Below are 230,142 nucleotides of genomic sequence, written 5' to 3' on the forward strand. Positions count from 1 at the left end.
CGACCTTAGCGGGCAGGCGGTCGCGCCGTGCCGGAACGGGAGGCGCAGTGATGAGATCTCTTGTCTACGATCGGCTTTTCCTCGGCGGGCGGTGGACGGAGCCGTCAACCGACCGGCGGCTTCCGGTCATCTCACCGCACACCGAGGAGCAGATCGGCGAGACGCCGGAGGCGGGTCCCGACGACGTCGACCGGGCGGTGGTGGCGGCCCGCACCGCATTCGACGAAGGCCCGTGGCCGCGGATGACCGTCGCGGACCGGATGGCGGTCATCGACAAGCTCGCGACCGTCTATGCCGCCCACACCGACGAGATGGCCGATCTCATCACCGCCGAGATGGGCTCACCACGCAGCTTCAGCAGGCTCGGTCAGGCGGTGGGAGCCGTCGCACAGATGCACCTGAACCTCGCGACGGCCCGGGACTATCCGTGGATCGAGCGCCGGCGTGGCTTGTTCGGCGACGTGCAGGTCCGCCGGGCGCCCGTCGGTGTGGTCGGCGCGATCGTGCCGTGGAACGTGCCGCAGTTCCTGATCATGCCGAAGATGATCCCGGCGCTGATCGCGGGCTGCACGGTCGTCGTGAAGCCCGCGCCCGAAACCCCGATCGATGCGATGTGGTTGGCCGAGATGCTGGAGGAGGTCGACCTGCCCGAGGGCGTGGTGTCGATCGTCCCGGGAGGCCGCGCGACGGGCGAGAGCCTGATCCGCCATCCGGGCGTCGACAAGATTTCCTTCACCGGGTCATCGGCGACCGGCAGGCACATCGCCGCGGTCTGCGGTGAACAGCTCAAACGGGTCAGCTTGGAACTGGGCGGCAAATCCGCGGCAATCATCCTCGACGACGCCGACATCGACCGCACCGTCAGCCATTTGAAGATGGCGAGCCTGATGAACAACGGTCAGGCCTGCGTCGCGCAGACCCGGATCCTGGTCAGTGAACAACGCCACGACGAGTTGGTCGCCGCGCTCGCCGACATGATGTCGGGCCTGCACGTGGGTGACCCCGCCGACGAGGCCACCGACGTCGGTCCATTGGTCGCGCAGCGCCAACAGCAACGGGTCCAGGGCTTCATCGAGGCGGGTCTCGACGAGGGCGCGCGAATGGTGTTGGGCGGCAACGACTCCCCCTTCGACCGCGGCTGGTACGTCCGGCCGACGCTGTTCGCCGACGCGACCAACGACATGCGGATCGCGCGCGAAGAGATCTTCGGCCCGGTGCTGACCGTGCTGAAATACTCCGACGAGAGCGACGCGGTGCGGATCGCCAACGACACCGACTACGGATTGGCGGGCTCCGTGTGGACCGCCGACGTCGCGCGCGGCCTCGAGATCGCCGCCCAGATCCGGACGGGCACATACGGAATCAACATGTACACCCTCGACACCACGATGCCCTTCGGCGGATTCAAACAGTCCGGCATCGGCCGGGAATTCGGCGCCGAGGGCCTGAGTGAGTACGTCGAACTGCAGACCACGGTGAGCGCCGACCCGCTGCCGCAGCCCTAGGCCGACAGCTCGAGGGTCACCTCGGCTGGACAGCACAACTCGCCGCGTTGGTTCGACACCGTGATCTCCAGGTCGACCAGCCGAGGCTCCCGCTTCGCGACGACACGGCCCCTGCCCACCATCGAGTCACCTGCATAGATCGAACCGAGCAGTGTGACCCGGCGCCGCACCACCCTGCTGCACGGCCCGGCCCAGTCCGTTGCGAGCCTGTCGACGAAGCCGGCGATGTGCATGGTGTTGACGAAGATCGTGGGATGGCCGTGCTGCCCGGCGTAGACCGGGTCGTAGTGCGCCGGAAAGTAATCCCATGTGGCGCCGGGGTTCATGACGACCCGTTGGTAGTCGATCGGATCGATCACCTCGGGCAGTTCCGTGGGCACCGTGACGTCGGCCCACATGAGGCTGCGTGTCACCGGTCGGCTCCGGGGGTGAAGCGGAACAGCGTGTTGCGGTTGACCGCGACCAGTGTGCCGTCCTGCCGGTGGAATTCGTCTCGGGTCTCGACGAAATGGCCGGCGCCCAAGCGCGTGTGCTTCTCCTCGGATACCGCCACCACCTCCTCGACGATGTGTAGGCGGTCACCCTCGACGATCGTGCAGGGGAAGTCGACTTCGTTGGAGGCGTTGATGAACGTGATGCCCGGCAAGGGGACGCGAATCGCGATCGACGACGTGGGTGGTTGGTCCGTCGGCAGCCACGGCGGCGGGATCAGCCAGCCCATGAGCAGCGCCGGCGGCGCGATCAGCCCACCCCACTGCCGCCGCGCGAATTCCTCATCCCAGTAGGACGGATTGCGGTCGCGAACCATCGCGGCGAAATGCTGGATGCGCGCGCCGCTCACGGCCGTTCCGGCGTACCTGGGTGCGGTGCGGGTGCCGACCATTCGCAACGCGTCCTCGTAGCACCCGAAGGCGAGGTCGTATCGGATGGGTCGCGTCACACCGGTAGCGCGCTCTCGCGGGGCGCCGAGTCCCAGACCAGCGCGCGCGAGGCGAAGTACCACCCGCCGCGCTCATAGACCAGCCGATCGGTGTAGCCGCCGGTGGCCTGTATGCCGTTGCCGTACAACAACAGCGCGACGCATCGCTGAGTCGCCTCCACGCCGTCGACCGTGATCTCGTGGTCGACGGTGATCAACCGCCGTCCGCCGCCGCCGTCGAACGCCTCCCGAAGATCGGCGAACGACCGGCCGTCACGGGTGTACGTCGCACCCGAATGCCGGAAGGTGGCAAGCCAACCGGCCGCGTCACCGTCGGTGAACAACCGGTTGTACCGGGCGTTCAGGTTGAGGATCGCCGCCGTCGCGGCCAACCCCTCCAGCACGAACTGTTGTTGGTAGGTCAGTGACACGTGTTCTCCTCACCTGCTCAGCGTGTAGCCGTTGGTCTCGCGGTCCCACGTGCGGGCGCCCACTCCCCGGTCGCGCAGCAGGTCCTTGCGCACCCGGCCGATCACATTCTTCGGGATCTCGGGCAGCACCTCCAGATAGCGCGGCACGCAGAAGTACGGCATCCGGTCGGCGCAGAAGTCGAGGAGGTCGACGAAATCGACTGTCGCGCCCGGCTTCAGCGACACCACCACGAGGATGTCATCCTCGCCCAGCTCGCTGGGCACCCCGACAGCCGCCGCGTCGGCCACGGCCGGATGGCCGAGCACCGTCTGTTCCACCTCGACCGACGAGACGTTCTCGCCTCGCCGACGCAGCGAGTCCTTGACGCGGTCGACGAACGTCAGTTGTCCGTCTACCAGGCGTCCGAGGTCACCGGTGCGAAACCAGTCGGGGTGAGGAGCAACGGTCACTCCACCGGGCGCGGACACCACATACCCCTCGCTCATCACATGCGCAGTCCGCGTCCGGCAGGTGATCTCGCCCACGGCGCCGTCGGGCACCGAACGCCCGTCGCTGTCGACGAGGCGTACCTTGAATGCCGGGTTGACCGTTCCCGAAGTACCCGGGACGCCCTCGTCCGAAACACTCTTGTAGGCAAGCGGGAATGCCTCGGTCAGGCCGTACATCGTCACGACGCGGCAGCGATATCTGTCCTCGATGGCGCGATACGAATCGGCGGGTATCGGGGCCGCCGAGATGAACCGCAGGCCCGTCTCGGCGTCGCTCGGATCTGCAGGCAGGTTCCACAGCATCGCCACCATCGCCCCGGCGCCCGCAAAACCCACCGCGCCACAGTCCCGGATCCGGTCCCATACCTCGGTCGGATGGAAGGCGTCGGCCAGCACGCTGGTGCCGCCCACCAGCATGGGCGCCAGCACGGTCGGCGCAGCGCTGAGATGGAACAGCGGCATCGCCGTCCAAATCACCTCACCTGCGCTGAATTCCCATGCCGCGGCCACCGTTGCGGCCGCAGTGAACAGGTAATGCCAGGTCGTGGCGACCGCCTTCGACGGACCCGTGGTACCGGAGGTGAAGAACAGCGCGCCGACGTCGTACGGCGCAGCAGGGGCCACCGCGGGCGCGGTGGTGCGGGCCCTGGCCAACTCCCTCGACAGCGAGTCGCCAACGGTGACAACAGTTGCGAGCGAGTCGATGTCGTCGGTCACGTCGGCGAGCAGGTGCGCTCGGTCGGTATCGGTGAGCACCAACGTGGCCCGCGACATCGCGAGCGCGTGGGACAGGTAGCCGCCCTTGCTCGCGGCGTTGACGGCTGCGACCACTGCGCCGATGCGGGCCGCCCCCAACCAGAAGTACACCCACTCCGGGCACGTCCCGGTGAACAGCGCGACGGTCTGGCCTGGCGCGACACCCCGGTCCAGTAGCACATGCGCTGCCGCGCAGGACCGGTCCCGCATCTGCGCGAAAGTCACGGGCTCATCGGCGATCGACATCATCACCCGGTCGCCGAACTGCCCTGCCCGGCGATCGAGCACGTCGGGCACCGCGAAACGCTCGACGCCGAACATCGCCGGCTCGGCCGCCGGGTCGCCAGGCATCACACCCCTGCTGCGGCCGGATCGGGTTGACCGTCAGCGGTGTAACCGAAGTCCGTGGCCGCCGGCTGCGTGCCGGGATAAAACCTGTGCGCCCACCGCCGCAGCGCGGCGTAGTCGTGCGCCTCCTCCGGCGCCAGATTCGGCTTCTCCAGGTACTTCATGTTCTCCCACGTGAAAAAGTCCTGTTTGATGACCTCCTGCTGCAACTGCAGGAACTTCGCGGCTCGGCCCGTCGGCACCTCACCGCTGTCACCCGGTTCGCGGATCGACGCCTGTGTGTAGAAGTAGTCGGTGTAGTCCTCGTCGACCGGCGTCTGCCCGGTCACTTGCACGGTCGCCACCAGCTCCGAGGGGAAGCGGACCACGCCGAGGCCCAGCGAGTAGTTGTCGTAGACGATCTTGGCGTCCACCGGCCCGTTCGGCGTCAGCCACGTCTTCGCCCGTCCCCCACCGAAATTCGCGTTCACCGTCGCGTGCAGGTGGTAGCCGGACACCTCGAACGACGCGGTGTTGGCCGGATTGGCGGCCTTGTGCACGTATTGCACGTGGTAAGGGTCCGCCGCGTTCTCGATGATCATCTGAGCGTGCACCTTGACCCGGTTCACCATGCGGGTGTGTGGATGCAGCGGGTAATACTCGCCGGTCTCGAGTTCCGGCAGCACGGGCGGCTGCCAATACGGCGCGCGGCCGTGCCGCTCGTGCCACACCAGAATGAAGCCGTACCACTCCGTGCACGGATAGGTCCTGACGCGGACGTTCTGCTTGCAGCCGATCTTGCTGTACGGGATGAGTGCGTTGGTGCCGTCGCCGCGCCACTGCCATCCGTGCCACGGACAGACGATGTGCTCGCCCTCGACAGTGCCGCCCACACCCATGTTGGCGCCCAGATGCAGACAGTAGGCGTCGAGCACGTTGACTCGTCCGGATGCGGTGCGGAAGATCACCAACTCTTCGCCGAAGTAATGGGCGCGCTTGACCTGCCCCGGCGCCAGGTCGGAGGCGAAGCCGACGATGAACCATCCGGTCGGGAAGCGGTAGGTCGACAGGCTGATACCGCTGGGGCCGAATTCGCGTTCGGACGGATCGAGGGTGGGGTCATCGACCGTTTCCGTCATACCAACTCCGTCCACGCTCGCAACAGCCCACGTCAGCGGGTCCGCCCGTTGCCTATTTTTACTATTTTAGGCATTCTAGGTCAAGCAAGCCCAGCGACGATCGCAGGCGGGCAGACGAGGAGCACCGAGGACCCATGCCGATGACAGCTTCGGTCGATCTGTCTGATCCGGCGTTGTGGCAGAACGGGTTTCCCGACGACCTCTTCGCTGAGCTGCGGCGGGAGCGGCCCGTCTTCCACCACGACGCCACCGACGGGGTGATGGCGACGGTCAAGCGCGATTTCTGGATGACGACCAGGCTGCGGCACGCGCAGCGCATCCACCGCGACACCGACTCGTTCACCGCGACCGACGGGCCGCTCATTCAGGGTGTCGGCGTCGTCGGCTCGTTCCCGACGATCATCAACATGGATCCGCCGGATCTGCTGAAGCGGCGACGGGTGATGTCGCACGCCTTCACTCCGAAGGCCATCGGCAAGCTCGAGGACGGAATCCGCACGCGCGCAGCCGCATTGATCGACGAGCTGCTGGCCGCCGGGGGTGGTGACTGGATCGGCGACGTCGCCGACGTGCTCCCGATGTCGGTGATCGGCGACATCATCGGCATCCCCGAGGGCGATCGCCCGGAGATCTTCGACACCTTCGACCGGATCTTGAGGGCCAATTCGCCCGGGTCGACGATGACTGAACAGGAACAACTCGACCTGTTCGGCCGGATCTTCGCCTATGCGCTCGAACTGACCGCGGACAAGCGTCGCGACCCGGCCGACGACATCTGGAGCACGCTGGCAACCGCCGTTGTCACCGACGAGAACGGCGAGCGGCTCTCGATCCCCGCCAATGAGCTGGAGATCTTCTTCTTCGTCATCGCGTTCGCCGGCAGCGACACCACGAAGAACGCGCTGGCGTACGGGCTGCGTGCATTCGTCGACAATCCCGAGCAGATCGACCGGTACAGGACCGACGAATCGGTGCGCCGGACCGCGGTCGAAGAGGTGCTGCGGTGGGCGACGCCGGTGGCGTTCTGGACCCGCACCACCACAGCCGACGTGCAGATGGACGGTGTCACGATTCCGGCCGGCGAACGGGTGGTGTCGATGCTGAGATCGGCCAACCGCGACGAGGACGCGTTCGCCGACCCGTTCACCTTCGACATCGGCCGCTCGGAAAACCCCCACGTGGCGTTCGGAGGGGGCGGACCGCACCACTGCCTCGGTGCGATGCTCGCCCGCGCCGAGATCCGCGCGGTGCTCGACGAGTTGTTGTGCCGCGCCGACGACATTTCGCTCGGCCCGGCCACGGCGACCTACCCGAACCTGACCAACAACATGACGATCTTCGACGCGATGCCGATCTCACTGCGGGCGCGTTGAATCAAAGTCCTTTCGGGCGGGTGCCTATCACGCCCTGGGCGGACAGCCGTTGCAGGTCGGCGTGAGTGAGCCCGCAGATCTCGGTCAGCACCTCGGTGTTGTGCTCGCCGAGCGTCGGCGGTGTGCGTTGCAGCCAGCGGTCAGCGCCTGCAAACCGGGTGAAAGGCGGACAGGGATAGAGGTTCACGCCGGTGCTGCAATGCTCGAGCGATTCGAAGAATCCGCGGTGCCGCAGTTGCGGGTTCTCGGTCACCAGCGTCGGAGAGATCACCACCGCCGCCGGGATGCCGCCCGCGGCAAGCTGTTCGACGGCGTCGGGGGCGCCCTGGGTGGCCAGCCAGGCCTCGAGAGCGGTGCCTCCGGTGATATCGGCGATCGCTGCGCGATGTGCGTCGCTGCAGACCGCGACGGCGACCCACTCGTCCTCCCCCGCGCACCGGTAGACGTCCTGCTGCGCCGAACCGTGGCCCCGGTTGCCGCGGCGCTGCATCAGCTGCCCGTACACTTCGAATTCGATTGTCTGCACAGCGGTTACGTTGAGCACTGTCTCGATCATCGGCACCTCGAGAAGCTGGCCGCGGCCCGTGCGTCCGGTGAAGTCCAAGGCGGCGAGCAACGCGAATGCGGCATGCGCCCCGGCCAGAGGATCGCACGCGCCGCGCGGCGCGACGGGCGGACCGTCGGGCAGTCCGGTCACCCACGCCAGCCCCGCGATCTGCTCCATCGTCGGGGCGAAGCCCACGCGGTCCCGCCACGGCCCGGTCAGCCCGAACGCCGGCATCCGCATCATGACCAGGCGTGGGTTGAGATCGAGCAGCACCTGCGCGCCGAGGCCGAACTGCTCCATCACGCGCGGCGAGAAGTTCTCGACCACGGCGTCGGCGTCGCTGATCAGTTGCTTGACCAACTGCAGGCCCTCGTCGGACTGCAGGTCGAGGGTGACGGACCGCTTATTGGTGTTCATGGCGTGGAAGACCCACCCGTACTCCCACCAGTCATCGACGTCGCGGCGCATGCCACCCGAGTAGCGGATGCCGTCGGGGCGCTGAATCGACTCGATCTTGATCACGTCGGCGCCGAACGCCGCCAGCGCGTGGGTTGCCGCGGGTCCGGCCCAGAACGCGGTGAAGTCGACGATGCGCATGCCGCTGAGCGGCAGACCGGCCGCACGTGGTTCGCCGTGATCCCTTGGCTTCCACAATGTTTCACCGTCAGCTTCGCCGATTCCCGGTGCCGGGCGAATCGGCGCCGCAGCTGCCTGCGACATCAACCACGGTGGCCGCGGTTGGCGGAAGCCGGCCGGGTTGTCGATGTACACCCCGCGCTGCACGAAGTGGTCCATGTGCGGGATGGTCGCGCCGTCGCCGATCGGCGCGAGCGGGATCCGGAACAGCTGGCCGAGTTCGACGATCTCGTCCACGGTGCGCTCGCGCAGCCATGGGCCGATGCGCTCGCGGATCCAGTCCCGGTAGTCCCAGCGGCCGATCTGGAATTGCAGCTGGTCGATCTCGGTCAGCTCGGGGCATTCCACCATCGCGGCGAAGTCGAGCCACTGCTGGCCGGTGACCATGCTGATCCCGACGTAGCCGTCCTTGGCGGGTTCGATCGATGGCACCTCGACCGAGCGCCGGATGGGTGGGACACGCAACAGCGCCGAATGCAGCCACTCGCCGCTCTGCATCAGCGTCACCGCTTCGAGCATCGACATGTCGAGGTGGCCGCCGGCGCCGCCGCTGCGCACCCTTCGCCACAGCGCCAGCGCCGCGAACGCCGCCCACGCTCCGCCCATGTACTCCCCCACGTCGCCACCGATCGAGATCGGCGGCCCGGCCGGATCTCCGCGGAATCCCGTGAGTCCCGAGGCCGCCTGCAGCGTGAACTCCGTCGCAGGGCGTGCAGACCACGGTCCGGTCCAGCCGAAATCGGAGATCGTGACGACGACACAGCCCGGTGACTCCTGCAACAGCCTGCCGGGATCGATGTCTCGCCGGCGCGCGGCAGCGCGGTCCGCGGTCAGCACCAGCACGTCTGCACCCATCTTCAGGTCGTCGGAAAGCTTTGTAACACTGCGCTTTCCGGCGTTCAGGTAACTGAACAGCGGCGAATCGGATCCGTCCGGATTCGCGCCGGTTACCGAGACGCGGCGCAGCGGGTCCCCGTCGGGGGGTTCGACCTTGACGACTTCGGCGCCCGCGTCGGTGAGGAGTTTGCCGCAGTACGCGCCGGCGATCCGGTCGCTGATCTCGACGACCCGAAGACCGTCCAGCGGGGTGGGTGCTGCCTCGCCCACAGACTCCTCCAATTCCACGGCCGCTGACGCGCGTTTCTTTGCCATCTTAGTAACTATTGGCAGTTGGCGATCCGGTACGCCCCAGGTGACGGGCTTGTCACTGTTAACATTGCCAAGTCATGACAACACTGGGAATCGGCCCCGAGGCGCGGCGGCGGCTGGGATCGCGCAGAACCGCAGAGATCGTCGCCGACGAGCTTCGCCGCCAGATCATCGAGGGTGAACTCACCGACGGTGACCTGTTGCCGCGCCAGGAGATCCTCGTCGAGCAGTTCAACGTGAGCCTGGTGTCGTTGCGAGAAGCATTGCGAATCCTGGAGACCGAGGGGCTGGTTTCGGTCCGGCGAGGTAACCGCGGCGGTGCCGTCGTACATGCTCCGGCCAAGGCCAGCGCGGCCTACATGCTGGGACTGTTGTTGCAGAGCGATTACGTGCCGCTCGCCGACCTCGGCACGGCGCTTCAGGAACTCGACCCGATGTGCGCGGCGCTTGCGGCGCGCCATCCTGACCGTGGAAAGTCGTTGATTCCGAAACTGAAGGAACTCAACGACGCCATGGCCGAGCACATCGAGGACGGCGCACGGTTCACCGAGATCGGTGGTCAGTTCCACGACGAGATCGTGCGCGGCTGCGGCAATCACACGATGATCGCAGTGGTTGGCAGCCTCGAAACACTGTGGACCGGTCACCTGAACTGGTGGGCCGAGGAAACCGCCGCCAAGGGCGAGTACCCCTCGTTGGGCAAGCGCCGCATCGCGTTGAGCGTGCACACCAAAATCACCGATGCCATCCAGGCTGGCGACGCGGAGCGGGCTCGTAAGCTGGCCGCACGCCACGTCGCCGACACGCAGACCTATCTGCTCGAGGGCGACCCCGAACAGCGGATCGTCGCACTGTCGCCGCAGGCGCTCGCGCAGCGCCAGCGCTGAAAGGTGCGCTGTGCGAACGGCACTCATCACCGGCGGTAGCGGCGGTATCGGCAAAGCCTGCGGGCAAGCCTTGGTCGAGCGTGGCTATGACGTCGTCCTGACGGCCAGACGGGAGGCGCCGTTGCGGGCCGCCGCCGAGGAGATGGGTGCGCGGTACGTCGTCGCCGATGCCAGCCAGCCATCGACGTTCGAGCCCGCGGTCGACGCGGCCGGCGACATCGACCTGCTGGTGCACGCGTCCGGAATCCTGGGCGGCACGTACGCCCGCAAGCAGACCTTCGACCAGTGGCGGGCAACGATTTCGGCCAACCTCGACTCGTGTTTCGTGGTGAGCTCCGCTGTCCTACCTCAGATGAGGGCCGGCTCTAGGCTCGTGTTCATCTCATCGTCGGCGGCACACGAGCCGATGCGGGCCCGCACCGCCTACTCGGCGGCGAAGGCAGGGATGAACGCGTTCGCAGGTGCACTCGCCCAAGAGGTCGATCGCGACGGCATCAACGTGCACATCGTCACACCCGGCCCGGTCGAAACCGAGATGCTGCAGGACGTGCCGTTCGAGATGTATGCGATCCGGGCTGCCGACGTGGCGAACGCGGTGGCCTGGCTCGATACGCTCGACCCGTCCGTCGACGTGCCCGAGATCCGTCTGAACGCGGTCACCCGTGGGCCATCGGCGCGACCGCCGGTGGTGCCGCTGGAGGTACAGCGCCGCGCCGTCAAGTGATTTCGGTGCGCTATCGATCGATGAGCGACCATTTGCGCACCGAAATCGCCTCAAAGTTCGCCGGGCAGCGCCTTGACCGTCGACGGCAGGCCATAGAGCGCGGTCGCGTTGCCGCGCATGATCCGCTCGCGCTGGTCGGCGGGGAACCTCTTGATCGCCCAGTCCGGTGAGTCGTAACTCCAGTGCGGATAGTCGGTCGAGAACATCAGATTGTCACCGAGATCCATCATCTCCAGGTACTCGCGGTAGACCCGGGTGTTGACCTCCTCGAGCGGTTGTGTCGTGAACCGGACATGCTCGCGGACGTAGTCTGACGGTGAGCGTTTGACATGAGGCAGGTCAGCCTTGCGCTGTTCCCAGATCCGGTCCATCCGCCACATCACCGGCAGCGCCCAGGTGAATCCGCCCTCGACGAACACCACCCGCAGGTCCGGATGTCGGTCGAACGCACCGTCGAAGACCAGGCTCATCAGATGCGACACATACAGCAGCGGCCATGACGCGAAGAAGTCGTGCCAGTGCGCCGGGTTCCCGACCGGATAGATCGGGACCAGCTCGAACGGCGTCTGGCCCATCAGGTGGGTGGCGACCGGTAGTCCGTGGCGCGTAGCTGCTGCGTACAGCGGATCGAAATGTGAGGTGCCGAAGGGGATTCCGCGGGTCTGCGGGGTGATCAGCACCTCGGCCATGTAGGGATGACCGGCCCATCGGTCGATCTCGCGGGCCGCGGCATGCGGATCCTGCGCGGTCACGCTGATGGCGCCCCGCCACCGCGCATGCCAGTTGTTGTCCGACAGCCACACATCGGCCAGCCAGTCGTTGTGGGCGGCCTTGAGCACGTGTTCGGCCTGCGGCAGCTGCGCATCACACATCGGCTCCAGCACGGCAATGCTCACCCCGGCGTCCACCAACAACTGCTGGGCGGCGAAATCGGGATCGCTGCCGGCGACGCCGCCGCCGGGCGGGTTCGCATCGACACGCAACGACATCGTCTTGTACGAGTCCGGAGTGTCGTAGAAGTGGGCGAGCGGTGAGACGGCATTTCCCGTCGGCCACAACTTGTCCCGCCACTTCGCCGGCGCATAGGTCTTCAGCACGTCGGCGGAGACGGGAAGCGGATGCACGTCGGTGTCGACGATGCTCACCGCGATGTCCTGGGCGACGGGCGGCCGCTCGATCGTTGTCATTTGAGACGCCCCTCCACCTGGGGTTCGAGCGCGTACAGGTCAGCGGCGTTGCGCCACAACATTTTTTCGCGCTGCTGATCGTTGAGACCGGCCACCGCCACCTCCGGCCCGACCGCCGACCAGTGCGGGTAGCTCGACCCGTACATCAGCAGTTCCGCCTTGTCGGTGAAGTCCAGCCAGCGCCGGGCGTGCTCCGCGTCGGTGGGCCCGTCGAACGCAGACGAGCAGAACCGCACGTGGTCGGGTAGGTACTCGCTGGGATAGCGGTCCACCCACGGGGTCTGGTCGCGCATCGACATCCAGAACGTGTCGAGGCGCCACATCAGCGGCGTGAGGACGTCGTAGCCGCCGTCGGTGAACACGAACTTCAGCCCGGGGTGCCGACCGAACATCCCCTCGACGATCAGCGTCGCGAGGTGGACGAAGTAGTTCAGCGGCATGAACGCCGCATATCCGGGGTAGGTGTGGGCGTGGCCGGCGAACGTCGGGGCGTGGTCGACGCCGTTGCCGCCGTTGATGTGCACCGCGACCGGCAGGCCGTGTGCTGCCGCAGCCTCCCAGATCGGCTCGAACATGGGCTTGCCGTACGGTTCGCGCGACTGCAGCGGGACACCGATCTGGACCATCTTCGGATGCTCCGCCAGCCGTTCGATCTCCGTGACAGCGCCCTTGACGTCCTCCGGGTTGACCCGGATGGTGCCGCGGAACCGGCCGCTGGTGTCCGGTTCGAGCCAGCGGTCGAGCAGCCAGTCATTGACCGCCGCGCAGATGCGGCTGTTGAGCAGATAGTCGGCGATGTTGCCACGGGTCAACGGATTCAAGATGGCGACGTCGACGCCGCCTTCGTCGAACAGGTGCCGGGCGACGGTCTCGGGATCCGAGGCCGGATATCCGTTGCCGTACAGGTCAGTTCGATAGTCTCCGCCGGGAGCCTGGTACCACTGCTGCTCGACGTCGGGGATGGCGCGCAGCTTGTGCGGGGCCGCGAGATACTGGCGGATCTCGGCGTTGTACCGGAAATGCGGCTGCACTGAAGTGTCGATAACCGGAGTATCGATGACGGGAGTGTCGATGACGGGAGTGCTCATGCGATGAGGTACACCTGCCCGTCGTCGACGTCGACCTGATACGTGCGGACCCGCTTGCTGGGATCGGCGACGTTGACACCAGTGGTGATGTCGAACTCCCACTGATGCCACGGGCAGCGGGCGATCTGGCCCTCGCGCACGTGCCGGATGCCGTCGGGCATATCCGGCGCGTATTCGGTGGTACCGCTGATGTATCCCTCGCACAACGGGGCGCCCTCGTGCGAGCAGTAGTTCGCGATCGCATACAGCGAGCCGCCGATGTTGTACACGCCCACGCCGAACTGGCCCGCCGGCACCAACTTCATGCTCCCGGGCGGCAGGTCCTCGATCGCACACACCGCGCGGCGCCGCATCACATCCCCTCGGCTTCCTTGACCTAGAATACCTAAAATAGTAAAGATAGCCGCAGAGAGCCGCTATCTGCTGCCTGGGAGGCACGGTGACGATCAGCACCGATTCGAACGACCAGCTCGCCCCCGACGTGGCCACCGATCCCTACGGCTTTTTCGAGTACATGCGCAACAGGTCCCCGGTGTGGCGCGGAACGCTCATGGAGAGCGACCTGATGCCGCCCGAACTCAAGGTCTCCGAGAACTGGGTGCTGTTCGACTTCGAGAGCGTCTTCACCGCTTTCCGCGAGGACACCGTGTTCGCCTCCGAGATGTACAACAACACGATCGGGCTCGTGTTCGGGCCGACGATCCTCGGCATGCACGGCAAACAGCATCATGACCACCGCAGCCTGGTATCGAAGGCCTTCCGGCAGAGCGCGCTCGCGCAGTGGGAACCCGAAGTGATCGACCCGATATGCGACCAACTGGTCGACGAGTTCGCCGACGACGGCGAGGTCGACCTGATCAAGGCGGTGACGTTCGAGTTTCCCACCCGCGTCACGGCCGCACTGCTCGGCCTGCCGCAGGACGACCTGGACATGTTCCGCCGACTCTCACTGGACCTGATCTCGATCACCGAGGACATCGAGGCCGGGCTGAACGCCTCGGTCGAACTGGGCACCTACTTCCAGGAACAGGTCGACCAGCGTCGCCGCACGATGACCGACGACGTTATCGGTGACCTCGTCGGCGCGGAGATCGACGGCGAGAAGCTGACCGACGAGGCGATCATCTCCTTCCTGCGGCTGCTGTTGCCGGCAGGACTGGAGACGACGTATCGCTCGTCGAGCAACCTGTTGGCGTTACTGCTCACCCACCCCGATCAACTCGAAGCGCTTGCGTCGAATCGCGATCTGATCCCGGCGGCCATCGAGGAGGGCATCCGGTTTGAGACGCCGCTTGTGTTGGTGGCGCGCAACACCACTCGCGACGTCGAGATGCACGGCGTGACCATCCCCGAGGGCGCGCAGGTCAACCTGTGCATGGGTTCGGCGAACCGCGACGCGAAGCGCTGGGACAACCCGGATGTGTTCGACATCCATCGGCCCCGCCGCGCACACATTTCGTTCGCCGGTGGCATCCACAGTTGTCTGGGCATGCACCTCGCGCGGGTGGAGACCCGTGCGATGCTCAACAGCCTTTTCGACCGCGTGACCGACCTCGAGCTACTCGAAGACGAGGACACCAAGATCACCGGCATGCCGTTCCGCTCCCCCAAGCATCTGCCGGTGACATTCCGTCGAGCCTCATGAGAAGTCGCGCGGCGATCCTGCACGACATGGGTCAGCAGTGGTCCGTCGAGGACTTCGAATTGGACCCGCCGAAGGCCGGCGAGGTGCTCGTGGAGATGGCCGCCGCAGGGCTGTGCCATTCGGACGAACACATTCGTAACGGCGACATGTCGGCGTCCAACGAAGTCATGGCCGCGTACGGCCTGCCGTCGATGTTTCCGCTGATCGGCGGTCACGAGGGCGCCGGCGTCGTCCTCGAAACCGGGGAGGACGTCATCGATTTCGCGCCGGGCGACCATGTCGTGACGTCGTTCGTCGCGGTGTGTGGCCGCTGCCGATGGTGCAATTCCGGCATGGAGTACATCTGCGACATGGGCGCACAGGTGATGGTTCCCGGTATGCCGACCGACGGTACCTTTCGTCACCACACCGCCGACGGCCGCCAACTCGGCCATCTGTCGAAGGTTGGCGCCTTCTCGAAACACACTGTCGTTTCGACGGATTCGATTATCAAGATCCCGCAGCATCTGCCGTTGCTGCCGATGGCGCTGCTGTCCTGCGGGATTCCGACCGGATACGGCTCGGCCGAGAACCGTGCTCGGGTGCGGACCGGCGATACCGTCGTGGTCATCGGCGTCGGGGGCATCGGAACCGGAGCGCTTCAGGGTGCGCGGATCAACGGCGCCGCACAGATCATCGCCGTGGACCCGGTCGAGTTCAAGCAGAAGTCGGCGCTGAAGTTCGGTGCGACACACAGCGCGGCGACGACTGACGAGGCAGGCGACCTACTCAGTGAACTGACAGCCGGCGTCATGGCCGACTGCGTCATTCTCTCGCCCTCGTTGATCACCAAACACGATGTGCAGGCCGCGCTGAGCTTGACGCGCAAGGGCGGGACTTGCGTATTGACGGGGATGACCAAGCAGACCACCGGTTCCATCGCGATCAACTTGCAGGAGTTCATCCTCTGGAACAAGAACCTCGTCGGCACGGTGTTCGGGTCATGCAACCCGAGGGTCGACATACCCAGGTTTGCGCGGCTTTACGAGGCCGGTCTGCTGCAACTCGACGAGATGATCACCCGCCGCTACCGGCTCGACGACATCAACGACGGCTACCACGACCAGCGCAACGGTGAAATCATCCGCGGCGTCATCGACTTCAGCCTGGGCTGAGCCTCGCCGAGATCGACGAAATGGCGGATTTTGGCCGTACTTTTCCGCCAAAACGTCCGTTTCGGCGTAGCCGGCTGGGTCCGGACCGGCCGCTAGTACTGGCCGAGGGGGCGGCACACGTTCGTGACCGGATTCCAATACTCTCCGGGCGCGCAGGCGAGCGGGGTCGTCGCCACCGGTCCTCGACAGGTATTCGCTACGGGATCCCACCACCCGTTCGGGCAATTGAGCGGTTGCGCCGATCCCGATCCCGACATCACGAGGGACAAAGCCGCGAGGGGAGCAGCGGCGGCGGTCAAGACCATCGAACGCCGAATGATCGTCTTCATGCGTCGAGCTTGCCCCGAACCAGGTCGTCCCAAACTGCCGGACCGACCTTCACGGCAGCACCACGTCCAGTCGCTCCCAGCCGCGAACCGTGGACGTCGGCGCGAGTTGGGCGGTGTCGTAGTCGATGTCCCACTCCGGCCACCGGTTGAGCAACTCGTCGAGCGCGACGCGGCCCTCCAGGCGGGCGAGGTTGGCGCCCAGGCAGTAGTGCACGCCCTTGCCGAACGTGATGTGGCTGATGTTGTCGCGGTGGATGTCGAAGACGTCCGGGCGGTCGTAGCGGCGCGGATCGCGGTTGGCCGACCCGAACATCAGAAGGATCGCGCTGCCCGCCGGCACGACGCGTCCGTGTGCTTCGAAATCCCGTGTCACCAAACGGGCGACATTGTGACCGGTCGGCTCGAACCGCAATGTCTCGTCGACCACGCGTGGCAGCAATGACCGGTCCCGCACCACTTCCCGACGCTGCTCGGGGTGCTCTGCGAGCACCTTCGCGAGCCAACCGATGAGCCGCCCGGTGGTCTCATTGCCCGCGCCCGCGACGACCTGCGTGTAGTGCAGGATTTCCCTGCGGGTGAGCTTGCGCGTCACGCCGTTCTCATCGGTGAACTCGACGTTGAGTAGCGCGGTCATCAGATCGTCGGAGGGGTTCTTGGCGCGCCAGTCGACGTAATCGGCGTAGATGCTGCCGTCGGCGATCTTGTCCGCCCGCACCACCTTCATCGGTGAGCCGGGCTTGGTGCGCAGGCTGGCGTCGTTGGCATCGCGGACCGATACCTGCTCCGATTCGGGGATGCCGAGCAGCATCCCGATGACCCGCATAGGCATCATCGACGCCAGTTCGGCGATGATGTCGAACCGGTCGGCACCCACCAGCGGGTTCAGGCAGTTGACGCAGTATCGCCGGATCTGGTCCTCGATTTCGGCCATCCGTCGCGGGGTGAACACCCGCGACATGAGGCCGCGCAGCATCGTGTGGACCGGCGGATCCTCCATCATCATCACGCCTTTGGGCATGTCGAACTCCGACTGGATGAGTTCGAGGATGTCGCCTCGGCTGTTGGAGAAGGTCTGCCAGTCGAGCAGCGCCCGTTCGACGTCCCCGTGTCGGGACAGCGCCCAGAAGTCGTAATGCTCGTTGTGGTAGAGCGGCGCTTCGTCCCGCAGCCGCGCGTACGTGGGGTACGGGTCGGCGACGATGTCCACCCGGTACGGGTCGTAATAGACAGCAGGGTCGTCGATGACGGTCATCGTCTCTCCCCTATTTCAGACAGCTGCCGGCGTCGACGGGCAGCGGAACGCCTGTGATGTAACGGGATTCGTCCGAGGCGAGGAACAGCACCGCGTTGCTGATGTCCTCGGCCTCGACCCACGGGATCGGCAGCATGTGGAACGTCTGACAGATCGGCGCGAGGTCGTCGGGCCCAGGCTTTTCCAGGTCGGGGCGAAACATCCGATACGTCTTTTCGTTCATCAGCAGCGGCGTGTTGACGTGGGTGGGATGGACCGAGTTCACCCGAATCGAGTGCTGGCCGAGCTCGACGGCGAACGTCCGCATCAGGCCGACCACACCGTGTTTGGCGGCGGTGTAGTGCCCGGTGTGCGGATAGGCCTTCAGACCGGCAACCGAGCTCGTCAACACAATGGATCCGCCGCGCCCGCCGGCCAGCAGGTGCGGGACGCCGGCCTTCACCGACTTCCACACCCCGGCGAGGTTGACGTCGATCATCTCCCGCCAGGTTTCTTCGGCGAGCTTGTGCAGTTTCGTGCCGACGGTTCCGATACCGGCGTTCGCGATGACGATGTCGAGACGGCCCAGTTGCTCGACGCCATCGTCGACGGCCGCCTTGAGGGCGTCGAAGTCACAGACGTCGACCTGCGCGGTGACGATCCGCCGATCGAGGTTCTTGACCATGTCGGCGGTTTCGGCGAGGTCCTGCGGAGTGGACCCTTCCGCCGGCGAACCCTCGAACGCCCGGCACACGTCGACGGCGATGATGTCGGCGCCCTCCTGTGCCAACCGCACCGCGTGGCTGCGGCCCTGGCCCCGTGCCGCGCCGGTGACGAATGCGACCTTTCCCTCTACCCGACCAGCCATCGCCGCCGCTCCCCTCACTTGTTTGGGCGATCGCCCAACATCTAGGCTGGCGCCATGTCTAGCAGCCCGGTCGGCGACCGGTCAAGGGGTGGCCGCGAGTCGGCGACTCGATCGGCGCTGATCGAGGCGACCGCCCAGGTCATGCTGGAAGAGGGTTACGCTGCGGCCACCTCCCGGCGGGTCGCGGCCAAGGCGGGCGTGAAGCCCGCGCTCGTGCACTATTACTTCCCGAGCATGGACGATCTGTTCCTTGCGGTGCTGCGGGAAGGTGCGGAGGCCAACCTGGCGCGCCAGCGTGAGGCGGTGGCCGCCCACGAACCCCTTCACGCGTTATGGCGGCTCAACAGCACCCACGGCGCGCGGTTGTTCATGGAGTTCATGGCCCTGGCCAACCACCGCAAGGCCATCCGCAGTGAGATCGCCGCATACGCCGAGCGTTTCGGCATCGTCGAAGAGGACGTCGTGGCGGAGGCGATGAAGGCGCACGGCGCAGACGTGGAGGCATTCCCCCCGATAGTGATGTCTATGATCGTCACGAGCCTCGCCCGGATCGTGCTGCTCGAACGGGGCCTCGGCATTACCCGGGGTCACGCCGAGGCCGAAGCATTCATCGAGCGCTACCTGGATCGCTTCGAAACCAAGTCATTGTGACCTGGGCCACAGCGCCGACGCGGTGGTGACCAGCAGCACGATGACTTGAGTTAACCTGGGGCTCAGTGAGAACTTATACGGGCTAAGTTACGCACAGCGCATGCACAGCGATGAATACGACTTGAGGGCGGATATGGGTTGCACCGGGCGGGGACGGTAGATGTTCCGACTTGCTAGAAAGGTCTGGCTCCCGATCGTCATCATCGTCGTGGTGACCATCGCCGGGTTCACCGTCAGCCGCATCCGCACCTTTTTCGGTGCCGAGGGCATCATCGTCACCCCCCGGGTGTTCGCCGACGATCCCGAGCCGTTCGACCCGAAAGTCATCAAGTACGAGATTTTCGGGACGGGCTCGTATGCGGACATCAACTATCTGGATCTCGATGCGAGACCGCAACGAATCGACGGCGCGTCGCTGCCGTGGTCGCTGACGTTGCAGACCACGGCGCCGTCGGCGGCGCCCAACATCGTCGCCCAGGGCGACGGCACCAGCATCACGTGCCGGATCACCGTCGATGACGAAGTCAAAGACGAAAGAACCTCCACCGGCGTGAGCGCCCAAACCTTCTGCTTTGTGAAGTCCGCATGAGCACCCCGACGAACGAGACTCCCACGGACGCCTTCCCGCCCGTCCGGCACGCCAAGCGACCGTTCATCCCGCGCACCATCCGGCTGTTCGCGATCCCGATCATCATCGGCTGGGTTGTGCTAATCGCAATAGTCAATGTGACTGTGCCGCAATTGGAGACGGTCGGCCAGATGCGCGCCGTCTCGATGAGCCCGGACTCCGCGCCGTCGATGATCGCGATGAAACGCGTCGGCAAGGTCTTCGAGGAGTACGACTCCGACAGCTCGGCGATGATCGTGCTCGAGGGCGAGCAGCCCCTCGGGGAGGATACCCGCGCCTTCTACGACCAGATGATCGACAAGCTCGAGGCCGACACGAAGCACGTCCAGAGCGTTCAGGACTTCTGGAGTGATCCGCTGACCGCGTCCGGCGCGCAGAGCAGCGACGGCAAGGCCGCCTACGTCCAGGTCTACCTGTCGGGTAACCAGGGTGAGGCGCTGGCCAACGAGTCGGTCGAAGCGGTGCAGGAGATCGTCGCCGGGATGGAGCCGCCACCGGGTGTGAAGGCCTTCGTGACCGGTCCGGCGGCGCTCGCGGCCGACCAGCACATCGCCGGCGACCGCAGCATGCGGATGATCGAAGCGCTCACGTTCACCGTGATCATCGTGATGCTGCTACTGGTCTACCGGTCGATCATCACGGTGGTGCTGACGCTCGTGATGGTCGTGCTGCAGTTGTCCGCCGCCCGCGGCGTGGTGGCGTTCCTCGGGTACCACGAGATCATCGGGCTCTCGACGTTCGCCACCAACCTCCTCGTCACATTGGCGATCGCCGCAGGAACCGACTATGCGATCTTCTTGACGGGCCGCTATCAGGAGGCCCGCGGCGCCGGGGAGGATCGAGAGTCCTCCTACTACACGATGTTCCACGGGACCGCGCACGTGGTGCTCGGCTCCGGTCTGACGATCGCGGGCGCGTTGTTCTGCCTGAGCTTCACCCGGCTGCCCTACTTCCAGACCATGGGTGTACCGCTGGCCATCGGCATGGTCACATCGGTTCTCGCGGCGCTGACGCTCGGGCCCGCGATCATCAGCATCGCAAGCAGATTCGGCAAAGTGCTCGAGCCAAAGCGGGCGATGCGCGTGCGTGGCTGGCGCAAGATCGGTGCGGCGGTTGTGCGCTGGCCCGGACCGATCCTGGTCGCGACGGTCGCGCTGTCTCTGGTGGGTCTGCTCGCCCTGCCCGGCTATCGCACCAACTACAACGACCGGAACTACCTGCCCCCCGACCTGCCCGCCAACCAGGGTTACGCAGCCGCGGACCGGCACTTTTCGCCGGCCCGGATGAACCCGGAACTGCTGATGATCGAAACCGATCACGACCTGCGCAATTCAGCGGACTTCCTGGTGATCGACAAGATCGCCAAAGCGGTGTTCCGGGTACCGGGGATCTCCCGGGTGCAGGCCATCACCCGGCCTGACGGTAAGCCGATCGAGCACACCTCGATTCCGTTCCAGATCAGCATGCAGGGCACCACCCAGCAGATGAACCAGAAGTACCTGCAGGACCGGATGGCCGACATGCTCGTGCAGGCCGACGAGATGTCCAAGACCATCGAGAACATGGAGCGGATGTCGGCGCTCACCGAGGAGATGGCGGCCACCACGCACAGCATGGTCACCAAGATGAAGGACATGACTGTCGATGTGGCCGAATTGCGGGACCACATCGCCAATTTCGACGATTTCTTCCGGCCGATCCGCAACTACTTCTACTGGGAACCGCACTGCTTCAACATCCCGATCTGCTGGGCGTTCCGGTCGGTCTTCGACACCCTCGACGGCATCAACACGATGACCGACGACATCGAGAACCTCCTGCCCGACATGGAACGGCTGGACAAGTTGATGCCGCAGATGGTCACGCTGATGCCGCCGATGATCGACACCATGAAGACGATGCGCCAGATGATGTTGACCATGTACTCCTCGCAGAAGGGCCTGCAGGATCAGATGGCCGCGATGCAGGAGAACTCGACCGCCATGGGCGACGCGTTCGACGCATCGATGAACGACGACTCCTTCTATCTGCCGCCCGAAGTCTTCGACAACGAAGAGTTCAAGAAGGGGATGGAGAACTTCATTTCGCCGGACGGCAAGTCGGTGCGCTTCATCATCGCCCACGACGGCGATCCGATGACACCGGAAGGCATCGCGAGGATCGACGCGATCAAAAAGGCCGCCAAGGAAGCCATCAAGGGCACACCGCTGGAGGGCTCGACGATCTACCTCGCCGGCACCGCCGCCGTCTACAAGGACATGTCCGACGGCAACAACTACGACCTGATGATCGCGGCGATCCTGGCGCTGGCGTTGATCTTCACGATCATGCTCATCCTGACCCGGGCCGTGGTCGCTGCCGCGGTCATCGTCGGCACCGTGGTGATCTCGCTGGCAGCCTCGTTCGGCTTGTCGATTCTGATTTGGCAGCACATCCTCGGTATCGAACTGCACTGGATGGTGATGGCGATGGCGGTCATCATCCTGTTGGCGGTCGGCGCCGACTACAACCTGCTACTGGTGTCACGCCTCAAAGAGGAACTGCATGCGGGGGTCAGGACCGGCATCATCCGTGCGATGGGCGGCAGCGGTTCCGTCGTGACATCGGCCGGCCTGGTGTTCGCGTTCACCATGATGTCGATGGCGGTCAGCGAACTCACAGTAATCGGACAAGTCGGAACCACCATCGGACTGGGCCTGTTGTTCGATACTCTTGTCATCCGGGCATTCATGACGCCGTCCATCGCGGCGCTCATGGGTAAGTGGTTCTGGTGGCCACAGCGGGTACGAGAACGGCCGGTGCCCGTACCGTGGCCCAGAACCAGAGAACTGACGCCGTCCGGTCCAGAAGGAGCCCAGTCATGAAGAGACTGATCGTCGGAGTTGCCACCGCAGCGGCGGCGTTGATGTTGGCGGTGCCCGCACAGGCGGACCCAGACACCGACTTCACCAACGAGCTGCACACCTACGGCATCTACGGGCAAAAGGACTACAACGCCTGGATGGGCAAGATCACCTGTAAGCGGCAGCGCAAGGGGCTCGACAAGGATGCGTTCGCGTCGGCAAACTTCGTCCGCGACCAATTGCCGCGGAGTCAGAACAGCACGGAGCAGAGTTGGAAGTTCCTGGCTGGGGCACTGCGCTTCTACTGCCCTGACCTGCTGCCGATCTTGGACCAAGCACGCGATCAAGGAGTTGTGCAGTGATTCGTAAAGCGACCATCGCGTTGGCCACCTTCGGCTGCGCGGCGATGATCTTCCCGGGCGCCGCGGCCGCAGACGCCACCGACGACTACCCGATCCCGAACCGGATCATGAGGACCACCTGCACGGTCGACCAGTACATGGCGGCCGTTCGCGATCAGGACCCGTTCTACTACGAGCGGTACATGATCGATTACAAGAACAGGCCGCTCGATGTCCAGAAGGGCGCCCGCGACCGGATCTACTGGTTCTTCTCGTTGGACTACGCGGGCCGGCGTCAGTACTCGGAGAACACCGCCACGAATGTTTTCTACGAGCAGATGGCGACCCGGTGGGGGAACTGGGCCAAGCTGTTCTTCAACAACAAGGGCGTCGTCGCGCATGCAACCGAGGTGTGCATGAACTACCCGCCGAGCCAGCCCGAAGTCTGGAACTGGTAGCCGCACTCAACGCCGACTCAGGCCAGCCCGCCGAACAGCCGGGCTCTGTTCGCCTGGATTGGTTAACCAAGCTGAGTAGTTCGCTGGCGAGACGGATTCGACTACCGGTTCGACGCTGCGATCTGGTAGGACTAAGGCAGTCCTAACAACCACGGGAGGAGCTCCGCCGAGGTGAATTCCTGGTGAGCGCTCCGACCATGCAATCGAGCGAACAGAGCGGGCATTCCCGTCGGTCCCCAGTGGCCAAGTGGATCCGGCGATTGGCCATTCCGATCATCGTCGGCTGGGTCGCGCTCATCGCGGTGCTGAATGTGACCGTGCCGCAACTGGAAGTTGTCGGCCAGATGCAGTCGGTATCCATGAGCCCGTCTGAGGCGCCGTCGGTGATCGCGATGAAGCGCGTCGGCGAGGTATTCGAGGAATTCAAGTCCGACAGCGCAGCGATGATCGTTCTCGAGGGCCAACAGCCGCTGGGTGACGATGCGCGCCGGTACTACAACCATCTGATCGACAGGCTCGAAGCCGACGACGCGCACGTCGAGCACATTCAGGATTTCTGGGGCGACCCGCTGACCGAAGCCGCGGCTGTGAGCGCCGACGGCAAGGCGGTTTACGTCCAGGCGTATCTGGCCGGCAACATGGGCGAGGCGCTGGCCAACGAGTCGGTGGAGGCCGTCAAGAAGATCGTCGACGGCCTTCCGCCGCCGCCCGGTGTGCAGGTGTACGTGACCGGCGGGTCGGCTCTGCTGGCCGACCAGCAGATCGCCAGCGACCGCAGCGTGCGGATCATCGAATTCGTCACGTTCGCGGTCATCATCACGATGCTGCTGCTGGTCTACCGGTCGATCGGCACCATGCTCATCACGCTGGTGATGGTCTTTCTGGCGCTGGCGGCAACTCGCGGTGCGGTTGCGTTCCTGGGCTATCACGAGCTGATCGGCTTGTCGACGTTCGCGACCAACCTTCTCGTCACGCTCGCGATCGCGGCATCGACCGACTATGCGATCTTCCTCATCGGGCGTTATCAGGAGGCGCGCACGATAGGTGAAGACCGTGAGCAGGCCTTCCACACAATGTTCCGCGGCACCGCTCACGTGGTGCTGGGTTCGGGCATGACGATCGCCGGCGCGACCTTCTGTCTCTCGTTCACCCGCCTGCCCTACTTCCAGTCGCTGGGTGTTCCGCTGGCGGTCGGGATGACGATCGCGGTGTTGGTCGCCTTGACATTGGGGCCGGCGATCATCACCGTCGCGAGCCGGTTCGGGCTGGTGGAGCCCAAGCGGGCCATGCGCATTCGCGGTTGGCGGAAAATCGGTGCCGCCATCGTCCGCTGGCCGGGACCGGTCCTGATGGCGACGGTTGCCCTGTCCCTCGTCGGCCTGCTGGCGCTGCCGGGCTACCAGCCGAACTACAACGATCGGCTGTATCTGCCTCCGGACTTACCCGCGAACCAGGGCTTCGCAGCGGCCGAACGACACTTCTCCCCCGCCACGATGAATCCCGAGTTGATGCTCATCGAAACCGACCACGACCTTCGCAACTCGGCGGACTTCCTGGTGATCGACAAGATCGCAAAGGCGATCTTCCGGGTGCCGGGCATTTCACGGGTCCAGGCGATCACCCGCCCCAACGGCAAACCCATTGAGTTCAGCACGATCCCGGCGCAGCTCAGCCTCAGCGGTGTCAACCAGGACTTGAACCGCAAGTACTCGCAGGACCGGATGGCCGACATGCTGGTTCAGGCCGAAGAGATGCAGACCAACATCGACACGATGACCAGAATGATGGCGTTGATGGGCGAGATGAACGCCACAACGCACAGCATGGTCGAGAAGACCCGAACCATGACCGCCCATGTTGTCGAGTTACGGGACCACATCGCCGATCTCGACGACTTTTTGCGCCCGATCCGCAATTACTTCTACTGGGAACCGCACTGCTTCAACATCCCGGTCTGCTCCTCCATGCGGTCGATCTTCGACACGATCGACGGCATGAACCTGATGACCGACAACATCCAGGCACTGCTACCGGACTTGGAGCGGCTCGATGCGCTGATGCCGCAACTGCAGGCGCTGCTGCCCGAGCAGATCGAGTCGATGAAGACGATGCGCACCATGATGCTCACCATGCACTCGAGCCAGGCCGGGATGCAGGACCAGCAGGCTGCGTTGGGCGAGAACCAGGCCGAGATGGGCGACGCGTTCAACGAGGCGTGGAACGACGACACGTTCTATCTGCCGCCGGAGATCTTCGACAACGAAGAGTTCAAGAAGGGGATGGAGAACTTCATCTCGCCGGACGGTCATGCGGTGCGGATGATCATCCAGCACGAGGGCGACCCGCTCAGCGCCGACGGCATCAAACGGATCGACGCGATCAAACTCGCCGCCAAGGAGGCCATCAAAGGCACACCCTGGGAAGGGTCGACGATCTACCTCGGCGGAACCGCTGCGTCGTTCAAGGACATGCAGGAAGGCAACAGCTACGACCTGATGATCGCGGCGATCCTCGCGCTCGCGCTGATCTTCACGATCATGCTGATCATCACACGCAGCCTCGTCGCGGCCGCCGTGATCGTCGGCACCGTGGTGCTGTCCCTCGGCGCGTCCTTCGGCCTGTCGATCCTGGTGTGGCAACACATCCTCGGCATCGAACTGCAGTTCATGGTCATGGCCATGGCCGTGATCATCCTGTTGGCGGTCGGCGCGGACTACAACCTGCTGCTGGTCGCGCGGTTGAAAGAAGAGTTGCCGGCAGGCATCAACACGGCCATCATCCGCGCGATGGGCGGCAGCGGATCAGTGGTGACAGCGGCTGGCCTGGTCTTCGCGTTCACGATGATCTCGATGTCGGTCAGTGCGCTCACGGTGGTGGCGCAGGTCGGGACGACGATCGGCATGGGCCTGCTGTTCGACACCCTGGTGATCCGCGCGTTCATGACACCGTCGATCGCCGCGCTTCTCGGCCGCTGGTTCTGGTGGCCGCAGCGGGTCCGGCCCCGGCCCAAGCCTGTGCCGTGGCCCGCGCCAGCGCAGCCGACGCGGTAAAGCAGCCCAGCATCGTCCACCCCAGCCCTGGAGTGAGGCCGTTCTTGGCCAGGAGCACCAGCGCCACGCCCGCCACCATTGTCAGCACACCGGCGATGGTCGAGCGCGTACCCGTCGCCCGAACGGGTGCGTCCCACCACGGAAGGCGGCGATGCTCGAGCGGCGAGAGCAACCGGAACATCGCGAACATGACGACGGCGAACACGACCGCCCGCAGTGCGAGCAGACTCCAAAAGCCCGCTGCGCCAACGTCGTACGCGTCGAGTCCCACCACGTGCAGGGAGAACGCGGCGATGGCGATCGCCACGATGTGCCAGAGGTACAGCGTCATCGCTCCCCCGTTGCCGATCGCGACGACATACCAGACCCGCGGTCGCTCGGCCCACCGTCGGATCGCGCCCGCGCAGGCGATGAAGACGCACGACATCCAGGTGCAGTGCAACGCCAGCAGCAGCGTGGGCGGCGACACGTTCGAAAGGTTCTCGGTGCCGGTGACGATCAGCGAGATCTCGTACGGTCCGACCATCGCCAGCACTGTCTGCGCGGTGAGCGCGACAGCGGCGACGACGAGCGCCGCGCGCGGCCTGATCAATCGGCGCGCGTAACCGACGCCGAAGGCGACCGGGATCAGCCAGACGACGACAAAGTTCGCGACACCCGCCATCGGGGTTCCGACGGAGATCCGGATCGCGTCCACCGCTGCGGCGGCGATCAGCAGGCAGCCGACGACCCCCGCGACGGCCCGGCCGGTCGACAGGCGGGTCAAGGCCGGCACGAACCCGAGCACGACGAGGTAGACCCCAAGAAACCACAGCAGTGCGACGGATTCGCGGCCGAGGTCCGCGGCGGATTCGGCGCCGAGCGTCCACCGCACCGCGAGCAGTCCGACCGACCAGGCCGCGAGGTACCAGAAGACCGGTCGGCACAGCCGCTGCGCGCGGGCGAACAGCCAGGTGCCCCACGATTTGCCCGCGTGCCAGCCGTATGCGCCCGCGGCGCCGCCGGCCAGGAAGAACAGGGGCATGACCTGCACGAGCCATGTGACCGGGGCGAGCTCGGGAATCTCACCGAGGATGTTTCCGATTCTGACGCCGCCGGCGTCGATGGTTGCCAGCAGCAGCGCGCAATGGCCGAACATGACGACGACGAGCGCGGCCAAGCGGGCGACGTCCACGGCGCGGTCGCGGTCCGGCGGCGTGTCGGCGGCGAGTTTGTCGGCTTCGGACATGGACCTGGTGATCGGCATGCAATCAGGATGCCCGCAGATGCGGCCGGCGGGCTTGAGTAGTACTACGCGAAGCCCGCACGGCGGGTGTCACGCCCGGCGCGGACCGCGACCAGACCGCCGCTGATGACCAGAGCCATGCCGAGATAAGTGAAAATGGTTGGCGCGTAGTGCCAGACGGCCCAGTCGATCACCGCGGTGAACACGATGACCGAGTAGATGAACGGCCCGACCTTCTCGGCGGATGCATATCGGTATGCCATCACGATGAGGATCTGCGAGGCCAACTGCGCGAATCCGAGCCCGATCAGCCACGGCCATACCTCGGCTTCAAGGGGATGCCAGTCGACAGCGGCGATGGGAACCGCCATCAGCGTCGACAGCAGAAAGTAGTAGAACAGCACGCGGGTGATCGGCTCGGTCGCGCCGAGCCAGCGCACCGACATCATTGCCACCGCCAGGCAGCCGGCCCCTGCCAGCGCCATCAGCTCCCCCATACTGAAACTGTGACGCTGAGGTTGCAGCACGAGCACCACGCCGGCGAAGCCCACCGCGGCGCCGATCCACGTCTCTCTCGAAGTTCGTTGCCGGGTAACGGCGGCCGCGATCAGGGGCATCCACAGCGGGGCGCTGTAGGTCAGCGTCGTCGCGTTGGCCAGCGGTATCTGCGTGATCGCGAAGAACAGCGCGTACCAGCAGGCGGTGCCGGCGGCGGCGCGCAGCAGGTGCAGGCCGAACCGGTTGGTGCGCAGCGATCCCCAGCCCTGCCGGTGCGCCACGGGCAGCATGAACATCAGGCAGATCAGGTTCTGGAACAGCAGAAGAACGCCGGTAGAGGTGTATTGGCCGGAGGCCTTCGCGATCGTCCCGACCAGCGCGACACAGAAGAAGGCAGCGGTGGTCAGGGCCGCGCCCAGGATGAGGTTTTCCGCCCGATACCCGGTTGCGGTGATCGTCATCGACGCCGGGACATACGGGCAGTCTCGCGCTCGAAGACGTTGTTGAGGGCGCGGGGGGCGATGAGATCGAGGGCTCGCAACGCGAGGGCCTTGCGCGGGGCGATGCGGATGGGGCGGTTGCGTGCAGCGGTGACCATCCAGTCGGCGGCCTCATCGACCGATAGCGCTGCAAGCCCGGCGTAGGCCCGGGTGGGGGCGATCATCGGGGTGGCGACAAGGGGGTAATACACAGTCGTCGAATGCACACCGCGGTGGCGCCATTCGGTGTCGATCACGCGGCTGACGGCGCTCAGTGCGGCCTTCGAGGCGTTATAGGGTGCGAACAGGGGCGAGGATTCCGGCAGCACGCGCCAGCTGGCGATGTTGATGATGTGGCCGTCACCGCGCTCGATCATTCCCGGCGCCAACCCTCGGATAAGTCGCAGGGGCGCATAGTAATTGAGTTGCATGACGCGTTCGATGTCGTGCCAGCGGTCGAGTGATTCGGCCAACGGCCGGCGAATCGACCGGGCGGCGTTGTTGATGAGTATGTCGATCGGTCCTACCGTGTCGACCAACTCGTCGACGGCATCGAGGTCCGCGAGGTTGGTCGCGACGGCGGTTGCGGATCCGCCAGCAGCGGTGATGCGTTCCACCAAGGCTTCCAACAGATGCCCGCGTCGGGCGACAACGACGAGGACGGCCCCTTCGGTGGCCAACTTGTGCGCGGCGAGTTCGCCGATGCCGGACGAGGCGCCGGTGAGCAGGATGCGCTTACCGCGCAGATCGATCGATGTGCGCGAGCGCTTGTGCGGAAGAGGCCGCATCCCGGCAAGGCGCATGGAACGTTTCACACCGGACAGCAAGGCCGGTCCGCGTGCCGACCGGCCCGGGGCGATCAGGTCGTTCACCATGGGTCGACTCCCCGGCCGCAGCGGCATGCCGACCAGCGCGGCACTTAGCAAAGTTACCTTAAGGAGCGTCAATAAGTGCGCCACCGCCAGATCCCGACTGCGAGGGCAATCGGCTAACGGCCGCAACCTCTGGTGTCGAGCAGCGAGCACCCCAGAATGGGGCCTCGATTATCGGGCGGCGGGTTCGGCCCATCCCAGATCGTCAACGAGACGTTTCCCTGACCCCAGTTGACGGTGTAATACGTGTGGCACACGTTCCAGTCCCAGTTCGGTGGGCCCGGCGAAACGAACGGACCGCCCGGGCCGCCCCGGGGGTCGTCACCCGGGCACCAGGTGTAGGGGCCGGAGGGTGGCGCGGCCTCGGCGGTACCGATCCCGAGTCCGATGCCGGCCGCACCCAAGGCACCGAGCGCCAACGCAGTTGCTGCAGATCGCGCGGCTCGATTCATGATGAACACCTCTCGTCCGGTTGTGGACGTCGCTGATGCGATCAGTAAACGCCGTGAGGGTGCCTACCGGTCCCAACATTGACGCTCGCTCTCGGGAAAGCGATCGATTCCGTTGCGCTACAGCAGTTGGCTCACAATTCGGAGAGAACGAAGTAGCGTAGGCGGTAGGTGAAGGAACACGGATCGCTCGGAGGGGGCAGCCAATGGCAGATCGGGAGGGCGGCCAGTGGAACGTCGCTGCGAAGGAGAACGAGGTTTACCTCGAGCGCGCCTCCAAAGATGGCGAGCGGTTGTTCGACGATTCGCTGGCCCCGCACGAAGCGCGTGAACTCGCCCGACTGCTGACGAAATTCGCGGACAGGCTCGATGAGTCCGGCGGCCGAGGCGAGTCCAGTGAGGACGACAACGACGACGACGACTCCGATGACAACGACGACGACAACAACGACGACTCCGATGATTCGGACGAGTCCGATGAGTCCGGTGAGTCCGGTGAGTCCGATGACAGCCGCCGATCGTCGGACTAGATTCCGTGCGCCACATCGCCGTGATCAACGCAGCCGCACGCTCCCATGGTCCTACGGTGTGAATTGAATCCTGTTGGTTTGAAATGATTCTCGGGCATGCACCAATGAACGGCACCGCTCCAACGAGGCGAGCAACAGCGAAAGACGTACCGATCGTTATCGAACGTCGCACCCATCGTTATGAGAAACACCGCGAATTTCGCGCAGTCGTGGACCGCTTCGTTGCACGATTGGGCTTCAGGCACTGCGATGCAGGGGACGTCGCAGCGCGTTGAACAGTTGGACACGGCTGCCATGGGGAGGAACACATGCGCCAACCAACGACCGCACTCGGTGTTGCGGTGATCTGCATCCTGGTCGCCGGATGCGCCAACTCCGTCGGCAATGCCCAGTCGCCGACAACCACCCGTTCGTTGATTCCGCGTCCGCTCGTCGAGCGTGAGTTGGTCGAGCTGCTGCTCACTCCCGAGCAGGTGAACGCCGCGATGGGTGCGACGGAGATGGCTGTGACCAGTACCCAGACCGCCATGTCCGACAACAGCGCCACCATGGCGCCTCCGGAGTGCCTCGCCATCGACGGCGCGGCAGAGGCCCCGGTCTACGCCAACAGCGGCTTCAGCGCCGAACGCGATCAGAGTTTCAACGACGGCAATGACTTCGCGCACTACGTCAAGCAGGCTGTCGTGCTGTTTCCGCTCGTGGACAAGGCCCGGGCCTTCTTCGACGCGTCCGCCCAGCAGTGGCCGGCGTGCCACGAGTACAGCCACCTCCAGAGCGGTTCAAAATGGTCCGCCGGGCCGATCACGAACGCTGACGAGGTGCTCAGCACCATCGCAACCCAGCACGACGCCGCTGCCCCGGGGTGGGCCTGCGGACGCGCACTGGCGCTCAGAAACAACGTCATCATCGATGTCAACACGTGTAGCGCCAACCCCGCTGACTCGGCGGTCAGGATTGCCAAGCAGATCGGCGAGAACGTAACGGCGCGGTGGTGACAACGTCCGCTGACTTCTTGCCGCAGACGGTGTCCGGACACGACCGGGGATCGCTTCGCGACGAGGCTGAACGCTAAGGTATCGTTCCCTCGCGTCCGTCGAGATGTTTCGGGCGGCAAAACGGGCTGTGGCGCAGTTTGGTAGCGCACTACACTGGGGGTGTAGGGGTCGCAGGTTCAAATCCTGTCAGCCCGACCAAGTGGGATAGCGCAATTAGGGGTCGCGGAGGCGGCGGTACTCGGACGCGCAGTTGATCGAGGCGGTTCGGGCGTCGCACTCCTGGCGCCGGGTCTTGCGAAACCTTGGTCTTTCGGCCACCTCGTCGGCTGCCATGCGTTCGGTCCGATTGCACGCCGACCGACTGGGACTCGACTACAGCCATTTCACCGGCCAGCGACGCTGGACAGACGAACAGTTGGTCACGGCGATTGCATCCGCCAAAAGTTGGACACAAGTTGCGGAACTGCTCGGACTGGTGGGCGGGTCCAGCACGCCGACGATACGGGGCCACGCCGTGCGGCTCGGCCTCGACACTGCGCACCTCACGCCAACGAGGAAGGTGCAGCCGCCAATCGAAGATCTGCGGCCGCAACAAGTCAACCTGGCCCGGGCAGGCTCCCTGTTGGCCGCGGCATGGTTCGAGCTCTGTGGCAGCGCCGTGTCTTGGCCGCTAGAACCGTGTCGCTATGACTTACTCGTGTGGCTGGGAGACACGGCCGAACGAATTCAGGTCAAGACAACCACAGTGAAGCAAGGGGCATCGTGGGCCGTGTGGATCTCCAACACGGGAAAGGAGCGCACGACCTACGATCCGGCCGAGATCGATCGTTTCTTCATCATTGACGGTGACTTCAACTACTACCTCATACCGGTGGTCGCTCTCGGAGGGCTTACTACGATCCAGTTGTCCGCGTATCGCAGCTATCGGCTCGCGCGGTACTCGCCGACTACCGCAATCACTGACTGACGACGGTGACCGACTCGGCGGCCCCTGCCGGTACCGGCTGCGGTCCCCGCCGATACCGCCACGCCACGTAAAGCGCCGTGGCCCAAGCGATGACGATCAGGCTGTAAACCGCGGTCGACCACGGCCAGTGAATACCGAAGTAGTGCACCAGCTTCTGGCTGTTGGTCAACACGATGACGCCGCCGACGGCAGTGCCCAGCAACGCCGGCCTGATCCGGCTGACCAGCCAGGCCGCGAACGGCGCCGCGATGACCCCGCCGACGGCGAGGCCGAGGACCACGGGCAGGTTCTGGACGAACTCTTCGCGCAGACCGATGCCGAACCCCACCGAGGCCGACGCCGCCACCAGGAATTCCGAGGCGCTCACCGAACCGATCACCGTACGCGGCGCCGTTTTGCCCCGCGACAGCAGCGTGCTCGTCGTCACCGGGCCCCACCCGCCGCCACCGGACGCGTCGATGAACCCGCCGAACAAGCCCAGCGGACTGAGGAACTTCGCCGAATGCGGCGTCTCACCGTGGCGCAGCACCGGAGGGTGACGCAGCGAGAATCGCAGCAGCACGTAGGTCCCGATCACCACCAGGATGCCCGCCATCAGCGGGGCCGCGTGCTCGGTCGACAAAGAGGACAGCACTGTCGCGCCGGCGAACGCGCCGATGGCCCCGGGCACGCCGAGCTTCAGCACGATCGGCCAGTCGATGTTCTTGAACCGCCAATGCGACAACCCGGAGGCCAACGTGGTGCCGACCTCGGCCAGGTGCACCGCGGCGCTGGCCTGGGCCGCGCCGAGACCGCTGAGCACCAGCAGCGTCGAGGCGGTGACGCCGAAAGCCATGCCCAGGGCACCGTCGACCAATTGGGCGCCGACCCCGACGAGCGTGAAGATGAGGAGCGAACGCATACGTTCGGCTGCTTTCAGAAGTGGTCACCGGGCTGAGGGCGACCAGACGGACAGTGGGCGCGGGATCAGGTGCGCGCGCGACACCACTCGTCGAAGGCGATGACCCGCCGCGACGGCCAGAACGGCTCCAGCGCGCAGAGGGCAGACGGCGCGGTGCGGAATCGGCGTTCGGCCACCCGGCTCCCCTCTCTGGTCAAGCGGTTCGGCGTAACCTTACCTAACTGGTCTAGACGGACAGCAATCGATACAGCCCGATCATTCCCACGACCAGGATCACGGCCCGCAAGGCGTTGGGCGAAAGCCGGCGTCCGTAGTGCGCGCCGAGGAAGCCACCGATCAACGAACCCGCCGCGATCAGGCCCGCCGCCGGCCAGCTGATCCGGTCGAATGCGACCACGGTGTACGCCGCCGCAGCCACCACGTTGACCACCAATGACAGCAGGTTCTTGGCGGCGTTCATCCGCTGCATGTCCTCGGGCAGCAGGGCGCCCATCGCGGCGATCAGCATGATGCCCTGCGCCGCGGTGAAGTAGCCGCCGTAGATCCCGACGGCGAACGTCGCCACGACGACCGCCGCCAACCTCGACCGCGAGACATGTTCTGCGGATTGTCCGGCCGCCTCGGCTCGCCGCCGCGCATACGCCTGGATCCGCGGACCGACCACCACCAGAACCAGCGCCAGGATCAGCAGCACGGGCACCACCCGCTCAAACACCGTCTCTGGCAGATGCAGCAGTAACCACGCCCCGATTCCGGCGCCCAGGAACGAGGCCGGGATCTGCCAGGCGAGGCGATTCCACTGACCCCGCAATTCGCGGCGGTAACCCCAGGTCCCGGACACGCCACCGGCTACCAGGCCGATGGCGTTCGACATGGTCGACGTGACCGGTGGATAGCCCAGCGCGACCAAGGTCGGAAACGTGATGAGCGTGCCGGAGCCCACGAGAGTGTTGATTGCGCCCGCTCCCAAGCCGGCCAACGCGATCAGGACCATGTCGACGACGGGCACCATGGAAGGCTAATCGCCACGACTTGTGGAGCGGCAGCGGCGCCTACCGCCGCCTAAACTCCACAAATCACCGTGAGCGGGACCCCCGCTTCTCACGCACGCGGACGTTGATGCGGATCGGGCTGCCTTCGAAGCCGAACGTCTCGCGCAGCCGTCGCTCCAGGAACCGCCGGTAGCCGGCCTCCAGGAACCCGGACGTGAACAGCACGAATGTCGGCGGTCGGGCGGTCGCCTGGGTGGCGAACAGGATCCGCGGCTGCTTGCCTCCGCGGACCGGCGGCGGGTGCGCTGCGACGACCTCTTTGAGGAACGTGTTCAGCCGCCCCGTGGACACCCGGGTGTCCCACGACTCCAGAGACTTCTCCAGCGCGGGCACCAGTTTCTGCACCGCGCGCCCGGTCTTGGCCGAGATGTTGACCCGCGGCGCCCACTGCAGTTGCACGAGTTCGCGGTCGATCTCGCGGTCCAGCTGGTAGCGACGGTCTTCGTCGACGAGATCCCACTTGTTGAAGGCCAGCACCAGCGCGCGGCCCGCCTCGATCACCATCGACAACACCCGCTGGTCCTGCTCGGTCAGCGGTTGCGATGCGTCGATCAACACGATCGCCACCTCGGCGGCGTCGATCGCACCGTGCGTGCGCACTGAGGCGTAGAACTCATGCCCGCTGGCCTGCCCGACCTTGCGGCGCAATCCCGCGGTGTCGACGAACCGCCAGAGCTTGCCTTCCATTTCGATCAGCGAGTCGACCGGGTCGACCGTGGTGCCCGCGACGTCGTGGACTACCGACCGCTCGTCACCGGCGAGCCGGTTCAGCAACGAGCTCTTGCCCACATTGGGCTTTCCCACCAACGCAACTCGACGCGGTCCGCCCCCGCCGCCGGCCGCCATCTCCGACACCGCCGGCAGCGACTCGACCACTGCGTCGAGCAGGTCGGCCACGCCGCGACCGTGCATCGCGCTGATCGGATGCGGTTCTCCGAGCCCCAACGACCACAGCGCGGCGGCGTCGGCCTCACCGCGTTCGCTGTCGACCTTGTTCGCCGCCAGGAACACCGGCTTGCCTGAGCGCTGCAGCAGTTTCGCGGCAGCGTCGTCTGCGGTGGTCGCGCCGACCACCGCGTCGACCACGAAGATGATCGCGTCCGCGGTCCGCATCGCAACCGACGCCTGCTCGGCCGCCAACTGCTGCAGGCCTTTCGCGTCGGGCTCCCAGCCTCCGGTGTCCTGCAGCACGAAGCGCCGACCGAGCCACAGCGCGTCATAGGACACCCGATCCCGGGTCACCCCCGGCACGTCCTGCACAACGGCCTCGCGGCGGCCCAGAATCCGGTTCACCAACGTCGACTTGCCGACGTTCGGGCGCCCGACGACGGCGACCACCGGCGGCGGTGCGGCCTCTTCGATCGCTTCCGCGACATCTTCTGCGCCGATCTGCCAGTCAGTTTCATCAGACCAGGTGCCGTCGTCACTCATCGCTGTGCTCCCGCTCGCTCCAACACGAGCCGCTTCAAGTGCTCGATCACCTCAGGTTGTGTCATCGCGCTGGTGTCGACCACCACCGCATCATCGGCGGGACGCAGCGGTGACACCGCCCGTGTCGAGTCCAGGTGGTCGCGCCGCTTGACGTCGGCGAGCACCGCCTCGTAGTCGTCGGCCAGGCCGGCCGCCTTGTTCTGCTCGTTGCGCCGCCGCGCACGCACTTCTGCCGACGCGGTCAGAAAGATCTTGACGTCCGCATCCGGCAGCACCACCGTGCCGATGTCGCGGCCCTCGACGACGACGCTGCCCTCCCCCGCGGCCAGCGCACGCTGCACATCGACCAGTCGGGTGCGCACCGCGGGCACCGCCGACACCGCCGAGACGGCCTTCGTCACCGCGTCACCGCGGATCTCCGTCGAAACATCTTCTCCGTCAAGGTAAGAGCAGTCCTCATCGGGGTCATATCCCACGGCCAGCTCGGCGGCCGCGGCGGTCGCGGCGACGGCATCGGCATCCGCCAGGTCGACGCCTGCGCGCAGCGCGGCCAGCGTGACGATCCGGTACATCGCACCGGTGTCGAGGTAACGCGCGCGCAGGGCGCGCGCCAATCCCCGTGACACCGTTGACTTTCCGGTTCCCGCAGGTCCGTCGACGGCGACCATCAGATCCGTCACAGGCCGACCGCCTTGTACAGCTCGCCGAGCTCCTTTTGCGTCAGCACCCGGATGCTGCCCGGCCGTTGATCGCCCAACGCAACCGTGCCGATCTCGGTCCGCACCAGTTCCTGCACCGGATAGCCGACCGCCGCGAGCATCCGTCGCACGATCCGCTTGCGGCCCTCGTGCAGGGTCACCCGCACCAGCGTCTTGCCGGGAACCTTGTCGACCACCGCGAAATCGTCGACGCGCGCCGGACCGTCGTCGAGCTCGACACCGTTTCGCAGCTCGCGGCCCAACCCACGCGGCACCGTGCCCAGCACGGTGGCCAGGTAGGTCTTGGGCACTTCGAACGACGGGTGCATCAGCCGGTGGGCCAGCTCGCCGTCGTTGGTGAGCAACATCAACCCCTCGGTGTCGGCATCGAGCCGGCCGACGTGAAACAGCTTCTTGTTACCCCGGACCCGGTGCTCGACCAGATCGCCGATGCACGGCCTACCCCGGTCGTCGGACATCGTCGAATGCATGCCCTTGGGTTTGTTGATCGCCAGGTGCACCAGCGTGTCATCGAGCGTCACCCGCGCCCCGTCGACCCGGATCACCGACACCGCCGGATCCACCCGCGTGCCCAACTCGGTGACGACGCGGTCATCGACCTCGACTCGGCCGTCCCTGATCATCTTCTCGGCGACCCGGCGCGATGCAATTCCGGCCTGCGACAGCACTTTCTGCAGCCGCACGCCGTCGGGTTCAGCCATTCGTATCGGTGTCCACGTCGAAGGACAGCGGCTGCTCGGGCGCCGGGGCACCGCTGAGTTTGATGAAACGCGGGTCCTCGTCGAGGGTTTCACTGAGGTCGTCGATCACGTCGACGTCGGGCAGCAGCGGTGCGATGTCGGGCAGATCGGCCAGCGACGACAGCCCCAACCGCTCGAGGAACAGTTCGGTGGTCGCGAACGTCACTGCGCCCGAGTCGGGATCGGTGCCCGCCTCGGTGATCAGGCCACGCGCCATCAGCGTGCGCATCACCGCGTCGACGTTGACGCCCCGCACCGCACTCACCCGGGCGCGGGTCACCGGCTGCCGGTAGGCGACCACGGCCAGTGTCTCCAGCGCCGCGCGGGTCAGCTTGGAGCGCGCGCCGTCGAGCAGCAGTCGCTCCACGTATGGCGCGTAGCGCGACCGCGTGTACATCCGCCAGCCACCGCCCGCCTCGCGCAGGTCGATGCCGCTGTCGCGGTCGGCGAACTCCTGGGCCATCGCGGCCAGTTTGGCCGCCACCCGGTACGGCGGCTGCTCGACCACCGAGGCGAGTTGTTCGACGGTCGCCGGGGTGTCGACCACCAGCAGCAGCGCCTCGAGCACCGCGCCCAGTTCCGAGTCCTCCATCTCGGGTGGCTCGGCGACGTCGATGCCCAGGCCGGCATCGGTCGCGACGCCCTCGTGGTCGAGGTCCGTCGCGGCCTCGTGGAGGTTGTCGGGGTCTTCGCTATCCATACTGATCTTCTTCCACCGCCAGGTGCTGGTTCGTCGGCCGCTCACCGGTCCACGAAATCTGCAGCACACCAAGCGGTTCAGGTTGTTCGAATGCTACCGCTCGGGCGCGGTAGAGCTCGAGCAGCGCCAGGAACCGCCCGACGATCTCGATCGGCGCCTCACAGTCGGCCACCAGATCCCGGAAGGAGGCCCACCGGCCGATCCCGCGGCTCTCCAGCAGCGCCATCAGGTTACCGATCTGCTCGGGCACCGACACCGCCGCGTGGTGCAGATGGTCAGTGCTCACCGTCGGCACCGGCCTGGGCGTGAACGCGGTCGCGGCGATCTGCGCGAAGTCCTGTGCGTCGACGCCGATCATCACTTCCGGCAGAAGTTCGGAGTAGCGGTCCTCCAGCGCTACTGAGCGCGGGTAGCTGCGCAGCGCCGCAGCCTCCAACTCGGCGAACATCTCCGCCACATGTTTGAACGCACGGTATTGAAGCAGCCGGGCGAACAGCAGGTCGCGCACCTCGAGCAGGGCGAGATCCTCTTCGTCGTGCACCTCGCCGGCGGGCAACAGCCGGGCGGCTTTCAGGTCGAGCAGCGTCGCCGCGATCACCAGGAACGCGGTGGTCTCGTCGAGTTCCATCTGGGCACCGATCGCCTTGGTGTAGGCGATGAAGTCGTCGGTCACCCGGTGCAACGCCACCTCGGTGACGTCGAGGCGGTGCGCGAAGATCAACTGCAGCAGCAGGTCGAATGGGCCCTCGAAATTGCTGAGCCGGACCTGGAATCCGGACGGCGAAGACTCGTCGGAATCCGGGTTTGCCGCTGCGCCGGTCTCCGTCAGAGGGTCATTCACGCGCCGAACCGGTCGATGACCTCGCGAGCCAACAGTCGATACCCCTGCGCGCCAGCGGATTTCGGCGCCCAGGTGGTGATCGGTTCACCGGCGACGCTGGTCTCGGGGAAACGCACGGTGCGGGTGATGACGGTGTCGAACACCAGGTCGCCGAAGCGCTCCACAACTCGGGCCATCACTTCGCGGGAGTTTACGGTGCGCGGGTCGTAGCGGGTGATCAGGATGCCGCTGATCGACAGCTTCGGGTTCAGCCTGTCGTGCACCTTGTCGACGGTGTCGGTGAGCAGCGCCAGCCCGCGCAGCGAGAAGAACTCGCACTCGGTCGGGATGATCACCCCGTCGCTGCACGCCAGGCCGTTCACGGTGAGCAGACCCAGCGAGGGCTGGCAGTCGATGAGCACGTAGTCGTAGCGGTCCAACACCGGATACAGCGCGCGGGCCAGCGACTGCTCGCGGCCAACCTCGTTCACCAGCTGGATCTCCGCTGCCGACAGGTCGATGTTGCTCGGCACCAGATCCAGGTTTTTGACCCGCGTGCTGATCAGCACGTCGTCGATCGACACCCGCGGTTCGACCAGCAGGTTGTGCACCGTGTGCTCGAGTTCGTAATGCGGCACCCCGAGCCCCGCCGACAATGCGCCCTGCGGGTCGAGGTCCACCAGCAGCACCCGGCGGCCGTATTCGGCGAGGCTGGCACCCAGGTTGATGGTCGAGGTGGTCTTGCCGACCCCGCCCTTCTGGTTGCACATCGCGATGACCTTCGCCGGCCCATGGGCTGTCTTCGGATGTGGTTCGGGAATGTTCCGCGGTGGGCGGCCGGTCAGGCCCAGCTCCACCGCCCCCGCGTCGTCGCTCATGCCCGACCGTCGCTGGTCAGGCAATTCACAGACATGGCGGGCATCCGGGCAAGTTTAACGGCAGGAACGTGCCAGGTCAGCCAGACCCGCGGGCAACTTCAGAGCCAATGGGCCGCATCGCGGCTTAGGGTGACGACATGGGTCTGAAGCAACGCATGCCACTGCTTCGGTGGTCGGTCCTGCGCATGGCAGTGGGCGCCCGCAATATCTTCACCACCGGCCAGATCGGCGACGGCCGCGAAGCGGCAGCTCGCGACTATGTGCTGGCCAACGCGCGGAAGGGTGACATCGACGACGTCATCGCCAAGATCGACCAGTACGCCTACGAAAAGTCGTTCCTGATCAACGTCGGCGACGAGAAGGGTGCAATTCTCGACGCCGCGGTCCGGCGGGCAGACCCGCGCCTGGTGCTCGAGCTCGGCACCTACTGCGGCTACGGCGCGCTACGGCTGGCCCGGGCGGCGCCCTCGGCACGGGTCTTCTCGGTGGAACTCGCCGAAGCCAACGCCGAGATCGCCCGTCGCATCTGGGCGCACGCCGGGGTCGACGACCGCGTCACCTGCGTCGTCGGCACCATCGGCGACGGCGGCCCCACCCTCGACGCGCTGGCCACCGAGTACGGCTTCGGCCCGGGCATGCTCGACGTGCTGTTCCTCGACCACGACAAGGACGCCTACCTGCCCGACCTGCAGAGCATGCTCGACCGGGACTGGCTGCACCGCGGGTCGATCGTCGTCGCCGACAACGTGAAGATCCCCGGGGCGCCGAAGTATCGCGAGTACATGCGCGGCCAGCAGGGCAAGCTGTTCGACACCGTCGAGCACAAGACGCACGCCGAGTATCAGACGCTGTTGGCCGATCTGGTCCTCGAGTCGGAGTACCTGGGCGGCTGAGGGGCGGGCTTATCGCGCCCGCGGGTGGGCGCCGGCCCACACCTCGCGCAGCGCGTTGACCGTCACCATGGTGTAGATCTGCGTGGTCGTCACCGATGCGTGACCGAGCAGTTCCTGCACGACACGGACGTCGGCCCCGCCGTCGAGCAGATGCGTGGCGAACGAGTGGCGCAGCACGTGCGGGGACACCGCGGCGGTGATGCCGGCCCGCTCGGCGGCGTCCTGCAGCACCTGCCATGCGCTCTGGCGCGACAGCCGTCCGCCCCTGGCGTTGAGGAAGATCGCGGGCGTACCCCTGCCGCGGCGCGCCAGATCGGGACGCCCGCGCACGAAATAGGCATCCAGCGCGGTGACGGCGGGTCTGCCTACCGGGACCAGCCGGTGTTTGCCGCCCTTGCCGCGGAGCAGCACCGACCGTGCGTGGGTGTCGACGTCGTCGACGTCGAGTCCGACCGCCTCGGAGATCCTGGCGCCCGTCGAGTACAGCAGTTCCAGTAGCGCCCGGTTGCGCAGCGTCAACGGGTTGTCGGCCTCGCTGTCACCGCCCGCACCCTCGAGCAGCGCCAGCACCTCGTCGATCGTCAGGCTCTTGGGCAGCCGCCTGCTCGGCGTCGGTGGTTTGACCGCCGACGCGACGTTGAGTTCGGTGAGCCCCTCGGCGGCCGCGAAGCGGTGTAGTCCGCGGACCGCGATCAGCGCGCGCGCCGCCGAAACCGCCGACAGCGGTGCGGCGCCGGCCCCGGTGTCACCGCGGCGCAGTGCGACCAGGAACTCGCTGACATCGGTTTCGGTCACTTCGGTCAGGTCGTCGATACCGCGCGCCGTCAGGTGTTCGGTGTAGCGGCGCAGGTCGCGGCGGTAGGAGCTCAACGTGTTGGCGGCCACGCCGCGTTCGATGGTCAGGTGGTCGAGATAGCCCTGCACCTGACCGTCGAGCACCGAGGCAAAGGTGGTCACGGGTGGCCCTTCCGGCGGCCGAACGCGGTCGGCCGGTCGGGCCACGGCGCGTCGACGGCCCGCAACACCACCCGATCACCGATCGCGTGCGCTGCCAAAATGCCGCCCACTGCAAGCGAATTGACGATCTCGCCCGCCAGCACCATCCGCACCGCCTCGTCGAGCGGATACCACCGCAGCGTCAAATCCGCTTCCTCGTCCTGACCTTCGGGGCGTCCTACGTCGGTGAGGCCGGTGGCCAGATACACCCGCACGCTTTCGTCGCTGAAGCCGGGCGCGGAGTCCAGGTCGACGAGCACCCGCCAGTCGGTGGCCGACAGACCGGCCTCTTCCTCGAGTTCCCGTGCGGCGGTGAGGTGGGGTGGTTCACCGCCGAGGTCGAGCAGGCCGGCGGGCAATTCCCACAGCCGCCGTCCCAGCGGGTGACGGTACTGGTGCACCAGCGCGATGTTGCGGTCGTCGTCCATCGCGAGAACGGCGACGGCGCCGTAGTGTTCGACCACCTCACGGCGGGCGGTGTGGCCGCCGGGCATGCGCACCTCGTCCGCGCGCAACGCGAAGATGTTTCCGACGTAAAGGGTTTCGGAGGAGACCGTCTCGAAGTCGTGGTCAGCCACGGGCCGCGGGCTCTTGCAGCAGGGCCCCGACTTCGTCGGCATGTTCGACGCCGTTGGGCCGCTGCCCGGAAATCTCCATGCCGGGAAGTCGCTCCTCCGCCTTGTAGTCGAGCGCTGCCCCGACGAACGCCACGAACAACGGATGCGGCCGAGTGGGCCTGCTCTTGAGTTCGGGATGCGCCTGGGTGCCGACGATGAACGGATGCACATCCGACGAGTACTCGACGAACTCGACGAGGTGACCGTCGGGCGACGTCCCGGAGAACCGCAGGCCGCTCTCGGCGATGCGGTCGCGGTAGGCATTGTTCACCTCGTAGCGGTGACGGTGACGCTCAGACACCTCAGTGGCGTCGTATGCCCGCGCCACAATCGAATCCGGCTGTAGCACAGCTGGATACGCGCCGAGGCGCATGGTGCCGCCCAGATCCGCGTCGCCGGCGACAGCGTCGCGTTGATCAGCCATGGTGGAGATCACCGGGTCGGGAGTCGCCGGGTCGAACTCAGCGGAGTTGGCCTCGCTGATGCCGACCGAGCGGGCCGCCTCGATCACGATGCACTGCAATCCCAGGCACAGGCCCAGCACCGGCAGGCCCCGCTTGCGGGCGTACTGGATCGCGCCGATCTTGCCTTCGATGCCGCGGATGCCGAAGCCGCCGGGGATCAGCACACCGTGCACGTCGGCGAGTGCGGCGGCCGCATCGCCGTCGATCTCGCAGTCGTCGGAGGCCACCCAGCGCATCTCGACCTTGGCCCGGTGTTTGAATCCGCCCGCCCGCAACGCCTCGGCCACCGAAAGGTAGGCATCCGACAAGTCGATGTACTTGCCCACCAACGCGATTCGCACCGTCTCGTGCGGTTCGTGCACCCGCTGGAGAAGATCGTTCCATTGCGTCCAATCGACGTCGCGGAACGGCAGGTTCAGTCGGCGCACAACGTACGCGTCGAGTTCCTCGCGGTGCAGCACCTTGGGGATGTCGTAGATCGACGGCGCGTCGGGGGTTGAGATGACGCCGTCGACGTCGACGTCGCACATCAGCGCGATCTTGTTCTTCAGCGGTTCGGGAACGTCACGGTCGCAGCGCAGGATCAACGCGTCCGGAGTGATACCGATGCTGCGCAGCGCCGCCACCGAATGTTGCGTCGGCTTGGTCTTCAGTTCGCCCGACGGCGCCATGTAGGGCACCAGCGAGCAGTGCAGGAAGAAACAATTCTCCCGACCGACCTCGTGACGCACCTGCCGCGCGGCCTCCAGGAAGGGCAACGATTCGATGTCGCCGACCGTGCCGCCGATCTCGGTGATCACGATGTCGGGCCGTCGACCACTCTCGTCGGGAGTCGCCGTCGCCAGGATGCGGGCCTTGATCTCGTCGGTGATGTGCGGGATCACCTGGACGGTGTCGCCGAGATACTCGCCACGGCGTTCTTTGGCGATGACCGATGAATACACCTGTCCGGTCGTGACGTTCGCCGAGCCGGACAGGTTGCGGTCGAGGAAGCGTTCGTAGTGCCCGACATCCAGATCGGTCTCGGCGCCGTCCTCGGTGACGAACACCTCGCCATGCTGGAACGGGTTCATGGTGCCGGGATCGACGTTGAGGTAGGGGTCGAGCTTCTGCATCGTCACCTGCAGGCCACGCGCGGTCAACAGCTGCCCGAGGCTCGAGGCGGTCAGCCCCTTGCCGAGTGAGGAAACGACGCCGCCCGTGACGAAGAGGTGCTTGGTGGCCGTTTGCGGGTGCTTGCGTAACGCTGGCAAGAGCAACCTCCGTGACGACGGGCAGGGCTTACATTTCTGGGCTGATTCCCAGTTTGGGGCCTGCCGACCCACGGAACCCCACCCTAACACCGACGCCGACAAGGCGTCGCTGACGCGCCGTGCGCGCGCGACGAGCCAGGCAGGGACCGGACATCATTGCGCGACGGTGACCGATGTCGAACCCGGGCCGATGCCGTACTGGCCGGGTCGGCCGCCGTTGAGCAGGTCCGCAAGCGCCAGCACCGCGGTGATGCGTCCGGACTCGCTGTCGACGTCATCGACCGTGCTCACCGCGGACTTCAGTGCGGAATCCGAGCGGGCCACAGCGACCGCCGCGGTGCCCGCCGCCGAGCCGTCGCGCCCCACCAGCACGGTGCCCGACCCGTGCGGGGCCAGGCCGCCGGCGAATCGGGCGACGGTGGCGCCCCGGTTACCGGCGTCGTCGCCCAGTGCCCCGCCGGTCACGACGAGCGCCGTGTTCGCCGCGCCCACCCGCTGGTCGCCGTAGGTGATGAAGCCGGTGTCGCGCAGGCTCGCGAGGACGGTGGCGCGTTGGGTGTCGTCGACGGCCTGCACCTTCGGGTCCCGGTTGATCAGCAGCGCGATGCCCAGCAGGTCGCCGGCCTGCGAACCCTGGTCCACCGACGCGGTGCTCAACTGTCTTCCGGCCGGCACGATCGGCGAGTTGACCACTGACAGCAGCTTCTCGGCGGCGTTGGCGTCGACGAACTGCTGGGTCAGCGCCACGGTGCCGGTGACAGTCCCGCCGGCCTGGCCGACGAGCCGCGTCACCGCGTCGATGTCGTCGTCGGCGGCATCGGGGGTACGAAACAACACCACCGACTTGTCGACCAGTGCGTCACGCACGATGCGGGGGGACATCATTGCATCGAATTCACCAGCGGCGCTGAGTTTTTCGTTGAGCGCGTTCTTCTCTTGGGTGAGCGTGTTGATCTGGTCCTGCAGCCCACGCTTGTCGTCGCGCAGCCCCGACAGCACGGTGTTCGACAGCAGTCCCGACCCCAGCGCGACGCCGATCGCAAGCGCGAGGAACACCGCCGCGAGCGAGATCGCGTGTGTGCGTAGCGAAATCATCCTAGGTGATCCAGCCCTGGACCCATAGCGAGAAGCGGTTCCAGTAGTCGACGATCCAGTCCAGCAGCACAGCGTCGACGCGCGCCACCCACAATGCGACGATCACCGCGACCAGCATTGCGAGCACCAGCAGGGCGATCGCTCCACCGGACACCCGGCTGCGGTACAGCGTGGCAACGGCTTTGGCGTCGACCAGCTTCTCGCCCACCTTCAGTCGAGTCAGGAACGTCGACGGATTGCTCTGCTGGCGCGCCCGGTCGAAGAACTCCTCGATGCTGGCCGTGTGGCCCGCGGTGACGATCAGCGACGCGCCGTGATGGTCGCACAGCAGCAACGCCAGGTCGGCCGCCGATCCCGCCGCGGGAAACGTCATCGCCCCGACCCCGAGGTCCTGGATCCGCTCCAAGCCGGCGGCGTGCCCGTCGGCGTCGGCGGGAAGCACCACCTGTGCCCCGCACCGCAGCACCTCGGCACTCATCTTGTCCGGATCGCCGACGATGAGTTGCGGCCGGTAGCCCGCCTTGCGCACCACGTCGGCGCCCGAGCCGACGCCGACCAGCACGGGTTGGTACTCCTTGATGAAGGGTTTGAGCGCCTTGAGGTCGATGGCGGCGTCGACGTCCTCGGCGACGATCACCACGTGGCGCCGGTTGAGGTCGACGTCGACGTCGGGAATGCCGATCCCGTCGATCAGCAGCGGGCTCTCACTGCGGATGAACTCGATGGTGTTGCCGGCGAACGCCTCGAGGTGCGCCACCAGGCCGCTCTTGGCCTCGTGCATCAACTCGTGGATGTCGTGATCGGTCCGCTCGGCCCCGGCCACCAGGCGACGATCCCCGCTGTACACGCCGCCTTCGTGCAATCGCACCCGCGCGCCGTCCTTGACCTTCTTGAAGACGTCCTGGCCGGTGTCGTCGATCAGCGTGATGCCGTTGGCCACCAGAACCTCGGGTCCCAGGTTCGGATAGCGCCCGGAGATCGACGGCGAGGCGTTGACGACCCCGGTGACACCCGCTTCGACCAGCGCATCCGCGGTGATCCGGTCCAGGTCCAGCGCGTCGATGACGACGATGTCGCCCGGTGTGACGCGTCGCAAGAGCCGATCGATGTCGCGGTCGACGCGGGCCGTGCCGGTGATGCCCGGGCGTGAGCTGGCATTGCGAGATAGCAGCGCTGACATCTTCATGCGCCGATTTTGTCGAGATCAGCGCCCTTTCTGTCGGAGGCGCGCCGTATCATCTGTCCCTTTTGTCACATGAGTAACACGTCAGGAGTAGGCCTCGAACAGCTCGACGAGGTTGCCAGACGGGTCTGGCACAAGCGCTTGGCGACCTCCTCGCCCAGTGATGACCTCACCGCGCAGCGCGATTCCGGCTTCGCGCAGCACCGCAACTGCGTCGTCAAGATCATCGACGGGCAACTGGATGCGGTTCCAGCCGCCGGGTGTCGGTTGGCTGCCGTCCTTCAGGGTCTGGCCCGCACCTCCTCCACCGCCCGGTGAATTCAGCAACAGCCGCAACGCTCCGCGGCGAAGCATGGCGAAGCCCGGGCCCGGGCGCATGCCGACCTCGAACTGGAATTGTGATGTGTAGAAGTCCACTGCAGCGTCGACATCGTCGACGATGTAGCGAACGCTGACATTCGTCATCAGTGCACCTCCTGCCAGTTATGATACAACTATGTCCCAGAAAAGTCACCGCGATCCGCGGGCAGAGCATTCTCGTCGAGTGATCTGTCGCGCTGCTCTCGACCAATTCGCCGAATCGGGTTACGCGGGCTTGCGCATGGAGTCGGTCGCTGCTCGGGCCGGAGTCAGCCGCAGCACGCTTTACCGCCATTGGCCTGACAAAGCCGCCCTGATAGCTGACGCGCTCGACACCCTCAACGTGCAACCCGACCCGGCTCGCGACGAGTCCGGCGCCACGGCGCGCCAACGTGTCGAGATCCTCCTGCACCACCTCGCCACCGCGTTGACCGATTCCGCCGTTTCGGCTTGCATTCCAGCGCTCGTCCATGCCGCTGCAACCGAATCCGTCGTCAGGGACTTCTTCTACGCGTATTCAGCCCACCGCCGTCGGCGCTTGACCGAGACGATCGCCGCCGGTGTCGCGAACGGCGAATTCTCGGGGCGCATCGATCCGGAGGCGGCGGCGATCGCGTTGTCGGGGGCCTTGTTCTATCAGCGATTGGCGACATCCGACGTCGCGGATGACCTCTTCATCGATCGCTTGGTCGATACGGTGATGGGTCCTTGACCGACGTTGATGCGGTCCTTCTGCGCAGCGTCGAGCAGCTCACGCGCGTGGGCACGGCCGCTGTCCGACTCCCCGAGGCCGGCCAGCATTCGGGCCAACTCGGCCACCCGGTTTTCATCGTCGAGCCGACGGACCTCGCTGGCATGAATCTCCCCACCGCTGTCGACGACGAGGTGGACGTCGGCGTAGGCGGCGACCTGAGGCAGGTGCGTGACGACGATGACCTGGTGGGTGCGCGCCAGCCGGGCCAACCGGCGGCCGATCTGCACCGCGGCGCGGCCACCGACGCCTGCGTCGACCTCGTCGAACACCATCGTGGTGCCCTCGGCGGAGGCGGCCAGCACGACCTCGAGGGCCAGCATCACCCGGGAGAGCTCGCCGCCCGACGCGCTCTTGTTCAGGGGTAACAGGTCGGTGCCGCGGTGCGCCGCGAAGCCGAACTCGACGTTGTCGACGCCGTCGCGGCCGGCGTGCACGATGTCCCCGGACGGCAGGGTCATCGGCGCGGAGTCGTCGGCCTTCGCTGACAGCGGGCTCACCACCACCGCGAAGTCGGCATCGGCCATCGCCAAGCCCGCCAGTTCGGCGGTCACCGCCTTGGCCAAAGCCTTGGCCGCTTTCGTTCTGGCCCTGGTCAGTTCGGCCGCCGACGAGACGACCTTGCTGCGAAGCTCCTCGACGCGGGCTTCGAGTGCGGCCAGCGCCTCCTCCGAGACGTCGAGTTGCGCCAGGCGGTCCCGCGACTCACGGGCCCAGTCGAGCACACCGTCGATGTCGGCGGCATATTTCCGGGTGAGCGTGCGCAACTCGGCCTGCCGGGCCAGCTTGGCCTCCAAGGCGCTGGCGTCGATGGGCAGTCCCGACAGGAAGGTGCACAACTCGCCGCTGACGCTGGCGATCACGGCCAGCGCCTCGGAGAGTTGTTCGGCGAGCGCCGTCAGCGCGGTGTCGCCGGTCGCCTCCAGCGCTGACTTCGCCTGTACGACACCATGAGTCGCCGAGATGACGTCGGGTGACGGGTCATCCGGCCCGGCCAACGCCGCTCGCGCGATATGGGCCGCCTCGCGCAGCGCGTCGAGCTCGGAGAGCCGCCGGATGTCGTCGACGAGCGCGGCATCCTCACCGGGTTGCGGTGCCACGGCGTCGATCTCGTTGAGCCCGAACTTGAGCCGGTCGGCCTCCTGTGCCAATTCCCGTGCCCGTTGTCTGCGGTCGAGAAGGTCCCGACGCGCGGCCAGCCAGTCGTCGCGCGCCCTGCGGTACCGCTTCAGCGGCGTATCGACGCCGGCGAACCGGTCCAGCGCCACGCGCTGTTCGTCCGGCCGCATCAGTCGCAGCTGATCGTTCTGCCCGTGCAGCGCAAGTAGTTCGGTGGTGAAGCTGCTCAGCGACTTCGCCGGCACACTGCGTCCGCCGAGGTAGGCCCGCGACGGTCCGTCGCGGCTGACCGAGCGCGCGGCGATGACGCTTCCGTCGTCGTCGCGTTCGGCGCCCGAGGAGTCCAGAATCTCATCGACCAGTGCCTGGATACCGTCGCCGAGTTCCGTTGTCGTGAAACGACCTTCGACAACCGCCCGGGCGGCCCCGGACCGTACCCGGGTGGTGTCGGCGCGCGCGCCGCCCAGCAGATGCAGGCCGGTGACCACCATCGTCTTACCCGTGCCGGTCTCGCCGGTCAGCACCGTGAAACCGCGGTCGAACTCGGCGGTCGCAGTGCTGATCGCACCCAGTGATTCGATACGGATCTCGGAGAGCACTACTGTCCGCGCCACCCCGTGACCGGCAACCGGAACTTGCGCACGAGACGGTCGGTGAAGGGCGCACTGTCGAGGCGAACCCACTTCACCGGGGTCCCGCACCGGGTGACCTCGACGCGGCCCCCCGCGGGCACCACCATCTCGCGGCGGCCGTCGCAGAACACCAGCGCGTCGTGGCCCCTGGCCTCGACCTCGATCGCGATGGCTGCATCGGGACTGGTGACCATCGGCCGGGCGAACAGTGCGTGGGCGTTGTTCGGCACCACCAGGATCGCCTCGAGGTCGGGCCACACGATCGGACCACCCGCCGAGAATGCCCAGGCCGTCGATCCGGTCGGGGTCGCCACCAGCACACCGTCGCATCCGAACGACGACACCGGGCGGCCGTCGACCTCGAGTACGGCCCCCAAGACGCCCAGGCGGGGCCCCTTTTCGAGGCTGGCCTCGTTGAGCGCCCATCCCCGGTCGACGATCTGGCCCTCCACACGAACCACGACGTCGAGGGTCATGCGCTCCTCGACGCGGTAGTCGCGGTTGACGACGCGGTCGAGCACCGCGTCGATGGAGTCGGCCTCTGCCTCTGCCAGAAAGCCGATACGGCCGAGATTGACTCCGAGCACCGGGATTTCGACGTTACGGGCCAACTCCGCGGCGCGCAGGAAGGTGCCGTCACCGCCGAGGACGAGGACGAGTTCGCAGCCCTCGGCAGCACGTTCCTCGGCGTCGACGACTTCGATCCCGGGCCCGAGCGCGCGCATGTCGTCGGGCGACAGGTGAACCGGGCCGCGGTCGACGGCTTCCGCGGAGAGCACCTTGAGCCCGAACCCGTTGTCGCCGAGCACTTTCTGTACTCGCCGTGCGACTTCGCTGGCTTCGTCGCGACCGGTGTGTACCACCAGCAGGATGGTGCGCTGTGCGTTCATTGCGGACCCTCCGCGACCGCGGTGCGCACAGCGCGCTCGAGGCCCTGCCCGCGGAGCGGGCCGTCGTCGCCGTAGCGCAGGTGCAAGAAGTATTCGACGTTGCCGGACGGGCCGGGTAGCGGGCTCGCTTTCACGGCGACCGTTTGCCATCGCAGTTCGGCTGCGCGGTCGGCGACGGCGAGGACGGCGTCTGCACGCAGGTCCGAATCGGAGACGACGCCTCCCGCCCCGACGCGCTCCTTACCGACCTCGAACTGCGGCTTCACCATGGGCACGATATCGGCGTCGGGTGACGCGCACGATGTCAGCGCCGGCAGCACTGTGGACAGGGAGATGAACGACAGGTCCGCGACGACCAGGTCGACGGACCCGCCGATCGCGTCGGCGGTCAGGTCGCGCACGTTGGTGCGTTCCATCACCGTCACCCGGGGATCGGTGCGCAGCACCCAGGCCAACTGGCCGTAGCCCACGTCCGCGGCGATCACCTGGCGCGCGCCGCGGTCGAGCAGCACCTCGGTGAAACCTCCGGTCGATGCGCCGGCGTCCAGGCATCGGCGGCCCTCCACCACGACATCGAAGGCGTTCAGCGCGCCCATCAGCTTGTGCGCACCGCGCGACACCCAGGCGCGTTCGTCAGCGCCCTCCACGGTGAGGCTGGCCGTGACCGCGACCGCGGTCGCGGGTTTGGCGGCCGGCATGCCGTCGATGCTCACTCGTCCCGCACCGATCAGTTCGGCTGCCTGCTGGCGGGACCGGGCCAAGCCGCGTCGTACCAGCTCGGCGTCGACTCGAGCGCGCCGCGTCACGGCGGTCAGCCTTTCTCGACCGACTCGAGCGCCTGCACGAGCATGTCGTGCGCCTCTTCCAGTCGTGCCGCGAGGACCTCGATGTCCGTATCGGCAAGGTCCGCAAAACCTGAGCCTTCTTGCGCGGGGTCGGGCAGGTCGGCCAGCAACTCCACAATCCGTGCGCGGATCTGTTCGGGATCGGTACTCATGTCGGGGTTCACGCTAGTCGATTCGGCTCGTCAAGCACGGACCAGCGCCGCAGGGCCTGCCGTGCGGTGTCGTCACCGGCGGCCACGGTCAACGACCGGCCGTCGAGGCGGGCGTTCCACACCGCTTCGGCGGTGGCTCGCACCACCGACAGCGGGTCGGCAGGTTCGCGGCCGGTGAAGTACACGGTCGCCGCGGTGGCGTCGATGTCGATGCGCCAGGCCGGATGCGGTCCGATGCGCAGCGTGTCCGCCGGCGCGTCGAGTGAACGCAGATCGGCGGCGACATAGTTCGGCCGCTGCGATGCCTGCGCTCGGACGAGGTCGCCGGCGGTGCTGACACCGGTGAGCACGAGCAGGCTGGGCAGGCCGGCCGCGTTGGCACCGGCGATGTCGGTGTCGAGGCGGTCGCCCACCACCAGCGGTGTCTGAAAGGTGCCGCGGGCCAATGCGTCGGTGAGCAGGGTGGGCTGCGGTTTGCCGGCCACCTGCGGTTCGCGGTCGGTGGCCGCGCGTAAAGCCGCGACCATGGCGCCGTTGCCGGGCAGCAGGCCCCGCTCGGACGGCAGGGTCAGATCGGCGTTGGCCGCCACCCACAGAGCGCCGGCCCGGATCGCCAAGGATGCTTCGGCCAGGTCGGGCCAACCCGTCACCGGTGAGTGACCTTGAACGACGGCCACCGGTCCATCCGACCACTGCCGAACGGGCTTGAGGCCGACGCGGCTGATCTCGGCGGCCAGCGCGTCGGTGCCGACGACGAGAACAATTGCGCCCGGTGGCAATTGGCCGGCAAGGAGTTTAGCGGCGCTCTGCGCGCTGGTGACGACGTCGTCGGGCGTGGCGGCGAAACCCAGAGCGTGCAGGTGCTGGGCGACCTCGGCCGGCTCTCGCGATGCGTTGTTGGTGACGTAGAGAGTGCGCGCGCTGACTGCGGCCAGCGTCTCGACCGCGCCCGCCGTGGCCTCGTGGCCGCGAAACACGGTGCCGTCGAGATCCATTAGGAGGCAGTCATGTTCGCGCGCGAGGGAGCTCACGTCAGGAGAGCTCCGTGATGCGCTCTTCGGCGTCGGTCACGCCGTCGACATCGGCGGCGGCGGCGTTGATGAACCACTGCAGCGCATCCTCGTTGCGCCCCAAGGCGAGAAGCGTTGCGGCGTAGACGTAGAACAGTCGGGCCGCGGTCTGTCCGGTGCGGGCCGGGTCCAGTTGCGGTGTCGAAAGGAGCGCCAAGGCTTGCTCGTGCTGGCCGAGATCCGACCGGGCCCCGGCCACGACGATCCGCAGCTCGTCGGCATCGTCACCGGTGAGTTGAGCGGCCTCCGGACTGCGGGCCAGTTCGATCGCCCGCTCCGGGCGTCCGACGCCGCGTTCACAGTCGGCGATCAGCGCCAGCAGCGAAGATCTGCTGCCCATACGCCGTGCGGCACGAAGTTCGGCGAGTGCTTGGGCCCAGTCGCCGCAGTGGTACGCGGCGATTCCGACGGCTTCACGTACCGCGGCGATGCGGGCGGCGCGGGACCGGGCGGCGCGGGCATGCTCGAGCGCCGCCTGCGGATCCTCATCGATGAGCTGGCCGACGGCCACCAGGTGGCGGGCCACGAAGTCGGCGGTGGGACGGTCCAAAGTGGTGAGCTCGCCGCGGACATCAGGCGCGAGTTGTCTGGCCTCGATGCCTTCCGGTACCGGCGGGCCCGAAGGTTGACGCGAGTCGCCGTCGGGCCTGGGCTGCGACCGCCGCGCCCGGTTCGGGCCCGAGCTGCGCGGGGCCGAACGTTGCGGACGACGCCCGTCGTCGCCGCCTCTCCTGTCGTCAGCCACGTCTGCCTTTCTACCCGATGGACGATACCCCGGGAATACGTATTCGGTTGTCGCGAAATAGAATTACCCCCCACGCAGTCGTGGGGGGTAATCCTAATTTGTGTTCGGCGGTGTCCTACTTTTCCGCCCGGGTTGGGCAGTATCATTGGCGCTGGCAGGCTTAGCTTCCGGGTTCGGGATGGGTCCGGGCGTTTCCCTGCCGCTATTGACCGCCGTAACTCTATTCAATTCGTATGGAATTGTAGGTGTTATTTGGTGGTGGGGCGTGGTTGTTTGTTGTGCGTGGATATGTGTGGTTGCGAGTGTGTGTAAGTTTTCGGCCGGTTAGTGCCAGTTCCCTGCGCCCATTGCTGGGCGTGTAGGTCTGGTCTATCGATCCCGTGGTCTGCGGGGGGCCTTATCCCACTTGATGGGTGAGAAGCCTGGTCTTGGAGGGGGTTTCCCGCTTAGATGCTTTCAGCGGTTATCCTGTCCGAACGTGGCTATCCAGCGGTGCCCCTGGTGGGACAACTGGTGTACCAGAGGTTCGTCCGTCCCGGTCCTCTCGTACTAGGGACAGGTTTCCTCAAGCTTCTGACGCGCGCGGCGGATAGAGACCGAACTGTCTCACGACGTTCTAAACCCAGCTCGCGTGCCGCTTTAATGGGCGAACAGCCCAACCCTTGGGACCTGCTCCAGCCCCAGGATGCGACGAGCCGACATCGAGGTGCCAAACCATCCCGTCGATATGGACTCTTGGGAAGATCAGCCTGTTATCCCCGGGGTACCTTTTATCCGTTGAGCGACACCCCTTCCACTCGGGGGTGCCGGATCACTAGTCCCGACTTTCGTCCCTGCTTGACATGTTCGTCTTGCAGTCAAGCTCCCTTGTGCACTTACACTCAACACCTGATTGCCGTCCAGGTTGAGGGAACCTTTGGGCGCCTCCGTTACTTTTTAGGAGGCAACCGCCCCAGTTAAACTACCCACCAGGCACTGTCCCTGAACCGGATAGACGGTTCGAGGTTAGAGGCCCAATACGATCAGAGTGGTATTTCAACAACGACTCCGCCCACACTGGCGTGTGAGTTTCATAGTCTCCCACCTATCCTACACAAACCGTATCGAGCACCAATACCAAGTTGTAGTGAAGGTCCCGGGGTCTTTTCGTCCTGCCGCGCGTAACGAGCATCTTTACTCGTAATGCAATTTCGCCGAGTCTATGGTTGAGACAGCTGAGAAGTCGTTACGCCATTCGTGCAGGTCGGAACTTACCCGACAAGGAATTTCGCTACCTTAGGATGGTTATAGTTACCACCGCCGTTTACTGGGGCTTAAATTCTCCGCTTCACCCCCGAAAGGGTTAACGGGTCCTCTTAACCTTCCAGCACCGGGCAGGCGTCAGTCCGTATACCTCGTCTTGCGACTTCGCACGGACCTGTGTTTTTAGTAAACAGTCGCTTCTCACTGGTTTGTGCCACCGGATCCCGCTGCCGGCCGCGAAGGCCTTGACGGTGTTCCGGTCCCCCTTCTCCCGAAGTTACGGGGGCATTTTGCCGAGTTCCTTAACCATAGTTCACTCGTACGCCTCGGTATTCTCTACCTGACCACCTGTGTTGGTTTGGGGTACGGGCCGTGTATGCGCTCGCTAGAGGCTTTTCTCGACAGCATAGGATCACCGAATTCGCCTCACTCGGCTATGCATCACCTCTCAGACATGTGAGTGACGGATTTGCCTATCACTCGTCCTACAGGTTTGCCCCAGTATTACCACTGACTGGTACGGCTGCCTTCCTGCGTCACCCCATCGCTTGACTACTACCCACACGGGTCCCACGCAGCCGGTGTGTGTTGACTCCCGAAGGAGACAATCACCCACCATTTGGGTGGTTAGCAGAATGGATTCGTCAGGGACGCTCATACACGGGTACGGGAATATCAACCCGTTGTCCATCGACTACGCCTGTCGGCCTCGCCTTAGGTCCCGACTCACCCTGGGCGGACTGGCCTGGCCCAGGAACCCTTGGTCTTCCGGCGGGCAAGGTTCTCACTTGCCTTATCGCTACTCATGCCTGCATTCTCACTCCCACACCCTCCACCGTTGAATCACTTCACGGCTTCACCGGATGCAGGACGCTCCCCTACCCAACATAGAAAAATCTATGCTGCCGCGGCTTCGGCGGTGTGCTTGAGCCCCGCTACATTATCGGCGCACAATCACTTGACCAGTGAGCTATTACGCACTCTTTCAAGGGTGGCTGCTTCTAAGCCAACCTCCTGGTTGTCTTCGCGACTGCACATCCTTTTCCACTTAGCACACGCTTAGGGGCCTTAGCCGGCGATCTGGGCTGTTTCCCTCTCGACGCACGGAGCTTATCCCCCGCCGTCTCACTGCCGCACTACACCTTGCCGGCATTCGGAGTTTGGCTGACGTCAGTAACCTAGTAGGGCCCATCGGCCATCCAGTAGCTCTACCTCCAGCAAGAACCATGCGACGCTGCACCTAAATGCATTTCGGGGAGAACCAGCTATCACGGAGTTTGATTGGCCTTTCACCCCTACCCACAGCTCATCCCCTCAGTCTTCAACCTAAGTGGGTTCGGGCCTCCACGCGGTCTTACCCGCGCTTCACCCTGGCCATGGGTAGATCACTCCGCTTCGGGTCCAGAACACACCACTACACCAAACACTGTTGTTTGGATACGCCCTATTCAGACTCGCTTTCGCTGCGGCTACCCCACCCGGGTTAACCTCGCGACATGTCCCTGACTCGCAGGCTCATTCTTCAAAAGGCACGCCATCACCCCACGCTTTGACACGAGGGCTCTGACGGATTGTAGGCACACGGTTTCAGGTACTCTTTCACTCCCCTCCCGGGGTACTTTTCACCATTCCCTCACGGTACTGATCCGCTATCGGTCACTGAGAAGTATTCAGGCTTACCGGGTGGTCCCGGCAGATTCACAGCAGATTCCACGGGCCCGCTGCTACTCGGGGAAAACATTTCACGAAAGCCGTCGAGTTTTCGTCTACGGGGCTCTCACCCTCTACGACAGGCCATCCCAGACCACTTCAACTAACCCCACGGTTTATCACTTTCGCCCAGGCCGGCGGACCACGGGTAGAAACGCCCCACAACACCGCACACACAACCCCCGCCGGGTATCACATGCACACGGTTTAGCCATCCTCCGCTTTCGCTCGCCACTACTCACGGAATCACATATTGTTTTCTCTTCCTACGGGTACTGAGATGTTTCACTTCCCCGCGTTCCCCCCAGACGGCTATATATTCACCGCCTGGTGACACGACATCACTCGTGCCGGGTTTCCCCATTCGGACATCCTCGGATCCACGCTCGGTTGACAGCTCCCCGAGGCATATCGCAGCCTCCCACGTCCTTCATCGGCTCCCAGTGCCAAGGCATCCACCATGCGCCCTTAAACACTTACACACAAAACAGATCAAAATATTCTCGGAAGAATAAAAAATTGCATTATCACACACACAACAACCACCAACCCCCACAAAAAGAGAAGGCCAGCAATCCCTGCGTGCTAGATGCTCGCAACCACTATCCACAAATCAAACACCACACCCCACCACCAAAGCAGGGCGACAACCAAGTCCTATCTCCGGTTTCCCACACGCGGGACGAAGAGATAGCGGGCCTGTTGCCTCAAAGCCCAATAGTGTGTCCGATGATTTCCCGCCAGCAGTGTTTCCGCACCACCGACACGTTTGTTGTGCACCAGAACCACACCCACTACAGGCGCGGCCCATCCATCGAATCGCCCAGATCACCGACATCCCACACCATGTGGGCGGGCCTGGGTCTCGTGGTGCTCCTTAGAAAGGAGGTGATCCAGCCGCACCTTCCGGTACGGCTACCTTGTTACGACTTCGTCCCAATCGCCGATCCCACCTTCGACGGCTCCCTCCCACAAGGGGTTAGGCCACCGGCTTCGGGTGTTACCGACTTTCATGACGTGACGGGCGGTGTGTACAAGGCCCGGGAACGTATTCACCGCAGCGTTGCTGATCTGCGATTACTAGCGACTCCGACTTCACGGGGTCGAGTTGCAGACCCCGATCCGAACTGAGACCGGCTTTGAAAGGATTCGCTCCACCTCACGGCATCGCAGCCCTTTGTACCGGCCATTGTAGCATGTGTGAAGCCCTGGACATAAGGGGCATGATGACTTGACGTCATCCCCACCTTCCTCCGAGTTGACCCCGGCAGTCTCTCACGAGTCCCCACCATTACGTGCTGGCAACATGAGACAAGGGTTGCGCTCGTTGCGGGACTTAACCCAACATCTCACGACACGAGCTGACGACAGCCATGCACCACCTGCACACAGGCCACAAGGGAACCGACATCTCTGCCGGCGTCCTGTGCATGTCAAACCCAGGTAAGGTTCTTCGCGTTGCATCGAATTAATCCACATGCTCCGCCGCTTGTGCGGGCCCCCGTCAATTCCTTTGAGTTTTAGCCTTGCGGCCGTACTCCCCAGGCGGGGTACTTAATGCGTTAGCTACGGCACGGATCCCAAGGAAGGAAACCCACACCTAGTACCCACCGTTTACGGCGTGGACTACCAGGGTATCTAATCCTGTTCGCTCCCCACGCTTTCGCTCCTCAGCGTCAGTTACTGCCCAGAGACCCGCCTTCGCCACCGGTGTTCCTCCTGATATCTGCGCATTCCACCGCTACACCAGGAATTCCAGTCTCCCCTGCAGTACTCCAGTCTGCCCGTATCGCCCGCACGCCCACAGTTAAGCTGTGAGTTTTCACGGACAACGCGACAAACCACCTACGAGCTCTTTACGCCCAGTAATTCCGGACAACGCTCGCACCCTACGTATTACCGCGGCTGCTGGCACGTAGTTGGCCGGTGCTTCTTCTGTACCTACCGTCACTTCCGCTTCGTCGGTACTGAAAGAGGTTTACAACCCGAAGGCCGTCATCCCCCACGCGGCGTCGCTGCATCAGGCTTGCGCCCATTGTGCAATATTCCCCACTGCTGCCTCCCGTAGGAGTCTGGGCCGTATCTCAGTCCCAGTGTGGCCGGACACCCTCTCAGGCCGGCTACCCGTCGTCGCCTTGGTAGGCCATCACCCCACCAACAAGCTGATAGGCCGCGGGCCCATCCCACACCGCAAAAAGCTTTCCCCCACCAACCATGCAACCGGTAGGGAATATTCGGTATTAGACCCAGTTTCCCAGGCTTATCCCAAAGTGCAGGGCAGATCACCCACGTGTTACTCACCCGTTCGCCACTCGAGTACCCCGAAGGGCCTTTCCGTTCGACTTGCATGTGTTAAGCACGCCGCCAGCGTTCGTCCTGAGCCAGGATCAAACTCTCCAAACAAAACCTAAAAAGGCCAATCAGAGAAACATCTGACCAAAGCAAGACACCAAAAACTGGCATCAAAAACCACCACACCCACAAACGGGAAAACAGGGCATGGCAAAAAACAACAACAAACAAAAACCACCAAACACACTATTGAGTTCTCAAACAACACACCCGCACGGCCGCGCGACTAGCCCGCGGCTTTGAAGCCGCGTACTCGTAGTGCGGACGCTCGGGAACCCACCGAAGTGGGGTTTCCCTCTGGGAACCGCCGCGCTCTTCGGGCTGAGCCCGTGTCGCAGCGACGAATCAACAAGGTACGTGAGGGAAAACTAGGAGTCAAATGGCCTGATAGAACGAGTATTTCAACTCGACGCGCACCAAGGTGCGTTGACTCCAACCAGAGCGTCCAACGCCCCGATCGCCGTCGTTGTTCCCGATTCGGTCGAGAACTCACGCGACCCGTTCGATGCCCGCGATGTTGCGCTTGCCGCGGCGCAGCACGAGCCAGCGGCCGTGGAGGAAGTCGGCGGGCTGCGGAACCCATTCCTCGCTGTCGATCCTGGCGTTGTTGACGTAGACGCCGCCCTCGGCGATCGTCCGCCTGGCGGCCCCTTTGCTGGCGGAAAGTCCGCTGACCACCAGGAGGTCGGTGATCGAGTCCGGCCCCCCGGGCTCGAGTTGGGCGACCGCGGCCTCTCGCAGCGCCGCACCGAGCGTGGGTTCGTCGAGTTCGGCGAGCTCACCGCGACCGAAAAGCGCCTGGCTGGCGTGCTCGACCGAGCGCGTCGCCGCCTCACCATGTATCAGGGTGGTGAGCTCGCGGGCCAGTCGACGCTGCGCGGCCCGTTCGTGCGCTCGCTCTCTCGTCGCTTCCTCGAGTTCGGCGAGCTCGGCGGGGGTCAAGAACGTGAACCAGCGCAGATAACGGACGACGTCGGCGTCCGCGGTGTTGATGAAGTACTGATACCAGGCATACGGACTGGTCATCTCCGGGTCCAGCCACAGGCTGCCACCGCCGGTCGACTTGCCGAACTTCTTGCCTTCGGAGTCGGTCACCAACGGCGTGGTCAGGGCGTGCACCGTCGCCCCATCCTTCTGGCGGACCAACCTGACGCCGGCGATGATGTTGCCCCACTGGTCGGAGCCGCCGATCTGCAGGGTGCAGTCGTAGCGTCGGTGCAATTCCACATAATCGTTGGCCTGCAGCAGCATGTAGCTGAATTCGGTGTAGGAGATGCCCTCGCCCTCGAGCCTGCGCCGCACCGTGTCACGGTCGAGCATCACGTTGACCGAGAAGTGCTTTCCGACGTCGCGCAGGAACTCGATCGCCGACAGCGGCCCCGTCCACGACAGGTTGTTCTCGACCACCGCGCCCGTCGGGGAGTCGTCGAACTCGACGAAGCGCTCGAGTTGACCGCGAATCCGGTCTGCCCAGTCCGCCACGGTGTCCACGGTGTTCAGCGTGCGCTCGCCGGTGTCGCGGGGATCGCCGATCATGCCTGTGGCGCCGCCCGCGAGCACGATCGGTCGATGGCCGGCCTGCTGAAAGCGGCGCAGCGTCAACAGCGGGATGAGATGGCCGGCGTGCAGGCTCGGAGCGGTCGGGTCGAAACCCGAATACAGGGTCATCGGCCCGGTGGCCAATGCGGCCGCCAGCGCGTCCTCGTCGGTGGACTGCGCGATCAAACCGCGCCACCGCAGCTCGTCGAGGATGTCCGGGATGCCCTTAGACGTCACGGTGTCGATCTTCCCGTACCGCGGTGGATCGGCCGCAGCCGGTGCGCCCGCGCGCGGCGCATTCGGCCGATAACATGGCGCAGCCCGAACGCCGCTGAGGGAAAGAGGCGAACACCGTATGACACCGCCCGATCCGTTGGAGATTCGCAAAGGAGCGGCGTTCTACAACGCACGGGGGCTCTTCATCTACAACCTCTATGTTCTGAGGTTCAACAACCGATGGCTGTGGCGTTGCCCTCGGGGCCGACTTCTCCGGCATTACGACGAGCACATCCGCTGCAACCACCTCGACATCGGGCCGGGCACGGGGTGGTACCTGCAGCACACCACGTTTCCCTGCCGTGACCCCAAGGTCACGCTGCTCGACCTGAGCCCGGACAGCCTCGCGACGGCGGGCAAACGCCTGCGCACGTTGTCGCCGACGCTGCTCCATTCGGATGTCTTTTCTCCGATTCCCACGAATGCGAAATTCGACTCCATCGCCGCCAACTACGTGCTCCATTGCATACCTGGCGACTGGCAAAGCAAATCCTTGGCGATCGAAAATGTAGCCAACGCTCTCGCGCCTGATGGGATCTTCTTCGGCTCCACCATCCTGGGTGTAGGTGTTCGTCATAACCTGTTGGGTCGGCGAACGATGAAGCAATTCAACACATCCGGCACCTTCCACAACGACACGGACGACCTCGCCGGTCTGCAGAAGGCCCTCGACACCTACTTCGAGAAGTTCACGACGACGATGGTCGGCACTGTCGCGCTGTTCACCGCCACCCATCCGCGCATCGCGGCATAACGCCTGGCGCTCAATCGCTCTCACCCGGCGCCGGGGCACGCGGACTGCGCCGGTACAGCGACACCTCCGGGCGCCCGGCGAGCCACAGCCGCCACGGCCGATCGGCGGCCTTGCTCACCCCCACCCGTGGACCCTCCGCCGCGGTGTGCTGCTCGCCGAGCGTCAGCTGAATCGGGCTCCTCCGGGCGAACACGTCAAGCCCGTTGTCCTCCATCGTGATTCCCAGAGCTGAGCACAGGTTGCCCGGCCCCCTCGCCAGGGCAGCCGGTCGAACCAGTTCCCCCCGCCGCGCGAGGGCGGTGTCCAGGCCCGCTTCAACCGCCGCCGCCCTGAGCAGCACGGCACCGGCGACGCCGTCGGTGGCGCAGACGATGTTCGCGCACACGTGGATTCCGTGGCTGCGGTAGGTGTAGAGGCGCCCGGCCGGTCCGAACATCACGGAGTTACGCGGCCCCGGCCCGCGAAACGAGTGGGCCGCCGCGTCGGGCCACGGGCCATCGGCGGGTCCGCCGTACGCCTCGACCTCGACGATCATCGCGCTCACCCCCCGCCCGCACAGCGACGCGCCGAGCAGCCGCTGGGCCGCGGTCAGGGGGTCCGTGGACAGCAACTCGGCGCTCACCGAAGCGATTCTGCCGGTGCCCTTGACAGGCCCGACGAGTGGGCGCAGTATTCATCACATGATGACTTCATCGCATGATGAATTCCGGACACCGCCGCCTGATCCGGCCGTCGACATCACAGATCTGCGCGTCGTCCGCGGTAAGCGGCTGGCCCTCGACGACGTCACGGTGCGGATCGCGCAGGGCACCATCACCGGCCTGCTCGGTCCTTCCGGATGTGGCAAGACCACGCTGATGCGCAGCATCGTCGGCACGCAGATCATCACCAGTGGTTCGGTGACGGTGCTGGGCCGGCCCGCCGGGGCGGCAGACCTACGGCACCGGGTCGGCTATGTCACTCAGGACCCGACCGTCTACGACGATCTACGGGTAATCGACAACGTTCGCTACTTCGCCTCGCTGTACGGGACCGACTCTGACGCCGCCGATGAGGCCGTCGAAGCTGTCGGGCTCGACGACCATCGAACAGCGGTGTGCGCCAATCTGTCCGGCGGCCAGAAGACGCGCGCCTCGTTGGCGTGCGCGCTCGTCTCGCACCCGGATCTGCTCGTGCTCGATGAACCGACCGTCGGGCTGGACCCGGTGCTGCGGGTGGATTTGTGGGAGCAGTTCCACCGCTTGGCGAGTCAAGGGACGACGCTGCTGGTGTCCAGCCACGTGATGGACGAGGCCGATCACTGCGGTGAGTTGTTGCTGATGCGCGAAGGTCGCCTGCTCACCCACACCACACCGACGAAGCTACGAGAGGACACGCAATGTCAGTCACTGGAGGAAGCGTTTCTGTCCGTCATCAGGCACAGCACCGCGGCCGCCGCAGCCGAAGCCGGTTGAGCCCCCAGCCATATCTCGCCACCACGGGCCGCATCCTGCGCCAACTGGCGGCCGATCACCGCAGCGTCGCAATGATCCTCGTCGTGCCAAGCCTGATCATCACGTTGCTCTACTTCATGTTCCAGGAAGCCCCGCACCCGCCCGGGGCACCATCTCCGTTCAACACCGCGTGCTTGATCATGCTCGGCGTTTTCCCCCTCGTGGTGATGTTTCTGATCACGTCGATCACCATGCAGCGCGAACGGGTTTCGGGCACGTTGGAGCGGATTCTGACCACTCCCCTGCGTCGCACAGACCTGCTCGCCGCGTACGGCACCGCGTTCTCGATCGCCGCTGCCGCCCAGGCGACGCTCGCGTGCATCGTCTCGTACGTGTTCCTCGGTTTCGGTACCGAAGGCAGCCCGGGGTGGGTATTCACGATCGCGATCATCAACGCCGTACTCGGCGTGGGGCTGGGTCTGCTGTGTAGCGCGTTCGCGCGCACCGAGTTCCAGGCCGTGCAGTTCATGCCCGTGGTGATCGTCCCGCAGCTTCTGCTGTGCGGCATCATCGTGCCGCGCGACGTGCTGCCGGACTGGCTGCAGTGGATCAGCAACGTGCTGCCCGCAAGCTACGCTCTGGAGGCGCTGCGACAGGTCGGCGCCTACCCGGAGCCGACGTTCATCGCGGTGCGCGACATGGCGGTCGTGATCGGCTTCGCGGTTCTGGCGCTGTGCCTTGCGGCGGCCACGCTACGACGAAGGACACCGTGACGACGTTGACCACCAACGCTGAGCGCAAACGCCCCGGGCGGCCGCCCGGACCGTCGGACACCCGGGAACGCATCCTGACTAGTGCACGGGAATTGTTCGCGCGCAACGGAATCGACAAGACCTCGATTCGTGCGATCGCTGCGGCCGCGGCGGTCGACCCCGCGCTGGTACATCACTACTTCGGGACGAAGACCCAGTTGTTCGCCGCGGCGATCCACATTCCGATCGACCCGATGCAGGTCATCGGCCCGCTGCGGCAGGTTCCGGTGGAGGAGATCGGCCGCATACTGCCGTCACTTCTGCTGCCGCTGTGGGATTCGGAAATGGGCAAGGGTTTCATCGCGACGCTGCGGTCCATGCTCGCGGGCAACGATTCGTCGTTGTTCCGGACGTTCCTGCAGGAGGTCATCGCCAAGGAGGTCGGCTCGCGCGTCGACGACCCGCCCGGTACCGGGCCGATCCGTGTGCAGTTCGTCGCCTCGCAATTGGTGGGCGTGGTGATGGCCCGCTACATCCTCGAACTCGACCCGTTCAAATCGCTGCCGGTGGAGCAGATCGCGGAGACGATCGCGCCGAACCTGCAGCGCTACCTCACCGGAGAGTTACCTGGCTTCGCCTGACGCGCGGTCCACCATCCGCTGGTGCTCGGCCTCGTCGGTGACGGCGACGGCCTCGTCGATCAACAGCACCGGGATGCCGTCGTCGATGCGGTATGCCCAGCGTAGCCGCGGGTTGTAGAGGTATTCCGGCTGATCGGGGTCGACGAGCAGCAGCGGTCCGCGGTCCTGCGGGCAGACCAGGATTTCGAGAAGTTTCGCGTCGAGCGCCACGGCGGATCAGCCGGTAGGGGCGGTCATGCCCGGGATGACAGGCACCGGGCCGGCGACGGGTCCGTTGTCCACCACGGCCTGGGCAGCCCGCGCCTGCAGCTTGCGCTGATAGGCGATGGTCTCTTTGAGCGCTTCGACGAGCGGCGTCTGGTTCGGCCGGTGCTCGAGCGCGTCCGCCAGCGCCGCTGCGTTCGCGTTCGACGGGCGGTAACCCTGCTGGCGCAGCTTCACCGCGTCGTCGATCAGCTTGGAGATCTGACCGCCGCCGTCGCCCTGCCGGTACTCCTCGTGGATGACGGAGAGCACCTGGTCGGCGTTCACCTTGGGCGCAGCCGCCTCGTCGTCGTTTTTGCAATCCTCGCCGGTGCAGGGCGTCACCGGCCCCTCGGCTTGAGGCTCAGGGGCTTCGGTTTCGACGGTCGGCTCCGCGGGCTGCGCCATCGCAGTGGGCAGTGCGACACCGGTCAGCAGGCCGGCGGCCAGCACGCCGCTGGCGATGGTGCCCAGGAAGAGGCGACGCCCGACGCCGGGATGTGTACCGGTTCGCGATGTCATCAATCCTCCAGCTCGGTGGCGCGGCTGCCCGGGTCCGGCGACCTGCCGCCAGCGGGAGCCTAACAGCGCCCGGTTGCCGCGGCAGGTCGTGCTATTGGCCTTCGGCGAGCTCGGCGCGCACCGCGACGGTCAACCGCTTGTACCGATTCGTATCGGGGTCCAGATACCAGGCGTTACGCGACGGTTTCGGAATGCCTTCCGCGCGCAGCGGGCTGACCAGCGGTCGGTACGACGCGCTGAACGCCATCTTCGGCACAACGTGAACGATGTCGGGCGGGTCGCCCACCGGCAGATCGGCCAGCGCCTCGGACAGGTCCGCGGAGGGGATGCTGCCGCCCGGGCACAGGGCCAGCGCGGTGACCGCGAGCTGGCGGTCCTTGGTCTGAACCCCGTAGGTGACGGCGAGGTCGACCGCCCCGAGGCAGCCGACGGCGTCGTTGACGGTCGATGCGAACACGCATCCACGCCCGGTGTGGATGACCGCGCCGCGGTTGTCGACAAGCCAGTAGTCGCCGTCGGTGTCGCGGCGGAACAGGTACTCCGTGGCCACCCAGGTGTCCGCGGGCGCGAAGACACCGCGTTTCACCGGCGCCGTCGGATCGACCGGGCCCCGCGGTCGCGCGATCAGCACGCCGACCTCGTTGGCCTCGGCCCGGCGTACGAACCCGCGCTCGTCCTCCAGGATCAGATCGTCTTCGGGGTCGTAGGCCGCCAGCTCGAGATCGCGTCCACCCGGTAGCGGACGGCCCTTGCTGCCGATCTTCGCACCGGAGACGTTGGCGAGCACGGCTTGTCCGTCGGTGGTGGCGAAGAACTCGACGACGTGCGCAGGTTTGAAGATGTCCACCACACGCTTCCACAGCCCGGTCGGCATGCCAGAACCGATGAACAGCCGCACCGGGTGGCTGCCGTGCAGCGAGAACGACGGATCGTCGATGACCTCGCGCAGCATCGCCCACGTGTAGGTCACCACCGTGACCCCGTACTGGCGAATCTCCTTGAGGAACCGATCGGGCTGCAACCCGCGGGACAGGGCGATCCGCGAGCCACCGACGGTGGCACCACCCAGCGCGACCAGCAGCCCGGACTGATGGTGCAGCGAGGTCAGGCAGTAGACGGTGTCGCTGCGACTGAGATTGGCCGCCGACGCGGTGCCGAACGCCGAGATCGCCCAGCGCGCGTTGGTGATCTGCCTGGCGACAAGTTCGCCGCCGATCGAACTGAAGCCGACGAACGCAAGGTCCCGCGCGAGGCCCGGATTCGGTCGGTACCAGCCGGGCAGATCGACCGCGTCCGGGTCGATCTTCTCCATGTCGATGACGTCGGCGTCTCCGGGGACATCCAGGTCGCGGGACTCGCCGCCGCCGAGCACCAGCACGCGCATGTCGAGTTGCCGGGCGGCGTCCAGGTTGCTCGGATCGGCGATGATGTCCGACACCGAGCCGAGCCGCGCAGCGGTGGGCAGGTCGACGTCAGGCGGCATCAGCACCGCGACCGCACCGAGCCGCGACAGCGCCGCGATCGCCACCAGCGCGCTGGGGCGGGTCTCCATCAGCACACCGACGTGCGCACCCTGGCGCACCCCGACCTCGATGAGACCGCGGACGACGTTGTTGATGCGGCGGTCCACGGCTTCGTACGTGTGGACCCGGCCGTCGAACAGCAGGCAGTCGCCGCCAGGGAGGTCCCGCGCCTGCTCGGACAGGATCCGGCCGAACGAGATGCGGGTGTGCTCGTTGATCTGGCCGAGCCGGGCCAGGCGCGGCAGTGTCCTGGCCGTCTCGACAGCCAACGCGCGGGCGGACTTGTTGGCGGACACGACCGCATCGGCCGCCGAGCGGGCGAGGCTCCATGCCATCTCGGTGGCGGCGGCGGTGCTGTGTGCGATCCGCGAGCTGAACGAAACACCCGTCTCGTTGGGTTCGGCCTGCTGCAGCGCCATCGCGTTGACGCCCTCGGGCCGGTCGCCTGCGCCGTCGAGCCACTTGACCCACTGTGCGACGGTCGGCCATGTCTGGCTGGCCGCCTTTGACCCGACGACGAGCCCGAAGTGTCCTGCGCGGATGAGGAATTCGTACACATCGGCCCTGGGGGCGGCGCGTTTGATGCCGCGCACCGAGGCGGGTTGGCCGATGTCGTCGACCTCGCCGATCACCGCAAGCACGGGACAATCGATATCGGAGAGCGTGACCAGGTCACCATGGATGGAGAAGCCGCCACTCATCATCCGGTTGTGCGCGATGAACTGTTTGAGCAGTTCGGCGATGGCGGGTCCGGACCAGGCGATCCAGCCTTCGGAGGCCAGGAAGCGACGCTGCTGCTCGCGCGGCAGCAACGCCTCCCGGTCGTGCAGCTGGCGCAGGAAGTCGATACGCGACTGCGCTGTCTTGATCGGGTCGAGCATCTGAAAGCCCGTACGCGCGAGCCACCCCGGGATGTCGATCCGGCTGAACACGTGATCGGCCATGAAGTCGGCGGCCGCGGGCGCGATGCTGGCGGGCATGTTCATCGGCAGCGCGGCCAGGGTGTCGACCGGTGCGCCGAACGCGATGATGCTCGCGAGGTCCTTGGACCTGCGATAGGCGCCGGCCTGGTAGGCGAACATTCCGCCCTGCGAGTAGCCGGCGAGGTGCACGTCGCGGCCCGTCAGCTCTTTGACGGTGTCGATGGCCTCGCTGAGCGCGACCACGTGGTCGGCGAGCGTGCGCTCCATACCGCCCTCGACCTTGTCTGGTGCGCCGAAGTCGATGACCCACGGATCGATGCCCGCCTTGTGCAGGATGCCCACGGCACCGTCGTCACGGGTGACGTCCCACATGTCGGCCGACATCATCATCGGATGGACCATCAGCACGGGTGGTCCGGGCGGTTTGGCGCCGGGCCTTGTGTCGGGCGGGAAGTAGCGCCGCAGCCGGTACATCGGGACGCTCTGGATGATCTGGAACGGCGAGGCCACGGCACCGGTCTCCAGTCCGCCGTAGCGCAGCACCTCCAGCCCGTTCTGGGCGGTGGCCACCAACCGCCCGACCGGCCTGGTTATCGCCGACAGATCCACACCGCACGCTCCCCTTCAAGCCGATGCCGCTACGCGCGTTTGCCGACGTCATCATGGCACAGCGCCGGGTCTGAGAGGGGCGACCTATCATCGGCGGCTGATGGCGAATCTGATCAACGTCGAGCGCGCGACGGTCGGCTACGGCACCCGGACGCTTCTGGATGCGGTCAGCCTGGGGATCGACGACGGCGACGCGATCGGTGTCGTCGGGCGCAACGGCGACGGCAAGACCACGTTGCTGCAGATCTTGACGCTCACCCGCGAGCCGGATTCCGGCCGGGTCACTCACACGTCCGGGTTATCCGTGGGCTATCTGCGGCAGAGCGACGACTTCGCCGCCGACGCCACTGTGCGCGACGTCATCGTCGGCGGCCGGGCCGACCACGTCTGGGCCGCCGAACCCGACACCCGCGACGTCGTCTCCCACCTGTTGGCCGACGTCGCGCTCGACACTGCGGTCGGTCGACTGTCCGGCGGTGAGCGGCGCCGGGTGGCGTTGTCGGCGGTACTGATCGCCGGGCACGACGTGCTCGTACTCGACGAGCCGACCAACCATCTCGACGTCGAGGTGATCGGCTGGCTGGCCTCGCACTTGAACCGACGCAGGGCCAAGGCGCTGGTGGTGGTCAGTCACGACCGCTGGTTCCTCGATGCGGTGTGCACCAGGACGTGGGAGGTACACGACGGTGTGGTGGACGGGTATGACGGCGGCTATGCGGCATACGTGCTCGCGCGGGCGGAGCGGATGCGGTTGGCGGCCGGCGCCGAGGCCCGTCGGCAGAACCTGATGCGCAAGGAACTGGCGTGGCTGCGTCGCGGCCCGCCGGCGCGGACATCGAAACCGAAGTTTCGGATCCAGGCCGCCAACGAACTGATCGCCAACGAGCCGCCGCCGCGTGATTCCCTTGTGTTGCAACGCTTTGCGACAACACGTCTGGGCAAGGACGTCTTCGATCTGCACCGGGTACGGCTGGAGGTCGGTCCGAATGTGGTGCTGGACCGCGTCGACTGGTCCATCGGGCCCGGCGCACGCATCGGACTGGTCGGCGTCAACGGCAGCGGCAAGACGTCCATACTGCGACTTCTGGCGGGTGAGTTGGCTCCCTCGACGGGCACCATCAAGCGTGGCGCCACGCTGAAGATCGGCTACCTGAGCCAGACGGTGGCTGAAGTAGACGGGGCGCAACGGGTGATCGATGCCGTCGAAAACCGCCGTCGCATCGCTGAATTGGCGGGCGGGCGAGAGGTCAGCGCCGACACGTTGCTGAAGGATTTCGGATTCACAGGCGACAAGCTGACCGCACGGGTGGCGGAGTTGTCCGGCGGTGAACGGCGCCGGCTGCAGTTTCTGCGGCTGCTGCTCGACGAACCGAATGTGTTGCTGCTCGATGAGCCGACCAACGATCTCGACATCGACACGCTGACCGTCATAGAGGACTACCTGGACGGCTGGCCGGGCACGCTGATCGTCGTCACCCACGACCGCTATTTCCTCGAACGGGTCTCCGACGTCACCTATGCGCTCACCGGCGGCGGGCGCTGCGACTTGCTACCGGGCGGAGTTGAGCAGTACCTCGCTCAACGAGCGGCCGCGGAGCCGCCGTCGCCGGCGGCGCCGACGCGTGCCTCGGAGTCGGCTTCCGCGCGCGAGCGTCGCACCAGCAAGGAGATGGCGCGGATCGAGGGTCAACTGTCCAAGCTCGATGACCGGATCGCGGCGCTGCACGAGTCGATGGCCGACGCGGCCGCCGACCATGTCCGCGTTGGTGAGCTCAACACCGAGCTTCAGGAGCTGCTGGTGCGCAAGGAATCTCTCGAAGAAGCGTGGTTGGCCGCGGCCGACGGTTAGGGACGAGGTTGCGGATCAACACCCTCACAACGAGAAAGGATCGGCATCGTGGCTGATATATCCGCGTTCACCGAACTGATTCCGGACGACCACGGACTGTGCGTGCTGAACACGCTGCGGCGTGACGGCAGTATCCAGTCGTCCGTGGTCAACGCCGGAGTCCTTCCCCACCCGGTCACCGGCCGGCCGGTGGTCGGTCTCGTCGCGATCGGCGGCTCCCGCAAGCTGCACAATCTACGTGCCGACGCCAGAACGACAATCGTCGCGCGCGCCGGTTGGCAATGGGCGAGCGTGGAGGGGCGCGCCGAGCTCATCGGACCCGACGACTCGCATCCCGATGTCGACCGTGAAGGCTTGACAGCCCTGTTACGCAACGTCTTCCAAGCCGCCGGCGGAACCCATGACGACTGGGACACCTATGACAGGGTGATGGCAGAGGAAAGGCGAACCGCCGTCCTGATCGCGCCTGAGCGCATCTACACCAATCCCGAGCCCGGGTAGTGAGCCACGCAGATCAACGCCGCCGGCCGGTCGGCTCCAGATCAGCGAGGTGAGTTCGCAGCAGATCGAGAAGGGCCCTGGGCCGCAGATCTTTTGAATCGACGGTCAGCGCGTGCAGCGCAAGGCCATCGACAAGCGCGTGGAGCCGGTCGGCTTCGTAGTCGAGGTCGACGTCGTCGCGGATGAGCTTGGCGTGTTGAAGCACCGCCAGGACACCTCGGCAGGCATCGGCGACCGCGTGCTGCGCATCGAGAGCCACCCGGCGCAACGATGGATCCGACGGGCTCTCTGTGACCACCGCCATGTTGACCGCCATCTCCACGCGCCGGTGGTCGTCGAGCGGCATCATCTCGGCGAGCACCGCTTCCGCGAGCTTGCGAGGGTCCTGCAACGCAAAGTGCTTCTGCACCCGCTCACGGGCTTGCTCGTGCACCAACGCCATTGAGTACTGCAGCAACTCGGCCTTTGTCGAAAAAACGTGGCGCACCGACCCGACGGCAAGACCGGCTTCGGCGGCGACATCGCGGATCGACACGGCGGAGACGCCGTCACGGACCACGATGCGCCAGACCGCCTCGGCAATCTCACGGCGGCGGCCATCGCGGTCGATCAGTTTTGGCACCCTAGCATGTTAGCACGCTTGTGCTACGTTAGTGATACGGATGTGCTACCAAATATCAGGAAGTTGAGGAGATGCTCGAGTTCTTCGCCGAGAACCCTGTCGCCGCAGTGATCGTGGGATGCGAGATCGGCCTGTGGGTGCTGCTGGGCCTTGGCCTGATGCTGCGTTATCTCGTGCGGGCGCGTCACACGAGCACGGTGGTCCTCGCCGGCATTCCGCTGCTCGACGTGGTTCTCGTGGTCGCCACCGCGATCGACCTGCAGCGCGGCGCCGAGGTGGGGTTGGTGCACGTGCTGGCCGGCTTCTATCTGGGCTCAAGCGTGGCCTTCGGCCCGGCGATCGTGCGGTGGGCCGACGAGCGTTTCGCCCACCGGTTCGCCGGTGGCCCCGCTCCGCGCCGGACGCCCAAGCACGGCCCGGAGCGGGTCGCCCATCTGATGCGCGAGTGGTACCGCGTGGTGGGCACGGTGGCGATCGCCTCGGTGGTGCTCGTCGTGCTGATCCTCTTCTTCGCAACTCCCGACGATCACGCGTCGCTGTGGTCGTGGATCGGCCGCGCGTGGGCCGTTGTCGGCCTGTGGTACGTGTTCGGTCCGTTGTGGGAACGGGGAAAGAAGGACGACCGCGACGACGGTCCCGCGCGCCCGGTCATCTCCTCAAACGTACCCGCAACCGGTCGGCGGTCTCACGGATGACGCCGAGCTGCTTGGCGACCTGGATCGGCGCCGTGCCACCGCGGGCGTCGCGGGAGTTCACCGAGCCTTCGATGGTGAGCACCTCGCGTACCTGGGGCGTCAGTTCGGGGTGTATCGAGGCGAGTTCGGCGTCCTCCAGGTCTTCCAGGCCGACACCCCGCGCCTCGGCCGCGCGGACCGCTGCGCCTGCGGCCTCGTGCGCGACGCGGAACGGCACCCCCCTGCGAACCAGCCACTCCGCGACGTCGGTCGCCAATGTGTAGCCCAGCGGGGCGAGTTCGGCCATCCGGTCGACGTCGAAGCGCAACGTCGTCACCAGCCCGGCCATCGCCGGCAGCAGCAGCTCCAACTGGGCGACGGAGTCGAACACCGGCTCCTTGTCCTCCTGCAGATCCCGGTTGTAGGCCAGCGGCTGCGCTTTCAGCGTGGCCAGCAGCCCGGTGAGGTTGCCGATCAGTCGGCCCGACTTGCCGCGAGCCAGTTCGGCGATGTCGGGGTTCTTCTTCTGCGGCATGATCGAGCTGCCGGTCGACCAGGAGTCATGCAAGGTGATGTAGCCGAACTCCGTTGTACTCCACAAGATGATGTCCTCTGCGAGCCGCGACAGGTCAACGCCGATCATCGATAACACGAACGCGGCCTCGGCCGCGAAGTCGCGCGATGCCGTCGCGTCGACGGAATTGTCGGCAGCCGCGTCGAAGCCGAGGTCCGCGGCGATCGCATCGGGATCCAGGCCCAGCGACGAGCCCGCCAGTGCCCCGGAACCATAGGGCGACACCGCCGCTCGCTTGTCGAAGTCGACCAGCCGGTCGACGTCGCGCAACAGCGGGTGCGCGTGTGCGAGCAGATGGTGCGCGAGCAAGATCGGCTGTGCCGACTGCAGGTGCGTCTTACCGGGCATGATCGCAGTCGGGTGGGCCGCCGCCTGCGTCGCCAGCGCTTCGACGACTTCCAGTGCACCCTCTGCGACGCGCCTGCTCGCGTCGCGCAACCACATCCGAAACAGCGTGGCCACCTGGTCGTTTCGCGAGCGGCCGGCCCTCAGGCGGCCGCCGAGTTCGGGGCCGACCCGATCGATCAGCCCGCGTTCCAGTGCGCCGTGCACATCTTCGTCGGTCGGCAGCGGCGCGAAGCTGCCGTCGGCGACATCGGCGGCCAGGCTGTCGAGGCCGGCGACCAGGCCGTCGCGCTGCTCGTCGGTCAGCAGACCGGCGTTGAACAGCACCTGGGCGTGCGCTTTTGACGCCCGGATGTCGTAAGGCGCGAGCACCCAGTCGAAGTGGGTCGACTTGGACAGCGCCGCCAGCGCGTCCGAAGGGCCGCCGGCGAACCGACCGCCCCACAGCGACCCCTCGTTGGTGCTCACTCGAAGCTCCGTGAACGTGCGCAGAATGTCGAAATTTCGCGGCGTGTCGTGTGCAAACACGCACGTTCGCGGGAATTGGGGGGTGTCATGTGCCCAGGTCCCGGCGGGCCGAGATGCTCGACGACAGGCCGTGGATCTGCACGAAACCCCGGGCAGCTGACTGGTCGAACGTATCGCCCTCGTCATAAGTGGCCAGGTTGAAGTCGTATAGAGATTCCGCGCTGCGGCGGCCGTTGACCGAGATGTGCCCGCCGTGCAATTCCATTCGGATCTCGCCGGTCACGTGTTCCTGGGTCTTGGCGACGAACGACTCCAGCGCGGTTTTCAGCGGCGAGTACCACAGCCCGTCATAGACCAACTCGCCCCACTTCTGGTCGGTGTGGCGCTTGAACCGGCCGAGTTCGCGCTCGAGCGTGACGTGCTCGAGTTCAGTGTGTGCGGTGATCAACACCATCGCGCCCGGCGCCTCGTAGATCTCGCGGCTCTTGATGCCGACCAGCCGGTCCTCGACGACGTCGAGCCTACCGACACCCTGCTCGCCGGCGCGGCGGTTGAGCTCCTCGATGGCCTGCAGCACGCTCACCGGCCGGCCGTCGATCGAAACCGGAACGCCGCGTTCGAAACCGACGATCACCTCGTCGGGGGTGCTCCAGTTGAGCGTCGGGTCCTCGGTGTAGTCGTAGACGTCCTTGGTGGGGGCGTTCCACAGGTGTTCGAGGAAGCCGGTCTCCACGGCGCGGCCCCAGACGTTCTGGTCGATCGAGAACGGTGATCGCTTGGTGACGTTGATCGGGATCGCGTTCTCCTCGGCGAACGCGATCGCCTTCTCCCGCGTCCACGCGTAGTCGCGCACCGGTGCCAGCACTTCGAGATCCGGTGCCAGCGAGGCGAATCCGACTTCGAAGCGAACCTGGTCGTTGCCCTTGCCGGTGCACCCGTGCGCGACGATACCGCCGCCGTGCTCGCGGGCCGCGGTCACCAGGTGCTTGACGATCAGTGGTCGGCTCAGCGCCGAGACCAGCGGATAGCGGTCCATGTACAGGGCGTTGGACTGGATTGCGGCCAGGCAGTATTCGTCGGCGAACTCGTCCTTGGCATCGACGACCACGGCCTCCACGGCGCCGCAGTCGAGCGCCCGCTTGCGGATGACCTCCATGTCTTCGCCGCCCTGTCCGAGGTCAATCGCGACGGCGACCACCTCGCGGCCGGTCTCCTTGCCGATCCAACTGATCGCCACCGAAGTGTCCAGGCCGCCCGAATACGCCAGGATGACGCGTTCTGACATCAGCAAGTCTCCTTTGTTCGAATGCTCTCGAGTTTCGTTGCCAGCTCGGCGCCGGTCATCGGCTCACGCGCGACGACCAGGATGGTGTCATCACCGGCGACGGTGCCGACGACGAACGGCAGTGCCGCGCGGTCCATCGCGCTGGCCAGGTAGTGCGCCGCACCGGGCGGGGTGCGCAGGATCGCAAGGTTGCCGCTGGCGTCGGTCGACACCAGCAGTTCGGCCAGCAGCCGCGACATCCGTTCCGTACCACCGGAAACAGCGCGCACCGGGCTGCCGTCCTCCGGAACGACGTACACGCCGACGCCGCCGTCGGCGCCGCGAAGCTTCACCGCGCCGAGTTCCTCGAGGTCGCGCGACAGCGTGGCCTGGGTGACCTCGATGCCCTCCTCGGCCAGCAAGGTGGCCAACTCGGTCTGGCTGTGCACCGACTGCGACGACAGGATCGCCACGATACGAGCCTGTCTGCCGGCTCTGGTCGCCGCGGAAGTCACGCTTGCTCCAAGAGCCACACCAGTAGCGCCTTCTGCGCATGCAGCCGGTTCTCGGCCTCGTCCCACACCGCGCTGCGCGGCCCGTCGATCACGTCATCGGTGATCTCCTCGCCTCGGTGCGCCGGAAGGCAGTGCAGCACAACGGCGTCGGCCTCGGCTCGGGTCAGCAGCTGGTCGTTGACCTGGAACGGCCGGAACGGCCCCACCCGATCCAAGCCGTCGTTCTCCTGGCCCATCGACGTCCAGGTGTCGGTGACGAGCACGTCGGCGCCGTCGGCCGCCGCGTTCGGGTCCGCCGTGACCGTGACCGTCGCACCGGTTTCCGACGCGCGTTTCTGCGCGGCGTCGACGAAGTCCCGATGCGGTTGGAAACCGGGCGGCGCCGCGACTGTGACGTGCACGCCCGCCGTCGCGCCGCCCAGCATCAGCGAGTGCGCCATGTTGTTGGCGCCGTCGCCGAAGTAGGACATCCGAAGGCCGGCGAGCGACCCCTTGCGCTCAGCGAGCGTCTGCAGGTCGGCGAGCACCTGGCACGGGTGAAACTCGTCGGACAGGGCGTTGACGATCGGCACGCTCGCACCCGCCGCCATCGCGGTCAGCCGGTCCTGGGCGAACGTTCGCCACACGATCGCCTTGACGTAGCGCGACAGCACCCGTCCGGTGTCCTCCAACGTCTCATCCCTTCCGAGCTGAGTGCTGCGACCGTCGACGACGACTGCGTGGCCGCCGAGTTGGGCGATGCCCATCTCGAAGGAGAACCGGGTGCGGGTGGAGTTCTTGTCGAAGATGACGGCCACCCCGCTCGGGCCCTCCAGCGGGCGACGGCTGAACGGCTGCGCCTTGAGTTCGGCCGCGAGCGCGAGCACCTCGGCCTGCTCGTCTGGGTTCAGGTCGTCGTCGCGCAGAAAATGCCGCAGTGTCATGACGCGGCGCCTTTGTCGAGGATGGCGGGCAGCGCGGTGAGGAAGCCGTCGATCTGGGCCTCGGTGATGATCAGCGGTGGAGCCAGCCGGATCACGTCCGGCGCTGCGGCGTTGACCAGGAACCCGGAGTCGCGCGCCGCCGCCTCAAGGGCTTTGGCGGACTCGGCGGTCAGCACGACACCGCGCAGCAATCCCCGCCCGCGGACATGGTCGATCAGCGGATGGCCGAGCGCTTCGATACCTGCCGACAGGGTCTTGCCGAGCACCTCGGCGCGCCCGATCAGGCCCTCGTCGGCCAGCACCCGCAACACCGCCAGCGCCGCGGCGGCGCAGACTGGGTTGCCACCGAAGGTGCTGCCGTGCATCCCGGGGGTCAGTAGGTCGGCGGTCGTGCCGGTCGCGAGGCACGCGCCGATCGGCAATCCACCGCCCAGCCCCTTGGCCAGGGTCACGATGTCCGGGGTGATGCCGTCGTGCTGATGGGCGAAAAACGCGCCGGTGCGGCCCATTCCGGTCTGCACCTCGTCGAGCACCAGCAGCGCGCCGTGCTGCGCGGTGATCTCCCGCGCGGCGACGAGGTAGCCCGCGGGTGGGACCACGACACCGCCCTCGCCCATGATCGGTTCGAGGAACACGGCGGCGGTGTCCTGATCGACAGCGCGCGCCAGTGCGTCGATGTCGCCGTAGGGCACGTGGGTGACGTCGCCGGGCAGCGGCGCGAACGGCTCCTGCTTCGACGGCTGCCCGGTCAAGGCCAGTGAGCCCATCGTGCGGCCGTGAAAAGCTCCCTGCGCCGCAACAAGTTTCGTGCGACCGGTGAGTCGGGTGATCTTGAAGGCGATTTCGTTCGCCTCGGTGCCCGAGTTGCAGAAGAAGACTCTGGCGCCCTCGGCGCCGAGCAGTCCGACCAGGGCTTCGGCCAGCGCGATGCCGGGTTCGGTGGCATACAGGTTCGAGGTGTGTCCCAGCGTATTGAGCTGCCGGGTGACCGCCTCGATCACCGCGGGGTGCCGATGGCCGAGGATGTTCACCGCGATGCCGCCGAGCAGGTCCAGGTAGGACTTGCCGTCGGCGTCGGTCACCACGGCGCCGTCACCGCTGGACAACGCGAGCGGCGGGGTGCCGTAGTTGTTCATCATGACGGCCTGCCAGCGTTCTTGAAGTGTCATGGGCGCACCACTTTCGTGCCCGTCCCTTCGTCGGTGAACAGTTCGACCAGCACACAGTGTTCGACCCGGCCGTCGATGACGTGTGCGCTCGGCACCCCGCCCGTGACGGCCCGTAGGCAGGCTTCCATCTTGGGCACCATGCCGGTTTCCAACGTCGGTAACAGTTGTGTCAGTGCGGCGGAGTCGATTTCGCTGACCAGTGAGTCGCGGTCCGGCCAGTTGGTGTATAGGCCCTCGACGTCGGTCAGCATGATCAGCTTCTCCGCGCCGAGACCCTCGGCCAACGCGGCGGCCGCGGTGTCGGCATTGATGTTGTGCACGACGCCGTCGACGTCGGGGGCGATCGTCGAGACCACCGGGATGCGGCCCGCCCCGATCAGGTCGATCAACGTGCTCGGATCGACGCGTTCGACGTCGCCGACCAGGCCGATGTCGGTGGCCACGCCATCGACCATGACGTCGCGACGCACGGCGGTGAACAACTGCGCGTCCTCACCGGTGACGCCGACCGCGTAGGGCCCGTGCGCGTTGATCAGGTTCACCAGTTCCCGGCCGACCTGACCGAACAGCACCATCCGCGCGACGTCGAGCACTTCGGGGGTCGTGACGCGGAACCCGCCCTTGAAATCGCCCTGGATGCCCAGTCTCGTGAGCATCGCGCTGATCTGCGGTCCGCCGCCGTGCACCACGACGGGGTGGATGCCGCAGTTGCGCAGGAACACCATGTCGGCGGCGAACGCGGTTTTGAGCACGTCGTCGGTCATCGCGTTGCCGCCGTACTTGATGACGACGATCTTGTTGTGCATCTGCTTGAGCCACGGCAGCGCCGCCGCCAACACCTGCGCCTTGAGCGGGGTTTCGACGGTCATGAGCTGTACGCGGAGTTCTCTTCGACGTATCCGTGCGACAGGTCGGTGGTGCGGATCGAGGCTTGTCCGGAGCCGTCGCCGAGGTCGATGGTGACGGTGATGTCCGCGCCGGATAGATCGACTTCACGCGCGCCCGGTTGCGGGGCACCGTCCTGCCACACCGGGATCTCGTTGAACGCCACGGTCATCCGCTCCGGGTCCACCGTGAACGGGGCCATGCCGATGGCCGCGAGCACACGGCCCCAGTTGGGGTCGGATCCGAACAACGCGGTCTTCACCAGGCTGTCGCGCGCGATGAGCCGCGCGCCGAACAGCGCGTCCTCCTCGGACGCTGCGCCCGTCACCGTGACGACGATGCGCTTGGTCACGCCCTCGGCGTCGGCCTGCAGTTGTTGACACAGGTCGTCGCACACACGCAGCACCGCATCGTCGAGTTCGCTCTGGCTGGGCTCGATCGCGCTCGCGCCGGAGGCCAGCAACAGCACCGAGTCGTTGGTCGAGCAACTGCCGTCGACGTCGAGGCGGTCGAAGGTCCTCGCGGCGGCCCTGCGCAGGGCCTGGTCCAGCGCGGCGGAGTCGGCTACCGCGTCGGTGGTGATGACGCACAGCATGGTGGCCAGCGACGGAGCCATCATGCCCGCACCCTTGGCCATTGCGCCGACGGTCCAGTTTCCGCCGTGGTGCAGCGCAACCTGTTTGGGCACGGTGTCGGTGGTCATGATGGCGCGCGCGGCTTCCTCACCGCCGGTGAGCCCGCCGGCCAGCTCGTGGACGATTTCTTGGACGCCGGGCAGCACCTTGTCCATCGGTAGCCGGTCGCCGATCAACCCCGTCGAGCAGACCGCCACCTCGATCGCACCCGTCTCCGTGCCCCAATCGCTCAGCGCTTCTGCGACGGCCTCGGCGGTGGCATGGGTGTCCGCGAAGCCCCGGGGGCCGGTGCAGGCGTTGGCGCCGCCGGAGTTCAGGATCACCGCGCGGAGACGGCCGGTGGTGAGCACCTGTTGGCTCCACAGCACCGGCGCCGCCCTGACTTGGTTGCGGGTGAACACTCCCGCGGCGGCATAGTCCGGCCCCTCGTTGAACACCAGCGCCAGGTCCAACGCCCCGGACGCCTTGATACCGGCGGCGATACCGGTCGCGCGGAAGCCCTCGGGGGCGGTCACCCCTTGGGTGCGGACGAGCCGACTCTCCGTCGCCGGAGCCGCCGGGCCGGCGACATCAGAGCCCGTCACGGCGCCACTCCCACGATCGAAAGGCCTTCGGTCTCCGGCCAGCCGAGCGCCAGGTTCATCGATTGCACCGCGGCGCCGCCCGTGCCCTTGACGAGGTTGTCGATCGCGGCGATGCCGACGAACGTCTGCGCATCTTCGTCCACGGCGACGGCCAACTGGGCCGCGTTGCTGCCGAGCACTGAACCGGTCTTCGGGAGCTGGCCTTCCGGTAGGAGATACACGAAAGGCTCAGCGTCGTAAGCCTTTTCGTAAGCAGCGCGAATTTCTGACAGCGGCACGGTGGTGCGGGCGGTGCAGGTGGCCAGAATACCGCGCGAGGTCGGGATCAGCACCGGCGTGAACGACACCGTCACGTCCTTGTCCGTGACCGCGCGCAGCCCCTGGGCGATCTCCGGTGTATGCCGGTGCCTGCCGCCGACGTTGTAGGCCCGCGCGGAGCCGATCAACTCGGCGCCGAGCAAATCGGCTTTGACGGCACGGCCGGCGCCCGAGGCGCCGCTGACCGAGACCACGGTCACGGCGGGCTCGATGAGGTCTTCGGCGATCGCGGGCCACAGCGCCAACAGTGCCGCGGTCGGATAGCAGCCGGGCACCGCGATCCGCTTCGCGCCGCGCAGCCGGTCGCGGGCCCCGGGCAGCTCCGGCAGACCGTACGGCCAGCTGCCCGCATGGGCCGACCCGTAGAACCGCTCCCATGCCGCGGCGTCGGTGAGCCGGAAGTCAGCGCCGCAGTCGATGATCAGGGTGTCGGCGCCGAGTTGATCGGCCAGCTCCGCCGAATGCCCGTGCGGCAACCCGAGGAAGACCACGTCGTGGCCGCTCAACACGTCTTTGTCGGTGGCCTCCAGGACCCGGTTGGCCAGCGGCAACAGATGCGGATGATGCTCGGCCAGCAGCGTCCCCGCGCTCGCTGCGGCGGTCAGCGCCCCGATCGTCAGGCGCCCATCGGCGTATGCGGGATGGCCGAGCAGGAGTCGAAGAATCTCGCCACCGGCATATCCGCTGGCGCCGGCCACCGCCACTGAAACCATAACGACAATTCTGCATGGTTATGCAGGCATATGCAAACCCATTACCTGGGCGCTTTATCGGCGCTGCTCGGCGCCCACTCTGTCCGCCGCGGCTTGTACGGCCGCTTCGCGGGCGACACTGGCTTCATCTTCAGTCAGCGTGCGATCGGCGGCACGGAACCGAAGCGCGAATGCGAGCGATTTGCGGCCCTCGCCGACCTGGGGTCCGGTGTAGACGTCGAACAACCGCACGTCCTCGAGCAGCGGCCCCGCGCCGGCGCGGACGGCGTCGACCACGCTGGCCGCCGCCACGTCCTCCCCGACGATGAGGCTGATGTCCTGGAACACGGCGGGAAACGGCGACACCGACGGGGCGGGAAGCCGCTCGACGATCGGAACGGCGTCCAGATTCAGTTCGAGGGCGCAGGTCCGCTTGGGCAGCCCCGAGCGCTCGACGACCGCGGGATGCAGTTCACCGGCGTGGCCGACGACGATTCCGGTCTCCCGGTCGCCCAGCACCACCTCGGCGCACCGGCCGGGGTGCCACGGCAGGTGCTGCGCCGAGCGCAAGCGCAGATCGACACCAGCTGCGCGGGCGATGATCTGGACCGCCTCGAAAGCATCACTGGCGTCCACTTGGCGGCCGGGCCCCCACGGTCCCGCGGGCTCGCGCTGCCCCGCCAGCACGACGCCGACGTGCTGGGGCTGTCTGGGCAGCGACGCGTCGAGTGCCGCGATCTCGTCGGCTTTGGGCCGCCGGTCGGTGGGAATCCGGTCGACGGCGCGGTTCTCCGGCGTGGGCTCGACGACCTGTTGGATCGCGAACAGTGCCACGTCATGGGTACCGCGAGACTCGTTGCGGCTCAGAGCCTCCAGCAGACCCGGTAGAAGCGTGGTCGCCAGCTGCGGCCGGTCGGACTCCAGCGGGTTGAGTACATCGGTCGTCGCCCTACGGGGGTCGTCCGCCGGCAGGCCCCAGTCGTCGAACACGCCTGCGGGCAGAAACGGCGTGGGCAAGACCTCCACGTAACCATTGAGGCCCAACGCTTTTCCTATCGCGCGTCGACGCTTCTGCAGCGGCGTCAGGCCGCGGCCGGCCGGCGCCTTCGGCAACTCCGAGGGGATGGACTCCAGGTCTTCCAGGCGCAGCACCTCTTCGACGAGGTCGGCGGGCTGGCGCAGGTCGGGTCGCCAACTCGGCGGGGTGGCGGTCAGTTGGCCGTCGGCGACAGTGACGTGTGCGCCGATCTGGGTGAGCCGCCGTTGCGCGATGCCCGAGGGGTAGCCGACGCCGGCGGTGCGGTCGGGCAGGTCGATCGCCATGCTCACCGGCGGGAGTGACCAGTCTTCCCGTGGCGGCTCGCCGCGCCAGTCGGTCAAATTGGGCTGCACTGTGCCACCGGCTATTTCGGCCAGCAGCGCAGCGCAGCGGTCCAGCGCGGCGACCGAGATCGCGGGGTCGACGGTGCGTTCGTATCGCCGACCCGCCTCGCTGTAGAGGTGCAGCCTCCGTTGGGTGCGCGATACCGCGGCCGGGTCCCAGACCGCGGCCTCGAGCAGCACGTCGGTGGTGCTCTCGCGCACCTCGGTGGTGCCTGCGCCCATCACGCCGCCTATCGCGGCGGTGGCGACGTCGTCGACGATCAGCACATCGGCCGGGTCGAGACGGCGTTCGACGTCATCGAGGGTGACCACCGTCTCCCCTGGCTCGGCGAATCGCACGCGGAAGCCGCCCGAGATCAGAGCGCGATCGTGGGCATGCATCGGATGGCCGAGCTCGAGCATCACGTAGTTGGTCACGTCGACGGCGGGCGAGATGGCCCGGATGCCGGACAGCAGCAGGCGTCGCTGCAGCCACCACGGCGAGACGGCGGCCGGATCGACACCGGTCACGGGGCGCAGCCCGAAGCGCAGCACGCCGGTGCCCGGTTCGACGGCGAGCGACAGCGCCTCTCCGTCGGCCGGCAGCGGCACCACATCGGCAGGGTCGACGAAGTCGAGATCGTAGGCGGCGGCGATCTCGCGGGCCATGCCGCGTACCGACAGGCAGTAGCCGCGGTCGGGCGTGATCGCCAGGTGAAACACGACGTCGTCGAGACCGAGCACGTCCGCGGCGGGGCTGCCGGGCTCCGCGGTGCCCGGTGGCAGCACCAGGATGCCGGAATGGTCGGTGCCCAAATGCAGTTCGGCCGTCGAACAGATCATGCCGTCGGAGATGCGGCCGTAGGTCTTGCGGCTGGCGATCGTGAAGTCGCCCGGGAGCACAGCGCCGGGCAGTGCCACCACGACCAGATCGCCGGCAACGAAATTGGTTGCCCCGCAGACGATGTCGCGCAGCTCGGGTTCACCCAAGTCCACCTTGACCGCCCGGATGGGCTTCTTGAACTCGGTGAGCTCCTCGATCTCGGCGACCCGTCCGACCGTGAGCGGTCCGGCGACCGGTCCGACCGGGATGACCTCCTCGACCTCATGACCGATGCGGATCAACGTCTGCTCGAGTTCGTCCGGCGCCACGTCCCAACCCGGGGCACCCGCCGCAACGACGTCGCGCAGCCAGCTGTACGGCAGCCGCATCAGGCTCCTACTCCGAACGGCAACGAGAATCGGACGTCACCCTCCACCATGTCGCGCATGTCCGGAATGCCGTTGCGGAACTGAAGGGTACGCTCCAGGCCCATGCCGAATGCGAAACCGGAGTACACGTTCGGGTCGATTCCGCAGGCGCGCAACACATTCGGGTGGACCATGCCACAGCCGCCCCATTCCACCCAGCCTGGGCCGCCCTTCTTGTTCTCGAACCAGATGTCGACCTCGGCCGACGGCTCGGTGAAGGGGAAGAAGTGCGGCCGAAACCGAGTGCGTCCCTGCGGGCCGAACTCCGAGCGGGCGAACGCGTCCAGCGTGCCGCGCAGATGCGCCATCGTCAGACCCTTGTCCACTGCGAGGCCCTCGACCTGGTGGAACACCGGGGTGTGGGTGGCGTCGAGTTCGTCGGTGCGGAATGTGCGCCCGATGGAGATGATGTAGACCGGTGGCTCGCGTTCCAGCAGCGTGCGGATCTGCACCGGTGAGGTATGCGTGCGCAGCACCTGCCGCGAGCCCTCGGGGGCGATGTGGAACGTGTCCTGCTCGCTGCGCGCGGGGTGGTCGGGCGCGAAGTTCAGCGCATCGAAGTTGAACTGTTCGGTCTCGACCTCTGGTCCTTCGGCCAGTTCCCATCCCATCGCGACGAACGTGTCGGCGATGCGCTCGGCAAGGATCGTGATCGGGTGGCGGGCGCCGATCGGTTGGCGCGTCGACGGCAGCGTCACGTCGATGCGCTCGGCCACCAGCACCGCGGCGTCCCGCTCCGCCCGCAGCGTCGCCAACCGCTCGTCGTAGGCGCGCTGCGCCTCCGCACGGGCGACGTTCACCCGCTTGCCCGCATCGGCCCGGTCGGCCTTGGCCAGCGCGCCGAGCGACTGGCGCGCCAACGCGATCGGCGACCGGTCACCGAGATGCTCGGTTTTCGTCCGCGCGAGCGCATCGAGATCGTTCGCCAACTCGAACGCATGCCGAGCCGCGCTGACGGCCTTGGTCAGCGCTTCTTCGGACAGGTCTACGGGCTGGTCAGCCACCCGGCGATCATAGCGATGCTTCGAACGCTATTCCGCTGCGGTGTCTTCGGACTCGTCGCCGCCCGCCTGGCGGTGGGTTTTCAGTCGGTACATGACGAAGTCGGCGGGCACACCGTCCTGCTTGGGCGCGAACACCTGCTTGCGGAGGCGCTTGGCGACCACGCCCAGTGAGTCGAATTCCTCGGCCGGGATGCGCTTGAGGGTGTCCTGTGAGACCACCAGCTCACCTCGGGTGGCGCGTTCCATCACCCGTGCCGCTATGTTGACGTCGACGCCCAGCCAGTCCGATCCGATCCGTTGCGGATGGCCGGTGTGCACGCCGACCCGCATCCGCGGGGTGTAGCCGTCGACGTCGACGGCTTTCACCGCCTCGCGCGCGACGATCGCGGCCCGCACCGCCGTCGTCGGGTCGGAGAACACCGCCATCAGCCCGTCGCCCATGCGCTTGACGATGTGCCCACCGGCCTCGAGCAGCGGGGGCTCCACGGCCTGCGAGACCCGGCGCAGGAGCCGCAGCGTGGCCTCGTCGCCGGCCTTCAGCGACCACGTCGAGAACCCGACGAGATCGGTGAAGACGAGCGTCGCCTCACGGTTGGCGGGCTTGCCGGACACGCGCTCGGTGAGGGCTTGCCACACCTGCAGTGCGCCCAGGCTCACCTCGCGCGACACCGCGTCCCGCTCCAGAATCCGGTCGGCGGCCCTGGCGGCCGCGCTGGGACCGCCGTCGCCGGACACCGACAGGGGGTCGCCGAACTCGGGATCACCGGGGAGGGCTCGCCGCGCCCGGCGCAAAAACGCGATGACAGACGGGCTGTGGTTGGTGTCCTTCAGCCACGCCATCGGTGCCAGCGACCGTCCTGACCGCTCGGCGCGATCCGGTTGCTGTTCGATTTCGCCGATGCCGCCGGATCGTTCATCGAACGACTCGACATCCACAGGGCGAGCCTATGCGGCAGTTCTCCGGGGCGGCAAACGACCATTCGCGAAAGCGGACTCCGATTCGCGAAGTCGCATCCGCCTCAACCGCCGGGCCGAGGGATGACGACTCACCCGGGTGCACTATGCACGCATGCGCGAGCTCAGAATCGTAGTTCCTGGTTACAGGGCTGCGGCTGGTCGATGGAGGGTCGATAACACTGCGGCGCCACACCCGCCACGATCGTAGACAACATACGTTGTCAACATTATCGTGGTGTTCGTCCGGTGAACCCCAGGAGCCAGGCAGCGAGGATCCGATGACGGTCGAAGCGACATCCAACGAGGTAGACGACCCGGGTCCCGATCGGGCTCATCCCCTCGGTCCGGACTCGCTGACGTGGAAGTACTTCGGCGATCTGCGCACCGGCCTGCTCGGCGTGTGGATCGGAGCGGTCCAGAACATGTACCCGCAGCTCGGCGCGGGCGTCGAGGACCACTCGATCCTGCTGCGCGAGCCGCTGCAGCGCGTCGCCCGCTCGGTGTACCCGATCATGGGCGTGGTCTACGACGGCGAACGCGCGATGACGACCGGAGAGCAGATCAGGAGCTACCACACCACGATCAAGGGTGTCGACTCCGAGGGGCGTCGCTACCACGCGCTCAATCCGGAGACGTTCTACTGGGCCCACGCCACCTTCTTCATGCTGATCATCAAGACCGCCGAGTACTTCTGCGGCGGGCTGACCGAAGCCGAGAAGCGCCAGCTGTTCGACGAGCACGTGCAGTGGTACCGGATGTACGGCATGAGCATGCGGCCGGTGCCCGACAGCTGGGAGGAGTTCTGCCGGTACTGGGATCGCAAGTGCCGCGAGGAGCTCGAGATCAATCGCGCCACGCTCGACATCTTCACCATTCGCATTCCCAAGCCCTGGTTCGTGTTGATGCCCACCGGCGTCTGGGATCAGATCTTCAAGCCGATGGTCGGCGCGCAGCGCTGGATCGCCGCCGGGTTGTTCGACGAAGCCTTGCGTGAGAAGGCGAACATGCGGTGGACGCCCGGCGATGAGGTCCTGCTGCGCCTGTTCGGGAAGCTGATCGAGTTCGCGTTCGTCGCGGTGCCGGACGAAATCCGTCTGCACCCAAGGGCTTTGACCGCCTACCGCCGCGCAGAGGGTCGGCTCGCCGCGGACGCTCCGCTGGTCGAGGCGCCCGCGTTCATGGCGCCGCCGAGCGACCGCCGCGACCTGCCGATGCACTACGTTCCGCCTCGCAGATCACTGCTCGACCGGGCCGGCTCTCTGGTGCACACCACCTTCTCTTTGGCGGGCCTGCGTCCGGCCCGCGGACGCCATAAGGCAGCCTGAGGGGCATGCTCGAATGGTCTGATGTCGATCTCGCCGTGCGCGACGCGGTGCGCGAGTTCGTCGACAAGGAAATCCGCCCGCACGTCGACGCGCTGGAAAGCGGCGAGATGGAGCCCTACCCCATCGTGCGTAAGCTGTTCGCGACGTTCGGCATCACCGAGATGGCCCGCGACTCGCTGAACAAGCGGCTGGCCCGATTGCGCGACGGCGGCGAGTCGTCGGACAAACCGTCGAGCGGCGGCATGTTCGGAGATGGAGCCGGCGGGATGGGTTTCGTCGTGGTCAGCGAACTGTGTCGGGTGTCGATGGGTGTCGTCACCGGGATGGGTGTGAGCCTGGGGCTGACGGTGCCGACGATCATGAGTCGCGGCACGCTCGCTCAACAGGAGCGCTGGCTGCCCGACCTGGTGACCTACGACAAGGTGGGCGCTTGGGCGATCACCGAACCCGATTCGGGCTCCGACGCTTTCGGGGGCATGAAGTCCTACGTCGTGCGCGACGGTGAGGATTACGTTCTCAACGGCCAGAAGACGTTCATCACCAACGGGCCGGACGCCGATGTGGTGGTGGTGTACGCGAAACTCGACGAACCGGGCGTCGAGAAACGCGACCGCAAAGTGCTGACCTTCGTCCTGGACCGGGGCATGGAGGGCTTCGTGCAGTCGAAGCCGTTCCGTAAGATGGGGATTCACAGTTCGCGCACCGGCGAGCTGTTCTTCAACAACGTCAGGCTGGGCCGCGATCGTCTCCTCGGTGAGACGGAGGACGCCGCCGGCGACGGCCGCGCCAGCGCGAAGTCGAGCTTCTCCGCCGAGCGCATCGGGGTCGCCGCGATGGCGTTGGGCGTCATCGAGGAGTGCCTGCGGCTGTCGGTCGATTATGCGAAGAGCCGAACGCTGTGGGGCCAGGAGATCGCTCAGTTCCAGTTGATCCAGCTCAAGCTGGCCAACATGGAAGTTGCTCGAATGAACGTGCGCAACATGCTGTTCCGGGTCATCGAAGCGGCTCAGGCGGGCATCGCGATCTCGCTACCGGAGGCGTCGGCGATCAAGTGGTACTGCTCGCAGGCCGCGACGGACGTCGCGATGGAGGCCGTGCAGTTGTTCGGCGGCAACGGTTACATGACCGAGTACCGCGTCGAGCAGTTGGCGCGCGACGCCAAGTCGCTGATGATCTACGCCGGCAGCAACGAGGTGCAGATCACTCACGTGGCACGGGGGTTGTTGAGCTAGGGCCGAGCGTGCGCGCTCTGGTACAGGCAAATCGCCGCGGCGGAGGCCACGTTGAGGCTCTCGGCGCGCCCCGGCATCGGGATGTGCACCCGGTGATCGGCCATGGTGGCCAATTCGGTTGACAGGCCGTGTGCTTCGGGCCCGAACAACCATGCCGTCGGCGCGGTCAGGTCCACGTCGTCCAACGACATCTCGCCGTCGACGGTGGTGGCCAGCACTTGCAGACCCGCGTCACGCAACGCCGTAATGGCTTGCTCTGCATCGCTCCCAGAGACCACGGGGATCGAGAAGATGCTGCCCGCGGACGCTCTCAGGCACTTGCCGTTGTACGGGTCGACACTGTGGCCGGCGAGCACGACGGCGTCAGCGCCCATCGCATCGGCGATGCGGATCAGCGTGCCGGCGTTGCCCGGCTCGGAGATTTCCACCGCGACCGCCACCAGCCGCGCAGAACCGGCCAGCACGTCGCGCAGCGATGTCTCCGGTGTGGAGCACACCGCGACCAGCCCGACCGGAGTCACGGTCTCCGACAACGCTTTTGCGGCCCGCTCAGTGACGACGTGCACGGGTGCGTCGGCCAGCATCGGACTGAACCGGTCCAGTGCGGCTTCGGTGACGAACACCTCGGATACGAGTCCGCGCCGCAGCGCCGCCTCGACGAGGTTGGGCCCCTCGGCAAGGAAGCGCGCGGCGCGGCGTCGTCCAACGTGGCGGTGCAGCTTGACCGCTGCGGCCACCCGGGCGGAGCGTTCGGTGAGAGTCAGGCAGCCTCGCCCGACGGCGCGTTCACATCCGCGGGCAGCGCACCCTTGGCGACCTCCACCAACGCGGTGAACGCGGCCGGATCACTGACGGCGATCTCGGCGAGGTTCTTGCGGTCCACCTCGACCCCGGCGGCCTTCAGGCCCTGGATCAGCCGGTTGTAGGTGATGTCGTTGGCCCGGGCCGCGGCGTTGATGCGAGAGATCCACAGCTTGCGGAACTCGCCCTTGCGGGCGCGGCGGTCGCGGTAGGCGTAGTTGAGCGAATGCAACTGCTGCTCTTTGGCCTTGCGATAGAGCCGCGACCGCTGGCCCCGATAGCCCTTGGATGCCTTGAGTATGGTGCGCCGCTTCTTCTGGGCGTTGACTGCGCGCTTGACGCGTGCCATGGGAGTGTTCCTTCGTTCAGGTCGTACGAGATGTCATACGAGATGACTACGGTCAGCCGTTGAGCATTTTCTTGACGCGGGCGGTGTCGTTGGCCGACACGCCTGTGCGGCCTTCGAGACGCCGGGTCCTGGTGCTCGGCTTGTGCTCGAGCAAGTGGCGACGGTTGGCCTTCTGGCGCACGATCTTGCCGGTCCCGGTACGCCGGAACCGCTTGGAAGCGCCGCTGTGGGTCTTCGCCTTGGGCATATGTCCTCTGCTCTGTCGTTCTAACTGGTTCTGTCGGGTGCGGCGGCCGGCTCTGCTGAGCCCTCGGCCTGCTGGGCCGCCTTGGCGCGAGTCTTCGCGCCGCGGTGCGGGGCCAGCACCATCGTCATGTTGCGGCCGTCCTGCTTGGCGGACGTCTCGACGAAGCCGTAGTCGGCGACGTCGGCGCCCAGCCGCTGCAGGAGGCGGAAGCCCAACTCGGGCCGCGACTGCTCGCGCCCGCGGAACATGATCGTCACCTTGACCTTCGACCCCGCCTCGAGGAAGCGGATCACGTGACCCTTTTTGGTCTCGTAGTCGTGCGGGTCGATCTTGGGACGAAGCTTCTGTTCCTTGACGACGGTCTGTTGCTGGTTCTTGCGAGACTCGCGTGCCTTCTGAGCCGTCTCGTATTTGAACTTTCCGTAGTCCATGATCTTGCAAACCGGCGGTTTCGCATCCGGTGCTACTTCGACGAGATCGAGATCGGCATCCGCGGCGACGCGGAGTGCATCTTCGATGCGCACGATGCCTACCTGCTCACCGCCCGGTCCGATCAGGCGGACTTCAGGTACGCGGATGCGCTCGTTGACGCGGGTCTCAGTGCTGATGGGGCCTCCTACTGTTGTCTTCTAGGAGCCCACTTCCGTCAGCAATCTGCTCAACCGAACAGAAAAGCCCTGCTCACAGCAGGGCCCACAGCCGACCAGGACAGGCATAGGATGCCTGTGACCGGACCGCTGAGCCTTCGGATCATTCCTGTGGCCAGCGGTGGGAGGGGGACTCCACTTGCTGTCCCTGGCGTTTGCCGGGACGGTCGCGCATGCCAGTCTAACAGCCATGACCGAGTTTCCTGAATCCTCATCTGCGCAGCCGCCGACCCGCGACCTGGCCGACATTCCCGCCGTTGAGGTGATCACCCGGTCGGCGGTCATGCTGATGAGCGCCGCCGCGGAGAAACTCGGCTTGTCGGCCGAGCACCCGGACGACTGTCCGCACCGCGATCTCGACGAGGCGCGCCGGTTGATCACCGCGCTGGCCGGGTTGGTCACCGCCTCTGCCGAATACCTCGGACCGCACGCCGGACCGGTCCGCGACGGGCTGAAGACGCTGCAGTTGGCGTTCCGCGAAGCCAGCGCCTCGCCGGACGAACCCGGGCAAGGTCCCGGCGAGAAATACACCGGTCCCGTCTGGTCGTGAGTCACCACCCATTTCGCGTCACAACCGAATAATGTCGCGGCCTATGACCGTCGCCAGCCTGCCCAGCACACGCCGCAGGTCCGGGTATCGGTGGGTGCCCGCGGCGGCCGGGTGGACAGTAGGCATCATCGCCACGCTGTCGTTGTTGGCGAGCATCTCGCCGTTCGTACGGTCGGTCATCAAGGTGCCGCGCGAGTTCGTCAACGATCACATCTTCAACTTCCCCGACACCAGCTTCGCGTGGGCGTTCGTGCTGGCGCTGCTGGCCGCCGCCCTGGCGGCACGCAAGAGCATCGCGTGGTGGATCCTCCTCGGCTACATGGTGGCCGCGGCCGGCTGGAACGTCGCTGACCTGATCACCGGCGACGAAGCGGTGATGCAGGAGATCGGCGAGGTGATCGGGCTCGTCTTCCACGTCGCCGCGATCCTTTTCCTGCTCTTGGCCCGTCGCGAATTCTGGGCGAAAGTGCGCCGCGGGGCGCTGCTCAAGGCGGCGGCCGTGCTGGCGGCGGGTCTGGCGATCGGTACGGCGATCGGGTGGGGGCTGCTCGAGTTGTTCCCCGGCTCGCTGGCCCGCGATGACCGACTCTGGTACGCGCTGAACCGGGTGGGCGCGTTCGCGGGCGCGGACTCGTCCAACTTCTCCGGACATCCGCATGTACTCGTCAACGCGCTGCTCGGGCTGTTCGGTGCGGTGGCCCTGATGGTCGCGGCGATCGTGCTCTTTCAGTCCCAACGCGCCGACAACGCCCTCACCGGCGAGGACGAATCCGCGCTGCGCGGGCTGCTGGAGTTGTTCGGTAAAAACGACTCACTCGGCTATTTCGCGACGCGCCGCGACAAGGCGGTGGTGTTCGCCCCCAACGGGCGAGCCGCCATCACCTACCGCGTCGAGGTGGGTGTCTGCCTGGCCAGCGGCGACCCCGTCGGCGATCCGAAAGCATGGGCCGCGGCAATCGACGCATGGTTGGCGCTGTGTCAAGCCTACGGCTGGGCGCCAGGCGTGATGGGTGCCAGCTCCGCCGGCGCGGAGGCGTTCCGCACGGCGGGGCTCAACGCCTTGCAACTCGGCGACGAAGCCATCCTGCATCCCGACGCATTCCGGCTCTCCGGACCGGACATGCGCGCAGTCCGACAGGCGGTGACACGGGCCCGGCGCGCGGGCACCAGCGTGCGCATCCGCAGGCACCGCGAACTCAGCGCCGAGGAGATGGCCGATGTCATCGCGCGGGCCGACACCTGGCGCGACACCGATGACGAGCGTGGTTTCTCGATGGCACTGGGCCGGCTCGGCGACCCCGCCGACGGTGACTGCCTGCTGGTGGAGGCCGTGCAGCAAGACCAAGTGGTCGCGATGCTCTCGCTGGTGCCGTGGGGCACAAACGGCGTCTCGCTGGATTTGATGCGCCGTTCACCCCAATCCCCCAACGGCACCATCGAGCTGATGGTCAGCGAACTGTGTATGCAGGCCGAAGACATTGGCATCACTCGGATTTCGTTGAATTTCGCGATGTTCCGCTCGGCTTTCGAGCAGGGCGCGCAACTGGGCGCCGGCCCGGTCGCACGGCTGTGGCGCGGCCTTCTGGTGTTCTTCTCGCGGTGGTGGCAACTCGAGACGCTGTACCGCTCGAACATGAAATACCAACCGGAATGGGTGCCGCGCTACGCCTGTTACGAAGACGCCCGACTGGTTCCGCGGGTCGGGGTGGCATCGGTGATCGCCGAAGGCTTTCTCGTGCTGCCGTTCTCGCGGCGCCATGAGCAGCCGCACACCGGACACCACACCGCGGTACCGCGAAATCTGATGGCGACGGGACTGCTGCACCATGACGGCACGGCCCCGGACCTCAGCGGCCTGGAGGCGGACCTGTCCGACGGCGACGAGCCGCGGCTGCCCGAACAGGTTCGGGTGCGGATGACCAAGCTCAAGGCGTTGCAGGACAACGGGATCGACGCCTACCCCGTCGGCAGCGCGCCATCGCACACCATCGTGGCCGCCATCGGGGCCGAGGACAGCGTTCCGGTGACGGTCGCGGGCCGGGTGCTGCGCAGCCGCGACTACGGCGGCGTGCTGTTCGCCCAGTTGCGGGACTGGTCCGGTGAAGTCCAACTGCTGCTGGACAATTCGCGGCTCGAGTCGGGGACGACGGCCGACTTCACCCACGCCATCGACCTGGGCGACCTGATCGAGGTGTCCGGCACGATGGGCCACAGCAAGAAGGGCACCCGTTCGCTGCTGGTGCACGGTTGGCGGTTGATCGGCAAGTGTCTGCGTCCGTTGCCGGACAAGTGGAAAGGGTTGACCGATCAGGAGGCCCGGGTGCGGGCCCGTTACGTCGACCTGGCGATCAACACCGATGCCCGCGACCTGATCCGGGCCCGAAGCGGTGTGCTGCATGCGATCCGCGAAACGTTGGTCGGCAAGGGATTCCTCGAGGTCGAGACCCCGATCCTGCAGCAGATCCACGGTGGCGCGAACGCCCGCCCGTTCTTGACCCACATCAACGCCTACGACCTCGACCTCTACCTGCGCATCGCGCCCGAGCTCTATCTCAAGCGGCTGTGCGTCGGCGGGGTCGAGCGAGTCTTCGAGCTGGGACGGGCATTTCGCAACGAGGGCGTGGATTTCAGCCACAATCCGGAATTCACACTGCTGGAGGCGTATCAGGCGCACGCCGACTACAACGTGTGGATCGACGGTTGCCGCGAGTTGATCCAGAACGCGGCCGAGGCTGCCAACGGCTCGCAGGTGTTCTACCGACCCCGTGACGACGGCGCGCTCGAACCCGTCGACATCTCGGGGCAGTGGACGGTCAACACCGTGCACGGCGCGGTGTCGGAGGCGCTCGGCGAGGAGATCGGCCCGGACACCGACCTGGCGACGCTGCGCAAGCTGTGCGACGGCGCCGACATCCCGTACCTGACGCACTGGGATGCCGGCGCGGTGGTGCTGGAACTCTACGAGCGGCTGGTCGAGGACCGTACCGAAGAGCCGACCTTCTACAAGGACTTCCCGACGTCGGTGTCTCCGCTGACCCGGCCGCACCGCAGCATTGCCGGTGTCGCCGAACGCTGGGACCTGGTGGCGTGGGGCGTCGAACTTGGCACCGCCTACAGCGAACTCACCGATCCGGTAGAGCAGCGAAGGCGGTTGCAGGAGCAGTCGCTGCTGGCCGCGGGCGGCGATCCCGAGGCGATGGAACTCGACGAGGATTTCCTGCAGGCCATGGAGTACGCGATGCCGCCGACGGGTGGGCTCGGCATGGGCGTGGACCGCGTCGTCATGCTGATCACCGGTCGCAGCATCCGTGAGACGCTCCCGTTCCCGTTGGCCAAGCCGCGTTAGCGCGGCCGAAAGCGGGTGCTACGCCGGGCAATACGACTGCGTCGCAGCACCGACGAAGAACCCGCTCTGCTCGACGGTCCAGTTGGCGGGTTCGCTGATCTCGACGGCCACCTGTTCTGGGGCCTGGCCCGCGGCCACGTAATCGCATACCGCGTGAGCGAGGACGATGGCGTCCTCGGGCGTCGAGAACGGGATGCCCTCGGCTTCGATCACAGAGACGAACACATCGTCGGTTTCGTCGGCGAGGGCCGGCGCGGCGGTGGCGATCGCCAGGCCGACCGCGACGACCGCTGAAAAGAGGGTGGCACCGCGCATGTTGGGCTCCTCTCGATGGTTTGCCAACGGCGATACGCTACGCGGCACGGCACTGCTCCGCGATGTTTTCACCGAAATTATCGCTCCCGTCATTATTTGCCCCAAGCCGGCGCTCCGCCAAGGGGTACCGTGAGCGGCATGCCGGACGAACCGCCACCCGCCCCGGAACCCGCGGTCGACGCCGAGACCGTGGAGCCAGAACCCGAGGCCACCACCCCCGTCGAGCCGGTCGACAGCGGATATACCCCGGGCGGTGTCCCGACGTTCGAATCCGTGCAAGAGAAGATCGAAACCCGGTACGGCACCGCGATCGGCGCGTCCGAACTCGCCGCGGAGACACCGGAGGGCCGCAGCGTCGCCGAGCAGTACGACGAGCGACAGCGCGCGGCCGCCGAGCGACTCGATCGAATCCGCGAGCAGATGAACAAGCAGTCCGACGACTCTCAGTAATCCGATTCGGCGGCCAGGATCTCAGCCAGGAACGCGTCGGCGGCCGGCTGATGCAACCGCGACTGGGCGAACGCTCGCACCCGCTCGCGGGTCTGCACCGACTCGCCGACATCGACACCAATAGTCACCGTCGTGTCCTGCCAATCGTGGTTCCAGGCAGCATGTTCCGTGAGCGGCCCCCGCTCCGGATCGGCAAGCGGGACCGTGGCACGCCCGTCCGCCCCGAGCGCCCCCGCTCCGCCGACAGTGCCAGACTGCAACCGCACCGCGATGCCACGCGGTGAGCCCAGACCCGTCAACTCCGCGCCGATCACCCCGTTGACGACATCGCCGTCCAGTTCGACGGTCCAGTCGACGGTGCCGTCCGCGGCGTCGAAGATGCCCGGCGGTACGGCGCCCCAGTTGATCGACGTGGTGCCGCCGGCGATGACGCCCGCGCCCCGACCACGTGCCTGCGCCCCGGCCGCGAGCGCGTAATCGTCACGCCGACTTGTCGCCGGTTCCGCGTCCAACGCGAGGCCGATGTCGTCGGCGATGTTTCGGCACCCGTCGACGAGCGCAACGACCCGCAAATCGCCTTCCTGCGCAGCCGCATTCAGCCTGGCTGCGTGCGGCGCCAGCAGATAGGTCAGCTCCGAATCGAAGGTGTCATCGCCGAAGTAGTCCTGCGCCGCGGCAGTCAGCAGCGCGACTTCGGCATCCAGGATGGCGCTGTCGAGCACCGGGATTGCATCGCGCTGGCTGACCGGCCACCAACGTCGCAGCCAATGCCCGAGCGCCAGCCTGCGCAGCGGTTCCACCGGACCGGGCAGCAGGTTCACGCCGTCCACCTCGACGCTGTCGAGTGGAGTGCGACCATCCAACGCGGACGCGACGGCTTGATGACCGGACTCACCCACCACGCGCCACAGCCAGTCGGCTCGGGCGGGATCGGTGAACGTGATCTGCGGCTCAGCCGCGTCGTCGACGATCCACGACAGCACCGCACCGCTGACCTCCAGCACCGCCACGAGTGGAGTCGGCCTCACGAGCGGCCCGGTGGCCCAGAGTCCCGAATCTGCGATCAGTCTCATCCGGCGACCTGCAGCTCGAGCATGGTCTTGATCCGCTGCCGGTGGTCGAGGCTCACCGATCTCGCCACGCCTTCCAGCACCGAGCGGACCTCGTCGACGTCGACACACGGTTCCTGCCACACGTCGCGTCCGTGCAGCCGCGCCCACAGCCGACTCAGATACGGCCGCGCGAACGCCGCGAGGTCGTCGATCACCTGCTGTTGGCGCGGATGGATCGGGCCGCCCTCGGCGAGGTAGCGGCGGGCGTGCATTACGTAGGCCTCCTTGCGCAGCCGTGCCTGGATCTGCCGGGCCAACTCGTAGGTCGGTGCGCAGTCCGCCAGCGGGGCCAACTCCACCGCGACCTCGATACCGGCGACCAGGGTGGCCTGCTTGTCCTCGGCGAGCAGGCCCCACGGCGCGCACACGCGGTCGACCTCTTCGGCGCACAACGTCGGCACGTCGGGTAGTTCGTCGCGGTCCATGGCCCGGCGCAGCGTCGCGCGCACCCGGTCGACCACGCTGCGGTCGAGGGGACGGTCGTTGTCGGCACCGCCGGTGACGGCCGGCGGCTGTTGCGGCTCAACAGCACTGAGGCCGAGGTCGACGATCGACCACGGCAGCTCCGTCCCACTCCGCGCCCTGGCCCCCAGGTTGTAGGGTGCCGCGTCGGCGACCAGCGCGTGCCAAACCCGTTGCCGGGCGGCGGTTGCGGCGTGGCTGTCGGCGGGTCCGAGCACCGTGGTCAATCCCGCCATGAATGGGCCGGAGATCTCGCCACCCGCGTGCACGTCGCGCCAACTGCGGCGGAGTTGCTTCGACAACTCGGCGATCACCTTCTCGTCGGACACGAACCGGTTGAGCACCTCGATGGCGGTGCGGTCACGATCGGCATGGATCTGCCGCAGCACGTCTTCGGCGCCGCAGTCCTGTTGAGACGGCATGCCTTTGGTGACGGCCAACTCGAAGCAGACCGGAAAGTACAGCTCCTGGGCATTGCCGGTAGTGATACGCAGCCGGCGACGCTCGCGTTTGAGTACCTCGAACCACGCTGCAGCGGCACGCAATTGCGCGCCGTGCCCGACAATGACGTGATGCATCGCGTCGGCCACCTCGGGCGCCACGAACGGCGCCGAATACTGGGTGTTCGATCGGAGCCGAAGCACCAGCGGGTCGATGATCCGCTTCACTGTTCGCCGTAGCGGACCACCGTCGTCGCCGCTGAGCACCTCGACGCCGGAACCGAGCGCGCGCCACGCCCGGTCGATCACCGCCCTGCGTGGATGTGCGACGGCGACGGCCGTCTCGGCGCTCATCAGGACAGGATAGGAGCTACGTCCGCTGGTTGACAGCCGCAAACTTGGGTTCGGTAGCGGTGCGGCCACCGGACCCTGAGGACATGTTCACTGCGCTGTTCGCGTCCTTCAGGCGTATCCCGCGGTCGGTGTGCGACGAGGCCGACGAGCGCCTGGTGACCGCGCACGACATTCTGGCCGCGCGCGCCGAATTCGATCAGATGATGGTGCGCAAGGGCCTGCTCACCCGCCACCGACTCGAGCTGATCCGCCACGGCATCCGAGCCCGCGCGGTCGTCACCGCGATGCGCCCGACCGGGCAGACGCTCGAGGACTACCGCGAGATCGAGCTCGATGTGATGGTCAAAAAGCCTGAGGGCGGACAGTTTCCCGTCCGGGAGACGGCGCTGGTGCCCGCCTCCGCGCTGCCGAAGGTCTCCCCCGGCAGCATCATCGACACGTACTACCGGTCAGGTGACGAGTCCGCCGTCGCGATCTGTGTTTCTCCGGCATGATCAACGCGCACCGTCGACGGCGAAGCTGACCAGCGCCGCCCAGTACAGCGGGCTGGCGGTCCGGTCGCCGACACGCCAATCCCGCATCCGTTGCCGTTGCCAGCGGTTCACCGCGCAGCCTGCATCGTCGGCTTCGTGGGCGCGGTCGACGGCGACGATCGCTTCGCCCATCGGGTCGGCGTCCGACTCGGCGAACCGGCGGTATCCCGCCGTCGTCGGCAACGACCACAGCGTGGCCGTGACCAGTTGCGCCCCACCGAGGATCGTCGCCGCCACCAGCCCACTGGCCTCGTCGAACTGGTAATCACCGCCGGATGCGCACGCCAGCAGCGCGACCCGGGGCGGGAACGGCAACCTCGACGACATCAGTTCACCCGCAGTGAGCGGACGGTCTTCGGCAAGGTGCAGCGCGGCGCGGTCCGCATGACCGACGTCGCCGTCGGCGGCGGTGGCGTGGCCGACATACAACATTCGGCTGGGCTGTCGGGCGAGCAGCCCGGCAAGCCACCGCCGGTCGGCGTCGGTGCGCCGGAACAAGTCCACCACGGCCGGCGCGTCGGGCAACAGCGGGCGACGCGCCGCCAGGTCTGCGAAATGACGGGCCAGCACCGTATCCGGCGCCGGTCGACCGAGGACGGAACCCAGTGCCGAGTCCGGCCGCTGATCGGGCACCCGCGGGTCGAGAACCAACAGTGCCGGGTTGTCGCACCGGCTGCCCCAGCCCGCGGATGTGCGCGGCGCATTGACGATGTTCGGCGGCGGGGCCAGCAGCACCTCGAGGAGCTCCATCAGCCGGTGGCCCTCGTCGGCGGGCATTGCGAACAGGCCCCACGGCATTCTGGCCAGGCGCGCGCTCGGGGACACGAACAGCGTGGCGCGCGGTGACGACGCATGGTCGAGAAGCAGCTGCCAGGCCGCGGGTGCGATCAAACGCGCGCCCAGCGTGCGTGCGAGTTCGAATTCGCTTGTGGGCGCGGAGAATGCACCCTCGGTGATCGCACGCTTGAGCGCGTCAAGACGGCTTTCCGCCCCGACCGGGTCGGGCAGGGCGTCGCCCAGACAGTCCACCGCGGCCAGGAGGTCGGACTGCTCGACCACCCAGGTGACGGTCTTCGCCGGGTCGCCGACGACCCGCAGGCTGGCGTACGTCGCGACACCGACATCGGCGAACCGCAGTACGAGGGTGCCGGTCAGGGCCATGTGGGCCACGCGGGCTCGTCCGCGGTGACGTCGCGACCGTACCTCTCGGCGGCGAGCGCGCGGTAACGACCGATGATGGGCGTGCCGGTCGGATCCATCACCAGCGGCGGCAACGGGCCCAGCTTGGTCAGCGACGCGCCACCGACGACCGCGGGACCGGCGGCGACGAGGGCATACTCCTCCACGGACTCCACCGGTACCGCCGCGGTCGCGGTGTCGGCCCACGTCAGCGTGTCGGCGGACACGGGCTCGGAGCTGAACGTGCCACGTGCGCTGTGATATTCGATCAGCTCGCTCACGAGGTCCGTGTTACCCCACTCCCATGCGACGGCGAAGGCGCCGGCGAGAATCGGCGCGGAGACGTATGTCGCCCAGCGCATCCGGGCGTCGGCATCGGGTATTGCGTGCCGGACCGAGTCGACAGCCAGCGCCGCGGGGACTTTGAGTTCGGCGGCCTGCTCCAGCTTCTGCGCGGCGTTGGCTGGATCGGCTTGCGCATCGGCGCGCCAGATGTTGCCGAGTTGGTCGTCCAGCCGCGCGTACTGAAGCCAGCTGTGTCGGGGCCAGGCGTCGAGCAACTCGCGAGCCTCGGCGACGCGCTCGACCGCGGAAGCGAAGTCGCCGCGGAAGATGTCGACCCAACTGCGCTGCAACAGAAGTCGGTGGATGTGCAACGGCTTCTCGATCTCCCGCCAGTGCCGCTCGGCGTGACCGAGTCGCTCGTCGGCGTCGTCGAGCGCCTGCACCGAGATGCTGATCAGCCCGAAGTACAGCCAGCACCGTGAGACGTCATGTGCGCGCGCGTGTTCGGCGATCGCGGGATACGCCTCGTGGACAAGCGTCTGCGCCTGCGCCCGGTCCCCCGCCGACCATGCCGCCGTGGCCCGTTCGAGCTGTGTTCGCGACATCGCCAGCTTCCACTCCCGCGCCGCCGCCCGGGCTCCCGCTCGCCGCAGCCACGGTTCCGCCTCGGACAGCCGTCCGGTCTCGACACAGAACCTGCCGTACCCGATGGCCCCTAGGACGAGCAGGTGATCGTGATACGCGCTGCCGTCGCCGGGGCGTTCGATGACATCGATCACCCGCTGCCACAGCGGAATCGACTTCACGTGCAGATCGTCGTCGCAGAGCGCGACCGCACACAGGATCTCGGCGTAGGTGATCAGGAACCGGTGTTCGTCGGCGAGTCCGGGAACGGGCCCGTCGTCGGTCAGCGCGATGAGCGCGGCCTCGGCGGCCTCGTGGTCGCCGTGCGCAGCGGCCAAGCCGATCTCCAGGAACTGCGCCCGACGCGAGTACCGGCGCACCATCCGCTCGGTCTCTGTGGTCGTGTCCGTGTAGGCGGCCAGGCAGTCGCGGATGCGCTGCAGGCACTCCTCGGTCCCGTTGTATGCCGTGCGGACGAGATAGATCTCCCCGAGCAGCGCATAGACCTCCAGCATCCAATCGTCGCGGCCGGCCTGCTCGATCTGCGGGATCAACGACAGCAGCAGGTCCTTCGCCGCCTCTTCGTTGGCCGCGAACCCCAGGAGACGGGCGCGCTCGAGGTCCGCGGGGATCGCCACCGCGCAATCATAGAAAGCGGCGGGCGTGCCAGGCACGCCCGCCGCTTCGGGAGGTGGATCGCTCAACCGCAGTCGACCGTGACGGTGAACGGCTTGGTGATCGATCCTGCCATCGGGTTCGAGATGTCGGCGCCCGTGGCTTCACCGGTGATGGTGTACGTGCTGCCGTCGACCTTCACCTCGGCGGAACCCACCTTGGCGCCCATGGTGTTGGTCACCGCGAGCGCGTTGCCGTCGACGACCATGCCCAGCGACTCGACCGTCGGCGTGGCCTCGTCGGTCATCACGATGCCGAGGCCCTGCTGGCCGCCGATCGCGCCGCTGGCGACGTTGATCTTGCCGCCCTGCCTGACGCACGTGACCGAGTTCAGGTCCAGGCCTTCGAGGTCCTTGCCGTCGACCTTGACCGCGGTGCTGCCGCCGCTGCTGACCCCGGAGTTTTCCGCGGCGGCGGCCGAGGGAGCGCTGCCCTTGTCGTCCGAACACCCCACCAGCACGGCGGCGCCGGCGACCAGTCCGATCACACCTGCGACAACTCGATTCATCGATCTTCCCTTCGTTCGGACGTCGCCCCGATGGCGTCCGTCATGGGGCAAGTCAAAGCGGCGCGGGTCGCTACCGATCCCAAACTTTGTCGGCGGCCGACGGTACGGTTCGCAGGCGATGCGCAATTTCACGGTGGACGAGCGGCGGGCGCGGCTCGCCCGTCGCCACTTCCTGTGCGAGCAGGCGGAGTCCGTCCGTGACGTCGCGGGCCGCGTCGTGGGGTTACACACCACCGACCCCGCCACCCCCTACCTGTCGCTGTGGGCGCGGCTGGCGGGGTTCACCACGGCCGACCTGGACGCCGAACTCTACGAGCGGCGCACGCTGGTCAAGCACCTCGCCATGCGCAGGACCCTGTGGACCGTGCGCGCCGAAGATCTGCCGCTGATCCAGGTTGCGGCGAGCGACCGGGTCGCCGACAACGAGCGCCGCCGGCTCATCGCCGACGCGCAGAAAGCCGGTCTCTGTGAGGACGGCGACGCGTGGCTCGACGCGGCGGGTGCGGCTGTGCTGCGGCATCTCGCGGAGAACGGGCCGACGAATGCGAAGGATCTGCGGGCCGCACTGCCCGAGTTGGCGGGTACCTGGGACCCGGCTCCGGGCAAGCGCTGGGGCGGCGAGACTCCGTTGGGGCCACGGATCCTGACCGCGCTGTCGGTGCGCGGCGACATCGTGCGCGGTCCGAATGAGGGAAAGTGGACGACGTCGCGCCCGCTCTGGGTGCCCACGGCCGAGTGGCTGGTTCCGGCCGACGCGGTCGATGAGGAGACCGCCCGCGCGGCACTGGTGCGACGGTGGTTGGCCGCCTTCGGTCCGGCCACTGTCACCGACGTCAAGTGGTGGTTCGGCCACACGTTGACGTGGGCGCGTCAGGCGTTGCGCGACATCGGCGCGGTCGAGGTCGATCTCGACGGCGCACCCGGCTTCGCACTACCCGACGACTTCGACGTCGAACCTGAGCCCGAGCCGTGGTGCGCGCTGTTGCCCGGCCTGGACGTCACCACGATGGGCTGGTTCGACCGGGACTGGTATCTGGGGCCACACCGCAGCCAGGTGTTCGACAGGAACGGCAACGGGGGTCCGACCGCCTGGTGCGACGGCAGGATCGTCGGGGCCTGGGGCCAGGACGACGACGGCCGCGTCGAGGTGCGGCTGCTCGAGGACGTCGGCCGCTGCGCCCACAAGGCGTTGCAGCGCCGCGCCGACGAGTTGACCGAGTGGCTGGACGGCGTGCGGATCAGCCCGCGGTTCCCATCACCCCTGTCGAAACGTTAGGCGCTGACCTTGCGGCCGTTGCGTCGCTTGGGCGTCGGTCGGGACACCCCGAGCGCCTCCGCGAGGAAGTGGCCGGTGTAGCTGTCGGGATTGAGCGCAACGTCCTCCGGTGTTCCGGTCGCGACGAGCGTGCCACCGCCGGCGCCGCCCTCGGGCCCCATGTCGACGATCCAGTCCGACGTCTTGATCACATCGAGGTTGTGCTCGATGACGATCACCGTATTGCCTTTGTCCACAAGGCCGTTGATCACCTTGAGCAACTTGCGGATGTCCTCGAAGTGCAGGCCGGTGGTCGGCTCGTCGAGGATGTACACGGTGCGGCCCGTCGACCGCTTCTGCAGTTCCGATGCGAGCTTGACGCGCTGCGCCTCACCACCGGACAGCGTCGGCGCCGGCTGCCCGAGCCGCACATAACCCAGGCCCACGTCGACGAGCGTCTTCAGATACCGGTGGATGGAAGTGATCGGCGCGAAGAACTCGGCGGCCTCCTCGATCGACATGTCGAGGACCTCGGCGATGGTCTTGCCCTTGTAGTGCACCTCAAGGGTCTCGCGGTTGTACCGGGCGCCCTGGCACACCTCGCACGGCACATACACGTCGGGCAGGAAGTTCATCTCGATCTTGATGGTGCCGTCACCCGAGCACGCTTCGCAGCGGCCGCCCTTGACGTTGAACGAGAACCGGCCGGGTTGGTAGCCGCGCACCTTCGCTTCGGTGGTGGCCGCGAACAGTGTGCGGATCTTGTCGAACACGCCGGTATAGGTCGCCGGGTTGGAGCGCGGCGTCCGGCCGATCGGCGACTGGTCGACTCGGACCAACTTGTCGAGCTTGTCCAGACCCGTCACCCGCGTGTGCCGCCCCGGCACCTGGCGGGCACCGTTGAGCTTGTTGGCGAGCACCGACGCCAGGATGTCGTTCACCAGTGTCGACTTACCCGAACCCGACACCCCGGTGACCGCCGTCAACACTCCCAGCGGGAACGTCACGTCGATCTCGCGCAGGTTGTGCTCACGGGCGCCGATGACGGTCAGCTGACGCTTCTTGTCAAGGGGCCGCCGGATCGCCGGCACCTCGATCTCTTCTTTGCCCGAAAGATACGCTCCGGTAAGCGATTCCGGGTTCTTCAGCAGTTCCTCGTAGGGTCCGCTGTGCACGATCTGCCCACCGTGCTCACCGGCCGCCGGGCCGATGTCGACGACCCAGTCGGCATGGGCGATCGTGTCGAGGTCGTGCTCGACGACGATCAGCGTGTTGCCCAGGTCCCGCAACCGGACCAGCGTGTCGATCAGCCGGCGGTTGTCGCGCTGGTGCAGCCCGATCGACGGTTCGTCGAGCACGTAGAGCACCCCGACCAGACCCGAGCCGATCTGGGTGGCGAGCCGGATCCGTTGCGCCTCACCGCCGGACAGCGTGGCGGCGGCGCGTGACAGCGACAGGTAGTCCAGGCCGACGTCGAGCAGGAAGCCCAGCCGCGACTGGATCTCCTTGAGCACCTGCCCGGCGATCGCCTGCTCGCGTGCACCGAGCGTCAACGCGTTGAGGAACTCCGAGCAGTCGGCGATCGAGAGTTCGGCGACCTCGGCGATCGACTTCGGCCCGAACTCACCCGCCGTCAGCGTCACCGCCAGGATCTCGGGTTTCAGCCGCGTGCCCTCGCATTCGGGGCACGGCACGTCGCGCATGAAGCCCTCGTAGCGCTCCTTCATCTGTTCGGAGTCGGTCTGCTCCATGCGGCGCTGCAGGAACGCCATCACACCTTCGAAATCGGCGTAGTACGAACGGGTTCGGCCGTAGCGGTTCTTGTACCGCACGTGCACCTGCTCGTCGCAACCCTCGAGGATCGCCTTGCGCGCCTTGGCCGGCAGCTTCTTCCACGGCGTGTCGACGTCGAACCCGAGCGCGTCGCCCAGCCCGGACAGCATCCGGGTGAAGTAGTCGGCGGTCTGCCCCATGGACCACGGGGCGATCGCGCCCTCGGCCAACGTCAGGTCCGGATCCGGGACGACGAGTTCGGGGTCGACCTCCTTACGAATGCCCAGGCCCAGACACTCGGGGCAGGCACCGTAGGGCGAGTTGAACGAGAACGACCGCGGCTCGAGGTCGTCGACGGCCAGCGGATGGCCGTTGGGGCAGGCCAGCTTTTCCGAGAAGCGCTGCTCGCGGTGCGGATGGTCATCCTCGCGGTCGACGAACTCGAGCACCACGATGCCGTCGGCGAGGTTCAGCGCCGTCTCCACCGAGTCGGTCAGCCGCTGCTTGGCGGTGGCCTTCACCGTGAGCCGGTCGACGACCACCTCGATGTCGTGCTTTTCCTGTTTCTTGAGCTTGGGCGGATCGGTGAGCGGATACACGACGCCGTCGACGCGCACGCGGCTGTAGCCCTGGCTGTTGAGCTTGTCGAACAGGTCGGCGAATTCACCCTTGCGGGTGCGCACCACCGGCGCGAGCACCTGGAAACGCAGGCCTTCGTCCATCGCCAGCACCTGGTCGACGATCTGCTGCGGGGTCTGGCGGGCGATGCGCTCACCGCACACCGGGCAGTGTGGGGTGCCGGCACGGGCATACAGCAGGCGCAGGTAGTCATAGACCTCGGTGATGGTGCCGACGGTCGAGCGCGGGTTGCGGTTGGTCGACTTCTGATCGATGGACACCGCGGGCGACAGACCCTCGATGAAGTCGACGTCGGGTTTGTCCATCTGACCGAGGAATTGACGCGCGTAGGCCGACAGCGACTCGACGTAGCGGCGTTGGCCCTCGGCGAAGATCGTGTCGAACGCCAGCGACGACTTGCCCGACCCCGACAAACCGGTGAAGACGATCAGCGCGTCGCGGGGGAGATCAAGATCAACACTGCGCAGGTTGTGCTCGCGCGCACCCTTGACAACTAGGCGGTCAGCCAACTGAGTCCTTCCTCATCCGCTCCCGCACGACAGACTTGATCCCAATGCTATGTGGACCCACCGACAAGCCCCAGCCAAGCCCGATACCGTGAGAACCATGACCGTCATCGACGACAACTACACCGGTCACGTCGAGCCCGGAACGGCCGCTCGGCGAACTCTGCCCGGCGCATCGATAATCAAGGTTTCGGTCGGTCCGATGGACAACAACGCCTACCTGGTCACCTGTTCCCGAACCGGCGAAACGCTACTCATCGACGCCGCCAACGACGCACCGGTGCTACTCGAGCTGATCGAGAAACACGCGCCGACGCTGTCGCTGATCGTCACCAGCCACCAGCATTTCGACCACGTGCAGGCATTGGCCGACGTGGCGAAGGCGACCGGAGCACCGACGGCCGCACACCAACTCGACGCCGATGCCCTGCCGGTCAAACCGGATCGCTTGCTCGACCACGGCGACACCGTCGAGGTCGGCGACCTGTCGTTCGACGTCATCCACCTGCAGGGCCACACCCCCGGCTCGGTGGCGCTGGCGCTCGACGGCGCCGACCCGAACACCGGGGCGACCCACCTGTTCACCGGCGACTGCCTGTTCCCCGGCGGCGTCGGCAAGACGTGGGAGAACGGCGCTTTCGACCAGCTGCTCGGTGACGTGACCCGCCGGGTGTTCGACGTCTACGGCGATTCGACGGTCATCTATCCGGGCCACGGCGACGACACCACGCTCGGCACGGAGCGCCCGCACCTGGCCGAGTGGAAAGAACGCGGTTGGTAGACGGTTCATTCGCGCCGCGGCTGTGTGGTCACAGGCTGTACGCACCAACCCCACTGCTCACATCGATCGACGTTTTGCGCGGGGTTACTCGCGATTTGTCTGCGAAAAGTCGATCGGTGTGGCTGCCGAGGCGAGGGTTCCTGATGTTGGACCGCTGGCAGCTGGCGGGCGGCCTGCCCGATGTGTGTGGGCGGCGGAAATGCCGTGAAAGCGCTGGCCTAGGCTGATCCGGAAGTCGGTGAGGAGACAAGGATGAATGAGGACCAGTTAAAAAAGGCGCAGAGCGGCGCCGGTTTCATTGCGGCACTCGACCAGAGCGGCGGCAGCACGCCCAAGGCGCTGAAGCTCTACGGCATTCCCGAGGACGCCTACTCCGGTGACGACCAGATGTTCGATCTGGTCCACGAGATGCGGACCCGCATCATCACCAGCCCCGCCTTCGACGGCGACCGCATCATGGGCGCGATCCTGTTCGAGATGACGATGGACCGCGAGATCGAGGGCCGTCCCACCGCCGACTACCTGTGGAACGTCAAGAACGTCGTGCCGTTCCTCAAGATCGACAAGGGCCTGGCCGAGGAGAACGACGGCGCCCAGACGATGAAGCCGATGCCCGGCCTCGACGACCTGCTGGACCGCGCCGTCGCCAACGGTGTGTTCGGCACCAAGGAGCGTTCGGTCATCAAGCTGCCAGGCGGCGGCCTGCAGGCGGTCGTCGACCAGCAGTTCGAGGTCGCCCGGCAGGTACTCGCCAAGGGCCTGGTGCCGATCATCGAGCCCGAGGTCGACATCAAGAGTCCCAAGAAGGCCGAGGCCGAGGACCAGCTCAAGTCCGCCCTGCTCGACGGGGTCAACAACCTCGGCGACCAGAAGGTCATGCTGAAGCTGACGCTGCCCGACACCGACAACCTCTACAAGGAACTCGTCGATCACCCGAACGTGCTGCGTGTCGTGGCGCTGTCGGGTGGCTACAGCCGCGACGAGGCCAACGAGAGACTGTCGCGCAACACCGGTGTCATCGCGAGCTTCTCGCGCGCGCTGACCGAGGGCCTCACCGCCCAGCAGAGCGATGAGGAGTTCAACTCCACGCTCGATCAGGCGATCGCGAGCATCGCCAAAGCTTCTGCCACCTGAGGCCACCTGAGCTAGTGCTGGGCTACGCGTCGGCGGTGCTCGCCGGCGCGTTGCCTGCGCTCGCTTTTCCGGCGCCCGCGTGGTGGTGGCTGGCCTGGTTCGGGCTGGTTCCGCTGGTCTTCGTCGTTCGTGCCGCGCCGACGGCCGGGCAAGGCGCCGTGCGGGCCTGGCTGGGGATGGCGACGTTCATCTGCTTTACCCAGTACTGGCTGTGGCCGAGCGCCGGCCCCCTGCTGTTGGTGCTTGCGGCCGGTCTCGGAGCGTTGTGGTTGCCGTTCGGTTGGGCGGCGCACCGCCTGCTCGCCGGTGAGCTCACCGGTCGCGGTTCGCTTGCGGCCGTGGCCGTTCTGCCGTCGCTTTGGGTTCTCGCCGAAGCGGTGCGGTCGTGGGACCGGCTCGGCGGTCCGTGGGCGGTGCTCGGCGCGTCGCAGTGGAACCAGCCGGCGACGCTGGCGTCGGCCTCGCTGGGCGGCGTCTGGCTCGTCAGCTTTCTCGTGGTGGCGGTCAACACCGCCGTCGTGGTCGCCGTTCTGCTGCGCAGACCCTGGGCGATCGCACTTCCGGTCGTGCTGATCGCGATCGGTCCGGTGTGGTTCTGGCTCGCACCGGCGCCCGGGCCCGGTCCGTCGATGCGGGTCGCGCTGGTGCAACCGGGCGACATCGACGACGCGACCGCCCGCCAAGCCGCCAGCGAGCGCCTGACCGACGGCCTGCGCGGTCAGCAGGTCGACCTGGCGGTGTGGGGCGAAAGCAGCGTCGCGGTGGACCTGGCCGCACATCCTGACGTCGCCGCCCGGCTGGCCGACTTGTCCCGGCGCGTCGGCGCCGATCTGCTGGTCAACGTCGATGCCCGCGCCCCATCCGGCGGCATCTACAAGACGTCGGTGCTCATCGGGCCGGATGGGGTCCGCGGCTCCTATGCGAAGACGCGGCTCGTGCCGTTCGGGGAGTACGTGCCGCTGCGCGGACTGCTCGACTGGGCCACGTCCGGTACGGGCGCCGCGGATGAGGATCGTCGCCGCGGGGACGGGCCAGTCGTGTTGCACACCGACGGCGTCGCGGTGGGACCGCTGATCAGCTTCGAGACGCTGTTCTCGGATCTGGCCCGGCGCGAGGTGGAACTCGGCGCTGATCTCCTCGCTTACCAGAGCGCAACGTCGTCGTACCAGGGCAGCTGGGCGCAACCACAGCTGGCGACCATGCCCGCCGTCCACACCGTCGAAACAGGCCATCCCGCCGTGCACGCCGCGATCTCGGGGGTCAGCTCGGCGTTCGATGCGCAGGGCCGACGGCTGGCGTGGTCACCCGCCGCCGAGCGCGGCGCCACCGTGGTCGACGTCCCGCTGGCGGCGCGCGCCACCGCCTACCTCCGCTGGGGCGACTGGGTGGTCGGTGTGGCGCTGCTGGTGGTTACGGCGTGGTGTGCACGATCAGCACGTCGGTCTTGGACCGGCGCGCGACGTTGGCAGGCACCGAACCGAGCAGGCGGCCCGCGATGGTGGACAACCCGACGTTGCCGACCACCAGAAGGTCGGCCTTGATTTCCTCGGCCAACTCCACCAGGGCGTCGACGGGCGCGCCGACGATGGCCTTCTCCTCGACATTCTTGGCGCCGGCCTGGTGCGCCCGCTCCTTGGCCTCACGCAGGATCGCGTAGATCGGTGCGTTGCCGGCCATCTTGTAGCCCTCGTCCTTGAGCACGTCGGCTGCGCGCTGGTCCTCGGCCTGGGGGAAGTACGCCGTCGCGATGACCAGCTTGGCGTCACCGGCGATCTGACCAGCCTTCTCCACCGCGCGCAGCGACGAGTCCGATCCGTCCGTGCCAACCAAGACGGTCTGATAGGCGCTCATCCATGTCCTCCCAGGGTCGATTCCAACGCCATTCGGAACAGTAGCCCTTCCAGGGGCGTTTGCCTGCTATTTCGTCCTACTTGGCAGGCAACGTCACCTCGCACGGGCCCGCGTGACGTCGCCTACACCGGTGGTGTCGGGCGATGCCCGGCAACACCCGGACCACGCCGTCGCAGAGGTGAAATCGCTGCCGGACAACGCATGTCGGCCGCGTGCCGACGAGGCAATCGTCGTCGACGCTAATTTGCGGCGCGGCACCGGCAATTCCGGGGCCGCCTGGCGAATCAGCCGGTGCAGCAACGAAAGTCGCCGGTCAACTGGATTCGGGGCCGCGTTCCGCGCTGATTCGACGCGCGCGCCGAGTTCGCGCGCGCTAGCGTTTTGCCGTTCACCGGAAGGGTACGGAGCCGATCACACGTGGAACTTTCACCGGGAGCGCAGCGCCTCGCGCGCCTCGAGCGGTCGGAATCCGTGCGGACCGGCCGGTTGGATGCCGCGCTGGTGGCGGTGTTCGCCGTGGCGGTGTCGGCGGCCGGCGCCGCACGGCCGTCGCTGTGGTTCGACGAGGCGGCGACGATCTCGGCCTCCACTCGGACGATTCCCGAACTGTGGCGTCTGCTGCACAACATCGACGCCGTGCATGGCACGTACTACCTGCTCATGCACGGGTGGTTCACGGTGTTCCCGGTCACGGAGTTCTACTCGCGGCTGTCGAGTTGTCTGGCCGTCGGTGTGGCGGCGGCCGGCGTCGTCGTGCTGGCGCGCCGCTTCTGGTCCCGCACGCTCGCCGCGTGTGCGGGGATCATGTTCGCGATCCTCCCCCGCATCACGTGGGCCGGCATCGAGACCCGGTCCTATGCGCTGACGGCCGCGGCAGCGGTCTGGATGACCGTGTTGCTTCTCGTCGCCGTTCGCCGCAACTCCAAGCGGCTGTGGGCCTGCTACGGGCTTGCCGTGGTGGCTTGCTCGCTGCTCAACGTGTTCGCGGTGCTGCTGGTGCTCGTTCACGCCGTCGCGCTCGCCGCGGTCGCGGCCAACCGCGCCGTGGTGCACCGGTGGATCGTGACGGTCGCCGTGGCGATCGCCGCCGTTGTGCCGTTCCTCGTGTTCAGCAGGACGCAGATCGCCCAGGTGCGGTGGATCTCGGCACCGGGATGGGACACCGTCGCGGAGGTCGTGCAGGAGCAGTACTTCGACCACAGCGTGGCGTTCGCCGTCGTCGCGGCGGCGGTGCTGATCCTGCCTCTGGTGAGGCGCCGATTCCGGCCCACCGATGCCGGCGTCCGGTCACTGGTTTTGATCAGCCTGGGCTGGATCGTGGTCCCGACCGCGGTCCTGCTGCTCTATTCGGTGTGGCTGGAACCCGTGTACTACCCGCGCTACCTCAGCTACACCTCGCCCGCCATGGCGCTGCTGCTGGCGGTCGGCGTCACGGCGATCGCCAGGACACGCGAGACCGTCGCGGCGGTGCTGACGGTTTTCGCGGTGGCGGCGACGCCGAATTATCTGCTCGAACAGCGGGGGCCGTATGCCAAGGAGGGCATGGACTTCAGCCAGGTCGCCGACGTTATCACCGCGCACGCCTCCCCTGGTGACTGTCTGGTGCTGGACAACACCACCAATTGGGCGCCCGGCCCCATTCGTCCGCTGACGGCGGCGCGTCCGCAGGCCTACGCTCAGCTCGTCGACCCCGGCCGCGGACCGCGCGCGGCGGACCGGAACCGGCTGTGGGACGCCCATCTCGGCATCTGGGGGGTGGCCGACCAGCTTCGACGCTGCACCGTGCTGTGGACCGTCTCCCAACGTGACACCAGCGTCGCGGATCGCGAGAGCGGCACCGCGCTGGATCCGGGCCCGCGCCTTCGCCGCGCGCCTGCATATCGGGTCCCGCAGGCAATGGGCTTCCGGGTCGTGGAGCGCTGGCAGTTCAGTTTCGCCCAGGTGGTCAAGTCGACGCGGTAAGCGCGTGATCGTGGCGGAACCGGGTAATCGCTGTGCATGCCCGCACGGCCCAAGCACACTGCCGCGGAGTTCGTTCCGGACACCCGCGATCTCGACGACCTCGCCGACGCCGCAACCGGCTGCAAGGGGTGCGACCTCTATCTCGACGCGACGCAGACCGTGTTCGGCGGCGGCTCCGCGGACGCCGAGATGATGCTGGTCGGGGAACAGCCCGGCGACCAGGAGGACAAGGCGGGCGCACCGTTCGTCGGCCCCGCGGGCAAGCTGCTGGACAAGGCGCTGGTGCAAGCCGGGATCGACCGCGGACGGGTGTATGTGACCAATGCGGTCAAGCACTTCAAGTTCACGCTGCCCGAACGCGGCAAGCGTCGTATCCACAAGACGCCCGGCCGCACCGAGGTGGTGTCCTGCCGGCCATGGCTGCTCGCCGAACTGGACGCGGTTCGACCCGAAGTGCTGGTGCTGATGGGCGCGACCGCCGCTCAGTCGATGATGGGCAGCGCGTTTCGGCTGACCGCACACCGTGGCGAGGCGCTGCGGCTCCCGGAGATCGACGAGATCACCGACCTCGACGTCGACCCCGCCGTCGCGGTCACCGTGCACCCGTCATCGGTGCTTCGGGGACGGCCCGAAGACCGCGAGGAGGCGTTCGGAGCGCTGGTGTCCGATCTGCGGTTCGCCGCGGGCCTGCGTTCCGCTGCGAGGTGAGCAGCGTTCGCTAACAGGCGGCGGGCGGCACCCACATCGACACGGCGGGCGGCACCCACGCGCACGGTCCGCCGTACTGCGGGCCGTTCCAGTAGGCCGGGCTGTCCCAGCGCGGACCACGGCCGCGGTCATCCCAGTCGTCCCAGTCGTCCCACTTGTCGAGCTTCCACGTCATACCCGGCGCATTCGGCACCGGTTGCTCGGCGTTGGCCACACCCGAACCGACGCCCACGGCAGTGGCGGCCAGTGCACCGATGAGCGCGGCCTGCACCCCGATCCTCTTCACAATCACAACGAAACTCCTACTACTGCACCAACTTATCGATTCCCGACCGACGTCATCTTATCCGTTACGGCCGCCGGCGCGAGCCATGCCGTTGTGCCGCGGCGCCTTTGGCGCGTAACAGCAAACTGCCGAGCGGACGTTCCCAGTGGTGTGCCGAATTCCGTACCTACGCCCGCAACCGGCCGCCGCTTCGCGTCGACGCCACCAACCCGAGCGCGGCCAGGATCGCGAAGCCCGCCAACAGCCACCGAGCGGGCGTCGCGGTGCCGGTCTCGGTGAGGTTCACGACGACACCGGCCAGTCCGGCGCCGAACGCACCGCAGATCAACTGGACGGTGTTGATTGCGGCGGCCGCCGTCGGCCCCTCCGCCGGGTCGTCGACGCGGCTCATCGCCCATGCCGACAGGTGCGGCCACGCGATGCCCACCCCGGCGCCCGTCACGACCAGCGCCAGCGCCCAGACCGCAACGACGGCGGGCGGCGCGTCGTCGCGCATGGTCGCCGCCGCCAGGGCGAGACCCGCGGCCATCACCGCGGGGGCGACCGCGACCGTCCGCCTGATCGTGCGCGCGTTGCCCATCGATGCGCTGCCGATCTCGCCGACCGTCCACCCGACCGCCAACCCGGCGCCGAGGAAGCCGGCGGCCACGGGAGTCAAGCCCCCCAGGCGCTGCCCGAACAGCGGCACATACATGTCCGCCATCGTCGCGGCCATCAGCACGCCGAGGGTCAGGTAGATCCACTTCAACGGCCCGGGCCCAAACGCGCTGGGCGGCAACACAGCCGCGGATAGCCGCCGGTCGACGAACAGAAACGCCGCCACCAGAACAGCACCGAGGCCGAGCAGCACTGCGGTGATCCGCGCGTCGCGCGGCACTCCGGCAGCGCTGACCGCCAGCGCCGCGACACCCAACAGGATCAGCGACGGCACGGGGATCGGCGTCCTGGCGACGTCGAGTCGACGACGCGCCGCGCGGGTAGGGCCAACGGCACCAGTACGCCGATCGCCGCGGTCAGGATCGCCAGCACTCCGAAGGACCAACGCCACGAACCGAATTGGGAGAATAGTCCACCGGCGGCGGGACCCAGCAGCGTGCCCACGCCCCACATCGCCGACACCAACGCCGACGCCTTGGTCCACAACCGTTGGGGCAGAGCGGTGTTGATCACCGCATAGCCCAGCCCGGCCAACAGCCCACCGGCCAGCCCTTGCACCGTGCGGCCGACCAGCAGCGCGGCCATCGTGGGTGCCGCAGCACACGCCACGCTGCCGGCACCGAACACGGTCAGCGCCAAGAGATATGACGACCGAGGACCCAAGCGCATCAACGTCGAGTGCACGGTGGTGGCCGCGACCACCGAGGCGACCAGGTACACCGCCGTCACCCAGGCATATAGCCGGTGCCCGCCGATGTCGGCGACCGCGCTGGGCATCAAGCTGATGGTCAGGAACTCGTTGGTGGCGTACAGCGCGACGCCGCCTGCGAGCACGGTGCTGGCGCCCAGGTATTTCGGCCCAAGCAGGTCGCGCCACCGGCCCGTGGTGGTGGTCGCTGTATCGGTCACCCGGTCACGCTATGAGCTGAACCGCACTTGAGGTCAAGCCGCGGCCCGTCACTTCAGGCCGGCGGCGTCCATGCCGCGCAGTTCCTTCTTCAGGTCGTGGATCTCGTCACGGATGCGGGCCGCCAACTCGAACTGCAGGTCCCGCGCCGCGGTCATCATCTGCTCCGTGAGGTCCTTGATGAGGTCGGCCAATTCGGCGCGCGGCATGTTCGAGGTGTCGCGCCCCTCGATGATCCCGGCGCTGACCGCACGGCCGGGCTCACCCTGTGCGCGGCGTCCGCGGGAGGCGTTGCGACCAGAGCCACCCACCTCGACATCGTCAGCCTCGCGGTACACCTGATCGAGGATGTCGGCGATCTTCTTGCGCAACGGCTTCGGATCGATGCCGTGCTCGGTGTTGTAGGCGATCTGCTTGGCACGACGCCGCTCGGTCTCGTCGATGGCTTCCTTCATCGAATCGGTGATCTTGTCCGCGTACATGTGCACCTCACCGGACACATTGCGCGCGGCGCGGCCGATGGTCTGGATCAGGCTGCGCGGAGACCGCAAGAAGCCTTCCTTGTCGGCGTCGAGGATCGCGACCAGCGACACCTCGGGCAGGTCCAACCCCTCGCGCAGCAGGTTGATGCCGACCAGCACGTCGTAATCACCGAGGCGCAACTGCCGCAGCAACTCGACCCGGCGCAGCGTGTCCACCTCGGAGTGCAGGTACCGCACCCGGATGCCCATTTCGAGCAGGTAGTCGGTGAGGTCTTCGGCCATCTTCTTGGTCAACGTGGTGACCAGCACGCGCTCGTCGCGTTCGGTCCGCTTGCGGATCTCCCCGATCAGGTCGTCGATCTGGCCCTTCGTCGGCTTGACCAACACCTGTGGATCGACCAGGCCGGTGGGACGGATGACCTGCTCGACGAATTCGCCGCCGGTCTGGCTCATCTCATACGGCCCGGGCGTTGCCGACAGGTACACCGTCTGACCGATCCGGTCGGCGAACTCCTCCCAGGTCAGCGGGCGGTTGTCGACTGCCGAGGGCAGCCGGAAACCGAAGTCGACGAGGTTGCGCTTGCGGGACATGTCGCCCTCGTACATGCCGCCGATCTGCGGCACCGTCACGTGCGACTCGTCGATGACGAGCAGAAAGTCCTCGGGGAAGTAGTCGATGAGCGTCGCCGGCGCGGTTCCCGGCCCTCGTCCGTCGATGTGACGCGAGTAGTTCTCGATGCCCGAGCAGAAGCCGACCTGACGCATCATCTCGACGTCGTAGTTGGTCCGCATCCGCAGCCGCTGGGCCTCCAGCAGTTTGCCCTGACCCTCCAGTTCGGCCAGCCGCTCCTCGAGTTCCTGCTCGATGGACGTGATCGCCTGCGCCATCCGCTCCGGACCCGCGACGTAGTGCGTCGCGGGGAAGATCCGCAGCGAGTCGACCTTGCGCACCACGTCACCGGTCAGCGGATGCAGGTAGTACAGCTCCTCGATCTCGTCGCCGAAGAACTCGATGCGGACGGCCAACTCCTCGTACGACGGGATGATCTCGACGGTGTCACCGCGCACCCGGAACGACCCGCGGGTGAAAGCCATGTCGTTGCGGGTGTACTGGACGTCGACCAGCAGGCGCAGCAGCGCGTCGCGCGGCACCTCCTGGCCCACTCGCAGTTCCACCGACCGGTCCAGGTACGACTGCGGGGTGCCCAGACCGTAGATGCACGACACCGACGCGACCACCACCACGTCGCGGCGCGACAACAGGCTCGACGTCGCGGAGTGCCGCAACCGCTCGACGTCGTCGTTGATCGAGCTGTCCTTCTCGATGTAGGTGTCGGTCTGGGCGATGTAGGCCTCGGGTTGGTAGTAGTCGTAGTACGAGACGAAGTACTCGACTGAATTGTGCGGCAACATCTCCCGCAACTCGTTGGCCATCTGTGCGGCGAGCGTCTTGTTGGGCTCCATCACCAACGTCGGCCGCTGCACCCGCTCGATGAGCCACGCCGTCGTGGCGGATTTGCCGGTGCCGGTGGCGCCCAGCAGCACCACATCGTGCTCCCCCGCCTTGATCCGGCGCTCCAACTCGTCGATCGCGGCCGGCTGGTCCCCGGCGGGCGCATAGGGGCTGACCACCTCGAAGTGGCCGCCGGTGCGCACGATCGAGTCGACAGGGCGGTACTCCGAGTGCGCGAGCACGGGGTGTTCAGTAGCGAAGGCCATAATGCACCAGGTTAAGCGTGCGCACCGACAACTTCATTCCCGTGGCGGCGGCCGCCCCACCGACGGCCCGGTGGCCCTATCCTTGATCCATCCACGCTCCCAAGCACGAGACGTTCGACCTGCGCGCCCACACAAACACCGATCCGAAGGGCGTCGTGCGGCCGGTCGAGATCTACACGGTCCGACCGTGGGGCCTCTATATGGCTCGTCCGGCTCCCGGTCGCACCCAGTTCCACTACCTGGAGTCGTGGCTGCTGCCGTCCCTGCGGCTGCGCGCGACGGTGTTCCACTTCAATCCGGGCCACGAACTGGACCAGGACTACTACCTCGACGTCGGGCGCTACACGCCCGGCCGGGACGTCTGGCATTCCGAGGACCACTACCTCGACCTGGTGGTCCGCACCGGCGAGGGGGCCGACCTCTGCGACGTCGACGAACTGCTCACCGCGGTGCGGCACAACCTGCTGACACCGGAGACCGGCGAGCAGGCGGTACAGGCTGCGGTGTCCGCGATCGACGGGCTGTCACGGCACGGCTACGACCTGAACCGTTGGCTAGCCGGTCAAGGTATGCCGCTGACCTGGCGCGATGGGTAGCCACCACGGTGATGTCACCGATCATGAATTTGTCCGCACCGCGACGAACGGTAGTCTCTGATCACGTGAATCCCATCGAACGCACGCCCTTCGCTGCCTGCGTCGCTGCAGGGGTCGTGTTGGTGGGCTCCCTGGTGGCCCCCGCGGTCGCGTCGGCTGAGCCGGTCGGTTCCGGCAGCGAGGTGGCGCCGGCGCCCACCCAGCCCAAAATCCTGCACAACGTCATCTACCGGGCGCGGGCCGACGGCACATCCCGCGGCGCGGTCGTCGCGTACAAGATGGACGACCAGAACGTCAACAGTGCGCAACCCACGCTGCTGCCCGGTCAGACCTTCGAGGTCAACACGGTGTTGGCGGACCCCAAGCTGGCCGGCATGGAGATCTCGATCGAATGGCCGTACGGGTCGAACCTGCACTGCGAGATCCTCGTCGACAACCAGATCGTCGCCAAGGCCGATCAGTTCATCGCGCCGCGGTTGCTCCGGCCGAAGGACGATCCGATGTACGGGGTGCTGCAATGTGGTGCGCCGCTGAATCTTCCGGTGGACGGCGCTCCGGACGCCGCGGTCAGCACGCCGCCGCCGGCATGAGCTCCGGGGACCCTCAGGGCCGCCACCCGGTGGCATCGGCCCACGCCCACGCACGTCGGTACGCGTCGAGGAGCCACGGCTCTTTCGCGTCGGCGTAGGAACCGGTCTCGGTGTGCCCCTGGGCGACGACCTGCCGCTTCAGCGCGAGGTAGTCGGCTTGGGCATCTGGGTTCGCGCGTAACCAGTCGACGAAGAGCAGCGCGAACTGTTGGCCCGGCCAGCCATCGACCCGTAGATGGACGTTCGTCGGCCGACCGGGATCGGCGGAGCAGTGAATTCGCTTGTGCCACAGCGCGTCATCGTCGGAGTGGTCGAATTCCGCGGCCGTGCTGCGGGCGTCCGGCTTGCCGACGTCGGCGGTGATCGGCATGCAGACATAGCCGGCCGTCGTCAATGCCTCGCGTAGTTCGTCGGCGACATCGAGCGAGCCGACCGTCACCTGGACGTCGATCACGTCCTTGGCGTCGAGTCCGGGCACCGCGGTGGAACCGATGTGGTCGATACGCACGGCACGGTGCCCGCACGCGGTGTTGAGCCGCGCCAGGATGCGCTGTGCCTGGTCGGGCCATGTCGGGTCGTAGGGCACCAGTACCGGTTCGCAGTGTGCGGGCCGATTCTCGTGCAGGTTGTGCGCGAACGGCACGATCCGTTCGTGCCACAGCGCTCGCGCCGCGCTGACCAGCGCAGCTGTGGTGCCCGCGTTGTCCAGCCACACGTCGGCGACGGCCCGGCGCTGTTCCTCGTTGGCTTGCGCGGCGATCCGCGCCCGGGCGTCCTCTTCGGTGAAACCCCGGTGCTCGATCAACCGCTTCACCCGCACGTCCTCGTCGGCGTGCACGATCACCACAAGCGGGAACATCGGTGCCATACCGGATTCGACCAGCAGCGGGATGTCTTCGACGATCACGGCGTCTTCGGCGGCAGCCGCGATCAACTCCGATCGGCGGTGCGCGACCAGCGGATGGACGATCCCGTTGAGGGTCTTGCGCTTCTCCTCGTCGCTGAACGCGATGGCGGCGAGCGCCGGCCTGTTGAGCGCGCCGTCGTCGTGCAGAATCTGCTCGCCGAATGCGTCGACCAGCTTGGCCAGCCCCTCGGTCCCGGGCTCGACGACCTCGCGAGCGATCACGTCGCCGTCGACGACGATTCCCCCGAGCTCACTGAACGTCGCGGACACCGTCGATTTCCCGGCGCCGATACCGCCGGAGAGCCCAATGCGCAGCACCGCCCAGCCTGTCGGCTGTCAGGCGTTGCCTGCGAGCTTTTCCCGCAGTGCCGCGAGTTGGGCGTCGCTGGCCAGCGATCCGCCCGCCGACGGCTCCTCGCCACGCGAGGTGCCGTTGGAGGAAGACGGAGCCGCTGCTGCTTCTGCGTCTGCGGCGGCGAACTTCTCCATCTGCGCGGTGTGCATCTTGTGCCGGCGCTCGGCCTCGGCGTAGCGGGACTCCCACTCCTCACGCTGCTTCTCGAAACCCTCGAGCCACTCGTTGGTCTCGGAGTCGAAGCCCTCCGGGAAGATGTAGTTGCCCTGCTCGTCGTAGCTGTCGGCCATGCCGTACTTCGAGGGGTCGAACTCCTCGGTGTAGTCCTCGTTGGCCTGCTTGAGGCTCAGCGAGATGCGGCGCCGCTCCAAATCGATGTCGATGACCTTGACCATCGCGTCGTCGCCGACCTGCACCACCTGGTCCGGGACCTCGACGTGGCGCTCGGACAGCTCGGAGATGTGCACGAGGCCCTCGATACCCTCCTCGACGCGGACGAACGCGCCGAACGGCACCAGCTTGGTGACCTTGCCCGGCACGATCTGGCCGATCGCGTGGGTGCGGGCGAAGTGCCGCCACGGATCTTCCTGAGTCGCCTTGAGCGACAACGAAACCCGCTCGCGGTCCATGTCGACGTCGAGCACCTCGACGGTGACCTCGTCGCCCACCTGAACCACCTCGGACGGGTGATCGATGTGCTTCCACGACAGCTCGGAGACGTGCACCAGGCCGTCGACACCGCCGAGATCGACGAACGCGCCGAAGTTGACGATGCTGCTGACGACACCCTTGCGGATGGCGCCCTTCTGCAGCTGGTTGAGGAACTCGCTGCGCACCTCGGACTGGGTCTGCTCCAACCAGGCGCGACGGCTCAGCACCACGTTGTTGCGGTTCTTGTCCAACTCGATGATCTTGGCCTCGATCTCCTTGCCGATGTACGGCTGCAGATCGCGGACTCGACGCATCTCGACCAGGGACGCCGGCAGGAAGCCGCGCAGGCCGATGTCGAGGATCAGGCCGCCCTTGACGACCTCGATGACGGTGCCCTTGACGGCCTCGTCCTTTTCTTTGAGCTCTTCGATGGTGCCCCAGGCGCGCTCGTACTGGGCGCGCTTCTTGGAGAGGATCAGGCGGCCTTCCTTGTCCTCCTTGGTGAGGACCAGAGCCTCGACCTCATCGCCCACGGAAACGACCTCGTTGGGGTCGACGTCGTGCTTGATGGAGAGCTCTCGGGAAGGGATGACGCCTTCGGTCTTGTAACCGATGTCGAGCAGGACCTCGTCACGGTCAACCTTGACGATGGTTCCCTCGACGATGTCGCCATCGTTGAAGTATTTGATGGTCTTGTCGATGGCGGCGAGAAAGTCCTCGCTCGAGCCGATGTCGTTGACGGCTACTTGCGGCGAGGTGACGGAGGGACTTGGCATGTGGTGGGTTGCTCCGGACAGGTTTGATCGTAGGGACTTGGGACGTTCGAGTTGTTGGTTCGGCGCGGGCGCCGAGATTGTGCTGTGCACCCGCCGCGGAAGAATGCAAAAACCACAGACAGGTACCGGTAGAGGTTACTCGACTGGGCACATGCTGGCCAAACCCGGTACCCAGCCTGAGGCGCGGGTCCCCGCTACGCTGACTTCTCGTGTCCTACGCCGGCGCGCCCCAGTTCTGGCCGATCCAGCCGCCGTTCGAGCGCAAGGTGCGAAAGGTCGGGGCGCCGCTGGCGGTCCTCATCCTGCTCGGCACCGTGGCGGGGCTGATCATCGTCGGGCTGACCGCCCTCAATCCGATCGGCGCCGGTATCGGGCTGGTCCTGTCGAGCTTGACCATGGTGGTCGTGGTGCTGGCCTACGTGTGGCTGGACCGCTGGGAGCCGGAGCCCCCGCGGCTGTTGATCTTCGGCTTTCTGTGGGGCGCCTCGGTCGCCGTGGTGCTGTCGGTGCTTCTCGGGCTCTACCTCGAGTCCCTGATCGTCACCGGAGAGACGGACGAGGTCAGCTGGGTTTCGGTGGCCGTCATCGCGCCGGTGATCGAGGAGGCGGCCAAGGGCACGTTTCTGCTGTTCATGATGACCGGCCGGCGCCGCAACGAAGTCAATTCCCTGACCGACTGCCTGGTGTACGCCGGGCTGGTCGGCGCCGGTTTCGCCTGGCTCGAGGACATCCTCTACATCGCCAGCGGGGAATCGCTCGGTGACTCGTTGCTGACCGCGGCGATGCGGCTGGTCATGGCGCCGTTTGCGCATTCGCTGTTCACCACGTTCTTCGGCATCGGCGTGTACTTCGCGCTGCATCACCGCAACGCGTTGACCAGGGTGGGCTACATCGGTTTGGGCTACCTGGCCGCGGTCGTCATGCACGGGCTGTGGAACGGCTCGTCGCTGCTGGGTGTCGGGTGGTATTTCGGCGTGTACCTGTTCTGGATGGTGCCGCTGTTCGTGTTAACGATCGTGCTCGGCGTGCAGAGCCGGCGCCGTGAGCAGGCCGTTGTCGCGGCCAAGCTGCCCGGCATGGTGGCTGCAGGCTTGGTGACGCCGAACGAGGCCACGTGGCTGGGCTCCCTACGGCACCGCAAGCAGGCTGTCGCGCTGGCAACCCGGCAGGGCGGGCGACCCGCCGGCAAGGCGGTCAACCGGTTCGCCGCCCAGGTCGTCGAGTTGGCGTTCGTCCGGGACCGGATCGACCGCGGCTTCGGGGATCAGCGCGTCTTCGCTCTGCAGACCGAGGAGGCCTACGCGGTCCACGCTGCGCGAGCGGCCGCTCCGATGCTGCAGTGGCTCACCGGCCACCGCGCTCCGAGTCGCTGACTCAGTGTGCGGCCGCGTCCCAGCTGCGGCCATAGCCCACCGACACCTCCAGCGGCACATCCAGCGGGTACGCGTTGCCCATCTGCTCGCGCACCAGCTTCTCCACGGCGTCGCGCTCACCCTCGGCGACCTCGAAGAGCAGTTCGTCGTGCACCTGCAGCAACATCCGCGACGTCAGACCGGACTCCTTGAGCGCCTTGTCGACGTTGATCATCGCCACCTTGATGATGTCGGCGGCGCTGCCCTGGATCGGCGCATTGAGCGCGGCCCGTTCGGCGGCCTCGCGCACGTTGCGGTTACTGCTGTCCAGCTCCGGCAGGTAGCGCCGCCTGCCGAACACCGTCGAGGTGTATCCGTCCTTACGGGCCTGGTCGACGACGTTGTGCAGGTAATCGCGCACCCCGCCGAACCGGTCGAAGTACTGCTCCATCTGCACTTTGGCTTCCTCGGTGGAGATCTTGAGCTGCGCAGAGAGCCCGTAGGCGCTCAGCCCGTACGCCAGCCCGTAGGACATCGCCTTGACGCGGCGCCGCAGCTCCGCGGTGACTTCGTCGATCGGCACCGAGAATGCCCGCGACGCGACGAACGAGTGCAGATCCTCCCCGGTATTGAACGCTTCGATCAGCCCCTCATCCTTCGACAGATGCGCCATGATGCGCATTTCGATCTGGCTGTAATCGGCCGTCATCAATTCGGAATAGCCCTTGCCCACGACGAACGCGTCGCGGATGCGCCGGCCGGCGTCGGTGCGGATGGGGATGTTCTGCAGGTTCGGCTCGGTCGACGACAGGCGACCCGTCGCGGCGATGGTCTGGTTGAAGGTGGTGTGGATCCGGCCGTCGGAGGCGACCGAGGCCAGCAGCCCGTCGACGGTCACCTTCAACCGCGTCGCGTCGCGGTGGGTGAGCAGATGCTGCAGAAACGGATGCCCGGTCTTCTCGAAAAGGGACTGCAGCGCATCGGCGTCGGTGGTGTAGCCGGTCTTGGTGCGCTTGGTCTTCGGCATCGCCAGCTCGTCGAACAGCACCACCTGCAGCTGCTTCGGTGAACCGAGGTTGATCTGTTTGCCGATCACCGCATACGCCGCCTCAGCGGCGTCGCGGATCTGGTCGGCGAACTCGCTCTGCAACTGGCCGAGTTGCTCGAGGTCGACCGCGATGCCCGCGGTCTCCATGTCGGCCAGCACCCGCTGCACCGGCAACTCCATGTTGTTCAACAGCGCCAGCGAGTCGATACGGGTGAGCTCCTCGTCGAGCGCGTCGGCGAGATCCATCACCGCGCTGGCCCGCAGGATCACCGTCTGCACGGCCTGACCGTCGACGCCATCACTGTCGTCGAGCAGCGAAAGTTGTTGCTGCTCAGGCGTTTCCGCGCGGAGTTCGCGCTTGAGGTAGCGCAGCGACAGATCGTCGAGTGCGAAGCTGCGCTGCCCTGGGCGGACGAGGTAGGCGGCCAGGGCGGTGTCCGACGTGACGCCGGCGAGCTTCCAGCCGCGGCCCTGCAGATCGTGCATCGCCAGCTTGGCTTCGTGTAGCGCCTTCGGCGGTCCGGGGTCGGCCAGCCAGGACGCCAGCGCCGCCTCGTCATCGGCGTTCAGCGTGGCAGTGTCGATGTAGCGCCCGTCGCCGTCCGCGGCGACGATGGCCAGTGCGGTCGCGTCGGCGTCGAAGGCCAGGTGCGTGCCGACCACAGCCATCCCGAACCTCTTACCCGAGCTGTGTTCGGCCAGCCACGCCGCGAGCTCTCCCGGTTCCAGCGCCCGCCCGCGCACGTCAAAACCCTGATCCACCTCGGGGTCCGCCGACGCCAACGTTTCGAACAGCCGGTCGCGCAACACCCGGAACTCCAGGTCGTCGAAGAGCCGATGGATCTGGTCGCGGTCCCACGGCTGCATGCGCAGGGTGTCCGGCGTCTGCGGGAGCGGCACGTCGCGAACGAGGTCGGTCAGTTCCCGGTTGAGCACGACGCTCGAGAGGTTCGCCCGCAGCGCATCGCCGACCTTGCCCTTCACGGAGTCGACGCTGTCGACCAGCGCCTGGAGGGAGCCGAATTCGGCGATCCACTTCGTCGCCGTCTTCTCCCCGACGCCGGGGATACCCGGCAGGTTGTCGCTGGGGTCACCGCGCAGGGCCGCGAAGTCCGGGTACTGCTGCGGGGTCAGGCCGTACTTCTCCAGCACCGCCTCCGGGGTGAACCGGGTCAGCTCGCTGACGCCCTTGCGCGGATACAGGACCGTGACGTCGTCGCTGACCAGTTGCAGCGAGTCGCGGTCACCACTGACCACCAGCACGCGATAGCCACCCGACTCGGCCTGCGTGGCCAGGGTGGCGATGATGTCGTCGGCCTCGAAGCCCGGTTCGGCGAGCACGGTGATGCCCAGCGCGCCCAGCACCTCTTTGGTGATGTCGATCTGGCCGCGGAACTCGTCGGGGGTCGAAGACCGGCCGGCCTTGTACTCGGGAAACTTGTCGACGCGGAACGTCTGGCGCGACACGTCGAACGCGGCCGCGATGTGGCTGGGCTGCTCGTCACGCAGCAGATTGATCAACATCGCGGTGAAGCCGTACACCGCGTTGGTGGTGAGCCCGCCCTGGGTCTTGAAGTTCTCGGCGGGCAGCGCGTAGAACGCCCGGTACGCCAGCGAATTGCCGTCGAGCAACATCAGTGTCGGTTTCTGTTCCGTGTGCTCGGACGCCGTCTTCTTGCCGGTGGCGGTGGTGGTGGCTGGGCTCACGGCCCTACTCTATGCATCGGCGGTGACATGGGAGCCACCGTGGCGCTCGCGCTCGCGGTGTCCCACTCAACTGGAACACGTTTCAGTTTCACCGCGCGACTCGGTACGCTGACCCGCGTGTCAGCTTCCACTCAACCCGCGGTCGAAGGTTGGTTCGCCACCGATGGATCCGGGGAGGCCTATCTGATCGGCGGTAAGTGCCACCAGTGCGGCACTTACGTGTTCCCGCCGCGTGCCAACAACTGTCCGAACCCGACTTGCGACGGCGACGAGTTGGCCCAGGTTCCGCTGTCGCGGCGCGGGACGCTGTGGAGTTACACCGAGAACCGCTACGCTCCCCCGCCGCCGTATCCGGCGCCAGATCCCTTCGAGCCCTTCGCCGTTGCCGCGGTGGAACTGGCCGAGGAGGGCCTCATCGTGTTGGGCAAGGTAGTCGAGGGAACGCTGGCCGCGGACCTGAAAGTCGGCATGGAGATGGAACTGACCACGATGCCGTTGTTCGTCGACGACGACGGCGTCGAGCGCGTCGTGCACGCATGGAGGCCCGCATCATGAGTCCCGAACCGCTGTACATCCTGGGCGCGGGCATGCACCCGTGGGGCAAGTGGGGGCGCGACTTCACCGAGTACGGCGTCGTCGCCGCGCGGGCCGCGTTGGCCGAGGCGGGTTTGGACTGGCGCCAGATCCAGCTGGTCGCGGGCGCCGACACGATCCGCAACGGCTATCCGGGCTTCGTGGCGGGCGCGACGTTCGCGCAGAAGCTGGGTTGGAACGGCGTGCCGGTGTCGTCCAGTTACGCGGCGTGCGCCAGCGGTTCACAGGCGTTGCAGAGCGCACGCGCCCAGATTCTGGCGGGCTTCTGCGATGTGGCGCTGGTGATCGGCGCAGACACCACCCCGAAGGGATTCTTCGCCCCGGTCGGCGGCGAGCGCCGCAACGACCCCGACTGGCAACGCTTCCACCTCATCGGCGCCACCAACACGGTGTACTTCGCGCTGCTGGCGCGCCGACGCATGGACCTCTACGGCGCCACTCTCGAAGACTTCGCCGCGGTGAAGGTCAAGAACGCCAAGCACGGGCTCGACAACCCGAACGCGCGCTACCGCAAAGAAGCCACGATCGAGGATGTGCTGGCCAGCCCGGTGGTCTCCGATCCCCTTCGGCTGCTGGACATCTGCGCGACGTCTGACGGCGCGGCGGCACTGGTGGTGGCGAGCAAGTCGTTCGCGGAGAAGCATCTCGGCTCACTCGACGGGGTGCCGTCGGTACGGGCAGTCAGCACGGTCACGCCGCAGTATCCGCAACATCTACCCGAATTGCCCGACATCGCAACGGATTCCACCGCGGTGGTGAATGCGCCGCAGCGGGTGTTCAAAGACCAGATCCTCGACGCCGCCTACGCCGAAGCCGGTATCGGTCCCGAAGACCTGAGCCTCGCAGAGGTGTACGACCTGTCCACGGCGCTGGAACTCGACTGGTATGAGCATCTCGGCCTGTGCGCGAAAGGCGAGGCGGAGCAATTGCTGCGCAGCGGCGCGACGGCGATCGGCGGAAAGATCCCGGTCAACCCGTCCGGCGGACTGGCCTGCTTCGGCGAAGCAATTCCGGCGCAAGCGATTGCCCAGGTCTGCGAGCTGACCTGGCAGCTCAAGGGGCAGGCGACCGGCCGGCAGGTCGAGGGCGCCAAGGTGGGAGTCACCGCCAACCAGGGCCTGTTCGGCCACGGCTCGTCCGTGATCGTCGCCCGCTGAGCGGGCAGTTCGGCAATTGCTCGCTAGGCAGTTCGAGCCCTACGGGCCCTCGTACTGGGGCGCGTTGGCGGTCTTCGTCATCGGCGCCGTCCTGCTGGTGTGGGCGGGCCGCAGCCAGAGCGACCGGCACGCTGAAGTTCTGAGCCGCAGCCTCGGTGCGGTGACCGCGGTGATCTATGCCGCGATCCTGGTCTACAACCTGGTCCCGCCGACCCTTGCGGGTTCGGTGCCACTGCAACTCACCGACCTGGCAACCGTGGTCGCAGCGTATGCGCTGTGGACACAACGACATTGGGCGTACGCCCTGACCTACTACTGGGGTCTGGTGCTGAGCGTGCAGGCGCTGATATCCCCGGTCCTGCGTGGGCCCGACTTCCCGCACTACCGGTTCCTCGCCTTCTACGCGATACATCTGTTGGTGGTGTGGGCGGCCATCTACCTCACCTGGGGCCGTGGCCTGCGACCCGATTGGCGTAGCCTGCGATTCGCGATTTTCGTCACGCTCATCTGGGCGGCGGCCACGATGGTCTTCAACGCAGTCGCCGGCACCAATTACGGCTTCCTGAACGCCAAACCGTCCACCGCGTCGCTGTTGGATGTGTTGGGTCCGTGGCCGGTGTACGTACTCGTCGGGGCAACTCTGGTCGCCGCTGTTTGGGCGTTGATGACGTGGCCGTGGGCAGCCCGTCGGTCAAGGAACTGAGTCAGGCCACGCCGAGGTAGGCAGCGCGAATGCTGTCATCGGCCAACAAGTCTCGGGCATTACCTTCGCGGGTGACCTCACCGGTCTCCAGAATGTAGGCGCGGTCCGAACGGCTCAGCGCCTGTTGTGCGTTCTGTTCGACCAGCAGCACGGTGGTGCCCTGGGCGTTGATCTCGCCGATGATCCGGAAGATCTGGGAGATCACCATCGGCGCCAGTCCCATGGACGGCTCGTCGAGCAGCAGCACCCGCGGTCGGGCCATCAGCGCCCGTCCGATGGCCAGCATCTGCTGCTCGCCACCCGAGAGCGTGCCACCCACCTGGCTGCGGCGTTCGGCGAGCCGGGGAAACGTCTCCAGAACCCAGTCCAGGTGCTGCCGGTGTTCGGACCGCGAGGCGAATTTGCGCCCGTAACAGCCCATCTCGAGGTTCTCCACGACCGACATCCCGGGGAAGACACCGCGCCCCTCGGGGGCCTGCACCAGCCCCTGGATCACCCGCTGGTGGGCTTTGACCTTGCTGATGTCGGCGCCCTCGAACCAGATCGAACCCGACGTCAGCGGCAGCAGCCCCGAGATGGCCCGCATGGTGGTCGTCTTGCCGGCTCCGTTGGAACCGAGCAGCGTCACCAGTTCACCTTCGCGAACGGTCAACGAGATCCCGTGCAGCGCACGGATCCTCCCGTACTGCACCACGATGTCACGCAACTCGAGGATGACGGGCCGCTCGGTTGCCGGCGAATCATTCGGCTGTGTCATCGGGCACCCCCAAATACGCTGCGATCACCTTCGGATCCTCGCGGATCTCCGCGGGCAGGCCGTCGGCGATCTTGCGGCCGAACTCCAGCACCACGATCCGATCGGTCACCCCCATCACCAGCCTCATATCGTGTTCGATCAGCAGCACGGTGTAGCCGTCGTCGCGGATCTTCTGGATCAACTCGATGAGCGCGGCCTTCTCCCGCGGGTTGAATCCGGCCGCCGGTTCATCCAGGCACAGCAGTTTCGGTTCGGTGGCCAGCGCGCGGGCGATCTCCAGCCGTCGTTGATCTCCGTAGGAGAGGTTCTTCGCCTTCTCCTCGCCGCGGTGTGCGATGCCGACAAAATGAAGTAGTGCAGCCGATCTCTCGATCGCCGAGTGCTCCTCGCGTCTGTGGCGCGGGGTTCGGACCAGTGCACCGGGCACCGATGTGAAGTGTCTCGCGTCGGTGCCCACCATGACGTTCTCCAGGGCGGTCATCTCGCCCCACAACCGGATGTTCTGGAAGGTGCGCGCTATTCCGCGGCGGGTGATCTGGTGCCGTTTGACCCGGCCCAGTGGCGCGCCGTCGAACGTGACCGTTCCCGACGTCGGGCGGTACACCCCGGTGATCGCGTTGAAGCAGGTGGTCTTACCGGCGCCGTTCGGGCCGATCATGCCGAGGATCTCGCCGCGACGGATGTCGAACGACACCGAGTCCAGCGCTGTCAACCCGCCGAACTTCATTGTGAGATCCGTTGTCCTCAAAAGTATCTCGCCCTCGGCGGTATGGATTTCGCGGTGGACGCCCGCCAATTCCTCGATCGTCATCGCGCCGATTCCTTCTCCGGTGAGCGCAGCAGGTCGCGTGCCGCCCTGCCGTAGGCGAGCAGTTGTTGGCGGGCCGGGAACAGGCCTTGCGGTCGGAAGATCATCAGCACCACCAGCGCCAGCCCGAAGAACAGGTACTTCAGGTCGCCGAGGTTGATACCGAGGAACTCCACCCCGAGCAGTCGGTTCGGCAGGTAGACGATGATGAACGCACCCACCACCACGCCGAGCTTGTTTCCCTGCCCGCCGAGCACCACGGCACACAGGAACAGCATCGAGTTGATGATGTTGAACGTCGGCGGCGCTACGAACTGCACCTGGCCCGCGTACAGCGCGCCGGACAGTCCGCCGATCGCCGCGCCGATCACGAACGCCCACAACTTGAACCGGAAGGTGTTGACGCCCATGACTTCCGCGGCGTCCTCGTCTTCCCGGATCGCGATCCAGGCGCGTCCGACGCGGCTGCGTTCGAGGTTGCCGACCAACAGCAGGATTCCGACCATCATCACGATGCCCAGCCAGAACCACCACGTGCCGTAATTGGCGTCGCCCGCGGAGTTTCCGCTGGAGAACACGCCTTCGGGGACGCGTTCGCTCTCCCCGAACCGCGGATAGGCGACCTCGTTGAGGCCGCGCGGGCCGTTGGTCACCTCCGAGAGGTTGTCAGCCAACAGTCGGATGATCTCGCCGAAACCCAGCGTGACGATCGCGAGGTAGTCGCCGCGGAGCCGCAGCGTCGGCGTTCCGAGGATGAGGCCGGTCAGCGCGGTGATGGCCATCGCCAGCGGCACGCAGGCCAGCCACGCCCAGTCCTCGTTGAACCATCCCGTCGCACCCATCTTGTTCCACGGACTATTGGGACTGGTCAGCAGCGCGACGGTGTACGCACCCACGGCGTAGAAGCCGACGTAGCCGAGGTCGAGCAGACCGGCCTGGCCCACCACGACGTTGAGCCCGATCGCGATGATGGCGACCATGGCGAATTGCGCCATGGTCCCGCCGAAGCTGATGTTCGGCGTGTTCAGGAAGGGCGGCGGGAAGAGCGGCAACAAGGCGAGCAGACCGAAGGCGAGCACGCCGAAGCCCCACTTCTGCACACGCGAAAGGCCGTCCCACCAACGCCGCAACGCATCGCCTGGCGCCAAGGCCTTGTCAGAGAGACTCATGCCCGTGCCTTCCCGAGGCTCTCGCCGAGTATTCCGGTCGGCCGGAAGAACAGGACCAGAACCAGCAACACGAAGGCCACGACGTCACGCCACTGCGTCCCGAACACCGCCTGCCCGTAGTTCTCCATGATGCCCAGCAACAGCCCGCCCAGCAGCGCGCCGCGCAGGTTGCCGATGCCGCCGAGCACCGCGGCCGAGAACGCCTTGATGCCGAGCAGGAAGCCGCCGGAGTAGATGATGCCCTGCGGCACCTTCAGCGTGTACAGCAGCGCCGCCGCCCCGGCCAGTAGCCCGCCGATCAGAAACGTCATCATGATGATGCGTTCCCGGGAGACGCCCATCAGCGTCGCGGTATCGGGATCCTGGGCCACCGCCCGGATTCCGCGTCCGAACTTCGTTCGGTTGATGGTGATGTCCGTCATCAGGGCGAGTACCAGCGCCCCGCCCACGATGATGAGCGTGATGTTGGAGACCGCGGCGCCGAACACCGTGAACTGGGTTTCGGGCGAGACGAGTCTGATCGGTTGCTGCGCATTGGAACCGCCGTACCCGTCGAGGATCTTCGGCAGGATGAAGTGCACGAACTCCTGCAACACGAACGACATGCCGATCGCGGTGATCAGAAACGACAGTCGTTCGGCCTTGCGTCTGCGCAACGGTCGGTATGCGACCGCCTCCAGGCCGACCGCGGTGGCGCCGGACACCATCATCGCGAACAGCATCGCGATACCCAGATACAGCACCGTCAGCGCGATGCCCTTGTCGTAGGTGTTACCGCTCGGGGTGAACCCGAGGATCATGTCGAGGCAGAAATACGCGCCGAACATGCCGAACATGAAGACTTCCGAGTGGGCGAAGTTGATCAACTTCAGTACGCCGTAGACCAACGTGTACCCGACCGCCACCAGGGCGTAGATGGCGCCCCACGACAGACCGTCGATCGTCAACTGCCAGAAGCCGTCTCGCAACCCGTCCAGGTTGAAGCTGATGTTGGCGGCCAGACAGGTGTACTGGTCGACGCACTCGGGGGGCATCCCGGTCTCTCGATCGGTCTCCTACTGAACCTTGAAGATCCAGATGAGGGTGGAGGTCAGTTCGCCGTTGGGATCCCACTGGTACTTACGTCCGATCCCCTGACCGTTGTAGGTGCGGACGAACTCGAGGAGGTCGGCCCGGGTGGTTTTCCCGGAGTCGATGCCCTTCAGCATGACGGTGCCGAGGTCATAGCCCTCGACGCTGTATGTACCCGGATCGGCGTTGAACGCCTTCTTGTACTCCTCGGCGAACTCCGCGGGCGCAGGCGTGCACGGGCACGACAGGATCGCGCCCTCTGCCGCGTCGCCGGCCTGCTTGACGAACTCCGGGTCCTTGGTGCCGTCGGCACTGACGAAGGTCCCGGTGTAGCCGCCGTCTTTGAGCTGCTGGGCAAACGGCGCGGCCTCGGCGTAGTAGCCGCTGAAGAACACCGAGTCGGGGCTGGCGCCCTTGATCTGCGTCACCGCAGCCGAGAAGTCCTTGTCGCCCTTCTTCACCGAGATGTTGCACGCCGGGTCGGCGACCGGTCCGAGCGTGTTTCGAACCACGGTCGCCAGGCCCAGGCCGTAGTCGGTGCTGTCGTCGACAACGCAGACCTTCTTCTGGCCCAGCGTGTTCTTCAGGTAGTTTCCGACCGCTTGGCCCTGCTGTCCGTCATTCCCGAGGCCCCGGAAGAACGTCCTCCACCCCTTCTGCGACAGCGTGACGTTGGTGGCCGACGCGGTGGCGGCAACCAGACCCGCCTGGTTGTAGACGTCTCCGGTGGCCATGGTTTCACCCGAGAATGCCGGACCGATCAGGCCGATGATCGACGCGTCGTTGATGATCTGCGGTGCGGTCTGGCTGGCCTTCTGCGGATCACCCTCGGTGTCGAAGGTCTTCAACTGCACCTTGCAGCCCGGATTTGCGGCGTTGTGCTGGTCGACCGCCAACTGGATGCCGTTCTTGATGTTGATGCCCAGTGCGGCGTCAGGGCCGTTGAGCGCGCCCGCCATCGCGATCGACACGGGTGGGCACTGCGCCTTGCCGTCGCCGGCCGGGTCGGCCGCCGCAGCAGCGTCCGGCGGTGTGATCTCCGCGCCCTTCTCGTCGATCGGAACCTGCTCGACGATTTTCAGGTCGGTCCGCGCCGTACCGCCCTCGTTCGGCTCGGATTGTTGGCAGGCTGCCAAAGTCATTGCGCTGCCGAGCACGACCAAACCAGCGCTGCTGATAGCAATTGCTTTCCGTGCTCCGCGACCGCGCACACTTCACCTCCGGGTCAAAGTTCTAGTCGACGTTCTAGTCGGCTCCGCGCCTCAACCTGGCTGGGCAGGGGCGGCAACGTTCCGGGAAGACCATAGCCAACGCTCGACGCCGGTGCTTGGTCTGCGCCGTCGGAAACGCAGTTTTTACGCGCCGCGACGCCGGCCCTTAGCCTGACTCCGGTGCATCGCCGGGCGTGTCGAGGGTTTCGAGCACCACCTCGGCGACTCGTTTCATCGTGGTGCGGCGGTCCATCGCGGCCCGCTGAATCCACTTGAACGCCTCGGGCTCGGTCATGCCCTGCTTGGCCTGCAGCAAACCCTTGGCGCGCTCGACCAGCTTGCGGGTCTCCAACCGGTCGGAGAGGCTCGCCACTTCTTGTTCGAGGGCGGCGATCTCACCGAACCGGCTCACCGCCACCTCGATGGCCGGGATGAGATCGGTGATGGTGAACGGTTTGACGAGGTAGGCCATCGCGCCTGCATCCCTGGCTCGCTCCACCAGCTCGCGTTGGCTGAAAGCGGTCAGGATGACGATCGGCGCGATGCGCTTGCCGGCGATCTCCGATGCCGCGTCGATGCCGTCGCGACGCGGCATCTTGACGTCCATGATCACGAGGTCGGGTTTCAGGCTCTCGGCGAGATCGACCGCCTCCTGCCCGTCGCCGGCCTCACCGACGATCTCGTAGCCCTCCTCGCGGAGCATCTCGGCCAGGTCCATCCGGATGAGCGCTTCGTCTTCGGCGACGACAACGCGGCGTGCTTTCACGGCGTCGGTCGCTGACCCAGAAGGGGATGCCATGGAAGACATTGTGGCGGTAGCAGGCACGTCCAGCGACTGCGGGGCATCCTCTATGGTGGTAAGCCGCACCGCGACATGACACAGACCGACGTCTGGCCCTCGTAGCCCAATTGGCAGAGGCACACGACTCAAAATCGTGACAGTGTGAGTTCGAGTCTCACCGAGGGCACCACCGCCGTCGTCCGTTCCCCGATAAACCGCAGGTCGCCGGGACTTCCAGCGCTACGCTCTAAGCGTGGAGATGAGACTGCGGCCGGTCTGTGTGCCGGAAGTCGCGCTGGAGAGCCGAATGCCGGCCCGCGTCCGCCACCACGCCGAGAGCGCCACACGTCACCGCCGCGTGCTCGACGTGACCGCGATGATCAGCGCGGCGATCAGCGCGTTCTTCGGGCTGCAGGGGCTGCTCGTCGGCCTCGAGGTGTGGTGGATCCCGGTGATCAACCTCGTCAGCGCAGCAGCCTTCGCGTTGATCCCGCTGATGTGCCGGTTCGGGGAACTTGTTGCGCCGCTGGTGTTCTTCGCGGTCGCCTACACGACGATCACCGTCCAGTGCATTCAGCTGGGCACCGGCTCGGGGCTGCAGTTCTATTTCGTCGTCGCGGCCGCGATCATGGTGCTGGTACTGGGTATCGACCACATCCTGCTGGCGTCGACGCTGTCGGCGGTGGGCGCGGTGACGGTGATCCTGCTGGAGTTCCTCGTCCCCGATGACACCGGGATCCAACCGCCGTGGGCGTTCACGACCTCGTTCATCCTCACCGTGGTCACTGCGTGGATCCTCGTCATCGCCACGCTGTGGTACGCCCTTCGTGAGATACGCCGGGCCCGGCTGGCGATGGAGGCCGAGTACGAACGCTCCGAGCGGCTGCTGGCCAATATCCTGCCCGCCCCGATAGCCCAGCGGCTGAAGGATCCGACCCGCGCCGTGATCGCCGACAAGTACGACGACGCGTCGATCCTGTTCGCCGACATCGCCGGCTACACCAAGCGGGCCAGCGACACCACGCCCAGCGATCTGGTGCGCTTCCTGGACCGGCTCTACACCGACCTCGACGCGCTGGTCGACCGGCACGGTCTGGAGAAGGTCAAGACCAGCGGCGACTCCTACATGGTGGTCAGCGGCGTGCCGCAACCGCGACCGGATCACCTCGAGGCGCTGGCCTGTCTTGCGCTGGACATGGCTGACGCGGTCGCCGACCTGCGCGACCCGCACGGCCGCGAGGTGCCGTTGCGGATCGGGCTGGCCGCGGGGCCGGTGGTCGCCGGTGTCGTCGGCGCGCGCAAGTTCTTCTACGACGTGTGGGGCGACGCTGTCAACGTCGCATCGCGAATGGAGACCACCGACGTCGAAGGCCGCATCCAGGTGCCCCACGACGTCTACGAACGGCTGAGAAGCACGTTCGTCCTCGAACCGCGCGGCGAGGTCGACGTCAAGGGCAAGGGCGTCATGAGGACCTGGTACCTCGTCGGGCGGCGCGACGATTCAGCGGTGCGCGAAGCGGTGGAACTGGAACCGCTCAGTCGTCAGAGAGCTCAGTCGGCTTGAGCCGCTCGGCCAGCGCGCCGAGCCGCCACAAGGTTTCCCGGTTCCGGGGATAGACGGCGATGTCGGACAACCGGTTGGGCATCAGCGCGGCGGGTCCGCTGACGGGGAACTCCTGCATCTCGACCCGGCAACCGTCGGCAATATCGCTCAGCCGCAACACTATTCGGGCTCCGCCGAACGGGCGGCCCTTCGCGTGCAGCACCAGCTCCTCCAGTGGCACGCTCTTCTCGACCACGGTCACATCGTCGAGCAGCAGCGGCCACACGCCGATCGAGTGGCGTATCTGCGAGCCGGGCGCCGGCCAGTTCGCGTCGACAGCGCGCATCCGGCTGTTGCCGACGACCCATTGCGAGTAAGTCCATCCGTCGGCCATCACGTCCCACACCTGCTGCCGGGAGGCGTGGATGTCTCTAGTCACGGTCACGCCGGTGATATACCCCCATCGCCGGAAACGACGCACGGCCGGGCCAGCAGCTCCAAGATCGCCGCCGTCACCTCGGCAGGCCGCTCCTCCATGACGTAGTGGTCGGCGCCGGTCAACTGGGTCAGGGTGGCACCGGGAATGCGGTCCGCGAGCTGGCGGGTGGTGGTGAACGGAATGTAGCGGTCGCGGTCGCCCCAGATCACCGCGGTGGGGCAGGTGATCCGTTCGAGGCCCGCCGCGAGTTCGGCGATCGGCGGCACGTGGTAGTTGCGGAAGAACTCGATGAATGTCCGGCGGCCGACCGCGGTGTCCATCCAGTCCAGATACTCGGCCTCCAGCGGGTCGTCGAAGCAGCCCAGCGCGCGATACGGCCGCAACGCCGCGTGGTGCAGTCGGCCCAGCGGCAGCCGGCGGACCAGCCCGGGGACGTGGGCGGCCGCCCACCCTTGACTGCGCGAGTAGCGGTAGAACCACGGCCGGAAGGTCTTGTGCGCCCTGGTGTTGAGCAACGCCAACCGCAGGACGCGCTCGGGGTGGCGCAACGTGTAGCCCAGCCCAAGGAACCCGCCGTAGTCGTGCGCGACGAGGTTGAACCGGTCGAGACCGACCGTGTCGGCGATCGCGTCGATGCGGTCGACCTCGTTGTCGTAGGTCGGTGGCGTGTCCGGCGGGCCGGAACGGCCGAATCCCGGCCAGTCGGGCGCGACCACGCGGTACTGCTGCGCGAGTGCGGGGATCTGATGCCGCCAACACGAGGCGCTCTGCGGATAGCCGTGCAGCAGTAGCACCGGTTCGCCGGAACCCTCGTCGACGTGCCAGAAGTTCATTTTGTTCAAAGTAGTATAAAATTTGCGGTGTGACCAGAGCAACGGCCCGTCGCCGCGGCCGGCCCCGCGCCTACGATCCCGAGGTCGCATTGCGCCGGGCGCGCGAGACGTTCTGGCGCGCCGGATATGCGGGCACGTCGCTGGACGATCTGGCGGCGGCCATGGGCATGAACCGGCCGAGCATCTACGCCGCGTTCGGTGACAAGCGGGCGCTATACCGGCGCGCTGCCGCCGATTACGCCGAGACCAGCCGGGCCTGGCTGTCAGCGGCCCTGGCCCGGCCGCTGCCGTTGCGCGAGGCGCTCGGGGCGGTCTATCGCTACGCCCGAGATTTCTACCTGTCCGGAGACGCCGGGCCGCGCGGCTGCTTTCTGATCGGTACGGCGCTCACCGAAGCGACGGGCGACGCACACGCGCGCACGACCGTCGAGGAGACGATGGCGGCGTTCACCGACACGTTCGCCGAACGGTTCGAACGCGCCGGCCGCGACGGCGAGCTTTCGCCGCACGCGCCCGACGCGCTCGCACAGATCGCGACGGCGACGCTCAACGCGCTGTCGGTCCGGGCCAGGTCTGGCGCCGGCAGGCCCGAGTTGGACGCGCTGATCGATGCAGCAATCGCGGTGATCTGCGGGCCGGCTGACCAGCCCGACTAGACCTTGCGGTTCTCCGACTTGATCAGCCAGGCCAGCTTCTCCAGGCCGTCGATCAGCTGATGCAGGATGTCAGCGGTACTGGGGTCCTCGGCGTCGACCGAGTCGTGCACCGCTCGTATGGTCGCGACCGTGGCGTAGATCCGGCCCGTGATCAGGTCGACCGCCTCCTGCGTACTCACTTCGTACGCCGGGAACTGCGGCAGCGTGGTGCCGGCGGTGACGGCGTCCGACCGACCGTCGGGTACGGCGTCGAGTGCGCGCATCCGTTCGGCGACCGTGTCGCTGGCCTCCCGGGCGAACTCGACGAGTTCGTCGAGCTGTAGATGCAGGTCGCGGAAGTTGGTGCCGACGACGTTCCAGTGCGCCTGCTTGCCCTGCAGGTGCAGCTCGATCAGGTCGACCAGGACCCGCTGCAGGTTGGCGCTGAGTTCGGGCGACGCGTGGAAGCCCTGGACTTCTGTTTCTAGACGACGTGTGGTGTTCATGGCTCTTACAACGCCTCCTAATCTGGATTGAGTCCAGTTTAACATGTGTCGGCCGTCACGGGTGTGTTCTGCTGCTGGTCCTGCCTCTCCAGCAGCCGCGCGTAGCCGGCGCCCATGCCCAGCAGCACTAGGCCGACCACGATGAACACCACTACCCGGAAGATGCCGTCCAAGGTGCCGAGATCGAAGAGGAACAGCTTGGCCATCGCGGCGGCGACCAGCGCGAGCCCCCCGCCGATCGGCAGGGACCGATCGGTGCGCGGCAGCCGGGCGGCGTAGCCGAACAACGCAGCGGCGAGCCCGATCCAGCAGATCGTCGCGGCCATGTGGCCCGCGAAGAACCCTCCGTCGGTGCCGCCGACCAACACGCCGGCGGTCACCGCGAACGTCGTGACCGCGTATCCCGCCACGGCTGCGGCGACCGCCCACGCCGCGGAATTCCGGCGCGGGAACGACCACACGATCACGGCCGCGCACGCGGCCAGCAGAACGCTGGCGACCAACGTCGAAATGCCCGCCGCGGCGGCGGTTGCGGTGGCCCGCATCAGCGCGGACGGCGGGGCGTAGCTCAGATAGAACCCGGTTCCGATCAGCGCGAAGCCCACGGCGATCGCCCTGGCCGTTGCATCGGGGCGACCTGCCGCCGCCACCACGAGCGCCGTTGCCAGCAGCACGGGGCCCGCGATCCGGCCGTCGAACGCCACCAGTACGCAGATCAGCGCGGACACCGCCGACAGCACCGCCCAGATCCGGCGCACGCTGCGGTCCACTCCGGGCAGCTGCTCACCGACGAGCACGATCGCCAGCAGCGCCGCGGCCAGTGCGGCCGCCATCAGTGCCGCGACGACACGGTCGACGGCCAGCGAGACCGACAGCACGGGCAGTACACCCGCCCCTGTGAGCACGGCCATCACCGGCTTGTTCGCGGTGCGGGGCAGCAGGATGAGCGCGCCGGCGATGGCTAGCAGTGCTGCGATGCCGCACGCACCGGCCAGCCACCGATCGCGCCCGTCGTCGAAATAGACACCCACCAGCGCGGTCAGCAACGGCAGTGTGGCCGCCGCGATGCGGGCGGCATGCAGCCAGAGCCAGTCCCTGCCGAGTTGTACGGGCAGCGACGCCGCCGACAGCGCGAGCATGAACGCGACGAGCAGCAGCGTGATGCCGCCGACCACCACCGGCGCCAGCACCAGCAGCGGTACCAGCACGAGAAGCCCCAGGTGCTCGGAGTTCCAGCGTCGCGCCAACGTGAGGCCGCCTCCCCCGATCACCGCGGCGATGACCAGCGCGGCGGGTGCGGACACCCACTCATAGATCGTCGTCACCGCGATGACGTCCATGTAGGCGGCGGCGGTGCCGGTCGCGGCCAACGCGATTGCGCCGACGCGACCGCCGGGTCGGGCGTACAGCCACCGCGCGACGACCACCAGTCCAGCGGCCAGCATCGCTCCGGCCGCGACCCGGATCTCCGGCCTCAGCACGCCCGCCTGCGCGGCCAGCACCAGCAGGAACACCACTCCGATCAGCGTCACGGCGACACCGGCGACGGCCAGCAGCTTGCCGATCCATCGTTCGTCCCGCGGCGTTCTGGCGGCCGGAGGAGGCGGCGGAGGCGGGGGCGGCGCGGGTCGAGGCGGCGGGGCGGGTGCCACGTATGGAGGTGAATAGTGAACGGGCGCAACGTATTGGGGAACCTGCGGAGGTGGCGGCCACGACGGTGCCAGCAGCCGGTCGAGTTCGGCCAGATCGGTCGAAGCGCGCGCCAACTGCGCTGAGATGGCGGCGAAATCAGCGGACAGCCGCGCTATGACGGCGCGATGCGGTTCGGTCATGGCGTCATCGTCACAGCCGCGACGGCGTCGCGGATGAGTAGGACTACTCGTCTAGCCCGTGTTCTATCGCGTAGCGGGCCAATTCGACGCGGTTGGCGACCTGCAGCTTGCGGAATGTGGCCTGCACATGGTTCTCGACGGTGCGGTGACTGAGCGACAGCCGGGCCGCGATCTGCTTGGCGGTCAAGCCTTTGGCCACGTAGCGCAGTATCTCGGTCTCGCGCTCGGTCAGGCTCGGGGTCTCCGGGCCCGGCGTCTGCGCGATGCGCCGGTACTCCCCCAGCACCAGCCCTGCGAGGCCCGGGGTGAAGACGGCCCGGCCTTCGGCAGTGGCCCGTACCGCCGCGCCGAGTTCCTGCTTGGAGGCGCTCTTCACCAGATAGCCGGTGGCACCGGCCTTCACGGCTTCGAGCACGTCGTCTCGCTCGTCGGACGCCGACAGCACCAGAATCTTCGACGACGGCGAAACGGCGAGTACCTCGGCGGTCGCCTGCGCGCCGTCGCCGTCGGCGAGCCGCATGTCCATCACCACGACGTCGGGCTGGACCGCGAGGGCGCGACGGCGTGCGGCGCCGACGCCGTCGGCGGTGGCGACCACGGTGAAGCCGTCCTCGTCGAGGTCGCGGGCCACCGCGTCGCGCCAGATGGGATGGTCGTCGACGACCATCACCGTCGGGGTACCGTCAGTTCCCATTCCGTCCCGCTTTCCGGCCCGGTGCTCAGCTTGGCGCTGCCACCGAGCCAGTTCATCCTTCCCACAATCGATTTCGCTACCCCTATCCGTCCCTCGCGCACCGCCTCGTCGAGCCGGCCGTCGGCGATTCCGGTGCCGTCGTCACGGATGCTCACGGTGACCGTATCGCCGAGGTCCTCGAGCAGCACGTAGGCGTGGGCATCGGGCCCGGCGTGGGCCGCCACGTTGTCGAGCGCGTTGGCGGCCGCCGCGTACAACTCGGTGGCGACGCCGGCTTCGAGCAGCACCGGGTCGGCGGGCAGGCTCACCGAGACACGGTCCGACGCGCGTTGGCGCAGTAGCGCACCGACGTCGGTCGTCGCACCGAGGCGTGGTTCGCCCTCCCCGGAGCTGATCAGCCTGCGCAGCGCGCGCTCCTGCTCTCCCGCTAGCTCTGCGAGTTCAGCTGTCGCACCGCCAATTTCGCGGCCGCGACGGGACACCAGTGCGAGCACCTGGATCGCGCCGTCGTGCACCTCGCGCGACAACCGCTCCCGCTCCTGATGCGCCGCCGCCAGCCGCGCCGCCTGCTCCAGTTCGGCGTGTGCCCGGCGCGCGGTCTGCGCGGCCATGCCGACCGCGAGGCCGACGGCGAGCTCGATGACGATCGTCGCGTTGCGGCCGAGGTCGTAGTTGATGAAGCCCTTGACCACCGTGCTGGCGATCATCACCACCACCCCGGTCAGCATCCCGGCGATGGGGCCGGCGACGATCGCCGCCGAGATGGTGGCATTGGTCGCCCACAGCGTTGTCGGCCAGGACTGGTTGTCCAAAGCCCACTGCGGCGACGCGACCACCTCGGTCGACAGGATCAACCCGACCACGACGGCGATTTCGGCCAGCACCCACGCCGGACGTCGTCCGAACCCCTGCAGATAGGCCACCGCGCACGCGGCGCTCCAGGCGAGTAACGAGGCGAACAGAAACCACGCCACGCCCGGCCGATCCAGATCGCCGTTGACCGACACTTGAAACCCGAGCGCATACACGCAACTCAACAGCCGGAAAACCTGCGCCGCACGCCACAGCGGCGCAGCCGGGTCCGGGCCGCTTTTCACCACGACACCGCCTCCGCATCGCTGCGTTCGATTGGCCGTTTCACTTACGACCGGACTGCCGGATATCTACGATACGTCTTCTGGTAATGCTCAAGAGGATTGATTATGGATGCGCCAACTCGTAGTGCCACGAAATTGCTTCTCGCCGCCTGCGCGGCGGCGGCCTCATGGTTTTGCTTTTCTGCCGTTCCTGCTGGCGCCGAGCCCACCGACTTTGCGACCCCCGGCCCGACCACCGAGGAGTCCAACGTCCTCCCCGTGGCGGATGTGCTCGAAGGAATGTGGAGTGAGTACGTGCCTCCTGATGCAGTGTCGCCGGGCCCGATAGGGTCGGCTGATCGATTCATTGAGCAATTCGTGCCCACCACCACGCAGATTCGCGACTTCTTTGTGTTCCTCGATCAATTCCGGCCACTGGCGACTGGACGCTGACGCAGCCATCTGATCCACCCCGAATCGATACCGAAACGCGACGGCGATTCCATTCCGCTGTGCCAAACTGCGCCAATGGAAAACACCGCACCGCCCAGCTTGCTGCGGCATCTCTGGAAGACCACCCTGCTCTCCGGCATTCTCGCCGTCGCTCTCGGCGTGCTCGTCTGGCTGTGGCCGGGTAAGACCATCGTCATTGCAGCGATCTTCTTCGGGGCATACCTGCTGATCGCCGGCATCGCTCAGGTGATTTTCGCGTTCAGCCTGCATGTCTCGGCGGGCGGCCGGGTGCTGCTGTTCATCTCCGGCGCCGCGGCCCTGATCCTTGCCGTGCTGTGCTTCCGCAGTTTGCAGGAATCGATTCTGCTGTTGGCGATCTGGATCGGCGTCGGGTTCATCTTCCGTGGTGTGGCGACGGCGGTATCGGCGATCAGCGACCCGACTCTGCCGGGGCGGGTGTGGGAGATCATCGTCGGCGTGATCAGCCTCATCGCGGGCGTCGTGATGCTGGCGGCGCCGTTCGAGTCGCTTGCGATCCTCACCGTGGTGGCCGGCATCTCGCTGATCGTCATCGGCGTCTTCGAGATCGTCTCCGCATTCGGAATCCGCAAGGCCTCGAAGAACCTCGACGCCCCGGGTGGTTCTGCGGCCTCACCTGCGGCGGAAGCACCGGTGAGCTAACCCACACTGACGTCTACTACACCCTGTCGTAGGCTGTACTGACAGCCACGAAAGAGGGTGAGATGGACGCGCTCGATGTGTCGCGGTGGCAGTTCGGCATCACCACCGTCTACCACTTCATCTTCGTGCCGCTGACCATCGGACTGGCGCCGCTGATCGCGGGCATGCAGACGGCGTGGCTGATCACCGGAGACACCGCCTGGTACCGCCTGACCCGCTTCTTCGGCAAGCTTTTCCTGATCAACTTCGCCCTCGGCGTAGCCACCGGCATCGTTCAGGAATTCCAGTTCGGCATGAACTGGAGCGAGTACTCGCGGTTCGTCGGCGACGTTTTCGGCGCGCCGTTGGCGATGGAAGGGTTGGCCGCTTTCTTCTTCGAGTCGACGTTCCTCGGGTTGTGGATCTTCGGGTGGACCCGACTCCCTCGACTCGTCCATCTCGCCTGCATCTGGGTGGTCGCGATCGCAGTCAACCTGTCGGCCTTCTTCATCATCGCCGCGAACTCGTGGATGCAGCATCCCGTCGGCGCCCGCTTCAACCCGGAATCCGGTCGCGCGGAACTGACCAGCATCGTCGCGCTGTTCACCAACAACACGGCGATCGCCGCGTTCGCGCACGCGGTGTTCGGGGCGTTCCTGACCGCAGGCACGTTCGTCGCCGGCGTGTGTGTTTGGTGGATGCTGCGCGCACGACGGGAGAGCCAGCCCGAGGCGCACACGATGTTCCGGCCCGCGGCGATCATGGGCTGCCTGATCGTGCTGGCGTCGACGGTCGGCCTCGTTCTCACCGGCGATGTTCAAGGCAAGTTGATGTTCGAACAGCAGCCGATGAAGATGGCCTCCGCGGAATCGTTGTGCCACAGCGCAACCGATCCCGACTTTTCCGTGCTCACCGTCGGCACCCACAACAACTGCGACAGCGTCGTTCATCTCATCGAGGTGCCTTACGTGTTGCCGTTCCTGGCGCAAGGTGAGTTCGACGGCGTCCACCTCGAGGGCGTCAAGGACCTTCAAGAGCAGTACGTGGAGAAGTTCGGCCCCGGCGACTACCGGCCCAACCTGTTCGTGACGTACTGGTCGTTCCGCGCGATGATCGGCTTGCTCGCCGTCCCGGTGCTGTTCGCGCTGACGGTGCTCTGGCTGACGCGCGGCGGCCGAATCCCACAGGCGCGCTGGATTTCCCGATTCGCGTTGCTGACGCTGCCCGCTCCCTTCTTGGCCAACAGCGCCGGTTGGGTCTTCACCGAGATAGGCCGTCAACCCTGGGTGGTGGTACCCAATCCGACCGGGGACCCGATGATCCGGCTCACCGTCGCCGACGGGGTGTCCGGGCATCCGGTCGGCCTGGTCGTGTTGTCGTTGGCGGCCTTCACCCTGGTGTACGCGGTTCTGGCCGTCATCTGGTTCTGGCTGATCCGCCGCTACACCGTCGAAGGACCGCAGGAGCACGACACCGAACCCGCTGCGCCGCTGCCCCCCGGTGACGACGAGGTGGCGCCGCTGTCGTTTGCGTATTGAGAGGATGTGATCGGCAATGGCGCTGCAGGACTGGTGGTTCGTCGTGATGGCGGGCCTGTTCCTCGGCTTCTTCGTTCTCGAGGGGTTCGACTTCGGCGTCGGCATGCTGATGGGACTGTTCGGCCGCGCGGCCTCCGATGATCCCGAGCGGCACCGCAGGGCCGCGCTGAACACCATCGGCCCGGTCTGGGACGGCAACGAGGTCTGGCTGATCACCGCCGGCGGCGCGATGTTCGCCGCGTTCCCCGACTGGTACGCGACGATGTTCTCGGGGCTCTACCTGCCGCTGCTCGCGATCCTGGTCTCGATGATTCTGCGGGTGGTGGCCATCGAATGGCGCGGCAAGATCGACGACGCGGACTGGCGCAGGTGGGCCGACGTCGGGATCGCGGTCGGGTCGTGGGTGCCCGCCGTACTGTGGGGCGTCGCGTTCGCGGCACTTGTGCGCGGGCTTCCGGTGGACGCCGACAAGCGGATGCACGCCGGGATCCTCGATCTGCTCAACGGCTATACCCTGCTCGGCGGACTTGCCACGGCCGGTCTGTTCCTGTGGCACGGCGCCGTGTTCGTGGCGCTGAAAACCGATGGTGCGGTGAAGGATGACGCGCTGCGGTTCGCGCACCGGCTGGCGCTGCCCGTGACCGCGGTGCTGGCGGCGTTCGGGTTGTGGACTCAACTGGCGCACGGAAAGAGCTGGACCTGGATCGTGTTGCTGGTCGCCGGATCCGCCCAACTGGTCGCGGTCGACCGGGTGTGGCGCCGCAGTGGAGAAGGGTGGGCCTTCGCGTGCACGACGGTCGTCGTCGCGGCGCTGGTGGTGTTGTTCTTCGGCACGATGTACCCGAACCTGGTGCCGTCGACGATCGATCCCGCCTTCAGCCTGACAGTCGACAACGCGTCCTCGAGCCCGTACACGTTGACGATCATGAGTTGGGCGGCACTGGTGTTCGCGCCGCTGGTGCTGCTGTATCAGGGGTGGACGTATTGGGTGTTCCGGCAGCGCATCTCCGCCGAGGAGATTCCGGCTTCCGCGGGATTGACCCGACGGCTGCCGTGAACCTGTGGCGGGCCTCCGAGGCGATGCGGCGCTACCTCGTCGCCTCGGTGATGTGCGGCACGACCATCACAGCCGCGACGATCGGCGCGGCGGTGGTGCTGGCCGACATCGTGGCCGGCGTGATCACCGAACCCGCGACTCGCGACGTCCGGCACTGGGTCGCCCTGCTCGCAGTTCTGCTCGGGCTGTGGGGAATCCGCACCTTCGCGCACTGGCTTCAGGGCAGGCTGGCCTCGACGGGGGCGACGCGTGTCATCGCCGATCTGGCGGGTCAGGTGTTGCGCGCGGTAACCGCGCTGCCGCCGCGGCGACTCGCCGTCGAACGCGACACCGCCGCCGCACTGGTCACCCGGGGCCTGGACGGTCTGCGGCCGTTCCTCACCGCATATCTGCCCGCGGTGTTCCTGGCGGGGATCCTCACCCCCGCAGCGGTGCTGGTGATCGCGGCCGTCGACTGGCGCTCTGCGCTCATCGTGCTGGTCGCGCTGCCGCTCGTCCCGGTGTTCATGGTGCTGATCGGGTTGCTGACCAAGGACCGCTCCGAGGCGGCGCTCGCAGCGATGACCACATTGCAATCACGGTTGCTCGACCTGGTGGCCGGCATGCCCACGCTACGGGCGTTGGGACGCCTCGACGGTTCGGTCGCTCGCATCACCGAACTCGCTGCGGCACATCGTCGTTCGACGATGTCCACGCTGCGGATCGCGTTCCTGTCCGCGCTGGTCCTCGAACTTCTGGCCACGTTGGGCGTCGCACTGGTCGCCGTCGGTATCGGACTGCGACTGGTATTCGGCGAGATGACACTGACCGCCGGGCTCACCGCGCTGCTGCTCGCGCCGGAAGTGTTCTGGCCGCTGCGCCGGGTGGGGGTCGAGTTCCATGCCGCTCAGGACGGTAAAACGGCCGCCGACGCCGCATTTCGACTCCTCGATGCACTGCCGCAGCGGTCGGCGGGAACCAAGACCGTCCGGGCGGCCGGTGCCACCATCCACCTCGAGGCGCTCGACGCGGATGTGGAACCGGGGCGGGTGACGGTGCTGACGGGCCCCAACGGCGCCGGTAAGTCGACACTGCTGCACACGATCCTCGGGCTGCATCCGGGACAGGTTTCGGTCGGCGGGATCGATGTCGGCGACCTCGACCAGCGGGCGTGGTGGGACCAGATCGCCTGGCTGCCACATCGTCCGGTGCTGGTGCCTGGCAGTGTACGCGCCAACCTCGAGATCTTCGGCCCGCTGCCGGACCTTGAAGGCACCTGTCGCGCAGCTGGTTTCGACGAGGTGCTTGCCACGCTTCCCGAGGGGCTGGACACTGTGCTCGGTCGCGACGGCTCGGGGCTGTCACTCGGCCAACGCCAACGGTTGGGGCTGGCCCGGGCACTTGGCTCGACCGCGCCGGTACTGCTGCTCGACGAACCGACCTCACACCTCGATGCGGCGATGGAGGCGCGGGTGCTCGAAGCGATCGTCGCGCGGGCGCGGGCCGGCGCCACCGTGCTGGTCGTCGGCCACCGAGATCCAGTGCGCGCGATCGGCGATCAGGTGCTGACGCTGGGAGAGCTGGTCGATGCGTGAGCTGCTGCGGCCCCGGTTGGGGCGACTGGTGCTCGCCGTGCTGCTCGGTGTGCTGTCGTTGGGCAGTGCGCTGGCGCTGGCCGCGATTTCGGCGTGGCTGATCACGAGGGCGTGGCAGATGCCACCGGTTCTGGACCTCACCGTCGCGGTGGTGGCCGTCCGCGCGCTCGGCATTTCCCGCGGGGTGCTGGGGTACTGCCAGCGGCTGGCGGCCCACGACACCGCGCTGCGCTCGGCGGCGGATACGCGCGAAACACTGTACCGGCGGCTGGCCGACGCACCCGCGGACACGGTGGCACGGATGCCGAGCGGCGAGCTGGTCGCCCGGATCGGCGCTTCGGTCGACGACCTCGCCGACGTGGTGGTCCGTGCGGTGCTCCCGATCGCCGTGGCAGCGGTGCTCGGGCTGGCGGCCGTCGTGGGCATCGGCCTCGTCTCGACCGCCGCGGCGGCCGTCCTGGCGTTCTGCCTGGTGGTCGCGGGTGTCGTCGCACCGTCGTTGGCAGCCCGGGCCGCCGCGGACACCGAAGCGGTCGCCGCCCACCATCATTCGGGTCGTGATGTGGCGGTGATGCTCGCGCTCGAGTATGCGCCGGAGCTTCGCGTCAGCGGCCGCCTCGACGCTGTCCTCGCCGATTCCGATCGCCGACAACGCGACTGGGGCCGGGCCACGGATGGCGCGGCCGCGCCCGCCGCAGTGGCCGCCGCGGCGTCGACGGCGGCGATCGGCGTCAGCGTGCTCGGCGCCGTGATCGCAGCGATCGCGATCGCCGACTCCGTTGCACCGACGACTCTGGCGATCCTGATGCTGTTGCCGCTGTCGGCGTTCGAGGCGACCACCGCTCTGCCCGCGGCTGCCGTGCAGCTCACCAGGTCGCGCATCGCGGCTCGCCGCCTCGCCGAACTGACAGCGACGAGCGATTCGGCGCGGGTTAGGCCGCCGGCTCCACATGTCACGTTGGCAGCCGGTGAACGACTCGCGGTCATCGGGCCCAGCGGGTCGGGCAAGACGACGCTGCTGCTGTCGATGGCCGAAAATGACTCAACCGCAGTCTTCTTCGCCGAGGACGCGCACCTGTTCGCCACCACCGTGCGCGACAACATGTTGGTGGCGCGGGGCGACGCGACCGACGACGAGATCCGAATTGTGCTGCGGCGCGTCGGACTTGGCGAGTGGCTCGACGCGTTGCCGGACGGGTTGGCCACAGTCCTCGTCGGCGGGGCGGCCGCCGTGTCCGCGGGACAGCGCAGACGACTACTGCTGGCGCGTGCCCTTCTCACCACGGCCGCCACGGTGTTGCTCGACGAACCGACCGAACACCTCGACGCCACCGACGCCGACCAGATTCTGACCGAACTGTTCACGCCCGGCGCCCTTTTCCCTGCCGACCGTACGGTGGTCGTCGCCACCCACCATCTGCCCGACCACCTTGACTGTCCTACCCTCATTCTCGCTGACCGCGGAGTAACCTCATCGGCATGAGCGAACCGGACAAGCCCGAGACGCCACCACACAACCCTGAGCAGACGCCTCAACAGAATTCTCCGCAGGCGCCTCCTCCGAATTCCCCGCAGGCGCCCCCTCCGCCGCAGCAGTACGGGGCATATCCCGGCAGTTATCCCCCGCCGCCGCAGGGCTATCCCGGTTATCCGCCTCCGCCGACCGCGCCGAAGAACGGCCTCGGCATCGCGTCGTTGGTGATCGCGATCGTCGCGCTGGTCTCCGTCTTCGGTGGCATCGTGCTCGGCGTCGTCGCGGTGATTCTGGGTTTCCTCGGCTGGGGCAGGGCCAAGCGCGGCGAAGCCACCAACGGTGGCGTCGCGGTGGCCGGCATCGTCCTCGGCTTCTTGAGCATCATCGAAGCCATCGTGGTGATCTGGTTGGCCGTCTGGGGATTCAACCAGGTGGGCGGAACCGATTACATCGACTGCGTTTCGCGCGCCGGCAATGATCAGGAAGCCATACAGCAGTGCTCCGAGGAGTTCCAGCAACGTGTCGAGGACGAATTCTCGATGACGTTGACGCCGACGCCCTAGCGCCCCGGGAAGTACTTGACGATGCCCTCCTGCACCACGGTGGCGATCGGCTGGCCGGCGCGGTCGAAGTAGTGGCCGGTGCCCAGCCCACGGGAGTCGGCGGCCACCGGTGAAGATGTCGAGTACAGCACCCACTCGTCGAAGCGCACCGGCCGGTGAAACCACACCGAGTGATTGGTGGTGACCGCGAAGATCCGGTCGAAACCCCACGACAGGCCGTGCGTGGTGATGATCGAGTCGAGCACCGTGGTGTCCGACGAGTAGATCAGCGCGGCGGCGTGCAACACCGGGTCGTCCGGCATCTGCCCGAGCGCCTTCATCCATACGCGGTTGTGCGGCAACTTCTGGCCTTTGCGACGCATCACCCAACTCGGATCGTTGGTATAGCGCCAGTCGATCGGCCGCAACGCGTTGACGAAATGTGGGACGACGTCTTCGTATCCGATCAGCAGATCGTCCACCGGCGGAACCGATTGCGGGTCAGGCAGGTCTGGCGGTGCGATGCCGTGCTCCAGGCTGCGGCCGCCGGACAGGAACGACACCATGGCGGTGGTCAGCAGCTGACCGTCCTGCATCACATCGACCCGACGGTTGGCGAACCGACGCTCGTCACGGAGCCGCACGACGCGGAACTCTAGATCCTTCTCCGGGTCGCCACCGGCGATGAAGTGAGCCGACAGTGCGCTCGGCGGCGTCGAGTGGTTCAGGCTGCGGCTGGCCGCCACGAACGCCTGGGCAATCATCTGACCGCCGAAGGTGCGCACCGGGTTCTTGCTGGGATGCGAGCCGATGTAGATGTCGTCGTCGGATTGGCGGAGGTGAAGTATCGCGAGCAGCTCGTCGAAATCCGCGGAGCCTGACAAGCACTTCCTCCTCAACGTCTAGACGTCATCCTCCCCGATCCGGTGCACGTGGATCAGATTCGTGGAGCCTACTGTGCCGGGTGGGATGCCCGCGATGACGACCACCAGGTCGCCACGCTTGTAACGGCCGAGCTCCAGCAGCGACTTGTCGACCTGCCGGATCATTCCATCGGTGGTCTGGATGTGCGGGACGATGAAAGTCTCGGTGCCCCAACTCAGTGCCAGCTGACTGCGGACCTCCGGCAACGATGTGAACGCCAGCAGCGGCAGCGGCGTGTGCAGCCGTGCCAGCCTGCGCACTGTGTCACCCGACTGGGTGTAGGCGACCAGCGCCTTGGCGTCGAGGCGCTCGCCGATATCGCGGGCGGCATAGGAGATGACGCCGCGCTTCGTCCGGGGTACGTGAGTCAGCGGCGGTGCGGCCACCGAGTTCTCCTCGACGGCGTGGATGATGCGCGCCATGGTTCTGACGGTTTCGAGTGGATACTTGCCGACGGATGTCTCACCGGAGAGCATCACAGCGTCGGCGCCGTCGAGAACCGCGTTGGCGACGTCGGACGCCTCGGCGCGGGTGGGACGCGAGTTCTCGATCATCGATTCCAGCATCTGCGTCGCGACGATGACGGGTTTCGCGTTCTCCCTTGCCATTTGGATCGCGCGCTTCTGTACGAGCGGGACCTCTTCGAGCGGCAGCTCGACGCCGAGGTCACCGCGGGCGACCATGATGGCGTCGAACGCCAGCACGACAGCCTCCAGGTTGTCGATGGCTTCGGGCTTTTCGAGCTTGGCGATGACGGGCACTCGCCGACCGACGCGGTCCATCACCTCGTGCACGAGTTCGATGTCGGCCGGTGAGCGGACGAATGACAGCGCTACGAAGTCCACGCCGAGGCGTAGAGCGAATTCGAGATCGTCGACGTCCTTTTCCGAAAGCGCTGGCGCAGACACGTTCATGCCTGGCAGCGACATGCCCTTGTTGTTGCTGACCGGACCGCCCTCGGTGACCGTGCAGATGACGTCGTTGCCGTCGATGTTCTCGACGACCAGGCCGACGTTGCCGTCGTCGACGAGAACCCGGTCGCCGGCCGTGGCGTCTTCCACCAGGCGCTTGTAGGTGGTCGACACGCGGTCGGGGGTGCCCTCGATGTCGTCGACGGTGATGCGCACCGTCTCCCCGGTGGCCCAGAACGTCGGTCCGTCCTTGAACCGGCCCAGCCGGATCTTGGGACCCTGCAGATCGGCGAGGATTCCGACGGCGCGCCCGGTGGCGTCGGATGCCGCCCGGACCCGCTTGTAGTTGGCTTCGTGATCGGAGTAGTCGCCGTGGCTGAAGTTGAGGCGGGCGACGTCCATTCCGGCCTCGACGAGCGCGCGAACAGCATCCTCGTTCGCTGTGGCCGGACCGAGGGTGCAGACGATCTTCCCGCGTCTATTCACGACTCCCGAGCATAGTCTTTGATCGATTCAGTCGAGGACCACCGGAAACGCGTTCGGAGTCACTGGCGCGGCTTGTTGGTCACCCGTCGAGAACGGTCGGAACCAGCGGGAATCCAGGCACGTTACGAACCACTGTCCAGGTCACGACCGAGACGATGATCACGACGATGGCCGGCGTGTTCATCAACGGTTTGTCTTGGCGCCACCGGACCAGAAGCCAGCCCAGCAACAACGGAAGACCCACGAGCAGGAAGATGTTGTCGACGGCCGCGGCGGCGAGGTCGCCGTGCAACAGGTCGTGCGTCATCCGCAAGCCACCGCAGCCCGGGCAGTAGAGCCCGGTTAGCGCGTTGAAGGGACATGACGGGTAGCCGAAGCTCGGGCGGTGCGGATCGGCGATGCCGATGTAAGCCAGCGCGCCAGTCAGCAGGGCGCCCGTTCCGAGCGCACCGTATAGCCGTTTGCGGCTCGTATCGGCGCTAGGTGCCATCGCGCAGAGGGCGCCCCTGAGGATCGCGGACCCGATCGGTGAGCATCAGGATGGCGTCGATGATGCCCCAAATGACGGCACCGATGCCGCAGGTGAGCAGGCCGACGACCAACTGTGCGATGCCGAGTCCGGTGTAGCCGAGGTAGATCCGGCCGATGCCGACCACTCCGAAAAGGCCAATCAACTGCAGCAGGCCCGCGACGGTTTTGGACTTGTCGGAGTACGGCTCGCCCGTCAGCGGATGGCGGCCGTACGGGGCCATCGGATCGCCATAGGCGGGCGCATAGCCCCCTGGCGGCGGACCGTACTGGCCGGGTGGAGGCGGATATTGCTGCGGGAAGTCGGGCTGCTGTGGGGGCGGTGGGGGCGTGCTGCCGTGCTCACTGCCACCGAACTGCGGCTCAGTCATGGCCCCAGCATGCCAGACGGACCAGCGCCCGGTCAGTAGGGAGAACTCGCCAATCTCAGGAGGAAGTGCCTTTGACAGCGAAGTGACCACCAAGGCGGCCGTAGACGTCGCGTGATGAATGGGCGCGCAACCCTGAACGTACTGCCCCTCTTACTATTTCGACGATTCCCGCGATGATCGCCGTCGGTTTCTAGAAGGGTGGTGGTTCGCAGTCGCGGGCAAGGGCTTCAGCGAGTAACTGCTGTTGGCGTTGTTCTTCGGCGATCAGTTCGCTGCGTTGGCGGCGTTCAGCGACGATACGGGCGCGACGATCCTGCTCGCGAGTTTGCCTGCGCCGCGGCATCGTCGCCAACCGGTCGGCGCCGTCGTCGGGCTCGATGCGCGGCGGTATCACGAGTTCGCCCGTCGACTGCCCGAGCGCCGGAAACATGGCCGCCCCATGGGGTTCGGTGCGCCACAGGTGCCCCGTCGGCCCGATCAACTCGATCGTGCCGTCGGGCAACTGCCGGTCAGACCACCCGCCTATCCCACACAGGAACGTCTTGATCAGATGATGGGTGCGGCAGTAATGCTTGGTGTTCGACGGATGCGTCGGGCCGTACGGCCAGGGCACCGTGTGATCGACATCGCAGCGCTGCACCGGCTTGTCACAACCCGGCCACCGGCAGGTGAGATCGCGCCACTGCAGAAAATCGGTCAACCCGGCGCTGGGCCGATACCCGTTGTCGGCAACGGCATCAGCGTGCGGCACCACCACCGGCTTCAACTGCGCGTTCTCGGCGATTCCTCGTACCGATTCGGCCGGCAGCACCCCGAACCCGGGCAGATAGCCGGGCTTGTCGCTGCTTCCATCGAGGGTGGCGTGTTCGGCGAGCAGATGCACCACCGCCGCGGTAGCCGCGGCGTGTTGTGCAGCCGCCGGGCAGTCATCGGATCCACACTGGCAAGCCAGCCTGGACTCCAAGCGTGACAGCGGCCCGCACGCATCGGAGCGGCGCTGCTCTTTGGTGCGCGGATCCTTGTCGCAGACCGTCGCCGCAAGCGCATCCAACCGCTGATCCAACGCGGCCCCGACTTCGGCGCGCAGTGAACCCGTTACCGCGGCCACTCCGGGGGTGTCGGTCGGGGTTATCTCGAAGTAGCGGTGCTTGTCGACCTCCGGCGGCACCCGCACCGCGGCCGGATCGTAGTCGGCGACAAACACATCGATACGATCGCGCAACTTGTTCTTCGACAGCTTCATCCACTTCTCGACCCGCCCGGCCAGCGCTTCATCCAAGCCGGCGATGATGTCGTCGTCGACGTTCTCGGTGCGCGCGATGATCGTCGCCACCATCCGGTAATCGATCACTCCCCGGCAAAACCTTCGAAGAATCTGCGGCAGCCGCTTGCGCAACGTCACCGCCACCCCGACCTGACCAACCGCGCGGGCATGGCTGATGTTCTGCACCGCCGAAATCTCGGCCGCGACCGCAGTTATGGAATCGACGGCACACAAGTCGGCCAACTCGAAACCCGGATTCCGCCGCTCGAACAACTCCCCAACCGACGCCAACCGCCGCCCCATCGCCGCGGACTCCTCGCGAGTCTCCTCACCCATGAAGGTGAGCAACTCCGCATCGGACACGGTCTCGAACATACGTTCGATAGTACTCGGAGGGTCTGACGTTCGCTCGAAATTGCCGGGAAACCCGACCGGATCAGCGGTTGCGGCGACTACGCAGCCAGCGACGCATCCGCCCGCCGGATTTCTCCGTCGGCGCGGCGTCAGCGGTCGCCGCCCCAGTCGCAGGCTCCTCTTCAGCTTCAACCTCATCGACCAGTTCTTCGGCCTCGGCTTCACCTTCGACCGCGACGTCGTGCGCCTCCGAGGCATCGGCCAACGCGTCGCTGGCCTCCTCACCCTCAACAGCGCCGACACCACCCGCTTCAGCGCCCTCACCGGCCTCGACGGACTCCTCCGCCTCGGCAACATCCTCAGTCAAGGCCTCAGCCTCAGCGACAGCCTCCGGCTCCTCTTCAGCCTCAACCTCATCGACCAGTTCGGCCTCAGCCTCACCCTCGACCGCGACGTCGTGCGCCTCCGAGGCATCGGCCAACGCGTCGCTGGCCTCCTCACCCTCAACAGCACCGACACCACCTACGTCAGCGCCCTCACCGGCCTCGGCGAACTCTTCTGCCTCGACGGACTCCTCCGCCTCGGCAACATCTTCACTCAAGGCTTCACCCTCAGCGACGGCCTCCGGCTCCTCTTCAGCCTCAACCTCATCGACCAGTTCCTCGGCCTCAGCCTCACCCTCCACCGCGACGTCATGCGCCTCCGAGGCATCGGCCAAAGCCTCGCTGGCCTCCTCACCCTCGACAACGCCGACACCACCTAAGTCAGCGCCCTCCGCCGCCTCGACGGACTCCTCCGCCTCGGCAACATCCTCACTCAAGGCTTCGGCCCCAGCGGCAGCCTCCGGCCCCTCTTCACTCTCAACCTCATCGACCAGTTCTTCGGCCTCAGCCTCACCCTCGACCGCGACGTCGTGCGCCTCCGAGGCATCGGCCAACGCGTCGCTGGCCTCCTCACCCTCAACAGCACCGACACCACCCACGTCAGCGCCCTCACCGGCCTCGGCGAACTCCTCTGCCTCGGCAACGTCTTCCGCCGGCGCGACCGCCACATCCTCAGTCAAGGCCTCAGCCTCAGCGACAGCCTCCGGCTCCTCTTCAGCCTCAACCTCATCGACCAGTTCTTCGGCCTCAGCCTCACCCTCGACCGCGACGTCGTGCGCCTCCGAGGCATCGGCCAACGCGTCGCTGGCCTCCTCACCCTCAACAGCACCGACACCACCCACGTCAGCGCCCTCACCGGCCTCGGCGAACTCCTCCGCCTCGGCAACGTCTTCCGCCGGCGCGACCGCCACATCCTCAGTCAAGGCCTCAGCCTCAGCGACAGCCTGTGCGTCCTCGCCATCCGCGGGCCCGCCAACAAGTGCCTCGTCGGCCCCCGCCCCGGGGCTCGGCATTGTCTTCCGCCGGCGCTTCGGCCACAACCTCTGCCAAGGCTTCGGCCTCTTTACGACAGCCGCTGCGCGCACGTCGTCGTCGGCCTCGCCAACAGGCGCCGCCACCTCGGCGTCATCGGCCAAGGCCTCGGCCTCAGCTTCGCCCTCGACCGCAACGTCGTGCGCCTCCGAGGCATCGGCTAGCGCGTCGCTGGCCTCCTCACCCTCGACAGCGCCGACACCACCAACGTCAGCGTCCTCACCGGCCTCCGCGAACTCCTCCGCCTCGAGAATGTCTTCGGCCGGTGCTTCGGCCACATCCGCGGTCAAGGCTTCGGCTTCGACGAGAGCCTCTGCCGTCTCCGGCTCGTCGCCTTCCACGGCAAATTCCTCGGCATCTTCGAGGTCGTCGGCGGGCACGCCGGCGACGTCCGCGCCGAGCTCCTCGGCCGAGATGTCCTTGAGTGAGCCCTTCTCGTCGTCGTCGTCGGCGGCCGCGGCCTTGGCAGCTGCCACCACGCCGGACGTCGCGGCGAGGGCGGCCAGATCCTCGGTGACTTCCTCGACCGGCGACCAGCCCTCCCGGGCCTTACCTTTGAGCGTCGCGGGATCCTCTCGCCCCTTCGGAGCGACCATGATGTACACGACGGCACCGATGAACACGAACGTCGCCGTGAACGAGTTGATGCGGACGCCTTCGATCAGCGTGGCATCGTCGACGCGCAGCAATTCGATCCAGAACCGGCCCACGCAGTACCCGGCTACGTACAACGCGAACAAGCGACCATGACCGAATTTGAACCGCCGGTCGACGTAGATGAGAACCGCGAAAACCAGTAGGTTCCAAAGCAATTCGTACAAGAAGGTGGGATGGACGAGGTGGACTACTTCACCCGTCGAAACACCGTTGAGGTTGTCCACCATGCCGGCTGAGTCTCTGCGCTCGTAGATCTTCAGCGCCCAGGGCAGGGTCGTCTCGCTGCCCCACAACTCCTGGTTGAAGTAGTTGCCGATTCGGCCGATCCCCTGCGCCAGAATGATTCCCGGGGCGATCGCATCTCCGAACGCCGGCAGCGGAATGCCTCGCCGACGGCAGGCGATCCACGCGCCGACACCACCAAGGGCGACCGCACCCCAGATGCCGAGACCGCCGTCCCAGATCCGGAGCACACCGACCAGACCGGCGCCGTTGTCGCCGAAGTAGCGCCACCAGTCCGTGATCACGTGGTAGAGCCGGCCGCCGATCAACCCGAACGGCACCGCCCACAACGCAATGTCGTAGATGACCCCACGCTCGCCGCCGCGGGCCTCCCAGCGTCGGTCCCCGATGATGAGCGCCGCCACGATGCCGGCGATGATGCACAAGGCATACGCGCGAATGGGCAGCGGGCCAATCTGCCAGACGCCCTGCGCCGGGCTTGGGATTGCGGCGAGGAGTGTCGTCGTCACGCAGAAATCCTCTGCCTGACACCGTCCGCAAGCTCGGCGGTCAGCGTCCCCACCGCGTGAACACCGCTCTGCAGCGCCGACACCAACGCCGATCCCACGATCACCCCGTCCGCATATGCACCGATCTCGGCGGCCTGCGGTCCAGACCGGACCCCCAGTCCGACGCCCACCGGGATGTCGGAGACGGCCTTCACCCGGCGCACCAATTCAGGCGCGGCCGTCGACACCGCATCTCGCGCACCGGTCACCCCCATCGTCGATGCGGCATAGACGAATCCACGCGACGCGCGAACGGTCATCGCCAGCCGTTCCGGCGTTGACGACGGCGCCACCAAAAAGATCCGGTCCAGGTCGTGGGCCTCCGACGCCTCCAACCATTCGGCAGCTTCGTCCGGAATCAGGTCCGGGGTGATCATCCCGAGCCCGCCGGCCGATGCCAGATCCCTGGCGAAAGCGTCGATGCCCCAACGCAGGACGGGGTTCCAGTACGTCATCACGACGGCTCGCCCACCGGCGTTGCTGATCGCCTCCACCGCCGCCAGTGAATCACGCACGCGCACTCCCCCATGCAACGCGGCTTCGGTGGCCGCCGCGATCGTGGGACCGTCCATCCCGGGATCTGAGTACGCGACGCCGACCTCGACGAGGTCGCACCTGTTTTCTACCAGCGTCGTCATCGCCGAGATCGACGTCGGCACATCGGGGAATCCGGTGGGCAGGTAGCCGATCAGCGCACTGCGGCCCTCGCTTCGGCAGTTGTCGAACAATGAAGCCAGCCGACTCACCGCGCACCGTCCAGCAAGCCGAACCACTTCGCCGCGGTCTCGACGTCCTTGTCGCCGCGCCCGGACAGGTTCACCAACACGATCGAGCCGGGACCTAGCTCCCGGCCCAGTTGAAGAGCGCCTGCGAGACCGTGCGCGGACTCGATCGCGGGGATGATGCCCTCGGTGCGGCAGAGCAACGAGAACGCGTCCATCGCCTCGGTGTCGGTGATCGGCCGATACTCTGCGCGACCGATGTCCTTGAGGAAAGCGTGCTCGGGTCCGACCCCCGGGTAATCCAAACCCGCTGAGATGGAATGTGATTCGATGGTCTGCCCGTCTTCGTCCTGTAACAGGTACGAGAACGAACCCTGGAACGCACCCGGTGAACCACCGGTGAAAGTGGCTGCGTGACGGCCTGTTTCGACGCCGTCACCGGCCGCTTCGTAGCCCACCAGGCGTACCTGGGCATCATCGATGAACGCATGGAAGATCCCGATCGCATTCGACCCACCGCCGACACACGCGGTCACCGCGTCGGGCAGCCGCCCCGCCTGCGCCTGGATCTGTGCGCGCGCCTCCAGGCCGATCACCCTCTGGAAGTCGCGCACCATCGTCGGGAACGGGTGGGGTCCTGCGGCGGTGCCGAAGCAGTAATAGGTGTTGTCGGCGTTGGTGACCCAGTCGCGGAAGGCTTCGTTGATCGCGTCCTTCAAGGTCTTCGAGCCCGCCTCGACCGACACCACCGTGGCGCCGAGCAACCGCATCCGCGCCACGTTCAGCGCCTGGCGAGCGGTGTCGACGGCGCCCATGTAGATGATGCACTCCAGGCCGAGCAGCGCGCACGCGGTCGCGGTCGCCACGCCGTGCTGGCCCGCGCCCGTCTCTGCAATGACCCGCGTCTTGCCCATCTGCCTGGCCAACAACGCCTGGCCGAGCACGTTGTTGATCTTATGAGATCCGGTGTGGTTGAGGTCTTCTCGCTTCAGGAAGATTCGAGCGTCGCCTGCGTGGTCGGACAACCGCTCGGCTTCGTAGAGCGGTGACGGGCGGCCGCTGTAATCGCGCTGCAACCGGTCCAACTCGTCGAGGAAGCCCTGATCGCCGCGTGCCTTCTCGTAGGCCGCGGTGACCTCCTCGATCACCGCCATCAGCGCCTCGGCGACGAATCTCCCGCCGTAGACCCCGAAGTGCCCACGCTCGTCCGGATCGTGGGCGGTCGGCTCTGCGATGGCCGCGCTGGAACGAGGCAGCTCAGGCCCGGCGAAATCGGCCACTTCTCAACGCGCTGGTTTCGGGCACGACGGGTGGGTGCCTGCGGTGACCAGATCGGCGACAGCGCTGCGAGGATCACCGCTGGTGACCAAGCCCTCGCCGACGAGCACCGCGTCAGCGCCCGCGCCGGCATACGCCAGCAGGTCGGCGGTGTCGCGAACCCCCGACTCGGCGATGCGGATGACGTCGGTCGGCAGGCCCGGCGCGATGCGCGCGAAGCAATCACGGTCGACGTTCAGCGTCTTGAGATCGCGGGCGTTCACACCGATCACGGTGGCACCGGCCGACAGCGCACGGTCGGCCTCCTCCTCGGTGTGGACCTCGACCAACGCGGTCATCCCCAGCGACTCGGTCCGCTCGAGCAGCGACTCGAGCACCGGCTGCTCCAGCGCCGCGACGATCAGCAGCAGCATGTCCGCACCGTGTGCCCTGGCCTCGTGGATCTGGTACGGCCGGATGATGAAATCCTTGCGCAGCACCGGTATTGACACCGCGGCGCGTACCGCGTCGAGATCCTCGAGCGAGCCGTTGAACCGACGCTGTTCGGTCAGCACGCTGATGATGCGCGCCCCGCCGCTCTCGTAGGCGCCCGCCAGTTCCGCCGGATCCGAGATTGCCGCCAGCGCGCCGCGCGACGGGCTGGCACGCTTCACTTCGGCAATCACCGCGATGCCCGGCGCACGCAGGGCCGCCATCACGTCGAGCGGCGGCGCTGCATCCTTGGCCTTGGCCTTGATCTCGGCGAGCGGAACGGCTGCTTCGCGGGCGGCAACGTCGGCGCGGACTCCCTCGATGATCGAGTCGAGCACGGTCGCCGAACTCATGAGTGCCGCATCCCTTCCCCCGACAGTGCCGAACGATCTTCAACCACGAAGGGTAGCCGCCACCGCACCATCGGTGATCACCGGCCCTTGTTGTCCGGATCGGCCGGGTCACGGGTCGGATCCGAGCCCTCGTCGAGGGCGTCCCAGATCGCGCGTTCGGACATCTCCTGCGCGGATTCCTCGGGCTGTTCGACGCGTCGGACGTACCGCGCGGCACCGGAGCGCTCGCTGCCCGCGGACCTCATCAACAGCACCGCGCACACCAACGCCAGCACCGCCGCAACCACCGTGACCACCGCCCCGGCGTAGTGGCGCTGCGTGTCGAGCAGATCCGCAACGGGCGCCTCCGCGATGTGCGAGGCCCGCACCGCGACGTCGGCGATCACCCACAGGCTGATCGCGAGGTAGGCGGCTCCGGCGCTGGCCGCCGCGACCACCACGGCCAAAACCCGCAGCGGCCACCCACGCACGGCCAACGCGGCGATTGCGGTGGCCATCAGCAGCACCGCCAGCGGAACCAGCGCCGTGGACCATGTACCGCCGGACAGCGCGACGGTTCTGGGCTGGCCGAGACCGTCGAACGACGTCACCTCCACCCAGGTCAACCGCGACGCCACCCACAGCCCCGCCGCGGCGAGCACCAGGCCGAGCTGGGCGGCCCTGATCACGGCTCGGTCAGGGTTTCGGCGGCGGCGATCGCGTTGAGCACCGCACGGGCCTTGTTGGCGGCCTCGGTGTACTCGTAGGGGCCGTTGGAATCCGCGACGACGCCACCGCCCGCCTGCACGTACGCGGTGCCATTGCGCATCAGCGCGGTGCGGATGGCGATCGCGAAGTCGGCGTTGCCCGCGAAGTCCAGATAACCGAGCACGCCGCCGTAGAGTCCGCGACGGGTCTTTTCGACCTCCTCGATCAGCTGCATCGCGCGCACCTTCGGCGCTCCCGACAACGTCCCCGCCGGGAAACAGGCGGTCACCGCGTCCAGCGCGGTCTTGCCCTCGGCCAACAGCCCGGTCACCGTCGACACCAGGTGCATGACGTGGCTGTAGCGCTCGATGTGGCTGTAATCCTCGACGTGCACCGTGCCCGGCTGGCAGACCCGGCCCAGGTCGTTGCGGCCCAGGTCGACGAGCATCAGGTGCTCGGCGCGTTCCTTCTCGTCGGACTGCAACTCCTTCTCGAGCAGCAGGTCCTCCTCCTCGGTCGCGCCGCGCCACCGGGTGCCGGCGATCGGGTGTGTGGTCGCCCGGCCGTCCTTGACCGTCACCAGCGCCTCGGGGCTGGAGCCGACGATCGAGAAGTCCGGCCCCCCTGCGGCGTTCGGCACATTGAGCAGATACATGTACGGGCTCGGGTTGGACACCCGCAGCATCCGGTACACGTCCAGCGGATCGGCCTCGGTGTCCATCTCGAACCGTTGGGACGGCACCACCTGGAAGGCTTCGCCGGCCTCGATGTCGCCCACCAGCTTGTCGACGATTGCGCCGTACTCCTCGAGGGTGCGTTGGGCCCGGTGCAGTGGGTCGGGTCTGCTGAACGTCGCCACCGACGACGGCAGATGCTCACCGAGCGCTTCGGTCATCACATCGAGGCGGGCCACGGCGTCGTCGTAAGCCCAGTCCACCCGCTCGTCGGTGCCGTTCCAGTTGACCGCGTTGGCGATCAGGGTGATGGTGCCCTCGTGGTGGTCTACGGCGGCGATGTCGGTGGCCAGCAGCAGCAGCATGTCCGGCAGGCCGAGGTCGTCGACGGTCAGCGACGGGAGCCTCTCCAGCCGCCGGACCATGTCGTAGGCGAAGAAGCCGACGAGCCCGCTCGACAACGGCGGCAGGCCGGCAAGCGGCTCGGTTCTCAGCAGTTCCAGCGTCGCGCGCAGCGCCTGCAGCGGGTCTCCGCCCTGCGGCGCATCTTTCGGCGTCGTGCCCAACCAGACGGCCTCGCCGTCGCGCACGGTCAACGCCGACGGCGCTCCCGCGCCGATGAACGACCAGCGCGACCACGAGCGTCCGTTCTCGGCCGACTCCAGCAGAAACGTGCCGGGGCGATTCGCGGCCAGCTTTCGGTACGCCGACAGTGGGGTCTCACTGTCGGCGAGCACCTTGCGGGTCACCGGCACCACGCGGTGCTCGGCGGCCAGTGCCCGAAAGTCTTCGCGTGAAGTCGTCACAGCGAGGCTGGCGGTGGTCTGCACGGGTCAAGTGTCCCAGACACGCGCCAGTGCCGAGGACGACGCAGGCGTCAGCGGGCTGGTCAGCACGACCGGAGACTGCGCCATGAAGCGCGGTGTCGTGCCCCGATGCTCGTCGGCGGCATGCACGGTGAACGGGTGCAGCACGTACATGTCGCCCGGCTCACCCGTGGCGCGGCTCACGGGTCGCGCCGCGCTCGCCGAGTCGACGATGCGGCCCATCTCGGCGAGTTCGACCCGCTCGGGTCCGAGTACTTGTGCCACGTCCCGGTGCGAGCCCGCCCTGATCCGCGTCGGCGCGTCGTCCGGCCCCACTTCGGACAGCAGCGTGAGGACCAACACAGTGTGCGGGCGTCCGGTGACCGTCCACGCGCCGTCGGGTTCTGGCGTGTTGGCGTCGATGTGCCAACCGCGGTCCTCCCCGGGTGGGTAGACGGGAAACCGAACCGGGATGTTGCCGAGCGAGCCGCGTGGCGACCATCCCCGACACCGCAGATGCGATCCAGCGCCGCAGCCAGTTTTGGGCTTCGGGCCAGTGCGCCGAACGGACCCGCGCCGGTCAGGTCGCTGGCCCAGCAGACCGGCTTGACCCAGTTGTGGGGCTCTTCGGGCGACAGCCCCAGTTGTTGCCACAACGCGGCCCGCGCCGCATCGGCGACATCGCGCGGCGCCGCTCCTTCGATCTTCACGTAGCCGTCGCGGAGAAACGCGCCGATATCCACCATCGGCCCGAGGCTCTCACGGAAACGCACTCCCGCACCAACGGTTTTCATGTCCGCGGCGTAGCGTGGCCCCCATGAAAACGGGCGATCGAGTTGCCGAGTTCGAGCTGCCGGACCAGACGGGCAAGGTGCGAAGCCTCACGGAGTTGCTCGCCGACGGGCCGATCGTGCTGTTCTTCTACCCCGCCGCGATGACTCCGGGATGCACCAGGGAGGCGTGTCACTTCCGCGATCTGGCGGCGGAATTCGCCGTGGTCGGGGCGAGCCGGGTGGGCATCAGCACCGACGCGGTCGACAAGCAGGCGAAGTTCGCCGACAAAGAGCGGTTCGACTATCCACTGCTGTCCGACAGCGACGGTGCGGTCGCAACGCAGTTCGGCGTCAAACGTGGTCTGTTGGGCAAGTTCATGCCGGTAAAGCGGACGACGTTCGTCATCGACACCGACCGCACCGTGCTGGCCGTGATCGCCTCGGAGGTCAACATGGCCAGCCACGCCGACAAGGCCCTCGACGTGTTGCGGCAACGTCAGTCGGCGTGACTCCGGTTCTGGAGCTTGCCGATGTGACGTTCCGTCGCGACGGCAAGCAGATCATCGACGGTATCTCGCTGACCGTGAAGGCAGGCGAGCATTGGGCGTTGCTGGGCCCCAACGGCGCAGGCAAGAGCACGCTGCTGGGGTTCTGCGCCGCAGTGCAATTCCCGACGACCGGGACGGTGCGGATCCTGGGGCGGCAGATGGGCCGCGTCGACCTCTCGCAACTACGGCATTCCATCGGCCACGTGAATCCCCGCCACCGGCTGCAGTATTCCCTCACAGTTCGCGAAGTGGTGCTGACCGGTATCACCGCGACGATCGACCTGCCGATGCGCTGGACACCCACCGACGAACAGCGGGACCGTGCCGACGCGATGCTCGCGGCGGTTGGCCTGTCGCACAAGGCCGACGCCGTATGGCCGACGCTGTCACAGGGCGAGCGGGGCCGGACTCTGATTGCGCGGGCACTGATTTCGGATCCTCGGCTGCTGTTGCTCGATGAACCGAGCACCGGACTGGACGTCGCCGCGCGCGAGCAACTGCTCGAGACGATGGATTCGCTCGACGACACCCACCCGGAGGTGGCGTCGATCCTGGTGACCCACCACCTCGAGGAACTGCCCACCACGACGACGCATGCGCTGCTGATCTCCGAGGGCCGCATGGTGGCCAGCGGCCCGGCCCGCGAGACGGTGACCACCGACAACGTCACCGCGGCATTCGCGCATCCGGTGACGGTCGGCTACGACGACGGCCGGTGGACGGCCCGGGCGAAAGTTTCGGGGGCCATCCGCATCATCGACGTCTAGGTCGTCAGGTGTTCGGCGAACCAGTCGCCGGCAAGGGCGGCCACGCGCTCCAGCGCCCCGGGTTCCTCGAACAGATGGGTGGCGCCGGGGATCACCTCGATGTGGTGGGGCGCGGCCAGGTCGCGGCCGGCGATCTCGTTCGCCTCGAGAATGCGGGGGTCGCGGCCGCCGACGATCATCAGCGTCGGCGCCGTCACGTCGCGCAGCGCGTCGCCGGCCAGGTCCGGGCGGCCGCCGCGGGACACAACCGCACGCACCGATTCGTCGCCGGCCGCGGCGATGAGCGCGGCAGCGGCACCAGTGCTCGCACCGAACAGCCCGACCGGTAGGCCACGCACCGCGTCATGCTCGCGCATGCGGTCGAGGGCCGAGAGCACGCGGTCGGCCAGCAACCCGATGTCGAACCGCAGTTCGCGGGTGCGCAGGTCGATCTGCTCCTCGGCGTCGGTCAGCAGGTCCATCAGCAGGGTGGCGAAACCGCGCTCGCGCAGCGCCTGCGCGACGAGACGGTTGCGGGGACTGAACCGGGAGCTCCCGGTTCCGTGCGCGAAGACGACGAGACCCTTGGCGTCCGATGGCGCTTCGAGGTCGCCGAGCAACTCGGCCATGCCCCTAGATTTGACACCCGCCGGTACCCACCAAACATCGCCTACTGTGCAGCCATGACGGTCGAGCTTTCCTGCGGCCGGCCACCAGGTCCCGTTTTCTGCGACATGGCGGTTCTGGTCGAAACACCGCCGTCTGCGCCTAGAGTGTTGCCGGACCGATGAACTCGACGCCCGCGCGGATCGCTGGGCGATGCCGAAGAATTCGGTAGTGCGCCAGCCGGCCGAGGCCCTTGGTGGTCATCAACCGCGCGCCCGGCCAAGACGCGACGACGCGCTGGCTCGTCTCGTAGGGCGTATCCGGGTCATCCGGATCATGGATGAGCAGCAGCGGCGGGTAACCGGTGCGGGCGCCGACGACAGTCATGTTGGTTTCGTACAGCGGCATCTCGATGCGGTGTTCGAGGCGGCGGTGCAGTCCGGCGCGGATACGGGGGCCGAAGCCGTGGCGTTTGGCGAAATAGTCCAGATAGAGCGGGAATTCGCCCATCGGCGCGAGGTAAACCAGCCGCTCGACTTTCGCGCCATAGGCGATCGCGAACGTCGTTGCGTTCGCGCCGAGGGAGTGGGCGACGACCGCGCGGGCCGGCCCGTGTTCGCGGATCATTGCCCCGACCGCGTGTGCGCATTCGATGGCCGTGGTGCGCCCGGGCTTGAGTGCGCCCGCTTCGGACTCGTTGTGGCTGGGCAGGTCGAACGCGATCACCCGGTGACCGGATTCGATGAGCGGTTTGACGAACATCCCCAGGTGTGGGCGCCGCCCGCCCCAGCCGTGCACCAGATATACCGGGGGCCCCTCCCCCCACGATTCACCCACGACCCGGTAACCATTCCAGCGCGCTTCGATCGGCTCGCCTGGCGTGACGCCGGGCGGCATGCGCAGGTTCGACTCCATGACCGGCGGGGTGCACCACAGTTCGACTGCCCACCGCGACCCGATGCCGGGCGCGAAGCGCTCCAGCCACCAGAACGCCCGACGGACACGCGGGTCGACGGGCGGTTCGATGCCCGATCCCTCTAGTTCGACGGCGACTGCACGGTCTGCTTCGGTCACGCGGGCCCCATCAACACATCGGCGTCGAAGCAGGTGTGGTCGCCGGTGTGGCAGGCGGCGCCCACTTGGTCCACCTCCAGCAGCACGGTGTCACCGTCGCAGTCCAGCCGCACCGAGTGCACGTGCTGCGTGTGGCCCGACGTCTCGCCCTTCACCCAATGCTGCTGCCGCGACCGCGAAAAGTACGTCGCCCGGCGAGTTTCCAATGTGCGGGCCAACGCGATGTCATCCATCCACGCCACCATCAACACCTGTCCGGTGCCCCGTTCCTGCACGACCGCGGTGATCAACCCGTCGGCGTCGCGTTTGAGCCGCGACGCGATATCTGCATCCAAACTCACCGCACCACGATCCCCTCCGCGGCCATCGCCGCCTTCACCTGCCCGATGGTGAGTTCACGGAAATGGAACACGCTGGCCGCCAATACGGCGTCGGCTCCCGCGACGACGGCGGGCGCGAAATGTTCCGGCGCACCGGCCCCACCGCTGGCGATCACCGGGACGTTGACGGCCCCGCGCACCGCCTCGATCATCGGCAGATCGAAACCCGCCTTGGTCCCGTCGAAATCCATGGAGTTCAACAGAATCTCGCCGACACCGAGTTCGGCTCCGCGCATGGCCCACTCGACGGCGTCGATGCCGGTGCCGCGCCGCCCACCGTGTGTGGTGACCTCCCACCCCGACGGCGTGGGCTCCTGGCCCTGTGGCACGGTGCGGGCGTCGACCGACAGCACGATGCACTGAGAGCCGAACTGCTGCGCCAACTCGGCGAGCAGTTCGGGGCGGGCGATCGCTGCGGTGTTGACCGCGACTTTGTCCGCACCTGCACGCAGCAGCACGTCGACATCGGCGACCGAGCGCACCCCGCCGCCGACGGTCAACGGGATGAACACCTGCTCGGCGGTCCGCTTCACCACCTCCAGCATGGTGGCCCGCCCCGAGGAGGAGGCGGTGACATCGAGAAACGTCAATTCGTCGGCGCCCTCGGTGTCGTAGGCCGCCGCCAACTCCACCGGATCGCCTGCGTCGCGGAGGTTTTCGAAGTTGACGCCCTTGACCACCCGGCCGTCGTCGACGTCCAGGCAAGGGATGATCCGTACTGCGAGGTCCTTCGCGTTCATCAGAAGTCCTCGGGATCGCCGACCGCGCGCAACAAGTCCAACAGCTGGCCGTGCACGCCGGGGACGCCGGCGAGCACCGACGGCGAGTCCACCGTCCAGTCCGCGCCGACGAGGTCGGTGACGACTCCACCGGCCGAGCGGATCAACGCCACACCCGCGGCGTGGTCCCACACGTGGCCACCGAAACTGATTGCCCCACCGAGAGTTCCAGCGGCCGTGTAAGCGAGGTCGATGCCCGTGGCCCCATGCATGCGCATGCGCGAGCACTTGCGGCTCAAGCTTTCGATCACGGCCAATCGGTAGCGCCCGGGCACCCTGCCGCGGGAGTCGACGTTGAACGTGCTGACCCCGACGATCGAGTCCGACAGGTCCGCGGGCTTCAATGCGGATTGCTCGACGCCGTTGCTGCGCAACGGTCCACCGACCACCCCGGTGAACCGCTCACCGGTGAACGGCACCCACGTCAACCCGGCGACCGGTTCCCCGTCGCGCAACAGGCCGAGCAGTATCGCGGCCATCGGCGAACCCGCGGCGTAGTTGAATGTGCCGTCGATCGGGTCGAGCACCCACACCAGCGGCGAATTCAGGTCCGCGCCGCCGAACTCCTCACCGTGTACCTCGACCCCCGTTCTGCTGGTGAGCGCTTCGACCACCTGGCGTTCGATCGCGAGGTCCACCTCGGTGGCGAAGTCGTTGCCCTTCTTCTGCACGGCCGAATCGGCGCGGTGGCCCTCGATGAACGGTTTGGCGGCGTCTTCGAGGACCTGCGCGGCCTCGCCGACCAGTGCGTCGAGATCGGCCACCTCCAGCGCCATCTACCGCTCCACCGCTGCCAGCGCTTCCGGCAGCGTGAACCGCCCGGCGTACAACGCTTTTCCGACGATCGCGCCCTCGACACCGCGGTCGGTCAGAGTGGCGATCGCCCGCAGGTCGTCGAGGCTCGACACCCCTCCGGACGCGATCACCGGGGCGTCCGTTCGTTCGCTCACGTTCGAGAGCAGTTCGAGGTTCGGCCCGTTGAGGGTGCCGTCCTTGGTGACGTCGGTGACGACGAAACGCGAACAGCCTTCCCGGTCAAGCCGTTCCAAGACCTCCCACAGGTCGCCGCCGTCGGTCTCCCAGCCGCGGCCGCGCAGCCGGTGATCACCGTCCACGATCTTCACGTCCAGCCCAACGGCCACCTTCTCGCCGTGCTCGGCGATCGCCGCGGCACACCAGTCGGGGTTCTCCAGCGCCGCGGTACCGAGGTTCACCCTCGCGCAGCCGGTGGCCAGCGCCGCCGTAAGCGAGTCGTCATCGCGGATGCCACCGGACAACTCGACGGCGACGTCCAGTTTGCCGACGACTTCGGCCAGCAGTTCGCGGTTGCTGCCGCGGCCGAACGCGGCGTCGAGGTCGACGAGGTGGATCCACTCCGCGCCGTCGCGCTGCCAGGTCAGCGCCGCCTCCAGCGCCGAGCCGTACTCGGTCTCACTGCCTGCCCGGCCTTGCACCAGACGAACAGCGCGGCCCTCGACCACGTCGACGGCGGGAAGAAGAATCAATCGCTGGAGCACGTCGGTCAACCTAATGCCTTCACCCAGTTGGCGAGCAACGCGGCACCCGCGTCGCCGCTCTTCTCCGGGTGGAACTGCGTCGCCGACAGCGGGCCGTCCTCCACCGCGGCCAGGAACGGCACATGGTGGGTGGCCCACGTCAGCTTGGCGGCTGGATCACCCTCCCACTGTTGGGCCGCATACGAGTGCACGAAGTAGAACCGCGTGTCCGGGTCCATTCCGGCGAACAGCGTGCTGCCTTCGGGAGCGTCGACGACATTCCAGCCCATATGCGGGATCACCGGTGCGTCGAGTCGCACCACGGCGCCCGGCCACTGACCGCAACCGGTGGTCTCGACCCCGAACTCCACGCCGCGGGCGAACAGGATCTGCATGCCGACGCAGACGCCGAGCACCGGACGGCCGGCGGCGACCCGGTCGGCGATCAGCTTCTCGCCGTCGATCTTGCGCAGCCCCGCCATGCAGGCCTCGAACGCGCCGACACCGGGGACCACGAGGCCGTCGGCCGCGTCGGCGGCTCGCTTGTCGGAGGTCACCTCGACATCGGCGCCGACCCGCTGTAGCGCGCGCTGTGCCGAGCGCAGGTTCCCCGAGCCGTAGTCCAGGATGACGACTTTCGGCGAAGGTCCCGTCACAGCGTGCCTTTCGTCGACGGCACACCGGTGACGCGCGGGTCGTACTCGACGGCCTGCCGCAGTGCGCGGGCGACGGCCTTGTACTGCGCCTCGGTGATGTGGTGCGGGTCGCGGCCGTAGAGCGTGCGCACGTGCAGGGCGATGCGCGCGTTCATTGCCAGCGACTCGAACACATGCCGGTTGACGACGGTGTGGTACGGCGCCTGCGAGCCGGCGATCGTGAAGCGCAGCAGGTGATCCGGTTCGCCGGTGTGCACGCAGTACGGCCGGCCCGATACGTCGACCGCGGCGTGCGCGAGCGTCTCGTCCATCGGGATCCACGCGTCACCGAACCGGCGGATGCCCTTCTTGTCGCCCAGCGCCTGTCCCAACGCCTGCCCCAACACGATCGCGGTGTCCTCGATCGTGTGGTGGCCCTCGATCTCGATGTCGCCCTTGGCGCGCACCGCCAGGTCGAAGCTCGCGTGGCTGCCCAGGGCGGTGAGCATGTGGTCGAAGAACGGCACCCCGGTGTCGACGTGCACGCGACCGGTGCCGTCGAGGTCGAGTTCGACGACGATGTCGGACTCCTTGGTCTTGCGTTCGATTTTCGAGCGGCGCGGCGCGGGCTGGGACTGAGTCACGATGCTCCTACTGGGGATAGTTCGGTCGCGGCCAGGCGGGCGCTGGCGGCCAGCAGCGCGTCGTTCTCTTCGGCCAAACCGGTGGTGGCGCGCAGATAACCGGGAATACCGACGTCGCGGATCAGGATTCCCGCCTCGAGGTAGCGCTGCCAGGTGGCGGGTGCATCGGCGAATTCACCGAACAGTACGAAGTTGGCGTCGCTGTCGATCACCCGAAACCCCATGTCGGACAATGCCGCGCAGACGCGGTTGCGTTCGGCGATGAGGGTGGCGACGCTGCCGAGGGTGTCATCGGCATGGCGCAGCGCGGCGCGCGCGGCGGCCTGGGTGACCGAGGACAGGTGGTACGGCAACCGGACCAGCAGCATCGCTTCGATCACCGCGGGAGCGGCGATCAGATACCCCAGTCGGCCGCCCGCGAATGCGAACGCCTTGCTCATCGTGCGGGTGACCACGAGCTTGGTCGGATACCGGTCGATGAGGTGCACCGCGCTGGGCTGCGACGAGAACTCGCCATACGCCTCGTCGACGATGAGGATGCCGCTGTGCATGGCGTCGAGCAGCCGACGCAGGTCGTCGAGCGGAACGCTCTGTCCCGACGGGTTGTTCGGGCTCGCGACGAACACGATGTCGGGGTTGCGCTCGGTGATTGCCGCGACGGCGACGTCGATGTCGATGCTGAAGTCCACGGCCCGGTTGGCCACCAGCCACGCGGTCCGGGTGCCGTCGGCGATGATCGGGTGCATCGAGTACGACGGCACGAACCCGATCGCGCTGCGGCCCGGCCCACCGAAGGCCTGCAGGAGTTGCTGCAGGATTTCATTGGAACCGTTTGCCGCCCAGACGTTTTCGACACCAAGATGGGTTCGGGTCTGCGCCGAGAGGTAGGTCGCCAGGTCGGTACGCAACGCCACCGCGTCGCGGTCCGGGTAGCGGTGCAGGTCGCCGGCGACCGCAGCGACCGATGCCGTCACGTCGTCGATGAGCGCCTGCGTCGGCGGATGCGGGTTCTCATTGGTGTTCAGCCGCACCGGGACGTCCAACTGCGGTGCGCCGTAAGGCGTTTTCCCGCGCAGGTCCGCACGCAACGGAAGATCATCGAGCGTCACATTGTCACCGGGCAGGTCACTGGGCGTCACCGTTCGAACCTCCGCCGCACCGCTTCGCCGTGGGCGGGCAGGTTCTCGGCCTCGGCCAGGGTGATGACGTAGCCGGACACGTCTTTGAGCGCGGCTTCGTCGTAGTCGACGACGTGGATGCCGCGCAGGAAGGTCTGCACCGACAACCCGCTCGAGTGCCGTGCGCAGCCGGCCGTCGGCAGCACGTGGTTGGATCCCGCGCAGTAGTCGCCGAGGCTGACCGGCGCGTACGGGCCGACGAAAATCGCGCCCGCCGAGCGGATCTGGCCGACGACTTCGCGCGCATCGACGGTTTGGATCTCGAGATGTTCGGCGGCGTACGCGTTGACCGTGCGGATGCCCGCGTCGAGGTCGTCGACGAGCACCGTCGCCGACTGCCTGCCGCGCAGCGCCGCGGTCACCCGCTCGCGGTGCACGGTGGTCTCCAGCTGCTTGCCCAGCTCACGGTCGGTCGCGTCGGCCAGCTCGACGCTCGGCGTGACCAGCACGCTGGCGGCCATCTCGTCGTGTTCGGCCTGGCTGATCAGGTCGGCCGCGACATGGCCGGGGTCGGCGGTGTGGTCGGCCAGGATCGCGATCTCGGTGGGGCCCGCCTCGGCGTCGATGCCCACCTGCGACCGGCAGATGCGCTTGGCGGCGGTGACGTAGATGTTGCCTGGTCCGGTGATCATGTCGACGGGCACGAGTTCGGTGCCCTCGGTGTCGGTGCCGCCGTACGCCAGCAGCGCGATGGACTGCGCCCCGCCGACGGCCCACACCTCGTCGACGCCCAGCAGCGCCGCGGCGGCAAGAATCGTCGGGTGCGGCAACCCGCCGAAGTCGACCTGTGGCGGGCTGGCGATCACCAGCGAGTCCACCCCTGCGGTCTGGGCGGGCACCACATTCATCACCACGCTCGACGGGTAGACGGCGTTGCCGCCCGGCACGTACAGCCCGACCCGCTCCACCGGCACCCAGCGCTCGGTCACCGTCGCCCCGGGCGCCAGTGTCGTCGTGGTGTCGCGGCGGCGCTGGTCGGCGTGCACGGCGCGGGCCCGCTCGATCGCGACCTCCAACGCGGCGCGGACGTCGGCGCCCAGGTCCGCCAACGCCGCGGCCAGGCGATCGGGTGGCACGAGGACCTGCGCAGGGCGCACACCGTCGAACGTTTCGGTGTACTCCAGCGCCGCCTGCGCGCCGCGCTGGGCGACCGCGTCGACGATCGGGCGCACCCGGGGAACCACCGCGTCCACGTCGACCCCGCCGCGCGGCAGGGCGGCCCGCAACCGCGCGGCGGACAGCTGCGCGCCGCGCAAGTCGATGCGCGCGATCGGCCGCGGCGATAGATTCACGCTGTCCATTCTCCCAGAGCAGACCAAATCGGTTATGGAGGCGCCATGAAAGCCAGTGAGCATCCCAACAATGCGCCCGGCGTTCCCATGGTGTTTCCGCCTTGGGTGGAGAACTTGCAGGTCAAGTACTTCAATCCGATGATCAGGCCGTTCTCGCGCCTCATCCCGGGGATGGCGACGATAAAACACCGCGGCCGGAAATCCGGCAAGCCGTACGAGACGATCGTCACTGCGTTCCGTAAGGGCGACACGGTGGCCATCGCACTCGGTCACGGCAAAACGGACTGGGTGAAGAACGTGCTGGCCGCCGGCGAAGCCGATCTGCACCTCATCCGCCGCAATCTGCACCTGGTCAACCCGCGGATCGTGCCCGCGAGCAGCGGTGCGCAGGGTTTGCCGCTGATGGCGCGGCTCCAGGCGGGACGAGTGGCGATCTTCGTCGCCGACGTCGCCCGAGGTACTTGAGCGCGCTCGACGCCGTCAAAGTCGCGGCCCGGACGTAGCTGAACCGGTAGCTACTTGCAGAGCGCGGTGATGGCCTTGTTCTCGGCGTCGGCGTCGGCGAGCCGCTTCGCTTGCGCCGGATCGTCGTTCGGCACCCCCGCGGTGGCGTGGGCACCGATGTCCATCAGGTTGTTCGCGAACTGGCGAATTTTGTCGGCGAGCTCCGGCGGGGCGGCGGGGTGCAGCCGCTGCAGCAGGTACTGACCGCCGTCGTACAGCGAGATTCGCGCATTGGCGGCGACCGCCTGGGCGCCGGTGACGTCCTGCGGCCCGCCTTCGGGTCGCAGGTTCGTGTTGAGCGAAACGCCTTTTCGGACGACGTCCGCGGCCCGGCACACCGTGGCCTTGGCGTCGGCGATCTGGGCGGCCTCGTACTCGGGCTCGGAGGAGTTCGTCTGATAGAGCGTCCACCCCGCGACAGCCAAGGCAGCGACGGCGATGACCAGGCTGACGATGGTCAGCACAGTGAGGCGGCGCGACGAATCCTCATCCACGCGACTGATCGTAGTGGTCGCTACAGGTCGAGCCCGATATCGAGCACCCGCATCGAGTGGGTGAGCGCGCCGACCGCCAGATAGTCGACACCGGTGCCCGCGTACTCGGCTGCGCTCTCGAGGGAGAGCCCACCGGAAGATTCCAGCTTCGTCCCCGGCGACCGGGAGTCGCGGCGCTGCACCGCGATCTGTGTCTGCCACACCGGGAAGTTGTCCAGCAGCACGAGTGCCCCGGGCCCCAGGTTCTCGGACAGTACTTCGTCGAGCTGCTCGAGCGAGTCCACCTCGACTTCGCAGTCGATGTCGGGCGCGGCGGCGCGTACCGCACGCAGCGCGGCGACCACGGAACCGGCGGCCGCGACGTGGTTGTCCTTGATCAGCGCGGCGTCGCCCAGCCCCATCCGGTGGTTGACGCCGCCGCCGACGCGCACCGCGTACTTCTGCAGCGCTCGTAGGCCCGGCAGCGTCTTGCGGGTGTCGCGGATATTCGTCGCCGTCCCGGAAACCGCCTCCACCCACGCCGCGGTCGTAGTCGCGATGCCCGAGAGATGGCAGACCAGGTTCAGCGTGGTCCGCTCGGCCGTCAAGAGTCCCTGAGTGGGCGCCTCGACGGTCAGCACCGTGCCGCCCGGTTCGAGCCGGGCCCCGTCCTCGACGCGATGCTTGATCAGATAACCGTCGGGGCCGAGTACCGCGTCGAGGGCCAGCAGTGCGATGTCCACGCCCGCGATCACGCCGGCCTCGCGAGCCACCATCGACGCCGTGGTCCGAGCGTCCGGTGGCACCGTGGCCAGCGTGGTGACGTCCGGGCCGAAGCGCAGATCTTCTTCCAGACCGCGCGCGATCACCCTGCGAGCCTCGGCGAGCTCGTCGGCGGTCAGCTCCATCAGCAGCACGCCCCCGCCGCGACGAGATTGCGCGACAGCGCCGGATCGGTGTCGGGGTAGTCGCGCCGGTGGTGGCAGCCGCGGGATTCGGTCCGCGCCAGCGCGGCCGCCGCGACCGCTCCCGCAGCGGTGGTCAACGCCACGTCCTCGAAGTCGCCACGTGAGGCGATCACCCGTGGCGACGCGGCGTCCAGTTCCGCAGCCAGGACACGCAGGCCGTCGCCATCGCGCACCACACCGGCATTCCTGGTCATCGCCCGCTGCAGATCGGCCCGCGGCAGGGCTCGCCGCACAGCCGGCTCCGGTGGCCGCGCCGTCACCGGCCCGGCGGCCAAAGCGTATGTCGCAGCGGCCTTTCCGGCGCGCCCACCGACGACGAGGCCTTCGAGCAGGCTGTTGGACGCCAGTCGGTTCGCGCCGTGCATCCCCGTGCGTGCCACCTCGCCCGCAGCGAACAGGCCGGCGATGTCGGTGCGTCCGTGCACGTCGGTGACCACGCCGCCGCAGCTGTAGTGCGCGCCGGGCAGCACGGGAATCGCCTCGACGGTGGGATCGATGCCCGCCGCCCGGCATGCCGCGGTCACCGTCGGGAACCGCTTCGCGAAATCCTCGATCCGCCGGGCGTCGAGGAACACACACGGCGCACCGGTCTCCTCCATGCGGGCGTGGATCGCCGCTGCCACCGCATCCCGCGGCGCCAGATCACCCATCGGATGGACGCCGTCGGTGACCGAACGACCTTGCGAATCAACGAGTATCGCACCCTCGCCGCGGACGGCCTCGGTGATCAGCGGCCGCCTGCCCGCGTTGTGACCGTCGAACAACATGGTCGGGTGGAATTGGATGAACTCGATGTCACTGACCGGTAGGCCGGCCCACATCGCCAGCGCGACACCGTCTCCCGTCGACCCGTCGGGGTTCGTGGTGGCCGAGTAGAGATGACCCAGTCCCCCGGTCGCGAGAATCACCGACGGCGCGTGCACCACACCGAGGCCGTCCTCGTTGAGCACCAGAACTCCGGTGACGGCTCCGGCCTCGTGCAGTATTTCGACCGCGACGTGATTGTGGCGGATATCCAGTGTGGCGGCCGCGATATTGAGGGCTCGCTGCACCTCCGCGCCGGTCGCGTCGCCGCCGGCGTGGATGATCCGGCGTCGCGAATGGCCGCCCTCTCGGGTCAGCGCCCACGACCCCGGCGCCGCTTCGTCGAAACTCGCCCCGTCCGCCACCAGGTCGAGGACCGCGCGGTAACCGTCGGCCACGATCGAGCGCACGGCATCGGGATCACACAGGCCTGCGCCTGCGGCCAGCGTGTCGGCGACGTGCGCCTCGATCGAATCGCCGTCCTCCCGCAAGGTGTCCGGGAGCACCACGGCGATCCCACCCTGCGCGTAGAACGTCGCGGTGTCACCGGTCTTGCTCAGCACCATCACTTTTCGACCGCGGCGGTGCGCTGCGAGCGCGGCGACCAGACCTGCCACACCGGTACCGATCACCACGACGTCGGCCCGCTGCTGCCATTGGCCGGACCACCGTCCCGAACCGCAGGCGAGTGGGCGCGTCATTCTCCGCCGCCGGGCTGACCGATCGCGATCATGCGCTGCACGCTGGCGCGGGCCAGGCGCGCGGTCCCCGGGTCGACGTCGACTTCGTCCCTGCCCTCCACCAGACACCGCAGCAGCGCGGCGGGGGTGATCATCTTCATGAACTTGCACGAGGCACGGTCGTTGACCGCCATGAAGTCCACACCCGGTGCGGCACGGCGCAATTGATGCAGCATGCCAACCTCGGTGGCCACCAGCACCTGCCGTGCTCCGGTCTCGCGCGCGGCGTCGAGCATCCCGCCGGTGGACAGGATCTTGACCCGGTCCTCGGGGAACGCGCCCTCGCCGGCGAGGTACAACGCCGATGTGGCGCAACCACACTCAGGATGAACGAACAGTTCGGCATCGGGGTGAGAACGGGCCTGGTCGGCCAGCTCATCGCCGTTGATACCGGCGTGCACATGGCATTCGCCGGCCCACACATGCAGGTTCTTGCGGCCGGTGACGCGCCGGACGTGTGCGCCGAGGAACTGGTCCGGGCAGAACAGCACCTCGCGGTCCTCGGGGATGGACGCCACCACCTCGACGGCGTTCGAAGAGGTGCAGCAGATGTCGGTCTCGGCCTTCACCGCCGCGGTGGTGTTCACATAGGAGACCACGACCGCTCCAGGATGCTCGGCCTTCCACTCCCGCAGCTCGTCGGCGGTGATTGAGTCGGCGAGCGAGCAGCCGGCCCGCTGGTCCGGGATCAACACGGTTTTGTCCGGCGACAGAATCTTGGCCGTCTCGGCCATGAAGTGCACCCCGCAGAACACGATGGTGTCCTCGGGCACGTCGGCCGCGATTCGCGACAGCGCCAGGGAGTCACCGACGTGGTCGGCGACGTCCTGGATTGCGGGTAACTGGTAGTTGTGCGCCAGCAGCGTTGCGCCCCGCAGGTCGGCGAGGCGGCGCACCTCAGCGGCCCACTCCTCATCGCCGTCGACGCCGGAAAAGCCGGTCGGACCATCGACGATCCGGCTCGACAAATGGTCTGCGGGCATCCGGTCGAGAACCGTCATGGCCACCTCCTTCGTCGGAAACGGGTTTTCGACTTACAATCGAAAACATGGATCATATTAGCACCGCGCATGAGGTGCTCGCCGCCGTGTTCCAGGTTCGGGAGCTCACCGGTGGGTCCTCTGCGGGGAAACCGGCACTTCACGTGCTGTTGTGGCAGCGGGCGCTCGACCCGCAGCGCGGCAGGTGGTCGCTGCCCGGCGGACGACTCGGCGCCGACGAGGACCTGACCAGCTCCGTGCGCCGCCAGCTGGCCGAGAAGGTGGATCTTCGTGAGCTTGCTCACCTCGAACAACTCGCGATCTTCTCCGATCCGAAGCGGGTCCCCGGCGTCCGGACGATCGCGTCGACCTTTCTGGGGCTGGTGCCCTCCCCCGCGACCCCGGAGCTACCGCCGGACACTCGTTGGCATCCGGTGAGCGACCTGCCACCGATGGCGTTCGACCACGGCACCATGGTCGAGCATGCCCGCACCAGGCTGGTCGCCAAGCTCTCTTACACGAATATCGGATTCGCGTTGGCGCCAACGGAATTCGCGCTGTCGGCATTGAGAGACATCTACAGTGCCGCGCTCGGCCACCACGTCGACGCGACCAATCTGCAACGCGTGCTCGAACGCCGTCACGTCATCACCCGCACGGGCACCACAGCGCGGTCCGGCCGCAGCGGGGGCCGGCCTGCGGCGTTGTACCGGTTCACCGAGTCGCGCTACCGGGTGACCGACGAATTCGCCGCATTGCGCCCGCCCGGGTGAGTCGACTGGATCCTTAACGCTCTCTTAAGCAAGAATGGCCGAATGTCTCTGGGCAATGCCGCGCCAGCATCGGGTGCCGAATGGATCGGGTACGTCCCCCACGAGGACCTGACCCGCGGCGCCCGCCCGCGGCTTCCCGCCGACGACCCGTTCTACGAACCACCGAGCGGTTTTCAGCACGCCGAACCGGGCACCATTCTGCGCAGCCGCGATGTCGAGCTGGCCTTTCTCGGATTCGTTCCGCAGAAGTTCACCGCCACGCAGCTGCTCTACCGCACCACGGACATGAACGGAGCCCCGGAAGCGACCGTGACCACGGTGATCGTGCCGACCGAGCGCGCCGAGCGGGCGGTGATCCCTGTGGTTTCTTACCAGTGCGCGATCGACGCGGTGAGCTCGCGCTGCTTCCCGTCCTACGCGCTGCGCCGCAAGTCCGTGGCCCCCGGCGCGCTGGCACAGTTCGAGTTCCTCCTGATCGCCGCTGCCCTCGCCGAGGGCTGGGCGGTTTCGGTGCCCGACCACGAGGGGCCGCTCGGCTCGTGGGGCACGCCTTACGAGCCCGGCTACCGCATCCTCGACGGCCTGCGTGCGGCCGTCAGCTGCGAGCGTCTCGGACTGGACGAATCCGCACCGATCGGGCTCTGGGGGTATTCCGGCGGCGGGCTGGCATCGGCCTGGGCCGCCGAGATGCACAACCAGTACGCGCCAGAACTCAACATCGTCGGGGCGGTCCTCGGCTCCCCCGTCGCCGACCTCGGCAGCGCCTACCGACGGCTCAACGGCAGCATGTACTCGGGGCTGCCGGCGATGGTGGTCGCGGCGTTGACCCACGTCTATCCGGAACTCGACCGGGTCATCCAGAAACACGCGACCGAAGCGGGCAAGGCCATGCTGCTGCGGATCGAGAACATGACGACCGCGCACGCGGTATTGCGGTTCGCCGGTATGGACATGGGCAAGCTCGTCGACCGGCCACTCAACGAGATCCTGGATATGCCCGAGGTCAAGCACATCTTCGACAGCATCAAGTTGGGCACCGCGGTGCCGACCCCGCCCGTACTGATCGTGCAGGCCGTGCACGACAAAATCGTCTCCGTCGACGACATCGACGAGCTCAGTGAGATCTACCGCTCCGGCGGCGCGTCGGTCACCTACCACCGCGACCTGTTCAGCGAGCACATACTGCTGCATCCGATGTCGGCGCCGATGGCGCTGCGCTGGCTGATCGACCGCTTCGACGGCAAGCCGGTGTCCGAGCACCTGGTCCGCACGACCTGGCCGACGCTGCTGAACCCGATGACCTACGTCGGAATGACGCGGCTGGCCAAGATCGCGGTCAAGGTGATGACGGGCCGGAAGGTGGAACGCTCTCCGCTGTGACCGGCGGGACGAACGCCGGTACCTCGACCGGCGGCCAGGCGCCCAGATCGTCGCGCGACGTGGACACCGCGGTCAAGGCGTAGACGAGCGCGGCGACCGCGGCGGGGAACAGGATCGTCAACGCCGCCAGCACCGGGGTCTGCCCGAAGAACACCGGCGGCGCCTCGGTGACGTAGTGCACGCGGTGTTCGGGCGTCACCGGCGCGGCGGCCACGTCGATCGTCCCGTACCGCAGGTGCACGAGCAGCGCGCCCACGCCGGCGGCGGTTCCCGCGGCCAGCATGCAGCCGGCCGCCAGCGCCGCCAGCGTCACCGGCCCGCGGTGCGCCCGCCATTGCCACACCAGCACTGCGGCGACGACGGCCATGGCGCAGAGCATGCCGACGAGCAGGAACGCCGCGACGAAGAAATGGTCACCCTCGTTGCCCAGGTAGGCCCGAACGCGATCGCCGCCGCGTGTCAGCGCCACCACACCGTGGATCGGCGGCGCCAGCCACGACCACAGCGCCCCGGTCAGGACACCGGCCACCGCCAACGCCGCCATCACGGTCAGCGCCGCGCGGCCACGCGAAATACGCGGTGCGGCAACATCATTCATCGTTGGTCCAGATCCTTCGAGTCGGTCACGCCGTGTCGCGAGCAGCTGGCGGACCAGCCGTCGGGCCGCACCTGGACGATCATCCGCCGACCGCACTCGGCGCAGTAGCGTGGCGGTTCCAGGCTCAGGCTTGCGGCGGTGGGTACAGCGGTGCCGTCCGGTTCGCCGGTGTAGACGTTGAACGCCATGCGTAACAGAGTGGCTCAGAGAGTGGCGTTGAGCGCCTTGATCGGCATCTGCAGATCGTCGAGCAGTTCGAGGTCGGACTCGGCCGGTCGGCCGAGCGTGGTCAGGTAGTTGCCGACGATCACCGCGTTGATCCCGCCGAGGATGCCCTTTTTGGCGCCGAGATCGCCCAAGGTGATCTCCCGCCCGCCCGCGAAGCGCAGCATCGTGCGGGGCAGCGCCAGGCGGAACGCGGCGACCGCCCTGAGCGCATCGGAGGCGGGCAGCACCTCCAAGTCGCCGAACGGGGTGCCCGGCCGCGGATTGAGGAAGTTCAACGGCACCTCGTGCGGATCGAGTTCGGCCAGGTTGGCGGCGAACTCCGCACGTTGCTCCAGCGTCTCGCCCATGCCGAGGATGCCGCCGCAGCACACCTCCATGCCGGCCTCACGGACCATCCGCAGGGTTTCCCAGCGCTCTTCCCACGTGTGGGTGGTGACGACGTTGGTGAAGAACGACCGCGCGGTCTCCAGGTTGTGGTTGTAGCGGTGCACGCCCATCTCCGAGAGCCGCTCGACCTGATCCTGGCTGAGCATGCCCAGCGAGCAGGCGATCTGGATGTCGACCTCGTTGCGGATCGCCTCGATGCCGGCGGCGACCTGGGCGAGCAGTCGCTCGTCGGGTCCGCGCACGGCGGCGACGATGCAGAACTCGGTGGCTCCGGTCTTCGCGGTCTGCTTGGCGGCCTCCACCAGGCTGGGTACGTCCAGCCAGGCGCTGCGCACCGGCGAGGCGAAAAGCCCCGACTGTGAACAGAAGTGGCAGTCCTCGGGGCAGCCGCCGGTCTTGAGGCTGATGATGCCCTCGACCTCGACGTCGGGTCCACACCACTTCATCCGGACGTCGTGCGCGAGTTCCAGCAGGTCGTCGAGGCGGTCATCCGGCAACTGCAGCACCTGCAGCGTCTGATCCTGGTCGAGGCCTTCACCGCGTTCGAGCACCTGCTCGCGCGCCACCGCCAGAATGTCGCTCACCTAGTCGTCCTCTCGTCACTTGAACACGTCGGCGGGCCGACACTTGAACACGTCGGCGGGGCCGACACTTGAACGGTGTTCAGGTTAGGGTACTGGCGTGCAGCTTCACAAACGCGACGTGGTCGATGCGGCTACCGCTCTGCTGGACAGTTACGGCCTCGCCGACCTCACCATGCGGCGGCTGGCGCGCGAGCTCGAGGTCTCCCCCGGCGCGCTGTACTGGCATTTCGCGAACAAGCAGGAACTGCTCGGGGCGGTCGCCGACCGCATCCTGGACGGTGTGCCGTCCGCGACGGGGATCGTCGCCGTGTGCAATCGGCTCAGGGATGCGCTGTTGTCGCACACCGACGGCGCGGAGTTGGTGTCGGCCAGCTTCGCGGCCGGCCAGTCCGCCGCGATGACGCGCGTCGTGGCACGCCTGACGGACGCGGCGACCGAGGCCGGCGTCGACCGGGAGCACGCCGAGTTGGCCGCGCGCACCGTCGTCTACTACGTGTTGGGCTTCACCGTCGACGAGCAGTCCCGCCTGCAGTGGGACGCCGCAGGCGCCGAGCTGCCCGATGAGCAGTCGGCGCTGACTGACGATGCGACCGCCCGGTTCGGCTTCGGTGTCGCGTTACTCGTCAACGGCATCCGCGTCGCCGAGATCGACACCAGCGCGGGAATTGCCGAGCGTGCTACGCGCTAACGTCGATCTGGGCGCCAGCCGCGGGATACCAATGCAGTCCATGCCCGTTCAACCACGTCCTTGTCGGTGTCTTCCTTGATCACACGGACGACGATCCAGCCCATGTCGGCCAGCTTGCGCAGCACGCGCATGTCCTTCACATACGCCGCACGGTTGGTGCGGTGTTGATCACCGTCGTATTCAGCGGCCACCATGTAACTCTCCCAAGCCATGTCGGCCCAGCGGACAACTCTTGCGCGTTCGTCAACAATCGGGACTGCGTGGTCGGACGCGGAAGACCCGCGTCGATGAAGAGCAGCCACAGCCGGCTCTCTTGCGGTGAGGCGCCACCACCGTCGACCAACGGCAGAAGCTCCCGCAACTGCCGTACTTGGCGTGCGGAGCGGTGGCGCTTGGCGAGCAACAGGACTTCTTCAATTGAGAACACTCTTGATCGCATCAGCGCGTCAAGGCGGGCGACCGCTTCGCCGCGCTCGAGATGGCGACCGAGATCGAATGCTGTGCGAGCCCGGGTTGTTACCGGTATCCCTGCGACACGGGTGATTTCGTCTTCCGCGAGCGCCTCGTGGCGCACAATCAGACCAGAGTGCCTGCGGGAGTTTCGAAACACCAGCTCGATGGGAACGTCGGCGTCGACCCACGCGGCTCCGTGTAGGGCCGATGCGGCAACACCCGCTATGACAGCACGCCGGCGAGACCATAGCCAAGCCCCGATGGTCCGGTCGCGCAGCGTGGGCGCGGCTTCCTTCGGGACGTAAACGTCGCGGAAAATCGGGCGATACCATCTTCGCAGCTGGTACTCAGTCAGTTTGGCGGCGGCGATGGCCTCGCTGCCGATGAACACCTCCCCCATGGGCCGATACTGACATGGCCCGAGGTGGGGAATGTGCACCAAAAGTGTTGTCGAGATTGACGCCACCGTGCTCTTGTACGCGTAGATAACGCGCTATCGTCGACCTCGACGTTCAGCAGTCAGATCGGATACTCCTGCTTGGAGTTTCCATCCCAGCGGCGCAGGCCGATGAAACTGCCGGCGATCTCCGACGGCCTGCCCGCGATGCGCAATGCTCGGCCGAGCTGGGCCCCGCGCAGCCTGCGGGCCAGCGTCGTGTGGCCGGTCCACTGTCCTGGTGCCGAGTTCGCCATCGCCGCGGGGTGCATGTGCGGCAGGCAGAGCCGGAACACCTCGGCGTGGACGGCAAGCAGGTCGGCCGTCGGGACGATCAGCCGCGTCAGGATCAACTGCGAGCGACCGAACAGCAGTGGCGCACCGATCACGCATCGAAGCGGGAAGCGGTCGGCCAGCGCGGCAAGCGGCCCGTCCGCCTCGGCGTCGATCTGCTGCGCGACGGTCAACGTGACGTGCGGGCGGCTCGCCGGTGCCTGACTCGGAATTCCGTTCTCGCGCAACTCGTCCCAGATGCGACGGATCGACGCCTCGGTGTCCGGGTCGAAGACCAGCTCGACGGAATGCACCATTCGGCTATACCAGGCTTGCGATCCAGTCGGGGTCGAACGCCGACGCGCTCATCGCCGCGAACTCCGCGGCCGTCATCGTCCCCGCGCCGGCGGGCAGCACCGCCCGCAGCGGCGCCAACTCGGCCAGTGCCTCGCGGTTACCCTGTTCGGCGACACCCGGATCGGCCGGCCACGCGCCGATCACCAGGCCGGCGCATGAAAGACCGTGCGCATCAAGTGCTTCCAGCGTCAAGGCGGTGTGGTTCAGCGTGCCGAGCCCGGCATGGACGACGATCAGCACCGGGGCAGCCAGGTCGACCGCAACATCGCGCAGCGTCGCCCTTTCGCCGATCTCGACGAGCAGGCCGCCGGCACCCTCGACCAACGTCAGCGAGGCACCGGCGCCGCGCACCGACGCCACCAGTTCCGCACGGGTGGGCAGCGTCATGCCCGCACGATCGGCGGCGACCCGCGGCGCGAGTGGTTCGGGATACCGCCACTGTCCGACAAGGCGCGAGACACCCGAAAGCCTCCCGACGTCGGCGAGATCGTCGTCGCACGGACTTCCCGTCTGCACCGGCTTGCACACCGCGACGTCGATACCCGCCTGCCGGGCGCAGCACGCCAGCGCCGCGGTGGCGACGGTCTTACCGACGCCGGTGTCGGTGCCGGTGACGACGAGCGTGCTCACCGGCGCGCGGTCGCCAGCACGTCGCCGAGAACCTCACTTGCCAGGCGCATTTCGTTGTCGGTCAGCGATACCCGCGCGGTCAGCCGCAGCCTCGAGGTGCCCGCGGGCACGGTTGGCGGCCGGAAACACCCGACCCGCACACCACGCTCCAGGCAGGCCACCGCCGCGCGGAACGCAACCTCGGGCTCGCCGAGGAGCACCGACACCACGGCCGACTCCGGCCGCTCGGACACCGAGCAGATCGAGGCCAGCTGCGCGGCGTGCTCCAGCACGGTCTGGGCACGCCAGGGCTCGGCGATCAGCACATCCAACGCCGCCCACGCCGCGCCGACCGCGCCGGGGGCCAGGCCGGTGTCGAAGATGAACGGTCGTGCCGCGTCGATCAAATGGTCGCGCACCGCGGCCGGGCCCAGCACCACGCCGCCCTGGCTGCCCAGCGCCTTGGACAGCGTCGTGGTCATCACGATGTCGGGCGCCCCGGCCAGACCCAGTTCGTGTAGCAGGCCGCGCCCGCCGACGCCTCGCACACCGAGACCGTGGGCCTCGTCGACGAGCAGCAGGGCGCCATGGCGTCGGCAGACGTCGTGCAGCGCGCGCAGCGGAGCCATGTCGCCGTCGGCGGAGAACACCGAATCCGTCAGCACGACGGCGCGCTCCTCGTCCCGACCGGCCAGCGCCGCCTCCACCGCAGCGACGTCGCGGTGCGAGGTCACCACGACGCGGGCACGCGACAGCCGGCATGCGTCGACCAGCGAGGCGTGGGTGAGCGCGTCGGACACCAGCAGGGATCCGGGGCCCGACAGTGCCACGACCACTCCGAGGTTCGCGGTGTAGCCCGAGGAGAACACCAGCGCCGACTCGGCCCCGACGAATCCGGCCAATGCCTGCTCGAAGCCCTCGTGAAGCTCGGTGTTGCCGGTGACCAGCCGACTTCCCGTCGACCCGGCACCCCAGGTCCGTAGAGCCTCGACACCGCCCGAGATCACCGCGGGGTGTTGCGACAGGCCCAGATAGTCGTTGGAGGCCAGGTCGAGTTCTGCGCCGACAGGAGGGCGGGCACGCAGCGACCGGCGCAGGCCCGCCGCACGCCGCCTCTGCTCGACGTCGTCGAGCCACGCCAACGGCGAAAGACCTGCTCGCGTCACCGGAGCTCCTCACGGACTTGAACGGTGTTCAGGTTAGGGCACCGGCGCGCGCCTGCACAAATGCCGTTGCGGCACTTAGCCCTTTAACGGGTTGATTACAGCCACCAGGTGCATGCGATCAACCCGTTAACGCATGGGCGACCGCAACCATGCCGGAGGTGATCTGCTCGATCTCATCGGGCGTGCAGATGTATGGCGGCATCGCATAGACGAGATTGCGGAACGGCCGCAGCCAGATGCCCCGCTCCAGCGCCACCGGAGTGGCCACCTTCAGGTCCACCGGCCGGTCCATCTCGATCACCCCGATCGCGCCGAGCACCCGCACGTCGGCCACGCCCGGCAGCGACGCGGCGGCCGACAGCCCATCACGCAGACCCTGCGAGATCGAGCGCACCGACGACCGCCAGTCCTGGCCGCGCAATACCTCGACCGAGGCCACGCCGACCGCGCACGCCAGCGCGTTGGCCATGAACGTCGGGCCGTGCATCAGCGCGCCGGGCTCGTGGGTGCTGATCGTGTTCGCGATCTCGCGCGAGCACAGGGTCGCGGCCAGCGTGAGGTAGCCGCCGGTGAGCGCCTTGCCGACGCACATGATGTCCGGGCTGACGGCTGCGTGGTCGGCCGCGAAGAGTTCGCCGGTGCGACCGAAACCGGTCGCGATCTCGTCGAAGATCAGCAGCACGTCGTGGCGGGAGCAGATGTCTCGCAGATCAGCGAGGTAACCCGGGTCGTGGAAGCGCATCCCGCCCGCGCCCTGCACCACCGGCTCGACGATCACCGCGGCCAACTCGTCGGCGTGGTCGGCCAACTGGCTCTCGAACGCCGAAACGTAGGCGGCGTCGTAGTCGCGCGGCACCGGCGGTGCGAACTCCTGGGCGACCAGGACATCAGTCCACAGTGAGTGCATCCCGCCGTCCGGGTCGCACACGCTCATCGGGGTGAACGTGTCGCCGTGGTAGCCGCCGCGCCACGTCATCAGCCGGTGCTTGCCGCCCCGACCCAAGCTGCGCCAGTACTGCAACGCCATCTTGACCGCCACTTCCACCGACACCGAACCCGAGTCGCTGAAGAACACCGTGTCCAGGCCGTCGGGGGTGATCTCGACGAGTAGTTGCGCGAGCCGCGCAGCCGGTTCGTGCGTCAACCCGCCGAACATGACGTGATTCATGGTCGCGAGTTGGCTTGTGATCGCCCCGTCGAGCACCGGATGGCCATGCCCGTGTATCGCGGTCCACCATGACGCCATCGCGTCGAGAACCTGCAGCTCTCGGCCGTCGTGGTGCAGTGTCAGCCATGGCCCCCGAGCACCCACCGCGACCACTGGGGCCAGGGCTTCGGCGCCGATCGTGCTGTAGGGATGCCAGACGTGGGCGGCGTCGACCGCGCTGATCTCGGTGGGCGTCATGGCTGGCACCTTCGGTAGATTATCCGTCGACCATGATGACCCTCGCCCCTCCCCGGCCGGCGCCCGTCACCGACCCGGGACCCTCGCCGCGTGCCGCGAAAGCTCCGAGCGGTGCTCGCGCATCGTCGTCATACCGGCACGATCTCGACGGCCTGCGGGGCATCGCGATCGCGCTCGTCGCTCTCTTCCACGTGTGGTTCGGTCGCGTTTCGGGCGGGGTTGATGTGTTCCTGGCACTGTCGGGCTTCTTCTTCGGAGGGCGACTGCTGCGCACCGCGATGACGCCGGGCGCCTCCCTGTGGCCCGTCCCGGAGGTGACCCGGCTGATCCGCCGGCTGTTGCCTGCGTTGGTGGTGGTGCTGGCGGCGTCGGCGGTGCTGACCATCCTGATCCAGCCGCAGACCCGCTGGGAGACGTTCGCCGATCAGAGCCTGGCCAGCCTCGGCTACTTCCAGAACTGGGAGCTTGCCAACTCCGCGTCGAATTATCTGCGCGCCGGTGAGGCGGTCAGCCCGTTGCAGCACATCTGGTCGATGTCGGTGCAGGGCCAGTTCTATATCGCGTTCCTCGCGATGATCTTCCTGTCCGCCTTGCTCTTTCGGCGGGTCTTCCGTCGGCATATGCGGCCGGCATTCCTGACGCTGCTCGGCGTGCTCACCGTGGCGTCGTTCGTCTACGCGATCTTCGCGCACAACGCCGATCAGGCCACCGCGTACTACAACAGCTTCGCCAGAGCCTGGGAGTTGCTGCTCGGCGCCCTGGTCGGCGCGCTCGTATCGCATCTGCGCTGGCCCATGTGGCTACGCACGACGGCCGCGGTCGTCGCGCTGGCGGCGATCCTGGCGTGCGGCGCGGTGATCGACGGGGTCAAAGAGTTCCCCGGCCCGTGGACACTGGTTCCGGTCGGCGCCACCATGCTGTTCATCCTGTCCGCGGCGAACCGGGTGGCCGACCCACACACCGCGGGTCGGATGCCGCTTCCGAACCGCCTGCTGGCGACGGCGCCGTTCGTGTCGCTGGGCGCGATGGCCTACTCGCTGTACCTCTGGCACTGGCCGCTGCTGATCTTCTGGCTGTCCTACAGCGGACACAGCCGTGCGACCTTCGTCGAAGGCGCGGTGGTGCTACTGGTTTCCGGGGTGTTGGCCTGGCTCACCACCAAGTACATCGAGAACCCGCTGCGGTACCGGTCCACGGCGACGTCGCCCGCTGTCGCGCCGCCGAGGAACCGGCGCCGCAGGCCCACGGTGGTGCTGGGCTCCGTGGTCGCGTTGTTGGGTGTGGCGCTGACCGTGACGTCGTTCGGCTGGCGTGAACATGTGCTGATCCAGCGCACGAACGGCGAAGAGCTCCTTGGGCTTTCGTCACACGACTATCCCGGCGCCGCGGCGTTGCTGGCCGATGCGAAGGTGCCGAAACTGCCGATGCGCCCGACGGTGCTCGAGGCCAAGAACGACCTGCCGCAGACCACCGAAGACGGATGCATCAGCGACTTCGACAACGTCGACGTGATCAACTGCGCATACGGCGACAAGAACGCCAGACGCACCATCGCCTTGGCGGGCGGTTCGCACGCCGAGCACTGGATCACCGCGCTGGACCTGCTGGGCAAGAGGCACCACTTCAAGGTGGTCACCTATCTGAAGATGGGGTGCCCGCTGACGACGGAGAGGGTTCCGCTGGTGATGGGCGACAACCGCCCGTACCCGAAGTGCCATGTGTGGAACGAGCGCGTGATGGCCAAGCTCGTCGCCGACCGGCCGGACTACGTCTTCACGACCTCGACACGACCGTGGAACATCAAGGACGGCGATGTGATGCCGGGTACGTACATCGGCATCTGGCAGGAGTTGTCCGACAACAACATTCCGGTCCTGGCCATGCGTGACACGCCGTGGCTGGTTCGCAACGGGGAGCCATTCTTCGCCGCCGACTGTCTTGCCGACGGTGGCGACGCGATCTCCTGCGGAACAAAGCGATCCGACGTACTGTCGAAGCGTAATCCCACCCTCGATTTCGTCGAGCGGTTCCCGTTGCTCGAGCCGCTCGACATGAGTGATGCGGTGTGCCGCAAGGACATCTGCCGGGCGGTGGAGGGAAACGTGTTGCTGTACCACGACGCTCACCACATCTCGAAAACTTATATGCGCACGATGGCTCCGGAGCTGGGCCGCCAGATCGCCGCCGCCACCGGTTGGTGGGTTGGCTGATGACGTCCGGCGAGCCGGCGTCCCGCAGGCGGAGAGGACGAGAGGGTTCGGTGCCCACCGTCTGGCCGGGAACGGTCTATCCCCTCGGCGCCACCTACGACGGCGCGGGCACCAACTTCTCGCTGTTCTCCGAGGTCGCCGAACGGGTGGAGCTGTGCCTGATCGGCAGGGACGGCCGCGAGGAGCGGGTCAACCTCGAGGAAGTCGACGGCTACGTCTGGCACTGCTATCTGCCGACGGTCACGCCCGGCCAGCGCTACGGCTTTCGTGTGCACGGCCCCTGGCACCCGGCGGCGGGGCACCGGTGTGATTCGAGCAAGCTGCTGCTCGACCCGTACGGCAAGTCGTTCCACGGCGACTTCGATTTCTCCCAGGCGCTGTACTCCTACGACCTGAACGCCGACGATCTCGCCTCGGGCGGCACACCGCCACGCATCGACTCGCTGGGGCACACCATGACCAGCGTCGTCATCAATCCGTACTTCGACTGGGCATCCGACCGCCCGCCGCGCACGCCGTACCACGAGACGGTCATCTACGAGGCCCACGTCAAGGGAATGACACAGCGGCACCCGGGCGTCCCCGAGGAACTCCGTGGCACCTACGCCGGGCTCGGTCACCCGGCGATCATCGACCACCTCCAGTCGTTGAACGTGACGGCAATCGAGTTGATGCCGGTGCACCAATTTCTGCACGATCACCGGCTGGTCGACCTCGGGCTGCGAAACTACTGGGGCTACAACACCTTCGGCTTCTTCGCGCCGCACTACGAATACGCGGCCACCAAGAACGCGGGTGGTGCGGTCGCCGAGTTCAAGACGATGGTCAGGTCATTCCACGAGGCCGGGATCGAGGTCATCCTCGACGTGGTCTACAACCACACCGCCGAGGGCAACCACCTCGGACCGACGCTGAATTTCCGCGGCATCGACAACGCCGCCTACTACCGGTTGCTCGACGGCGACCTACGCCTGTACAAGGACTTCACCGGAACCGGCAACAGCCTCAACGCCCGCCACCCGCACACGCTGCAACTGATCATGGACTCTCTGCGCTACTGGGTGACCGAGATGCACGTCGACGGATTCCGTTTCGACCTGGCCGCCACGCTGGCTCGCGAGTTCTACGACGTCGACCGCTTGAGTGCGTTTTTCGACTTGGTGCAACAGGATCCCGTCGTCAGCCAGGTGAAGCTGATCGCCGAACCGTGGGACGTCGGCGAAGGCGGTTACCAGGTCGGCAACTTCCCAGGTTTGTGGACGGAGTGGAACGGGAAGTACCGCGACACTGTGCGTGACTACTGGCGGGGAGAGCCCGCAACCCTCGGCGAATTCGCATCGCGGCTGACCGGTTCCTCCGACCTCTACGAAGCGACGGGTCGCCGGCCATCGGCGAGCATCAACTTTGTCACATGCCACGACGGCTTCACGTTGAACGACCTGGTGTCCTACAACGAGAAGCACAACGAGGCCAACGGTGAGGACAACCGCGACGGCGAGAGCCACAACCGGTCGTGGAACTGCGGTGTCGAAGGACCCACCGAAGATCCGGACATCCAGGCGCTGCGGGGTAAGCAGATGCGCAACATCATGGGCACCCTGATGGTGTCGCAGGGCACGCCGATGATCTCGCACGGCGACGAGATCGGCCGCACCCAGCGGGGGAACAACAACGTCTACTGCCAGGACTCCGAGATCTCTTGGGTGGACTGGTCATTGTGCGAGAAGAACGCCGACCTGCTCGAGTTCACCCGCAAGGTCACCAAGCTGCGCAGCGAACATCCGGTGTTCCGCAGGCGACGGTTCTTCGAGGGCAAACCGATCCGCAGCGGTGACCAGGTCCGCGATATCGCATGGTTGACACCGGCCGGCGAGGAGATGACGCTCGAGGACTGGGGCACCGGACTGGGCAAGTGCGTGGCGGTGTTCTTGAACGGGGACGCCATCTCGGCCCCCAACGAACGCGGGGAACGGGTCGTCGACGACTCATTCCTGTTGTGCTTCAACGCCCACGACCAGCCGCAGGACTTCGTCACCCCGACGACCAGCTACGCCAACGAGTGGACTGCGGCGCTGGACACCGCCGACGTCACGGGATCCACCGAGTTGGTCGCGAAGGCCGGCGAGAAGATCGCGCTGCCGGCGCGCTCGCTTCTGGTGATGCGTAAGACGGCTTGAGTTTCTCGATCATGCCGGTTACGTCGACATACCGCCTCCAGATGCGCGGTGACGCATTCACTTTCGCCGACGCCGAGAACCTGCTCGACTACTTTTCGGCGCTGGGAGTATCGCACCTGTACCTGTCGCCGATCCTCACCGCCGCCAAGGGGTCCACCCACGGTTACGACGTCACCGACCCGACCACGGTGTCTGCCGAACTCGGTGGCCCCGAGGGGTTTGCGCGGCTGTCGCGAGCGGCCCGCGACAAGGGGTTCGGCCTCATCGTGGATATCGTGCCGAACCACGTGGGGGTGGAGAAACCGCGACAGAACCCGTGGTGGTGGGACGTGCTCAAGCACGGCCGGAATTCGTCGTTCCACTCCTTTTTCGATATCGACTGGGACCTCGACGGTGGGCGTGTCGTGCTGCCTGTGCTCGGATCCGACGACGACGCAGGCGATCTCGAGGTCGACGACAGCGGGGACGAACCGGTGCTCCGCCTCGGCGACCTCGTCTATCCGATCGCCCCGGGCACCGGTGACGGCACCGGACCGCAGGTGCATGACCGCCAGCACTACCACCTCGTCGGCTGGCGCGCCGGGATCTGCGGGTACCGCCGGTTCTTCTCGATCACGTCGCTGGCCGGCCTGCGCCAGGAGGACCGTGCCGTCTTCGACGCCACCCACGCCGAGGTGAAGCGCTGGTTCGACGAGGGGTTGGTCGACGGAATCCGCATCGACCACCCCGACGGGCTCTCGAATCCGGCCGGCTATCTCACGTGGCTGCGGGAGCTCACCGGTCCGGATGCCTGGATCGTGATCGAGAAGATCCTCGCCGCCGACGAGCCGCTGGAACCGACCCTGCCCATCGCCGGCACCACCGGATATGACGCGATGCGGGAGATCGGCGGAGTGTTCCTCGATCCCGCCGGTGAGCAAGCCCTGACCGACCTGTTCGACTCCACCGGCGTGTCCTACCGCACGATGCCGGACCTGGCGCGAACTCTGAAGGCCCACGCGGTGACCGACACCCTGCACAGCGAGCTGGCCCGACTGCGCCGCACGATCGTCGGCGCCACCGGCACCGACCACGACGACCTGCCGGCAGCGATCGCGGCACTGCTCAGCCGCATCGAGGTCTACCGATCCGACTACCGGTCGTTGTCGGGTGTGCTGCCCAGCGCGCTCGCCGAAACAGCTTCGGCAGAACCAGGTCTGGCCATGCCGCTGGCGATCATCGCGGCGGCGCTGTCGGTGAGCACAGAAGCCGAGGTGCGGTTGCAGCAGCTGTGCGGCGCGGCGACGGCGAAGTCGATGGAGGATTGCCTGTTCTACCGCGACGCGCGGCTGGTCTCGCTCAACGAAGTGGGCGCCGAACCGCGCCACTTCGGCGTCAGCGTCGCGGAGTTCCACCAGCGGGCCGCGGTGCGCGCACGGATGTGGCCGACCGCCATGGTCGCGCTGACCACCCACGACACCAAGCGCGGCGAGGACGTGCGCGCGCGCATCGGGCTGCTCTCGCAGGTGCCGTCGCTGTGGGCGGAGCTGATCGGCAAGTGGACGTTGGCCACCCCACCGCCGGACGCTGGCACCGGACTTTTCCTGTGGCAGAACCTTTTCGGTGTGTGGCCCGTCGATGGTGCAATCACCGACAACCTACGCCAGCGGATACATGCCTACGCCGAGAAGGCGATCCGCGAAGCCGCGGTGCACACCACCTGGAACGATCCGGAAGACGACTTCGAGACGGCGGTGCACGCGTGGCTCGACGGTGTGCTCGACGGTCCCGTTGCCGCCGAGATGACCTCGCTGGTGGCCCGGCTGGATTTGCATGCCCGCAGCGACGCGCTCGGCCAGAAGCTGTTGGCCCTCACCGTGCCAGGTGTTCCCGACATCTACCAGGGCACCGAACTGTGGGAGGACAGCCTCGTCGATCCGGACAACCGCAGGCCCGTCGACTACACGGCGCGCCGTGACGCGCTGAGCGCGATGCGCCATCCGAAGCTGCGGGTGGTTGCGGCGGCGCTGGCGCTGCGACGGGACCGGCCGACCACCTTCTCCGAGGGCAGTTACACCCCGATGCTGGCCGACGGCGCCGCGGCCGGGCACCTCGTGGCCTTTCGACGCGGCGGCGAGGTACTGACCGCGGTCACCCGGCATTCGGTTCGGTTGTCCGAAACCGGTTGGGGTAACACCTCGTTGGCCTTGCCTCCAGGACAGTGGGCCGACCGGATCAGCGGCGCTCGGCACAGCGGTCGGGTTCAGACCGCGGAGTTGTTCACCGAGCTGCCGGTCGCGCTGCTGGAGCGCACCGATGACTGAGACCGGATCGTCGGCTCGGCCGACTGTGTTCACTGTGTGGGCCCCGCGACCACAGCGGGTGCGGCTCGACGTCGACGGCACACTGCACGACATGGCCCGCTCCGACGGCGGGTGGTGGCACGCAGCGGTCGAAACCCATCCCGACGCGCGCTACGGCTTCGTGCTCGACGACGACCCGACCGTGCTTCCCGACCCGCGCTCGCCGCGTCAGCCCGACGGCGTGCACGCGCGATCCCAATTGTGGCAGCCGGCGCCCGGCGCGTGGGCCGACGACGACTGGGCGGGCCGCTCGATCGAGGGCCGGGTGATCTACGAGCTGCACGTCGGCACCTTCACGCCCGACGGAACGTTCGACTCCGCGATCGAAAAGCTGGACTATCTGGTGGATCTCGGCGTCGACTTCGTCGAGTTGATGCCGGTGAATGCGTTCGGCGGCACCCACGGCTGGGGTTACGACGGTGTGCTCTGGTACGCGGTGCACGAACCCTACGGCGGGCCCGACGCGCTGGTACGGCTGGTCGACGCCTGCCATCGGCGCGGGCTTGGCGTGCTGATCGACGCCGTGTTCAACCATCTCGGCCCGTCGGGCAACTATCTGCCGCGGTTCGGGCCGTACCTGTCCTCGGGCAGCAATCCGTGGGGCGAGTCGATCAACATCGCCGACGCCGACGCCGACGAGGTACGGCGTTACATCATCGACTGCGCGCTGCGCTGGATGCGCGACTTCCACGCCGACGGCCTGCGCTTGGACGCGGTGCACGCGCTGGTGGACACGACGGCGATCCACATCCTCGAGGAGCTGTCCGCCGAAACCGATGCGCTCGCAGCGGAGTTGGGTCGGCCGCTGTCGCTGATCGCCGAGAGCGACCTGAACGATCCGCGGCTCATCACGCCGCGCGATCAAGGCGGCCTCGGGATGACCGCACAGTGGGACGACGACATCCACCACGCCATCCACTCCGCGGTGTCGGGTGAACGGCAGGGCTACTACCACGATTTCGGCACGCTGGAGGCGCTGGCCACCACGCTGAAACATGGTTACTACCACGCAGGCACGTACTCGTCGTTCCGGCACCGCAGGCACGGCAGGCCGTTGGACACCGCCACGATTCCGGCCACCCGCCTGCTGGCCTACACCCTCACCCACGACCAGGTGGGCAACCGGGCGACCGGCGACCGCCCCTCGCAGAACCTGACGTCCGGCCAACTGGCCGTCAAGGCGGCGCTCGCACTCGGATCGCCCTACACGGCAATGCTTTTCATGGGCGAGGAGTGGGGCTCGTCGTCGCCGTTCCAGTTCTTCAGCTCGCATCCGGAGCCGGAACTGGCGCGGGCCACCGCAGAGGGCCGCAAACGCGAGTTCGCCGAGCACGGCTGGGATGCCGACGCGATCCCCGACCCGCAAGACCCCGCGACGTTCCTGCGCTCGAAGCTGAACTGGGGTGAGGTCGACGAGGGTGATCACGGTCGGCTGCGGCGGGTGTACCGCGAGCTGATCGCGTTGCGGCACCATGAAATTGATTTCGCCGACCCCTGGCTGGAGCACCTGCGGATCGACTACGACGAAGACGCTCGCTGGATCGTGATGCACCGCGGCGCGCACGCCATTGCCTGCAACCTGGGCGCCGATTCCATCGACGTCCCGGTCACGGGCGAGGTGGTGCTGGCGTGGGCCGATCCGACGGTCGGAACCGAAAGCACACGGCTCGAGGGCCATTCGTTCGCTGTTGTCAAGTCGCCATCCACAGTTACGGCACCTGTGGATAACTGATTACCCCGAAACCGGTGTTCCGGGTGATGCTCGGATCCATGACGCAACCCTACGCACCGCCGCCGATCGAATCGGCGACCGATCCGATCCACTCGCCCGCCGACATGTGCCAGCGATGGCGAGCGTTGATGGGGCCGTTGGGTTTCGGTCAGCGTCTGCTCTGGGTCGGCTTCGTCGGACCCGACCGATGCATGATCAAGGCGATCAGCCAGGTTCCACTTCCAGCGGCGGCGAATTCGCGTCTCGCGGCGTCGGTCATGTCTGGGGTTCGCGACGTACTCGAGGAGTTCCCGGAGGGCACCACGGTGGCGCTGCTCCTGACCCGCCCCGGCATGGGCCCGATCTCACACCTGGACCGCGAGTGGGTGTCGCTGCTCACCGACATGGGCAGTGAGCACGGCGTGCCGCTCGAACCCATCTTTCGGGCCAATGACGAGCGATTGGTCCTGGTAGAGCCTGCGCCAGCGGGGGCGAGCTAAGTGCTACCATGTGCTACATGGAGCGCATCGGGCTTCGTGAGTTGCGCCAGCACGCCAGTCGCTACATCGGGCGCGTCGCCCGCGGCGAGTCGATTGAGGTGACGCAGCGCGGGCGCCTCGTCGCCCGCATCGTCCCGGCCCGGCCGGATACCTGGGACGAGATGATCGAGCGCGGCGACCTCATTCCGCGGGAGTCGCCCGACCGATTGGAAGATCTCGTTCCCATCAGAGTCGACTTCGATGTCTCGGCGGAACTCCAGCGGCAACGCGAAGACCGCCTGTGAACATCTACCTCGACTCGTCGGCGTTGGTGAAGTTGGTCATCGAAGAATCGGACTCGCCCGCCGTGGCGCAGTATCTGGCGGACTTCCCGCAAGACAACCGCGTTACTGCCGCAATCACCCGCACGGAACTGCTGCGCGCCGTGAGCCGTCGCGGTGCTGCCGTCGAAAACGCCCGTAGCGCGCTGACGAGGATCAACTTCGTCGCGCTCACCACCAACTTGCTCGATACCGCAGCGGCATTGACACCGCCCGAGTTGCGTACCCTCGACGCAATCCACCTCGCGGCCGCGCTGACTACACCCGAACTGCGTGCGGTTGTCACCTACGACCGGCGGCTAGCCGATGCTGCCAACCGGGCGGGTGTCACCGTCGCCTCGCCCACTCAGAGCAGGTAGCGGTAGGCCGGCGAGCCAGGCGCCAGCGCCTCGACGTGGATGTCTGACGCGTGCATCCGCTCGAGTAGGCCGTCGAAATCCGCCGCCGACCCGAGTTCGATACCGACCAGCGCTTCTCCGGTCTCGCGGTTGTTGCGCTTGACGTACTCGAACAACGTGATGTCGTCGTTCGGACCGAGAACCTGGTCCAGGAAGCGGCGCAACGCCCCGGGCTCCTGCGGGAAGTCCACGAGGAAGTAGTGCTTGAGCCCGAGGTGCACCAGCGAGCGCTCCAGCACCTCGCCGTACCGCGACACGTCGTTGTTGCCACCCGAGATCACGCACACGACAGTCGAATCCGGCTCGATGTCGGTCTCCATCAACGCCGCCACGGACAACGCGCCCGCAGGCTCGGCGATGATGCCCTCGTTCTGGTAGAGGTCGAGCATCGCGGTGCACACGGCGCCCTCGTCAACCGTGGTGATCGAGACCATGTCGCCCGCCGCCGCCAGCGCCGCGTACGGCAGCGCTCCCGCGCGGTTCACCGCTGCGCCGTCGACGAACTGGTCGACATCGTCCAAGGTGACCGGTTCGCCCGCGGCCAGCGCCGCGATCATCGCCGCCGCGCCCGCCGGTTCGACGCCGAGCACGGAGGTCCGGCTCGTCCGCTCGGCCAGATAAGTGGTGATACCCGAGATGCATCCGCCGCCGCCGACTGGAACGACCACCAGATCCGGCTCCTCGTCGAGTTGGTCGAGGATCTCGGCGGCGATCGTGCCCTGGCCGGCCATCGTGCGCAGGTCGTCGTAGGGTGGCACCAGCGTCGCACCCGTGCGGGCGACATCCTCCAACGCGGCGGCCGCGGCCTCGTCGTACGTCCTGCCGACGACGATCAGCTCGATGAACTCGCGGCCGTGGAACCGAATGCGGTCGAGCTTCTGCTTGGGTGTCTTGCGGGGCACGTACACGCGGCCGCGGACAGCCATGGAGCGGCATGCCATCGCGAAGCCCTGCGCGTGGTTGCCTGCCGACGAGCACACCACGCCGGCGGCCAGCTCATCGGCGGACAACTGCATCAACAGGTTGTGCGCCCCGCGCAGCTTGTACGACCGCACCGGCTGCAGGTCCTCGCGCTTCAGATACACCGTCGCGCCGGTGGCGTCCGAGAGCCGGTCGCTGATCTGCAGTGGGCTGCGCAGCACCACGCCCGAAATTCGCTGAGCAGCCTCGTCGACGTCGGCCGCGGACAGCGGCGACATTCTCCGGCTCTGGCTCAGTTCAGCGGACACCGGTCAATGGTGCCACCAACCTGGGGTTTTCAGTTAATCGGGGTCAGCACGAACACCGGGATCTGGCGGTCGGTCTTCTGCTGATACTCGGCATAGTCGGGCCAGGCGTCGACGGCCCGCTTCCACCAGAGGGCCTTCTCGTCACCGGTGACCTCGCGGGCTTCGTATTCCCTGGTCACGGCGCCGTCCTGCAACTCCACGCGAGGGTGAGCCTTGATGTTGTAGTACCAGACCGGGTTCTTCGGAGCACCACCCAGCGACGCCACCACCGCGTACTGACCGTCGTGTTCGACACGCATCAACGGCGTCTTGCGGATCTTCCCCGTCTTCGCCCCGATCGTGGTCAACAAGATGATGGGCTTGCCCTTCATATCGACGCCGTCGGTGCTGCCCGACTCCATGATCGTGTCGGCGTGGTCGCGCACCCAAGCCCACGGGCTCGGTTCATAATCTCCGGAAAGCGGCATCTCACCAGCTTAGACCGGCAGGAAATCCATCAGCCTGATCCGGTGTTTCGGTTGGCCGAAACATTGATTACGAGCTATCGTGGTTCTATGACCACCGCCGGTGACTTCCGCTCCACGGCCGCGCGCGCCGCGTCCGAGGTGAGCGTTGCCGGAGTGCCGTGGCCGGCGTACAAACTGATCGCTCTCGTGCTGGGTGCGGTGGTGGCGCTGGTGGTCGGTGTGGCAACCGCCACCGCGGCCACCGCGGTGCTCGCAGGCGCGGCGGTCGGCACGCTCACATGGCTGGTGTTCAGCGCGCTCTGCGCGACGCGCCTCTAGTATTCGATCAGCTTCTTCAGTGTCGCCAGATCGGCGGCCACCGCCGAGGTGTCGGCGTCGAATTCCCCGTCGGTCATGCCCGGCCGGCGGCGCACGGTGAAAACGACCTCGCAGCGGGGTTCCTCAGAGTCTGTCGGGACACCGCCGGGTTGTACCCGCATCGGGTTGTAGACCGCTTCCCCGGTCGGCAGACGAACCACGTGGTCGAGCACGCCGAATTCGTTCGGCGGGGCGAACTCGATGGTCACCTCACCCAAGGGCGAGTCGGCCACCCAGCCCTCGGCCGTCTGGCGAAGGCCGCCCTCTGCGAGTCCGGCAGCCCACCGCGGCCACGTCCGGGGGTCGGCGGCGAACTCGTAGACGGCTTCCGGCGTGCCGTTGATCCAGATACTGACGTGTCGCGACTCCATAGGTTCATGGTGGCGCAAAATTCGACTGAGTGCGCCGAATGTTGGATTGATGCACGCTTTCTTCCATCGGCGTGAGATAAGCCAACACTCGACGCAAGAATCAGAAAAGGCGCCATTTAAGCCGGCGAAATTGCCGTTTAGCAAATTGCGTCCAGCGTCTCATCGGTCAGCTGCACTTCACGCCGACATGCACTGTGGTCGGGTGGTGTTGAAAGGGGTTTCCGATCTGCGCGTTGCCCGTGAATGTCCTGCCCCGCGGCGACGGCGGCTGAGGCGTACGCGCCGTCTGAACCGAGGTGACCGAACAATCTGACCCGGATCCCACCTTGTTTACGACGACTCTGTTGCCCTCGGCTTGCAGCTGGGCGATGGTTTCATTCGCCGATTGTCCGGTCGGTGCGGCGACGGCCGGACCGCTGCCGACGGCCAGTGCCGCTGTCATCCCGGCAGCCGTGGCCGCTGTGGCAATTGCTATACGTTTGATTTTCATTCCCAACCCTCCGACTTCATCAAGAATTCACCGATATTTAAAGTCTAGGGGGGCGTATGCAACAATCGCCATGGATTCATTTGTTGCACATATATGAGCCCACATATATGGATCGTCATATATGTGGGCTCATATTATTGTGACGGCCGCACGCCGCGAGGTGCTCGATTGCGAATTGATCGCCGCCTCTGCTGAGGCGTCCCTGCGATCTGGTGCCACGCGCTAGTCGGCGCAGGTGATGAAGAGTGTCTCAGGCCGCTGAGCGTTGGGCGGGTTCTCGCATATGCGGTCGCATCACTGGCGCGGTCCGCCGCTGGTGGATTGGGCCAACCCGTCGAGAATCGACTCCGGCGTTCCGTCACTTCTATGGCCGTTGACGGTTCGCCGCTGGGCTCCGGGCCAGTTCGCTCCGTCGCCGTTGACGCCGACCAGGTGCCCGGAAGGCGAATCGAGTGCCCGTTCCGGGGGGCCGTTCAGGGCGCTGTCCATGCCCACGGGTCCAAGCTCGTGAATGTGCACGGTGCCGCCGCCAGCCTGGTGTTGGCGTTGCCAGTGTGCAATCGACTCCTGGCAAGGATGGTCGAGGTAGTCCACCAACAGCTCGAGCGTCACCGTGGCGCTCGCGGGGATGGCCGTCAGCTTCCGGGTCAGTTGCGGCAGTGAAAGGAAGGTGAGCGAGCCCGTCACGACGACGCGCCAGTGGTCGTCACCCGTATGGTCGACGCGGATCTGCGTCCGCACCACCCGCCATAGCACGAGCGAGACGGCCAGTCCCAGCCCGATCAGGACGCCGGCGAGCAGGTTGACGAACACCACACCCAGGATGGTGACGAGGTAAACCGCCAAGTCACCGGTGCGGTGGGCGGTCTTGATGTGCGGCCACTTGACGAGCCGGAGGCCGATCACGATCAGCAGGCCGGCCAGCGCCGCGGAAGGGATCTGCTGAACGAGGCCGGCGAAGGGCAGCGCGAACACCAGCACCCACACGCCGTGCAAGATCGCTGACGCACGAGTGCGCGCGCCGGCGGCGACGTTGGTTGAACTACGCACGATCACGCCCGTGATCGGCAGTCCGCCGATCGCGCCTGACACGATGTTGGCGCTGCCTTGGCCGAGCAGTTCCCTGTCGAAGTTGGTCCGCGTTCCGCCATGGAGCCGGTCCACCGACACCGCCGACAGCAGACTTTCCACGCTGGCGATGAGAGCCACGGTGAGCACGCCGACGGCGAAGGCACCCCAGTTGCCGTCCGGCAACTCAGGCAATTGCAGCGCGTCCAGGAGCGAGCCGTCAATCGCGATCCGCGGGACGTCGAGCGGCAGTGCCACCGAGGCCAGGGTCACGCCGACGATCGCGACCAGCGGTCCCGGCACCTTGCCGACGGGCGAGGGAACCCGCGGCCACACGACGAGCACGGCGATCACAGCCAGACCAAGCGCCAGACCGGCACCCCCGGCGTTGACCAACTGCGCTGGAAGCTCGGTGATGCTCGTCATCGCCGAACTCTTCGATTCGCCGCCGAGCAGCACGTGTAACTGCTGCAAGGCGATGGTGACCCCGATGCCTGCCAGCATCGCGTACACCACAACCGGTGAGATGGCCAGCGCCGCGCGCGCCACGCGGCTCAACCCGAAGAGCACCTGAAGCACGCCGGCGCAAACCGTGATCGCGCATGTCACTGCCCATCCGAATTGCCCGACCAGCCCGGCGACAATAACCGTCAGCCCCGCGGCGGGGCCGCTCACCTGCAGCGGTGATCCACCGAGGGCGCCGGCCAAGATCCCGCCGACGATCGCGGCGATCAACCCCGCGAGCACCGGCGCATTCGAGGCCACCGCGATGCCGAGCGACAACGGCAGAGCGACCAGGAACACCACCAGCGACGCCGGCACGTCGTACCGCAACACCGACCGCCAATGAGTCGCCTCCGGGTGCGCGCGCGCGACGCCAACCTGTCGGTCCGCGACATCCACCTGCTGGCTACTACTCATTGGCAATCCCCGTCCATCGTTTCCAAAGTCGTTTCAGTGAGCGCCAATCGGCCGGCGGCGGCGAACGAATCCCTATGGGCCAAAGGCGATATGCGAAGTTCAGCTGGGTAGACACCATCGTCCACCAACAGCCACGCTAGGAACGTGCCGCACCCCCGGCAAGCAGATCGCCGTCCTTCATACCGAATGCATATATGTTGGGCGCTAAACCAACTCGGCGTTAAGACGCGATGAATTACCGTTTTATATGTGGCTCTCCTGACACTTCCGTGGGTTGATTTCTGAGATGTCTGGGGCGCACGTCGTTGTCGCTTAAGGTTTCTGGCTTGTCAAGGGTCAGGAACCAAGGGAGCGGGCAACGACGTGCGCAATGTGAGGTTATGGCGTGGGCTGCTGGGTGTCGACAAGCGCACGGTGATCGAGGCGGTCGAGTTCGAGGAATTCGAAGGCCAGGACGCCGAGGGCGCCGCACTGGTGGTGGCGCGGGTGCGGCCACGAAGCGGGGTCTCACGGCGTTGTGGCCGCTGTGGCCGCAGGGCGTCTTGGTATGACCGGGGTGAGGGTCGACGCCGGTGGCGGGGCCTGGATTGGGGCACTGTGCAGGTGGTGCTGGAGGCCGAGGCGCCGCGGGTGAACTGCCCCACCCACGGGCCGACGGTGGCGGCGGTGCCGTGGGCGCGTCATCACGCCGGACACACTTTGGCCTTCGATGACACGGTGGCCTGGTTGGCGGTGGCGTGCTCGAAAACCGCGGTGTGCGAGTTGATGCGGGTCGCCTGGCGCACCGTCGGCGCGATCGTGGCCCGGGTCTGGGCCGACACCGAGAAGACCTTCGACCGGTTCGCGGACTGCGCCGCATCGGCATCGACGAGATCTCCTACAAACGCCACCACAAGTACTTGACGGTGGTCGTTGATCACGACAGCGGCCGGCTGGTGTGGGCCGCACCCGGGCGCGACACCAAGACGCTGCGGCGGTTCTTCGACGCCTTGGGCGCCCAGCGGTGCGCACAGATCACCCACGTCTCCGCTGATGCCGCCGACTGGATCGCCGACGTCGTCGCCCAACGCTGCCCGGCCGCGATCCGTTGTGCGGATCCGTTCCATGTGGTGGCCTGGGCCACCGAGGCACTCGACGTCGAGCGGCGCCGGGCCTGGAACGACGCGCGAGCGCTGGCGCGCACCGAGCCCACGTGGGGCCGGGGTCGGCCCGGTAAGGACACCGCGCCGCGGCCGGGCCGTGAGCACGCCCGCAAGCTCAAGGGGGCCCGCTACGCGTTGTGGAAGAACCCCGAAGACCTCACCGAACGCCAGAACGCCAAACTGGCCTGGATCGCCAAGACCGACACCCGCCTCTATCGCGCCTATCTGCTCAAAGAGGGCTTACGGCATGTGTTCTCGGTCAAAGGCGAGGAAGGCAAACAGGCCCTGGACAAGTGGACCTCCTGGGCGCGGCGTTGCCGCATCCCGGTGTTCGTCGAGCTCGCCGGCCGCATCGTGCGCCACCGGGTGGCCATCGACGCCACGCTCGATCACGGCCTCTCCCAAGGACTGATCGAATCCACCAACACCAAGATCCGACTCCTGACCCGCATCGCGTTCGGATTTCGCTCCCCAGACGCACTCATCGCCCTGGCCATGCTCGCCCTCGGCGGCCACCGCCCCGCGCTACCAGGACGCATCAACCACCCACGGATCAGTCAGTAGAGCCTTATATGTGCGGGATATGAATTTGTTGCCACCCTCGTATCCCGTCTGTATCAAGGGAAGTATCACCATGACATCGCAACCGACCCGGCCGCCGGCACACCGCCAAGCGATCTTGGGGAAACTGCCGCGGATCTATCGCGCCGATGGTTCGGTCATCCGAGTGCTCCTGGTCGACGATGAACTGGCGCTGACCAACCTGGTCAAGATGGCCCTGCATTACGAGGGGTGGCAGGTCGACATTGCCCACAACGGCGAAGATGCCGTTGCCAAATTCAACGCGACCGCGCCGGACGTGCTGATTTTGGACATCATGCTGCCCGACCTCGACGGCATGCAGATTCTGCGGCGGGTGCGTGAATCGGAGACTTACACTCCGATCCTGTTTCTCACCGCTCGTGATTCGGTGGCCGATCGGGTCGCGGGGCTGACAGCGGGCGCAGACGACTACATGACCAAGCCGTTCAGCCTCGAGGAGCTTGTGGCGCGTATCCGCGGTCTGCTGCGGCGCGCGCAGTACACCGCCGCCGCACCGCAGGACGAGATCACCGTCGGCCAGCTGACGCTGGACGGCGCCAGCCGGACCGTAACCCGTGATGGAATCGCAATCGATTTGACCGCAACAGAATTCGAGCTGCTGCGCTACCTGATGCGCAACCCCGGTCGAGCCCTCGGTCGCGCGGAGATCCTCGATCATGTGTGGAATTACGGCTTCGACGGCAGAACCAGCATCGTCGATCTATACATCTCCTATCTACGCAAGAAGGTCGACAATGGCCGGGAGCCGATGATTCACACCGTGCGCGGCATCGGGTACATGCTCCGACCCCCCTCGTGACACCGACCAGGCGAGCGCGTTGGTGGGTCCCGCGAACCCTGCGGCGGCGGCTGGTTCTCGGCCTCTCCACCGTGGTCGGCTTCGTGATGGTCGTCATGGGCGTTCTTCACCTGATCAGTCTGCGCGACTACGCCTACGACCTCACCGACGAGCGGTTGGCCAATTCGCTGGCCGCGCTGAGGCATTCGTACACGAAGCTGTCCTACACCCAGACGCATCCGCAATTGTTCGGCACGGAAGGTCCCCACGCGCTGATCCGCTTCACCGGGCAGCCGGTGGGGTCGTTGATTGCGGTTGTGCGCAACGGGAAGGTCGCCGGCTCCGCGGTATTCACCGACGACGAGCCACGACCTGCACCGCCCGACGCCGTCTCCGCCCTCGAAAGCATCGACTGGCACAACGACGGCTCGCCGTTCGATGCGCAGCTCGGTGACCTCGGCCGCTACCGGCTGCAGAGTATGGCCATCGACAGCGATGACTGGTTGGTGGCTGCAGTGAGCCTGCGTCCCACCGACCAGGCGGTCGCTCGGGGAATCGTCAGCACTGTCGTCCTGGTGCTCGCCGCGCTGCTGGTCATCGCGGTGGGCACCCTGCTGACCGTCAGCTACGCCCTGGGCCCATTACGCCGGGTCGCGGCGACCGCGGCGAGCGTGGCGAAGCTGCCGCTGGCAGGTCCGGAGAACCGCATCGACATCCGCGTCCCCGACGCCTACACCGACCCGGAAACCGAGGTCGGCATCGTCGGCCACGCACTGAACCGGCTGTTGGCCAACGTCGACTCGGCGCTGGCCGAACGCGCCGAGTCCGACCGGCGCATGCGCCGGTTCCTCGCCGACGTCAGCCACGAGCTTCGCACGCCGCTGTCCGCAATTCGCGGCTATTCCGAGCTGACCCGACAGGACAGCGCCGAACTGCCCGACACCACCGAGTATGCGCTCGCGCGAATCGAAGCCGAGTCCAACCGGATGTCGTCGCTGGTCGCCGACTTACTGCTGTTATCCCGCCTCGACGAACGACAGGACCTGTTGACCGAGGAGGTGGATCTCAGTGACCTGGCAACCAATGCCGTCAGCGACATCACAGTCTCCTCACCCGACCACAACTGGTATCTGGTGCTGCCCGAAGACCCGATCTGGGTGCTCGCGGACCGGGCGAGGCTGCACCAGCTGCTGAGCAACTTGTTGATCAATGCGGTCGACCACACACCCGCCGGCACCACGGTGACCACGACCGTCGCGCGTCGTGTCGACGACTCGGGCTCCGCCCGCGTCGAGCTGGTGGTGCATGACGACGGCCCCGGCATTCCGAGTGAACTTCTGCCGCACCTGTTCGACCGGTTCGTCCGCGCCGACAAGTCCCGCTCCCGCGAGTTCGGCAACCTCGGCCTGGGCCTTGCCATCGTTGCGTCAATCGCCCAGGCGCACAACGGCTCCGTGTCGGTACGGTCTGCGCCCGGATCGACCACATTCACCGTAGTTCTGCCCGACGCCGTTGCGACCCGCGCGCCTGACCCGATGCACACGGTCCCACCCGACGACATGTAGGTCTCGGCGTTCACAATTGTTTGGTGAACTCGCCACCGGAACAGCACCGCTTGCCTGCGTGGCTGCGGCGCGGTGACCCGGAAAGCACCATGCCGGTGGTGCTTGCCGTGGTCGCGGCGATGGCGCTGCAGGTCGCCATCCCGAAGAGCTATACCCTTGTCCCCCGCTGGCCCTTGCTGGTCCTGGAAGGGCTGCTGCTGATCGCGCTGCTGGCGATCAACCCCCTGGTGATGTCGCGACGGACGCGGTTCGGCAGGTATGCGACCTGGGCGCTGCTGGCGGCGATCACCATCGACAACACCGTCTCGGCGGTGCTGCTCGACATCAGCATCCTGACCGGGGCCGTCCGAAACGACGCGGCCGTTCTGCTCGGCAGTGGCGCGGCAATCTTCATCACCAACATCATCGTGTTCGGCATCTGGTATTGGGAACTGGACCGAGGCGGACCATTCGCGCGGCACGCCGGCGAGCACCCCTATCCCGACTTCCTCTTTCCGCAGATGACGAATCCCGAAGTGACGAAGCCGGATTGGCGTCCGACGTTCCTGGACTACCTCTACGTCAGCGTGACCAACGTGATGGCGTTCTCCCCGACCGACACTATGCCGCTGGCGCGCTGGGCGAAGATGATGATGACGGTGCAGGCGATGGTGGCGCTGTCGACGGCGGGACTGGTGATCGCCAGGGCGGTCAACGTCTTGGGGTGAGCGTCAGCCGCCGAGGCAGCCGGGCCCGAGCAGCGCCTTGAGATCGCCCATCAGCGCCGACGATGGCGTCACGCGTAGCGACACATCCAATTCCAGCGTGGTGATCCGCTCACCGCTGATCAACCGCAGGTGCACCTGGGATGTGCCGGGGTGGCGGGCCAGCACCTGTTTGAGCGCGGTGACCTTGTCCACGGTGCACTGCCGCGTCGGCAGGCTGACCGCCAGCGGACGGTTCAGCTGGGCGCTGGAGAAGTCCGGCGCCACGAGGTCGTTGGCGATCAGTGAGATCCGGTCGTCGCGGATCGCCACCTTCGCGCCGACCAGCACCACCGCATCGTCGGCGATCTCACCGCCGAACGTCGAGTATGTCTGTGGGAAGAACAGCACCTCGATGCCGCCGGTCAGGTCCTCCAATTGGGCTGAGGCCCACGGCAGCCCGTTCTTGTTGACCCGCCGGTTCACCGACGCCAGGATTCCGCCGACCCGCACCTGCGTGTCGTTCGGAATGTCGCCGTCGAGGATGGCCGGGATCGCGGTGTCGACCTGGGTGGCCAGCAGGTGGGCGATGCCGTTGAGCGGATGACCGGACACGTAGAGGCCGAGCATCTCGCGTTCGAGCGCGAGTTTGTGCTTGTCCTCCCATTCCTCCTCGGGCACCTTGATGGTGAACACCGCGTCGGTGGCGGTGTCGGCGCCGCCGAACAGATCGAACTGCCCCATCGCCTCGGCCTTCTTGGTACCGAGGACGGAATCGACGGCATCGGTGTGAATCAGGAACAGGCCCTTGCGCGGGTGCCCCAGCGAGTCGAACGCACCGGCCTTGATCAGCGACTCGGTGACCTTCTTGTTGCACGCACCGATCTCGATCTTGTTCAGGTAGTCGGAGAAGTCGATGTACTTCCCCTTCTCGGTACGTGTGTTGATAAGCGAGGCAACGACATTGGCGCCGACATTGCGCACCGCCCCGAGGCCGTAGCGGATGTCTTCGCCCACCGATGCGAAGTTCAGCCCCGACTCGTTGACGTCCGGTGGAAGCACCGTGATGCCCAGTTTGCGGCAGTCGGCCAGGTACACCGCGGCCTTGTCCTTGTCGTCCCCGACCGAGGTGAGCAGCCCGGCCATGTATTCGGCGGGGAAGTTCGCCTTCAGGTACGCGGTCCAGTACGACACGAGTCCGTACCCCGCGGCGTGTGATTTGTTGAACGCATAGTCGGCGAACGGCAGCACCGTGTCCCACAGCGCCTTGATGGCACCGGACGAGAAACCGTTGGACTTCATGCCGTCGGAGAAACCCTCGAACTCCTTCTCCAGGACTTCACGCTTCTTCTTGCCCATGGCCTTACGCAGAATGTCCGCTCGGGCCAGTGAGTAGCCGGCCACCTTCTGCGCGATCCGCATGATCTGCTCTTGGTAGACGATCAGGCCGTAAGTCTCGGCGAGGATCTCGCGGAGCGGCTCCTCGAGTTCGGGGTGGATCGGCTTGATCGCCTGCCGGTTGTTCTTGCGGTCGGCGTAGTCGTTGTGGGCGTTCATGCCCATCGGGCCGGGGCGGTACAGCGCGATTACCGCGACGACGTCCTCGAACCCGGTCGGCTGCATGCGCCGCAGCAGGTCGCGCATCGGCCCGCCGTCGAGCTGGAACACCCCGAGCGTGTCGCCGCGGCCCAGCAGATCGTAGGTGGCCTTGTCGTCGAGCGGAACCGACTCGAGATCGAGCTCGATGCCCCGGTTCGCCTTGATGTTCTCCAGCGCGTCACCGATGATCGTCAGGTTGCGCAGGCCGAGGAAGTCCATCTTCAGCAGGCCGATGGCCTCGCACGACGGATAGTCCCACCCGGTGATCACCGCGCCGTCCTGCGGGCGCCTCCACAGCGGAATCGCGTCGATCAGCGGCTCGGAGCTCATGATCACGGCGCAGGCGTGCACACCCGCGTTGCGCACCAGGCCCTCCAGCCCGCGCGCGGTCTCGTAGATGGTGCGCACGTCGGGGTCCGTGTCGATCAGCCCGCGGACCTCGGCGGCCTCCTTGTACCGCTCGTGATCCGGGTCGGTGATGCCCGACAGCGGAATGTCCTTGGCCATGATCGGCGGAGGCAGCGCCTTGGTGATCCGGTCGGCGATGGCAAAGCCCGGCTGACCGTAGTGAACACGAGCCGAATCCTTCAGCGCCGCTTTCGTTTTGATGGTGCCGAATGTGATGACCTGAGCCACCCGGTCGCTGCCCCACTTGTTGGCGGCGTAACGCAGCATCTCGCCGCGGCGGCGGTCGTCGAAGTCGATGTCGATATCGGGCATCGACACCCGCTCCGGGTTGAGGAACCGCTCGAACAGCAGCCCGTACGGGATCGGGTCGATGTTGGTGATGCCGAGCGCGTAGGCCACCAGTGACCCCGCCGCGGACCCGCGGCCCGGCCCGACCCGGATGTCCACCGAGCGTGCGTAGTTGATGAGGTCGGCGACGATCAGGAAGTACGACGGGTATCCCTTGTCGCAGATGACGTTGATCTCGTAGTCGGCGCGGTCGGTGTACTCCTGCGGCACCTGCGCGGACGGGAACCGGCGGGCCAGCCCCGCGGCGACCTCGTGGCGCAGCCAGGACTCCTGAGTGTGTCCCTCGGGCACCGGGAACACCGGCATCCGGTCGCGCGTCGTCCACACGTCCTCGTAGGAGGACACCCGCTCGGCGATCAACAGCGTGGAATCACAGGCGCCCGGCACCTGGCCGTCCCACAGCGCGCGCATCTCGGCCGCCGATTTGAGGAAATATCCGTCGCCGTCGAACTTGAACCGGTTCGGATCCGACAACGTCTTGCCGGTCTGGATGCACAGCAGCGCCTCGTGGTTCTGGGCGGCGTCGCGGGTGACGTAGTGGCAGTCGTTGGTGGCCAGCGGCGGAATGTCGAGTTTGCGCCCGATCTCGAGCAGCCCCTCGCGGACCCGGCGTTCGATGTCGAGGCCGTGGTCCATCAACTCGAGGAAGAAGTTGTCCGGGCCGAAAATCTCGCGCCACTTCGCCGCCGCCTCGAGGGCCTCGCGGTCGTGGCCGAGCCGCAGCCGGGTCTGCACCTCACCGGACGGACAGCCGGTGGTGGCGATGATGCCTTCGGCGTGTTCGGCGATCACCTCGGCGTCCATGCGCGACCACTTGCCGAGCTGCCCCTCGAACGACGCCAGCGACGAGAGCTTGAACAGGTTGCGCAGCCCGGTCGCGTTCTCGGCGACCATCGTCATGTGGGTGTAGGCGCCGCTGCCGGAGACGTCGTCGCCCTTCTGGCCCGGGTCTCCCCACAGGACGCGCTTGGTATCGAATCGAGAACCGGGAGCGATATACGCTTCCACGCCGATGATCGGCTTGATCCCGACCTCGGTGGCGCAGTTGTAGAACTCGCTGGCGCCGAACATGTTTCCGTGGTCGGTCATGCCGATCGCGGGCATCTGCAGGCGCTGAGCCTCGGCGAGCATCGGCTTGACCTTCGCAGCACCGTCCAGCATCGAGTACTCGGTGTGGTTATGCAGGTGCACGAACGACCGCGAATCCGAAGGGCTCATAGGGAGGCCAGTCTATGACCGCGTCCCGACAGTCCTCGGCGTGTCGGGATGCGTGTCTTCACCGGTGCTGCGCGGCTACAAGGACTTCGGCAGGTCGGGTGCCTCGACCGCTCTTCGCCGGGGGATGCGCGCACCGAACGGACGGGCGTTCTCGATGCGGGACCGCACGCGTCCGAGGCCTCGCCTGGCCGTCGTAGACGTCGGCAGCTGCCAGCCGAGTTGGGTGAGGACGCCCACCGTGACGAGGCCCGCAACCATGACCGCGAACCACAAGCCAACCATGCCTCAACGCTATTGCCCGGACCCCGGAGGAGGAATCCGGTGTTTCCCTATACCGCGAGGCGGTTCGCCGACACGGGGACCGGAACCGGCGACTGCTGGAGCAAACCTCGACAGAACAGGCTGTTCAGTTGCCTGCCAATTGCGGAAATGCCGCCGGAACCGTCGAGGTAGCCGCCGAACAGCGTGACTCCCCAGAACGTTGCCGACAGCATGTTCGCCACCGCCGGACCGTCCACATCCTCACCGAGTTCACCCCGGCCCATGGCATCGCCGACCATCCACGTGAAGAAACCCGTCACCGCATCGGCGACCGGCGCGCAACTGCTGCGCAACCCGGGATGGCGGTGCTGTTCCAGCCGCGAGGTGATGAGGAACTGCATCATCGAACCGTGCGGGCAGTCCAGTGCACGTGCAGCGGCTGTGAAAGCGGTCAGCTGTTTCGTCAGTGTTCCCTCGAGCTTCGCGGCTTCGATGGCCGCCGAGACAACCGAGTACGCCTCGCGGTGGAGGCTGTCGTAGATCTCTTGCTTGGTGGTGAAGTAATAGTGCATGGTCGGCCGGCTGATCCCGGCGCTCAGCGCGATCGCCTGAAACGTCGCCGCTTCGTAACCGCGCTCGTTGATCACCGCGCGGGCCGCCCGCAGGATGGCTTTCCGTGTCACCGCCGAGTCGGAGCCCACCGGGCGTCCTCGACCGCGCCCGGTCAGCGGAGACTGCGTGATGCCAACCACGAGCAAACGCTAGGACATTGCTAACACCCGGTCAACCGCTGATTGTCCTTCACTCCGCAAAGAGTGCGTCACGGATAGGACGGCTCGGCGGGCCGCCGATCCGCACGGGCCCGTCGAATAGCGTCGACACTGAACACCAGCAGCGCAAGCCAGATCAACGCGAAGCCGAGCCAGCGTGCGGGCGGCATCGGCTCACGGCCGATGAGCACACCCCATGTCAGTTGCATAACCGGCGTCAGATAGAACAGCAGGCCCAGCGTCACCAACGGCAGTCGCTGCGCGGCGGCGGCGAACAACAGCAGCGGCACCGCCGTCAGCACACCGGAGAGGATCATCAACACGACGTGGCCGCCGCCGTGTTCGGTGAACGTCCCGTATCCGGTGATCTGCAGCACGACGATGTACGCCGCCGCGAAGGGAGTGGCCAACCCGGCTTCCAAGCCGACGCTGACCCGCGGATCGGTCGTCACCACCTTCTTCACCGCGCCGTACAGGCCGAAGGAGAACGCCAACCCGAGCCCGATGTAGGGCGGCGCGCCGACCTCCACCGTCAACACCACCACCCCGAGCACCGCGGTGACCAACGCGCAGAACTGGGCGCGGTTCAGCCGCTCCCCGAAGACGACGAGCCCAAGCGCGACGGTCACCAGCGGGTTGATGAAGTACCCGAGCGCCGCGTCCACCACGTGCCCGTTGTTGACGGCATAGACGTAGATACCCCAGTTGATCGAGATCAGCGCCGAAGCGGCGGTGAGCAACACCCAGGTGCGGCCGGTGATCTCCTTGAGGTCCCCGATTCTGCGGACGACCGCGACGACGACAACCATCAGCAGGAAGTTCCACACGATCCGGTGCGCCAGCACCTCGACGGCGGACGCGGGCTTCAGCAGCGGGAAGAATGCGGGGAACGTGCCCCAGCACACGTAGGCGCCGACGCCGAACAGCAATCCGGGGCTGCGCGCGCCGCTCACAGTTCGTGGTTGCGCAGGACGTCGAGGGCGTGTTGCAGATCGGCCGGATACGGGCTGGTGATCTCCACGCGTCGCCCGTCGGCGGGGTGCACGAATGCCAGTGACCGCGCGTGCAGCCATTGCCGCTGCAGCCCGAGCCGCTTCGCCAGCGTGGGGTCGGCGCCGTAGGTGAGGTCACCGACGCAGGGATGGTGCAGGGCGGCGAAATGCACCCGGATCTGGTGTGTGCGACCGGTTTCCAGCTCGATGTCGAGCAGGCTGGCGGCGCGGTGCGCCTCCAGGGTGTCGTAGTGGGTGGTGCTGTGCCTGCCGTTCTCGGTGACCGCGAATTTCCAGTCGTGCCCGCGGTGACGCCCGATGGGTGCGTCGATCGTCCCGCTCGACGGATCCGGATGTCCTTGCACCAAAGCGTGATAGCGCTTGTCGACGGTGCGCTGCTTGAACGCCCTCTTGAGCACCGTGTAGGCGCGCTCGGAGAGCGCCACGACCATGACACCCGACGTGCCGACGTCGAGGCGATGCACGATGCCCTGGCGTTCGTGAATACCCGAGGTGCTGATCCGGAAGCCTGCCGCGGCCAGGCCGCCCAGCACTGTCGGGCCGTGCCAACCGACCGTGGCGTGCGCGGCGACGCCGGGCGGCTTGTCTACGGCGACGATGTCGTCGTCGGAGTAGAGGATCGCCATGCCCTCGATCTCGACCGGCGTGTTCTCCACGGGCGCAGGCGCTTCCGGTAGCCGCACCTGGAGCCACGCGCCCGCGGTGAGCTTGTCGGACTTGCCTGCGGGGGCGCCGTCGATGTCGACGCCGCCCTCTTCGGCCAGCGCGGCGGCCGCGGTCCGTGACAGCCCGAGCAACCGCGCGATGCCCGCGTCGACCCGCATCCCCGCCAGCCCCTCCGGGACCGGAAGCGACTTATCGGCCATCTACTCGTCCCCGTCGCCCGGCCGGCGCCGCCCGACGGTATCGAAGTCGAAGCCGAACAGCGACAGCGCGACCAGCAGGATCGCGCCGCCAACCACACAAGGATCGGCGACGTTGAACACCGGCCACCAGCCGATCGACAGGAAGTCGACGACGTGGCCCTGCAGCGGACCCGGTGATCGGAAGAACCGGTCGACCAGGTTGCCGAGCGCGCCGCCGAGGATCATGCCCAGCCCGACCGCCCACCACGGTGACACCAGGCGACGGCCCATCCAGAAGATTCCGATGACCACGCCGGTGGCGATCAGCGTGAGCACCCAGGTGTAGCCGGTGGCCATCGAGAACGCCGCACCCGAGTTGCGCACCAGGGTCCAGGTCACCGTGTCGCCGATGATCGACACCGGCTGGCCGGGGGTGAGCAGCTTGACCGCGAGGACCTTGGTGACGATGTCGGTGACCAGCACCGCCCCAGCGATACCGAGCAGCAGCCGGAGCCGGCGCCTCGGCGGCACGGTCTCATCGGTCGTCGGTTCGGCCACTCCCGGGTCGTCAGTCACCTCCCCATCATCCCAAAGCGGGAATGCGGGAGAATTCCCGCCATGGGTCGCATCGTCGTCGTCACCACCGGCGGCACGATCGCCACGAATGCGGGCTCTGACGGCGTCAAACGTCCGACCCTTAGCGGCGCCGACCTGACGTCTGGACTGGAGGTCGACGTTGTGGACGCGATGGCGATCGACAGCTCGCAACTGATCCCCGCCGACTGGGACCGCATCGGCGCAGCGATCTCCGAGATCGCCGCGACAGACGTCTACGGGGTCGTCGTCACGCACGGTACCGACTCCATGGAGGAGACCGCACTCTGGCTGGAACTGACCTACAGCGGCACCGTCCCGGTGGTGCTCACCGGAGCCCTGCGCAGCGCCGACGCGCCTGACGCCGACGGCCCCGCCACACTGCGTGAGGCGGTGACGGTCGCGGCAAGTCCGGCGGCACGCGACCTCGGGGTGGTGGTCAGCTTCGCGGGGGTGGTCTGGCAGCCGCTAGGCCTGCAGAAGGTCGCGACGGCCGATCTGCGCGGGTTCGCGGGGACGGCGATCGGCGCCGTGTCGGACGCCGGGTTCGTCGCGCATGCGGCGAAGGTCCGGCCATACTTCGGCTCGCTGTCGGCGTCCGAAGCGCCACGGGTGGACATCGTCGCCGCGTATCCGGGCGCCGACGCCGCCGCGATGGACGCCTGCGCGGGCGCGGGCGCGCGCGGGATCGTGTTGGAGGCGCTGGGCGCGGGCAATGCGGGGATGGCGGTGATCGAGGGGGTGCGGCGACTCTGCCGCGCCGGGATCGCGGTTGCGGTGTGCACCCGGGTGCCAGGAGGGCGGGTCAGCCCCGCCTACGGGCCGGGCCACGAGTTGGTGGCCGCGGGCGCAGTGCCGGTGCCGCGGTTACGGCCCGCCCAGGCCCGCGTGCTGCTGATGGCGGCCTTGGCGAGCGGCTCACCCGTGGGCGAGGTCATGGCCCGCTGGGGTTGACGCGCGTGACAGCGTGGACGTATGCAGTTTGGGAACATGATCCGCCGAGGCGCCACGACGATCGGGGCGTTGTCACTGATCCTCGCGACGGGGACGGTGGCCCGAGCCGAACCGCCGCCCGGCCCGGATGCCATCGACGCCTACCCGATCGCCGACGGCTACTACCGGCCCAGCCCACCGCCCAACTACCACGTGTTCTTCCGCACCCCCGACGGTCTGTTCTGTGGCATCGGGCCCAACGGCGGTCCGATCGGTTGCGACGGGGTGCCCCTGGACGCCCCGGCCGGAACCAATCAGACGTTTCTGACCAGCGGCGGCCCCGCCGAGTACCGGCATTCCGCCGCGCCGACTTTCACGCGCGAGGGCGTCGACGTGCTGCCTGCCGGCTACCGGCTGGAGAATTGGGGGGCGAGTTGCGGTGTCGGACATCAGGGCACGGTGACCTGCAAGACGTACGGCGGTCACGGATTCACGATCTCCAGCGTCTACGGGGTGCTCTGGTAGCGCGCCAACTCGGCGACGTAATCCGGCCAGTCGAGGGAGTCGACGGGATTTGCGCGGTCGATGCCGGGCGTGTCGTCGGGAAACGTACGCGCCTGACCCGGGCCGCTGCTGCGGGTCTCGAACCGGACCGTCATCACCCCGTGCCCGGCCCCCTGGATCCAGCCGTGCCCGAAGTCCGGATGGGTGACGTCGTCGCCGATGCGCCAGGCGGGAGCCGTCGCGGTCAGGTCCGTGACGGTCGGAGGCAGCCCGGTGTGCGTGACGTCGTCGGAGGCCATCAGCTCCAGATCCGGGAACAACGACTCCTGGCGGACGTCGGAGAGTCCCGAAAAGCCAACGCCCAGAAGGCGAATCGGCCCCACTTCGACGGGGTCGAGCAGCAGCCGTCGCGCGGTGGCGATCAGGGTGGCCGCGTCGGCGGTGGCATACGGCAGGGTCGCCGACCGGGTGAGGATGTTCATATCGGACTTCCTCATCTTCACGGTGACGGTGCGGGCGCCGCGGCCGTCCTTCTCCAGTCGCCGGTGGGCGTGCTCGCCGATCGGTCCCATCGCTTCACGCAGCTGGTCGAGGGTGGTCAGGTCCTCGGGGAACGTCGACTCCGCACTGATCTGTTTGGCGGGCGCGTTCTCGGCGACCGGCCGGTCGTCGATGCCCCGGGCCAGCCGGTGCAGTGCCGGTCCGACGCTGCCGCCGAGGATGTCGGCGGCCTCGGCCTCGCTCAGCGCGGCGAAGGCGCCGATGGTCTCGATGCCGAGCCGGTGCAGCTTCTCCCCAGCGACCGGCCCGATGCCCCACAGCCGCCGCACCGGCAGGCCGTCGAGCAGGGTGCGTTCCTCATCGCGGCCCACGACCCGCATGCCGTCGGGCTTCGCCAGCCCTGAGGCGATCTTGGCGAGCTGTTTCCCCGAGCCCGCCCCGACGGACGCGACGAGCCCGGTCTGCTCCAGCACGCGGGACCGCAGGATTCGGCAGAAGTCCTCGACGGCGGTCGCCGAGGCGCCCGCGAGTTCGGGGGGCTCGCCGAAGGCCTCGTCGTAGGAAAGCTGCTCGAGCACCGGCACCGTCTCGCGGACCGTTTCGAACACGCGTCGGCTGGCGACGCCGTATACGACCCCGCGCGGCGGAAGCACCACGGCCGCGGCTCCGACCAGCCTGCGGGCCTGGTGCATGGGCATCGCCGACCTGGCGCCGTACACCCGGGACTCGTAGCTGGCGCCCGCGACCACGCCGCGGCCGCCGAGCCCGCCGACCAGGACCGGGCGACCGCGCAGCGTCGGACGGGTGAGCTGCTCGACCGACGCGAAGAACGCGTCCATGTCGAGGTGCAGCACCCAACGAGTGTTCACAGCTGCCGATGCTAGGACGCTAGCCTGACCTGCATGGCAGACCCGAGCGCCGGACCTCTCGACGTCCCGATCCGGGATACCTCGATCCGGCTCGGTCAGTTCCTCAAGTTGGCCGGCCTCATCGATTCCGGTGCCGACGCCAAGTCGGTGATCGCCGACGGGCTGGTCACCGTCAACGGCGAGGTCGAACACCGACGAGGCAGGCAGCTTCATCCCGCCGATGTCGTGGTGTTGGCCGGTCGTGCGGCGCGGGTGACACTATTTGGCGGCTAGGTGGTGCGGTGGTCGACCCGCCGCAGACGGAACGGATACCCGCGGCCGACCGAGCCGGTCATCCACTCTCCGTCCCGGGTTCCCAAGCGCAGGTTCGAGTCGCGGTCGATCCTGAAGTGGACCGCGAGGAGCTCATTGGAGATGAGGTCTGCCAACTCGTCGCGCCAACCCGCAGGATAGTCGGGCACAGCGAGCTCGAGCTCGATGCGATCTCCGATGTCGAGGCCGAAGCGCCGCCGGGCTTCTTGGAACTCCCGGATCAGGTCGCGCGCCCACCCCTCAGCCTCCAACTCCTCGGTCACAGTGCCGTCGAGCACCACGAGGCCGGCCCCGTCGGGCAACGCCGCCGTCCATTCGGGATCGGCGGCCACCAGCCGCGAGCTGTACTCCTCGGGTTGCAGCACGGCGGGGCCCGCGGTCAGTGTGCCGTCGGTGTTGACGACAGCCTCGCCCGACTTGACGGCCTTGATCGCGGCCTGCACGTCCTTGCCGAGGCGCGGGCCCGCCACCTTGGCGTTGACGGTCAACTCGAAGCGTCCGAAGGCGGCGATGTCGTCGGTCAGCTCGACCGCCCTGACGTTGAGCTCGTCGGCGATCAGGTCACGGTACGGGTCGAGCCGCAGCGGGCTGTCCACTGCCACAGTGAGTTTCGGCAGCGGCAGCCGCACCCGCAGCTTCTTGGCCTTGCGCAGCGACGAGCCCGTCGACGCGACCTCGCGCACCAGGTCCATGTCGGCCACCAGTCGGGCGTCCTTCGGCAGCAGGCCGGCCTCGGGCCAGTCGGTCAGATGCACCGACCGCTCCCCCGTCACGCCGCGCCAGATCACCTCAGTGATCAACGGCAACAGCGGAGCGGCCAGCCTGCCGGTCACCTCCAGCACGGTGTGCAACGTGTCGATCGCGTCGGGATCCTCCTCCCAGAACCGCGAACGCGACCGTCGCACATACCAATTCGTCAACGCCTCGGTGAACTGCCGAAGCTGGTCGCACGCTCCGGAGATGTCACACACGTCGAGTGACGCGGTCAGGTCGTCGCGCAGCACGGCCAGCTTGGCCAAGATGTAGCGATCCAGCACATGCTTCGAGTCCGTGCGCCAGGTGCCCTTCTTCGGCGCGTACAGCGCCAGGAACGTGTAGGCGTTCCACAGCGGCAGCAGCACCTGGCGGACACCATCGCGGATGCCCTGTTCGGTGACGATCAGGTTGCCGCCGCGCAGGATCGGCGAGGCCATCAGGAACCACCGCATCGCGTCGGAGCCGTCGCGGTCGAACACCTCCGTCACGTCGGGATAGTTGCGCAGCGACTTGCTCATCTTCTGCCCGTCGTTGCCGAGCACGATCCCGTGCGCCACACAGGTTTTGAAGGCCGGCTTGTCGAACAGCGCGGTGGCCAAGATGTGCAGCGTGTAGAACCAGCCGCGGGTCTGGCCGATGTACTCGACGATGAAATCGCCCGGGAAGTGCGAGTCGAACCACTTCTGGTTCTCGAACGGGTAGTGCACCTGCGCGTACGGCATCGAGCCCGAATCGAACCAGACGTCGAAGATGTCCTCGATGCGGCGCATCGTCGACTTCCCGGTCGGGTCGTCGGGGTTGGGCCGGGTGAGTTCGTCGATGTAGGGCCGGTGCAGATCGGTGGGCCGCACCCCGAAGTCGCGCTCCAGCTCGTCGAGGCTGCCGTATACATCGACTCTCGGATATGCCGGGTCATCGGACTTCCACACCGGAATCGGCGTGCCCCAGTAGCGATTTCGTGAGATCGACCAGTCGCGGGCGCCGGCCAGCCACTTGCCGAACTGTCCGTCCTTGACGTGTTCCGGATACCAGGTGATCTGTTGGTTCAACTCGACCATGCGGTCGCGAAATTCGGTGACCTTGATGAACCACGACGACACCGCGCGGTAGATCAGCGGATTGCGGCACCGCCAGCAGTGCGGATAGGAGTGTTCGTAGGTTTCGTGGCGCAGCAGCACCGCGCCGTTTGCGGCCGCGGGACCGGCGCCGTTCTTCAGGTCCCGGATGATCTGCGGGTTGGCGTCGAACACCTGCTGGCCGGCGTAATCCGGCACGGTTGCGTCGAATCGACCCCTCGAGTCGACCGGCGTGACGGCTTCGATGCCCGCGGCCCGGGCGGTGAGCATGTCGTCCTCGCCGTAGGCGGGCGACATGTGCACGATGCCGGTGCCGTCCTCGGTGCTGACGAAGTCGGCGGGCAGCACGCGAAAAGAGTTCAGGGCGTCGGAGAAATACGGGAACGGCGGAAGGTACCGCGTATCGAGCAATTCCCGTCCGGAGTAGGTGCCGAGCACCTCCGGCTCCTCGCCGAGTTCGCGCGCGTAGGCGGGCATCCGGGCCTCGGCGAGCACATAGCGCCGCCCGTCAGGTGCCTGGACCTGCACGTAGGTGACGTCGGGATTGACCGCGACCGCCTGGTTGGACGGCAGCGTCCACGGGGTCGTCGTCCAGATCAGCAGGTACGCACCCGCCAGGGGGCCGCCGTCGATCTTGAAGCCCACGGTGATCGCGGGGTCCTGCCTGCTCTGGTAGACGTCGTCGTCCATCCGCAGCTCATGGCTGGACAGCGGGGTCTCGTCGTTCCAGCAATACGGCAGCACGCGGTTGCCCTCATATGCCAGGCCCTTGTCCCACAACTGCTTGAAAGCCCAGATCACCGATTCCATGAAGTCGGGCTCGAGCGTCTTGTAGTCGTTGTCGAAGTCCACCCAGCGCGCCTGCCGGGTCACGTAGGCGCGCCATTCGTTGGTGTATCTGAGCACCGAGGCGCGGCAGGCGTTGTTGAACTTCTCGATGCCCATCTCCTCGATCTGCGCCTTGTCGGTGATGCCGAGTTGGCGCTGGACCTCGAGTTCGGCGGGCAGGCCGTGGGTGTCCCAGCCGAACCGGCGCTCCACCTTGTAACCACGCATGGTGCGGTACCGCGGCACGATGTCCTTGACATAGCCGGTGAGTAGGTGCCCGTAGTGAGGCAGCCCGTTGGCGAACGGCGGACCGTCGTAGAAGACGTACTCCGGGGCATCGTCGCGACGCGCGATGCTGGCATGGAAGGTGTCGTCGGCGTCCCAGTACTGCAAGACCTCGACTTCGAGCGCGGGGAAGTTGGGCGCGCCGGCCGCCGGCCTCGGGTAAGCGGTCACTGATGGTCTCCCTGTGCCAAATTGAGGCCTCCGCCTCGGAAGCCAATTCTCAGGCACGGGGACGACGTCGCGCTGCTGCGCGGGCGCCGCGGTACCACCCCGCTTGCGCACGCCATCACGGGGACGACGTGCGCCGCTCTACTGCGGGCGATGACGGGCCCACCCGTTCGGGTCTACTGAGCATCGACGGGTCAGGTCGAGCGGTTCTTCCGAAGGCTCCCCGGTGATTGCCGGATCGGTGCCGTTGAGACCGATCGTACCGAGGGCTGCAAATAACGGCGCCGACGGCGGGTTGCGCTACTGCGGCGGCAGTGCGTCCGAGGTCATCTCGATGAGCGCAAGGCGGAACTGCTCGCTGAGCTCCTGGAGCGTGTAGGCCTCGAAGCGGCTCGTGTCGTACCACCAGTCGACGTGCACGTCGCCCTCGGCCCGGTACACGCGGATCTCGAGCGCATGACCGAGAGCGGGCGGGGTCTCCTGGACCGTTGTCTGCTCGGACGCCTCGCCGATGTAGTTGAAGTACACATCGGACGGCTCGGCGGCGACATGCTCCGAGGCGGCGGCCAACGTGCGGTGCACCGTTGCGAGCACCTCGGTGGCGCTGGCCTGCTGCGGGGTCGCGCACACCATGGGCACCGCGTCGAGAAGGGCGCCGCGCTCGCTGGCGATGTCGACCGGTACCACGCCGTCGCCGAGTGTGCGCGCGACCGTCCTGGTCAGCGCCGCCAGCAGGATCTCGTCAGCCGGCAGTCCGAGCCATTCGCCGGCGCCGTCGAGCTCTGCGGTCAACTCGCCGCTCGGCGGGGTCGACACCTTCGCCATGGTCGCCGATCGGGTCGGATCGGCGAGGTGGTCCGTCACGCGAACCGTTGCTTGAGCAAATACGCCGAACGGGTGCAGAACCTCGGGTGTCGGCGCAGCCGGATAAGGGGCAACCATGAAATCCAAGATAGCTCAGCTGTCCCAAAATTGGGAGACGCATCCCAAAACTGTGACGCCAGTGTCAATTAAGGCAAGCATGGCCGGTTTGCGGGTGCCATCGCTCAAACCGGGAACTTACGTTAGAGTAAGTGGATGCCACGGACCGACGAGAACGGCAGACAGCTAAAAGCTCTGCTGGACTATCTCCTCGACGGAGATGTCGAGGCGAAGGACATCTACGACGCTCTCGGCACCTCGAGCAGCACCTACTACCGTCGCATCAAAGAAGCCGACTATCCGGATGCAGAGGAATTGCGTCGGGTGGCCGACCGGTTCGGCCTCAGCTACCCCGACCTTCAGGTCCGGTTCGGGCTGATGACGAGGCAGGAAGTCCTGCGCTACGTCGAATCGCTATCGGTGTCGGGCAGCTCGCAGACCGCGCTGCGGGAGGCGATCCGGACGCGCACCCGTGCGCCGAAGCTCTCGGAGCTGCGGCCGCGCAGTGACGCTCCACCCCTATAGCCGTACAATTTGCCGAGTATCACAGCGGCTCGAAGGCAACGTCCATGGCTTTGGCGACACTCATCGCGATCACGCTTTGCTGCATCGCGTGGAGTCTGTGGATTCGCCGTGTCACCTGGTCATCTCGCTGGGAGGTCGCGGCTACCCTCAACATCGCGCTGCAGGGCATGGCGGTGCTGCTCATGTCGCCCTGGGCGTCGGAGACGCTCGGTGTCGCGCTGCACGCGCTGACCGGAAAATGGAACCTCGAGGACTTCATCGGCCACGACTGCTACATCGTCGCCGCGTCCGCCGTCGTCTACAACGCGCTGGGTCGGCTGCAGGACGACCACCTGCTGCAGCGGTCGTTCCGACAGTACGTCGAGTTGCCGGCCACGCTGTGCATCCCGCTGCTGCTCGTCACCTTCTCCCTCGGTAACGGCGCGCGGATCTACAAGCCGGACTTCTTCCAGGTGCCCACCGACTTCTGGCTCAACACGTACTGGCTGATCCTGTGCGGCATCCTCATCTATCTACTGGGCTACGGCAGCCGGGCCCTTCTGGTGCTGCGCAGAGACCCGCGGTCACGAAAGATCGCCAACGTCTACCTGATCTCGTCGGCCGCGGGCATCGCCGCGTGCATCGTCCGGTTGCTCACCGCCTACATTCCCGCGCTGCAGCAACACGACGGTGGCACGACTCTGGTGTGGGTGTTCGCGTGCATGTGCGGCGCTGGCTTCGCGCTGACCTCGGCCGAGTCCTGGCGGCAGAAGACCAGGTGGTTCAGCAGTACGTCCCGCTGACCGACTAACCGGCGACCGACCGCGACACCTTCCAGAACGGGGCACCCATGTCGGGCACCGTCTGGTATCCGCGCCTGCGCGCCCGCGCGGCGTCGCGGCGGATCAACGCCTGCAAGCCGGCGAACGTCGCCTGGTCGAGCACCATCCGCGTCAACAGCCGGTTGTGCACGAAACCGAACGACAACCCGCTCGTGGGATCGGCCCAGCCGACGGACCCGGCCAAGCCGGCATGACCGAAGCCGGGCATGAATCCCGGCGGGACCGGCAGCGAGTGGTAGCCGAGATTGAAACTCAACGGCACGAAGATGTTTCGGTCCGGCCAATAGTTCGGCCTGCCGGTCAGCGCCGCGACGCGCTCTTCGGACAGGAACTGGGTGCCCTCGATACGGCCGCCGTTGGCGATCGCGCCGTACATCTTGGCCAGGCTGCGGGCGGTCGCGACCCCGTTGGCCGCCGGAATCTCGGCGTCCAGGAACGGGGTGTCGCCCTGGACGACGGCCTTCATCCCGGGAAAGTACATCGAGCCGAACATCCCGGACACGCCGAGCGCCGCCACCCGCGGGGCGATGAAGTTGAAAACGGGGTTGGCCAACGTGCCCTGCGGCGCGAGGATCTGCGCTGCGCGGGTCGGCGCGTCGGCAGGCGGGCGGCCCAGGTGCAGTCCGTCGGTGTCGAGCGGTTCGGCGAGTTCCTCGCGGATCAGGTCGCGCATGCTCTTGCCGGTGACCGCGCGGCCCAGTCCGGACATCAGCCAGCCGTAGGTGAGCGCGTGGTAGGCCTGATGGCCGAACAGCAGTTTGTTGACCGGCGCGGCCGCGACCCGTTGCTCCATCACCCGGTGGTCGAGCAACTCGTCCTTGGTGCAACCGTTGAGATGGGACAACCCTGCCCGGTGCTGCATCATGTCTCGCACCGTGATCCGGCCCTTGCCCTTGACCCCGAACTCGGGCCAGTACTCGGCGACCGGCGTGTCGTAGTCGATCAGGCCGCGGTCGGCCAGGCGGTGGATGACCGTCGAGGCCAGGCCCTTGGTGACCGAGAAAACCATCGCCCCGGTGTCCGCGTTCCAGTGCTGGGTGCCGCGGCGGTCCGCGTAGCCCGTCCACACGTCGACGACGGGTTCCCCGTGCAGGTATATCGACAGCGCGCCGCCACCGTAGCGGCGGCCAGGGAAAAGCCGGCGGAAGCTGCGCACGGTGCACGCGAAGTTCGAATCCGCTGCGCCCTGGACACCGTGCGGAAGCGCTGCGCTGGGCTCCCGACTCTTGACACCCGTCACAATGTATTGAATTTACTCGTAACCCCGGCTAATAAACCTTGTGTTATCTATTCGTTAGGTTCGCCCATGTCCGAGGCGTCGAGCAACTGTTGGGCAGCAAGCGCCGGCGTCAGTTCGCCGTCGCGGACCTGGCGTTCGATCTCGGCGCGGGCCTTCTTGACCCTCGGGTTGGACAACACCCGGTCGAGGACCGCGTCGCGCACCATCGACCACGTCCACTCGACCTGCTGGGTGCGGCGGCGACTTTCGAACTCCCCCGCCTCGGTCAGCACCTCGCGATGCTTGAGCACGGTCGTCCACAACTCCTCGAGACCCGAGCCTTCCAACGCGCTCATGGTGAGAACTGGTGGGCGCCATAGGGTTTCGCGGGGGTAGATCAGGCGGATGGCGCCGGCGAGCTCGCGGGCGGCCCTCTTGGCCTCGATCGCGTGCTCACCGTCGGCTTTGTTCACCACGACGATGTCGGCGAGTTCGAGCACGCCCTTCTTGATCCCCTGCAACTGGTCACCCGTGCGCGCCAGCGTGAGGAACACGAAGGTGTCGACCATGTTGGCCACCGTCACCTCGGACTGTCCGACGCCGACGGTCTCGACCAGGACCACGTCGAAACCCGCCGCTTCGAGCAGCACGATCGTCTCCCGCGTGGCCTTGGCGACGCCGCCGAGCGTGCCCGAGGTCGGGGATGGGCGGATGTAGGCGTCAGGATGCACGGCCAACCGCGCCATCCGGGTCTTGTCACCGAGGATGGAGCCGCGGGTGCGGGTCGAGGACGGATCGACCGCCAGCACCGCGACCCGGTGCCCCTGCTCGATCAGGTACATGCCGAGCGCCTCGATCGCCGTCGACTTCCCGACTCCCGGCACACCCGTGATCCCGACGTGCATCGCCTTGCCCGCATGGGCGGTCAGTTGCAGCAGCAGTTCCTGCGCCTGCTCGCGGTGGTCGACGCGGGTCGACTCGACCAGCGTGATTGCCCTCGCCAGGGCGGCGCGGTCACCGTCCGCCACGGCGGTCGCGAGGTCGGCGATCGGCTCGGCCATCTAGTCGAGGCGGTAGCCGAGTCGCTCGGCGAGCTTGTGCAGCAGGCCGATTGCGGCTTCGGCGATCACCGTGCCGGGCGGGAAGATCGCTGTCGCTCCCGCGGCGTAGAGCTCGTCGAAGTCACCCGGCGGGATGACACCGCCGACGACGATCATGATGTCGGGCCTGCCGACCTCGGCGAGCGCTTCGCGCAGCGCGGGCACCAGGGTCAGGTGCCCGGCCGCAAGCGACGAGACACCGACGACATGGACGTCGTTGTCGGCAGCTTGGCGCGCGACCTCATCCGGCGTGGAGAAGAGCGAGCCGACATCGACGTCGAAGCCGATATCGGCGAACGCAGTTGCGATCACCTTCTGCCCGCGGTCGTGACCGTCCTGGCCCATCTTCGCGATGAGGATGCGGGGCTGGCGACCGTCGGCCTCGGCGAACTTCTGCACGAGGTCGGTTGCTTGAGTGATGTTGCTGACCCCTCTACCCCCCATCTCGTCGCGGTAGACGCCGGCGATCGTACGGATCTCCGCGACGTGGCGCCCGTAAACCCGCTCCAGCGCATCGGAGATCTCGCCGACGGTGGCCTTGGCCCGCGCGGCGTTGATGGCCAACGCCAGCAGGTTGTTGCCGAGTCCGTCCGGACCGGCCGGCTCGCGGGTGCCCGCGGCCCGGCTCAGGTCGGCGAGCGCCGCGTCGACAGCAGCCTCATCGCGGTCGGCGCGCAGCCGCTCGAGCTTGCCGATCTGCTCGGCACGCACCCGGCTGTTCTCGACCTTGAGCACTTCGATCTCGTGGTCCTCGTCAACCTGGTACTTGTTGACGCCGATCACCGTCTGTTGCCCCGAGTCGATACGGGCCTGCGTGCGCGCCGCCGCCTCCTCGATGCGCAGCTTCGGGATGCCGTCGGAAATCGCCTGGGCCATACCGCCGTGCTCCACGACCTCGCCGATGTGCATCCGCGCAGCGGTGGCCAGTTGGTGGGTCAGCCATTCGACGTAGTAAGAACCGCCCCACGGATCGATCGGCCGGGTGGTGCCCGACTCCTGCTGCAACAGCAACTGGGTGTTGCGCGCGATCCGTGCCGAGAAGTCGGTCGGCAGCGCCAGCGCCTCGTCGAGCGCGTTGGTGTGCAGCGACTGGGTGTGTCCCTGCGTCGCGGCCATCGCCTCGATGCAGGTGCGCGCGACGTTGTTGAACGGGTCCTGTGCAGTCAGCGACCAACCCGACGTCTGCGAATGGGTACGCAATGACCTGGATTTCGGGCTCTGGCTTCCAAATTCGGCGACCAACTCGCTCCACAGCAGCCGGCCGGCACGCAGCTTGGCGATCTCCATGAAGAAGTTCATGCCGATGCCCCAGAAGAACGACAGCCGCGGCGCGAACTTGTCGACGTCCAGCCCGGCGTCGAGACCCGCCTTGATGTACTCGACACCGTCGGCGAGCGTGTAGGCCAGCTCGAGATCGGCTGTGGCACCGGCTTCCTGGATGTGGTAGCCGGAGATCGAAATGGAGTTGAACTTCGGCATCTTCGTGCTGGTGTAGCCGAAGATGTCGGAGATGATCCGCATCGACGCCTGCGGCGGGTAGATGTAGGTGTTGCGGACCATGAACTCTTTGAGGATGTCGTTCTGGATGGTTCCGGCCAGCTTCTCCGGCGGCACCCCCTGCTCCTCGGCGGCGACGACATACAGCGCGAGGATCGGCAGCACCGCACCGTTCATCGTCATCGAAACCGACACCGTCGACAGGTCTATGCCGTCGAACAGCTGGCGCATGTCGAGGATGGAATCGATTGCTACTCCGGCCATTCCGACGTCGCCCTGAACCCGCGGATGGTCGGAGTCATAGCCGCGGTGGGTGGCCAGGTCGAACGCCACCGACAGGCCCTTCTGACCGGCGGCGAGGTTGCGCCGGTAGAAGGCGTTGGACTCCGCGGCAGTGGAGAAGCCCGCGTACTGCCGGATGGTCCACGGCTGGTTGACGTACATCGTCGGGTACGGCCCCCGCACGAACGGCGGTTCGCCCGGGAAGGTGTCGAGCGGATAGCCGGCGGCGACCGCCGCGTCGCGGTCGGCGCCGATGTAGACCGGCTTGACGTCGATGCCCTCCGGCGTCACCCAGTCCACCTGGTCGACGCTGTATCCGTGTGCGGCGGCGGCCGCTTCGACGTGGGCGGCGACGGCGGCCTCGGTCGGCGCCTCGACGCCGCGCTCTCCGTTCAACGGCACGTCGGCGAAGCTGCCGATGTCCTTTCCGATCCCCGCGGTCGCGGTCACCTCAGGCCCCCAATCTGGTGAGCAGGTCCGACAATGTGCCGACCGCATCGATTTTCGCGGTCAAATAGCCGTCCGGTTTCGAATCCGCTTGTGCCACAGCTTTCTCCGGTCCGGCAAGCAGGACCTGTGAGACGCCGGCCGCACGGGCGGAGTCGACGGCGGCGGAGGCTTCCGCCGCGTAGCGCGCGTCGGTGCCGCAGATCACCGCGATCGCGGGTGTGCCGTTTTCTGTCTCGGTCACCGCCTCGATGCCTCCCGACGCCAGCAGGTTCGTCGCGAACGTGGTCCGGATGTTGTGCTCGGCGAGCGGACCGAGCGGCAGCAGCAGCACCTGCGGCCTGGCCCCGGTCTTCTCCAGGAAGGCGTCCGAGCGGTCCCGCAGCGCCTCGAAGCCGGCCGCGTAGCGCTGCACCCCGGACAGCGGATCGCCTTGCGGTAGCGCAGGTTCGGCGATGTCGGGGAACTCGTTCACGCCCGTGAGCGCGGTGCGCCGGTGGGCGATGTCGTCGGCTCGGCCGGCCGCGACGTCGGTGATCTGACCGGCGATGTAGTCGGCGGCGTCGGCGAAACCGCCGCGGGACTCGATGTCCTGGAAGTGCTTCCAGGCCTGCGCGGCGAGCTGCTCGGTGAGGTCTTCGACGTGCCAGGAACCCGCCGCGGGGTCCAGCACGCGGCCCAGATGCGACTCCTCGAGCAGCAGCAGCTGGGTGTTGCGGGCGATCCGGCGCGCAAAGCTGGGGGCGGTCCCGGGGAAGCCCCCGGCGATCGCGACGTCGAACGGGTGCACCTGGACGGTGTCCGCGCCGCCGATGCCCGCCGAGAACGCGGCCAACGTGGTGCGCAGCATGTTCACCCAGGAATCGCGCTTGGTCATCATCGGCAGCGAAGTCACGGCGTGCAGGGTGGCGGACCCGTGCTCGGGCGCCCCCACCACCTCGGCCACCCGGGCCCACAGCCGGCGCGCGGCCCGCAGCTTCGCGATCGTCATGAACTGGTCGTCGGCAGCGGCGATGCGGAAGCTGAGCTGGCGCAGGGCATCCGGAACCGCCATGCCGCTGTTGCCCAGCAGCCGCAGGTAGCTGACCCCGGCGGCGACCATGCCCGCCAGCTCCCAGGATGCGTTGGCGCCGAGGTTGTGGAATGCGGGACCGTCGACGGTGATGGCTCGAACGTGACCGCCGTAGGCACCCAGCTTCGCCGCGGTCGCCACCACATCGCCGACGTCGGCCGTCTGCCGCCCGGACAACGGGGCGGTCAGCGGGTCGGCGCCGAAGTCGACCGACAGCCGGGACCGCTGGTCCGCGTCGAAATCGCTCAGCAAGCCGAGCACCGCGTCGGCAGCGGGAACGTAATCCGGCCCGGCGATCTCGAAGAGCACCGGAACGAGATCGAGGTAGACGCCGTCGAACAGCCGGTCCAGTTCGGTCGCCGGCACTCCTGCGGAAGCGCCGACGCGGATGACGAGTGCGCTGACGCCTTCGGTCAGGCCGAGCAATACGGCCCCGTTGTGTTCGCTCACGCTGCCGGAACCGTTCGCCGGGAACGCCTCTGCCACCTTCCACCCGGTCTTGACGTCGCGCAGCGCGTCGCCACCGCGCACGAACGGCCACTGGCCGGGCAACGGCGGCTCGGGCAGCGCGTCCAGGCTGGTGTAGAGCGGACGGATCGCGAAGCCGTCGTAGGTCGGCGAATCCAGCAGGCGCTCGGGTTCGGCGGGCAGATCGGCGGGATCCCGACGGGTGCTCTTTGCCAGCACCCCGGCAACCGCTGAGCGCCAACGCTCCCGATCGGCCTCGACCGCAGTGGGTTTCTGCACGATCATCAGGCTAAATGATCGCCATCACACCGGCGTTGGCCGGGCAGCCGACTCAGCCGCTCGCCGACGGGTGGCTTCGGCCGTCGTTCCGTAGTCTTGGTAGGCGTGAACTCCGTCGTCAGCACCCTGCGCGCGGTCCGCGGCGCGGTGGTCGCGACGCTTTCCGGCGTCTCGCGCGTGCGTCTGGCGGGCTCACTGGCGGGCATTGTGATTCTCGTCGCAGTCGCGTTGCTGGTTCCACTGCCGACGGCCGTCGAGCTGCGCGACTGGGCGACCTCTGTCGGGCCGTGGTTCCCGTTGGCATTCCTGGCCGCCCACATCTTGGTGACGGTGTTCCCGTTCCCGCGCACTGCCTTCACGCTTGCCGCGGGCCTGTTGTTCGGCCCGGTGCTCGGCATCCCGCTGGCCGTGACGTCCGCCACGGTCAGCGCGGTGCTGGCGCTGCTGCTGGTGCGCGCTGTCGGCCTGCAACTGAACCGGTTGGTGCCCCACCCCCGGGTCCAGTCGCTGGACGCGCGGCTGGGTGAACGCGGCTGGCCGACCGTGCTCTCGATGCGGCTGATTCCCGCCGTGCCGTTCTCCGTGCTCAACTACGCCGCGGGGGCGTCGTCGGTGCGTGTGCTGCCGTACTCGCTGGCCACCCTCGCGGGGCTGCTGCCCGGCACCGCGGCCGTGGTCATCCTCGGCGACGCGCTCACCGGCAACGTCAGCCCGCTGCTGGTGCTGATTTCGCTGTGCACCGCCGGTTTGGGCGTTGCGGGCCTGGTCTATGAGATCCGCGTGCACCGTCGTCATCACCGCGACCGGACCGCGGAAGCCGATCAGCCGTTACGCGTGACGAGGTAGATCAGGCGCCTACAGCGAGTGCGCGCCGCCGCCACCATCGCCACGGCTTGGTGGCGGGTAATCCGAGACCGGCGGCTGCTGCTGGCTCAGCGGCGGATACCGCGGCGGTGCGTCGATCGGCGCAGGACCGTCCACCGACGTGCGAGCCTCCGCCTCGGCCTTGGCCACCGCCCGTGCAATCTCCGGATCGGTCTCGGTGTTGAACCAGTCGGCGACCTCGTCGTCGTCGCTCTTCGGCGGTGTGTCGTCGACCGGAGACGGCGTGTAGCGGAACACGCCGTCCTCGCCGGGCGCACCGAGCAGCTTGGTGAAACCCTGTAGCGCAGAACCGAAGTCGCTGGGCACCAGCCACACCTTGTTCGCCTCGCCCTTGGCCATCTGCGGCAGGGTCTGCAAGTACTGGTAGGCCAACATCTCCGGGGTGGGCCGGCCCGCCTTGATCGCCGCGAACGTCTTCTCGATGGCCTTGGCCTGCCCCTGCGCCTGCAGGTAGGCGGCGGCGCGTTCGCCTTGCGCACGCAGCATCCGCGACTGCCGGTCGGCCTCGGCGGCCAGGATCGCCGCCTGCTTGGCGCCCTCGGCGGCCAGGATCTGCGCCTGCTTCTGACCCTCGGCCTGTTTGATCGCCGCCTCCCGGCTACCTTCCGCGGTGAGGATCATCGCGCGCTTCTCGCGATCCGCGCGCATCTGCTTTTCCATCGAGTCCTGGATCGACGGCGGCGGGTCGATGCTGCGCAGTTCGACACGGGCCACCCGCAGTCCCCACCGGCCGGTGGCCTCGTCGAGCACGCCGCGCAACTGCCCGTTGATCGAGTCGCGCGAGGTCAGCGTCTGCTCGAGCGTCATGCCGCCGACCACGTTGCGCAGCGTGGTGGTGGTCAGCTGTTCGACGCCGACGATGTAGTTGCTGATCTGATAGACGGCCGCCTGCGGATTGGTCACCTGGAAGTAGACGACGGTGTCGATGTTGACGGTCAGGTTGTCCTCGGTGATCACCGGCTGCGGCGGGAACGACACCACCCGCTCGCGCAGGTCGACCCGCGCGCGGATCCTGTCGATGAACGGCAGCAGCAGCGTCAGCTGACCCGACACGGTCTTGCTGTAGCGGCCGAGCCGCTCGATGACCGCGGCCTCTGCCTGGGGTATCAGCGCGATCGACTTCGCGACGATGATGGCGGCGAACACCACCAGCACGCCCACGAGGATCAAGCCTGCGACGGCACCTTCCATGACGGGTTCCTTGCCTTTCCTCCGGGATTGCCCGGCGAATCTTCTACATGACTTTCTGCACGACGGCGGTGGCGCCGTCGATGTGCACGACAGTCACGTGCTCGCCCGGCTCGTAGACATCGTTCTCGTTGTAGGGCCGCGCGGTCCATACCTCGCCGTCGAGCTTGACCTGTCCCTCGTGGCGGGCGACCCGATCGAGCACCAGCGCGCTCTTGCCCTCCAGCGCCTTCGCCGGATCGGGCAGGCCGGTGCCGGCCTGGAAGTGCCTGCGCAGCGCCGGGCGCACCAGCACCAGCAGCAGGACGGACACCACCGCGAAGACGGCGCCGTGGACCCACAGGTCGTCGAAGATCAGGCTCGATCCGGCCGCTGCCAGCGCACCGCCGCCGAGCATGAGCAGAAACAGGTCGCCGGTCAGGGCTTCGGCCCCGGCCAACGCCAGCGCGGCGATCAACCAGATCAGCGCTGCAGGCATGACGTCACCCTATCGCGTGACCGGCCTGATGCGGGTGTAACAACTACACTGCGAGCATCATGTGGTGTCCCAGTGTTTCGTTGTCGGTGTGGGCCAACGCCTGGCTTGCGGGCGCGGCCGCTCCTGACGATGTCCTCGACGCGCTATCGCTATGGGCGCCAAAGCATTCGGTTACGGCGTACGACTCCGTCGCGGCCGGTGCGACCGGGCTGCCGTGGCCGGACCTCGTCGACGCGGGGGCGATGTCGCTCCTGCAGACGCTGCGCACCGCGGCGGGTCCCGGCGCGACGGCGCCGCCGATCAGGTTGGCGCTGCCGGTCCCGGGCGACGTGCGCGGCCTGCCCGCGGGCACGCAGTTTCAGCGCGATGCGGTGACCGCGGGTGAGGCCATCATCGTCTCCGGCGCGGGGTCGATCGGCCTGGTGCCGGATTTCGAGTACGACGAACTCGACGTCGACGACGAATTCGACCGTGAGCCGGGTGGCCTGTCGTGGACCGTGTACTCGGTCCCGGCCGACGCGTCCACGGCCCCGGAGTATTTGGACCTCGGCGACGCGGAATACGCCCTGCGTTCGGCGGTTCGGTCGGCGGCCGAGGCGCTGGGAACATTGCGGGCGGGCGCGGCGGACATCGACGTCGAGGATCCGCGCGGACTCGTCGAGCAGGTGCTGGAATCGACGCGCGTGCACCGGTTTCCCGACCATGCACCGAGCCGGGCCCTGCGGGTGCTGGAGAACGCCGCGCACGTCGACGCGATCATCTCGGTCAGCTCCGGGCTGATCCCAATCGGGCTGCACAGCTCCGCTGAGGTGCAGATCGCCAGCGATGCGCTGCGGCCGCTGTCGACGGTGGTGCGCTCCGCGCGAATCGCCGCCGTCGACGCGATCCTGCACTCACCCTGGCGGGGCTAGCCGGCGCAGGCCGGCGTGCACACCACACCGTCCACCGAGTAACCCTGCAGCGGTGGCGGATCGGCGCCCGGCACTCGTGTCGGGGCGCGGCCGTCCCGCAACTCGGCGAGCAGATCTGCGGCCACCAGGGCGAGGTCGGCGTTGGGTGTCGCGGCTCGGGCGAACGCCACGCCGGCTTCCTGGGCCTGCAGCCGAAGCTCGTGGTCGAGGTCCCAGACCACCTCGATGTGGTCGGCGACGAAACCGATGGGGCAGATGACGACGGCCTTGGTTCCGCGCTGGGCGAGCGCCGACAGATGGTCGGCCACATCGGGTTCCAGCCATGGCACCTGCGGCGGACCCGAACGTGACTGCCACACCTGGTCGTGTTCCCGGTAGCCTGCCGCGGCTGCGACGAGCTTCGACGCGTAGGCCACCTGGCGCTCGTAAAGGTTTGTGCCGCAACGGGACCGGGCCGCGAGCGGAATCGAGTGGGCGGTGAACACCAGGCGGGCGCCGTCGGGCACCGTCCGCGCGGCGGCGGTGACCGCATCGGCGAACACCTGCACGAACAGCGGATGGTCGAAGTACTGGCGCAGCTTGATCAGCTGGGGCGCCGCGTCGCCCGCCGCCCGCCGTCCCCTCGCGATGTCCTCGACGTACTGCGTGCAGCTCGAGTAGCCGCCCCACGCCGAGGTCGCGAACACCGCTGCGCGGCGCACCCCATCGTCACGCATGGCGGTGACGGCATCCTCGACATAGGGCGCCCAGTTGCGGTTGCCGAAGTACACCGGCACGTCGGTGTGGGCGCGCAACCGCTCGATCACCGCTCGGTTGATGCCGTTGATCGGCGAGACGCCGCCGAAGTGCAGATAATGCTCGGCCACGGCGGCCAGCCGCTCCCGTGGAATTCCCCGACCCCGGGTGACGTTCTCCAAGAACGGCATCACGTCGTCGGGGCGTTCCGGACCACCGAACGAAAGCAGCAGCACGGCATCAAAAGCCGAGTCGGCGGAGCGGCCCATTCCCTATAACAGCTGTGTGCTGGCGCCGCCGTCGGCGTAGACGACGGTGCCGGTGGTGGCCGGCAGCCATTCCGAGATCAGCGCCAGCACGGTCTTGGCCACCGGCGTCGGATCCTTCATGTTCCAGCCCAGCGGTGCACGCTGATCCCAGCCTTCTTCGAGCAACCTGATCTGGTCGCCGGCGTCGTCGCCGAGCGCTCCCCCGACGATCGCGCTCATCGCCAACGTCCGAATGGGGCCCGCGGCAACCAGATTCGAGCGCACTCCGTAAGGGCCGGCCTCCCTGGCAACGAACCGGTTGACCGATTCCAGCGCGCTCTTGGCCACGGTCATCCAGTTGTACGCCGGCATCGCCCTGGTCGGGTCGAAGTCCATGCCGACGATCCCGCCGCCGCGATTCATGATCGGCAGCAGCGCCTTGGCCAACGAGGCATACGAGTAGGCCGAGATGTGAATGCCCTTCGACACGTCCTCATACGGCGCGTCGAAGAACGGGTTGATGCCCATCCCCGACTGCGGCATGTAGCCGATCGAGTGCACCACGCCGTCGAGTTTGTTGCCCTCGCCGATGATCTCGGTCACCCGGTCGGCCAGCGTGTCGAGGTGCTCGGGGTTCTGCACGTCGAGTTCCAGCAGTGGAGCCGGACTCGGAAGTCTGTCGGCGATCCGCTGGATCAGCTTCAACCGGTCGAACCCGGTCAGTACCAGCTCGGCGCCCTCCTCCTGCGCCACCCGCGCGATGTGGAACGCGATCGAGGAGTCGGTGATGATCCCCGTGACGAGGATGCGCTTGCCTTCCAGAAACCCTGCCATGTCTGTCCTTATCTTCTCAGTGGCCCATGCCCATGCCGCCGTCGACCGGGATGACCGCGCCGGCGATGTAGCTCGCGTCCTCGGACGCCAGGAAGCTGACCGCCCCGGCAACTTCCTCGGCGGTGCCGACCCGCTTGGCGGGGATGAACTCCAGTGCTCCCGCCTGGATCCGCTCGTCGAGCGCGCGGGTCATCTCGGTGTCGATGTAGCCGGGGGCAACGACGTTCGCGGTAACGCCCGCCTTCGACAGCTCCCGGGAGATCGAGCGGGCCATGCCGATCAGGCCGGCCTTGGCGGCCGCGTAGTTGGCCTGGTTGCCGATGCCCCACATGCCGGACACCGAACCGATGAAGATGATCCGGCCGAAGCGCTTGCGTTGCATGCTGCGCGATGCCCGCTGAGCCACCCGGAACGCGCCGGTGAGGTTGGCGTTGATGACCTCGGTGAACCGGTCCTCGGTCATCCGCATGAGGAAGGCATCCTTGGAGATGCCGGCGTTGGACACCAGCACCTCGACCGGACCCTGGTGCTCCTCGACCTCTTTGAAGGCGCGGTCGACGGCGTCGTTGTCGGTGACGTCGCACACGACGCCGAACAGCCCGTCGGGGGCGCCGGAACCGCGGTGCGTCACTGCAACCTTGTGCCCGTCGGCTGCCAACCGTTGTGCGATCGCCAGCCCGATACCCCGGTTGCCACCGGTCACCAGCACCGAACGGGAAACGAATGGCGGACGAGTCATGCCCGCCAACCTATCGCTTGCCCGCCATTCTTAAGAAATCGCCTTAGAGCGTGTCCCGCGCGGGTGCCCCGCGTCGAATGTGAAATCTGGGCGAGAACGCTCGGCGCAGGGTCGGCGCCGCTCACAATGGCAGCCGGCGGTTGATCAGCAGGCTCGCCACGGCCGCGACTGCAGCGACCAGGGCGCCGAGCCGCAGCCAACCGCTGGTCGCCTCGCCGCGCACAGTCTCGTAGCCGATCTGATCTTGGAGGGTCTCGTACACCTTGTTCAGCTCGTCGAGGTTGGCGGCGGTGTAGGCGTCGCCTCCCGAAAGCTGGGCGATCTTCTCCATGCCTTCGTCGTCGACCGGCACCGGAACCCGCTCGTTGTTGACCTCGACCGACCCGTTGGGAGTGCCGAACGAGATGGTGGAGATCGGCACGCCCTGGTCCTTGGCGGCCCGCGCCGCGGTGAACGCGCCCTTCGGATTGTCCGGGTTCGACGGGACGGTCTCCTTGCCGTCGGAGAACAGCACGATCCGCGCCGGGGGGGGCGTGTCACCGCCACCGATCACGGCCCCGACGGTGGAGATCGACGAGAGCGCGGTGAAGATGGCCTCGCCGGTGGCGGTGCGGTCGGCGACCTGCAGATTGTCGATGGCGCGCCGGCTCGCGTCGCGGTTGGTGGTCGGCGACACCAGCACCGTCGCGGTGCCGGCATAGGCGATGACTCCCAGGTTGATGCCTGGAGTGAGCTCGTCGACGAATTTCTTCGACGCCTCCTGTGCGGCGGCCAGCCGGCTGGGTTCGACGTCGGTGGCGCGCATGGATTGCGACACGTCGATCGCCAGGATCACCACCGCACGATTACGCGGGAGCCGTTGGTCGTGCGTCGGCCCGGCCAGCGCAATCGTGCACAGTAGCAGGGCGATCGCCAGCAGCGCCGCCGGCACGTGGCGCCACGGGCTCGGGCGCTTCGGCGCCACGCTGTCGAGTGACTCGGTGTTGGCGAACTGCTGCAGTCGCCTGCGCCGAGCGAATTGGGCGGCGACGTACAACCCGACCAGCACCACCAGGACGACCAGGAACAGCAGGAACCACCAGATGTGCTGAAATCCCGTGAGCGATACCGGCCCCAGCAGCGGAAGCGTCATGTCAGCTCGTCATCCCTTGCGAGTCAGTTCGGCAGCCGGCGGTTGATGAACAGCGCCGCCAGGGTCGCCAGCGCGAGCGCCAACGCCCCGAGACGCAGCCAGCCGACACTCGCGTCGCCTCT

211 protein-coding genes, 2 tRNA genes, 3 rRNA genes and 5 pseudogenes (1 of these 221 running past the window's edge) are annotated in these 230,142 nt (G+C 67.0%); 78 read left to right on the forward strand and 143 right to left on the reverse strand.

The genetic code is table 11. From position 1 onward, the window contains the following. Positions 1 to 50: 50 nt before the first annotated feature. Entirely contained in the window at positions 51 to 1,505 is a 1,455-nt protein-coding gene (locus G6N18_RS04335) for an aldehyde dehydrogenase (protein ID WP_083004233.1), read from the forward strand. Here G6N18_RS04335 and G6N18_RS04340 read toward each other — a convergent pair. From G6N18_RS04340 to G6N18_RS04360, 5 genes are read right to left on the reverse strand one after another with little or no spacing between them, the layout of a single operon-like run. Beyond that, the gene (locus G6N18_RS04340) at positions 1,502 to 1,903 is read right to left on the reverse strand and encodes a MaoC/PaaZ C-terminal domain-containing protein (protein ID WP_067214160.1); all 402 of its coding nucleotides are present in this window, start codon (positions 1,901 to 1,903) and stop codon (positions 1,502 to 1,504) included. The genes G6N18_RS04335 and G6N18_RS04340 overlap by 4 nt on opposite strands. 11 nt (positions 1,904 to 1,914) lie before the next feature. Further along, a complete protein-coding gene (locus G6N18_RS04345) occupies positions 1,915 to 2,388 on the reverse strand; it encodes an FAS1-like dehydratase domain-containing protein (RefSeq protein ID WP_083004353.1) in 474 nt (157 codons plus the stop codon). 53 nt (positions 2,389 to 2,441) lie between these two features. Continuing rightward, positions 2,442 to 2,855, reverse strand: coding sequence for a nuclear transport factor 2 family protein (locus G6N18_RS04350; protein ID WP_083004236.1), 414 nt, complete (start codon positions 2,853 to 2,855; stop codon positions 2,442 to 2,444). Between the two features lie 9 nt (positions 2,856 to 2,864). After that, a complete protein-coding gene (locus G6N18_RS04355; RefSeq protein WP_083004240.1) occupies positions 2,865 to 4,451 on the reverse strand; it encodes an AMP-binding protein in 1,587 nt (528 codons plus the stop codon). Continuing rightward, positions 4,451 to 5,566, reverse strand: coding sequence for an aromatic ring-hydroxylating oxygenase subunit alpha (locus tag G6N18_RS04360; RefSeq protein WP_083004244.1), 1,116 nt, complete (start codon positions 5,564 to 5,566; stop codon positions 4,451 to 4,453). Before G6N18_RS04360 ends, G6N18_RS04355 begins: the two co-directional genes overlap by 1 nt. Positions 5,567 to 5,700: 134 nt before the next feature. Here G6N18_RS04360 and G6N18_RS04365 point away from each other — a divergent pair, with 134 nt between their 5' ends. Continuing rightward, positions 5,701 to 6,939 carry a cytochrome P450 gene (locus tag G6N18_RS04365; RefSeq protein ID WP_407663551.1) on the forward strand — a complete coding sequence of 413 codons (1,239 nt, stop codon included), beginning with the start codon at positions 5,701 to 5,703 and terminating at the stop codon, positions 6,937 to 6,939. Between the two features lies 1 nt (position 6,940). Here G6N18_RS04365 and G6N18_RS04370 read toward each other — a convergent pair whose 3' ends face one another. Continuing rightward, positions 6,941 to 9,274: a CaiB/BaiF CoA-transferase family protein gene (locus tag G6N18_RS04370; RefSeq protein WP_083004247.1), complete on the reverse strand. Its 2,334-nt coding sequence runs from the start codon at positions 9,272 to 9,274 to the stop codon at positions 6,941 to 6,943. Between the two features lie 74 nt (positions 9,275 to 9,348). On the opposite strand from G6N18_RS04370, the gene G6N18_RS04375 reads away from it, so the two are divergent. Both G6N18_RS04375 and G6N18_RS04380 read left to right on the forward strand, forming a co-directional pair. Further along, positions 9,349 to 10,158 (forward strand): FadR/GntR family transcriptional regulator, encoded by an 810-nt coding sequence (locus G6N18_RS04375; RefSeq protein WP_083004251.1) that lies wholly within the window; start codon positions 9,349 to 9,351, stop codon positions 10,156 to 10,158. Positions 10,159 to 10,168: 10 nt separating this feature from the next. Continuing rightward, positions 10,169 to 10,882, forward strand: a complete 714-nt coding sequence (locus tag G6N18_RS04380; protein WP_083004254.1) for an SDR family oxidoreductase — start codon at positions 10,169 to 10,171, stop codon at positions 10,880 to 10,882. 50 nt (positions 10,883 to 10,932) lie between these two features. On the opposite strand, the gene G6N18_RS04385 is transcribed toward G6N18_RS04380, so the two are convergent. From G6N18_RS04385 to G6N18_RS04395, 3 genes are read right to left on the reverse strand one after another with little or no spacing between them, the layout of a single operon-like run. Continuing rightward, a complete protein-coding gene (locus G6N18_RS04385) occupies positions 10,933 to 12,069 on the reverse strand; it encodes an amidohydrolase family protein (RefSeq protein ID WP_083004258.1) in 1,137 nt (378 codons plus the stop codon). Beyond that, positions 12,066 to 13,157, reverse strand: a complete 1,092-nt coding sequence (locus G6N18_RS04390) for an amidohydrolase family protein (protein WP_083004260.1) — start codon at positions 13,155 to 13,157, stop codon at positions 12,066 to 12,068. Before G6N18_RS04390 ends, G6N18_RS04385 begins: the two co-directional genes overlap by 4 nt. Next, positions 13,154 to 13,510, reverse strand: a complete 357-nt coding sequence (locus tag G6N18_RS04395) for a Rieske (2Fe-2S) protein (RefSeq protein WP_083004263.1) — start codon at positions 13,508 to 13,510, stop codon at positions 13,154 to 13,156. Before G6N18_RS04395 ends, G6N18_RS04390 begins: the two co-directional genes overlap by 4 nt. 86 nt (positions 13,511 to 13,596) lie before the next feature. Between G6N18_RS04395 and G6N18_RS04400 the strand changes: the two genes are divergently transcribed. Together G6N18_RS04400 and G6N18_RS04405 are read left to right on the forward strand one after the other, a co-directional pair. Then, positions 13,597 to 14,802: a cytochrome P450 gene (locus G6N18_RS04400; RefSeq protein ID WP_083004267.1), complete on the forward strand. Its 1,206-nt coding sequence runs from the start codon at positions 13,597 to 13,599 to the stop codon at positions 14,800 to 14,802. Beyond that, on the forward strand, positions 14,799 to 15,956 hold the full coding sequence (locus G6N18_RS04405; protein WP_083004270.1) for a Zn-dependent alcohol dehydrogenase: 1,158 nt from the start codon (positions 14,799 to 14,801) through the stop codon (positions 15,954 to 15,956). The genes G6N18_RS04400 and G6N18_RS04405 overlap by 4 nt, the downstream gene beginning before the upstream one ends. A gap of 378 nt (positions 15,957 to 16,334) precedes the next feature. Here G6N18_RS04405 and G6N18_RS04410 read toward each other — a convergent pair whose 3' ends face one another. Beyond that, positions 16,335 to 17,537, reverse strand: a complete 1,203-nt coding sequence (locus G6N18_RS04410) for a cytochrome P450 (protein ID WP_083004274.1) — start codon at positions 17,535 to 17,537, stop codon at positions 16,335 to 16,337. Positions 17,538 to 17,547: 10 nt separating this feature from the next. Then, positions 17,548 to 18,384, reverse strand: a complete 837-nt coding sequence (locus tag G6N18_RS04415; RefSeq protein ID WP_067220160.1) for a mycofactocin-coupled SDR family oxidoreductase — start codon at positions 18,382 to 18,384, stop codon at positions 17,548 to 17,550. Positions 18,385 to 18,438: 54 nt separating this feature from the next. Here G6N18_RS04415 and G6N18_RS04420 point away from each other — a divergent pair, with 54 nt between their 5' ends. From G6N18_RS04420 to G6N18_RS04445, 6 genes are all read left to right on the forward strand, one after another. Beyond that, positions 18,439 to 19,035, forward strand: a complete 597-nt coding sequence (locus G6N18_RS04420) for a TetR/AcrR family transcriptional regulator (RefSeq protein WP_082949299.1) — start codon at positions 18,439 to 18,441, stop codon at positions 19,033 to 19,035. A 160-nt stretch (positions 19,036 to 19,195) separates the two neighbouring features. Continuing rightward, on the forward strand, positions 19,196 to 19,624 hold the full coding sequence (locus tag G6N18_RS04425) for an MmpS family transport accessory protein (protein WP_067220156.1): 429 nt from the start codon (positions 19,196 to 19,198) through the stop codon (positions 19,622 to 19,624). Continuing rightward, positions 19,621 to 22,527 carry an MMPL/RND family transporter gene (locus G6N18_RS04430; RefSeq protein ID WP_083004277.1) on the forward strand — a complete coding sequence of 969 codons (2,907 nt, stop codon included), beginning with the start codon at positions 19,621 to 19,623 and terminating at the stop codon, positions 22,525 to 22,527. The genes G6N18_RS04425 and G6N18_RS04430 overlap by 4 nt, the downstream gene beginning before the upstream one ends. After that, positions 22,524 to 22,868 carry a DUF732 domain-containing protein gene (locus G6N18_RS04435; RefSeq protein ID WP_083004280.1) on the forward strand — a complete coding sequence of 115 codons (345 nt, stop codon included), beginning with the start codon at positions 22,524 to 22,526 and terminating at the stop codon, positions 22,866 to 22,868. The genes G6N18_RS04430 and G6N18_RS04435 overlap by 4 nt, the downstream gene beginning before the upstream one ends. A gap of 44 nt (positions 22,869 to 22,912) precedes the next feature. Then, complete coding sequence (locus G6N18_RS04440; protein WP_083004359.1) at positions 22,913 to 23,305, forward strand: DUF5078 domain-containing protein; 393 nt, start codon at positions 22,913 to 22,915, stop codon at positions 23,303 to 23,305. 197 nt (positions 23,306 to 23,502) lie between these two features. Then, positions 23,503 to 26,355 carry an MMPL/RND family transporter gene (locus tag G6N18_RS04445; RefSeq protein WP_083004284.1) on the forward strand — a complete coding sequence of 951 codons (2,853 nt, stop codon included), beginning with the start codon at positions 23,503 to 23,505 and terminating at the stop codon, positions 26,353 to 26,355. Here the strand turns inward: G6N18_RS04445 and G6N18_RS04450 are convergent. The 4 genes from G6N18_RS04450 to G6N18_RS04465 all read right to left on the reverse strand — a co-directional run bounded on the left by G6N18_RS04450 (position 26,243) and on the right by G6N18_RS04465 (position 29,881). After that, a complete protein-coding gene (locus tag G6N18_RS04450; RefSeq protein WP_083004288.1) occupies positions 26,243 to 27,601 on the reverse strand; it encodes an acyltransferase family protein in 1,359 nt (452 codons plus the stop codon). The genes G6N18_RS04445 and G6N18_RS04450 overlap by 113 nt on opposite strands. A gap of 44 nt (positions 27,602 to 27,645) precedes the next feature. Next, complete coding sequence (locus G6N18_RS04455; RefSeq protein WP_083004292.1) at positions 27,646 to 28,539, reverse strand: DMT family transporter; 894 nt, start codon at positions 28,537 to 28,539, stop codon at positions 27,646 to 27,648. Further along, positions 28,536 to 29,432, reverse strand: a complete 897-nt coding sequence (locus G6N18_RS04460) for an SDR family oxidoreductase (RefSeq protein ID WP_082949297.1) — start codon at positions 29,430 to 29,432, stop codon at positions 28,536 to 28,538. Before G6N18_RS04460 ends, G6N18_RS04455 begins: the two co-directional genes overlap by 4 nt. Positions 29,433 to 29,545: 113 nt before the next feature. Next, entirely contained in the window at positions 29,546 to 29,881 is a 336-nt protein-coding gene (locus G6N18_RS04465) for a hypothetical protein (RefSeq protein WP_082949302.1), read from the reverse strand. A gap of 203 nt (positions 29,882 to 30,084) precedes the next feature. Between G6N18_RS04465 and G6N18_RS04470 the strand changes: the two genes are divergently transcribed. The 4 genes from G6N18_RS04470 (at position 30,085) to G6N18_RS04485 (ending at position 32,370) form a co-directional block, all read left to right on the forward strand. After that, positions 30,085 to 30,408 (forward strand): hypothetical protein, encoded by a 324-nt coding sequence (locus G6N18_RS04470; protein ID WP_067220136.1) that lies wholly within the window; start codon positions 30,085 to 30,087, stop codon positions 30,406 to 30,408. Between the two features lie 308 nt (positions 30,409 to 30,716). Then, complete coding sequence (locus G6N18_RS04475; protein ID WP_067220133.1) at positions 30,717 to 31,403, forward strand: sensor domain-containing protein; 687 nt, start codon at positions 30,717 to 30,719, stop codon at positions 31,401 to 31,403. 121 nt (positions 31,404 to 31,524) lie between these two features. Then, positions 31,525 to 31,601, forward strand: a tRNA-Pro gene (locus tag G6N18_RS04480). 52 nt (positions 31,602 to 31,653) lie between these two features. After that, entirely contained in the window at positions 31,654 to 32,370 is a 717-nt protein-coding gene (locus G6N18_RS04485) for a PDDEXK-like family protein (protein ID WP_133052468.1), read from the forward strand. Here G6N18_RS04485 and G6N18_RS04490 read toward each other — a convergent pair. The 8 genes from G6N18_RS04490 to G6N18_RS04525 all read right to left on the reverse strand — a co-directional run bounded on the left by G6N18_RS04490 (position 32,360) and on the right by G6N18_RS04525 (position 39,611). Next, positions 32,360 to 33,271 (reverse strand): sulfite exporter TauE/SafE family protein, encoded by a 912-nt coding sequence (locus G6N18_RS04490; protein WP_067220125.1) that lies wholly within the window; start codon positions 33,269 to 33,271, stop codon positions 32,360 to 32,362. The two genes, G6N18_RS04485 and G6N18_RS04490, sit on opposite strands and share 11 nt — an antisense overlap. A gap of 226 nt (positions 33,272 to 33,497) precedes the next feature. Then, positions 33,498 to 34,265, reverse strand: coding sequence for a sulfite exporter TauE/SafE family protein (locus G6N18_RS04495; protein ID WP_067220227.1), 768 nt, complete (start codon positions 34,263 to 34,265; stop codon positions 33,498 to 33,500). An 82-nt stretch (positions 34,266 to 34,347) separates the two neighbouring features. Then, complete coding sequence (der, locus tag G6N18_RS04500; RefSeq protein ID WP_083004299.1) at positions 34,348 to 35,754, reverse strand: ribosome biogenesis GTPase Der; 1,407 nt, start codon at positions 35,752 to 35,754, stop codon at positions 34,348 to 34,350. Continuing rightward, entirely contained in the window at positions 35,751 to 36,422 is a 672-nt protein-coding gene (cmk, locus tag G6N18_RS04505) for a (d)CMP kinase (RefSeq protein ID WP_083004362.1), read from the reverse strand. The genes der and cmk overlap by 4 nt, the downstream gene beginning before the upstream one ends. 8 nt (positions 36,423 to 36,430) lie before the next feature. Beyond that, complete coding sequence (locus G6N18_RS04510) at positions 36,431 to 37,174, reverse strand: pseudouridine synthase (RefSeq protein WP_083004302.1); 744 nt, start codon at positions 37,172 to 37,174, stop codon at positions 36,431 to 36,433. Continuing rightward, positions 37,167 to 37,805, reverse strand: a complete 639-nt coding sequence (scpB, locus tag G6N18_RS04515) for an SMC-Scp complex subunit ScpB (RefSeq protein WP_234806202.1) — start codon at positions 37,803 to 37,805, stop codon at positions 37,167 to 37,169. The genes G6N18_RS04510 and scpB overlap by 8 nt, the downstream gene beginning before the upstream one ends. 100 nt (positions 37,806 to 37,905) lie before the next feature. Beyond that, positions 37,906 to 38,754, reverse strand: coding sequence for a segregation/condensation protein A (locus G6N18_RS04520; RefSeq protein ID WP_407663552.1), 849 nt, complete (start codon positions 38,752 to 38,754; stop codon positions 37,906 to 37,908). Next, a complete protein-coding gene (locus G6N18_RS04525) occupies positions 38,751 to 39,611 on the reverse strand; it encodes a ParA family protein (protein WP_083004308.1) in 861 nt (286 codons plus the stop codon). Before G6N18_RS04525 ends, G6N18_RS04520 begins: the two co-directional genes overlap by 4 nt. A 137-nt stretch (positions 39,612 to 39,748) precedes the next feature. Between G6N18_RS04525 and G6N18_RS04530 the strand changes: the two genes are divergently transcribed. Next, positions 39,749 to 40,504, forward strand: a complete 756-nt coding sequence (locus G6N18_RS04530) for an O-methyltransferase (protein WP_083004311.1) — start codon at positions 39,749 to 39,751, stop codon at positions 40,502 to 40,504. 9 nt (positions 40,505 to 40,513) lie between these two features. On the opposite strand, the gene xerD is transcribed toward G6N18_RS04530, so the two are convergent. From xerD to G6N18_RS04560, 6 genes are all read right to left on the reverse strand, one after another. Further along, positions 40,514 to 41,461: a site-specific tyrosine recombinase XerD gene (xerD, locus tag G6N18_RS04535; protein WP_083004366.1), complete on the reverse strand. Its 948-nt coding sequence runs from the start codon at positions 41,459 to 41,461 to the stop codon at positions 40,514 to 40,516. Continuing rightward, a complete protein-coding gene (locus G6N18_RS04540; RefSeq protein ID WP_067220109.1) occupies positions 41,458 to 42,078 on the reverse strand; it encodes an NUDIX domain-containing protein in 621 nt (206 codons plus the stop codon). The genes xerD and G6N18_RS04540 overlap by 4 nt, the downstream gene beginning before the upstream one ends. Beyond that, the gene (locus G6N18_RS04545) at positions 42,071 to 43,834 is read right to left on the reverse strand and encodes a CTP synthase (protein ID WP_067220106.1); all 1,764 of its coding nucleotides are present in this window, start codon (positions 43,832 to 43,834) and stop codon (positions 42,071 to 42,073) included. Before G6N18_RS04545 ends, G6N18_RS04540 begins: the two co-directional genes overlap by 8 nt. A gap of 153 nt (positions 43,835 to 43,987) precedes the next feature. Next, complete coding sequence (locus G6N18_RS04550) at positions 43,988 to 44,929, reverse strand: copper transporter (RefSeq protein WP_083004314.1); 942 nt, start codon at positions 44,927 to 44,929, stop codon at positions 43,988 to 43,990. 1 nt (position 44,930) lies between these two features. Continuing rightward, on the reverse strand, positions 44,931 to 46,115 hold the full coding sequence (steA, locus tag G6N18_RS04555; RefSeq protein ID WP_083004316.1) for a putative cytokinetic ring protein SteA: 1,185 nt from the start codon (positions 46,113 to 46,115) through the stop codon (positions 44,931 to 44,933). An 81-nt stretch (positions 46,116 to 46,196) separates the two neighbouring features. Next, entirely contained in the window at positions 46,197 to 46,577 is a 381-nt protein-coding gene (locus G6N18_RS04560) for a VOC family protein (RefSeq protein WP_083004319.1), read from the reverse strand. Between the two features lie 79 nt (positions 46,578 to 46,656). On the opposite strand from G6N18_RS04560, the gene G6N18_RS04565 reads away from it, so the two are divergent. Beyond that, complete coding sequence (locus G6N18_RS04565; RefSeq protein WP_308215042.1) at positions 46,657 to 47,184, forward strand: TetR/AcrR family transcriptional regulator; 528 nt, start codon at positions 46,657 to 46,659, stop codon at positions 47,182 to 47,184. On the opposite strand, the gene recN is transcribed toward G6N18_RS04565, so the two are convergent. The 10 genes from recN to tyrS form a co-directional block, all read right to left on the reverse strand. Further along, positions 47,109 to 48,941: a DNA repair protein RecN gene (recN, locus tag G6N18_RS04570; RefSeq protein ID WP_083004322.1), complete on the reverse strand. Its 1,833-nt coding sequence runs from the start codon at positions 48,939 to 48,941 to the stop codon at positions 47,109 to 47,111. The two genes, G6N18_RS04565 and recN, sit on opposite strands and share 76 nt — an antisense overlap. Next, a complete protein-coding gene (locus tag G6N18_RS04575) occupies positions 48,941 to 49,864 on the reverse strand; it encodes an NAD kinase (protein ID WP_067216152.1) in 924 nt (307 codons plus the stop codon). The genes recN and G6N18_RS04575 overlap by 1 nt, the downstream gene beginning before the upstream one ends. Further along, positions 49,861 to 50,670, reverse strand: coding sequence for a TlyA family RNA methyltransferase (locus G6N18_RS04580; RefSeq protein WP_083004325.1), 810 nt, complete (start codon positions 50,668 to 50,670; stop codon positions 49,861 to 49,863). Before G6N18_RS04580 ends, G6N18_RS04575 begins: the two co-directional genes overlap by 4 nt. Positions 50,671 to 50,675: 5 nt before the next feature. Continuing rightward, positions 50,676 to 50,861 (reverse strand): hypothetical protein, encoded by a 186-nt coding sequence (locus tag G6N18_RS04585; RefSeq protein WP_059098670.1) that lies wholly within the window; start codon positions 50,859 to 50,861, stop codon positions 50,676 to 50,678. A gap of 8 nt (positions 50,862 to 50,869) precedes the next feature. Then, complete coding sequence (locus tag G6N18_RS04590) at positions 50,870 to 51,892, reverse strand: HAD-IIA family hydrolase (RefSeq protein ID WP_083004327.1); 1,023 nt, start codon at positions 51,890 to 51,892, stop codon at positions 50,870 to 50,872. A 1-nt stretch (position 51,893) separates the two neighbouring features. After that, a complete protein-coding gene (locus G6N18_RS04595) occupies positions 51,894 to 52,676 on the reverse strand; it encodes a tetratricopeptide repeat protein (RefSeq protein ID WP_083004330.1) in 783 nt (260 codons plus the stop codon). Between the two features lie 102 nt (positions 52,677 to 52,778). Next, positions 52,779 to 52,893 (reverse strand): 5S ribosomal RNA (gene rrf, locus G6N18_RS04600). 87 nt (positions 52,894 to 52,980) lie between these two features. Further along, positions 52,981 to 56,110: ribosomal RNA gene (locus tag G6N18_RS04605) — 23S ribosomal RNA — on the reverse strand. 399 nt (positions 56,111 to 56,509) lie between these two features. Continuing rightward, positions 56,510 to 58,031, reverse strand: a 16S ribosomal RNA gene (locus tag G6N18_RS04610). Together the 16S, 23S and 5S rRNA genes form the textbook arrangement of a ribosomal RNA operon. 438 nt (positions 58,032 to 58,469) lie before the next feature. Further along, entirely contained in the window at positions 58,470 to 59,741 is a 1,272-nt protein-coding gene (tyrS, locus tag G6N18_RS04615; RefSeq protein ID WP_083005141.1) for a tyrosine--tRNA ligase, read from the reverse strand. A 133-nt stretch (positions 59,742 to 59,874) separates the two neighbouring features. Between tyrS and G6N18_RS04620 the strand changes: the two genes are divergently transcribed. After that, positions 59,875 to 60,549: a class I SAM-dependent methyltransferase gene (locus G6N18_RS04620; RefSeq protein WP_083005008.1), complete on the forward strand. Its 675-nt coding sequence runs from the start codon at positions 59,875 to 59,877 to the stop codon at positions 60,547 to 60,549. Positions 60,550 to 60,559: 10 nt separating this feature from the next. On the opposite strand, the gene G6N18_RS04625 is transcribed toward G6N18_RS04620, so the two are convergent. Then, a complete protein-coding gene (locus G6N18_RS04625) occupies positions 60,560 to 61,171 on the reverse strand; it encodes a DNA-3-methyladenine glycosylase (protein ID WP_083005011.1) in 612 nt (203 codons plus the stop codon). A gap of 58 nt (positions 61,172 to 61,229) precedes the next feature. Between G6N18_RS04625 and G6N18_RS04630 the strand changes: the two genes are divergently transcribed. From G6N18_RS04630 to G6N18_RS04640, 3 genes are read left to right on the forward strand one after another with little or no spacing between them, the layout of a single operon-like run. Then, on the forward strand, positions 61,230 to 62,003 hold the full coding sequence (locus G6N18_RS04630; protein WP_083005014.1) for an ABC transporter ATP-binding protein: 774 nt from the start codon (positions 61,230 to 61,232) through the stop codon (positions 62,001 to 62,003). Beyond that, the gene (locus tag G6N18_RS04635) at positions 61,928 to 62,755 is read left to right on the forward strand and encodes an ABC transporter permease (protein ID WP_083005018.1); all 828 of its coding nucleotides are present in this window, start codon (positions 61,928 to 61,930) and stop codon (positions 62,753 to 62,755) included. The genes G6N18_RS04630 and G6N18_RS04635 overlap by 76 nt, the downstream gene beginning before the upstream one ends. Positions 62,756 to 62,760: 5 nt before the next feature. Next, positions 62,761 to 63,375 (forward strand): TetR/AcrR family transcriptional regulator, encoded by a 615-nt coding sequence (locus G6N18_RS04640; protein WP_067218297.1) that lies wholly within the window; start codon positions 62,761 to 62,763, stop codon positions 63,373 to 63,375. Here G6N18_RS04640 and G6N18_RS04645 read toward each other — a convergent pair. From G6N18_RS04645 to G6N18_RS04655, 3 genes are all read right to left on the reverse strand, one after another. Beyond that, a complete protein-coding gene (locus G6N18_RS04645; protein WP_067218254.1) occupies positions 63,358 to 63,585 on the reverse strand; it encodes a Trm112 family protein in 228 nt (75 codons plus the stop codon). The two genes, G6N18_RS04640 and G6N18_RS04645, sit on opposite strands and share 18 nt — an antisense overlap. A gap of 6 nt (positions 63,586 to 63,591) precedes the next feature. Then, positions 63,592 to 64,140 carry a hypothetical protein gene (locus tag G6N18_RS04650; protein ID WP_109749528.1) on the reverse strand — a complete coding sequence of 183 codons (549 nt, stop codon included), beginning with the start codon at positions 64,138 to 64,140 and terminating at the stop codon, positions 63,592 to 63,594. A gap of 91 nt (positions 64,141 to 64,231) precedes the next feature. Then, positions 64,232 to 67,195: an acyl-CoA synthetase gene (locus G6N18_RS04655; RefSeq protein ID WP_067218258.1), complete on the reverse strand. Its 2,964-nt coding sequence runs from the start codon at positions 67,193 to 67,195 to the stop codon at positions 64,232 to 64,234. Positions 67,196 to 67,295: 100 nt separating this feature from the next. Here G6N18_RS04655 and G6N18_RS04660 point away from each other — a divergent pair, with 100 nt between their 5' ends. After that, positions 67,296 to 69,044 (forward strand): ABC-F family ATP-binding cassette domain-containing protein, encoded by a 1,749-nt coding sequence (locus G6N18_RS04660; protein WP_067218261.1) that lies wholly within the window; start codon positions 67,296 to 67,298, stop codon positions 69,042 to 69,044. Positions 69,045 to 69,092: 48 nt separating this feature from the next. Beyond that, positions 69,093 to 69,545 carry a TIGR03618 family F420-dependent PPOX class oxidoreductase gene (locus G6N18_RS04665; protein ID WP_082949247.1) on the forward strand — a complete coding sequence of 151 codons (453 nt, stop codon included), beginning with the start codon at positions 69,093 to 69,095 and terminating at the stop codon, positions 69,543 to 69,545. A gap of 13 nt (positions 69,546 to 69,558) precedes the next feature. Here the strand turns inward: G6N18_RS04665 and G6N18_RS04670 are convergent, their stop codons facing one another. Next, complete coding sequence (locus G6N18_RS04670) at positions 69,559 to 70,167, reverse strand: TetR/AcrR family transcriptional regulator (RefSeq protein WP_067218264.1); 609 nt, start codon at positions 70,165 to 70,167, stop codon at positions 69,559 to 69,561. Between the two features lie 71 nt (positions 70,168 to 70,238). Here G6N18_RS04670 and G6N18_RS04675 point away from each other — a divergent pair, with 71 nt between their 5' ends. Further along, positions 70,239 to 70,862 carry a hypothetical protein gene (locus G6N18_RS04675; protein WP_179962362.1) on the forward strand — a complete coding sequence of 208 codons (624 nt, stop codon included), beginning with the start codon at positions 70,239 to 70,241 and terminating at the stop codon, positions 70,860 to 70,862. On the opposite strand, the gene argH is transcribed toward G6N18_RS04675, so the two are convergent. The 11 genes from argH to G6N18_RS04730 form a co-directional block, all read right to left on the reverse strand. Then, positions 70,816 to 72,228, reverse strand: coding sequence for an argininosuccinate lyase (gene argH, locus G6N18_RS04680; RefSeq protein WP_083005021.1), 1,413 nt, complete (start codon positions 72,226 to 72,228; stop codon positions 70,816 to 70,818). The genes G6N18_RS04675 and argH overlap by 47 nt on opposite strands. Before the next feature lie 85 nt (positions 72,229 to 72,313). Further along, positions 72,314 to 73,513, reverse strand: coding sequence for an argininosuccinate synthase (locus tag G6N18_RS04685; RefSeq protein WP_067218274.1), 1,200 nt, complete (start codon positions 73,511 to 73,513; stop codon positions 72,314 to 72,316). Continuing rightward, a complete protein-coding gene (locus tag G6N18_RS04690; RefSeq protein ID WP_059163876.1) occupies positions 73,513 to 74,007 on the reverse strand; it encodes an arginine repressor in 495 nt (164 codons plus the stop codon). The genes G6N18_RS04685 and G6N18_RS04690 overlap by 1 nt, the downstream gene beginning before the upstream one ends. Next, on the reverse strand, positions 74,004 to 74,930 hold the full coding sequence (argF, locus tag G6N18_RS04695) for an ornithine carbamoyltransferase (protein WP_083005025.1): 927 nt from the start codon (positions 74,928 to 74,930) through the stop codon (positions 74,004 to 74,006). Before argF ends, G6N18_RS04690 begins: the two co-directional genes overlap by 4 nt. Beyond that, complete coding sequence (locus tag G6N18_RS04700; protein ID WP_083005028.1) at positions 74,927 to 76,099, reverse strand: acetylornithine transaminase; 1,173 nt, start codon at positions 76,097 to 76,099, stop codon at positions 74,927 to 74,929. Before G6N18_RS04700 ends, argF begins: the two co-directional genes overlap by 4 nt. Then, positions 76,096 to 76,968 carry an acetylglutamate kinase gene (gene argB, locus G6N18_RS04705; RefSeq protein WP_083005031.1) on the reverse strand — a complete coding sequence of 291 codons (873 nt, stop codon included), beginning with the start codon at positions 76,966 to 76,968 and terminating at the stop codon, positions 76,096 to 76,098. The genes G6N18_RS04700 and argB overlap by 4 nt, the downstream gene beginning before the upstream one ends. After that, positions 76,965 to 78,203: a bifunctional glutamate N-acetyltransferase/amino-acid acetyltransferase ArgJ gene (gene argJ / locus G6N18_RS04710; protein ID WP_083005034.1), complete on the reverse strand. Its 1,239-nt coding sequence runs from the start codon at positions 78,201 to 78,203 to the stop codon at positions 76,965 to 76,967. Before argJ ends, argB begins: the two co-directional genes overlap by 4 nt. Beyond that, a complete protein-coding gene (argC, locus tag G6N18_RS04715; RefSeq protein ID WP_083005038.1) occupies positions 78,200 to 79,234 on the reverse strand; it encodes an N-acetyl-gamma-glutamyl-phosphate reductase in 1,035 nt (344 codons plus the stop codon). The genes argJ and argC overlap by 4 nt, the downstream gene beginning before the upstream one ends. 54 nt (positions 79,235 to 79,288) lie before the next feature. Next, a complete protein-coding gene (pheT, locus tag G6N18_RS04720) occupies positions 79,289 to 81,787 on the reverse strand; it encodes a phenylalanine--tRNA ligase subunit beta (RefSeq protein WP_083005041.1) in 2,499 nt (832 codons plus the stop codon). After that, positions 81,787 to 82,830, reverse strand: a complete 1,044-nt coding sequence (gene pheS, locus G6N18_RS04725; protein ID WP_083005044.1) for a phenylalanine--tRNA ligase subunit alpha — start codon at positions 82,828 to 82,830, stop codon at positions 81,787 to 81,789. Before pheS ends, pheT begins: the two co-directional genes overlap by 1 nt. Before the next feature lie 27 nt (positions 82,831 to 82,857). Beyond that, positions 82,858 to 83,670: an adenylate/guanylate cyclase domain-containing protein gene (locus G6N18_RS04730; protein WP_179962411.1), complete on the reverse strand. Its 813-nt coding sequence runs from the start codon at positions 83,668 to 83,670 to the stop codon at positions 82,858 to 82,860. Positions 83,671 to 84,065: 395 nt separating this feature from the next. Between G6N18_RS04730 and G6N18_RS04735 the strand changes: the two genes are divergently transcribed. Together G6N18_RS04735 and G6N18_RS04740 are read left to right on the forward strand one after the other, a co-directional pair. After that, on the forward strand, positions 84,066 to 85,112 hold the full coding sequence (locus tag G6N18_RS04735) for an oxygenase MpaB family protein (RefSeq protein WP_067220339.1): 1,047 nt from the start codon (positions 84,066 to 84,068) through the stop codon (positions 85,110 to 85,112). Positions 85,113 to 85,117: 5 nt separating this feature from the next. Next, a complete protein-coding gene (locus tag G6N18_RS04740) occupies positions 85,118 to 86,344 on the forward strand; it encodes an acyl-CoA dehydrogenase family protein (protein ID WP_067220342.1) in 1,227 nt (408 codons plus the stop codon). Here G6N18_RS04740 and G6N18_RS04745 read toward each other — a convergent pair. The 4 genes from G6N18_RS04745 to infC are packed head-to-tail and all read right to left on the reverse strand — an operon-like array spanning position 86,341 to position 88,349. After that, positions 86,341 to 87,081 carry a TrmH family RNA methyltransferase gene (locus G6N18_RS04745; RefSeq protein WP_083005052.1) on the reverse strand — a complete coding sequence of 247 codons (741 nt, stop codon included), beginning with the start codon at positions 87,079 to 87,081 and terminating at the stop codon, positions 86,341 to 86,343. The two genes, G6N18_RS04740 and G6N18_RS04745, sit on opposite strands and share 4 nt — an antisense overlap. A 23-nt stretch (positions 87,082 to 87,104) precedes the next feature. Beyond that, positions 87,105 to 87,494: a 50S ribosomal protein L20 gene (rplT, locus tag G6N18_RS04750; protein ID WP_064395676.1), complete on the reverse strand. Its 390-nt coding sequence runs from the start codon at positions 87,492 to 87,494 to the stop codon at positions 87,105 to 87,107. A gap of 52 nt (positions 87,495 to 87,546) precedes the next feature. Then, on the reverse strand, positions 87,547 to 87,741 hold the full coding sequence (gene rpmI, locus G6N18_RS04755; protein WP_059099354.1) for a 50S ribosomal protein L35: 195 nt from the start codon (positions 87,739 to 87,741) through the stop codon (positions 87,547 to 87,549). Between the two features lie 20 nt (positions 87,742 to 87,761). Next, positions 87,762 to 88,349, reverse strand: a complete 588-nt coding sequence (infC, locus tag G6N18_RS04760; RefSeq protein ID WP_082949308.1) for a translation initiation factor IF-3 — start codon at positions 88,347 to 88,349, stop codon at positions 87,762 to 87,764. Between the two features lie 229 nt (positions 88,350 to 88,578). Between infC and G6N18_RS04765 the strand changes: the two genes are divergently transcribed. Together G6N18_RS04765 and lysX are read left to right on the forward strand one after the other, a co-directional pair. Further along, the gene (locus G6N18_RS04765; protein WP_083005055.1) at positions 88,579 to 88,938 is read left to right on the forward strand and encodes a DUF1844 domain-containing protein; all 360 of its coding nucleotides are present in this window, start codon (positions 88,579 to 88,581) and stop codon (positions 88,936 to 88,938) included. Between the two features lie 43 nt (positions 88,939 to 88,981). Continuing rightward, a complete protein-coding gene (gene lysX / locus G6N18_RS04770) occupies positions 88,982 to 92,284 on the forward strand; it encodes a bifunctional lysylphosphatidylglycerol synthetase/lysine--tRNA ligase LysX (protein WP_083005058.1) in 3,303 nt (1,100 codons plus the stop codon). 18 nt (positions 92,285 to 92,302) lie between these two features. On the opposite strand, the gene G6N18_RS04775 is transcribed toward lysX, so the two are convergent. Beyond that, the gene (locus G6N18_RS04775; RefSeq protein WP_067220358.1) at positions 92,303 to 92,599 is read right to left on the reverse strand and encodes a DUF732 domain-containing protein; all 297 of its coding nucleotides are present in this window, start codon (positions 92,597 to 92,599) and stop codon (positions 92,303 to 92,305) included. 138 nt (positions 92,600 to 92,737) lie between these two features. Between G6N18_RS04775 and G6N18_RS04780 the strand changes: the two genes are divergently transcribed. Beyond that, a complete protein-coding gene (locus G6N18_RS04780) occupies positions 92,738 to 93,049 on the forward strand; it encodes a hypothetical protein (protein ID WP_083005061.1) in 312 nt (103 codons plus the stop codon). Here G6N18_RS04780 and G6N18_RS04785 read toward each other — a convergent pair. Further along, positions 93,043 to 94,122 (reverse strand): hypothetical protein, encoded by a 1,080-nt coding sequence (locus tag G6N18_RS04785; protein WP_083005064.1) that lies wholly within the window; start codon positions 94,120 to 94,122, stop codon positions 93,043 to 93,045. The two genes, G6N18_RS04780 and G6N18_RS04785, sit on opposite strands and share 7 nt — an antisense overlap. Continuing rightward, positions 94,119 to 95,417, reverse strand: coding sequence for a hypothetical protein (locus tag G6N18_RS04790; RefSeq protein ID WP_083005067.1), 1,299 nt, complete (start codon positions 95,415 to 95,417; stop codon positions 94,119 to 94,121). Before G6N18_RS04790 ends, G6N18_RS04785 begins: the two co-directional genes overlap by 4 nt. An 83-nt stretch (positions 95,418 to 95,500) precedes the next feature. On the opposite strand from G6N18_RS04790, the gene G6N18_RS04795 reads away from it, so the two are divergent. Beyond that, a complete protein-coding gene (locus G6N18_RS04795) occupies positions 95,501 to 95,911 on the forward strand; it encodes a hypothetical protein (RefSeq protein ID WP_067220372.1) in 411 nt (136 codons plus the stop codon). Here G6N18_RS04795 and G6N18_RS04800 read toward each other — a convergent pair whose 3' ends face one another. The 3 genes from G6N18_RS04800 to G6N18_RS04810 all read right to left on the reverse strand — a co-directional run bounded on the left by G6N18_RS04800 (position 95,912) and on the right by G6N18_RS04810 (position 99,221). Next, positions 95,912 to 97,111: a CHAT domain-containing protein gene (locus G6N18_RS04800; protein ID WP_083005070.1), complete on the reverse strand. Its 1,200-nt coding sequence runs from the start codon at positions 97,109 to 97,111 to the stop codon at positions 95,912 to 95,914. Continuing rightward, the gene (locus tag G6N18_RS04805; protein WP_083005144.1) at positions 97,102 to 98,676 is read right to left on the reverse strand and encodes an NACHT domain-containing protein; all 1,575 of its coding nucleotides are present in this window, start codon (positions 98,674 to 98,676) and stop codon (positions 97,102 to 97,104) included. Before G6N18_RS04805 ends, G6N18_RS04800 begins: the two co-directional genes overlap by 10 nt. A 62-nt stretch (positions 98,677 to 98,738) precedes the next feature. Then, entirely contained in the window at positions 98,739 to 99,221 is a 483-nt protein-coding gene (locus tag G6N18_RS04810) for a lipoprotein LpqH (RefSeq protein ID WP_067216996.1), read from the reverse strand. Between the two features lie 118 nt (positions 99,222 to 99,339). Between G6N18_RS04810 and G6N18_RS04815 the strand changes: the two genes are divergently transcribed. Then, a complete protein-coding gene (locus tag G6N18_RS04815) occupies positions 99,340 to 100,497 on the forward strand; it encodes a winged helix DNA-binding domain-containing protein (RefSeq protein ID WP_083005073.1) in 1,158 nt (385 codons plus the stop codon). Here the strand turns inward: G6N18_RS04815 and uvrA are convergent. Further along, positions 100,494 to 103,397, reverse strand: coding sequence for an excinuclease ABC subunit UvrA (gene uvrA / locus G6N18_RS04820; RefSeq protein ID WP_067217002.1), 2,904 nt, complete (start codon positions 103,395 to 103,397; stop codon positions 100,494 to 100,496). The genes G6N18_RS04815 and uvrA overlap by 4 nt on opposite strands. A gap of 97 nt (positions 103,398 to 103,494) precedes the next feature. Here uvrA and G6N18_RS04825 point away from each other — a divergent pair, with 97 nt between their 5' ends. The 3 genes and pseudogenes from G6N18_RS04825 to lnt all read left to right on the forward strand — a co-directional run. Then, positions 103,495 to 104,175 (forward strand): MBL fold metallo-hydrolase, encoded by a 681-nt coding sequence (locus tag G6N18_RS04825; protein WP_083005076.1) that lies wholly within the window; start codon positions 103,495 to 103,497, stop codon positions 104,173 to 104,175. Positions 104,176 to 104,427: 252 nt separating this feature from the next. Then, positions 104,428 to 105,309, forward strand: a complete 882-nt coding sequence (locus G6N18_RS04830; RefSeq protein ID WP_067217007.1) for a fructose bisphosphate aldolase — start codon at positions 104,428 to 104,430, stop codon at positions 105,307 to 105,309. 14 nt (positions 105,310 to 105,323) lie between these two features. Continuing rightward, positions 105,324 to 106,754, forward strand: a pseudogene (gene lnt / locus G6N18_RS04835) (apolipoprotein N-acyltransferase); the annotation flags it as partial. Here the strand turns inward: lnt and G6N18_RS24490 are convergent. Then, complete coding sequence (locus G6N18_RS24490) at positions 106,720 to 107,160, reverse strand: universal stress protein (protein ID WP_082949207.1); 441 nt, start codon at positions 107,158 to 107,160, stop codon at positions 106,720 to 106,722. The pseudogene lnt and the gene G6N18_RS24490 overlap by 35 nt on opposite strands. Before the next feature lie 417 nt (positions 107,161 to 107,577). Here G6N18_RS24490 and G6N18_RS04845 point away from each other — a divergent pair, with 417 nt between their 5' ends. Both G6N18_RS04845 and G6N18_RS04850 read left to right on the forward strand, forming a co-directional pair. Further along, positions 107,578 to 109,122: a glycosyltransferase family 39 protein gene (locus G6N18_RS04845; protein ID WP_179962363.1), complete on the forward strand. Its 1,545-nt coding sequence runs from the start codon at positions 107,578 to 107,580 to the stop codon at positions 109,120 to 109,122. Between the two features lie 36 nt (positions 109,123 to 109,158). Beyond that, entirely contained in the window at positions 109,159 to 109,830 is a 672-nt protein-coding gene (locus tag G6N18_RS04850; protein ID WP_083005078.1) for a UdgX family uracil-DNA binding protein, read from the forward strand. A 10-nt stretch (positions 109,831 to 109,840) separates the two neighbouring features. Here G6N18_RS04850 and G6N18_RS04855 read toward each other — a convergent pair whose 3' ends face one another. The 3 genes and pseudogenes from G6N18_RS04855 to uvrB form a co-directional block, all read right to left on the reverse strand. Beyond that, positions 109,841 to 110,122 carry a hypothetical protein gene (locus tag G6N18_RS04855; protein ID WP_083005080.1) on the reverse strand — a complete coding sequence of 94 codons (282 nt, stop codon included), beginning with the start codon at positions 110,120 to 110,122 and terminating at the stop codon, positions 109,841 to 109,843. A gap of 160 nt (positions 110,123 to 110,282) precedes the next feature. Then, positions 110,283 to 111,682 (reverse strand): annotated as a pseudogene (locus G6N18_RS04860) (MFS transporter). Between the two features lie 48 nt (positions 111,683 to 111,730). Continuing rightward, positions 111,731 to 113,881, reverse strand: a complete 2,151-nt coding sequence (gene uvrB, locus G6N18_RS04865; protein ID WP_067217023.1) for an excinuclease ABC subunit UvrB — start codon at positions 113,879 to 113,881, stop codon at positions 111,731 to 111,733. 89 nt (positions 113,882 to 113,970) lie between these two features. Between uvrB and G6N18_RS04870 the strand changes: the two genes are divergently transcribed. Further along, positions 113,971 to 114,477 carry a ribonuclease FAU-1 family protein gene (locus G6N18_RS04870; RefSeq protein WP_082949208.1) on the forward strand — a complete coding sequence of 169 codons (507 nt, stop codon included), beginning with the start codon at positions 113,971 to 113,973 and terminating at the stop codon, positions 114,475 to 114,477. 65 nt (positions 114,478 to 114,542) lie between these two features. Beyond that, a complete protein-coding gene (locus G6N18_RS04875) occupies positions 114,543 to 115,067 on the forward strand; it encodes a hypothetical protein (RefSeq protein ID WP_083005083.1) in 525 nt (174 codons plus the stop codon). A 13-nt stretch (positions 115,068 to 115,080) separates the two neighbouring features. Here G6N18_RS04875 and coaE read toward each other — a convergent pair whose 3' ends face one another. After that, a complete protein-coding gene (gene coaE / locus G6N18_RS04880; protein ID WP_083005085.1) occupies positions 115,081 to 116,292 on the reverse strand; it encodes a dephospho-CoA kinase in 1,212 nt (403 codons plus the stop codon). Positions 116,293 to 116,310: 18 nt separating this feature from the next. Then, the gene (gene rpsA / locus G6N18_RS04885; protein WP_067217032.1) at positions 116,311 to 117,756 is read right to left on the reverse strand and encodes a 30S ribosomal protein S1; all 1,446 of its coding nucleotides are present in this window, start codon (positions 117,754 to 117,756) and stop codon (positions 116,311 to 116,313) included. Between the two features lie 209 nt (positions 117,757 to 117,965). On the opposite strand from rpsA, the gene G6N18_RS04890 reads away from it, so the two are divergent. Further along, on the forward strand, positions 117,966 to 119,129 hold the full coding sequence (locus tag G6N18_RS04890; RefSeq protein ID WP_083005088.1) for a PrsW family intramembrane metalloprotease: 1,164 nt from the start codon (positions 117,966 to 117,968) through the stop codon (positions 119,127 to 119,129). Position 119,130: 1 nt separating this feature from the next. On the opposite strand, the gene polA is transcribed toward G6N18_RS04890, so the two are convergent. Then, entirely contained in the window at positions 119,131 to 121,863 is a 2,733-nt protein-coding gene (gene polA / locus G6N18_RS04895) for a DNA polymerase I (RefSeq protein ID WP_109749530.1), read from the reverse strand. A 117-nt stretch (positions 121,864 to 121,980) separates the two neighbouring features. On the opposite strand from polA, the gene G6N18_RS04900 reads away from it, so the two are divergent. The 3 genes from G6N18_RS04900 to G6N18_RS04910 are packed head-to-tail and all read left to right on the forward strand — an operon-like array spanning position 121,981 to position 124,317. After that, entirely contained in the window at positions 121,981 to 122,418 is a 438-nt protein-coding gene (locus tag G6N18_RS04900; RefSeq protein ID WP_083005156.1) for a Zn-ribbon domain-containing OB-fold protein, read from the forward strand. After that, complete coding sequence (locus G6N18_RS04905; protein WP_067217155.1) at positions 122,415 to 123,614, forward strand: lipid-transfer protein; 1,200 nt, start codon at positions 122,415 to 122,417, stop codon at positions 123,612 to 123,614. Before G6N18_RS04900 ends, G6N18_RS04905 begins: the two co-directional genes overlap by 4 nt. A gap of 16 nt (positions 123,615 to 123,630) precedes the next feature. Next, positions 123,631 to 124,317 carry a YwaF family protein gene (locus G6N18_RS04910; protein WP_083005091.1) on the forward strand — a complete coding sequence of 229 codons (687 nt, stop codon included), beginning with the start codon at positions 123,631 to 123,633 and terminating at the stop codon, positions 124,315 to 124,317. Position 124,318: 1 nt separating this feature from the next. Here the strand turns inward: G6N18_RS04910 and G6N18_RS04915 are convergent, their stop codons facing one another. The 6 genes from G6N18_RS04915 to G6N18_RS04940 form a co-directional block, all read right to left on the reverse strand. Next, positions 124,319 to 125,074, reverse strand: coding sequence for an ABC transporter ATP-binding protein (locus G6N18_RS04915; protein WP_083005094.1), 756 nt, complete (start codon positions 125,072 to 125,074; stop codon positions 124,319 to 124,321). Further along, positions 125,058 to 125,885, reverse strand: a complete 828-nt coding sequence (locus G6N18_RS04920; protein WP_083005098.1) for an ABC transporter ATP-binding protein — start codon at positions 125,883 to 125,885, stop codon at positions 125,058 to 125,060. The genes G6N18_RS04915 and G6N18_RS04920 overlap by 17 nt, the downstream gene beginning before the upstream one ends. Then, positions 125,882 to 127,051: a branched-chain amino acid ABC transporter permease gene (locus G6N18_RS04925; protein WP_083005101.1), complete on the reverse strand. Its 1,170-nt coding sequence runs from the start codon at positions 127,049 to 127,051 to the stop codon at positions 125,882 to 125,884. The genes G6N18_RS04920 and G6N18_RS04925 overlap by 4 nt, the downstream gene beginning before the upstream one ends. Further along, complete coding sequence (locus tag G6N18_RS04930) at positions 127,048 to 128,085, reverse strand: branched-chain amino acid ABC transporter permease (protein ID WP_067217075.1); 1,038 nt, start codon at positions 128,083 to 128,085, stop codon at positions 127,048 to 127,050. The genes G6N18_RS04925 and G6N18_RS04930 overlap by 4 nt, the downstream gene beginning before the upstream one ends. A 21-nt stretch (positions 128,086 to 128,106) precedes the next feature. Then, a complete protein-coding gene (locus G6N18_RS04935; RefSeq protein ID WP_083005105.1) occupies positions 128,107 to 129,333 on the reverse strand; it encodes a branched-chain amino acid ABC transporter substrate-binding protein in 1,227 nt (408 codons plus the stop codon). Between the two features lie 166 nt (positions 129,334 to 129,499). Then, positions 129,500 to 130,132 carry a two-component system response regulator PdtaR gene (locus tag G6N18_RS04940; protein WP_083005108.1) on the reverse strand — a complete coding sequence of 211 codons (633 nt, stop codon included), beginning with the start codon at positions 130,130 to 130,132 and terminating at the stop codon, positions 129,500 to 129,502. 95 nt (positions 130,133 to 130,227) lie between these two features. Between G6N18_RS04940 and G6N18_RS04945 the strand changes: the two genes are divergently transcribed. After that, positions 130,228 to 130,304 (forward strand) — tRNA-Leu (locus tag G6N18_RS04945). Positions 130,305 to 130,373: 69 nt separating this feature from the next. Beyond that, entirely contained in the window at positions 130,374 to 131,678 is a 1,305-nt protein-coding gene (locus G6N18_RS04950; RefSeq protein WP_082949209.1) for an adenylate/guanylate cyclase domain-containing protein, read from the forward strand. Here G6N18_RS04950 and G6N18_RS04955 read toward each other — a convergent pair. Further along, positions 131,650 to 132,102, reverse strand: a complete 453-nt coding sequence (locus G6N18_RS04955) for an SRPBCC family protein (RefSeq protein WP_083005112.1) — start codon at positions 132,100 to 132,102, stop codon at positions 131,650 to 131,652. The genes G6N18_RS04950 and G6N18_RS04955 overlap by 29 nt on opposite strands. Then, positions 132,099 to 132,929 (reverse strand): alpha/beta fold hydrolase, encoded by an 831-nt coding sequence (locus G6N18_RS04960; protein ID WP_083005116.1) that lies wholly within the window; start codon positions 132,927 to 132,929, stop codon positions 132,099 to 132,101. Before G6N18_RS04960 ends, G6N18_RS04955 begins: the two co-directional genes overlap by 4 nt. Positions 132,930 to 132,958: 29 nt before the next feature. Between G6N18_RS04960 and G6N18_RS04965 the strand changes: the two genes are divergently transcribed. Next, positions 132,959 to 133,585 (forward strand): TetR/AcrR family transcriptional regulator, encoded by a 627-nt coding sequence (locus G6N18_RS04965; RefSeq protein ID WP_067217094.1) that lies wholly within the window; start codon positions 132,959 to 132,961, stop codon positions 133,583 to 133,585. On the opposite strand, the gene G6N18_RS04970 is transcribed toward G6N18_RS04965, so the two are convergent. The 4 genes from G6N18_RS04970 to macS are packed head-to-tail and all read right to left on the reverse strand — an operon-like array spanning position 133,582 to position 137,693. Continuing rightward, positions 133,582 to 134,070: a Dps family protein gene (locus G6N18_RS04970; RefSeq protein ID WP_067217097.1), complete on the reverse strand. Its 489-nt coding sequence runs from the start codon at positions 134,068 to 134,070 to the stop codon at positions 133,582 to 133,584. The genes G6N18_RS04965 and G6N18_RS04970 overlap by 4 nt on opposite strands. 38 nt (positions 134,071 to 134,108) lie before the next feature. After that, positions 134,109 to 135,902 carry a DUF2339 domain-containing protein gene (locus tag G6N18_RS04975; protein WP_067217102.1) on the reverse strand — a complete coding sequence of 598 codons (1,794 nt, stop codon included), beginning with the start codon at positions 135,900 to 135,902 and terminating at the stop codon, positions 134,109 to 134,111. Between the two features lie 43 nt (positions 135,903 to 135,945). After that, positions 135,946 to 136,596, reverse strand: a complete 651-nt coding sequence (locus tag G6N18_RS04980; protein WP_067217105.1) for a response regulator — start codon at positions 136,594 to 136,596, stop codon at positions 135,946 to 135,948. Next, positions 136,569 to 137,693 (reverse strand): MacS family sensor histidine kinase, encoded by a 1,125-nt coding sequence (gene macS, locus G6N18_RS04985; protein WP_179962364.1) that lies wholly within the window; start codon positions 137,691 to 137,693, stop codon positions 136,569 to 136,571. Before macS ends, G6N18_RS04980 begins: the two co-directional genes overlap by 28 nt. 105 nt (positions 137,694 to 137,798) lie before the next feature. Between macS and G6N18_RS04990 the strand changes: the two genes are divergently transcribed. From G6N18_RS04990 to G6N18_RS05020, 7 genes are all read left to right on the forward strand, one after another. Beyond that, positions 137,799 to 138,125: a hypothetical protein gene (locus tag G6N18_RS04990; RefSeq protein ID WP_133052471.1), complete on the forward strand. Its 327-nt coding sequence runs from the start codon at positions 137,799 to 137,801 to the stop codon at positions 138,123 to 138,125. 75 nt (positions 138,126 to 138,200) lie between these two features. Continuing rightward, positions 138,201 to 138,806, forward strand: a complete 606-nt coding sequence (locus G6N18_RS04995; RefSeq protein WP_067217114.1) for an HdeD family acid-resistance protein — start codon at positions 138,201 to 138,203, stop codon at positions 138,804 to 138,806. 62 nt (positions 138,807 to 138,868) lie between these two features. Continuing rightward, positions 138,869 to 140,323, forward strand: coding sequence for a cytochrome ubiquinol oxidase subunit I (locus G6N18_RS05000; protein WP_083005123.1), 1,455 nt, complete (start codon positions 138,869 to 138,871; stop codon positions 140,321 to 140,323). A 16-nt stretch (positions 140,324 to 140,339) separates the two neighbouring features. Continuing rightward, positions 140,340 to 141,380, forward strand: a complete 1,041-nt coding sequence (gene cydB / locus G6N18_RS05005) for a cytochrome d ubiquinol oxidase subunit II (protein ID WP_067217123.1) — start codon at positions 140,340 to 140,342, stop codon at positions 141,378 to 141,380. Positions 141,381 to 141,403: 23 nt separating this feature from the next. Continuing rightward, complete coding sequence (gene cydD / locus G6N18_RS05010; protein WP_083005164.1) at positions 141,404 to 142,954, forward strand: thiol reductant ABC exporter subunit CydD; 1,551 nt, start codon at positions 141,404 to 141,406, stop codon at positions 142,952 to 142,954. After that, positions 142,947 to 144,437 (forward strand): ATP-binding cassette domain-containing protein, encoded by a 1,491-nt coding sequence (locus G6N18_RS05015; RefSeq protein ID WP_083005127.1) that lies wholly within the window; start codon positions 142,947 to 142,949, stop codon positions 144,435 to 144,437. Before cydD ends, G6N18_RS05015 begins: the two co-directional genes overlap by 8 nt. Further along, a complete protein-coding gene (locus tag G6N18_RS05020) occupies positions 144,434 to 144,991 on the forward strand; it encodes a DUF4190 domain-containing protein (protein ID WP_083005131.1) in 558 nt (185 codons plus the stop codon). Before G6N18_RS05015 ends, G6N18_RS05020 begins: the two co-directional genes overlap by 4 nt. Here G6N18_RS05020 and G6N18_RS05025 read toward each other — a convergent pair. The 12 genes and pseudogenes from G6N18_RS05025 to G6N18_RS05080 all read right to left on the reverse strand — a co-directional run bounded on the left by G6N18_RS05025 (position 144,988) and on the right by G6N18_RS05080 (position 158,408). Continuing rightward, positions 144,988 to 145,854: an acyl-CoA thioesterase II gene (locus tag G6N18_RS05025; RefSeq protein WP_067217135.1), complete on the reverse strand. Its 867-nt coding sequence runs from the start codon at positions 145,852 to 145,854 to the stop codon at positions 144,988 to 144,990. The two genes, G6N18_RS05020 and G6N18_RS05025, sit on opposite strands and share 4 nt — an antisense overlap. 18 nt (positions 145,855 to 145,872) lie before the next feature. Then, on the reverse strand, positions 145,873 to 147,291 hold the full coding sequence (pyk, locus tag G6N18_RS05030; protein WP_067217140.1) for a pyruvate kinase: 1,419 nt from the start codon (positions 147,289 to 147,291) through the stop codon (positions 145,873 to 145,875). A 79-nt stretch (positions 147,292 to 147,370) separates the two neighbouring features. Further along, the gene (locus tag G6N18_RS05035) at positions 147,371 to 147,781 is read right to left on the reverse strand and encodes a DUF2752 domain-containing protein (protein ID WP_067217144.1); all 411 of its coding nucleotides are present in this window, start codon (positions 147,779 to 147,781) and stop codon (positions 147,371 to 147,373) included. Beyond that, on the reverse strand, positions 147,771 to 148,190 hold the full coding sequence (locus G6N18_RS05040; protein WP_083005134.1) for a TM2 domain-containing protein: 420 nt from the start codon (positions 148,188 to 148,190) through the stop codon (positions 147,771 to 147,773). The genes G6N18_RS05035 and G6N18_RS05040 overlap by 11 nt, the downstream gene beginning before the upstream one ends. Before the next feature lie 190 nt (positions 148,191 to 148,380). Continuing rightward, positions 148,381 to 150,006 (reverse strand): HNH endonuclease signature motif containing protein, encoded by a 1,626-nt coding sequence (locus G6N18_RS05045; RefSeq protein WP_407663553.1) that lies wholly within the window; start codon positions 150,004 to 150,006, stop codon positions 148,381 to 148,383. Then, positions 149,891 to 152,632: a prolipoprotein diacylglyceryl transferase gene (gene lgt, locus G6N18_RS05050; protein ID WP_163689807.1), complete on the reverse strand. Its 2,742-nt coding sequence runs from the start codon at positions 152,630 to 152,632 to the stop codon at positions 149,891 to 149,893. Before lgt ends, G6N18_RS05045 begins: the two co-directional genes overlap by 116 nt. Next, the gene (gene trpA, locus G6N18_RS05055; protein WP_083006325.1) at positions 152,629 to 153,417 is read right to left on the reverse strand and encodes a tryptophan synthase subunit alpha; all 789 of its coding nucleotides are present in this window, start codon (positions 153,415 to 153,417) and stop codon (positions 152,629 to 152,631) included. The genes lgt and trpA overlap by 4 nt, the downstream gene beginning before the upstream one ends. Then, on the reverse strand, positions 153,414 to 154,673 hold the full coding sequence (trpB, locus tag G6N18_RS05060) for a tryptophan synthase subunit beta (RefSeq protein ID WP_083006323.1): 1,260 nt from the start codon (positions 154,671 to 154,673) through the stop codon (positions 153,414 to 153,416). Before trpB ends, trpA begins: the two co-directional genes overlap by 4 nt. Positions 154,674 to 154,676: 3 nt before the next feature. Further along, positions 154,677 to 155,495, reverse strand: coding sequence for an indole-3-glycerol phosphate synthase TrpC (gene trpC / locus G6N18_RS05065; RefSeq protein ID WP_067221118.1), 819 nt, complete (start codon positions 155,493 to 155,495; stop codon positions 154,677 to 154,679). 77 nt (positions 155,496 to 155,572) lie between these two features. Further along, a complete protein-coding gene (locus tag G6N18_RS05070; protein ID WP_083006321.1) occupies positions 155,573 to 156,163 on the reverse strand; it encodes a TIGR02234 family membrane protein in 591 nt (196 codons plus the stop codon). Next, positions 156,160 to 157,686: an anthranilate synthase component I gene (locus tag G6N18_RS05075; RefSeq protein ID WP_067221111.1), complete on the reverse strand. Its 1,527-nt coding sequence runs from the start codon at positions 157,684 to 157,686 to the stop codon at positions 156,160 to 156,162. Before G6N18_RS05075 ends, G6N18_RS05070 begins: the two co-directional genes overlap by 4 nt. A gap of 3 nt (positions 157,687 to 157,689) precedes the next feature. Continuing rightward, positions 157,690 to 158,408, reverse strand: a pseudogene (locus G6N18_RS05080) (phytanoyl-CoA dioxygenase family protein). Between the two features lie 71 nt (positions 158,409 to 158,479). On the opposite strand from G6N18_RS05080, the gene G6N18_RS05085 reads away from it, so the two are divergent. Both G6N18_RS05085 and G6N18_RS05090 read left to right on the forward strand, forming a co-directional pair. Then, entirely contained in the window at positions 158,480 to 158,944 is a 465-nt protein-coding gene (locus G6N18_RS05085; RefSeq protein ID WP_067221103.1) for a peroxiredoxin, read from the forward strand. Beyond that, positions 158,941 to 159,750 carry an ABC transporter ATP-binding protein gene (locus G6N18_RS05090; protein ID WP_083006319.1) on the forward strand — a complete coding sequence of 270 codons (810 nt, stop codon included), beginning with the start codon at positions 158,941 to 158,943 and terminating at the stop codon, positions 159,748 to 159,750. Before G6N18_RS05085 ends, G6N18_RS05090 begins: the two co-directional genes overlap by 4 nt. Here G6N18_RS05090 and G6N18_RS05095 read toward each other — a convergent pair. The 10 genes from G6N18_RS05095 to hisD all read right to left on the reverse strand — a co-directional run bounded on the left by G6N18_RS05095 (position 159,747) and on the right by hisD (position 167,822). Continuing rightward, positions 159,747 to 160,358 carry a dienelactone hydrolase family protein gene (locus G6N18_RS05095; RefSeq protein WP_083006317.1) on the reverse strand — a complete coding sequence of 204 codons (612 nt, stop codon included), beginning with the start codon at positions 160,356 to 160,358 and terminating at the stop codon, positions 159,747 to 159,749. The genes G6N18_RS05090 and G6N18_RS05095 overlap by 4 nt on opposite strands. 139 nt (positions 160,359 to 160,497) lie before the next feature. Continuing rightward, positions 160,498 to 161,409, reverse strand: coding sequence for an alpha/beta fold hydrolase (locus G6N18_RS05100; RefSeq protein WP_067221091.1), 912 nt, complete (start codon positions 161,407 to 161,409; stop codon positions 160,498 to 160,500). Continuing rightward, on the reverse strand, positions 161,406 to 161,750 hold the full coding sequence (gene hisI / locus G6N18_RS05105; protein ID WP_083006315.1) for a phosphoribosyl-AMP cyclohydrolase: 345 nt from the start codon (positions 161,748 to 161,750) through the stop codon (positions 161,406 to 161,408). The genes G6N18_RS05100 and hisI overlap by 4 nt, the downstream gene beginning before the upstream one ends. After that, positions 161,747 to 162,529 carry an imidazole glycerol phosphate synthase subunit HisF gene (hisF, locus tag G6N18_RS05110; RefSeq protein ID WP_067221085.1) on the reverse strand — a complete coding sequence of 261 codons (783 nt, stop codon included), beginning with the start codon at positions 162,527 to 162,529 and terminating at the stop codon, positions 161,747 to 161,749. Before hisF ends, hisI begins: the two co-directional genes overlap by 4 nt. Further along, positions 162,529 to 163,344 (reverse strand): inositol monophosphatase family protein, encoded by an 816-nt coding sequence (locus G6N18_RS05115; protein ID WP_083006313.1) that lies wholly within the window; start codon positions 163,342 to 163,344, stop codon positions 162,529 to 162,531. Before G6N18_RS05115 ends, hisF begins: the two co-directional genes overlap by 1 nt. Next, a complete protein-coding gene (gene priA, locus G6N18_RS05120; protein WP_082949323.1) occupies positions 163,345 to 164,094 on the reverse strand; it encodes a bifunctional 1-(5-phosphoribosyl)-5-((5-phosphoribosylamino)methylideneamino)imidazole-4-carboxamide isomerase/phosphoribosylanthranilate isomerase PriA in 750 nt (249 codons plus the stop codon). After that, on the reverse strand, positions 164,091 to 164,720 hold the full coding sequence (gene hisH / locus G6N18_RS05125; RefSeq protein WP_067221078.1) for an imidazole glycerol phosphate synthase subunit HisH: 630 nt from the start codon (positions 164,718 to 164,720) through the stop codon (positions 164,091 to 164,093). The genes priA and hisH overlap by 4 nt, the downstream gene beginning before the upstream one ends. Then, on the reverse strand, positions 164,717 to 165,343 hold the full coding sequence (gene hisB / locus G6N18_RS05130) for an imidazoleglycerol-phosphate dehydratase HisB (RefSeq protein ID WP_067221074.1): 627 nt from the start codon (positions 165,341 to 165,343) through the stop codon (positions 164,717 to 164,719). Before hisB ends, hisH begins: the two co-directional genes overlap by 4 nt. Beyond that, positions 165,340 to 166,467: a histidinol-phosphate transaminase gene (locus G6N18_RS05135; protein WP_067221136.1), complete on the reverse strand. Its 1,128-nt coding sequence runs from the start codon at positions 166,465 to 166,467 to the stop codon at positions 165,340 to 165,342. The genes hisB and G6N18_RS05135 overlap by 4 nt, the downstream gene beginning before the upstream one ends. Positions 166,468 to 166,478: 11 nt before the next feature. After that, a complete protein-coding gene (gene hisD / locus G6N18_RS05140) occupies positions 166,479 to 167,822 on the reverse strand; it encodes a histidinol dehydrogenase (protein WP_179962365.1) in 1,344 nt (447 codons plus the stop codon). 36 nt (positions 167,823 to 167,858) lie between these two features. Here hisD and G6N18_RS05145 point away from each other — a divergent pair, with 36 nt between their 5' ends. Continuing rightward, positions 167,859 to 168,278 carry a nitroreductase family deazaflavin-dependent oxidoreductase gene (locus tag G6N18_RS05145; RefSeq protein ID WP_067221069.1) on the forward strand — a complete coding sequence of 140 codons (420 nt, stop codon included), beginning with the start codon at positions 167,859 to 167,861 and terminating at the stop codon, positions 168,276 to 168,278. Between the two features lie 50 nt (positions 168,279 to 168,328). Here G6N18_RS05145 and G6N18_RS05150 read toward each other — a convergent pair whose 3' ends face one another. The 4 genes from G6N18_RS05150 to nadA are packed head-to-tail and all read right to left on the reverse strand — an operon-like array spanning position 168,329 to position 172,303. Continuing rightward, complete coding sequence (locus G6N18_RS05150; protein WP_067221066.1) at positions 168,329 to 168,811, reverse strand: hypothetical protein; 483 nt, start codon at positions 168,809 to 168,811, stop codon at positions 168,329 to 168,331. Positions 168,812 to 168,831: 20 nt separating this feature from the next. Continuing rightward, on the reverse strand, positions 168,832 to 169,698 hold the full coding sequence (nadC, locus tag G6N18_RS05155) for a carboxylating nicotinate-nucleotide diphosphorylase (protein ID WP_083006330.1): 867 nt from the start codon (positions 169,696 to 169,698) through the stop codon (positions 168,832 to 168,834). Then, positions 169,698 to 171,263, reverse strand: a complete 1,566-nt coding sequence (locus G6N18_RS05160) for an L-aspartate oxidase (protein ID WP_083006311.1) — start codon at positions 171,261 to 171,263, stop codon at positions 169,698 to 169,700. The genes nadC and G6N18_RS05160 overlap by 1 nt, the downstream gene beginning before the upstream one ends. After that, complete coding sequence (nadA, locus tag G6N18_RS05165) at positions 171,260 to 172,303, reverse strand: quinolinate synthase NadA (protein WP_067223849.1); 1,044 nt, start codon at positions 172,301 to 172,303, stop codon at positions 171,260 to 171,262. Before nadA ends, G6N18_RS05160 begins: the two co-directional genes overlap by 4 nt. A 74-nt stretch (positions 172,304 to 172,377) precedes the next feature. Here nadA and G6N18_RS05170 point away from each other — a divergent pair, with 74 nt between their 5' ends. Next, entirely contained in the window at positions 172,378 to 173,055 is a 678-nt protein-coding gene (locus G6N18_RS05170) for an NUDIX hydrolase (protein ID WP_179962414.1), read from the forward strand. Positions 173,056 to 173,097: 42 nt separating this feature from the next. Then, a complete protein-coding gene (locus G6N18_RS05175; protein WP_083006307.1) occupies positions 173,098 to 174,435 on the forward strand; it encodes a lipase family protein in 1,338 nt (445 codons plus the stop codon). Here the strand turns inward: G6N18_RS05175 and G6N18_RS05180 are convergent. The 3 genes from G6N18_RS05180 to bioB are packed head-to-tail and all read right to left on the reverse strand — an operon-like array spanning position 174,392 to position 176,232. After that, the gene (locus tag G6N18_RS05180) at positions 174,392 to 175,033 is read right to left on the reverse strand and encodes a DUF2567 domain-containing protein (protein WP_083006305.1); all 642 of its coding nucleotides are present in this window, start codon (positions 175,031 to 175,033) and stop codon (positions 174,392 to 174,394) included. The genes G6N18_RS05175 and G6N18_RS05180 overlap by 44 nt on opposite strands. Beyond that, a complete protein-coding gene (bsaP, locus tag G6N18_RS05185; protein ID WP_083006303.1) occupies positions 175,030 to 175,221 on the reverse strand; it encodes a biotin synthase auxiliary protein BsaP in 192 nt (63 codons plus the stop codon). Before bsaP ends, G6N18_RS05180 begins: the two co-directional genes overlap by 4 nt. Before the next feature lie 15 nt (positions 175,222 to 175,236). Then, a complete protein-coding gene (bioB, locus tag G6N18_RS05190; protein ID WP_067223482.1) occupies positions 175,237 to 176,232 on the reverse strand; it encodes a biotin synthase BioB in 996 nt (331 codons plus the stop codon). Positions 176,233 to 176,329: 97 nt separating this feature from the next. Here bioB and G6N18_RS05195 point away from each other — a divergent pair, with 97 nt between their 5' ends. After that, positions 176,330 to 176,920, forward strand: a complete 591-nt coding sequence (locus G6N18_RS05195) for a TetR family transcriptional regulator (protein ID WP_083006301.1) — start codon at positions 176,330 to 176,332, stop codon at positions 176,918 to 176,920. Here the strand turns inward: G6N18_RS05195 and G6N18_RS05200 are convergent. From G6N18_RS05200 to G6N18_RS05220, 5 genes and pseudogenes are all read right to left on the reverse strand, one after another. Next, positions 176,917 to 177,773, reverse strand: a pseudogene (locus G6N18_RS05200) (hypothetical protein). The gene G6N18_RS05195 and the pseudogene G6N18_RS05200 sit on opposite strands and share 4 nt — an antisense overlap. 119 nt (positions 177,774 to 177,892) lie before the next feature. Beyond that, on the reverse strand, positions 177,893 to 178,399 hold the full coding sequence (locus G6N18_RS05205) for a 2'-5' RNA ligase family protein (RefSeq protein ID WP_083006299.1): 507 nt from the start codon (positions 178,397 to 178,399) through the stop codon (positions 177,893 to 177,895). Positions 178,400 to 178,403: 4 nt separating this feature from the next. Continuing rightward, the gene (gene bioD / locus G6N18_RS05210; protein WP_083006297.1) at positions 178,404 to 179,069 is read right to left on the reverse strand and encodes a dethiobiotin synthase; all 666 of its coding nucleotides are present in this window, start codon (positions 179,067 to 179,069) and stop codon (positions 178,404 to 178,406) included. Next, positions 179,066 to 180,214 carry an 8-amino-7-oxononanoate synthase gene (locus G6N18_RS05215; protein WP_083006295.1) on the reverse strand — a complete coding sequence of 383 codons (1,149 nt, stop codon included), beginning with the start codon at positions 180,212 to 180,214 and terminating at the stop codon, positions 179,066 to 179,068. Before G6N18_RS05215 ends, bioD begins: the two co-directional genes overlap by 4 nt. 118 nt (positions 180,215 to 180,332) lie before the next feature. Then, positions 180,333 to 181,619 (reverse strand): adenosylmethionine--8-amino-7-oxononanoate transaminase, encoded by a 1,287-nt coding sequence (locus tag G6N18_RS05220; protein WP_179962366.1) that lies wholly within the window; start codon positions 181,617 to 181,619, stop codon positions 180,333 to 180,335. A gap of 32 nt (positions 181,620 to 181,651) precedes the next feature. Here G6N18_RS05220 and G6N18_RS05225 point away from each other — a divergent pair, with 32 nt between their 5' ends. The 7 genes from G6N18_RS05225 to G6N18_RS05255 are packed head-to-tail and all read left to right on the forward strand — an operon-like array spanning position 181,652 to position 191,238. Then, a complete protein-coding gene (locus tag G6N18_RS05225) occupies positions 181,652 to 183,829 on the forward strand; it encodes an acetyltransferase SucT (RefSeq protein WP_083006291.1) in 2,178 nt (725 codons plus the stop codon). Then, positions 183,829 to 186,006 (forward strand): glycogen debranching protein GlgX, encoded by a 2,178-nt coding sequence (glgX, locus tag G6N18_RS05230; protein ID WP_083006329.1) that lies wholly within the window; start codon positions 183,829 to 183,831, stop codon positions 186,004 to 186,006. Before G6N18_RS05225 ends, glgX begins: the two co-directional genes overlap by 1 nt. A gap of 11 nt (positions 186,007 to 186,017) precedes the next feature. Further along, positions 186,018 to 188,309 carry a malto-oligosyltrehalose synthase gene (gene treY / locus G6N18_RS05235; protein ID WP_083006289.1) on the forward strand — a complete coding sequence of 764 codons (2,292 nt, stop codon included), beginning with the start codon at positions 186,018 to 186,020 and terminating at the stop codon, positions 188,307 to 188,309. Further along, on the forward strand, positions 188,302 to 190,080 hold the full coding sequence (gene treZ / locus G6N18_RS05240) for a malto-oligosyltrehalose trehalohydrolase (RefSeq protein WP_083006287.1): 1,779 nt from the start codon (positions 188,302 to 188,304) through the stop codon (positions 190,078 to 190,080). Before treY ends, treZ begins: the two co-directional genes overlap by 8 nt. A gap of 38 nt (positions 190,081 to 190,118) precedes the next feature. Beyond that, entirely contained in the window at positions 190,119 to 190,559 is a 441-nt protein-coding gene (locus G6N18_RS05245; protein WP_083006327.1) for a hypothetical protein, read from the forward strand. 17 nt (positions 190,560 to 190,576) lie between these two features. Further along, the gene (locus G6N18_RS05250) at positions 190,577 to 190,843 is read left to right on the forward strand and encodes a type II toxin-antitoxin system Phd/YefM family antitoxin (protein WP_179962367.1); all 267 of its coding nucleotides are present in this window, start codon (positions 190,577 to 190,579) and stop codon (positions 190,841 to 190,843) included. Beyond that, positions 190,840 to 191,238, forward strand: coding sequence for a type II toxin-antitoxin system VapC family toxin (locus G6N18_RS05255; protein WP_067223517.1), 399 nt, complete (start codon positions 190,840 to 190,842; stop codon positions 191,236 to 191,238). The genes G6N18_RS05250 and G6N18_RS05255 overlap by 4 nt, the downstream gene beginning before the upstream one ends. Here G6N18_RS05255 and ilvA read toward each other — a convergent pair. Continuing rightward, positions 191,226 to 192,506, reverse strand: a complete 1,281-nt coding sequence (ilvA, locus tag G6N18_RS05260; protein WP_067223519.1) for a threonine ammonia-lyase IlvA — start codon at positions 192,504 to 192,506, stop codon at positions 191,226 to 191,228. The two genes, G6N18_RS05255 and ilvA, sit on opposite strands and share 13 nt — an antisense overlap. A 29-nt stretch (positions 192,507 to 192,535) precedes the next feature. Further along, positions 192,536 to 192,973: a nitroreductase family deazaflavin-dependent oxidoreductase gene (locus G6N18_RS05265; RefSeq protein WP_083006283.1), complete on the reverse strand. Its 438-nt coding sequence runs from the start codon at positions 192,971 to 192,973 to the stop codon at positions 192,536 to 192,538. An 87-nt stretch (positions 192,974 to 193,060) separates the two neighbouring features. On the opposite strand from G6N18_RS05265, the gene G6N18_RS05270 reads away from it, so the two are divergent. Continuing rightward, positions 193,061 to 193,291 carry a hypothetical protein gene (locus tag G6N18_RS05270; RefSeq protein WP_083006281.1) on the forward strand — a complete coding sequence of 77 codons (231 nt, stop codon included), beginning with the start codon at positions 193,061 to 193,063 and terminating at the stop codon, positions 193,289 to 193,291. On the opposite strand, the gene G6N18_RS05275 is transcribed toward G6N18_RS05270, so the two are convergent. After that, complete coding sequence (locus G6N18_RS05275; RefSeq protein ID WP_083006279.1) at positions 193,288 to 193,701, reverse strand: SRPBCC family protein; 414 nt, start codon at positions 193,699 to 193,701, stop codon at positions 193,288 to 193,290. The genes G6N18_RS05270 and G6N18_RS05275 overlap by 4 nt on opposite strands. A 784-nt stretch (positions 193,702 to 194,485) precedes the next feature. Next, the gene (locus tag G6N18_RS05280; protein ID WP_083006277.1) at positions 194,486 to 196,180 is read right to left on the reverse strand and encodes a SulP family inorganic anion transporter; all 1,695 of its coding nucleotides are present in this window, start codon (positions 196,178 to 196,180) and stop codon (positions 194,486 to 194,488) included. Positions 196,181 to 196,543: 363 nt separating this feature from the next. On the opposite strand from G6N18_RS05280, the pseudogene G6N18_RS05285 reads away from it, so the two are divergent. From G6N18_RS05285 to G6N18_RS05300, 4 genes and pseudogenes are all read left to right on the forward strand, one after another. Continuing rightward, a pseudogene (locus tag G6N18_RS05285) lies at positions 196,544 to 197,886 on the forward strand (ISL3 family transposase). A gap of 64 nt (positions 197,887 to 197,950) precedes the next feature. Next, complete coding sequence (locus tag G6N18_RS05290) at positions 197,951 to 198,724, forward strand: response regulator transcription factor (RefSeq protein WP_407663575.1); 774 nt, start codon at positions 197,951 to 197,953, stop codon at positions 198,722 to 198,724. Positions 198,725 to 198,819: 95 nt separating this feature from the next. Beyond that, the gene (locus tag G6N18_RS05295; RefSeq protein WP_234806146.1) at positions 198,820 to 200,268 is read left to right on the forward strand and encodes a sensor histidine kinase; all 1,449 of its coding nucleotides are present in this window, start codon (positions 198,820 to 198,822) and stop codon (positions 200,266 to 200,268) included. Positions 200,269 to 200,291: 23 nt separating this feature from the next. Continuing rightward, positions 200,292 to 200,975 (forward strand): hypothetical protein, encoded by a 684-nt coding sequence (locus G6N18_RS05300; RefSeq protein ID WP_083001629.1) that lies wholly within the window; start codon positions 200,292 to 200,294, stop codon positions 200,973 to 200,975. Between the two features lie 3 nt (positions 200,976 to 200,978). On the opposite strand, the gene dnaE is transcribed toward G6N18_RS05300, so the two are convergent. The 6 genes from dnaE to lspA form a co-directional block, all read right to left on the reverse strand. Next, positions 200,979 to 204,524, reverse strand: a complete 3,546-nt coding sequence (gene dnaE / locus G6N18_RS05305; protein WP_083001628.1) for a DNA polymerase III subunit alpha — start codon at positions 204,522 to 204,524, stop codon at positions 200,979 to 200,981. Positions 204,525 to 204,599: 75 nt separating this feature from the next. Continuing rightward, positions 204,600 to 204,806: a hypothetical protein gene (locus G6N18_RS05310; RefSeq protein WP_067223548.1), complete on the reverse strand. Its 207-nt coding sequence runs from the start codon at positions 204,804 to 204,806 to the stop codon at positions 204,600 to 204,602. Between the two features lie 47 nt (positions 204,807 to 204,853). Next, on the reverse strand, positions 204,854 to 205,537 hold the full coding sequence (locus tag G6N18_RS05315) for a TetR/AcrR family transcriptional regulator (protein ID WP_163689809.1): 684 nt from the start codon (positions 205,535 to 205,537) through the stop codon (positions 204,854 to 204,856). A 68-nt stretch (positions 205,538 to 205,605) separates the two neighbouring features. Next, the gene (rarD, locus tag G6N18_RS05320) at positions 205,606 to 206,508 is read right to left on the reverse strand and encodes an EamA family transporter RarD (protein ID WP_083001626.1); all 903 of its coding nucleotides are present in this window, start codon (positions 206,506 to 206,508) and stop codon (positions 205,606 to 205,608) included. Further along, the gene (locus G6N18_RS05325; protein WP_067223558.1) at positions 206,505 to 207,434 is read right to left on the reverse strand and encodes an RluA family pseudouridine synthase; all 930 of its coding nucleotides are present in this window, start codon (positions 207,432 to 207,434) and stop codon (positions 206,505 to 206,507) included. Before G6N18_RS05325 ends, rarD begins: the two co-directional genes overlap by 4 nt. Next, complete coding sequence (lspA, locus tag G6N18_RS05330) at positions 207,435 to 207,989, reverse strand: signal peptidase II (RefSeq protein WP_083001624.1); 555 nt, start codon at positions 207,987 to 207,989, stop codon at positions 207,435 to 207,437. Positions 207,990 to 208,031: 42 nt separating this feature from the next. Here lspA and G6N18_RS05335 point away from each other — a divergent pair, with 42 nt between their 5' ends. Continuing rightward, on the forward strand, positions 208,032 to 208,961 hold the full coding sequence (locus G6N18_RS05335) for an asparaginase (protein ID WP_083001622.1): 930 nt from the start codon (positions 208,032 to 208,034) through the stop codon (positions 208,959 to 208,961). Positions 208,962 to 208,982: 21 nt separating this feature from the next. Beyond that, complete coding sequence (locus G6N18_RS05340) at positions 208,983 to 209,465, forward strand: hypothetical protein (RefSeq protein ID WP_109749431.1); 483 nt, start codon at positions 208,983 to 208,985, stop codon at positions 209,463 to 209,465. On the opposite strand, the gene G6N18_RS05345 is transcribed toward G6N18_RS05340, so the two are convergent. Beyond that, positions 209,447 to 210,814, reverse strand: coding sequence for a DNA polymerase IV (locus G6N18_RS05345; protein ID WP_083001617.1), 1,368 nt, complete (start codon positions 210,812 to 210,814; stop codon positions 209,447 to 209,449). The two genes, G6N18_RS05340 and G6N18_RS05345, sit on opposite strands and share 19 nt — an antisense overlap. 33 nt (positions 210,815 to 210,847) lie before the next feature. Here G6N18_RS05345 and G6N18_RS05350 point away from each other — a divergent pair, with 33 nt between their 5' ends. Then, positions 210,848 to 211,087 (forward strand): RNA-binding S4 domain-containing protein, encoded by a 240-nt coding sequence (locus G6N18_RS05350; protein WP_067223570.1) that lies wholly within the window; start codon positions 210,848 to 210,850, stop codon positions 211,085 to 211,087. Here G6N18_RS05350 and ileS read toward each other — a convergent pair. Both ileS and G6N18_RS05360 read right to left on the reverse strand, forming a co-directional pair. Further along, positions 211,084 to 214,242 (reverse strand): isoleucine--tRNA ligase, encoded by a 3,159-nt coding sequence (gene ileS / locus G6N18_RS05355; RefSeq protein WP_083001616.1) that lies wholly within the window; start codon positions 214,240 to 214,242, stop codon positions 211,084 to 211,086. The genes G6N18_RS05350 and ileS overlap by 4 nt on opposite strands. Positions 214,243 to 214,539: 297 nt before the next feature. After that, entirely contained in the window at positions 214,540 to 215,103 is a 564-nt protein-coding gene (locus G6N18_RS05360) for a hypothetical protein (protein WP_234806145.1), read from the reverse strand. 213 nt (positions 215,104 to 215,316) lie between these two features. On the opposite strand from G6N18_RS05360, the gene G6N18_RS05365 reads away from it, so the two are divergent. Next, positions 215,317 to 215,685, forward strand: coding sequence for a DNA-binding protein (locus tag G6N18_RS05365; RefSeq protein ID WP_067223582.1), 369 nt, complete (start codon positions 215,317 to 215,319; stop codon positions 215,683 to 215,685). A 44-nt stretch (positions 215,686 to 215,729) separates the two neighbouring features. Continuing rightward, on the forward strand, positions 215,730 to 216,467 hold the full coding sequence (locus G6N18_RS05370; RefSeq protein WP_067223585.1) for a hypothetical protein: 738 nt from the start codon (positions 215,730 to 215,732) through the stop codon (positions 216,465 to 216,467). Positions 216,468 to 216,471: 4 nt separating this feature from the next. Here the strand turns inward: G6N18_RS05370 and lipL are convergent, their stop codons facing one another. Genes lipL through mutA form a run of 4 tightly spaced genes read right to left on the reverse strand, consistent with a single transcriptional unit; the run spans position 216,472 to position 222,876 of the window. Then, on the reverse strand, positions 216,472 to 217,746 hold the full coding sequence (lipL, locus tag G6N18_RS05375; protein ID WP_067223589.1) for an esterase/beta-lactamase LipL: 1,275 nt from the start codon (positions 217,744 to 217,746) through the stop codon (positions 216,472 to 216,474). 47 nt (positions 217,747 to 217,793) lie between these two features. Next, a complete protein-coding gene (gene meaB / locus G6N18_RS05380) occupies positions 217,794 to 218,786 on the reverse strand; it encodes a methylmalonyl Co-A mutase-associated GTPase MeaB (RefSeq protein WP_083001612.1) in 993 nt (330 codons plus the stop codon). After that, positions 218,787 to 221,054 (reverse strand): methylmalonyl-CoA mutase, encoded by a 2,268-nt coding sequence (gene scpA, locus G6N18_RS05385; RefSeq protein WP_083001610.1) that lies wholly within the window; start codon positions 221,052 to 221,054, stop codon positions 218,787 to 218,789. A 1-nt stretch (position 221,055) separates the two neighbouring features. Beyond that, positions 221,056 to 222,876: a methylmalonyl-CoA mutase small subunit gene (gene mutA / locus G6N18_RS05390; protein WP_083001608.1), complete on the reverse strand. Its 1,821-nt coding sequence runs from the start codon at positions 222,874 to 222,876 to the stop codon at positions 221,056 to 221,058. A 99-nt stretch (positions 222,877 to 222,975) separates the two neighbouring features. On the opposite strand from mutA, the gene G6N18_RS05395 reads away from it, so the two are divergent. Beyond that, positions 222,976 to 223,716 (forward strand): TVP38/TMEM64 family protein, encoded by a 741-nt coding sequence (locus G6N18_RS05395; protein WP_067223603.1) that lies wholly within the window; start codon positions 222,976 to 222,978, stop codon positions 223,714 to 223,716. A gap of 9 nt (positions 223,717 to 223,725) precedes the next feature. On the opposite strand, the gene G6N18_RS05400 is transcribed toward G6N18_RS05395, so the two are convergent. Further along, on the reverse strand, positions 223,726 to 224,946 hold the full coding sequence (locus G6N18_RS05400) for an SPFH domain-containing protein (protein ID WP_067223606.1): 1,221 nt from the start codon (positions 224,944 to 224,946) through the stop codon (positions 223,726 to 223,728). A 43-nt stretch (positions 224,947 to 224,989) separates the two neighbouring features. Beyond that, positions 224,990 to 225,421: an NfeD family protein gene (locus G6N18_RS05405; RefSeq protein ID WP_083001606.1), complete on the reverse strand. Its 432-nt coding sequence runs from the start codon at positions 225,419 to 225,421 to the stop codon at positions 224,990 to 224,992. A 59-nt stretch (positions 225,422 to 225,480) separates the two neighbouring features. Between G6N18_RS05405 and G6N18_RS05410 the strand changes: the two genes are divergently transcribed. Then, complete coding sequence (locus tag G6N18_RS05410) at positions 225,481 to 226,332, forward strand: Rv1486c family protein (RefSeq protein WP_083001604.1); 852 nt, start codon at positions 225,481 to 225,483, stop codon at positions 226,330 to 226,332. Here the strand turns inward: G6N18_RS05410 and G6N18_RS05415 are convergent. From G6N18_RS05415 to G6N18_RS05435, 5 genes are all read right to left on the reverse strand, one after another. Then, positions 226,329 to 227,336 (reverse strand): ferrochelatase, encoded by a 1,008-nt coding sequence (locus G6N18_RS05415; RefSeq protein WP_083001602.1) that lies wholly within the window; start codon positions 227,334 to 227,336, stop codon positions 226,329 to 226,331. The genes G6N18_RS05410 and G6N18_RS05415 overlap by 4 nt on opposite strands. A gap of 3 nt (positions 227,337 to 227,339) precedes the next feature. Further along, on the reverse strand, positions 227,340 to 228,149 hold the full coding sequence (gene inhA, locus G6N18_RS05420; protein WP_083001600.1) for an NADH-dependent enoyl-ACP reductase InhA: 810 nt from the start codon (positions 228,147 to 228,149) through the stop codon (positions 227,340 to 227,342). Between the two features lie 16 nt (positions 228,150 to 228,165). Continuing rightward, the gene (gene fabG1, locus G6N18_RS05425; protein ID WP_067223625.1) at positions 228,166 to 228,888 is read right to left on the reverse strand and encodes a 3-oxoacyl-ACP reductase FabG1; all 723 of its coding nucleotides are present in this window, start codon (positions 228,886 to 228,888) and stop codon (positions 228,166 to 228,168) included. A 121-nt stretch (positions 228,889 to 229,009) separates the two neighbouring features. Next, the gene (locus G6N18_RS05430) at positions 229,010 to 230,020 is read right to left on the reverse strand and encodes a VWA domain-containing protein (protein ID WP_067223628.1); all 1,011 of its coding nucleotides are present in this window, start codon (positions 230,018 to 230,020) and stop codon (positions 229,010 to 229,012) included. Positions 230,021 to 230,043: 23 nt separating this feature from the next. Next, positions 230,044 to 230,142: the 3' portion of a VWA domain-containing protein gene (locus tag G6N18_RS05435; protein ID WP_083001598.1), read on the reverse strand. Its footprint extends 909 nt past the window's final position; the window shows 99 of its 1,008 coding nt (coding positions 910-1,008); the start codon falls outside the window, past its right edge; it ends in the stop codon at positions 230,044 to 230,046.

This window comes from Mycolicibacterium celeriflavum (genome assembly GCF_010731795.1).
GTDB lineage: Bacteria > Actinomycetota > Actinomycetes > Mycobacteriales > Mycobacteriaceae > Mycobacterium > Mycobacterium celeriflavum.

Coding starts and splice junctions, on each gene's coding strand:
- G6N18_RS04335 (WP_083004233.1), top strand. CDS start 51: ATGAGATCTCTTGTCTACGATCGGCTTTTCCTCGGCGGGCGGTGGACG.
- G6N18_RS04340 (WP_067214160.1), bottom strand. CDS start 1,903: ATGTGGGCCGACGTCACGGTGCCCACGGAACTGCCCGAGGTGATCGAT.
- G6N18_RS04345 (WP_083004353.1), bottom strand. CDS start 2,388: ATGGTCGGCACCCGCACCGCACCCAGGTACGCCGGAACGGCCGTGAGC.
- G6N18_RS04355 (WP_083004240.1), bottom strand. CDS start 4,451: ATGCCTGGCGACCCGGCGGCCGAGCCGGCGATGTTCGGCGTCGAGCGT.
- G6N18_RS04360 (WP_083004244.1), bottom strand. CDS start 5,566: ATGACGGAAACGGTCGATGACCCCACCCTCGATCCGTCCGAACGCGAA.
- G6N18_RS04365 (WP_407663551.1), top strand. CDS start 5,701: ATGCCGATGACAGCTTCGGTCGATCTGTCTGATCCGGCGTTGTGGCAG.
- G6N18_RS04370 (WP_083004247.1), bottom strand. CDS start 9,274: ATGGCAAAGAAACGCGCGTCAGCGGCCGTGGAATTGGAGGAGTCTGTG.
- G6N18_RS04375 (WP_083004251.1), top strand. CDS start 9,349: ATGACAACACTGGGAATCGGCCCCGAGGCGCGGCGGCGGCTGGGATCG.
- G6N18_RS04385 (WP_083004258.1), bottom strand. CDS start 12,069: ATGACAACGATCGAGCGGCCGCCCGTCGCCCAGGACATCGCGGTGAGC.
- G6N18_RS04390 (WP_083004260.1), bottom strand. CDS start 13,157: ATGAGCACTCCCGTCATCGACACTCCCGTCATCGATACTCCGGTTATC.
- G6N18_RS04395 (WP_083004263.1), bottom strand. CDS start 13,510: ATGCGGCGCCGCGCGGTGTGTGCGATCGAGGACCTGCCGCCCGGGAGC.
- G6N18_RS04405 (WP_083004270.1), top strand. CDS start 14,799: ATGAGAAGTCGCGCGGCGATCCTGCACGACATGGGTCAGCAGTGGTCC.
- G6N18_RS04410 (WP_083004274.1), bottom strand. CDS start 17,537: ATGACCGTCATCGACGACCCTGCTGTCTATTACGACCCGTACCGGGTG.
- G6N18_RS04415 (WP_067220160.1), bottom strand. CDS start 18,384: ATGGCTGGTCGGGTAGAGGGAAAGGTCGCATTCGTCACCGGCGCGGCA.
- G6N18_RS04420 (WP_082949299.1), top strand. CDS start 18,439: ATGTCTAGCAGCCCGGTCGGCGACCGGTCAAGGGGTGGCCGCGAGTCG.
- G6N18_RS04425 (WP_067220156.1), top strand. CDS start 19,196: ATGTTCCGACTTGCTAGAAAGGTCTGGCTCCCGATCGTCATCATCGTC.
- G6N18_RS04430 (WP_083004277.1), top strand. CDS start 19,621: ATGAGCACCCCGACGAACGAGACTCCCACGGACGCCTTCCCGCCCGTC.
- G6N18_RS04435 (WP_083004280.1), top strand. CDS start 22,524: ATGAAGAGACTGATCGTCGGAGTTGCCACCGCAGCGGCGGCGTTGATG.
- G6N18_RS04440 (WP_083004359.1), top strand. CDS start 22,913: ATGATCTTCCCGGGCGCCGCGGCCGCAGACGCCACCGACGACTACCCG.
- G6N18_RS04445 (WP_083004284.1), top strand. CDS start 23,503: ATGCAATCGAGCGAACAGAGCGGGCATTCCCGTCGGTCCCCAGTGGCC.
- G6N18_RS04450 (WP_083004288.1), bottom strand. CDS start 27,601: ATGCCGATCACCAGGTCCATGTCCGAAGCCGACAAACTCGCCGCCGAC.
- G6N18_RS04455 (WP_083004292.1), bottom strand. CDS start 28,539: ATGACGATCACCGCAACCGGGTATCGGGCGGAAAACCTCATCCTGGGC.
- G6N18_RS04460 (WP_082949297.1), bottom strand. CDS start 29,432: ATGGTGAACGACCTGATCGCCCCGGGCCGGTCGGCACGCGGACCGGCC.
- G6N18_RS04465 (WP_082949302.1), bottom strand. CDS start 29,881: ATGAATCGAGCCGCGCGATCTGCAGCAACTGCGTTGGCGCTCGGTGCC.
- G6N18_RS04470 (WP_067220136.1), top strand. CDS start 30,085: ATGGCAGATCGGGAGGGCGGCCAGTGGAACGTCGCTGCGAAGGAGAAC.
- G6N18_RS04475 (WP_067220133.1), top strand. CDS start 30,717: ATGCGCCAACCAACGACCGCACTCGGTGTTGCGGTGATCTGCATCCTG.
- G6N18_RS04490 (WP_067220125.1), bottom strand. CDS start 33,271: ATGCGTTCGCTCCTCATCTTCACGCTCGTCGGGGTCGGCGCCCAATTG.
- G6N18_RS04495 (WP_067220227.1), bottom strand. CDS start 34,265: ATGGTCCTGATCGCGTTGGCCGGCTTGGGAGCGGGCGCAATCAACACT.
- der (WP_083004299.1), bottom strand. CDS start 35,754: ATGAGTGACGACGGCACCTGGTCTGATGAAACTGACTGGCAGATCGGC.
- cmk (WP_083004362.1), bottom strand. CDS start 36,422: ATGGTCGCCGTCGACGGACCTGCGGGAACCGGAAAGTCAACGGTGTCA.
- G6N18_RS04510 (WP_083004302.1), bottom strand. CDS start 37,174: ATGGCTGAACCCGACGGCGTGCGGCTGCAGAAAGTGCTGTCGCAGGCC.
- scpB (WP_234806202.1), bottom strand. CDS start 37,805: ATGGAGGACTCGGAACTGGGCGCGGTGCTCGAGGCGCTGCTGCTGGTG.
- G6N18_RS04525 (WP_083004308.1), bottom strand. CDS start 39,611: ATGAGCGACGACGCGGGGGCGGTGGAGCTGGGCCTGACCGGCCGCCCA.
- G6N18_RS04530 (WP_083004311.1), top strand. CDS start 39,749: ATGGGTCTGAAGCAACGCATGCCACTGCTTCGGTGGTCGGTCCTGCGC.
- G6N18_RS04550 (WP_083004314.1), bottom strand. CDS start 44,929: ATGATTTCGCTACGCACACACGCGATCTCGCTCGCGGCGGTGTTCCTC.
- steA (WP_083004316.1), bottom strand. CDS start 46,115: ATGAAGATGTCAGCGCTGCTATCTCGCAATGCCAGCTCACGCCCGGGC.
- G6N18_RS04560 (WP_083004319.1), bottom strand. CDS start 46,577: ATGACGAATGTCAGCGTTCGCTACATCGTCGACGATGTCGACGCTGCA.
- G6N18_RS04575 (WP_067216152.1), bottom strand. CDS start 49,864: ATGAACGCACAGCGCACCATCCTGCTGGTGGTACACACCGGTCGCGAC.
- G6N18_RS04585 (WP_059098670.1), bottom strand. CDS start 50,861: ATGAGTACCGATCCCGAACAGATCCGCGCACGGATTGTGGAGTTGCTG.
- G6N18_RS04620 (WP_083005008.1), top strand. CDS start 59,875: ATGACACCGCCCGATCCGTTGGAGATTCGCAAAGGAGCGGCGTTCTAC.
- G6N18_RS04630 (WP_083005014.1), top strand. CDS start 61,230: ATGATGACTTCATCGCATGATGAATTCCGGACACCGCCGCCTGATCCG.
- G6N18_RS04635 (WP_083005018.1), top strand. CDS start 61,928: ATGTCAGTCACTGGAGGAAGCGTTTCTGTCCGTCATCAGGCACAGCAC.
- G6N18_RS04650 (WP_109749528.1), bottom strand. CDS start 64,140: ATGACATCGCGAACCGGTACACATCCCGGCGTCGGGCGTCGCCTCTTC.
- G6N18_RS04660 (WP_067218261.1), top strand. CDS start 67,296: ATGGCGAATCTGATCAACGTCGAGCGCGCGACGGTCGGCTACGGCACC.
- G6N18_RS04675 (WP_179962362.1), top strand. CDS start 70,239: ATGCTCGAGTTCTTCGCCGAGAACCCTGTCGCCGCAGTGATCGTGGGA.
- G6N18_RS04685 (WP_067218274.1), bottom strand. CDS start 73,513: ATGTCAGAACGCGTCATCCTGGCGTATTCGGGCGGCCTGGACACTTCG.
- argF (WP_083005025.1), bottom strand. CDS start 74,930: ATGACACTGCGGCATTTTCTGCGCGACGACGACCTGAACCCAGACGAG.
- G6N18_RS04700 (WP_083005028.1), bottom strand. CDS start 76,099: ATGACACTTCAAGAACGCTGGCAGGCCGTCATGATGAACAACTACGGC.
- argB (WP_083005031.1), bottom strand. CDS start 76,968: ATGACCGTCGAAACCCCGCTCAAGGCGCAGGTGTTGGCGGCGGCGCTG.
- argC (WP_083005038.1), bottom strand. CDS start 79,234: ATGGTTTCAGTGGCGGTGGCCGGCGCCAGCGGATATGCCGGTGGCGAG.
- pheT (WP_083005041.1), bottom strand. CDS start 81,787: ATGCGGCTGCCGTACAGCTGGCTGCGCGACGTCGTTGCGGCGGGTGCC.
- G6N18_RS04730 (WP_179962411.1), bottom strand. CDS start 83,670: ATGGCGTGGCTGAAGGACACCAACCACAGCCCGTCTGTCATCGCGTTT.
- G6N18_RS04735 (WP_067220339.1), top strand. CDS start 84,066: ATGACGGTCGAAGCGACATCCAACGAGGTAGACGACCCGGGTCCCGAT.
- G6N18_RS04740 (WP_067220342.1), top strand. CDS start 85,118: ATGCTCGAATGGTCTGATGTCGATCTCGCCGTGCGCGACGCGGTGCGC.
- rplT (WP_064395676.1), bottom strand. CDS start 87,494: ATGGCACGCGTCAAGCGCGCAGTCAACGCCCAGAAGAAGCGGCGCACC.
- rpmI (WP_059099354.1), bottom strand. CDS start 87,741: ATGCCCAAGGCGAAGACCCACAGCGGCGCTTCCAAGCGGTTCCGGCGT.
- G6N18_RS04765 (WP_083005055.1), top strand. CDS start 88,579: ATGACCGAGTTTCCTGAATCCTCATCTGCGCAGCCGCCGACCCGCGAC.
- lysX (WP_083005058.1), top strand. CDS start 88,982: ATGACCGTCGCCAGCCTGCCCAGCACACGCCGCAGGTCCGGGTATCGG.
- G6N18_RS04775 (WP_067220358.1), bottom strand. CDS start 92,599: ATGCGCGGTGCCACCCTCTTTTCAGCGGTCGTCGCGGTCGGCCTGGCG.
- G6N18_RS04780 (WP_083005061.1), top strand. CDS start 92,738: ATGCCGGACGAACCGCCACCCGCCCCGGAACCCGCGGTCGACGCCGAG.
- G6N18_RS04785 (WP_083005064.1), bottom strand. CDS start 94,122: ATGAGACTGATCGCAGATTCGGGACTCTGGGCCACCGGGCCGCTCGTG.
- G6N18_RS04790 (WP_083005067.1), bottom strand. CDS start 95,417: ATGAGCGCCGAGACGGCCGTCGCCGTCGCACATCCACGCAGGGCGGTG.
- G6N18_RS04795 (WP_067220372.1), top strand. CDS start 95,501: ATGTTCACTGCGCTGTTCGCGTCCTTCAGGCGTATCCCGCGGTCGGTG.
- G6N18_RS04800 (WP_083005070.1), bottom strand. CDS start 97,111: ATGGCCCTGACCGGCACCCTCGTACTGCGGTTCGCCGATGTCGGTGTC.
- G6N18_RS04810 (WP_067216996.1), bottom strand. CDS start 99,221: ATGAATCGAGTTGTCGCAGGTGTGATCGGACTGGTCGCCGGCGCCGCC.
- G6N18_RS04815 (WP_083005073.1), top strand. CDS start 99,340: ATGCGCAATTTCACGGTGGACGAGCGGCGGGCGCGGCTCGCCCGTCGC.
- G6N18_RS04825 (WP_083005076.1), top strand. CDS start 103,495: ATGACCGTCATCGACGACAACTACACCGGTCACGTCGAGCCCGGAACG.
- G6N18_RS04830 (WP_067217007.1), top strand. CDS start 104,428: ATGAATGAGGACCAGTTAAAAAAGGCGCAGAGCGGCGCCGGTTTCATT.
- G6N18_RS24490 (WP_082949207.1), bottom strand. CDS start 107,160: ATGAGCGCCTATCAGACCGTCTTGGTTGGCACGGACGGATCGGACTCG.
- G6N18_RS04850 (WP_083005078.1), top strand. CDS start 109,159: ATGCCCGCACGGCCCAAGCACACTGCCGCGGAGTTCGTTCCGGACACC.
- uvrB (WP_067217023.1), bottom strand. CDS start 113,881: ATGGCCTTCGCTACTGAACACCCCGTGCTCGCGCACTCGGAGTACCGC.
- rpsA (WP_067217032.1), bottom strand. CDS start 117,756: ATGCCAAGTCCCTCCGTCACCTCGCCGCAAGTAGCCGTCAACGACATC.
- G6N18_RS04905 (WP_067217155.1), top strand. CDS start 122,415: ATGAGTCCCGAACCGCTGTACATCCTGGGCGCGGGCATGCACCCGTGG.
- G6N18_RS04915 (WP_083005094.1), bottom strand. CDS start 125,074: ATGACACAGCCGAATGATTCGCCGGCAACCGAGCGGCCCGTCATCCTC.
- G6N18_RS04920 (WP_083005098.1), bottom strand. CDS start 125,885: ATGACGATCGAGGAATTGGCGGGCGTCCACCGCGAAATCCATACCGCC.
- G6N18_RS04925 (WP_083005101.1), bottom strand. CDS start 127,051: ATGAGTCTCTCTGACAAGGCCTTGGCGCCAGGCGATGCGTTGCGGCGT.
- G6N18_RS04930 (WP_067217075.1), bottom strand. CDS start 128,085: ATGCCCCCCGAGTGCGTCGACCAGTACACCTGTCTGGCCGCCAACATC.
- G6N18_RS04940 (WP_083005108.1), bottom strand. CDS start 130,132: ATGGCATCCCCTTCTGGGTCAGCGACCGACGCCGTGAAAGCACGCCGC.
- G6N18_RS04950 (WP_082949209.1), top strand. CDS start 130,374: ATGAGACTGCGGCCGGTCTGTGTGCCGGAAGTCGCGCTGGAGAGCCGA.
- G6N18_RS04960 (WP_083005116.1), bottom strand. CDS start 132,929: ATGAACTTCTGGCACGTCGACGAGGGTTCCGGCGAACCGGTGCTACTG.
- G6N18_RS04970 (WP_067217097.1), bottom strand. CDS start 134,070: ATGAACACCACACGTCGTCTAGAAACAGAAGTCCAGGGCTTCCACGCG.
- G6N18_RS04975 (WP_067217102.1), bottom strand. CDS start 135,902: ATGACCGAACCGCATCGCGCCGTCATAGCGCGGCTGTCCGCTGATTTC.
- G6N18_RS04980 (WP_067217105.1), bottom strand. CDS start 136,596: ATGGGAACTGACGGTACCCCGACGGTGATGGTCGTCGACGACCATCCC.
- G6N18_RS04990 (WP_133052471.1), top strand. CDS start 137,799: ATGGATGCGCCAACTCGTAGTGCCACGAAATTGCTTCTCGCCGCCTGC.
- G6N18_RS04995 (WP_067217114.1), top strand. CDS start 138,201: ATGGAAAACACCGCACCGCCCAGCTTGCTGCGGCATCTCTGGAAGACC.
- G6N18_RS05000 (WP_083005123.1), top strand. CDS start 138,869: ATGGACGCGCTCGATGTGTCGCGGTGGCAGTTCGGCATCACCACCGTC.
- cydB (WP_067217123.1), top strand. CDS start 140,340: ATGGCGCTGCAGGACTGGTGGTTCGTCGTGATGGCGGGCCTGTTCCTC.
- cydD (WP_083005164.1), top strand. CDS start 141,404: ATGCGGCGCTACCTCGTCGCCTCGGTGATGTGCGGCACGACCATCACA.
- G6N18_RS05015 (WP_083005127.1), top strand. CDS start 142,947: ATGCGTGAGCTGCTGCGGCCCCGGTTGGGGCGACTGGTGCTCGCCGTG.
- G6N18_RS05020 (WP_083005131.1), top strand. CDS start 144,434: ATGAGCGAACCGGACAAGCCCGAGACGCCACCACACAACCCTGAGCAG.
- G6N18_RS05035 (WP_067217144.1), bottom strand. CDS start 147,781: ATGGCACCTAGCGCCGATACGAGCCGCAAACGGCTATACGGTGCGCTC.
- G6N18_RS05040 (WP_083005134.1), bottom strand. CDS start 148,190: ATGACTGAGCCGCAGTTCGGTGGCAGTGAGCACGGCAGCACGCCCCCA.
- G6N18_RS05045 (WP_407663553.1), bottom strand. CDS start 150,006: ATGAGGTTGAAGCTGAAGAGGAGCCTGCGACTGGGGCGGCGACCGCTG.
- trpC (WP_067221118.1), bottom strand. CDS start 155,495: ATGAGTTCGGCGACCGTGCTCGACTCGATCATCGAGGGAGTCCGCGCC.
- G6N18_RS05085 (WP_067221103.1), top strand. CDS start 158,480: ATGAAAACGGGCGATCGAGTTGCCGAGTTCGAGCTGCCGGACCAGACG.
- G6N18_RS05095 (WP_083006317.1), bottom strand. CDS start 160,358: ATGGCCGAGTTGCTCGGCGACCTCGAAGCGCCATCGGACGCCAAGGGT.
- hisF (WP_067221085.1), bottom strand. CDS start 162,529: ATGAACGCGAAGGACCTCGCAGTACGGATCATCCCTTGCCTGGACGTC.
- G6N18_RS05115 (WP_083006313.1), bottom strand. CDS start 163,344: ATGGCGCTGGAGGTGGCCGATCTCGACGCACTGGTCGGCGAGGCCGCG.
- hisD (WP_179962365.1), bottom strand. CDS start 167,822: ATGGACAGCGTGAATCTATCGCCGCGGCCGATCGCGCGCATCGACTTG.
- G6N18_RS05145 (WP_067221069.1), top strand. CDS start 167,859: ATGAAAGCCAGTGAGCATCCCAACAATGCGCCCGGCGTTCCCATGGTG.
- nadC (WP_083006330.1), bottom strand. CDS start 169,698: ATGGAGCTGACCGCCGACGAGCTCGCCGAGGCTCGCAGGGTGATCGCG.
- G6N18_RS05160 (WP_083006311.1), bottom strand. CDS start 171,263: ATGACGCGCCCACTCGCCTGCGGTTCGGGACGGTGGTCCGGCCAATGG.
- nadA (WP_067223849.1), bottom strand. CDS start 172,303: ATGACGGTTCTCGACCGGATGCCCGCAGACCATTTGTCGAGCCGGATC.
- G6N18_RS05175 (WP_083006307.1), top strand. CDS start 173,098: ATGTCTCTGGGCAATGCCGCGCCAGCATCGGGTGCCGAATGGATCGGG.
- G6N18_RS05180 (WP_083006305.1), bottom strand. CDS start 175,033: ATGAATGATGTTGCCGCACCGCGTATTTCGCGTGGCCGCGCGGCGCTG.
- bsaP (WP_083006303.1), bottom strand. CDS start 175,221: ATGGCGTTCAACGTCTACACCGGCGAACCGGACGGCACCGCTGTACCC.
- G6N18_RS05205 (WP_083006299.1), bottom strand. CDS start 178,399: ATGGTGCATTCCGTCGAGCTGGTCTTCGACCCGGACACCGAGGCGTCG.
- G6N18_RS05220 (WP_179962366.1), bottom strand. CDS start 181,619: ATGACGCCCACCGAGATCAGCGCGGTCGACGCCGCCCACGTCTGGCAT.
- G6N18_RS05225 (WP_083006291.1), top strand. CDS start 181,652: ATGATGACCCTCGCCCCTCCCCGGCCGGCGCCCGTCACCGACCCGGGA.
- glgX (WP_083006329.1), top strand. CDS start 183,829: ATGACGTCCGGCGAGCCGGCGTCCCGCAGGCGGAGAGGACGAGAGGGT.
- treY (WP_083006289.1), top strand. CDS start 186,018: ATGCCGGTTACGTCGACATACCGCCTCCAGATGCGCGGTGACGCATTC.
- treZ (WP_083006287.1), top strand. CDS start 188,302: ATGACTGAGACCGGATCGTCGGCTCGGCCGACTGTGTTCACTGTGTGG.
- G6N18_RS05245 (WP_083006327.1), top strand. CDS start 190,119: ATGACGCAACCCTACGCACCGCCGCCGATCGAATCGGCGACCGATCCG.
- G6N18_RS05250 (WP_179962367.1), top strand. CDS start 190,577: ATGGAGCGCATCGGGCTTCGTGAGTTGCGCCAGCACGCCAGTCGCTAC.
- G6N18_RS05265 (WP_083006283.1), bottom strand. CDS start 192,973: ATGCCGCTTTCCGGAGATTATGAACCGAGCCCGTGGGCTTGGGTGCGC.
- G6N18_RS05270 (WP_083006281.1), top strand. CDS start 193,061: ATGACCACCGCCGGTGACTTCCGCTCCACGGCCGCGCGCGCCGCGTCC.
- G6N18_RS05275 (WP_083006279.1), bottom strand. CDS start 193,701: ATGGAGTCGCGACACGTCAGTATCTGGATCAACGGCACGCCGGAAGCC.
- G6N18_RS05280 (WP_083006277.1), bottom strand. CDS start 196,180: ATGAGTAGTAGCCAGCAGGTGGATGTCGCGGACCGACAGGTTGGCGTC.
- G6N18_RS05295 (WP_234806146.1), top strand. CDS start 198,820: ATGGGCGTTCTTCACCTGATCAGTCTGCGCGACTACGCCTACGACCTC.
- dnaE (WP_083001628.1), bottom strand. CDS start 204,524: ATGAGCCCTTCGGATTCGCGGTCGTTCGTGCACCTGCATAACCACACC.
- G6N18_RS05310 (WP_067223548.1), bottom strand. CDS start 204,806: ATGGTTGGCTTGTGGTTCGCGGTCATGGTTGCGGGCCTCGTCACGGTG.
- G6N18_RS05325 (WP_067223558.1), bottom strand. CDS start 207,434: ATGGCCGATAAGTCGCTTCCGGTCCCGGAGGGGCTGGCGGGGATGCGG.
- G6N18_RS05335 (WP_083001622.1), top strand. CDS start 208,032: ATGGGTCGCATCGTCGTCGTCACCACCGGCGGCACGATCGCCACGAAT.
- G6N18_RS05340 (WP_109749431.1), top strand. CDS start 208,983: ATGCAGTTTGGGAACATGATCCGCCGAGGCGCCACGACGATCGGGGCG.
- G6N18_RS05350 (WP_067223570.1), top strand. CDS start 210,848: ATGGCAGACCCGAGCGCCGGACCTCTCGACGTCCCGATCCGGGATACC.
- G6N18_RS05365 (WP_067223582.1), top strand. CDS start 215,317: ATGCCACGGACCGACGAGAACGGCAGACAGCTAAAAGCTCTGCTGGAC.
- G6N18_RS05370 (WP_067223585.1), top strand. CDS start 215,730: ATGGCTTTGGCGACACTCATCGCGATCACGCTTTGCTGCATCGCGTGG.
- meaB (WP_083001612.1), bottom strand. CDS start 218,786: ATGGCCGAGCCGATCGCCGACCTCGCGACCGCCGTGGCGGACGGTGAC.
- mutA (WP_083001608.1), bottom strand. CDS start 222,876: ATGATCGTGCAGAAACCCACTGCGGTCGAGGCCGATCGGGAGCGTTGG.
- G6N18_RS05400 (WP_067223606.1), bottom strand. CDS start 224,946: ATGGAAGGTGCCGTCGCAGGCTTGATCCTCGTGGGCGTGCTGGTGGTG.
- G6N18_RS05405 (WP_083001606.1), bottom strand. CDS start 225,421: ATGCCTGCAGCGCTGATCTGGTTGATCGCCGCGCTGGCGTTGGCCGGG.
- G6N18_RS05410 (WP_083001604.1), top strand. CDS start 225,481: ATGTGGTGTCCCAGTGTTTCGTTGTCGGTGTGGGCCAACGCCTGGCTT.
- G6N18_RS05415 (WP_083001602.1), bottom strand. CDS start 227,336: ATGGGCCGCTCCGCCGACTCGGCTTTTGATGCCGTGCTGCTGCTTTCG.
- inhA (WP_083001600.1), bottom strand. CDS start 228,149: ATGGCAGGGTTTCTGGAAGGCAAGCGCATCCTCGTCACGGGGATCATC.
- fabG1 (WP_067223625.1), bottom strand. CDS start 228,888: ATGACTCGTCCGCCATTCGTTTCCCGTTCGGTGCTGGTGACCGGTGGC.
- G6N18_RS05430 (WP_067223628.1), bottom strand. CDS start 230,020: ATGACGCTTCCGCTGCTGGGGCCGGTATCGCTCACGGGATTTCAGCAC.